Below are 230686 nucleotides of genomic sequence, written 5' to 3' on the forward strand. Positions count from 1 at the left end.
TAGCTTAATTTAACATCTCCATAAACCAACGCAATCGCTTCAGGAGTTCTTGATGCCTGAGATTCAAATAAATCAGAAAGTGTTTTATCTGAAACTACAGACCCTATCCCGTTCCAGGAAGTCACTGTATTTTGATAAGAATCATGACTTAGCAGCTCATAGTTTGTGATCTGTTTTTCTACTTTCCCTTCCAGTAAATCTTCCAGTATTTCAATAAACAGTTCCTTATAAATGTCTACAAATCCCGTAACCAATCTGACATCAAGTTTTTGATTGGCATAACGAACTTTAAAATTAATCTGTCCATCTCTTACTTCCTGCTCAAATGATAATTTTCCTACCAAATCAACATTCAGGTCGCTATTAATAATTACACTACTGGCTCCTTCATAATGAATAACCACATCCTTAAGACTGGTCTGAACAAATCCAAATTCCAATATATTTGATGTAGGAGCATGGCTGATAAGCTCTTCAATAGGAAGATATCTGGCCTTACTTTTTTTCAGCAGATGGGTATAATCTAAATTTTGCTGTACAAGATCCTGAAGTGAAGATTCTTTATGAAACCTATATCCCTTTAAAATAGTATTGATGTGAGCTCCAAAAATAAAGTCCTGTCCTTCCGTAATACCAACAGGATAGTTGATCACCAGGTTATCTATTCCGGAAATTCTATGAAGCAAAACAGCTAATACCAATTGCCCAAATGTATAGGGCGTAAGTTTATATTTTGATGTTAGTTGTCTTACCTTAAGAAATACAGGTTCAGGAAAATTAAACCGGAGTTCACTTACCGGATTGGTGAGAAGCGAGGTTTTCTGTTCAAAATCCGAACGAACTAAATCTGAGGTCTGCAGAAATTTAAATCCAATATTTTCTACATCTTTTAGACTGTTTTCCCAGAAATTAGACATTTCTTCTTTCCCAACTGTCAATATATCATCAAACTGACCCCTCAGTTTTTCGTATAATTTTTTCTGCTCTGCCAGACTTATTGGGTTTACATAGCTAAGATCATTGTAAAAAGTACTGAGTTCTGCATAAATACTGTTAGCACTTAGACCATCAACAAGAATATGAGAAAATATATGGATAATCCTATATCCTCCATTATCAAGCTTGATTGCATAAAATCTTGCCAGCTGGTCCTTTTCAAGATCAAACGGCTGTAAGGCAAGCTTTAATACTTCTTCAGCACCCGGTTCACGGGTAATGAATGTCAATATTTGAGCATCTTCAGAAAGCAGCGGCCTGTGCTTCCAATATAAGCTTCCCGATTCACTTATAACATTACTGTTGAGTAGTAAATTATTGTTGACAAATCGGACTAAGCTTGAATTCAATCTCTGAATATCTATATATCCAGACATTGACTGGTCAAAAATAATGTTGTAGTCACTTCTGAATGGATTCAGTATCCATTCATTATAAAAAGTCGATTGGTAAGATGTTAGCTTCATGGGGATTATATCCTTACGGATATTAGGTTAGGGTTAGGATTTTTATAGATAATCATCAAATACGTATTGGATTCCATTAGGTGTTGATAATGAGAAGTATTTGTATATTTTAAATTTGTGTTTTTTGTTACTTTGTCCTGAAATTTTTGCAATAACAATCTTATTTTAGATCAATAATTCTAATTACAGGAGGGTATTTTAACCACGTCGGGTAGTTGTTAACAATGTCGACAACTACCCTAGTGATTATTTAAAATTTGTTTTTTTACTCTTTAATACAACGAACTGAGATTCCTTGTGCCTTGCTCGCTCCAAATGTCGAGGAAGGAGCTCCAAATTGTGGAATCTGCAATGTATATGCCGCCGGACTAGCCAGAGACCCTGCACTTCGGCTCCAATAAAGTCCGGAATTTCCTGTTGTAACAGTTGATATATTTCCAAGACCTGCATCACGAGTTCCGGCAGCAGGAAGTTTTAATTTGCTTGCTGCAGCACCAGCAATTCCATTACTTAAATTAGAAGCATTTAAATAATTCTGTAGCTGCGCCTGTGATGGAACTGCAAATCCAATAGGACATGGGTTGTTTACAGCAGTACTGCTTTCCCAAAGTGTAATACTTGGAGTTACTCTCCAGTCACTTCCTGTAGCAATGAATCTGGTATCTGTAGGATTATCATTCGCAGTATTTGTAATGGTCGGATTAACTGGTGTTCCCGTATTGGAAGATGTCCAGTTTATCAAATCATGTCCATCCGGTTTTCTTCCCCATTGGAATAATGATCCGTAAGCTTTATAGTCATTGGCAGCTGTTGCCTGTTGTGCAATACTGAAAGAAGGGCTGTTTGTATTGGTATAATCCGCACCTAGATTATTATTTAACCAAGTATATCCATCTTCAGCCTGAACCGGTAAATAAAGGAAATTATGATTCAGACTTCCCAGGTTATCAGGCAATCCGAATTTTCTGTCAGGAATACCCGGTAATATACGGACATCATAATTCTTTGAGGTTCCAACATTGTCAGAAGGGAACTGGAATCTTGCCATTAATACACCAAGATAATCATTCCCTATCCCTGCATTAATGTCCAGTTTACGTGCATTCAACGTACCACCAATTGCTGTAAGAGTTGCTTTAATCGATTTGCTTCCTGCAGTATAAGACTGTGCATTCCAGGAAAGTCTAAGCTGTCTGGAAATACCATCCTCAGTAAGGTTGGCAGGAACCGTTGTTACAGAGCTCCACGCTGATAGATTACCTGTTCCTGTAGCGGTTACTGGTATATAAATTTCAAGCCCTGTTGTCGGAATAAAGCCCTGGTAATCGGCTAATTTATCCGGCACACCATCAGCCGCAACAGGTCTGGCAGTAGTAGCCGGTCCTGTAGGTGCTGTAAATGGAGAATAATCATTGTCGTAAACAGATCCTACAAAATATATTCCCTCAAGTATTGTAATTGTTGGAGGAATTACTGGTGTTCCACTATTCACCGTAAGAGAAAGACCGGAACATGTACTTCCGTTTACCGCAATATTAAATACAGCAGAAGGTGTACTAACCGGAGTCCCGGTAATGTTAAACTGTAAACTTCCATTTCCTACAGCAAATGTACCTGCTGGTAAAGTAGCTGTAAGCCCATTAGCCTGAACACTCTGCGCAGCATAAGCACTCCCGTTACCACCTGTGTAAGGAATTGTTAACGTTCCTGTATAAGGCTGATTCTGAACAGCAGGAGAAGGAGCAAACACTGCGGAAGCACATGTTAAAGCGAAAGCTGTATCTTCTTTCCAGAAACACTGAGACCATGCCCCACCCTGAAATGCCTTTACACACTGTTCTGCTATATCATAGATTAACATCCCGTTAACTGGATTAGCAATGGCTCCTGTGTTAGGAACCCTGTTCAATAATAAACTTTTGTTTGTAGACCCCAGTTCCAGATCAGAACTTAGATGGGGATTGGCAGTATTAATCCCCACCTGAGCTAAGGATAAAGCACTAGCACTTAAATAAATCGATAATAATAGTTTTTTCATCTTAAAATATTCGTTTTTAATAAAGAATTTGGTTCATATAATGTGTTTGTTTTTTTGAAATTGTGAAAAATAAGTAATGGTAGGCCCGGACACTCAGATTCAGGATATTTTTAAGAATTAATGTAAACAACAGATCGCTAAATATCTAAAAAACAATAACTTCCTGTAGCAATTAACCCTTGCCAATTAGACATAGTTCTCCTGTGACAGTTAGTATGATGCCTATTTATAAAGCAACTACTGAATGTAGATCAATCTCAGGAAATTTCTGTCTGAAACTCATTTTCGGGACGATAATATCTGTTATATATTCAGGGGTAAAAACGATATAGGGAATAAAATTCTCATTTTTACATTACTTGCTATGACCGAAATACTGTGCTGAATACTATCAACTTTACCATCCGCGAAATTATGGCGGGCAGTGTTACCACTAATTCATTTATCTTAATATCTCGTCCTTCACAAGAGTTCTCTTCTCTTGTGTATACGTAATGTCTTGTTCACGAAAAGATTGCCCGGCATTAACATTATGGGACAGATTTACGGAACTCTTTGATAAAGATAGTGGATTGGAACTTTTATTGGCTTTTAGGTTTTTGCCTAAACATTTTGACCATTTTCCAGATTGATATGCTTTTACACATTCCTCTGAAAGGTCATAAATCATCATTCCATTGACGGGGTTTGGAACTGCACTTGTGTTTTGAACTCTGTTCAAAATTAAAGCCTTGTTATTCGAACCAAGCTCAAGGTCTGTACTAGGATTTGGGTTATCCTTCTTAATACCTACTTGTGCAAGCGAATACATGCTGAAGCAAATGCAAATTTGCAGCAATATTTTTTTTCTCATTGTGAATTTTTAGTGTTGAAATAATTTCTTTTTCTCCGTGTAAAGATATATGTTAATTTTGAAATCACAAAGAAAATTTTGTAAAAAAATCTTATTTTATCACTAATATATGATTTATTTTAAGTTTTTTTTTCTGGAAAATTGCATTAAATCAGCCCTTATAGTGCATTATAACAGGCATGAATCAATATTGAAACAATTCATAACAAATGGACTTATTCTTAACGTCCAAATCCTCAGATGCTATGCAACAGTGATATCTTTTATCTATAAAAAACTCCTTGGTAAAGAATTTTTTTCCTTCAATAACGCATTCATTGTTTAAAATTTCAAACGAGTCAAGAGAAATCATCATGCCACTACCCTCTGCTTTTAAAACTGCTTCTTTTTTTGTCCAATAAGAAAAAAAACTGCTTATTTTGTCTTCAGACTGATGAATTTCTTCAAATTCACCTCCCGTCATCTGAAATTCAAAATCCAAATAATTGATAGTTTCATCGGAGAACTCAATATCAATTCCAATAGGAAAATCAGCTATAACACAAGCCACAAGATTTTTGGAGTGAGAAATATTAAAATGAATAGGATGGCCTTTTAAAAATGGTTTATTATTGGGTAATTTTCCAATATCAGCCTCATTGATGCCAAAATGAGCACTTAATCCATGCAGCAAAAGAACTCTTCCCAACAGGGAAAGCTGGGCATCCTGCCAGCGCCTGTACTTCAGAATATCTTCCTTAAAATCTTCTGAGAAAGCATTCAAATATCTGTCCATCAAAAATTTGTGCCTGCTTTCATCAATAAATGAATATAGAATAATCATCAAAAATAAATTAGATTAAAAATAGTCATTTTCTTTTTCAAATCTATTTTGAAACTTATTATTTATTTTGCAGTAAGGCCGGCCTCTCCTCAGCAACCTCTATAAATTCCAGGGATCATTAACCGGCTTTTTCAGAAAAAAAGACTGGAATCATAAAGCGCTTTGGAAAATCTTTTATAATTTTAGCCTATAATCACTATAAATCATTTAAAAATGAAAGTACAAACATTAGCATTATTGGCTGGGTGTGCATTTTTAGCAGCTTCTTGCAGCACTATAAAAACGTATGCAGTAAACGCCAAGAGCGGAACACAAACAGGAGGAACAGCAAAGTTTACCCAACAGGGAAACAATGTAATTATGAAGCTTGATGTCACTCATCTGACCCCTGGAATCCATGCGGTACACATTCATGAAAAAGGAGACTGTTCCGCAGCAGATGGAACATCTACCGGAGGACATTGGAATCCTGGTAAAGATGACCATGGAAAATGGGGAGCTGAACACTTCCATATGGGAGATATCGGTAACCTGATTGCGGACGAGAGTGGAAATGCTACTTTAACTTTTAAGACAGACAAATGGTGTCTTACCTGTACTGATGAGTCTAAAAACATCATTGGAAAAGGTCTTATCGTGCATGCCGCAGCAGACGATTTCCATACTCAGCCTACAGGAAATGCAGGAGGAAGAGTGGGATGTGTAGAAATTAAATAAATCCTTTTTATTTCAATAAAAAAGCCGCTAACTTTCATTAGCGGCTTTTTTATGATTATGATTTTGTTCCCATATCTGCAACAATATTCATTGCTTCCTGCAGGTAGAGATCTTTTTTCAGATTTTTGATCCACATTTCAGATTTCTTCTTAAATGCTTCATCTTTTTTCGCTCTTTCTATTTCACTTGGATACATCATAAACTGAAGTCCGTTTTCAAATTTAGTCAGCGCTTTAAACTTCTCAATCTGAGACTTTCTATGCTTCATCAATTCATTAAATTTATTGATATTCAGCGTAATGTTTTCTTCTTTATCCAGCTTTTCTCTCCATTGAGCTGATTCTAACAACAACTGGTAATTGCTGTTTTTAGCCATTCTTTCAGAGCTTGCTTTCTCAAGAGCCTGAATGTTGAAATAGTTTAGCTTTTCAAATTTCGTAGGTGGAATTTTATCCCACGCCAATGCGTAATCATCATATCGCTCTCCTACTTCAGCATAGGTAAAGAAATCTTTCATCTGAATATCTGAAACAATTCCTTTTCTCTGAGTAGATTCTCCTGTAATTCTATAGAACTTTTGAATCGTCAGCTTTAAAGATCCGAAATCATCTTCAGTATTCAAAAATCTATTCAGATCCACAAAAGTCTGTACGGTACCTTTTCCGAAAGATTGTGGTGATCCGATGATCATTGCTCTTCCGTAATCCTGCATTACTCCTGCTAAAATTTCTGAAGCTGAAGCTGAAAGTTCATTTTGCATGATTACTAAAGGTCCCGTCCATATAGGAGCTTCATATTTGTTCTTTAAGGTCTGGATTTTTCCATTTCCATCCTTCACCTGAACATAAGGTCCTGCATCCATGAAAAGACCCATAATATCTCCAACTTCCGTTAAAGATCCTCCCCCATTATTTCTCAGATCAAGAATAATCCCTTCAATATTCTGAGCTTTCAGTTTTACAATTTCATTTTTAATATCATCGGAAGCATTTCTTCCTTTTGCATTTTCAAAATCAGCGTTAAAGCTTGGAAGGTTGATGAATCCGTATTTCTTTCCGTTAGGGGTATTCACTACAATACTTCTTGCAAAAGTATCTTCAATAGCTACCTCCTCACGAATCATAGTAACGTCCTTTATAGATCCGTCCTTTTTCTGAACCGTTAGTGTTACCGGTGTTCCTTTTTCACCTCTGATCAGCCTTACCGCTTCATCAGAAAGCATTCCTACAACATTTACCGCGTCATCTTTCGGTTTAGATTTCACCTTTAAGATCTTATCCCCTTCAGAAAGCTGCTTAGATTTCCACGCCGGAGCTCCAATGGTTAGAGCACCAAGGAAAAGATTTCCTTTTTTCTCCTGGATAATGGCTCCAATACCAATTACTTTTCCGGTAAACTGGCTGTCAAAATCTTCTTTATCTTTTGGTGAATAATAATTCGTGTGTGGATCAAATACTTCCGTATATGCATTCATATACACTGTAAACCAATCCATTTTCTTTCTCTTTTTGAATCTTGTAAAGGTATCTTTTACAAGGTCTTTTACTTCATCCGTAGCCTTCTTAATCTTTTCATCCTGAGTAAGAACCTTGAAATTGATAGTATCTTTCAGTTTGTACTTCTGAACGGAATCTTTTTTCTCTTTCTGAGCTTCCTCTTTACTGTTCATTGATTCAATCTCCTGAAGGATATTATATTTGATGAACTTCTTCCACTCGTTATACTGCTCCTGCTTATTGGCAGGTATTTTTTTAAGCTTTGGCTCAAGGGTAAGCGCTTCATCTTCCTGAAGATTAATCGGCTTACTAAAAATATCCTGGGTAATCTTATCAATGTCATCCACTCTTTGGTAGAGTCTGTCTATGGTAAGCTTATAAAAGGTAAGATCACCCTGGCTGATATAGTCATCAAGCTTGGTTTCATGCTTGCTGAATTCATCCATATCAGATTGCAGGAAATATCTTTTTGCAGGGTCTACCAATTCGAAATAATGCTTATAAACGTCCTTAGAGTAGGCATCATTAATAGTTTTTGGGCTATAATGAAGATAAGAAAGTGTATTTTTTACGCTCACCATTATTGTTTGCATCTTTTCATCGTCATTCTTTGGCGAGTTGAAACAAAACATTAGACTTGTTAATGGAATTAGGAGTAAAAATTTATTCAGTTTGAAATTTTTCCACATAAACTGTCCTGTATTTATTAATTTTTTTAAAAATAAGTATATCAATTAGTAACACAAAATACTCGTATTGTTACAAACGATCAAATTTAATACCTTATTTACAAATATCGTATAGTTTTAGTAATTTTTATCAAAAGAGCTATGTAAATAATACAGCCTCTTCTTTATACTCCCTGAGCATTGAATTTTATCTCATACAGGGAAATACCTTTACACCCTCCTTCTACAATGGCTTTAAGACATTATTTCCTTGCTGTCAAATCCAAACAACAGGTACCACAAAAACAGTTTTTACGGCATAAAGGCACAGATTATGCTGATAGTTAAACAGATAACTTTAAAAATGTAACGTTATGAGAAATATATTATGGTTAGTAGCAGTCATTTGTATCGTTGTTTGGCTTTTAGGAATGCTAGGAATTGTACCGGGAATCAGTACCGGATACCTGCTTCATGTTCTCCTGGTCATTGCCATTATTGTTATTCTTTACAATATTATAACAGGTAGAAAACCTCTCGATTAAGCCTTACTCAAATTATCAAACTTTAAAAGATGTACATTTCAGTGAGATTGTGTGGGTGTCATTTTTCAAAAATAAAACCCGTTGCAGTTTCACTGAAAAGCATCCCTTAGTTCCGATTCCTTTTTTTGATATTTAAGGTCAGAAAACACTCTATTTTACGCCTATTTTTGATTTTTTCTGAGAAATCCGATTCATTTATTACCCAACAGATATTTTATAACAGGTTATTTTTAACTACATTTGATGTGTTGAAATTTCTTTTTGTCCAAGTTGAATAACCGGACAGACTGAACTTCATTTTTATTAAAAAATTAAAATATTTTATGGAAAGACCACTTATTCTGGTTACTAATGATGATGGAATTACAGCTCCTGGTATCAGAAATCTTGTAAATTTTATGAATGAAATCGGAGAAGTTGTTGTTGTAGCCCCTAACTCTCCCCAAAGTGGAAAAGGCCACGCTATTACCATTAATTCTACTCTAAGCTACGAAGAAGTTACCCTTGAAGGTCCACAAAAAGATTTTTCCTGTAGTGGAACTCCTGTAGACTGTGTAAAAATGGCTCTTGACAAAATTATGACAAGAAGACCGGACATCGTTGTTTCAGGAATTAACCATGGGGCTAATTCTTCTATTAATGTGATCTATTCTGGAACGATGTCTGCTGCTGTAGAAGCCGGAGTGGAAGGAATTCCTGCGATTGGATTCTCATTACTGGATTTCAGCTGGGAGGCAGATTTTACCCAGGCTAAAGAATATATTCAGAATATCGTCAGAAGGACTCTTGAAAAGCCAATGCCAAAAGGAATTGTGCTGAATGTCAATATTCCCAAACTGCCTGCTGAAGAAATAAAAGGAGTAAAAGTCTGCAAACAGGCTCATGCAAAATGGGAAGAAAGTTTTGACGAAAGAATAAATCCACATGGAAAAAAATACTACTGGCTTACAGGATATTTTAACAATATGGATGAATCTGAAGATGCTGATGAAACAGCTTTGGCCAACGGATATATTTCTATCGTACCCGTAAAATTCGACCTTACTGCATATGAGTATATCAATACGCTGGAAGAAGTAATGACTTTTGACCGTGTAGAAGTAAAATAACCGTTTTCTATTACGAATGGTTTTTAAGAACATATAAAAGAGCCGTGAAAATTATTTCACGGCTCTTTATTTTTTTATGCTGATTCAGGTTAAAACAGGACCTTGTCCTCTTTTCTCAGCTCTTCCAGATAATTCTTCTTTTCATCTCTATAGAAAAGATTCATTGTTTCAAAAGGGATTAGCTTCAGGTCCTTATTGACAATATGTACGCAGGATTTTTTTACCGCACGAACATCAAAATCATGAGCATCCATAAAATTCATAATGATAATTCTGAACAGATTATCGTAATCAAAATTGGGAGCACATACTTCTGGAAGACAACAGAGTAACTGGTTAACTTTAGGTTGTACTTTATCTACAGAAATCCCTGTGCTGAATATATCCAGCAACTGCATCTGAAGTCCTTGATCCTGCTCGTATACAATGGTGTTTTTCGATTCATTATTCAAAAGATCAGCAGGATTGATATATCGGGTTAAAGGGATGGTTTCTCCTTCTAATTTTAGAATATATCCCATGGCCAAAGCATCCGGATTACAGGGAACAGGGATGATATCATCAGAATTTAACAGAGGAAACTGATTGAGGATTTCCTGCCTTACTTCTGTTAAGGTAATTTTCTCATGAGAAGAATCTTCTCTGTTTCTCCCCGCAATTTCTACCGGTTGAAAAGTGATTCCCCGTACACATTTCTGTTTCAGAGCAAACTCAATGATCTTACCAATCTCATCTATATTTTTGTCTTTCTGCAGTACAATAACCAATGTAGTGGAAAGATTAAGTGCATTCAGTTTCTCCAGGGCTTTCATTCTTACCGCCGTAAGATCTTTTCCCCTGAAATCTTCCAATACTTCAGGTTTAAATGAATCAAACTGAAGATATACCTCAAATTCCGGCGCATAGGTCGCTAATTTTTCTGCAAATCCTGGATCATTGGCTATTCTTATCCCATTGGTATTTAACATCAGGTGTTTGATGGGTTTCGACTTGGCAATGTCCATGATTTTAAAAAACTCAGGATGTATGGTAGGTTCTCCTCCACTGATCTGAACAACATCCGGCTCGCCTTCATTTTTAACGATAATATCAAACATCGCTTCTATTTCCTCCAGACTTCTGTGGCTTCCATAATGAGGAGAAGACATGGCATAGCATGTAGGACAGGTCAAATTACACCGGTCTGTAACTTCTACTATAGAAAGACAGCTATGCTGCTCATGATCTACACAAAGCCCGCAGTCGTAGGGACATCCATACTCCACATCCGTTCCGAAATGATGGGGCATCTCTGAAGCTTTGTTATAATTCCTGATGTTTTTATAATATTGTACATCTGAGGCTATTTTTGTTTTGAAGAATCCATGGTCCGGACATCTTTTCGTCATAAAAACAGTTTCATCCTCAATAATGATCTTTGCCCCCACTCTTTTAAGACATTCAGGGCAAAGACTGATTGTATAATCGTAATACGTATAGTTTCTTACCGGCATAATATTATTTTAAAGGCCTCCACAAATATATCCGCTAATCAAACCGCAGATTAAAATACAGATTACCATCGTTTGTATAAATTGTTTTTTACTGAACTTTCTGTCTCCTTTCCATTCATAGATTACTTTCGTAATGAAAGCGACTACCAGAGAAATTAACAAAGCGCCCAAAATAATCAGTCCAATGATCATTACGACTACGCCGGCCAGGTTGCCCACTTCTAAAATTGTTAAAGATTTCATCGTGAATATTTTAATATAAGGATTTGGTATTTTTAATAGTATAAATGTAATAAATAATTACACAAATACATACAATCTGTATAGTCCCTAAATTACCGGCAATTTCTATTCTTGGCTTAATGAAATCCAAAAAGAGTCTGAAAGTAAAATAGCTGAGCATAAATACCTGAAAAATAAATCCTGAGGAGTGGTTTTTCAAACGCTGGATATAACGTAAAGCAATCCATAAAATAAACAGAAATGCAATCTCATAAAGCGCTACAGGATGTCTTAGATATTGATCTCCCAGATGCATTCCAAAGATTGAATCGGTAGGAATTCCATAGGTTTCTTCATGAATTCCCGTAAGAAAACAACCGACTCTTCCGATCATTATGGCAAGCATTAAAGGAAAAACGATTAAGTCTCCGGTACTTTCTGTATGTTTTACTATTTTTTTCGCCAGCTCCACTCCGATTAATCCAAAAGCCAGGCCGCCCACAATCGTATTGTTAGACCAAAATCTTTTAAAGCTGAAATTTTCGAATAGTGTGTAAGGATTTTCAAGGTTTCCAATCAGTTTTGAACCTATTAAAGCTCCGGCTGTGGCTCCTATTAATACAGCAGCGGAAGTATTAAAACTAAGCTTCTCTTTCGACTTCCTTTTAAGGTAAAAATAATACCGCATACCCAAGAACATCCCAATTGTTTCAAAAATAGGATGTGCCAGAATTGTTGTTCCGAAAATATGGAAAGTTACAGGAAAATCCATTGCTTCAAAAATAATCTATTTGAGATTATTTACTACCTTTATTCTGACAAATAATTATAAAATGCGTATAGAATATGAAATAAAACTGGGATTCAAGGATGTAATGTTCCGTCCCAAACGTTCTACTCTAAAATCCCGGTCAGAAGTTGATCTGGAAAGAGAATTTATTTTCAGACATTCTCAAAAGAAATGGAGCGGGGTCCCTGTTATTGCAGCTAATATGGATACGGTTGGTACTTTTGAAATGGCTGTAGAACTGGCAAAAGAAAAAATAATTACAGCTATCCATAAACACTATACTGTGGAAGAATGGAGTGAATTTCTTCAAAGCCAGCCCGAAAGTATTTATCAGTATATCGCTTTAAGTACCGGTACGGGAAAAGCTGATGAAGAAAAAATCAGACAGATCCTTGAAAAGCATCCAAAAATCGAGTTTCTCTGCATTGATGTAGCCAATGGTTATTCGGAACATTTCGTTGGATTTGTGAAGAAAGCAAGGGCGAATTTTCCGGATAAAATTATTATAGCTGGAAATGTAGTAACCGGAGAGATGGTAGAAGAGCTTCTTTTGGTAGGAGCAGATATCATTAAAGTAGGAATAGGCCCCGGATCAGTTTGTACCACCCGGGTGAAAACAGGGGTAGGATATCCTCAACTTTCAGCGGTCATTGAGTGTGCAGATGCTGCTCATGGTTTAGGAGGCCACATTATAGCAGACGGAGGCTGTAAGGTTCCCGGAGACGTAGCCAAAGCATTTGGGGGTGGAGCGGATTTTGTGATGCTGGGAGGAATGTTCGCCGGACATGATGAAAGCGGAGGCGAAATGGTAGAGGAAAATGGTAAAAAATACCGTTTGTTTTATGGGATGAGCTCAAAAACAGCTATGGATAAACATTCCGGAGGCGTAGCAGAATACCGTGCTTCTGAGGGAAAGACCGTAAAAGTTGCTTACAAAGGTCCTGTATCAGAAACCGTAAAAGACATTTTAGGAGGGGTAAGATCTACCTGTACTTATGTAGGAGCTTCCAAGCTTAAACAGCTTTCCAAAAGAACTACTTTTATTAGAGTTCAGGAACAGGAAAATCAAATCTTTAAAGACTAATATTGATTATTTTAATCTGCTGAATGAGCAGCGATAAGAATAAAAAAAGGCTGTACGGAATGTACAGCCTTTTATATTTTTAAGTTAACATTCCTCCGTCAACGTTCAATGTCTGTCCTGATATATAAGAAGCCATTTCGCTTCCTAAAAATACACAGGCATTAGCAACATCTACAGGCTGTCCTCCTCTTTTCATAGGGATACCCTCTCTCCACTCCTGAACTATTTTCTCATCTAAAACAGCTGTCATTTCCGTTTCAATGAATCCTGGAGCAATAGCATTACATCTGATATTTCTGGATCCCAGTTCCAGGGCAACAGATTTGGTGAATCCAATTACACCGGCTTTAGAAGCCGCGTAGTTTGCCTGTCCTGCATGTCCTTTGATTCCGACTACAGAAGTCATATTAATAATAGATCCTGATCTGGCCTTCATCATCGGCTTGATTACCGCTTTTGTAAGGTTGAAAACTGAATCTAAATTTACTCTCAATACCTGATCCCAATCTTCTTTAGACATTCTCAATAGCAGGTTATCTTTTGTAATCCCTGCATTGTTTATCAAAATATCAATTTGCCCAAACTCCTTCATTACATCATCTACCAATTGCTGAGCAGCATCATAATCCGATGCATCAGACTGATATCCTTTAATTTGGGTTACAGAACTTAAAGATGCTTCTAATTCTTTAGCTTTGTCTACAGAGCCGGCATAAGTAAATGCTATTTTTGCACCATGCTGTGCAAATACTTCAGCAATCCCTTTTCCGATTCCTCTTGTAGCTCCGGTAATTAGTGCTACTTTTCCTTCTAATAGTTTCATATTTATTGACAATTATTTTCTTTATAACTCATTCAGCTTATGAATGCTGACTCATTTTCGATCTATAATTCTTTTCCAGAATTAACCGGTTTGCAAAGATATTATAAATTGTCATGCAACGCATTCAAATCATTAAATTACTGATTTTTTTTATCAATTTTCACTTTTTTATTAAAGTTGAGAGGCCGCATTTCTGAACCTTGTAAAATAAATAAAGTCGGATTTTTTATTTTTATCCAGCCTCAATACTTCTTTTTCCCAAAAATACGCATCATAAATAATCTCTTTCAGCGGCTCATTTTGGAAATTCAGAACACCATATCTGCCATCTTTCTTTACTACAATTTCATTTTCATAGTTTTCAAATACTACGATGTCTTCATATACAAAAGGAACAATTTCTTTTCCTGCTTCGTCTAAAATACCAAACAGATTATCTTTATTTTTGCATACCAACGGTTTTGAATATTGATTAAGGAGATTAAAATAATCTGTATCCAGGCTTTTGATCATGGTAATACCCTGTAACTCTGTCAACGAGCGATTTCCCAATGAAAACCGGTAATACTTATCCTGATTTCTGATCATTAAACTATTAGGATAAAAACCAAGGATCTGATCTCCATCATGTAGCATATTCTTAAGATCTTTGTCCAACAGCTTTTCTTCATTTTCTTTCTTAAGATAAATAAAGTCTTTTCCTGAGATGACAAAGCTTTTGATAAAATCGTATTCCTGAGGGATAATTACATTGCCTTCTACATCAACGATTCCTGATTTCTTTGATTGATCACTGTACACATTGAAAAGACGGTCAAACAAAGGAGTCAGATACCTGAAACTGCTGGGATAAAGCTGCTGGTCTTTTTTATAAAAAACAGTTGTTTTATTGCTTTTTTTAAGATAGATATATTCTTTTTTGCCAAAATATTCAGGAGTAATATCAGAGAAAATCTCTTCAGCCATGGTATTTTCATCGAGATCGATTAACCCATATTTTCCTGTGTTTTTGTTCTTTGTAATAAGATAGGGATATGCATTAATATCTGCTATATTCTTTGAAAACCGATGGAGTGTATTTCCATTTAATCCAATAATTTCACTCTGCCCTTCTTCATTAACAATCAAAGCTTTATCCTCTTCAAAATGATAATCTTCTCTGAATTCCCTTTCAGTGACCTGCCTGCCATTAAAATCGTAAAGCAGCCATTTTTTATTTTGTAAAACAAAGAACCTGTTCTTGGCAACAAATCTTATTTTATCAGAATAAGGAATAATCTGTTTCCCATTATAATCATAAACAGCCTCCTTATCTTGTCTGGAAGAAATAATCCGCTCTTTGCTGAACCACGGTGTATTAAACTCCTGTTCATCCAAAGAAATCAGCTCATTTCCTTTTTCATCAATGATTCCTGATCTAGCTTTGCTTCCTTCTTCAGACCTAAGCACAAATCTGTTTTTGAAAATATGATAAATACTGCCTCTGTAAGGAGATTCAAATGTAATTCTCCCCAATGAATCTACAATTCCCTGTTTCCGGGTAGCAGCATCATATACCGTTCCATATCCTTCTGTATAGGAGCTGACTTCTTTTCCAATCTTTTTTGATAAAAGAACTTTAGTGTACTGATGAGACTGTGCTGCACAAATAGTGGAGCACAATGCGAAAACTAATCTTTTCAATTAAATAGAATTATTGACGATAAGAACGATCTCCCCCTTTAAAGTTTTACTCTTGGAAAATTCAATTAATTCATTGATAGTCCCCCTTTTAGTTTCTTCAAATTTTTTAGAAATCTCCCGGCTTAAGCTTGCTTTGGTCTCTTCTCCAAAGAATTCTTTGATCTGTTCCAAAGTAGTATTGATCTTGTGAGGACTCTCATACAGGACAATAGTTTTCTTTTCTTCAGCCAGCTGCTTCAGCTTTGTTTGCCTTCCTTTTTTCTGGGGTAAAAATCCTGCAAATAGAAATTCATTATTGGGAAGTCCCGAAACCACCAAAGCAGGAATAAGAGCCGTAGCTCCAGGCAGACAGATCATTTCTAAACCATTATCTGCTCCGGCTTTTGCCAGTAAATAACCGGGATCTGAAATTCCCGGAGTTCCCGCATCTGTAATAATGGCGATATTCTGACCGCTTTTAAGGTCGGCAATCACTTTTTCAGTTGCCTGATGCTCATTATGCAAATGATAAGATTTCAAAGGTTTTGAGATCTCAAAATGTTTTAAAAGAACACCAGAAGTCCTGGTATCTTCACATAAAATATAATCAACTTCTTTCAAAACATTTACTGCTCTGAAAGTCATATCTTCCAAATTTCCTACAGGCGTAGGAACAAAATATAAGATTCCGCTCAAAATTATAAGAATTTATTTTCCACCAATATCCAAAGCCTCTGAGCATATTCATCCACTTTACTCCATTTTCTGGCATAATAAAGATCACTCAGATATTCCTTTGCTTCTTCAATGCTTCTAAACTGGTTGAGCTGGGCTACCGTTTCATTAAGATCCGCCTGACTTCCATCAAACAGCATCTTTGAAAAAGCAATCCTGTCATTCAAATCCAGTTTGAATTCGGGTTTTTGCTTGTCAGCTTCCATAAAGTTGGTAGGAATATTGGATTTCAAAATGCTTCCTGTTTCCTCCTTCACTACCGGAGCCTGATTTTCCTTGGGAATTTCTCTTTCCAAAGGATCATCGTCAAAAAGAGACTGAACTGCTTTTAGTCCTTTGATATTGGCTAATTTTATTTTTTTCTCCTGATGATATGCATCCAAATTTTCAAAACTTTCATCAGAAGGATGTTTTTCTGTTTCTTCCGGAACAGGTTTATCTATTTCAACAATTTTTCTTCTGTCATATACTTCTGCAAGCACCCGTTCTTCTTTTTCTTCTTCAGGAGTTTCGTTTTTTATCTCACTAAGGATATTTTCTACATTCGAAGTTTCGGTAGCCATTTCTCCCTGCTCTATTGAAGTCGTTGGCGCAATAAACTCTTCCTCAGTTTCTTCAATCAATATTTCATCTTCCAGTGTTTCGGTATCAAAAATACTTGGGATTCTTTCTGTAGGTACTCTGGATTCCTCCACAAATACTTCATCCCTAGGCTTTTCTTCCTGTTGAGCATCCTCTTCTTCAGAACTTTCTATTTCATTCAGCTCATTATTAAACCGTACTTCTTCTTCTGTAATATTTTCATTAAAGACACTATCATCAATATCTTCATCATAGTCCGGGATAGCATCAGCAAGTACTTTTTCTTCATCTATAAAACTTAACACAGCTGCTTCACTTCCCGAAATTTCGTTCTCGTCAATTTCGTTCAGTTGATTGTTAAAAACAGCTTCTTCCTCGGTTACTCCATGCTGAGAGGTTTCTGTTTTTTTGTATTCATAGCTTTCATCAACAAAGCTGATGATATTTTCATGGAATTCATTTTCCATGATTTCATTCAACTGATTATTGAACAATGCTTCTTCATCAATTGCAGCTGCAAAGCTATCATTTTCATTTTCATCAATCTCATTCAGTTCATTATTAAAAATAGCTTCTTCTTCTGTTACTTCATTCCCGGAATCATGAGATTCCAGATCTCCGGAAGCAAAAGAATGATGCTTATTTTCGAAATGGTGAACAGGATCTTCAGTAATGAAATATTCTATATTTTTTTCTACTAATTTCAAAAAAGAAATCCTGTTAGCAAGCTCATCTACAAGATCTTGCTTGGAAAGTAATTCGTCTACGTTATTTATTTTGTCCAGATTATCAATGATATTCTTGGATTCAAAAAAAATTTTTTCCTTTAAATCTTGGATATTCTGCATAATAAGATTCTTATTAAAATTGCTTACTTTTGATGTTAAAAATATACGGCTAATTTAACAAATGTTTTTAGAAAATACAATTAATCATTCCAAACAAAGCGGTTGGATGGAAGTTATCTGTGGCTCTATGTTTTCCGGTAAAACTGAGGAATTAATCCGAAGATTACGGAGAGCAGAAATGGCGGGACAGAATGTAGAAATTTTTAAACCGAAACTGGATGTCCGGTATTCTGAAGATGATGTAGTATCCCATAATCAGAACAAAATACGAAGTACAGCAGTAGAAAATCCTAATGAAATTCTTTTGTTGGCTTCCAACTGTGATGTGGTAGGAATAGATGAAGCTCAGTTTTTTGATGAAAGCATTGTAGAGATTGCCAATCAGCTTGCCAATAGTGGCATAAGAGTAGTTATTGCAGGGTTGGATATGGACTTCCTGGGGCGTCCCTTTGGTCCTATGCCCAATTTGATGGCTACTGCAGAGTATGTAACAAAAGTGCATGCTATTTGTAAGAGAACAGGTAATCTTGCCAATTATTCCATGAGAATTTCTCAGGGAAATAATCTGGTGGAATTGGGTGAAACAGAAAGTTATGAAGCAGTAAGCCGCCGTGTTTTTATGGATGAAGTGCTTGCAAAGAAAAATAATCTAAAAAACTGACAGGCAGGTTTTAAAATAAACAAATTTGCCTTTACATAAATAAGCAGAAAGGGTACCAATGAACTATACAGTACAACAAATTGCAGCAATCACCAATGCACAGGTTATTGGAGATGGAGATTTAATGATCAAAAATATAGCTTTTGACAGCAGAATTATATATTCTACAAAGAATACTGCTTTTATCGCTATAAATACCCATAAAAACTCCGGTGAAAAATTTATTGAATCTGCGATAGACAGGGGGATCCATGTAATTATTTCTGAACATCAGTATCCGCAGTTTGAAAACATAACCTGGATTATTGTTGAGAATTCTGTGGATTTTCTTCAAAAGCTGGCAAAATATCATTTCGAACATTCCCATTTGCAATCCATCGGAATTACGGGAAGTAACGGAAAAACTATTTTAAAAGAATGGCTTTACCAATGCCTGTGGAATGAATTTCCAACGGTAAAAAGCCCTAAAAGTTTTAATTCGCAAATTGGCCTTCCTCTTTCTCTTCTTCAAATCAATACTTCCCATACACTTGGGATTTTTGAAGTGGGAATTTCACAACCGGACGAAATGGAAAATTTAGAAAATATTTTTCATCCTCAAATCGGATTGTTAACCCATATAGGAACAGCACATGCTGCCAACTTTTCTTCGGAAGAAGAACTGATTGATGAAAAGATCAAACTTTTTAAAGATTCTCAGGTGATCATTTATAATGGTGACCATTCTTTAGTAAGCAAAAAAATAAAAGACCTGTACTCAGATAAAAAATTAATCTCTTACGGATTAAAAAAAGAAAACCAGGTCTTCATTAAAAATAATATTTCGAAAGGTGAGAACATCGTCGTTGAATATTTTGGGCAAGAAATCAGTTTTCCGGCCCATCAAAGAGACGAAGCCACGTTAACCAACGCTCTGGCGCTTATCACGGTCCTAAAGGAACTCCATATCGAAAATCAAAAGATCGTCGAAAAAATCAACACTTTAAAAGCCGTTGAAATGAGGCTTGAAGCCATTGAAGGAATTAAAGGCAATATCGTGATCAATGATTCTTTCAATCTGGATCTGGATTCCCTGAAGACTGCTCTGCAGTTTTTAAAAGAATACAATAAACCTAAGAAATCTTTGGTTCTGACAGATATTGTAGGGGTTAATACCAATTCACAGGAATTGTATGAAGAAGTTTCAGAACTGGTTAATGAGCAGCATTTCGATTCTGTATTCTTAATCGGCGATGAAATATCAAAGTTCAGTGAATTATTTAAGTCTAAAACATATACTTTCATAGACACTAAAGAACTTATTGAAAGTAAATACCTTACAGAATTAGAAAATCAGATTATTCTTTTAAAAGGAGCCAGAAAATTTGAAATTGAGAGGCTTAAAGATATCCTTGAACTGAGAAAACATGATACCGTTTTAGAAATTAACCTGAACGCAATTCTTCATAATATCAATTATCATAAATCTCTGCTGAAACCGGGAACTAAAATGATGGCCATGGTAAAAGCCAATGCTTATGGCCTGGGAAGCTATGAAATTTCAGAATTTTTACAGCATCACCATATTGATTATTTAGGAGTAGCCTTTGCCGATGAAGGTGCGGAGCTCCGAAAAAAAGGAATTACCACTCCCATCGTGGTTATGAATCCTGAACAGCACAGCTATCAGACTATTATAGATTATAATCTGGAACCTGAGATTTACAGTTTCAGGGTTTTGGATCTTTTCTATGAAGCGGTTCAGAAGTCCGGGTATGATCAGAAATATCCCATTCATATCAAACTGGAAACAGGAATGCACCGTTTGGGATTTAAAGATTTTGAACTGGATCAGCTAAGCGAAACCTTAGACCACAAAAATCTTAAAGTTCAAAGTATGTTCAGCCATTTATCTTCTTCTGATGTACCGGAAGAAAAAGAATTTACCCTGAATCAGCTAGAAACTTTTGAAAAAAATTCAAGCTATTTAATAGAAAAGCTAGGCTACACCCCTATCCGTCATATTCTAAATTCGTCCGGCATAACATGCTATACCAACTATCAGTATAATATGGTAAGAATTGGAATTGGAATGCTGGGGGAGTCACCAAGTAGTGAAATACAAAAACAACTGCAGTCTGTGGTAAGTTTTAAAACGGTGATTTCACAGATATCATTGGTAGAAAACGGTGAATCTGTAGGCTACAGCAGAAAATACAAAACAGATCATCAGACCCGTATTGCTACTATTCCGGTAGGCTATGCTGACGGTATTCCAAGATTAATAGGAAATCAAATCGGAAAATTGGGAGTTCATAAAACTCTTGCCCCTATTGTTGGAAATATCTGTATGGATATGATGATGCTCAACGTAGATAATATTCCTAATGTAAAGGAAGGAGATACTGTCACTATTTTCAATGCTTACCCTAGCTTAAAAGAATTCGCAGCCTACTGCAAAACTATTACCTATGAAGTATTAACCTCCATTTCCCCTCGGGTGAAACGGATTTATATTAAAGATTAACTATGAGAAAACTCCTGATCATTCTCTTCGTATTCCAATTACTTTTAATCCAGTCACAAGTAAAAAAGGATTTGGTAATTCCCAAAAACCCAAGAATAGGACTATCGCTGGCCGGTGGTGGTGCCAAAGGTTTTTCACATGTTGGAGTACTTAAAGTTTTAGATTCACTGGGAGTCAAAGTAGATTACATTGGCGGAACGAGTATGGGAGCCATTGTCGGAGGTCTTTATGCTGCCGGATATTCCGGAAAGGAAATAGAAAAAATTGTCATGGATACTGATTTCTATTCTCTGATTATGGATCCTAAATCCCGACAGGAATCTACATTTTTCAATAAATCTGTTGACAAATATCTACTATCTATTCCATTAAAAAATGGAAAAATCACACTTCCTTCTTCTATAAGTACAGGTCAAAGGAACGTCTATCTCCTTAAAGAGCTTTTCAAAAATGTTTCGAACATCGATGATTTTTCTAAACTCCCTATCCCCTTCTTTTGTGTAGCCACCAATCTGGAAAGTGGAAATATGCAGATCTTTGAAAAAGGAGACCTTGTACAGTCTATTATGGCAAGTTCAGCATTTCCTTCTTTAATGGATCCTGTAAAGATAGGTGACAGTATTTATATTGATGGAGCTATGACTGTCAATTATCCTTCAAAGCCTTTAAAGGACAAAGGGATCGATATCGTCATTGGAGTGGACCTTAACCAGGATCTTTCAAAAAGAGAAGATTTAAACAATATTATTTCGATTCTCAACCAGGTGATCGACTTCGGAATAAAAAGAGATACAAGAAAGCAATATAAATATACCGATATAAACATCAAGCCGGACTTAAAAGGAATGACTGCTACCAGCTATGATGAGAAAAAAAAGATTCTTGATAGCGGCTATGTAGAGGGAATGAAATATGTCAATGTGCTGGATCAATTACCCAAACGTTCTTTTGACCGCCTAAGACAACGTGTAAACCCAATATATTCCAATGTCTATAAAATAGATAGCCTGGCCATAGAAGGAGGTAAAATATATGGTAAAAACTATGTTTTAGGGAAACTGGGACTGCGTCTCCCCTCTTTACAAACATACGGGAATATCAACCGGATGATTGATAAACTTGTGGCTACTAACAACTACAGATTTATCAACTATGATATCATTCAGCAGAATAATGCCAATTATCTCAAGCTATATGTTACCGAAGATGATGCACGGCATTTTGTAAAATTCGGACTCCATTATGATGAAATTTTCAAAACAGGACTTCTTTTAAACTATTCAGCAAAGAGACTTTTATTTAAAAATTCCAACCTTTCAGTAGATGTGGTTGTTGGGGATAAGCTCAGATATTATCTCAATTATTTTATTGATAACGGATATATTCCCGGATTTGGTATTTATTCTTCGGGAATGAGTTTTGATCTTAAAAACACCGACAATAATATTGTAGATAAATGGGAATGGATCAGAAATGAAGCCTATATCCAATCGATATGGAAAGATAAATTTGCCATTGGAGGCGGTATAAGCCATGATTACTTCAAAGCTGAACTTAACGGCGAGAACAGGCGTTACAGCCGTTTTTTGAACCCTTATGTGTTTTTAAAGACCGATACCCAGGATGACAAAGAATTCCCTACAAAAGGGGTCTATTTCGCAGCCGAAGGAAAGGTCGTAGATCTGTTAAAATCCGAAGTTGAAAAGAGAATTATCCAGATAAAAGCAGATTTAAGAATTAATATTCCGTTAGGAAAACAGTTTACTTATCGTCTTAATCTTTTTGGAGGACTTACTATTGGAGAACATCTTCCCCAATATTATCAGTACAGACTTGGCGGAATTTTTGAACAGAATATCATCAATTTCAAAAGTTTTGGAGGGTTTTACTTTGCACAGCTTCATACCAACAATGTCATTTTAGCATCTAATGATATCCAGTTTAAGTTCAACAAAAACTATTTTATCAGTGGAAATTTCAGCTTTGCCAATCTTTCTAATGATATCAAATTTGAAGATGCAGTTAAAGTGAATTTTAGCTCACTGGGAATAACGGCAGGATATAAATCTCCTTTCGGCCAGATTAAAGTAAACTTTAGCCACTCACTTAAAAATAATCAAAAAGGCATATTCAGTGTTATTTTAGGACACTGGTTTTAAAACAATGATACAATTCTTTTACGAAAACTTACCGGAAAGTGTAAGTACGGATTACAAACAATGGCTGGAAGATATTATTCTTTCAGAAGGAAAAAAACAGGGAGAAATCAATTACATTTTTTGTGATGACGAATATCTTCTCAAGATCAATCAGGACTATTTACAGCATGATTATTATACAGATATTATCACTTTTGATTATGTAAAAGGGAAAACAATAAGCGGAGAGATTTTCGTATCTTTGCAACGCATTTCCGACAACTCCTCTACCCTATCCCGAGATTATGAAGAAGAATTAAGAAGGGTTCTTGCCCATGGTATTCTTCATCTTTCAGGGTATAAGGATAAGACTGAGGACGAGGAAAAAGAGATGCGGAGAATGGAAGATCTGTACTTATCCAGATATAACGATTTAAAGAATTAAAATTAAAGAATTACTTAAAGCTATATATCTAAAGTGCTCTATTCTAGTTGTAATATACATTTACCTAGAGTGCATTCTCCAAAAATGTTTCACGTGAAACATTGCTAGTAAGAACAAAGTGTAAAGCTTAAAATAAGCGAGATAAAAATGATTTCAGAAATATATGATGTAATAGTAGTAGGTGCCGGACACGCAGGTTGTGAAGCCGCAGCCGCAGCCGCGAACCTGGGTTCAAAGACCCTACTCGTTACTATGAATATGCAGACCATCGGACAGATGAGTTGCAACCCGGCAATGGGTGGAATCGCAAAAGGACAGATCGTAAGAGAGATTGATGCAATGGGAGGATACTCCGGAATTATAGCAGATAAATCTGCCATTCAATTCAAAATGCTGAATCTTTCAAAAGGTCCTGCTATGTGGTCTCCAAGAACCCAAAATGACAGAATGCTTTTCGCAGAAGAATGGCGATTAGCGTTAGAGAATACTCCCAATCTTGATTTCTTTCAGGATATGGTAAAACAGCTTATTGTAGAAAACAATAAAGTAACAGGAGTGATTACTTCTTTAGGAATAGAAGTAAAAGGAAAATCTGTAGTCTTAACAAACGGAACATTTCTTAACGGATTAATTCACGTTGGTGATAAACAATTAGGCGGAGGAAGAATGGGAGAACCGAGAGCATTTGGTATTACCGAACAACTCGTTTCTTTAGGATTTGAAGCAGGAAGAATGAAGACCGGTACTCCACCAAGAGTAGATGGAAGAAGTTTGGATTATTCTAAAATGGAAGAACAGAAGGGAGATGAAAATCCTCAAAAATTCAGCTATCTTGATACTCCAAAATTAACGAAACAATTGAGCTGTCATATTGTATATACCAATGAAACGGTACACGATATTTTGCGTGAAGGTTTTGACAGAAGTCCAATGTTCAATGGTACGATTCAAAGTTTAGGTCCAAGATACTGTCCAAGTATCGAAGATAAAATCAACCGTTTTGCAGAAAGAAACAGACATCAGCTTTTCGTAGAACCTGAAGGATGGAGAACTGTAGAGATCTACGTAAATGGATTCAGCTCTTCCCTTCCTGAAGATGTACAGATAAAAGCGATGAAACATATTCCAGGATTTGAAAACGTAAAAGTATTCCGTCCGGGCTATGCTATTGAATATGATTACTTCCCTCCTACCCAATTGAAACATACCTTAGAAACAAAATTAATTGATAATTTATATTTCGCAGGACAAATCAATGGTACTACAGGATATGAAGAGGCAGCAGGCCAAGGTCTGATGGCAGGTATTAATGCACACAATAAAGTTCACGAAAAAGATGAATTCATCCTTAACAGAGATGAAGCTTATATTGGAGTACTAATAGATGATCTGATTACAAAAGGAACTGAAGAACCTTACAGAATGTTTACTTCACGTGCCGAGTACAGACTTCTTTTGAGACAAGACAATGCAGATATCAGATTGACAGAAAAAGCGTATCAATTAGGATTGGCAAAAGAGGAAAGATTAAAGAAAGTAGAATCTAAAATATCTGATAGTCAGTCACTTGAAGAGTTTTTACGAGAAACTTCTTTAAAACCAGGAATGATTAATCCTATTCTGGAATCTATAGAAAGTAATCCTGTAGATCAGGCTTACAGAGCAGCTCAGATCCTTACCAGACCGAATATGACTCTGCATAAACTTGATGAAATTGAAGCCATCAAGGAGTTCTCTTCTCAATATAGCGACGAAGTAAGAGAACAGGCGGAGATTAATATCAAATACAGAGGGTATATAGAAAAAGAAAAGGAGAATGTAGCCAAGCTAAACCGACTGGAAAACATTAAAATCCCTGAAGATTTTGATTATTCAAAGCTATCCAGCCTTTCTACAGAAGCCAAACAGAAGATGACTAACGTCCGCCCTAAGACTATAGCGCAAGCTGGAAGAATAAGCGGAGTCTCTCCATCCGATATAAACGTTTTACTGGTATATTTAGGACGTTAAAAAAATAAATGTTTCACGTGAAACATTTAAAAAATTAAAGCTAAAATTAAGGTATTTAAGAGCGTATTTCAGCTTTTAGATATCTTAATTTTTAAATATAAAGATAACGACTTCAATGAAAATAAAAGATCATTTTCTTTCACAGGAAATATTTGAGATTAAAGAAACACAAACCAAGGGAGTATTTAAAACCACCCCTATCCCATCCCATATTTCCAAATATTATGAAAGCGAAGATTATATTTCCCATCATCAGGATTCCGGAAGTCTGAAAGAAAAATTATATAAATTTCTTCAGTCTTTTAACCTTCAGTATAAAAAAAATATACTGATCGATAGAATCAAAAAAGGATCAAAAGTTTTGGATTACGGATGCGGTGCCGGAGAATTTGTAAAGTATATAGAAAACGATTTTGAAACTTTCGGTTTTGAACCTGATGCTGATGCAAGAAAAGCAGCAGAAACTAAAATAACCAAAGCCAAAATTCTGGACGATATCAATAAAATTGAAGATCAAAGCCTGGATGCAATTACATTATGGCATGTATTTGAGCATATAGAGAACCAGGATGAAATGCTGAATATATTTCACGGGAAATTAAAAGAAAAAGGTCTTTTAATAATTGCCGTTCCCAACCCTACTTCTTACGATGCAAAACATTATAAAGAATATTGGGCAGCTTATGATGTACCAAGACATATCTATCATTTTTCTAAAAATGGAATGGAAAATTTAATTTCAAAGAAATCAGATTGGAAAATGAGAAAAATAAAACCACTTGTCCTGGATTCATATTATATCTCCATGCTAAGCGAAAAATACCAAAAATCACCCCTTTTTTGGCTAAAAGCAACCTTCTATGGAACGATTTCGAACGTAAAAGCCCTTTTTTCGAACGAATTTTCCAGTTTGATATACGTTATCGAAAAAAAGTAGAAAATCGATTTTTGAGCCATTTATGAGGGTCAATTTTAAGCCTTTTTACCTAAAAAATAAAAAACTCAGGAAAATTTCCTGAGTTTTTCAATTTATACAAATATCTTCTTATATGAGGATTTTCAATTTTTCGTTCAAAAAGAGATAAAAAAATTTTCTACCCGTAAGATTTTTTAAAAATGCTTCACGCCTTCAGAAATATTCAATTTTTTTCTTTAATGACCTAAAAAAAATAATTACCACTCCATTCAAAAAAAAAAGACCGGAAAATACCGGTCTATAGTTTTATAGATTAACAATCAAATTACTTACAAAATTTGCATTTCCTTGAATAACAAAAATTGTTGTGTTGTCCACTTTAAATTTTACATCTGAAATCACACCCGCTCCAAAAGTATGTGCATTAAAGAAAAGTTCAGGAACCGGATACATCGGCTGAATAGTATACATCGCCCCTACCCTCTTGTGATTACTGGAAAGCACAGGCGTAATTAAGACTGATGCTCCTCCATTGACAACAGGCAAAGGTGTTTTTACCGATGACAAAACATATTGAGCTTTATTAGATGGATCCGCCAAAAATACAGATGAAGGAGTAAATTCAACTTTAGGTTGATTAGAAATATAAATATTACCTCTGATAGTAGTTGATTGAATAATTGTACTGCTAATATCAATCAAGTTTGTCAGCGCATTACTTCCAAGAACAGTCGAATTATTGGCAATCAAACAATAATTTAATTTTTTAGCTGCTACTGTAACCAATTTAGATGATGAAGTAAAATTATTATTTACAATAGTAATAAAGGAGTACTCATTGAGTTCTGAATTCAATTCATCACGATCCTTATCAAACAGGATTCCCAGGGAATGTCCAATAAAATGATTATCAGAAATCTCTAAAGACTCAGTTCTCGCTAAGATACCTGCTGCATACCTGGAATAATCCCCTTCGGTATAAAGAATGTGTGACACATTATTCTTAACAGTAATACGCTGGCAATCACCACCTTTTCCCTGGATAATAAATAAACACTGCCCTCCGTTATACAGCATTTCCCTTCCTGTAACGTGAATATGCTTCAAGTTATTCGAAGTAATAAATACATTTGAAATAGTACAGCCTTTATCCGGCCAAAGATACACTCCTGCATTAACGATCTCAGCGATATTATCAGAAATTGAAATATTGGTGATATTTCCTTTTTCTTTTTGAATTCCAGCTACAAAATTCATTCTCGTATAATTGTAAACCTTGTTGTTGGAGAATGAAGAATTACTTCCATGGATCTCACAAGCACAACCTACTAATCTCGTTGCCTCATTTCCCATAAAAACATTGTCCTGAACCGACAAAAAATTCACATTTCCATAGATCGTAGAATGATCATAATTCACCTTTTCATTACTCATCACAAGATTTTCAAAAATACAATTATGAATGGAAACTTTACTTCCGTTTCCAGCCCAACCTGCTCCAATACAATTGGTTAAATCCCCATTCGTCCAGTATAATCCATCTATATCCACATTCGTACAATTCCCTCCTTCAAAGCCTATTCTACGTTTATAGGATGTCCTTAACTGAGAAATTTCACCATTGAAATCAATGACTCCCCTACCCTTAAAACTCATATAATAAATAGGCTTAAAAAGCTCAGGATCAACAGCATTGAGACCTGAAAATAGAACAAAGGCTTTATCATCAAAGTACTCACTCAGCTTAATGACACTGTAGTCCTCAAATTCAACATCAAGATAAGATCTAAGTTCCAGAATATTAGCATGTGCCGTCCTTAACGCCAGATCATCAGTGTGAGAATCAATAAGATAATGACCACTGGGAAAGATTAATTTCAATCCAAGCTTAGAACTAATATCGAAGGCTTTTTGAATAGCCGGCCTTTGATCTGCTGTATAGGAAGACCTAGCTCCGAAACTAGTAACATATACCCTTTTAGTAGAAAAAACGACAGTGTTTACGTAGTACTCATTTCCTCTCGAGCGATAAATAATTTCATCTTCTAGTACTCTACTATCATTCGGAATTAGGAAAGTTTCATCAATCCATGTGCTTACTTTTTGAAAGGTGACACTCTCCCCGGTAAAGCTATCAATAAGCTGAACAAGATTATCATTAGGAGCAGAATTTCCTACTGCAAAAAAATCATTTGTATACATCATAATATTTTAATTTGGTACTACAAATGTATCTCCCGCTGACGCCAAAACTTGACGCAAATAAAAAAAAATACCAGAAAAAAATAAGATAATACAAACAAAATTTGCTTCAAAAAGCATAGAAAATAAAAGCAAAACACCCATTTTAAGTTATAACTTTTTATTATAACTATAAGTAATATCTCTTAGTCAACCCATGCAAAAATGCTTTGATAAGAATAAAATAAACTTAGAAAAATTCAGGTTTTGAACAGAATATTCAAACAAATATACGCACCGGACAGCAGTTTATTGACCATGGATTTTATTAAATTCACTAATTATAACAATATTCAATATATATTTAGTATCGAATCAATTCAATTAGGTATTAACATAATCACAAAAATCAATCTTCATGTATAGAAATAACGTAATAAAATACAACAAGCTTACTGCTTTTTTATAGGCTCAATTGTGACTAAAAAAGGTTAAAAACATTGATATTTTAATTTTTCTTGCTCATAAAAATTGCATTAAATTTCAAATTATAGATGAGTGAAAAATTCTGACAAAAAAAAACCTGCTAATAGAATTAGCAGGTTTTATATTTTAAAATTAAAAAATTAATTGTTGATTGCAGCTACACCAGGAAGCTCAAGTCCTTCAAGACTTTCAAGCATTGCTCCCCCGCCTGTAGAAACATAACTTACTTTTTCACCGTATCCGAATTGTTTAACAAAAGCAACACTGTCACCTCCACCCACTAAAGAGAAAGCACCTAATTTTGTTGCTTCAGCAATACTGTCACCAAGAGCAACAGTTCCTCCGGCAAAATTTGACATTTCAAAAACACCAATAGGCCCGTTCCATAGGATAGTTCTGGAATTTAAAAGTACATCATTAAACTGATCTCTTGATTTGTGTCCCGCATCAAGTCCCATCCATCCTTCAGGAATAGAATAAATATCAGCTTCTTTTCTTTCAGCATCATTACTGAAACTCTCAGCGATAATAGCATCAGAAGGAAGATATACTTTTACATTATGTTCTTTAGCTTTACCTAATATTTCCAATGCCAATGGAAGCTTGTCTTCTTCTACCAGAGAATTTCCGATTTTACCTCCCAACGCTTTAATAAAAGTAAAGGCCATACCTCCACCAATAATCAAATTATCTACTGCAGGAAGGATATTTTCTATAATGGTGATTTTAGTTGAAACTTTAGAACCCCCTAAAATAGCAGTTACCGGTCTTTCTCCACTTTTTAATACTTTGTCAATAGCTTTAAGTTCGTTAGCCATCAATAAACCGAAGAACTTAGTCGAAGGAAAGAATTTTGCAATGACAGCTGTAGAAGCATGAGCTCTGTGTGCCGTTCCAAATGCATCGTTTACATAAGCATCACCCAATTTGGAAAGTTGCTCAGCAAAACTTTCGTCTCCTTTTTCTTCTTCATTATGAAAACGTACATTTTCCAATAATAAGATCTCACCAGGTTTCAATTCTGAAGCAGCTTTCTCAGCTTTCTCACCAATAGATTCATCAACAAATTTAACTTCCTGCCCAAGAACGTTGGAAATTTCACCTATAATATGTTTCAGAGAAAACTCATCTTTCACCTCTCCTTTTGGTCTTCCAAGGTGTGTGATCAAGATGACAGATCCGCCATCGTTAAGAATTTTCTCTACTGTCGGTTTTACCGCAACAATTCTTGTGTTATCCGTTACCTGAAGCTGGTCATCCTGCGGAACATTGAAATCCACTCTTACCAGTGCCTTCTTATCTTTAAAATTGAAATCATTGATTGTTTTCATAAATATCGTTGAATTTTCGTTTCACAAATGTAAGGTTTTAAACTTTTTCAACAGATCCATTGAAATAAAAGTTTTCAAAAACTTTCCCCATCCCCATTCACTCACTAATCAACAATTTTTTCTCTTATAAAGAAAAGAATAATGTAGTTGTTGTTGAGTGTTGTTAGTTTCGGGGATAAGTTTTAGGCTAAAAGTTTATAACAAATAGCTTTTGTTAAATTCATATTTAACTCACATTATAAATTGCTGTAAACCTGCTAATTCACACACTTATTAACAGATGTTGATAACTTTACTAAATACCGATTATTAGTAATTTTTTTATGGAAAAAGTTTGGATTAACTGAAGAAAACAATTTGAAAGTTGTGGTTAAAACTTCCGGAAAGGTTTTCTATTACGAAATAAATTCATCTTTAAAAATAGAAAGTTGATAAAAGTTTTCCACACTTATTAACATACCTTTTAACAATTAACCCCCGGTTTACTAACACTATTTGTTATTATTCTTACCTTTGTAAGGAAATAGAATCTAATAAAGCTTAATACAAGTATTATGAAAAGAAAAATTGCTATTGCAGCGGACCATGCAGGCTATGAATATAAGGAGATTGTTAAGAACTATCTCTCGGAACGCTTTGAAGTTCAAGATTTTGGCACGTTTTCCACAAACAGTGTGGATTATCCGGACTTTGTACACCCTGCTGCAACCTCTGTGGAAAACGGAGAGAATGAACTGGGAATTTTGATCTGTGGAAGTGGAAATGGAGTTCAGATCACTGCGAACAAACATCAGAAGATCAGATGTGCACTTTGCTGGATGCCCGAGATTGCAACACTGGCAAGACAGCATAATGATGCTAATATGATTTCGATGCCGGCAAGGTTTATATCCAAGGAAGTGGCTATTGATATTGTAGAGAAATTTCTTTCAACAGATTTCGAAGGTGGAAGACACCAAAATAGAGTTGATAAAATTGCAGCTTGCTAAATATACTGAGGCTTGTAAATCCATTTACAAGCCTTATTTATTTTTTATTCGTACATTTGCAGTGTTCAATAGGAATTACATTCTATTATTCTTCGGAACCTTTTTAATCTATAAAAAGATATTTAACAAAAGGTTTTCTCTTTTCTTCTCCATATTTGTATTAAATTTATACAAAACTAAAATTCCCGTTATAGCTGATTTAAAAAGGAAATTACTGTTGATTGACTAAAAGAAATTGAATAGTAAAATTAAGTTACCTTTATATAAGCATAAGTGGAAAATTTAGAAAAAGGTTTTAATTGAATTAAAGCCAGAAACAATTAAAAGAAAATTAAAATGCCAAAAAAAAGAAAATATATAAGTCATAAAAATGATTTGAAAATGATGGAAATCGGGAGACTGATTCTTCGTTTTATGAATGCTAACGCATCAAAAATTTATAACTATAAACAGATTGCTGACGGGATAGATTATAAGAATCCGAGACAGCGCGAACTTGTTATCCAGGCACTGCATAAACTTCAGGGATCGGAAAAGATTAAGGAAGTGGAAAAAGGTAAATATATTGTGAATTTGAAAATTGCGGGAACACTATCCGGAATTATCGATTTCAATCAAAGTGGAAATGCCTATGTAAGTGTAGAAGGAATGGAAGATGATATCTTCGTTCATGCGAAAAATGTGAAAGATGCTTTGCAGGGTGATAAGGTTCTTATTATAACTTACCATTATAAAGGAAAGAAACTGGAAGGCTCTGTATTGGAAGTTCTGGAAAGAAACAGAACAGAGTTTGTAGGGACTTTTCAGAAGGTAGCCCACAAAGATTTTGGTTTTGTAGTCTGTGACAAAAAATCTATCAATACAGATATTTTTATTCCGAAAACAAAATTCAATGATGCCCAGGATGGAGATAAGGTGATTGTTAAAATGACTGAATGGAAACCTGGAGATAAAAATCCTGAGGGGGAAATCATTCAGGTATTGGGGGCTCCGGGAGAACACGAGACGGAGATCCACTCTATTCTTGCAGAATATGGACTTCCTTATGAATTTCCACCGGAAGTTGAAGCCGATGCAGACAAGATCGACAGAAGCATTACGGATGAAGAGGCCTCGAAGCGCTGGGATATGCGTGATATCTGTACATTTACCATTGACCCTAAAGATGCTAAAGACTTTGATGATGCTTTATCTATCAGAAAACTGGAAAATGGAAATTGGGAAATTGGAGTTCATATTGCAGATGTATCCCATTATGTAGTTCCGGGAACGATTCTGGATGATGAAGCTTATAAAAGAGCAACCTCGGTGTATTTAGTAGACAGAGTTGTTCCGATGTTACCTGAAGTATTGAGTAATGATGTTTGTTCTCTTCGTCCCAACGAAGATAAATATACGTTTTCAGCCGTTTTTGAATTGAACGATCAGGCAGAAATTCAAAAACAGTGGTTTGGAAGAACGGTAATCCATTCAGACAGAAGATTTACCTATGAAGAAGCTCAGGAACGTATAGAAACGGGAGAAGGCGATCTTGCCGAAGAGATAAATACTCTGGACAAACTAGCCAAGATTTTGCGTGATGAACGTATCAGAAAAGGAGCCATTACTTTTGACAGAAGTGAAGTGAGATTCAATCTGGATGAAAATAATGAACCGATTGGGGTTTACTTTAAAATAAGTAAGGATTCCAATCACCTGATCGAAGAATTTATGCTTTTAGCTAATAAAAAAGTATCTGAATTTGTCTCATTGACTAAAAAAGGAGAAATCACCAACAATACATTTATTTACAGGATCCACGATGATCCGGATCCTGCAAAACTGGAAGCATTGAGAGATTTTGTGTCTACTTTCGGATATACAATGAATCTTGCCAATACCAAAAAAGTAGCAGAATCCTTGAATAAATTACTTCATGATGTCAAAGGAAAAGGAGAAGAGAATATGATTGAAACGCTGGCCATGAGAAGTATGAGTAAGGCGGTATATTCTACAGATCCTATTGGGCATTACGGACTGGGCTTTGATTATTACAGTCACTTCACCTCTCCTATCCGTCGTTATCCGGATTTGATTGCTCACCGTCTTCTTCAGCATTATCTGGATGGAGGAAAATCTCCAGACAGACCGCAGCTTGAAGATAAAGCAAAACACTGCAGTTCTATGGAAAGACTGGCAGCTGATGCAGAAAGAGATTCCATCAAATTCATGCAGGTGAAATTTATGGAAAAACATCTTGGAGAAACATTTACAGGAGTGATTTCAGGAGTTGCAGAATTTGGTTTTTGGGTTGAAATACCTGAAAATGGTGCAGAAGGATTAATCAAGCTGAGAGACCTTGTGGATGATTCTTACTCATATGATGCAAAAACACATGCTGTATATGGGGTAAGACACGGAAACAGATATCAGTTGGGAGATGAACTTCGCATTAAGGTAGTGAAAGCTAATCTTATTCAAAAACAATTAGACTTTCAGGTCGTTTAAAATAACAATAAAGGGAGGCTGTTCTGCACAAGGACAGCCTCTTTTTTTTTCAGTTTTTTCAAAGGAACAGCATTATTTTTACGCGTTATCTCCGGACTTCAGAAACATTTACCCTCTTATTTTTACTTTATTTTCTTATCCTAAACTTGCTTTAATTGGAGTTGATATATAACAACTTTATTGAATAATTAAATCATAAAGTCTAACTTTGTATAAAACGGAATGAAAATCTTTTTCATTTTAAATCATATTAAATGTTTGAACTTGTACTATCTGCCGTTATACTAGGATTCATGCTGAGTCTGGTTTTTATAGGGCCTATATTTTTCCTCTTAATTGAAACCAGCTTTTCCAGAGGCCCCAAACATGCTTTGGCTTTAGATCTGGGAGTAATCAGTGCAGATTTATTGTGCATTGTTGCGGCATATTATGCCAGTTCGGATATTGTCACTTTAATTGATAAACATCCCGGGTTTTACAGGATAACTTCTATCCTTATTTTTGTATACGGAATTGTGATGCTGGTCACTAAAACCAAAATGCATATGCCCGGCGAAGAAAGAATTATCGGACAAAATTATTTTAAAACGTTTTTTAATGGTTTTTTCTTCAATCTCTTAAATGTAGGAGTCATCCTTTTCTGGCTGGTAACGGTAATTTCTGTAAGAAATCAATATCCCGACACCAGCAGTTTTATTTTATATATAGGCATTGTACTGGCAACCTATCTTTCCATTGATCTTGCTAAAATATTTCTTGCCAAGCAATTTCACGATAAACTTACCCAGAAGCTGGCTAATAAAATCAGAAGAGTGGTTGGGGTAATTCTTATAGTTTTCAGTTTCTTTATTTTCCTGCAGAGCTTTAAAAAGTTTAATCAGTTTGAAAGACAATTAGAGGAAGCTGAAAAGAAAGAAGTCAAATATCAAAAAACAGAATGAAAAAAAATATCTTTCCACAACCCCTTAAAAAGGGGGCTAAAATAGCTGTTATTTCCCCTGCTGGAGCTGTAGATGTAGCTCAGCTGGAAAAGGGAATAGAAATGATTAAAAATAAAGGATTTGAACCTGTTTTGGGAGAGCATCTTTATACCAAGTTTTCAAATGGTTATAATTATGCCGGAACAGAGCAGGAAAGAATACAGGATATCAACTGGGCTTTAAATGATAAAGAAGTGGGTGCTATTTGGGCTTCCAGAGGAGGCTATGGCTGCCAGCACCTGATCCAGCATCTGAAATTGAAAAACTTCACCAAAAATCCGAAATGGTATATCGGGTATTCTGATAACACGGTGGTACAGAGCTATCTGCTGAAAAAAGGATTTGTTTCCATTCATGGGCAGACCATCAAAACATCAAGTTTTGGAGTAACAGAAGAAAGTTATGACATGATCTTTGATATCTTAAAAGGGAAAACTCCTAAATACAGTCTGAATTCTCATGCATTAAATAAAAAAGGCAATATAGAAGGGGAAGTCGTAGGAGGAAATTTAGCCCTGGTGTATGCCCTTCTGGGAACCCGTTATTCTTTTGAATTTAAAGACAAAATTCTATTCATTGAAGATATCGGAGAAAATTTTTATGCTTTAGACCGAATGATTATGAGTCTTGAATTAGCCGGGGTTTTTCATAAAATCAAGGGGCTTATTGTGGGAGGGATGACCAATATGGGAGATGAAAAAGACAATAAAAGCTATGAAGAAAGCTTTGACGAATTTGCTTATCAAATGATTTCAGAAAGACTTTCAAAATATAAATTCCCTGTAGTTTTTGGTTTTCCAAATGGACACATTAAAGATAACAGACCTCTTTTAATTGGAGGAAATGCTAAAATAAAAGTGGAGGCCAAAGTAAAGATTGAGTTCTAAGATGTACTAATTCTCAAATTAAGACTATGGCTCATCATAATGATTTTGGTAAAATAGCAGAAGACCTGGCCGCTGATTATCTTCGGAAAGAGGGCTATACCATATTGGCCAGAAACTTTCGTTTTCAGAAAGCAGAGATTGATATTATTGCTGAAAAAGAAGATGTAATCATTATTGTAGAAGTAAAAGCAAGATCTACGGATGCATTTATCCTCCCTCAGGAAGCCGTTACCAAAACGAAGATGAAGTCGATTGTCTCTGCAGCCAACCATTATTTAGAGGAAACAGATAAAAAGAATGAGGTAAGATTTGATATTATTTCAGTTCTTCCTGATGAAAAAAGAAAATTAAGTATTGACCATATAATCGATGCTTTTCAGGCATTGGATGCCAACTGATCAATACGTGTTTCAGCATATAAAGGAGTCAGTCAATATCAAAAAATTCAAATAGTAAGAGACTCGTATATGGAAACATTTTTACATTAAAATTTCAAGACTATGAAGACAATATTAATAACCGGAGCTACTTCTGGTATAGGTAAATCCACAGCGGAACTTCTGGCAAAACAAGGCAACAGAATAATCATTTGCGGTAGAAGAAGTGAAGCATTAGAATCTTTAAAAACGGAGTTGTCTGAATTTACCGAAATATTTAGTTTAATATTTGATGTGAGAAACCTTGAAGAAGTTGAGACAGCCATTAATTCCCTTCCCGAAAATTGGAAAGATATTGATGTTCTGATTAATAATGCCGGGAATGCACATGGATTAGATCCTCTTTCTGCCGGCAAGACTGATGACTGGGATTCTATGATTGACGGAAACGTAAAGGGACTGCTCTATGTTTCAAAAATGATCATTCCAACTATGAAAACTAAAAATTTAGGTCATGTTGTCAATATAAGTTCTGTGGCAGCAAGGCAAACATATGCCAATGGAGTTGTTTACTGTGCTACCAAAAAGGCCGTGGATGTGATTTCTGAAGGAATGAGACTGGAGCTTACAGAGTTTGGAATTAAAGTGACCAATATTCAGCCGGGAGCTGTGGAAACGGATTTTTCTTTAGTGAGGTTTAAAGGAGACAGTGAAAAAGCGTCAACCGTATACGCCGGATATGAACCTTTAAAAGCAGAAGACATTGCAGATGCTATCGCTTACTGTGTAAATGCGCCTAAACATGTTTGTGTTTCTGATATGACCATTTATCCAAGTGCTCAGGCAGAACCAAGAACCATCTACAGAAAATAGTCTCAAAATAAAGGAGTAAATTTGCAGCATATTAAAAAGCAATTTTGCGGTTTAGCTTAAAATAAAAAAATGAAAATTTTATATCTTGAAACCTCTTCTAAAAACTGTTCTGTAGCGATTTCAGACAATGAAAAACTATTATGTCTTTCCGAAGAAGTTTCTGAAAACTATAAACAGTCTGAAAGCCTGCACACATTTGTAGAGTGGGCATTGGAAGGAGCAGGAATTTCACTGAAAGATATTGAGGCCGTGTCACTAGGTAAAGGGCCGGGTTCTTATACGGGATTAAGAATTGGAGCAGCTTCTGCAAAAGGATTCAGCTATGGACTGAATATTCCAATGATTGCCGTTAATTCTATGGAAAGCATGATAGAGCCTTTTTTAGGGCATAACTATGATTTTGTAGTGCCATTGATCGACGCAAGGAGAATGGAGGTTTATACGGCGGTTTATGACGGTCTGACGGGAATTGAAGTCAGTACTACAGAAGCAAAGATTTTAGATGAAACCTCTTTTGAAGAGTTTAAAGATAAAAAAGTGATATTTGTAGGTGACGGAGCCAAGAAGGCGAAAGAGATTCTGAATCTTCCCCAGGCTGACTTTAAAGACGATGTCTACCCTTCTGCACAGTTTCTTATCAAAAGAACATTAGAGAAAATAAACAATAAAGACTTTGAAGATACCGCTTATTTTGAACCTTTTTATTTGAAAGATTTCCATGGAGTAAAGAAAAAGAAATCTTCAGATTCTAATGACCAGTAAAAAAAGCAATTACATAAAAAAAGCGAAGATTTAATCTTCGCTTTTTTATTTTATTGAGGCCTTTTAGGAATGGTTGATTCCGTGGGCTGCTGTGTTGCTCTTTTCTTTTTTTCCTGCTGGTTGTTACTGCCAGGCTTTTTTGGAGTTTCTAAGCCCTCTAAATTATTGTTATTGAGGCCGGCTTTTTGTAAGCCTTCCTGTACAGGTACAGATGAACTGGCATTAGGCTGTACAGGCACTTCTGGCTGCTTAGGAACAGAATTCCCTTTATTGTCAGTGGCCTGGAAGCTAAGATCACTTTTCAGATAATTCAGCATTTCTTTAGCCCTCACTCCTTCCGGAGTTTTAGAATAATTCAGTGCAATCTGCTCAAGCTGCAGGATCATAACCTCTTTTCCACTGGATTTTCCTGCATTAAAGGCATTGAGTAAATACAGTTTAGGAACTAAAGCATCTTTTGGAAACTTCTGGATCGTCTGGTCAATAATGTTCTTACTGTCATCAAACTTCTCCGATTCAAATAAAGCATAGGCCTTTTTATATTCATTTTCAACATCTTCCGTAGATTTTACAAATGAATTATTTTTAGGATTTCTTGCAAATTCAGCGTATGAAGTATAAGGGTAGTCCTTTAAAAGAATCTGTTTGGCCCTGTCTGATATCTGAGGATTTTTCTCGTAGTTCATGGCAAAAATCTCATACAGTGCCTGAAGCATTACCTTCTCTTCAGGTTTTACATCTACAAGGTCATACAGCGTTTTTGTAGCTAAAGGCGTATTGGTAAAATAATTCTGATACATGATTCCAAGGCCTAAAGAGGCTGTATCCCTGTCCTTTTTCAGCTGGGATAGTTTACCCTGGTCTGTTGGGATCTGCTCAATATAATAAGCCGGTTCAAAACGTCTGGGGTTAGGGGCGGCTGTCACTCCTAAAGCTTCATTCTTCATGTCTTCAATAGAAACCATCTTTTTTGAAAAACGCCAGTTATCAGCAAGAGCTCTGTCTCCCCAAACCTGTTTAAAGGATGATGTTCCTTTGCTTACTGTTCCGGTATTACTAAAATAAAAGCCTTTTGTAGTAACCCCAAAATCTTCAAAAGCATTGGTATTATTGGCAAAAATAGAATTGGCATTATAATCTCCGGTATCAAAACCTTTGTTTCTTTCCGCACGTCTTCTCTCCTGCTCTTCTTTTTCTTCTTTAGCCTTTAGCTTAGCGATATACTTGGAGAAAAAGTCTGTTTTCTGCCCCTCATCCATCCTTGCTAACGAAAGAATACTATCATTTTTTTTAATCAGATAATAGTTTTTCGAGATTTTTTTAATGTATTCAGACTGATCTTTCAGCAAAACCTTGGAAGGCTCATAAGTCATTACCACAAGTGCTGAATCATAGTAACTTCCGGCACCGATATAGTCATTCTTTTCCAGATAGCTCTTCCCTATTTCATAATATGCCAAACCTCTGATTTGAGGATCGGAAACCTTTTCAAATAAAGATTTTCTGAAAAACTGCTGGGCTTCGTCTTTTTTTCCTGCCTTATTGGCCATCAGACCTAAAGCATAATAAAATTCATTCTTTCTGGAAGCGTAAGTCCCTTTTTTACTGATGCTTTCCAGGTAATTTTTTGCGCCATTGTAGTCTCCTTTTCCATTAAAAGTCTTGGCAATAGCAATCTGGGATTTTACTTCAAATTCAAAATCATTGGCATATTTGTAGGCTGCAGCATAGCTGTCTCTTGCCTTTTCATTTTGTCCGAGATTTTCCTGTACCTGCCCTCTGAGATAAGCAATCCTGCTCTTAAGCTTCCTGTTACCATTCAGTTCAAATGCTTCATCCAGCTCTTTTGCAGCCTCCTCTTTCTTACCGGAATCCAACAGAGACTCAGCATAATAAATACTCAGAAGTTTTGCATAGGTTTTATTGATCTTCTCCCCTTTCAGCTTGGCAAAAGTTTCATGGGCTCTATGATAATCTTTGATGTTGTCATAAGCTAACCCCTGATAAATTCTTGCCAATGGAATCCTTTTATCATCTTTCATACGGGTGAAAACATAATTCAGGGCATCCAGAGCTTCCAAAGGTTTGTTTTGATAAATTCTGGATTGTGCCAGGATCATATAGGCTTCAAAAATCTGTTTATTCTTCTCTTCCCCGTTTCTGATCACCGAATATTTATTGATAGCCTTCAGTGCTTTAGCTTCAGCGATCTCTAAAGTGGTAGCCCCTTTATTCTGGCCGTCATCCTGATTATCCTGGGCGTTTCCAGGCATATTTCCCTGCATTCCCGGGATATTCGGGATACCGGTGCCATTTCTTCCCGATGTCTTGGGGTTGGCTACTTCAGCCATTTTCATGGAATTCTCTGCAAAAGCTGCAGACTGTCCAAGATCACTTCCTAAAGGCTGTTCTTCATAGGTGAGAATAGGGATATAAGGAGCATAAAAATTATCTTTATGTCCCTTGTCTCTGGTGGTGAACTCACTGTTTAATGCATCCTTAGCATTAAAAAGGGTGTTATAATATGTGGAAAAACCTTTCAATAGCTTAGACCGCTGCTCTGGCTTTTTTGTTTTGGTAGCACATGAAGCAACGATACACATTACTAAAAGGAACAATATATTCTTTTTCATTATTCAATATAACTAGCTAATTTGCTTTTTATTATAAGCAGTTTGATGATTTTGTAAAAATAATAAAATTTTATAATGAATAATATTTATATTTCTCTCAAAATTTTGTAAACCAAATGGGTAGGAAGCCCCATAATAGTATAAAAACTTCCTGTCATGCTTGTAATCTTAGCCATACCCAGCCATTCCTGAATACCATAGCTGCCCGCTTTATCGAAAGGTTTGTACCCCTGAACATAATAGTCTATTTCCTCATCGGTAATCTCATCAAGCGTTACATCGGCTACATCGGTCTCGGTAATAGATCGATCAGCTGTTTTTACCGTGATTCCGGTATAAACCTGATGTGTTTTTCCGGAAAGCTGACGAAGCATCTTCCGGGCGTCAGCTTCATCGGCCGGTTTGCCAAGAATCTGATCATCAATAGCCACAACCGTATCGGATGTGAGTAAAACTTCGTCATCGATAAGGCTTCTGAAGGTGTCTGCTTTTAACTGAGATAAATAAGCGGCCGCTTCCTCTATTTTGATATGGTCTGGCAGGATTTCTTCACAATCTGTTTTTACCACTTCAAATTCAAAACCAAGACTGGAAAGAAGTTCCTTTCTTCTTGGGGATTGTGATGCTAAAAGTAATTTCATGAATACGAATTATACAGATTGAGTATTATCATCATGCCAGTTCCCCTGAACTTTCATAACCTGCTCTATGACATCACGCACAGCACCGCTCCCCCCTTTTTTGGGAGAAATATAACTGGAAATTCCTTTTACTTCCGGAACTGCATTTTCAGGGCATGCTGCTATTGCAGAACTTTCCATGATATGGATATCCGGAAGATCATCTCCCATAGTCAGGATTTCTTCATTTTTAAGATTGTATTTCTTTTTAAAATCCTCAAAATCCTCAATTTTATTATGGGATTTTGGATAGTAATCCTGGATTCCAAGATAATTGATTCTATGTTTTACCATTTCATCGTTTCCTCCGGTGATCACTCCAATCAAATAATTGTTTTTTAAAGCCTTAACGACTGCATAACCGTCCAGTACATTCATTACCCTGCACATATTTCCTCCGGGAAGAAGAAAAACACTGCCATCCGTAAAAACACCGTCAACATCAAATACAAATGCTTTTATATCTTTTAATTTCTCTTTATAACTCATACATTTTTTGAATAGAATGATTCATTGTTTTATAAATTTCAAGACTCTCGTCTTTTAATAACTGTTCGTGCAACTGTAAAATTCTTACATCATTTCTTACTGCAGGACCAGTCTGTGCCATTTTAGGCTCTATCTCATAGATTTTTTGTACCGTTTCATCAATTAAAGGCAAGAAATAATCAAAAGGAATCTCCTGAGAATCTGAAATTTCTTTTGCTCTTGAAAAAAGATGATTCACAAAATTACAGGCAAAAACTGCTGTCAGGTGAATATATTTTCTTTTTTCATGGGTGCTTTCCATTACATTTTTGGAGACCACAGAAGCAAGATCAGAAAGAAGTTTTTGATCCTCCTTATTTTCAGTTTCTATAAAAAACGGGATCTTTTCATATTCCAGATCTTTCGATTTTGAAAAAGTCTGCAACGGATAAAAACTGGCCTTTCGGTATTCTCCTGAAAGAATTTCTTTGGGAAGTGACCCTGAAGTATGAGCCACCAGGCAGTTCTTCTTCTTGATCATCTTAGAAACTTCTTCTACAGAATGATCACTTACACAGATTATATACAGATCTGCATCTTTCAGCCGTTCTGTAGAATAAGGTAGATTCAGTTCTTCAGCTATTTTCTTTAGCTCATTTTCGTTCCTGCCAAAAATCTGGACCAAAGAAATCCCTTTCAGACTGAAAGCCTTTGCCATGTGATAGGCAACATTTCCGGAACCGATAATTACAATTTGCATATAACAAATATAAGATTTTAAGCCGAGTACTGAAAAGAAAGAGGGTAGGGGAAACTGGATGGTAAGGATAGGCATACTTATTGCCTGTAGTCTAACGCTTAGTACCAGAAAATTTCATATTATTTTGATTTTTAAGGTGAAAATTGAAGAAGTAATTTAACTTTCAGTTACTTTTGTAATCCAAAACAGTGAAAGCATCTTATGAAGATTAAGGACGCGGAAATTATTTCGTTGATGCAGAATCCACGGACCCAGGAAAAAGGTGTTCGTGCCTTGATGGATGCTTATCAAAGCAGATTGTATTGGCACATTCGAAGAATTATCGTGGATGGAGATCTTGCTCAGGATACTTTGCAGGAAACTTTTATTAAAGCTTATCAGAATTTTCATCAGTTCAAAAATGACAGCCAGTTGTATACCTGGCTTTACAGAATTGCTACCAACGAAGCATTACAGCAGGTCAACAAAATGAATAAAATGAAAAAGACTGATGAAGATGCAGAATATCATATGCAAAATCTTGTCGCCGACAATACCGAAGGAAGTGCCGAAGAAATACAAATACTGTTACAGAACGCTATACAAAGTTTGCCCGAAAAGCAAAAACTGGTATTTATGATGCGGTATTATGATGATTTGCCCTACGAAGAAATATCTAAAATTGTAGATATGTCTGTAGGGACTTTAAAAACAAATTATCATTATGCCAAGCAGAAAATAGAAGAATTTATTAAAGAAAATTACGAAAGATAATTTTTGAAAAAACAGAAATGAAAGAGTTCGACATAGAAAAATTAGAACGTAAAAATATTTACAAAGTCCCTGATCATTTGTTTGCAAACATTCAGGAGAATGTTATGAATGATATTAAGACAAGCAAAAAAGCTCCTGTCTTTAAATTAAACTGGATGTACGCCGCCGCCGCATCAGTAGCATTGATTTTTGGAATGACTTATGTTTTAAATTATGATAATGACTCTGCTGAAAAAGGGTTAACTTCAGATACTGCCTATGCGGCCAATAAAGGAGAACCCAAAACAGAAGGTGAACTTGCTTATGAAACATTGAAAGCTGATTTAACTTCTGCTGATAATAATAATCAAACAGTTGTAAATCAGGGAAGTAATGTTGACTATGCTTTTAAAAACGAAAAAGAAAAAACAGAAGCGTCACCAAAGTCAGTGAAAACCACACCCAAAAAAGACGAAGCCAAAATGAATGATTACCTGGATTCGTTTTCTAATTCTGAAATTGCAGAATTGGCTAGTAACTCGACGCAAGACGTTTATTTGGACTTATATAATTAATAAAGATGAAAAAGATAATATTGACGTTTTTTATTATTTATGGTTTCGGCTTGAATGCTCAAAGGACGGATTATGACTGGAAAAAGATGGATCCAAAACAACGGAAAGAAGTCATCAACAATCTTTCTCCTGAAGAAAGAAAAGAACTGCTTAAGAAGTTTAGGAACAACATGATCATGGATAATCTGAACATTGACCAGGATGATAAAGCAGAATTTACTCAGCTTTATAATGAGTATCTGGAAAGTCAGAAACAGATAAAGGGACAGTTCGATCCTGGCTTCAATCCTGAAACATTATCAGATGAAGAAGCCAAAGTTAAACTTCAGCAAAGCTTTGAAATAGGGCAGAAGCTATTGGATAACAGAAAAAAATATGCAGATAAAATGCAGCAGGTAATTCCCTGTCAAAAAGTCTTAAAGCTGTTTCAGTCTGAGGGCATGATGAGAGATAAAATGAATGAAAGAAAACCTCACGGAAATAATAATTCCGGACCTAAACAGACCCCATAATAGTTTATTTTTTTAATGTTGGACGGCTCTTACAAATCTTTTTTTGTGAGAGCCGTTTAATTTTGAATCAGTTAAATTCTCCAGTGCTAAAAGATCTGTTGGTTTTATAATGACAAATATCTTTTTGAATCGTAATGCCAAGGCGGTTTATTTATATCCTTAAGAGTCATTATTTGTCATTGAAACTGCAACGTAACGATTTTATACCTGTATAATGGGATTCTTTGGCCCGGAAATACAACATTCCTGATGAAATTTAAATAAATTGATACAATAAGATTATGAAATACAATAATCTCTGTCTTTTTTTTATCTTTGCAAATTACAAGATTCTTAAATGAAAAACATACGAAATTTTTGCATAATCGCTCATATCGACCATGGTAAAAGTACCTTGGCAGACCGTCTTTTGGAGTATACGAATACCGTTACCCAAAGAGAACTACAGTCTCAGACGCTGGATGATATGGATTTGGAGAAAGAACGTGGGATTACGATTAAGTCTCACGCGATCCAGATGGATTATGAGTATAAAGGAGAAAAATATATTCTAAACCTGATTGATACACCGGGACACGTAGACTTTTCTTATGAAGTTTCCCGTTCTATTGCTGCCTGTGAAGGAGCTCTTCTTATTGTGGATGCTGCCCAGAGTATTCAGGCACAAACGATCAGTAATTTATATTTAGCATTGGAAAATGACTTGGAGATTATTCCAATTCTTAATAAAATAGATCTTCCATCTGCAAACCCAGAAGAAGTTACCGACGAAATTATGGGACTTTTAGGGTGCAAATATGAAGATGTTCTTAGAGTTTCAGGGAAAACGGGAGAAGGAGTTCATGATTTGCTTGAGCAGATTGTGAATAGAATTCCTGCGCCGGTTGGCGACCCCAAAGCTCCACTACAGGCATTGATCTTTGACTCTGTTTACAACCCGTTCAGAGGAATTGAGGCTTATTTCAAAGTGGTGAACGGAAGTATTTCTAAAAACGAAAAGATTAAATTTTTTGCTACAGGAAAAGAATATGGTGCTGATGAAGTAGGAACTTTGAAACTAAAACAAGTTCCGAAAAAGACTATTGAATGTGGTGATGTAGGATATATTATTTCCGGGATTAAAGATGCAAGAGAAGTTAAAGTGGGTGATACCATTACCTCCTTTGTGAATCCTGCAGAAGCTGCCATCGATGGTTTTGAGGAAGTAAAGCCAATGGTTTTTGCCGGAATTTATCCTATTGAATCTGAAGATTTTGAGGAACTAAGATTCTCATTGGAAAAATTAAGATTAAATGATGCCTCTTTGGTTTTTGAACCTGAAAGTTCTGCAGCACTTGGTTTTGGTTTCCGTTGCGGATTCTTAGGAATGCTTCACATGGAAATTGTACAGGAACGTCTTGACAGAGAATTTGATATGAACGTTATTACTACGGTACCCAATGTTTCATACCATGGATATTCTAAAAGAGAACCTGAAACTGCAATTTTAATCAACAATCCATCTGAAATGATTGATCCCAATCTTTTGGATAGAGTTGAAGAGCCTTATATAAAAGCTTCCATTATTACTAAATCCGATTTCGTAGGGGCTGTTATGACGCTTTGTATTGAAAAAAGAGGAGAGATTGTTAACCAAAGTTATTTAACGGCAGACAGGGTAGAATTAACATTCAATATGCCTTTGGCTGAAGTTGTTTTCGACTTCTATGACCGTTTGAAATCTATTTCCAAAGGATATGCTTCATTTGATTATTCACCAATAGGTATGCGTTCTTCCAAACTGGTTAAAATGGATATTCTGATCAATGGAGATATGGTAGATGCTCTTTCTTCACTGATCCACGAGAGTAATGCCTATTATATTGGTAAAAAGATGTGTGAAAAACTTCGTGAACTGATTCCGAGACAGCAGTTTGATATTGCCGTTCAGGCAGCATTGGGAGCGAAAGTTATTGCCAGAGAAACAATCAAGGCATTAAGAAAAGACGTTACCGCTAAATGTTATGGAGGGGATATTTCCAGAAAGAGAAAACTTTTGGAAAAGCAGAAAGAAGGTAAGAAAAAAATGAAGCAGATCGGAAGGGTAGAAGTACCACAGTCTGCGTTCATGGCTGTATTAAAGCTTAATGATTAATTCATTCATTATAAAACAAAAACCGCTTCAATTAAGAAGCGGTTTTTTATTTATTTTTTACGTGTGAATTTTATTTCCATTGTTTTCATTTCCTTTCCTGTTTTAGGATTAGGTCCATACATTTCCAAGGTATGGTTATTATCATCCGTAAACGTATAGACTTCTCTTACTTCACATTCTTTTCCCGGTCGGCTTGGATCTGTCATTTTACCCTTAAAATCAATAGATTTTTTAGCTGCATTCCAATCTCCCTCGGCATGCATTAATCCCGTTCCCATATTGTCTATCCATGTGCTTACAAACTTTTTCTTGGCGTTATCATAGCCCATAATGCTCATGCCTTCAAAGGGCATTCCCATAAAGTTTCCTTTATAGTTGCTTACCTGATAGCGTCCTTCAAAGATCATTTTATTAGTACATTCAGAAGTGCTGGTTGCTGCTTTTCCACTGTCATCCATCCACATGCTTGTAGCACCAGTCCAGTTTCCATCAAATTTGGCCAGCATTTTATGCATGTCACCCGGAGTGGCAAATTCCATCCATGCTTTCGTTGCAGTGGCTGAATCTACAGGCTTCCATTCAGATTTTGCAGTGGCAGAATCAGTTTTTTCAGTAGTACCGGCTGCGGTTGTTTTTCCTTTCTCGCAGGCTGTCAGTAAAAAAGCCATGGAAAGAATGGTCAGTAAATTTTTCATAAATATTTAATTTTAAGTGGGTTATAATAATAACTTAAAGGTATGAACTTTTATTATACTTAAAATTTTTTTTAATTTTCCTGATAAATTGTGTATTCGTAATGCAAGTCAAAACTAAATAAAACCAGAAGCGAATTCTTTACAGCAATTAGTTTTTATTTTACTTCGTCATACCTTCTCTGTTTTTTGAGTATATTTTTATCATAATTCATCATAAATGATTCAGAAGAATTATGGAAAAGAGTGATTTTAAATTTTCCCCGGTCTTTTCCCGTGAGATAATTGACTGAAAAGATCATAATTTCATTAGGTTCAAACTCCCAGTAATTCACTCCCCAGCCATTTCCACAAATAAAGGCATTATCATTCCAAATCATCTGCCATTTTTGTTGATCATTGAATATAGCAAATGGAAGATTTTTAAGACCAGGAAGTATTAATCTCCGATTTGAAATATTTTTGATAAATACAGGAAAGGCTTTATATTTTTTAAGGGTTCCAGTTTCTGAATTGTATGTATATTTAGGAATAGTATCATTGGGTTTGATGACAATTTTGACATTATTTTCAGATAAAGAATCAAAACTAATTGATGTTTTAGAAAATTTCATTCGATCAAAATAGCCACGAAAATATTTAGTATAACTTTTAGGGTTGCTTTTAACTTCAGTACCAGGTGGAGGTGGAGGAGCGGGTATCATTGTGTTGTAATACTTTACTTCAACAGTGGAAGTATCTTTGCCAATGTATATTAATCCAGTTTCTTCTTCTCCTATTCCTTCGTTAAATTTTTGGAAGGTTAACTTCTCTTTTTTTTCATGACGCAAAATGATAGAGTCTGCAAAAGACGCTTCCTTTTGACAGGAGAATAATCCAAGGATAAGAAGAAAATAAAGTAGCTTTTTTATCATTTAGTAAAAATACTAAATATTTATTCCTAATTTTGTGTATTCATAACGCAAATTAATTTATGGGCTCACCAAAAAAATTACAGGATATCAAAGTGGCTGTAGATGCAGTCATTTTTGGATATTTCGATAAAAAAGACCTTCAAATCCTTTTAATCAAAAGAAATATAGAACCCTTTAAAGGTGGCTGGGCTCTTCCCGGAGGCCTTGTACTAGATGATGAAAATCTGGATGATGCAGTAAAAAGGGAACTTCATGAAGAGGCAGGCATAAAGCCCGATTTTTTGGAACAACTCTATACATTTGGTAACGTTGGCCGTGATCCGAGAAACAGAGTGGTTTCTGTGGCTTATTTAGGGCTTGTGAACCCTTCTTATCATGAACTGTTTGCGGACTCTGATGCAGATGATGCACAATGGTTCAGTGTCAATGCACTTCCAACTGTAGCCTTCGATCACAAAAATATTATTGATATTGCCCTAAAAAGGCTTCGTACCAAAATCCAGTATCAGCCAATTGGTTTTAATCTTCTCAATGAAGAATTTCCTTTCTCAGACCTTGAAAACCTTTACAAAACTATTGTGGGACAGGAAATTGACCGCAGAAATTTCAGAAAAAAAATCATGAGCTACGGTTTACTTAATGAAACCAATAACGTTAAAAAAGAAGGAAGCGGAAGACCGGGAAAATTATTTACCTTTAATCAGGAAAAGTATAAAGAACTTGAGGAACAAGGGTTTTATTTTGAAATCAAATAGATTTTTAACCACAAATGACACAAAATCTTACACGAATAATCACCAATTTTCAAGTAATGCATTATTGAAAATTATGGTTAAATATTTTATCTAAGAAAAATATTCGGAAGAGATATTCAATAGAAACGGGCTTTAGCCCGTTTTTTTATGATCAAAAATTCAATTGGCTTTAGCCAAAACCTAATAGACTCGTACCATTTTTGTCAAAATATTTGTGGTATTAGTCTTTCATTAATTAAAATTTTATATCTGATAATCAATTATTTATATTTATTAGTGTAAAAATGACACAAATAAATTTGGTAGACAAATCAGGATTCGCTTATATTTGTGTAATAATAACGCAATCATGAAATACACCAGACAAAATACTAAAGACAGATTTCAGAAAAAAGAAAGGATAAAGTTTTTATTTTTCTGGGGGCACACGGTTAAAGATGAAATCACCAAGTCATGCTTTAGCCAATGGTTTACAGGAAAGTTTGAAGAAAACGGGATTGTTTATAACACAGCAGAACATTATATGATGGCTGGTAAAGCAAGATTATTCAATGATCCCGAAACCTTGGAAAAAATATTGCGGGCATCCACTCCTAATCAGGTTAAAAGTCTGGGAAGAAAAGTAAAGAATTTTGATCCGAAGCTTTGGGATGAACATAAATATGAGATTGTAAAACAGGGAAATCTTTTAAAATTTTCACAGAACCAGAAATATAAAGATTTTCTTTTATCAACGAACAATAAGATCCTTGTAGAAGCCAGTCCTTATGATACCATTTGGGGAATCGGGATGCTGGAAACAGATTCAAGAGCAGAAAATCCTTTATTATGGAACGGAGAAAACCTTTTAGGATTTGCCTTGATGGAGGTACGGGATGAATTAAGAGGGTAAAAACACAAGAACCAGTCACAAAATAGTAATCATGGAAAAAACAGACCTACATCCGCAGATATTTTTAATTGAAGATTTTCTTACGGAAGCCGAGTGTGATCAATACATTGCCTTATCACAAGGAAAAGATTTTGAAGAAGCTAAGATCAATGTTGGTGGACGTCAACTGATGAGCAAAGGGATCAGAAATAATGACAGGTTGATGATTTTTGACAACAATCTGGCTGAAGATCTTTTTAAAAAAGCAGCTGAATTTCTTCCACAGGAACATGAAAACTGCAAACTCTTGAATTTTAATGAGATGTTCAGGGTTTATAAGTATTCTCCCGGCCAGCAATTTAAAATGCACCGTGACGGAAGTTATATCAGAAATGAAAATGAAAAGAGTTTCTATACCTTTTTAATTTATCTGAATGATGATTTTGAAGGCGGAGAAACAGAATTTGAAAACCTTTTCACAGTAGCTCCTAAGAAAGGCACCGCCTTAATCTTTTACCATCCTTTAAGACATGAAGGAAAAACCTTGATTAGCGGATTAAAATATGTTTTAAGAACTGATGTAATGTATTCCTGTTAAAAATGAATGCAGGATTGATGCATAACTATGCTCTTTTTAATTAGCGTAATAATAACACAAAAAATGATCAGATATGGAAGATGAATTAAAACCAAGATTTATCGAATCATTACAGAGAAATAATGATCAGATCAGAGAAGACCGTGCGCGAACGATCGGAGAAGATTCAGAATTGATCTATAGGCGCAAGGTAGAAGACATCGAGTTGAAAATAAAAAGACTCGAGCGGGAACAGGAAGGACTTATTGATATCAGTCCTTTGGACAAAAACAGTTTGACTTTTGCGGATTTTAATCCCGAAGCATTCGTTCAGAAAGACATGGAATTATCATTAACAATCAGAAATCTAAATATTCAGTTAGAAGTGAGTCAGAAGAGATTTGAATATTTATTCGGAAAAACATTTTAGTCATGGGAAGTACAAGATACGATATAGACGCTCGTTATGACAGAGCAAGCAAAGCAGGTTATAAAACAAAATCTGCAAGTGAAATCTTCACACAGAATGCCAAAAGACAGGCACATCCCTCAATGATTCCTAACGGAATTTCTTTCAGGGAATCCAGAGATTCTGAAGTGCACCCTAATTCAGTTCCAATTATCCTGGGATTGGATGTAACGGGAAGTATGGGACATATTCCTCATGAGCTCATCAGAGAAGGCTTACCTAAGCTGATGGGTGGAATTATCCAAAGCGGAGTTCCGGATCCGGCATTGCTTTTCCTTGGGATAGGAGATCATGAATGTGATAGTTATCCGCTTCAGGTAGGGCAGTTTGAGTCCGGAGATGAAGAACTGGATATGTGGCTTACCCGTACTTATATTGAATCCGGAGGTGGCGGAAATGCTGGTGAAAGCTATCTTTTAGCATGGTATTTTGCCGCATTCCATACCAGAACAGATGCCTTTGAAAAAAGAAATCAGAAAGGATTATTGTTTACTGTAGGTGACGAACCTTGTCTGAAAGTACTTCCGGCATCAGCGATCAGAGAAATTATGGGTTCAGGACAACAAACCTATACTCATAATGAACTGTTGGAAGAAGCTAAAAAACGATACGAAGTATACCACATCAGTGTTTTACATTCTGATCAGGCTGTAAGAGCAGACAGAGGCTGGAAAGAACTGTTAGGTCAGAATTGTATATCCATAGAAGACCACAGAGAAATTCCAGAGGTGATCAAAAGGATTATCTGTGAAAAATATAAAGATAAAACTTTTGGAACATCAAACCCTGAAGGATTAGACAACATACAGATGCTTTAGAACACCCATTTGCCGGAAAGGCAATAATTTTAAAAATGCTAGACATGAAAAAGGCGCAAATAGTTATAGGATTAGGTTTCGGAGATGAAGGAAAAGGAATCACTACAGATTTTCTTGCTCAACAAAATCACGAGTCTGTGGTGATCAGATTTTCAGGAGGCCAACAGGCTGCTCATACAGTAATGATGGAAGATAGAAAACATGTTCATTCCAGCTTTGCAAGTGGAGCCCTTCGTGGATTACCCTCTTATTTTACGGAACATTGCACGATTCATCCTCTATTTTTATTCAATGAAAGGGAAGAGTTAAAAGCCAAAAACGGAAATACAGAGCTTCATATTCATCCTTTAGCCAAGGTAACCACGCCTTTTGATGTCTGGCAAAACAGGAACAATTCAAAAAATCTGGAACACGGAACCTGTGGAAAAGGTGTAGGGGCAACGATGAAAAGAAATGAAAGTCCATACAAACTGTTTGCGATTGATCTTATTGCTCCAAGAGAAATGTTGATTGAAAAATTGAAGGGAATTGCTTATTACTACGGTTTTATGGATGAGGATCAAATGGATGAACAGATGAACCCTTTTTTAGAAGCTATTGAAGAAATCAATTGGAAAATAGATGACTATAGCTATCTGAATTCATTTGAAAATCTCATTTTTGAAGGCAGTCAGGGTGTTTTATTAGATATGGATCATGGTGTTTTTCCAAATGTGACGTATGCTCACACGACTTCAAAAAATGCGTATGAGATCTGTAAAGAGCTTGATATTAAAGATATTGAGGTGTATTATGTGACCAGAAGCTATGCAACACGTCACGGAAATGGCTGGATGAGCAATGAAAAAGAGATGATGTTGAAAAACAATGAAGAGGAAACCTGTACCTTTAATGAGTATCAGAAAGACCTAAGATTTGGTGATTTAGACTATAAATTATTGAATTATTCCTTAAAGTTGGATGGAGCTTATGTCAACTCAACAAAAAAGAATTTAGTAATAACTTGTCTGGATCAGATTGATGAGGAGTTTAAATTTGATAAACTGGAAATGAAGTTTGATACTGTTTTCGGATCTTATTCCCCTTATTCAAAAGATTTTAAAAAGCTGTTTTAATTTCTGCAGACAGAGGTTTTAATTTTATATTTAAAGTAGGAATTGCATGAGGAGGTAATTAAAGAATTTTGGAAAAAAAACAATGAAAACGATACACTATTTAAAAGGAGATGCTACGGTTCCACAGGCAAAAGGGATAAAAATAATAGCCCATATCTGTAATGATATCGGGGGCTGGGGAAAAGGCTTTGTACTGGCAGTTTCCAAAAGATGGGAAGCACCGGAAAAAGAATACAGGAACTGGCACCGTTTCAGAAGTGAAAATAATTTTACTTTAGGAGAGATTCAGACGGTACAGGTTGAAAAATACATGTATGTTGCCAATATGATCGGTCAAAAAGGAATAAAAACCGGAAGTAATGGAATTCCCGTACGATATGAAGCCATTGAAAAATGCCTGGATACATTATCCAAAGAAGCCTTAGAACTCAATGCAAGCATTCATATGCCGAGAATTGGGTGTGGGCTGGCTGGCGGAAAATGGGAAGAGATAGAACCCATTATTGAGAGAACATTACTGAATAAAAATGTTGAGGTGTATGTATATGATTTTGATTAATAAGTGATGAAAGAATTTGAAATAAGAGCAGATTATACCGGTGATACTATTGTTGTGTATCAGGCTTACAATAAAGCCATTGCAAAAGCTGCAGTAGAGAATCAGAAGTTTAGCGCTCCTTTTTCATTCAGCAGGATGACATGGATTAAGCCTTCTTTTCTTTGGATGATGGAACGAAGCAATTACGGACAGAAATCCAATCAGGAATGTACTCTTGCGATACATATTAAGCGGGAAGCTTTGGAAAAAGCCTTGAAACAGGCTGTTTTAACCTCTCCTGAAAAAAGAGTCTATCCCAATCCCAAAATTTGGGAAGAAGAATTTGAAAATGCGAAAGTCTATGTACAGTGGGATCCTGAAAGGAATATTAAAGGAAACAAATTGGAATATCGTTCCATTCAGGTGGGGATCAGTCGCTATCTGATAGAAGAATTTAATGAAGACTGGATTGTAAAAATAGAAGATTATTCACCTCTGGTAAAAAAGATTTTGAACTTTACCAAGCAAGGAGAATTTAATAAAGCAAAAAAGCTATTGCCCATAGAAAAAATATATCCGTTATCCCATGAAATTGCTCAGAGGATAGGATCAGAAAATTAAGCGTAACAAGATGAAAACAATAAAACTTTACAGACCGGTAGGAGAGAAGGAAATGGTATTGATTATGGAGAATGGATACAAAAAATTTCCACCCAGACTGGAATGGCAGCCCATCTTTTATCCAGTACTGGATGAAAACTATGCTTCAGAAATTGCTGAGAAATGGAATACCAGAGATGAGTTTGGAAACTATCTTGGTTTTGTAACCCGTTTTGATGTTTCAGAGGAAGCTGCCAATCAATATCCGGCACAGAATGTAGGTGCCAGAAATCATAATGAGCTGTGGGTTCCGTCAGAAGAGCTGGAAGTATTCAATCAAGCCATTGTGGGAAACATAGAAGTGATCAAAGTATTTGTAGGAAATGACTTTAAAGGATCTGCAAATAAAGAAATAGAAAGCCTGGTAAATGCTTTAAAAATAACCACCACGAATCCATAAGATTGTAAAAAACATTCGTGAATTCGTGGCTTAAAGAAGATCACAGAAGATCTTAAAAGAATTGAAATAAATACTGCCACGAATGCACGAATAAAATGTAAAGTATGATTATTATATATGCTAATAAAAATTAGCGCATTCGTGGCCAAACACAAAAATAACCATGACCAATAAAGGAATGGCAAAAGATACATTGGATATCCTGGCCAGAAAATATTATATAAACACAGAAAACGAAAGAATAGATATAGCAAAAGAGTTGGAAATCAGTAAAAAAGAAACCGCTCTTTTCACTCCGGAACAACTGTCCGAGCTTGCAGTTGCTCCAATGCCTGAAGTTCATTTTGATACTCAATTTGAAACTTGGCGTTGCAGTTCACTAAAAGCTATTTTAGAATTAGCCACAGAAGAAGATCAGGAAAAGATCATGTGTCTGAACTTTGCATCAGCCAAAAATCCAGGTGGAGGATTTATCAACGGAGCAGAAGCCCAGGAAGAAAGCCTGGCAAGAACTTCAGGTCTGTATGAAAGTCTGCTTCAGGCCTGGGATTATTACACCGTTCACAGAGCAATGGAATCCTGTTTTTATACCGATACAATGATTTATAGTCCAAAGGTTCCAGTATTTAGAAAAGATAAAGGAGAACTTTTACCTAAACCTGTTCTGTGTAATTTTATAACGTCTCCTGCAGTGAATGCAGGCGTAGTAAAGCGTCAGGAACCGGAAAGAGAAACAGAGATATTAGGCGCCATGGATATCAGAACAGATAAGATGATTTCACTAGCCTTACATCAGGGAAATGAAACCCTTATTTTAGGAGCTTGGGGTTGTGGAGTATTTAAAAACAATCCGAAAGAAATTGCTGGTTTGTTCAAAAAATATCTCCAGGGAAAATATAAGAACAAATTTAAAAGAGTGGTTTTTGCAGTGCTCACAAAGAAAGAAGAGATGTTGAAGCCATTTGAAGAAATACAATGAAACTTACATTAAAAAAATATAAAGAACAGCTACCAGATTGGCCTCAAAAAGGACATTACATCATGGCACAATATGATGATGAGAAAATTGTAGTCTATCAGTCATATAAAAGAGCAATAGGAGAATTTGCGGTTAAAAATCAATATTTTGGTGGTGGATTCAGTCTGGAAAGGATGACTTGGATAAAGCCTAATTTCCTTTGGATGATGTATCGTAATGGCTGGGGAACAAAAGAAGGACAGGAATGTGTATTAGCTATACATCTAAAGTTAGATGCATTCAAAAAATACCTTGAAAATTCTATTGTTTCTAGCTACAATGATGATCTTGGAATATCCAGAGAAATGTGGCAGAAACAAGTGAAAGAATCATCTGTAAGACTTCAGTGGGATCCGGATCATGATCCTTTTGGAAACAAACTGGAAAGAAAAGCTATACAAATTGGTTTAAGAAATGAACATATCCATTCTTTTGCAAAAGAAGATATTATTTTAATTGAAAATATCTCTGATTTTGTTCAGGAACAGTATCAGTTTGTCCTGAATGATGATTTAGATCAGCTTGTCATTCCTGAAGAAAAACCATTATTATTTGATGATGAAGTTCTAAACAGGAAGCTTAATTTAAAGTAATGATTACACCTACTTTAAAAAAAAATTATGAAAATTGAAGTTATAAGAGAAGACATCACAAAAATTAATGCAGATGCCATTGTCAATGCAGCTAATTCTTCTTTGTTGGGAGGTGGCGGTGTAGATGGTGCCATTCATCGTGCTGGAGGACCACAAATTCTAGAAGAATGCAGAGCGATCAGAAACAGGCAGGGTAAATGCAATACAGGAGAATCAGTAGTAACAACAGCAGGAAATCTTTCTGCACAATATGTTATTCATACAGTAGGGCCAGTTTGGAATGATGATAAAGAAAAAAGCTCGAAGCTTTTATCAGATTGCTATAAGAACTCTTTACTGTTGGCAGAAAACCTTGGAGTCAAAACCATTGCTTTTCCTAATATCAGTACGGGAATTTATAGGTTTCCAAAAGAGCTGGCAGGAGAAATTGCTGTCAATGAAGTAAGAGAATTTCATTCAGATATCATAGAGAAAGTTATTTTTGTCTGTTTTGATGAAGAGAATGAAGAAATTTATAAAAAGCTTTTAAATCCTCCTCTTTAAAATCAATTATATTCGTGCATTCGTGGCCAAAAAACACAGTGTACAAAACACAATTTAAAACAAATGAAAAAACTAACCATATTAAGTGGTGCAGGAATCAGTGCCGAAAGCGGAATTCAAACCTTCAGAGACGGAGATGGTCTCTGGGAAAATCATAATGTAACCGATGTGGCCAGTCCGGAAGGATGGCGCAAAGACAGGGCTCTGGTATTGGAATTCTACAACCAGAGAAGACGCCAGCTTCATGAAGTACAGCCTAATGAAGCCCATAAGCTGCTGGCAGAGCTTGAAAAATATTTTGAGGTACAGATTATTACCCAGAATATTGATGATCTGCATGAAAGAGCAGGCTCTACAAATATTCTTCATATTCATGGAGAATTGTTTAAATCATGTTCCTGTAATAATAAAAGCCTGATTTATGAACAAAAAGACGATATCAACCTTGAAGATAAAGCCGAAGATGGTGCTCAGTTGAGGCCGTTTATCGTTTGGTTCGGAGAAGATGTTCCATTATATCAGGATGCCAGAGAAATGGTAAAAGATTCAGATATTTTAGTGGTAATCGGAACTTCTTTACAGGTATATCCTGCAGCCGGATTAATCCATGATATTAAAGATGATTGTCTTTTAATCGTAATCAATCCTAATGAAACAGGTTTCGGTTATGGGCAGAGAGCTGTGGTAATGAAAGAAACGGCAACACAGGGGATGAAACTTTTATTTGATAAACTGGTAAATCTTGCCTGATATTGAAAAGTTAAATAATAAATACTTTGTAAACCAATGAAGCCTTTCCTAAAAATCATTTCCGATATGTTTTCCAAATATGATCCTGATAATGATATTGTGAACTTCCCTTTGAAGGAATATCATGGAAGAATTGAAATCAATAAAGCGTTGGAAGTTGGAAATTGCCGTGTTCATTATTCTCCGGATTATGCATTTGAGACTCCGGTTGAAGTACAGAATAGGATAAAGGATAATACCTTACTTTGGATAGACAATCAAAATAGTCTGCTGGGTTTTTCAGATCAAAATAGAACCTTACTAGTTCCTTTGAATAAGATCAATGGAATAGAAATCCAAAATATGCTTAAAGGGAGAGGACCGGCTGAATCTTGTTTGTGGATTTACCTGTACGAAAAATCATTTGTGACTCTTTCAATATCACCGGAGATCTATTATTTTGATCAATATGCAGATGATATCATTAAAACAACAGGGTTTACCGTCACTTTTTCCCCGGAATTTTATAATGCTTAATGAAAACACAAAAAACAATGAACGAAATAGAAACAAAAAGAATAAGTAAATTTTTAAGCCTTATTTTGAGGCACCAACCCGAAACTATCGGCTTGAAGCTGGATGAAAACGGATGGGCAGATGTAGAAGAACTGAGAACAAAATCAGCTAAAAAGAGGGTGCATTTTTCTTTAGAAGAATTAGATGAGGTAGTAGAAACCAATAATAAAAAAAGATTTGCCTTTAATGAAGATAAAACCATGATCAGAGCCAGCCAGGGACATTCTATTGATATAGATTTAGCCTTGGAAGCCTTACAGCCACCTGATTTTTTGTATCATGGAACTGCAGAAGCCAATATTTCCTCCATCTTGGATAAGGGAATAGAAAAAAGAAGCCGTCAACATGTACACTTAAGTGCCGATAAAGAAACGGCTACAAAGGTTGGAATGAGACACGGAAAACCCATAATTCTGACTATCAGAACCGGAACAATGTATGAAGAAGGAATTGCTTTCTATCAATCAGCCAACGGAGTATGGCTTACAGAGTTTGTAGACCCGAAATACATTTCAAAATAAGGATGGGAAGAACATTAGTGATAGGAGATATTCACGGAGGACTTAAGGCACTTCAGCAGGTTTTTGAAAGGGCAGAGGTCACGGACGATGATCAGCTTATCTTTCTGGGAGATTATGTAGATGGCTGGAGTGAATCTTCAGGGGTAATCCGTTTTTTAATGGGGCTTTCAGAAAAGCAGGAATGTATTTTGATTAAAGGGAATCATGATGCCTGGACTGAAGACTGGCTCTTGGCAGGAACCGGACCTGATGTATGGCTTTTCAATGGAGGACAAAGTACAGTAGAAAGTTATGCAGATTATTCTCAGCAGGATAAAGAAATCCATCTTGACTTCTTTCAGAAAATGAAAAACTACCATGTGGATAGTCAAAACCGGCTGTTTATTCATGCAGGATATTCTTCTATGCATGGACCCGAAAAAGAGGTCTACTCCAGCAATTACAGATGGGACAGAACCCTTTGGGAAACTGCGGTAGCAATGGATAAAAAACTGGCAAAAAACTCAGAGCTTTATCCCAAAAGATTGCTTTTATATCACGAAATATTTATCGGGCATACACCGACACTTTATATTGGAAGTAAAGTCCCCGTAAATAAGGCAAATATCTGGAATATGGATACCGGGGCCGCTTTTACAGGAGCTTTATCTGTCATGGATATTGATACTAAAGAATGCTGGCAAAGTGATCCGCTTCCACTTTTATATCCTCATGAAAAAGGAAGAAACGTATAAAATTAAAAGATGAATAAGATATTCTCTGCAACCCAACCTCATAGATTTCCAAAACCTATGAGGTCTTCTTTTTTATTTCATCATAGATAATCTTGTCTTTTTAGCATTTTGCTTTTCTGCCACAATCATATTACCTAATTTTAGATCCGGAAAATAAAATATCAATGAAACTGAAATACCTTCTGCTTGTTCTAAGCTCATCTCTGGCTTTTGCTCAAAAAACATTTCAGACTCCTTTTGAAAAAGGAAATGGTAACCAAACTGTTACCTATGATGAAATGAATACCTATTATCAGGATTTATCCAAAAATTTTAATACCATTCAATACCTTAAAAAAGGAGAAGATGACAACGGAAAACCCATTTATGTGGTGGTGTATAATCCTTTCCCTGAAAAGAATATTGAAAAACTGAGAAAAGATAAAGCCATCCTCTTTGTAAACAACGGAATTCATCCCGGAGAACCGGATGGTATAGATGCCACCATGATGCTGATGCGTGATTTGGCAACCGGGAAAATTAAAACACCACAGAACTTTATCATTGCAGCCATTTCTGCCTATAACATCAGCGGAATGCTGAACAGAGGTTCGTATTCCAGAGCCAATCAGAACGGTCCGGAGCAATACGGATTCAGAGGAAACGCAAGGAATTACGACCTGAACCGGGATTTCATCAAAGCAGATTCTAAAAATGCCAGAAGCTTTCAGGAAATTTACCAATGGCTGAAACCCGATGTATTTATTGATAACCACGTAAGTAATGGGGCTGATTATCAATATACTTTCACCTATATTTCAACCTTTAAAGAACGCTTAGGAAACGTGTTGGGAGCTTATTTTTATAATGATTATCAGGCTAAAAATCTTGATGATATGAAGAAATTAGGCTACGAAAGTACTCCTTACGTCAATATTCACGGTGATGTTCCTGAGGTTGGTTTTGCTTCATTCGAAGATTCTCCGAGATATTCTACAGGCTATACAACCTTATTCAATTCTTTGGGAACCGTCCCGGAAACCCATATGCTGAAACCTTATGACAAAAGAGTAGACGCAACTTACAAGTATATGTTGGTTAATCTGCAAAATCTGGATAAAGATTATCAGAAAATAAAACAGCTTCGTATAGAAAACCTTAAGCAATACCAGCCTGGGGAACAGTATGGAATCCGTTGGAAAATAGACTCTACAAAATTTTCTACCATGGATTTTAAAGGATATGAGGGAAAATATAAACCCAGCGAAATCTCAGGAAAACCAAGGCTGTATTACGATAGAAACAAACCCTTTACAAAGAATATCAAGCTTTTTAATACAGCAGTTCCTACAGGATATATTACCATTCCTACATACTATGTGATTCCACAGGCTCAGTATAGAGTTATTGAAGAATTTAAACGAAACGGGATTCAGATGAAGCCGCTTCAGAAAGACAGTGCTATTGCAGTAGAGTCTTATAAGATTAAAGATTTTAAAACGGTTAAAAATCCTTACGAAGGACATTATCTGCATTATGAAACCACTGTAGAGCCTTTAGAAAAACAATATACTTTTTCTAAAGGGGATTATTTGGTTTCTACTCACCAGCCTGGTGTGAAATATATTATTGAAACGCTTGAACCTGAGGCGTTAGACTCATTTTTTAACTGGAATTTCTTTGATGGAATCTTAGCTCAGAAAGAATACTATTCAGCCTATATATTTGAAGATACGGCTGCAGACCTGTTGAAGAAAGATAAAAAGTTGAAAGAGGCCTTTGACAAAGCAAAAGTTTCAGATAAAAAGCTTTCAGAAGATGGTCAAATGCAGCTGGACTGGGTCTATAGACACTCTCCTTATTTTGAAGAAAAAACATTTAGACAGTATCCTATATTTAGAGTCTTGTAATGATTTAATAATGAAGGAATAAACTAAAAAAGACGTTTCTGATTGAAACGTCTTTTTTTTATTTTGGAAGACCTCTTTGTAAGGCCAGTTCTGCTCTTTTAACGGCTAATTTTTCTTTCCAGTCCATATATTCTTTTTTGAAATTGGACTTCATGATATCATCAAATTTACGCTGTACCGTAAGATTCCATAAAGAATGCGCTTTTACCGCCCATGATTTATCCCATGCTCTTAATGAAATAGAGAAACTTCCGTCCAGATATTTCATCCAGTGCCACCATCCTGTAGGCATAAAGAGGGTATCTCCATGCTCAAGAAAGCATTCAATACCTTCTACACCATCCAGTGCCGGAAATTTGTTGAAGTCCGGATTTTCAATATCATAATCTTCCAGGGCATATGTGGCATACGGAATTTGGTATAACCTTTCTCTCCATTTATAATCGAATAGTAGAATATGTTTTCTTCCATTAAAGTGAGTATGGAAGATATGCGCCATATCGATATCAAAATGAAGGAAAGTTTCGGAACCCTTACCTCCAAAAAACATGTTCGGGTATTTATCTAAAAACCCACCCATTAATTCTTTAGGTGAAATATAATCTTCAAGAAGATTCGGGGCAAATTTTATCGGATCAAAAAGGAAAATTCTAAGATCAGTAGGCTCCCTCTGAATAAGATCTATATAATCTCCAAATTTCATCTTTGCAGCAGAAGAATTGATGGGGGCAGAAGGATCTGCTTTTGAACTGTCATATAGCGGAACCTCCACATCTCCTACAACATCCTTCATATATTCCATCGTCCATTTTTGGTATGCCGGCCATTTTTTTGCCATATTTTTGATGACAACGGGCCTTCTTGGCTTTAGATATTTTTCGTAGAATTCCTCCTGAGAAATGTCATCTACAATATCTATAGGCTTTAAATTTATTCCCATTATGTAAATTTTATATTACAAAATTATTAAATTAAAGTATAATGAGAAGAGTTTGGTTTTATTTTTTATCTATGATTGAAATTATTCTCAACTGTTTAGACTAAATAAAAATAATAAAAAGTCATTTATTGCCTTTTTTATGGTCAGTTCAAAACCTATGAATAAATTGCCCTATAAATAAATTACAGGGCAAAAAAACACAAATAAAATGAATAAGAATTCATTCTGACATCTAATGTATCGCTTTTATCTGACAAACAAAATGGGATAAAAGTTAATAAAATCTTTTAAATTTTGTCATTATATTGTTTTAATTCTGATAATAAAAATTATACTTTACTTTTAATATTCAAATATAAAAAAGTATATAATTTTATTAATTTAAAAATAAAATAGATGAATTGTTGTTAATATTAGAATTGGTTTTCTCTTTTCTACCCATCTGATAATGTGATTGTAACAGCAGAATGTTTTTTACTTCAGTATTTGTATTTCGTGAATGTAAATGGAAAGGGATTGATCTTGTTAGATTATAACTATATTTGTAGTGATATAGATTTAACTTTTCGATTTAAAAATGATCTTTATGAAAAGTGTAACGAAAGTCAACAACTATTAACTAATTGGAGTAAATACTAAATATGAAAAAAAATATTTCTTTATTTTTGATGATCTTTATTTCTGTGTTCACTTTTGCGCAGAAAACGGTGTCAGGAAAAATTACGGATGATGATGGGGTAGCCATACCAAGTGCAAGCGTAACGGTTGAAGAACCGGGCAAAGATGCTATTCTGGCGTACGGAATCACCAATTCTAAAGGAGAATATAAAGTAACATTCACCTCTCCAGAAGCTAATGTAGATCTTAAGGTGAAAGCGTTTAACCAAAAACCGGTTACCAAACAAATCAGTAATGCTGATCAGAACCTGAATTTTAAAATGCAGTCGGAGGCTACAGAAATTAAAGAAGTGCAGCTGAAGACCAAAATGATCACCGCCAGAGGGGATACAATTTCTTATGACCTTAAGGCTTTTAATAGTAAAAACGATAGAACCCTTGCCGATGTAATGAAAAAAATCCCGGGAATTGAAGTCAATAAAGACGGAACAATTCTCTATCAGGGAAATGCAATCAATAAATTCTATGTTAATGGTAAAGATCTTATGGAAGGCGGTTATGGAACCATCAACAACTCGCTGCCAAAAGACGCTGTACAGAAAGTAGAAGTTCTCGAAAATCACCAGCCGGTTAAAATTCTTCAGGATAAAGTACCTTCAGATCAGGCAGCGATTAATATTAAGCTTAAAAATTCTGTAACCATGACCGGAAGAGGAGAAGTGGGAACAGGTTTTGGAGATCCATGGCTTTGGAATGTAAAGCTGACTCCCATGTTTTTCGGACAGAAAAGCCAATGGGTGGTCAATTATAAAACCAACAATATGGGTGAGCAGGTAGAAAATGAAGGAAATATTCTCGCTTTTGGAAGCGGATGGGAAGGGCGAAGAATAAATGCAGCCCAAAATAACTGGTTAAGTGTTGAAAATGCCAGTGTTCCCGATCTTCCGGTAAAAAGATATTTGATGAACAGTGTTCATTATCTTTCTGCTAATTACCTTACCAATATTGATAAGAAAAAAGAATGGGAATTAAAAGCCAATGCCAATTATACCAATAATGCAGTAGAAAGAGAGTCCAATAGTACAACTACTGATATCCAGCAGGGAACGAAATACAATACTAAGTTCCTGAACAATTTCTATACTGATAAGGTAAAAGGAGAATTGATATTTACTAAAAATGCGAAGAAAGGATTCTTTAAAAATACAACAACTTTTTCCCAGTTTTGGAATGCAGACAGAGCCGTTGCTGAAAGAAATGATAAAACAGGCTACAGACTTGGAAATGAAGCCTTAGAATCTCCAACATCATCTTTTCAAAACTCTTTGAGTACCATTATTCCGTGGAAAGAAAAAATGATCAATTTTAAATCCTTTATTAACTATCAGAATGACAGGCAGACATTGGAAATTTCTCCTGCCAACTATTTACAGTTCCCCTACAAAGAGCCGGGAAGTACAGATTTCTCAACGATTAACTTTACTCCGGGAAGTACAGCTTTGCAGACTTTTAAAATTAAGACATTAGATACATCACATTCTGCAAACATCAGTTTTTCAACAAAAGGCTGGACGTTTACTCCACAGATCGGAATTGATTTTTCAACAGATAAACTGACGACAAACTTTGATGGGAGCACAATTAACAACTCTCCTGATTTCAACAGTTTAGCTTATGAAAACGATCTGAAATTCACGAAAATTAATCCAAATGCATCAGTAGGAGTTAACTATAAATCTGAAGCTTGGAGCTTATTTGCTAATTTCCCGGTCAACTTCAATAATATTAAAGCTGAAGATGCATTCAGAAATGTTTCAAAATCTTTAAATAAAACAACATTTACCCCTAATATCTTTGCTCAGTATTCTTTTGCTTCATTTTTTAAAGCAAGTTTGAGTGGAAATATCAGTAATAATTTTGGAGACATCCAAACTGCTTATGCAGGGTATATTTTAACAAGCCCTGGAGGATTTAATGTGATGAATCCAAAAAATCCAATACCTCAAACGACCACAAAAAATGCAGGTGCAAGATTAGAGTATAGAAACCCACTAAACAATATCTTCTTTAATGTCGGATATAGATTAAGTGATGCTAAAAATAACTTACTGGCCTCAAGTGCTGTAAATGAACTAGGATTCAGTGTTATTGAGTATATTGAAAGTGAAAACAAAAGAACGAGCAACAGTTACTATGCAGAAATTGGAAAATATTTTCCTAAGTTTAAAACAAATGCTTCCCTGACCTATAACAATACAAATTCAAAATCTCAGTCGAGAAGAAATGATCAGGACATTAATACCACAAATGATGGAAATACGTTAGGGTTTAAATTGAACAACACCTATTTTTCCTGGATGAGTGTAGACTTCAACATGACCAAATCATGGAATAAACAATCCAACGGAATTATTCAGAATGATCTTGGAAAAACTGAGGGGTATACCCATAATTTGAATGTGTTCTTCTATCCAATAGAAAACCATACCATAGGGTTCTACTGGGATCAGATTAACTCAAAACTGGGACAAACGAAGTTAAATAACGGTTTCTTTGATGTATCTTATCAATTTAGCTGGGCAAAGAAAAAAGTAGACTTCGAATTAAAGTGGATGAATATTGGAGACAGAAAAGTATTTGAAAGGATCAATGTAGGAGATGCTACTATTACACAGACAACAATGCAGCTTCGCCCTAGCCAGGTAATGTTTACTGTAAAATTCAACTTTAAATAAAATAAAAACCAATCCGCATGGATTGGTTTTTTGTTGAGATATAGTGATAAATTAAAAGCTTTGCTGATCTGCAGAAGGGCCATAACTTCCGGGAAGAGGAATGTTATTCAGCCTGTAATAGACTCCCAATTGTGCCCGGTGATGGGTAATTTGGTTTAACGCATGGCGGATTGCTCCATATTTAGTCCAGCTTGCCAGTTCATGTCCATCATTTTTAATGGTCCAGCTTGGATTCAGCTGGTCTTCGGAGGCTTTTTCTAAAGCGGCTTTTCCGGACTGATAGTCGTTGTCAAGTTTTTTTAAAAGATCCTCTTTGGTAGAGAGAACCGTAGGTTGGTATCCTCCTTTGGCAAAATCCAGTTCAGAAGTGTTCAAAATAGTATTGGGCCATTCAAAAACTTCCACAAGATGAGTGGCAAGTGGCATCATTTTCATACTTTTTTCGTGAGGAGCATAATCATTTTTTCCTTCAGGAAAAAGTTCAATAAATTTTTTTGTCGTTTGAAATTCTCCCTCCAGTTCGGATTTTAATTGTGATAAAGTGTCCATAATATTTTGGTTTTTAGAACATTAAAGTTAGCTCTTTTACCACTTGAAATGTTTTAACAAAATCATAAATTTTATATTTTACTCTTCCAGCCACAGGAAAATTAACCCACAGGAAAATAAAAATGAAGAAAAACTGTAACAAATAGGTAGATCCAATTACTAATTAATAAAACTTGATTAAAAATGAAAAAGCTATTTTCTATATTCTTTATAGCTCTTTTTGCTGTAGCAAGTGCACAGGAATCTAAAGAAACGGCTAACCGCTTCTTTTATGAGCTTACATTTAAGCCTAAGAAAGATTCTGCAAAACTGGATAAGCAAATTGCGATTTTAGATATTACTCCCAAAAAATCCATTTATCAGGATTATACAGTTCCATCTCAGGATTCGATTATCAAATTGGCTGTTGAGGAAATGGAAAAAGCAAAAACCTGGAAAGACATAACCAAACTTATCAGAATGCCTAAGTTTTCATATAAGATTATTAAAACGTATCCGGATATGAAAGAGCAGTATATCGACAGAGTAAGCATGAACTTATTCGGGTATGATGATAATGTTAAGTTTAATTGGAATATTTTATCAGAAAAAGAAAAAGTAGGAGAATATAATACACAAAAAGCGACAACAGAATTTGGAGGACGAAAATGGACCGCTTGGTTTAGTACAGATATTCCTTTTCAGGACGGACCTTACAAATTCTATGGTCTTCCGGGATTGATCGTTAAGATCGAAGATTCTGAGAAAAACTACTCGTGGAAACTGAGTGGTAACAAGAAGATAGAAAATTATGAGGAGATGTCCTATTCGGATAAAATCAATGCTAAATATGGAATCCCTCAGACAGTAACCCCTACCACAAAAGAAAAATTCGAGAAAGCTTATGCCGGTTTTAAACAAGATCCAATGGCAGAGTTTCGTCAGAAAGTGACTCCGGAAATGATGAATATGAAAATGCCGGGATCAGATATGACCATTGGAGAAATGGGAAAAAGACAAGAAAAAATAGCCAAAGATTTCTTCAATGCTAATGATAATCCTATCGAAAAAGATCAGGTTTCTGACAAAAAGAAAAAATAAACATTTCATTCATATCAACTAAATTATATTCAAGTCAACCCAGATACAGCAATGTGTTTGGGTTGATTCTTTCTTTTGGTTAAATAAATGTGATTATAAGTGTTTTTTTAAAAATTATTCAGAAAAAATTTGATTTTGTTTTTTATTCTTATATGTTTGTTAAAACTAATTTAAAATTTTATACCATGAAAAAAATTGTTCTAACAGTTTTATTGACAACGTCGGCTCTGTTATTTGCTAAAAATGAGACTCCCAATACAAAGATGGAGTCGGGAAAGGTGGCTAAAACTGTTTTAGTGGCTAAGAAAACTATTGAAACTGATGCTCAGCAGCAAAAGCCTATTACACTTTCGACAACAGGAAAGGAAAAAGAATTGACGACAGAAGAGCTATGCATTATTGAGCTTGCTTTGGGCCCTGTAATAGCTGGCCCGGCTTACCATTGTTTACAGCTTGGTTCTTAAATAAAAATTATTTATAAAAAATTCAAATTAACCCAAATACAGTAATGTGTTTGGGTTAATTTCTTTAACACCTGATGTTATTTAGATTAAATTTAAATAACGTATATTTGCAGCACAAAAAATCAGGCTTTGAAAGAGAAAGGATTACATAAATTAAGTGGATTTCCCAAAAACAAAATGGGAAAGATATTGGGATATGATAATGACCATCTGAAAATGCCCAATAAAATCATTGAAATGGGGCTTCTTCCGGAGACCATTTTCAGGATTTTGTATCAGGCTCCATTCAATGGGCCAATGTATGTAGAGTTTGGAGTAGAGAAAAGCCGGATTGCTCTTCGTGAGGAAGAAGGAGATTACATCATTGTTGAAGAATTGAATTAATGCAGGCAAACAAGAAAAAACAAATACTTTTAGTCGGAAACCCGAATGTAGGAAAATCTACGGTTTTCAATACGCTTTGTAATAAAAAGCAGAAAACCGGGAACTATGCCGGAGTAACTGTTGCCAGTTATTCTGGAAATTATACCTATAAAAATGAGGACGTTGAGGTCGTAGATCTACCTGGATCATACAGTGTGTATCCAAGTTCTGAAGATGAAGCTATTTTCTCAAAATATCTTATCGATGAACAGAAAAACTATGCAGGAGTTGTTTATATTCTTGAAGCATTAAGCCTGAAAAGAGGTCTTCTTTTGTTTCAGCAGATTCAGGATCTTGGAATTCCCATGATTCTGATTGTCAATCAGATTGACCAGGCAGAAAGAAGAGGGATTAATATTGATATTCAGCAGTTTTCCAAAGCTTTAGGTATTACCATTATTCAGACGAATGCCAAAGAACAGATTGGTATTGATGAAGTAAGAGAAGCGGTTTACAATAACCAATTTATAAAAGCAGATAAAGTATCATTTGAAACACCGAATGAGCATAGGGATTTTATCCGTAAACTGGCTTCACATAAGGGCTTTGATAACGAATATAAGGCATGGATGAGCCTTTCTTTAGGCACAGACCTGGGAAGAATAGAATCTGTAATGGATAAGCTGAATGAAGCGGATTCCAAAAGTTTGGTACCTAAAAGATTACAGGTTCAGGAAACAGTTAGGAGATATCAGAATGTAGACAAAATATTAGACAATGTAATTTCTAAAAAACCTCAGTTCAAAGAATTGTTGACAGAAAAACTGGATAAGGTTTTGGTTCACAAATTTTGGGGTTATGTTGTTTTCTTAGCCATTTTATTAGTTATTTTCCAAAGTGTATTTTTCCTGGCGGAATATCCGATGACCTGGATTGAGGAGACTTTCTCATGGCTGGCAGCCTTTACAGGAGAACACCTGCCGGAAGGGCCGGTTAATTCACTGATTTCAAACGGAATTATTCCGGGAATAGGAGGGATTGTAGTATTTGCACCACAGATCGGGATTTTACTGTATTTCCTTTATCTGCTGGAAGATTCTGGGTATATGGCAAGAGTGGTATTCCTGATGGACAGACTTCTCCGCCCATTCGGACTGAACGGTAAAAGTATTGTTCCCCTTGTTTCAGGAACGGCATGTGCAATTCCTGCCGTGATTTCTACAAGGAATATTGAAAATGTTAAAGAGAGATTACTGACGATCCTGGTAACCCCTTTTATGACGTGCTCTGCAAGGCTTCCGGTATATAGTATTATTATCGGGCTCATTATTTCTGAAGGAACATTTTTGGGGATAAAATATAAGGCATTGGTGCTGATGGGAATGTATCTTCTGGGCTTTCTGGTAGCATTATTCTCTGCAGCTATTCTTAAAGGATTTATTAAAAATAAAGGTAAAACCTATTTGGTCATGGATTTACCCACTTATAAGAAACCGCTTTTCGGATATGATCTTAAGATGGTGTTAGGAAAAGTCTGGGACTTTATTACCGGAGCCGGTAAAATTATTTTTATTGTAAGTATCATCATCTGGTTTTTAAGCTATTTCGGACCCAAACAACAGCCTAACGAATTGGTGGCCACCAATGTAGAGCTTGATCATTCTTACCTTGCTAAAATGGGTAAAGGAATAGAGCCTATCATTGCTCCTCTTGGATATGACTGGAAAATGGGAGTTGGAATTCTTACCAGCTTTGTTGCCAGAGAGGTTTTTGTGGGGACAATGTCTACACTATACAGTCTTGAAGATGATGCTCCGGAGGTAAAAGTAATTGACAAAATGAGACGGGATGTAAAGCCAAACGGAGAAAAAGTCTTTAGCTTTGCTACAGGAGTTTCAGTACTTTTATTTTATGCATTTGCAATGCAGTGTGTCTCTACACTTGCAGTAGTCTACAGAGAAACCAAAAGCTGGAAATGGACCGGCTTTCAGGTAGCGATGATGACAGGTTTGGCATATTTTGTGTCGATGATAGCTTATCAGATTTTAAAGTAATGGATTCATCATTAATTTTTCAATACGTCATTATCTTTATAATAGTAGCATTCGCCTGTTACTCCTTATTTAAGATACTCAGAAAGAATTTTGCACCCAAAAAATTCAGTTCTAAAAGAACAAACTGCGATAAAGATTGCGGCTGTTCTTAATATTGAATTAAATAATTAATTAAAAAAATGTAGTAAATTCATTTTTTTAATTTAAATAATTCAGTTTGGGGCTTTCAAAAGCAATCTTTGTTTTCTTACTTTCTTTCTTTGTGTTCTATGGAAGAGCACAAAGTGATACCACGAATATTAGATCCTATACAGATCAGGTGATGATCCGTGCCAATATTGATACCAATATTGAAAGTTATATTTTTTCGCAGGGAGAAGGGAAAAATGGAAACCAAATGACGTTTTCAATCAACAACAAAACAAGGACTTCCTTCTCGGTTGACTATAAAATAATAAGTGCTACGCTGTCTTTTTCGCCACATTTTATTTCAGGCAATAACGATGATGAACTGAAAGGAAAGAGCTCTTATACAGACTTTAGCTTGCGGTTATTTCCCCAAAAATTTATTCAGACCCTCTATTATAAAAATGTAAAAGGATTTTATCTGGAAAACATGAAAGATTTTCTTCCCGGCTGGCAGGAAGGAAAAGATCCGTACATCCAATTTCCGGATTTTAGGGTACAAAGCTTTGGAGGATCTACCGCATATGTTCTTAATGAAAATTTCTCGGCCAAAAGTATCTATACCCAAGGGGAGTGGCAGAAGAAAAGCAGTGGCAGCTGGGTCCCTTTCTTAGACTACGACCTTAGCATTTTCACCAATATAATAGAAGGGCAGAAGAGCAAAGAAACCCAATATAAAATTGGAGCCAATATGGGATATTTCTACAATTGGGTGATTGGAAAGAAAGTGCATATTGCTCCCTATTTAGCATTAGGTCTGGGTGGAAAATTCTCAAGTTATTATGAAAACCTGGGCGATAAATCACGGGTTAATGCGCAGTATGTAACCATTAGGATGGAAGGTGGGCTGCATGTAGGATATAATACAGATCGCTTTCTATTCGGCGGAAAAATGAACTTTAGTGCCTATGCCTACGATCAGAAAAATAACCAGACTGTGGAAAATAATAACCTCTATGGTTTGTTATATATAGGGTATCGTTTTGCCCCTCCGAAAGTTGTAAAAAATACGTATGATAAAATTCAAAAAAAGATTCCTGTTTTATAAGTTCAAAAGTCTTTTAAGTATCTTTGCGTAGAAAAATATAGAAAGAAAACAATCAAACAATCAAAATATAATGTCGTTAATTAAATCTATTTCAGGAATTCGTGGAACCATAGGAGGAAGAGTAAATGATAACCTGACTCCACTAGATGTGGTAAAATTTGCTTCGGCTTTCGGAACCTGGCTTCAGAATAATAAAAATAAAAAAGATTTAACCCTCGTGATTGGTAGAGATGCCAGAATATCCGGTCAGATGGTTTCTTCTCTGGTTACTGCGACTTTACAGGGGCTGGGTATCAATGTGGTAGATTTAGGTCTTTCTACAACACCTACGGTAGAGATCATGGTGCCGGAATTGAAAGCTGACGGAGGGATTATCCTTACCGCTTCTCACAATCCGAAACAATGGAATGCACTGAAATTATTGAATGAAAAAGGAGAATTCATCAGTGGAGAAAACGGTGCAGATGTACTGGCTTTAGCAGAAAGTGAAGACTTCAATTATGCGGAGGTAGATGATCTGGGAAATTATGAAACAAGAGATGATGCTTTTGATATTCATATTCAGCAGATCCTGGATCTTCCAATGGTAGATGTAGAGGCAATTAAAGCTAAAAAATTTAAAGTGGTTCTGGATGCGGTAAACTCTACAGGAGGGATCGCTATTCCTATGTTGTTAGATAAGCTTGGATGCGAGACTGTTAAGCTGTATTGTGAACCTACAGGATATTTTCCACACAATCCAGAGCCTTTAAAAGAACATTTGGGAGATATCTGCGAGCTGGTGATTAAAGAAAAGGCAGACCTGGGAGTTGTTGTAGATCCGGATGTAGACAGACTGGCCTTAATTGATGAAAAAGGGGAAATGTTTGGCGAAGAGTATACATTGGTGGCTGTGGCGGATTACCTGTTGAAACATAAAAAAGGGGCCGCTATTTCTAACCTTTCATCTAGCCGTGCTTTGAGAGACGTTGCTCATACCCATGATTCAGAATACTTTGCAAGTGCTGTAGGAGAAGTGAATGTAGTTACTTTAATGAAAGAGAAAAATGCAGTGATCGGAGGAGAAGGGAACGGTGGTATTATTTACCCTGAACTGCACTACGGAAGAGATTCTTTAGTGGGGGTAGCCTTATTCTTAACTCATTTGGCAAAAGAAAATAAAACGGTATCTGAATTGAGAGCCGGATATCCAAGCTATTTTATGGGTAAAAAGAAGATAGAACTTACACCGGAGATCAATGTAGATGATATTTTAAACAAAATGGAGTTGGAATATAAAAATGAAGAAGTTTCTACAGTGGATGGTGTTAAAATAGACTTTGAAAACAATTGGGTTCACCTTAGAAAATCCAATACAGAGCCGATTATCAGAATTTATACGGAAGCTAAATCTCAGGAGGAAGCCGATAAATTAGGAGATGATATCATTGCTAAGATCAAAACTTTAATTTAAATAAAACCTAAAGAACGGATGCTATCTAGCTCCGTTCTTTTTTTTATCCCATGTTTGAGCATATAAAAGACAGATTTCCTTTCCCCAAAGAAAAATGGCGGAAGTTTCTGAACACTTTTGAAAGAATCGAAGTTCCGGCCAAAACGTTGTTATTACAAGAAAATGAAGTTTCCTATAATGCATACTATCTTGAAAAGGGTGTTGTCAGAGCATGGTATAATAATGATGGGAAAGATGTGACCTTTCAGTTTTTTCTTGAAAATACCATGTTTTCTTCTCTTGAGAGTTTTAAAAAAGGGCTTCCAAGTATGGTCTCTTTTGAAACAATAGAGCCTTGTATCTTATATAAAATTGGAAAGCCTGATGTGGACGTTTTTCTGGAAGAGGTGTATGAATGTCCTGAACTTAGGACTTTGTTGATGGATGCTTTATTTGAGAGGATGTTTGATTATATGAAGCACTTCTTTTCATTTATTAAAGACACCCCGCAGCAGCGTTATCTTAATCTGATTAAAGAAAAGCCCGAGATCATCAAAAGAGTACCCCAGCATTATATTGCTTCATATCTTGGTGTTACAACAGTTCATCTCAGCAGGATAAAAAGCAAAATCCTGAAAAATAAACCTCTCTGAAGACTATTTTCAATAATTGTTTTAGGACAATCATTACTTCGTGCTTTCTGCCTAATTATCTCAATCTGATAACAAATGTTATTGCTCTCAGGCTTTCTTCTGAAATAAATTTGTATAAAATTTAAAATAATGAAAGCAGCAGTAGTATTTGAAAAAGGAAGCATTCCTCAATATGCAGATTTTCCCGAACCGGAGATCATAAAAGAAAATGAAGTGTTAGTTTCGGTGAAGGCTGCCTCTATAAAAAATCTGGATAGAGCCAGAGCCGGAGGCACTCATTATTCTACAGATAACGAGGTGCAACAGCCTAAAATTATTGGTTCCGATGGTGTAGGTTATCTTGACAACGGAACTAAGGTTTATTTTTTCAGTAAAAATGGAAGTGTGGCAGAAAAAGTTTTGGCAGACCGCCAATTGATGGTGCCAATTCCTGAGAATCTGGATTTTTCTGTAGCCGCAGCGTTACCCAATGCGGTAATGGGCTCAGCAATGGGCTTACAATGTAAAGCGGGAATGCAGCAAGGAGACACCGTATTAATCAATGGTGCAACCGGAATTACGGGAAGAATAGCCGTTCAGATTGCGAAGCTGTACGGAGCCGGGAAAGTGATTGTTACCGGAAGAAATGAAACCGCATTACAATCTCTGGTTGAGTTGGGGGCAGATGAAACTATTTCCCTAAAGCTTACAGATGAAAACTTTAAACAGAAAATTAAAGAGATCCACGGTGAAACACCTGTTGATGTCATCTTGGATTATATTTGGGGGCATTCCGTAGAAATGATCCTCGCCGCTCTTAAAGGTGACGGTACATTTTCTCATAAGACGAAATTGGTTTCTGTAGGAGGAATGAGTGGAGACCATATTCAGTTATCTTCACAGATTTTAAGAGGAACAGATATCCATATTTCAGGATCAGGACTGGGAAGCTGGACAAAAGAAGAATCGAAACTTTTATTTTCAGAAATAATTCCGGGAATGTTTCAGGCTGCTGCAGAAGGGAAAATTAAAATAGAAACGGAAGACGTTGATTTAGAATATATTGAATCGGCATGGAATAAAGAAATTGAAAATGGAAAGAGACTGGTAATAAGAATTTAATAACAATTTGAGTTTTTTATCCACAATCCTTTTATCTGTTTTCTTTTTTTACTATTTTTATGATAGAAATTACGAAATGGAAAATTCAAAAAAAAGTTGCAACTTTGCATAAATATTTGAATATCAGTTTCAGATGTATCATTAATTAATAAGTTTGCCGAGGTCTGTAAGTACATTCAGGCATTGGACCGACAAAGAGGACACTATTGGAAGAGTATTTTGGAAATGAACTTGTAAAGAAGTTCGAGGAAATGATGGAAAATAATGATGAATTCTACTTTGACACAGAAGAGTTAGAAGACATTATTGTGTATTATTTGGAGCTGGGAGATTTTAATTACGCTGATATGGCGGTCAATTTTGGTCTGAAGCTTCATCCTAATTCTTTAGATATCAAGATTAAAAAACTTGAAATTCTATTGGAGTGGGAAGAATATAATACGGCAAAAGAGCTTATCAATGAGCTGAAAGGTTCCTCTATGGAACATACAGACTTTTTGGTTTGCTATGCCAAGTATTATTCGAACTTAGGAAATCCTAGAAAATCCATTGAAATTTGTAAACGGGCACTTGAGCTGGGGGAAGAAGAAAACTTCCTTCACAATTTTATTGCAGATGAATATGTGAATCTTGGAGATCCTTTTAACGCTCTTAAACATTACCGGAAAGCATTAAAAGAAGATCCTTCTGATGAATATGCATTAGAAAACTGTATGGTATGCTTCAGTGATTTGAATAAGAGTGAGGAGGCTATTGCCTTTCTTAATGAATATTTAGATGAGTTTTCCTATTCAGAAACCGCATGGTTTGAATATGGACAATTCTATTTCAACAGAAAGAACTTCGAAGAGGCCATCAAAGGCTATGATTACTTATTGGCAATCAATTCGAGTTCTGTGGGAGTATATGCGAATAAAGCCGCATGTTATGAAGCGTTGGGCCAATACCAGAAATCAATTGAAGTGTATGAGGAAATGCTTGAATTGGAATATACAAAAGCATTTACCTTCTATAAAATCGGATTGTGCCATAAAGCTTTAAAACAGCCAATTTTAGCATTAAATTCATTCCAGAAGTCATTAAGAGAAGACCCTCAGTTTTATCTTGCGATGATGGAGCAGTCTTACCTGTATGAAGAGATGGGAGGAATGTCAGAAGCACTGCATTTTGCCAAAGAAGCAACCCAATTGAATGAAAATAACCTTGATTATCAAAAAAGGTTAGCCTTTTTATTCATCGATTCAGGGAAATTTGAAGAAAGCCTTTCCTGTCTTAAAAAATTGGTAGCGGACGAACCTTCCAGATTTTACAACTGGTATGCATATTCAGAAGTATTAATGCTTTTGGGTGAATATGAAGAAGCGGTTACTGTATTGAATGCTGCTATTAAGAAGCACTACAGGGCTGAATTATTTTATCAGTTAAGCAATTGCTTTTTCAATCTGAAAGAAAAGGATAAAGGGATGGATTCCCTTCAGAAAGCATTAGACCTGGACCCAAGCCTGGCAAAGGATATGCAGAAGAAGTATCCATTCATTAAAGATGAAGTGAAAAAGGTGAAAGCCAGCAAGGTTAAGAAGAATTAAACAGAAAGAATCGGGAATATCCGGTTCAGGATAATTTACATTTAGTCTTTAATATAAACAGAAATCCTGCAGGAATGCGGGATTTTTTATGAGCGACTGTATTCTTAAATAGGATTGTTGTAAGGATTGTTGATAGACTTCCATCCAAATCCAGCCTTGGTTTCTGCGTCAGTATACAGATCAAATGCTACAAATTACTTTTTAGCATTAGTTCTTAGGAATATCAATCCGGCAATGATTACTCCGGCTCCTATAAACTGCATATAAGTCAGTTGTTCCCCATCTATAATGCCCCAGATAATAGCAACAATAGGCATTACTAAGGTAACTGTAGAAGCAAAAAGGGGAGTAGAGACCTTCAGTAGCCGGTAGTTCATCATCATTGCCAGCCCGGTTCCGAAAACAGATAAGAGGCTGACAAACAATAAACCTAGCATATTGTCCTTTGAAAAAGTGAATTCAGAAAAGAATCCCGTGCTGGTTAAAGCAATAATGGAAGGGAAAAATAAAACAAATGAGAAAACAAATGCTGATAGGACGGTGGAAGAGACCTCCATAAGCTTTGATTTTACGGTGGTCGTACTGACAGCATAACATAAAGTAGCCAGTAATAACAGCAGAATAGGAATCATTTTTAATTCTCCGCTGTCACCACCTCCAAAAGCCAGAATACAAACTCCCGTGAAGCTTATCAACGTTCCCAGGATCTGTTTTTTGGTGGTTTCAAACTTCCATATCAGCGCACCCACAATAATAACGAAGATAGGCATCATGGAATTGATAATTCCCGCAATACTACTGCTTACTTCTGTTTCTGCAATGGGAAAGAGGAACATAGGAATAAAATTTCCTGTAAAAGCAGCAAGAATAAGCCATTTGATATGCTTTTTCGGGAAAAGTTTATAATTGGAAATGGCAATAGGGAGCAGGATAATACCTGCAATAAGAACTCTTAATGACCCTACCTGAAACGGATTAAAGTGTTCCAGTGATTTTTTTATCAGAATAAATGACGATCCCCAAATAATACTCAGGACAACCAGAAGAATCCATTTTTCTTTATCTGCGTTCATTATTTTCGTGTAAAATTTTTAAAAATTCTTTTTTAGAAATCATACGGGCTCCCAAGCTTTCCAGGTGGTCTGTATGAGTCTGACAATCAATTAATTCAATCGTATTTTTATTGCTTTGGGCAAAGTGAATGAATCCTGCTTTTGAAGCATTGCTTACCTTGGCAAACATGCTTTCACCACAAAATAAATTGCCGATCTGTAAGCCGTAAAATCCACCTACAAGCTCTCCATCCTGCCAGACTTCTATGCTTTTGGCGAGTCCATATTCATGAAGCTTAATGAAAGATTCCATCAGTTCGTTAGAAAGCCAGGTTCCGTCCTGTCCTTTTCGGTTGGTTTGCTGACAGTTTTTAATAACTCCCCTGAAATCCCGGTTCTCTGAAAACGTAAAAACATTTCTGTTCAATATCTTCTGCATAGATTTAGATACTTTTATCTCATCAGGAAATAAAACAAACCTCGGATCAGGGCTCCACCATAGAATTTCCTCTCCGGGATTATACCATGGGAAAATCCCCAATTGGTAAGCAAACCATATCCGTTCCACAGAAAGGTCACCTCCAAAGGCAATTAACCCATCCTGACCGTCGTATGTTTCAGGGTCAGGAAATGAAATCTCATTTTCGTCTAATCGAACCATTGTAGAAAAAAAATCCCACTTAAAAAGCAGGATTTATAGTTGATCTTTATTTTTTAATTAAAAAGGTAAATCATCATCGTCATCTCCAGCAAACGGATTCTCGTTAGAAACAGGAGAAGCTGACTGCTGAGACATAGCCTGAGTAGGCTCTGCTCCATTATCAAAAACTTTTTCTATTTTCCATCCTGTAATAGAGTTGAAGTATTTAGTCTCACCTTGAGGAGAAACCCATTCTCTACCTCTGATGTTGATTCCTACCTTTACGTTTTCTCCTTCTTTAAGATTATCTAATAAACTAATTTTATCAGACAAAAATTCTATGTTTATCGGCTGTGGATACTGTTCTTGAGTTAAAATAACCATTTCTCTTTTTTGAAATCCGCTCGCAAATGTTTGAGCATCAAAAAGTTTCTTTACCGTTCCTTGTAATTCCATATCGTAAATATTAACGATGTAAAAATAAGAAAATGAATCGTAATAATAGCTGCCGGGAAAAAAAAATGTAAAAAAAATATTTTTTTTCCCGGAAAAGTTTGGAGATAAAGGAAATTGTCCTATATTTGCACTCACAAAAACGAAGCAAGCTCTTTAAAACTTACAATACAAAAAAAACCAGCGGATGTGGTGTAATTGGTAGCCACGCCAGACTTAGGATCTGGTGCCGTGAGGCGTGGGGGTTCGAGTCCCTTCATCCGCACTATGCGAAAATAGCTCAGCTGGTAGAGCACAACCTTGCCAAGGTTGGGGTCGCGGGTTCGAATCCCGTTTTTCGCTCCACACCTGCCCTGGTGGTGGAACTGGTAGACACGCAGGACTTAAAATCCTGTGTTCGTAAGAACGTGCGGGTTCAAGTCCCGCCCGGGGTACAAAACCCTCTGTACTTTGCGACGGAGGGTTTTTTGTTTTTATAGAGACTGTTATGTAATTAAAAGTCTTATATTTGTAAGAAATAGAGATTGTATCTGTGAAAACAGAGCAATGCAACCAGCGGATGTGGTGTAATTGGTAGCCACGCCAGACTTAGGATCTGGTGCCGTGAGGCGTGGGGGTTCGAGTCCCTTCATCCGCACAATGCGAAATACTCAATAGGTTGTCTACAGCCGTTGAAAAGATTGGAACTTCAGGTTTGAATCTTTTTTTTCGCTCCACACCTGCCCTGGTGGTGGAACTGGTAGACACGCAGGACTTAAAATCCTGTGTTCGTAAGAACGTGCGGGTTCAAGTCCCGCCCGGGGTACTAAAACCCTCTGTAATATATTACGGAGGGTTTTTTGTTGTATTATTATTGATAGGGTTTTCCTCTGCAATACCAATCATGAGTGATGATCGTATTTTTTTTATAGATGGTAAGTGGCAATGCTCCCTTTCTTTTTAGTATAACGTCTCCGTAATCTATTTCATCCTCTCCAATACCCCAGTTGTTGTGAACCATAACGCTTGTTCTCTTACTGGTTTCCGGAACATAGCCTTCCAGTTTTATCCATGTAAGATCTACTTTTGATTGGGTAACGAAAATATAATACTCATCAGGATAGTATGCTTTTTTTACTTGATTACAATCTGCTTCTCCACAAGAATAGAAGAAAAGTAAAACTAGTATATAGAAGAGTGCTTTCATAATTTTTAATTCATGATTCAGCTCCATTTCCTCCTCATAATTGCGGTATGTTCCTTTCCAGCTTTTCCAGTCTCTCAAAAATACTCTCAAAAATATTCTTTTCAGCAGTGGAAACATAACCCACAATCTTATAAAGCTCTTGTTTTCCCTTAATAGATTGACTGCTTTCAGAGGTATACTGCAAGCGGCCGTTGGTGTACACTAATAAGCGGCTGTTCAAATCACTTTTCAGATGTGCTTTATTCAGGAATAAAATATCTCCATACTGGTAAGGTGGGAGTACCTGATTTTCAGCCGTAAATTCATACACCCAATCTACTGATGCTAATATTTTTTGCACAACCGTTGTGTTTTCGGAATTGCTTTCCGGTAATGCTTTTGTTTCTTTCATATTCTGCATCGCTGATTCCGGGAAAAGCATCAGCTGATTGATGTCTGAAACATTAGGTAATTGATGTACCTGTACGGCTTCAGTAAGAAGCTCATCTACACTAAGGTTAAAAAGGGTGGCTACTTTCAGTATCGTTTCTATTTTAGGCTCAGCACGGCCTTCTTCATAAGAACTTATTACCCCTCTGTTTAAATCAAATAAATCGGCGAAAGCCTTTTGGCTCAGTCCTTTAGCTTGTCTTATTATCTTTATATTAATTCCGAAAAAACTCAAATTGTCTAATTTTTTTTGCAAAAATAGAGCATTTCGGATAGATGGCGGATAAAAATATTTGCATTTTCAGAATTTAAAGAATATCTGTACCCATAATATTGCATTCTTCTGTATCTGTATCCAAAGTTAAATCCTGCATAATTTTGTTTTATTAAATCATGATATTATGGAAACAACCGTTCAACATCACGAGCAGCTTCAATATGCTGAAGTTTATATTTCAGATATGTTGGCGCTGAAAAACATATTTCTGCAGACCCAGAACACCTCAAAGATAAGTCCGGATTTTGGAGTTCCGTTTTTCCTGGCAAAAAAGGGGGATGAAATTGTTTCATTTGCCAGCCTTATTATGAACCTGAAAGGAGAAATTATCTTTAAAATCTATGATAAAAAGGGGGCTACTGAGGCAGAGAAGAAAAAATTTTCTTTAAAAGTTGAAGCTTATTTTAAAAAGAATACTACGCCCAACTTTCGAAATCCGGAACAGCTAAAAAGCAGCATCAAAAGTATGATTAGCTGGCTGGATTTTTAGTAAAGCATAGATAAAATTGTATTTTTACGTAAAACCCTCACCATGTCTAAAGATGTTTTGTATCTAAAAATAGCCAATGCTGTCACTGAGCAGATTAAAACTGAAACCTTGCAGTTTGGAGACAGGCTGCCATCGTTAAGAAGTGCCCAAAAGTTACATAACGTTAGCTTAAATACTGTAAAACAGGCGTATATGGAGCTTGAGAGCAGGTCTCTGGTGGAATCACGCCCCAAATACGGCTATTATGTAAGCCAGACCTCCCAGCGAAAGCTGGCATTACCTTCTGTTGCAAAAATAAAAGTTTCACAAGGACAAAAAACACCGGAAGATCTTATCGGCAAGGTATTCGGAACCATTGCCGGAACAGATGTTACTCAGTTTGCATTGGGTATTCCCGGGAAAAGCCTTCTTCCTGTAGCTAAAATGAAGAAGTGTATGATCAATGTAATGAAGAAGAGCAGTGATAGCGGGACCAACTATGAGCCGGTACAGGGAAGTGAAAATTTGCGCCGCGAAATAGCGAAATGGGCCATGGTGATGGAAGGGAAGATTACAGAAGATGACCTTGTCATTACCTCCGGAGCAATGAATGGAGTATATAACTGCCTGATGGCAGTTACCCAGCCAGGGGATTCCGTAGCCATTGAAAGTCCTGTATATTTTGGAATACTGCAGGCGATTCACCTGCTGGGACTAAAAGCGGTGGAAATTCCTACCCATCCTATTACCGGAGTGGATCTTGATGCTTTAAAAAAAGTGCTGCCAAAGATTTCGGCATGCTGCTTTGTCGTTAATTATAATAATCCGCTGGGATTTCAGATGCCTGATGAGAACAAGAAAGAGCTGGTAAGGATGCTTACCGAATATAATGTTCCTTTGGTGGAAGATGATGTTTATGGAAACATTTACTTTGGAGCCGGAAGACCGAAGCCCTGTAAATTCTATGATGAGGCCGGAATTGTGATGTGGGTAGGATCTGTTTCTAAAACGCTGGCTCCGGGATATCGTGTGGGCTGGGTAGCGGCAGGGAAATTTAAAGATAAGATTATCCGTCAGAAGCTGGTTCAGACAGTTTCCAGTCCGTCTTTATTTTCAGATGTTATTGCTGATTTCCTTGAACATGGACGGTACGACCATCATTTGAGAATGTTCAGGAAAAAGCTGTATGCCAATTACCTTCAGATCCAAAAGTCTGTTACTCAGTATTTTCCGGATAATACCAAAATTTCTGAACCGAAAGGCGGTTTTATGCTGTGGCTGGAACTAGATCAAAGAATCTGCACGGAAGATCTTTATGATGAAGCATTAAGTCAGAAAATAAATTTTGCTCCCGGTAGAATGTTTTCACAATATAACCAGTATCAGAATTGTATGAGGCTGAATTATGCCCTGGAATGGACAGACCGTGTAGAAAGTGACCTGGAGAAGCTTGGTAAAATGATAAAAAATAAAATTTAATAAACCCTATAGAGATGAATGATATCAATAATGAAGTACAAATTATAGCCTATGAACCTCAATATAAAGAAGCTTTCAGAGCTTTAAACGAAGAATGGATCAGGAATTTCTTTGTGATGGAATCCGGTGACTATAAACTGCTGGATCACCCTGAAGAACATATCCTAGATAAAGGAGGACATATTGCTTTTGCTCTGCTTAATGGAGAGGCGGTGGGAACATGTGCATTAGTAAAGAACAGCGATGAACCCCTTATTTTTGAACTTTCAAAAATGGCAGTGAGCCCGAAAGCGCAAGGAAAAAAAATTGGATATCTGCTGGGAAATACTTTAATAGAAAAAGCTAAAGAATTAAAGGCAGAGAAGGTATTTCTGGAAACCAATTCAATTCTGGTTCCAGCTATAAAACTCTACGAAAAACTTGGATTTAAACATATGCCGGTTACCAATGCGGGATATGACCGTGTGGATGTACAGATGGAATTAGATCTCAAAAACGGATTATAAAAAAAATATTAGAACAAGGATATTTCTATCCGAGTTCTAATATCAAAAAATTAAATCTAATTGCTTTACTGTTTATTTCTTAATGAAAGTCTTTGTCACTGAGTTTTTCCCTTCACTAAATTTAATGAAGTATATTCCGGTTGGAAGGGTTTCAATATTTATTTTTTCATTGTAATATCCATTGGAAGATTTCAAATGAAAAGTTGAAACAAGTGTCCCTTTAGAATCAATGATTTCTACCTTAGATTCTTTATTTTCAGATGGATATCGGATGGTTATACTTGCTGATGCAGGATTGGGGTAAAGGGCAAAATCATTAGTGTTTTTCTTTATTTCTTTATTGGCTAAAACATCGTTTGAACAAACCGGGATTCTGTTTATCCCGTCAATTCCCCATGTGGATTGTACCGGAATACACATCCAGTTCAGTACCGTTGGAAAATGATCTGTTTCTCTTGTTGTTGCGGTGTAATCATAGATCTTAAAACTGCCTGAGGTGTTGGCATTATAAGCAGGAGATCCTGTAATGCTCATATGATTCGCATTGGGACTTGAATCGGTGATGGTATTTCCTGAAACATGATCACACTTCCAGTTGGCCAGCAGCTGAGAATAATAAGGATGTGAAGGGGTAATGTCCTGATTGGCCCAGTTAACGATCACATCGTTCGGAAGAGCGGATTTCCAGATTCTGAGGTCTTTATAGGATGCAGGAAGATTGATTCCATAGGTATTGGTTCCGTCCTGGTTTAATGTTAATGGAAGACCGGAATCAATATTTCCGATGGTATTCATCTTGGCAAAAGTGACCGGAACACCATCTTCATATAAAGTGACAAGGCCGTCTCTATCGAAGCTGGCTGCAATATGCTTCCACTTATTGGTTTCCACTTTTCCTCCTACCAGGTCAATTCTGTTTGTTCCGTCACCGATATTCATTTTAAACGTCTGTCCGGAATATCCTGAAATCACAAGCCCTTTATTTTTTCCGCTAGCCCAGTTTTTATTCCCGATCATGACAGGATCACTGGAATAGGCCGCATTGGGTTTCACCCAAAACTCAATGGTAAAATCCTGGTTTGCACCAAAGTTGAATGGATTCTGGTTGGTTGGTTTGGCATAAGTTCCTGCCGGAAAGCTAAGCTGATTGAACGTTTTATTGGATTCTAAAACCGTTTTACTGATCTGCTGAGGAGTAAATCCTGGATTAGAATACACGGTAAAAATATTTCTCTCAGAAAGGTTCCCTCCGCCATGCGAGCTGTCTACCGCTCCGTGATCCGTTGTTAAAACAACCAGCCAATCTTCGTTTTGATAACCGGCTCTGTTTTTCATAGCATTCACTATCTCGCCGATATATGAATCTGTTGTCTGAATAGAAGATACATATTGGGGAACAGCTGAAGAAAAGCCGTAAGAATGCCCTGCATGGTCTACATCATCAAAATCTACAAACAGAATATCAGGATTGTCATTTTGGAGAGCATTGACCGCCGCATTTTTCACAGCAAGATCTGTTGCCAGGTTAGATTTTACATCTGCATTCTGAATAATTTTGTCATTGATGGGTGCCCAATGTGCCAGGGAAATTGTTCTTAAATTAGGGTTATGGCTTTCTGCTCTTGTCAAAAAGTCAGGATAATTTACATAATTGGGACTGGTAAAATTATTATCCTGCACATTGTGTTTGGTGTGCCAAACACCCGTAAGCATTGTACTCCATCCGTTTCCGCTCCATGTAGTGGCAGCGCAAAGTCCGTCAAGAGAATAAATAGACTGATTGATAAGGTTCTTGATGTTAGGAGTACTGGCAGACATCATGACGTCTGCACGACATCCGTCGATACCGATAAAAAGAACTTTTTTGGTCTGAGCTCCAAGGAAGCAGCTCACAACAACAGCCATTGAGAATAGTTTTGTTTTCATGGGGTAAGGGTTTTAAATAAAAAGTTTACAAATAGTAATTTATTTTTAACTATTGTAAAATTAGTTTACTATTTGTAAACATATGTAAACAGAAAATTAATTAATTGATAAGTAAATAGTTCACAGAAGTTGAAAGTCTACATAAGAAGAAAATCATATACTTTTACAAATAATCAATCGAAGGAATTAAATTCCCTTTCTCTGGAGGGATGTTGAAAATTCAGAGAATTTTTGACGGGTGATGTACTTATTTATTAAAAAACAAACGGCACAAAAGAGTTGTGCCATTTGTAAATAAAGTTGAAAAAGAAGTTGTTAAAGAATATGTTCAGCTTCAGAAATTGTATTTAGAATATAATCAGGTTTTGCTTTCTCCAGCTCTGTTCTGTTTTGAGCACCGGAAAGCACTGCGATAGTCAGTCCGCATCCTGCATTTTTTCCTTCTTCAATATCAATCACGGAATCTCCGGCCTTTAGGACCTTTTCGGGCTCCATGATATTGAATTTTTTCATAGCCAGATTGATCATCTCCGGGCTGGGTCTGCTTTCTGAAACATCGTCAGCGGTGATCAGAGCATCAAAATGTATATTTTCTTTCCACTGTAATTTGTCTAAAAGCTGATGGGCAATTTCAGAGGTATATCCTGTATTGAGAACCACTTTTTTGTTTTGGGCTTTCATGGTAAGAAGAAAATTTTCTGTACCGTTGATGGGTTTTACATCAAGATTACGGTAAGCCTCCTTTAATTTTTCGGAAAAATTCTCAAAAATAACAGTGGCATCTTCCTCGTTACCATTAATTTCCTTCAGCAGACTTGTAATAGCCTCCAGCTTTTCCATTCCGGCGCAGCTTCTAAGAACTTTTTCCAGGCTCACAGAGTAACCGTGGCTGTTGACAGCCTCCGTTAAGGTTTTATACACTACATTGTCCTCATCAATTGTTGTTCCGGCCATATCCAGAACCAGTAATTCTATATTTTTCATTGAATTTTTATGCGTAAATTTTTTCTATATTAAACTTGGAGAACCCTCCGCTTCCCGTCATTCCTTTTCCTCCGATACCCGTCACAATATGGATATTTGGAGAGGGGCTGTGTTCGAAAATATCTTTCGTCTTGCACTGGGAATACACTCCAAACCATCTTCTCTGAATTTCGTACGTAGGAAGGTCAATTATTTTTTTTGCTTCATGGATCATGAATTCATCAATTTCCATATTGAGATCATATCCAAGGTCATCCGCATTTTTAGCATCTGCATATTCATGAGAGTCTCCAAGAATGATGGAACCGTCAAGAGCCTGCTTAAAGAGAATATGAACACCATATTTCTTCTCAAATGAATGAGGATCTTCCAATGATTTGATTTTTTGGAAAGAAGGACATTCACTGAATGATTCATATCTTCTGACGGAAAGTCCGGTAAGAATATTTCCCTGAAGAGAATAAATTCCCTGGGGTTTGGTTTGCAGCATCTGCAGTTTGCTTACTTCCAGGTCGCTTTCATTGAATACTTTAGGGTATAATGTTTTAAATTCATGTCCCCCGCAGATGATAATCCGAGAAGCAGAAAACTCTGTTCCTTCAGCTGTTACAGCAGTGCATTTCCGATCATCTTCACCGGTTTCAATCACCGTAGTGTTGTAGAAGATCTCCAGACCCATTTTTTCCTGTAAAAGCTTATGAAGTTTTACAATCATATCTGCAGAATCTACAGAAAGCTCCTGGGGAAAAAATAATCCTCCTTTGCAATAATCCGAGCGGAGTCCGTCAAACTTTTTGATGCAGTCATTTTTAGATAATAAAACAGATTCATAATCGTTGTTTCTGTTGATTTCATAGAGTTCTTCAATAAGCTGAAGCTCTTCAGCATCAGAAGCAATGTATACAGAGCCATTTTGCCTGATAGTAAGGTCTGCCTGAGCATGAAGTTCATTATATATAGCAAGGCTTTCTCTCCCGAAATTCTGCCATTTAAGGTCCATTCCGGACGGTACTACCTGTCCAAAGTTTCTTACCGTTGCCCCTTGAGGCAGTGTATTTCTTTCCAGTAAAGCTACTTTCAGATTTTTCTTCAGGGCATGATAGGCATGGAATGTTCCTAAGATTCCGCCTCCCACAATGAGTAAATCAAATTTTGTTTTCATTTTACTATAATTTATAAGATTTCGAAGTATCGAAATTGATGTATTGATTAGAATTAGAATTAGAATTGGGTTTTGCCTTTTTTTTGAAAGCCAGAAAAGCAATAACAGAGAGAATTAAAACGCTGACCGTAATGATATAATTCAGACTAATATAAAAGCTGAGCCATGAAGTCTGTGCAGAACCGAAATTCTTATAGAGTAAGATCAGAACGCTTCCCAAATACCCAAAGGAATCTACCATATAGATCAGAAAGCCTACATTGCCTTTAATATCAAATGCGGCAATCATTCTGTCAAAATAAATTCCATTAAAAGGAATGTAGCAGATATACATTCCAAATCCGGAGATTGTCATCCATAAAAACGGAGATAGTGAATTCTGCTGGAAGAGATAGGTGGAAAGCCCCACCGTTAAAATTCCGGCAAAGAGAATATAGTGATAATAAGCAAAAGCCTTTTTGTTGTTTTTAACCTTTACCATGCAGCTTAAAATCAAAAGAACCATGATAGCAATGGGGATTTCCGTCAATGTAAATACAGAACTGTCAAATGTAAAGTGAAGACCGTCCCAGATCTCGCGGTTAAAATTATCTCTGAAATCCCTTAGGACCGTTAAACAGATATAAAGAAAAATTATGCAGACAACAGGGATGAAAAACTGATGGATAAGCTCTTTCCTTTCTTTTCCGTTAAGAGGTTTTCTTTTACTTTTAAGCTGAATATCTTCTTCAGTAGGTTTCGGAATTTTTTCCAGAAGAATTCCTGAAATAAGTAAAGGGACAATAAATATCAGCCCGGCAGAAAAAGGCATCCAGAATTCTGAAATAGCAAAAGTATCCATCAAAAACTTTCCTACAGATTTTGTAAACCCTGAAGAAACCACAAAGCTTGAGCACAGAAATAATCCAATAATTTCAGTTGTTTTACGGCCTTCTATATAGGAAAAAACAATACCCCAGATCATTCCCAGCGGAATACCATTGAGAAACATGAAAAGGATATTATAGGGAGCAGGAATGACTGCGAACCCTAATAATGATAATTCTGCGATGGCAATAAAGGAAAATAAATAGCGCAGTCTTTTCACCGGTTTTAATTCGGAAATGAATTTAATTCCAATAAATTTCGAAATGAAATACCCTACAGCCTGTGCAATGATGATCAGGATCTTATAATCTACTCCGAAGTAGGATAGTCCTTCGAAAGAGGCTACGGTAAAAGGTTTTCTGAAACCGTACATGCAGAAGTAAACACCAAAAGCGGCAAAAGCAGCTTTCAGTGTTACCAGTGTTTTAGGATTGATTGTTCTGGCCATTATTTGGGTTTAGAAGTTCAGTTTTATTCCAAGGTTACATCTTACCCCATAATATTCCACCTGTTCAGGACGGTCTTCATTTTGTCCGAAATGATAGATCAGAGGTTTGTTGAGGATGTTATTGATATCCGCATACAGACTCAGATGTTTAGTAAACTGGTAAGAACCTCCGAAGTCCAGGCTGCTGTATTTACCATAATAAGAGTCATTAGTATCGTCTTCAGCATATTCTACAGCGTACTTTCCTTTATAATTATAAGCAAGCCTTGCATTGAAGCCTTTTTTCTCAAAGAAGAGTTGTACGTTATAGAGTTCTTTGGCCTGATAAGGAAGTTTTACCTTTCTTCCGCTTGGCTTCTCCATTTCTGAGGTCATAAAAGTTGCATTCACCTGGGCTCCAAAATATTGAAGGAAGCCCGGAAGGAAATCAAACCTCTTGTTGATCCCAAGTTCAATACCTCCCAGCCATGCAGCATTTCCATTGTTTGGGGCTGTAAACTGGACACCATTGATCCCGTTATAATTTCCAATGAATGAATCCTGGAAAATAGGATCTGTAATGGATTTATAGAAAACACCACCGCTCAGGATCCCTACATTGGAGAAATAATATTCTCCCATCAGGTCAAAGTTTAATGAATATGTTGGATTAAGGTTGGGATTTCCTCCCTTGAATTCATTATCCGCTTCACTATACGTTCCTCCCGGTGTAAGGTCTCCGAAGTTAGGTCTGGAGAAAGTTCTTGTGGCAGCAAAACGAAGATTCGTTTTATCGTTTAATGTATACTTTACATGGATCATGGGAAGAACTGCCAGGTAATTTTTAGTATTTTCAACAGGGGTCAGTACATCATCGATCACGCTGTAGCCCTTTACCTTGGTATTGGTGTTGGAAAATCTTATTCCTCCCAAAACGGTAATCTTATCATTTACTTTATAGGTTGCCATTCCAAATGCATCAGCATGTTTCTCCAGAACATCAAAGTTTCTTCCTAGCGCTTTATTATATTCTAAAGCCTCGGAATCAGCGGTGTTGATTTTCAGGTTTTTTTGATTGTCAAACCAGAACTGATTCATTCCTGAGGTAGAAAGTACCGGACCGAAAGTGTTTCCGATGTGTGCATTCATTTCACTGAGATACTTGGTTCCGTTCGGTTGTGAAGTAATGAATTGAGAATAATCTGATAAAAGAGGAGCTGCTCCGCCGTTCCAGGTGTAAAAAATATCTGAAAACCTTGCATTACGTTCTTTATCCCTGTACTTAAAACCATATTTCAGGGTCAGTTTATCAGAAGCATTAATCTCATGGTTAAAGGCTGCAACAATCTTGTCTTTTTCCTGAACAAAGACTTTGTAAAATTCAAGGTCTGTAAATTTCATTTGTGAAGCATCCATTTTAAAATTAGGATCACTGTAGAAACCAAATAAGGCATCAGGATTTTTGTAATCCAATTTTCCACCATCGGCTTTCCAGTAGGCTCTTGGACCATTCCCATGATCGGAAATATAATCAGGATTGATCCCTACTCCGGATTGGGTATATTTGATGACATAATAAGAATTGTTCTGCTTGTCAGGGATATTCCCATACTTGAACTGATTGTCGTAATAAGAAAGATCCCAGTCGATTTTTCCTTTATTTAAATTATGAATTCCTCCTAATGAAACAGAGGTAAGCTCTGTGATCAGTAAGTTGTGGATATTCTGAAGTTCTACTCTTGCCGTATTATTGGTACTGCTGAATTTATCAAAGCGAACCCTGTGTTTATAATGTGTTTCATCATCAGACAAGGTTCCGTACATTCCTTTTACGTAGATGGTATTTTTTGGGGAAAGAACATATTCAAAGGCAGCATTAATTCCGGTTGTCTTCCTTACGCCGTTGTAATCGCGAAGCTCCATTCTGAAGACCCCTTCGTCACCACTTCTTCTCGCTTCAAAATTGTCAGTAGACCAGTTTCTGATGAAATGGGCAAAATTGAATAAGTATCCGAATTTTTTATCCTTTGTTCTTCCGCCATACAAAAGGCCGATATTATAAACTCCTTTATCCGCTTTGGCATTATAACCGCTTCCCAATGTTGCTTTAAACTCTGTTTTCATGGGAGGAGTTTTGGTAATGAAATTAACACCCCCGCCAATTCCATCTGCTTCCATATCCGGAGTAAATGACTTATTGACATGTACATAAGAGATCAGCTCTGTGGGGAAAAAGTCAAATGCCGTAGCTCTGGAGGTTGTTTCTTCCTCTGCGGTGGGAAGCCTGTTTCCGTTGATGGTCGTGGAAGCCCAGAAGGGAGGAAGTCCTCTTAATGAAACAAATCTTCCCTCTCCCTGGTCTCTTTCAATAGAGACTCCCTGTACGCGCTGTACGGTTTCTGCAGCATTTCTATCCGGAAGTTTTCCAATTCCGTCTGATGCAATGACATTGGTGATATTGATGGCATTTTTCTGAAGATTTAAAGCTCTTGCTTCCGTATTTTTCAAAGTACCGGTAACCACAACTTCATCAATATTTTTTCGGGGCTGAGAAAGTATAACAGTTCCTAAATCTACAGTTTGATCAGGCTTTAGTGTAATAATGATATCTGCTGTTTCATATCCTATGTACGTAATTTGTAAACTGTACTGACCTTCTTTAATATCATTGATCGTAAATTTTCCATCAATATCAGTCGTTATATTTTTAGATAAACCTTTTATTTTAACAGTGGCGCCGGGAAGGGGCTGGTTGTTATCAAGAACAGTTCCTATAATAAGCTGCTTTTGTGCTGAAACAGAAGTGACGATACAGACAAAAGCAAGGGTTAGTAATTTCTCTAAATTTGTTCTCATTTTTACATATATTAAATTTTTTATGCAAATCACGCTAATAATTTTAATATATATAAATATTTGATATTAAGTATTGTTTAATAAATCAAGGCTGTTTGTTACTTCTATTTTACCTTAAAAATTTTTGTATAAAAGAATATTTTGATTTAATTTTTATATTAAATTGTTTATTTTAAGGTATTTATGAGGCTGTTTTGATGTTTTTGTTTAATTTTTGAATGGAGTGTGGGAAGGGCGTTTTTGATTAACATTACGTTCATTTTACCCAAAATAAGAAAACTAAAAGTTTACAAATAGTAAACTTTTGCTTGTCAACTTTAGAAGTTGAAAGAACAAAACGGAGAATGGGTCAGGGTACAAGCTTATGTAACCTCGGAAGAAAATGGAGGATGGGATGTAAAGAAAAAGTATTTCCACCTTCACTTCTTTACAATATCAGAAACAGAAGATAAGGTTTTGTGTTACATGAAGTTGTGAAAATCTATGCAGTATAAAAATAAAGAACCAGCATTACGCAGCTTTCATTGCTGATGCTTACGGGTACATGTGGAAACTTTCCGTTAAAATATAAAGAATCACCTTCTTTTAAAATGATTTCTTCATTATCAATAACATATTTTACTTCTCCTTTCAGGACGAATTTGAACTCCCAGGCATCTGTGATCACCTTTTCTCTTTTAGAATTAGGTTCAAGAGTCAGCAATACCGCTTCAAAGCCTAAAGAATGAAGACTTTTACTGAAAATATGCATGTATTTAAAACCTTCAGCTTCCACTTCTTTTTCTATGAGCTGCTGGCTTTCTTTCGGCACGTAAATGAATTTTGCATGGGATTTTTTCTCTACCCCTTCAAAGAAATAACTTGCATCAATTTCCAGAGACTGGATGAGGTCAAGTAACACCGGAAGAGAAGGTATTGTTCTGCCGTTTTCGATTCTGGAAACAAGACCATTGCTTACATTGGCTTTGAATGCCAGTTCATTAATGGTTAAATTATTCTTTTTTCTAATATCCTTTAATCGCTTACCGATACCTATTAAAAAGTCATTCATGCTGTATTCAATTTAACCTGGAATTATTTTTCGTCATTATATGAAAAACAAAGGTAGTATTATTCTATATAGGTTGGATAAGGAAGAAGCTCAATTCATTTAAAATTATTATTGAGGACAGAAGAGCAATTTTGTTCATCCCAAAATTTGCCTATTTTTGTAAAACTCGTTATTTCATTTATGAAAAAAATTATTCTTATCGAAGACGAAACCAGCGTGGTGTCTTTTATTAAAAAGGGACTTCAGGAAAACGGATATGAAATTTCTGTCGCTTTTGACGGGCGTACCGGAGTACAGCTGGTTCAGGCAAATGATTTCGATTTGGTGATTTTAGATATTATGCTTCCGGAAATGAATGGGCTGGATGTCTGTAAGGAGATCCGGAAAACCAATCAGAGTGTTCCTATTCTGTTTTTAACGGCATTGGGAACTTCTGAAAATATTGTGCTGGGGTTAGAAAGCGGAGGGGATGATTATCTGGTAAAGCCGTTTAAATTCATTGAGCTGGTAGCCCGTGTGAAATCTCTGTTAAGAAGAAGCAATAACAATGGACCGCAGGAGACAGTTGAGCCGGAACCGGATAGTGAGCATGTTTTTCAGTTTTCTGATCTTATCGTGAACGACTATACAAAAAAAGTGACCCGTGGAGGGGAGGAAATTACGCTTACCTCTACTGAATATAAATTATTACTCTATTTCCTTACGAATCCCGAAAAGGTGATCTCAAGAGCGGAAATTCTGGATGCGGTATGGGGTGTTAATTATGAGCTGGGAACCAATGTGGTAGATGTCTATGTCAATTATTTAAGGAAGAAACTGGACAGCCAGGATGATAATAAGTTGATTCATACAGTAATAGGAATGGGGTACGTCCTGAAAAAATCTTAGTGAATGTTTAATAAAGTGATCACAAATCAGACCAAAACAATGGTGCTTTTAATGTTGGTTTTTACTGTCATTATATTGCTTTTCAGTGGCTTGGTTTATTTTTCGATCGTTAATTTTTCACATCAGAGATTTTATGAGCTGCTGAAGATCCGTACAGCAACCATTGTACAGATAGAAAAAAGCAAAGACCATCTTGACCTTCCGGAGAATTATGTCCTGAGTAGCCTGAATGATGAAGAGCTTCCTATGGAAAAGGATTATGTTTTTGCCGTCCCTACAGATTCCAATTTCAAGAAGATATCCCAGGAAGTTCATATTCCATCTTATTTTTTTAAAAATATTATCAAGCAGGGGGAGGCTAATTATAATGATAAGGAATTCTATTATATCGGGCAGACTTTCAGATATGACGATAAAGACTATATCGCTATTGCTTCTGCCAAGAACCATTATGTGGTCTATTATCTTGGTTTTTTAAAAAGAACACTGCTCACCTGTATTGTGCTTTCTTTATTCTTCAGTATGATCTTCTCTTTTTACTTATCTAAGACATTGTTCAGACCGATATTAAAAATTACAGGAAAAGTAAAAGAAATAAGCTCTGAAAACCTTCATTTAAGATTGGAATCTCAACCGGACAATAAGGAACTGAATGAACTGGTAGATACCTTCAATGATATGCTCAACCGCATTGAGACCTCTTTTGAGACCCAGAACCATCTGATTGGCAATGTCTCCCATGAACTGAGAACTCCACTTACTTCCATTATGGGAGAGGCGGATGTAGCTCTTTCCATCAACAGGTCAGCAGAAGAATATAAGGAAACGCTGGAAATTATCCTGGATGAAGCCGAAAAACTGGATAAAAAGATCAAAGCTTTATTAATGATCGCCCAAACCGGGTTTGATGGCAAGATCCAGAAAATGGATAAGGTAAGAATTGACCAGCTGCTGTGGGATGTGATTGAAACGCTAAGAAGAATAGATTCCAGGAATAATATCTATCTCGATATCAGTATGCTCCCTGATAATCCTAAAAAACTGAAAGTACAGGGGAATGAGCAGTTGCTGCATCTTGCAGTGGCCAATATCATCAGTAATGGCTGTAAATATTCTAATTTCCAGCAGGTAAAAGTCTCTTTAGGAGCCTCGGATACAGATGTCTATATCATTGTAAAGGATAATGGAATCGGGATTCCGGAGGTAGAAATGAATAAAATCTACGATCCGTTTTTCAGGGCTTCCAATACCAATAATTATGAAGGCTATGGAATTGGGCTTCCATTGGCGAGAAATATCGTAAGAATGCATCACGGTGAACTGATTGTAAGCTCGCATGAAAATCAGGGAACTACGGTTCAGATGCGTTTCCCTAATTTCTACAGCACACAGCAGGAGGGCGCTTAATCCCTAAAATTATTCAAAGTATACAGGTTGGATAAATAATAGGTTGAATATCACTTATTTATGCAAGGTTGCTGTTTTGTTTTTTCCCCACATTAATTTCTCTTAACAATTTTCTAATCTCATTTTAATCTCTTTAATCACATTTTAATTCCGTTCCAAAGGTCTTCTAATTTGGTCGTTCTAGTTTTGTATCATCAAAAAAGATAAACACAAAACAAAATAATAAAGAACATGACTAAAACAATTTTAATTGCAACGGATTACTCTCTTGAGTCATTAAACATATTGAAAAAAGTGCTGAAAGAGAAAGAAGCTTCGGAAGATCAAAACCAATATGATATCCTGCTTACATCAGGATATGATTCCGGGGATTCTATCAGAGATCTTTTATTCAATACCAAGACATCTATTTTCAATAAGATCAGGCCGGCAGAGTTTTGCGATGCTTATGGGATCGTGAAGAATAAATATCCTCATCTGGTCAATAAAATCATTTGTGATGTTTTTACAGGAAGCTTTCAGAGAACATTCAATCAATACGTGAGCGCAGAGAATATAGAAGAAGCTTATTATTCTTCATCTATTAAGAGCAAGGGTAAAGGAAAGTTTGATCTTATTCCTTATATCAAGAATTGCAAAGACCTGAAGTCTTATGAAATTGCCGTTGAGGTTAGAGAAAGGCTTCCGGAAAGAGGAAGGCTTGCAGAGATCTTTGTAGAGGTCTAAAATAAACACAAACTAAAAAAATAAAAAAATGTTAAGAAATTATAGTAACAGCAGGACACTGGGGGATAATATCAGATTGGGGACGCTGACTGCATTTACAGCAGGTACTATAAATATAGCATCCCTATTAATATTTCTCTCTTTTACATCGAATGTAACGGGACATTACGCTGTGCTGGCAGCAGAAATCAGTAAGGCAAACTGGGCGCAGGTTGGAGTCGTAGCAGGATGGATCTTTCTGTTCTTCTTCGGAAGCTTTCTATCCAATTTTATTGTCATCAACTTCAATAAAAAAAGTAAGTATTTTGCCCATTCCATGCCTATTGTATTGGAGATTATATGTCTTCTCTTCGTAGGTGTATACGGACAGTTTTATTATCAGAAAACACTGGAAGAAACAGAATATCTGGTGGCATTGATGCTTTTTGCTACAGGGCTTCAAAATGGTTTGACGGCCAGTATCTCAAACTTTTCAGTAAAAACAACCCACCTTACCGGAACAACTACCGACCTTGGAATCCTGGTTTCTATGTTTACTCAAAAAAAATATAGAAAAAACGGGGAGCTGATCGGAAGGGCAAAATTACTCTTGAGTATCATGATTGCCTATGTATTGGGAGCGGTATTCTCGGGACTTACCTATTATTATCTGGAATTCAGGGTATTTTATGTTATCAGTCTGTGTCTTTTAATCGTGATCGGATATGATGCATATAAAATTCATGTAAGACATTTTAATACCAAGTACAGATATAACAGGATTTATAAAAAACCCAACCTTCTGGCTTATCTGTATGAGAAGATCCACGGGATTCCAGGAAGAGAAAAGAAAAGAAAGCTCGCTTTTGAAGACTGAATGTGGAATGATAAATAAATATCACTATTAATTTTTTTTGTATAAACTAGCTGTGAATCAATCCTCTATTTGTGTAAAAACAATAGGGGATTGTTCTATTCAAAAAACAGCTGTAGTGAATGGTTTGAGGCTCAGTCTTTAAAATGCTGCATTGTTGAAATGTTGATAATTAAATATTAATTCCCTCTTTTAATGTTTTAATTCCCAATTTCATTGTCTATTTTTGTAAGTTGATTTACGTTTTTTTATGTCAGATATTATTCAACTTTTACCGGATCATGTAGCTAATCAGATTGCAGCAGGAGAAGTGGTGCAGAGGCCTGCATCCATTGTGAAGGAGCTTTTGGAGAACGCTATTGATGCAGATGCTTCAAAGGTCGAACTGATTCTCAGGGATGCCGGGAAGAACCTGATACAAGTAGTGGATGACGGAAAAGGAATGTCTGAAACAGATGCCAGAATGGCGTTTGAAAGACATGCCACATCCAAAATCAGGGGAACGGAAGATATCTTTAAGATTGCTACAAAAGGATTTCGGGGAGAAGCATTGGCTTCTATTGCCGCAGTTTCTCAGGTTGAGCTAAGAACAAAACAGAAAAACACATCCATTGGAACCAATATTTACCTTGAAGGTGGCGTTTTCCAATTTCAGGACCCGATACAAACGGCAGACGGATCGAATTTTCTGGTAAAAAATCTATTCTACAACGTTCCTGCCAGAAGAAAATTTCTGAAAAATAATAATATTGAATTCAGACACGTAATCGATGAATTTCAACGTGTTGCATTGGCACATGAAGGCTTGGAATTCTCATTATTCCATGATGATGAACCGGTTTTCAAACTCAGAAAGGGAAGCCAGATGCAGCGTATTGTAGATATTTTCGGAAGAAAACTGCAGCCCCAGCTGATTCCTATCAAAGAAGATATTATCTGGTGTAAGCTTCACGGATTTGTAGCGAAACCGGAAGGCGCCAAGAAAAACAGAGGAGAACAGTTTCTTTTTGTGAATGGAAGGTATTTCAAAAGCCCTTACTTCAATAAAGCCGTTCAGGAAGCTTTTGAAGGATTGCTTTTACCGGGATATGTACCTTCATTTTTCCTTTATCTGGAGCTTGATCCTGAAAAAATAGATGTTAATATCCATCCACAGAAAACCGAGGTGAAGTTTGAAGATGAGCATCTTATTTTTGCTTTACTTCGTTCCACGATAAAAAGATCTTTAGGGATTTATAATGTTTCTCCAAGTCTTGATTTTGACAGAGATCCGGATTTAGACGAAATGATGAATAAGCCTATTCCCAGTAAAGGGAACGGTGGCGGAGGAGTGATAAAAATGCCTGAAATTATTGTTGATAAAGACTATAATCCGTTTTTGGAGGAGAAAAATATAGTGCTTCCGGAGGAGATTCAGAATCTTACAGAAATGTACAGCCAGAATATCACGGCAGAACCTTCCAAAATCAATTTATTTGAAGATGAAGATTTTGATGAAGATCTGATGAGGCTCCCGAACGGATACTGGGTTTTCAATAAAGGAGATATGACTCTGATGCTGGATCTTGGAAGAATGCACAGGCTTGTGGTTTCTGAAAATAATAATAAATCAACATCAAAGAAATCCAATACCAACAGTCATGCCCTCCTGTTTTCTCTGGAGTACCACATGAACGAAATAGAAAAGAATAAATATAATTCTATCAAAAAATATCTTCCGGAACTCGGGTTTGACATGAAAATTGCTCATGAAAGTGTACTGAGAATAGATTCACTTCCCGAAGGGCTGAAAGAAACACAGGCTATGAAGTTTCTGGAGAACCTTTTTGAGATCCTGGAATATAAGACAGAAGAAGAATTCATGCAGTATTATCAAAACCAATGGGCTAAAATGCACTCGAAGTCAAGATTCGACTTCCTTTATAAAAAAGATGCAGAACAGCTCATCAAAGATTTTACCGCATTAGGGTTCCCTGAGTTTTTACCGGACGGAAAAAGATGTTTCTATGAAGTTCCGTTTAATGATTTTAAAAACAAATTTTAAAAAAGATGTTTAACAATATACCACCGATTACAAGAAATCTTATCATTATTAATGTGATAGTATATGCTGTAACGTACTTTATGGGAAATCAGGTGATTGGCTATCTTGCCGGTTTTTATCCGTTTTCTCCTTTTTTCCATTCGTGGCAGATCATTACCCATATGTTTATGCACGGAAGTATTATGCACATTTTGTTTAATATGTTCACCCTGTATAGCTTCGGTCCTATTCTGGAGCAGACATTAGGAGATAAAAAATATTTGATACTATACTTTTTGAGTGGGCTTGGGGCTTTTTTCCTCTTTAATTTATGGAATTTTGTAGAAGTTCAGCAGATTTCCGGTGAATTGCAGCAATTGGGTTTCAATGTGAATTCCTATTTGTCTGGTGCCAGTGTTGAATTTGCAGGAGGTGCAGACACTATTGCCAGACAAAAAGAATTATTGGGGAGCCTGAAAGGTATTGTAGCCACTCCTATGGTGGGGGCTTCTGGTGCAATTTTTGGAGTTGTAGCTGCTTTTGCCACTTTATATCCTGATTCAAAGATTATGATGATGTTTATTCCTGTTCCTATGAAAGTTAAATACCTAATGCCGATTGTTATTATCGTTTCAGTATATCTGGGTGTTTCAGGAAATGGAGGAGGTATTGCCCATTTAGCTCACGTTGGAGGTGCTTTGGTAGGGTGGCTGCTGGCGAGAAGCTGGAGAAAACATTTATACAGATTTAACTAAAGCTGCTTTGTGAAAATTTTTCGACTTATCATCCTGATTCTGCACCTGGGAATTTTGTTCATTTTACTGGGGTCTTTACTGAATGCGTATGTTCCGCCTAGGATATTTCCATGGTTTAATTTGCTGTCATTAGGATTTCCTATTCTGATGATTGTTTATATTCTGATGACTGTTTTTTGGATATTCAGCTGGAAGAAGAGAGCCTTTGTGTTTATGCTGGTAGGACTGATTTTTATTAATCCGGTCAAAAGAATCATTAATTTTTCTTCTGATAAAAAAGAGAAGGCAGCTATTAAAATAGTTTCCTTTAATGTGAAGGGGGGAATTATGGGGAAAGAGGAGATCGGAAAGTATTTAAAATCTCAGGAAGCTGATGTGATACTCTTACAGGAAGGCAGAGGAGGTGACTTTCCGTACCTTGAAGAGTATAAGAGAGTGAATTTTTCCGGAGTGGGAACAATCCTTACTCAACATAAAGTCTTGAATACTAAAGAGCTGGATTTTCCTGAAAAAAGTGAAATCCCACCGGCTGTGCAGGCTGATATCGAGATAAAAGGAAAAGTATACCGGTTTATTGATGTTTATCTTCATCCTTTTAAGTTTGAAAGAGAGATGGTGACCCTTAACGGGAATTCTGATGCCAATGAGCAAAAGATGAAAGATATTGTAAAAAGACTTATTCCTACTTTTAAAATTCACCAAAAGCAGATTGAGCTTATTAAAAATGCTGTTGAAAGTTCTCCATATCCCGTTATCCTGGCTGGAGATTTTAATTCGGTTCCCAATTCTTATGAATATTATCATTTATCATCAGGACTTGAAGATGCATTTCTGAGTGCCGGAAAAGGAAGCGCTACGAGTTTCCACGATTATAAATTTCCCATAAGAATTGATTACATTTTTTCTTCTCCATCCGTGAAGGCTATTTCCTATGTGGTAGACCGTTCTGTCAGTTTTTCAGATCATTATCCTGTCATTTCTGAGTTTTCTTCAGGCAGTAAATAATCATAAAAAAAGTTAAAATATAGGTGCTTGGTAGGGTTTTTGCTTAAAAAAACACGTACCAAGACCGTTTTTTCATGAAGTCGAATCAGATACTGCTATTTATACATATTGTTATTGCTGTTTTATTGCTCTGCACATTGGGAAATGCATGGGTTCCTCCAAATATTTTTGGGAACCTTAATCTTCTTTCTCTGGGTTTCCCATATCTGATGTTCGCATATCTTATTCTTACGGTGGTATGGATTTTTAAAAAGCAAAAAGTAGCAGTAGCCTTTGCTTTGGGGATCTTTCTGTTTTACAATCCAATAAGAAGATGGGTTAATTACTCTCCGAAAGTAGAGAATGTAAAGACAATAAGAGATATCAAAGTTCTGACCTTTAATGTAAAATATGGGGATTACGGATGGGACAAGATAAAGGATTATATTAAAGAACAAAATGCCGATATTATCCTGGTACAGGAAAAAGACACCAACCGTGCATTAAGACAGGATCTTGTAAAATACCCTTCAGTTATTCTTAAAACAAAACATAAGATTGTAAGACAGGCCGAAATTATTGAAGAAAAAGCAAGAGGTAATTCTTTCTATGCAGATATAGATATCAACGGAAAAATTGTAAGAATTGTCAATGTATACCTGGAGCCGTTCCGCCTTCATAAATCTATGTTTACGAAGCTGGATGCCTTTGGGGCAGGTAACATCTCTGCTCTTCTTTCCCATATGATTCCTACTTTTCAGGCCCATGAGGACCAGGTGAAGAAAATAAGAAAGATAATAGACCTTTCTCCTTATCCTGTTATTTTAGCAGGAGATTTTAACTCTGTTCCCAACTCTTATGAGTATTATAATTTGGGAAAAGATCTTCAGGATGCCTTTTTGGTTGCAGGAAAAGGAAGTGCAAGTAGTTTTCATGACTATAAAGTACCGTTGCGAATAGATTATATCTTTACTTCAAAATCAATCATTCCTTTAAGCTATAAGGTAGATCATTCTGTGAAATTATCGGATCACTATCCTGTAATTGCAGAATTTCTACTAAATTAGTTCCATGAAAAATTTACTTTTTGCGGCTTTTATTTTGGTCATTTTGTTCATAGCGTGTTCTAAAAAAGAATCTGCGGGCTTTGGAGCCGAACAGGAAGTTAAAATACAGTATGATACTACAGCCGTAGATTCATTTTCAACGGGTGCTGTTTCAGTAGATATTGCCAGAAAGATAAGAATGTCTTCTCCGCAGTATCTGGACTCCGTAAAACAGGTTAAAAAGCTTCAGGAAGAAGAAAAGAAACTTAAAGAAGAGCTTGATAAGGAAGCCAAAAAGAAACTGGAGGAAGAGAAGAAGAAAACAGATGCTGAAAAGAAGCAAAAGGTTTCAGAAGCCCCCTCTGCAGCCGATACCAAAATCAAAACAGAATAAAAAACATCATTTAAAGTATACAATATGAAAAAAAACATCTTAGCAGCATTGGTGATCTCAGTATTCGCCATGGCTTGCACAAAATCGACGACAAAAACGGAACAGGTAGAAAATTCTGATGGATCAATGACCACCACCACAACTACCACTACAGAAACACCTTCTGACATTGTTGATAGTTCAAAAGTCAACAAAACAAAAGAAGACATTAAAACAAAGGTAGATGAGGCCGGAAATAAGATTGATAACGCTGCCCAGAAAGCGAAAGATAAGATTGATGCCACAGCTGATAAAACCAAACAGGACCTTAACAAGGTAGGAAAGGATATTAAAAGTGGAGTACAGGAAGCAGGAAAAGATGCTAAAGAGGCCGCCAAAAAAGGAGCTTCAAAAGTAGAAGACGCTGCCAAAAAAGTAAAAGAAGATTTAAGTAAATAAAAAAAACCGCAGTTCACTGCGGTTTTTTTATGTTGTGTCCCGTTCTGAAAAAATTCTACTTATTCAGTTCCAGTAACGGATCTATATATTCTCTGTCATTGCTCAGTCTTGGTACTTTATTCTGACCTCCAAGCTTTCCTTTAGATTCCAGCCAATGATAGAATAAGTTGTGCTTGGCAATGTGAACCACCGGTCTTTTCAGTGTTATATTGTTATATCTTTTAGCTTCGTAATCCGAATTGATGGTTTTAAGATGTTGATCAAAAGCATCTATAAACTGATCCAGGTTATTGGGGTGATGGCTGAACTCAAAGATCCATTCATGGGCTCCGCTTTCATTCTCTTTCATGAAAACAGGGGCTCCGGTAAAGTCTGTAACCTGAGCGCCAGTAGCTTCGCATGCTCTGGAGAGGGCAGATTCTACATTCGTAATCATCAGTTCTTCACCGAATGCATTGATATAATGTTTTGTTCTTCCCGTTATTTTTATTCTGAAAGGATTAATCGAGGTGAAGACTACCGTATCACCAATCAAATACCTCCATAATCCACCATTGGTTGTAATCACCATGGCGTAGTTTTTACCAATTTCAACATCTTCAAGGTTCACCACTTTCGGATTGGAAAAATGGAACTGGTCCATTGGAATAAACTCGTAAAAAATGCCATAATCAAGCATAAGAAGCATTTCATCGCTGTCTGATCTGTCCTGGATACCAAAGAAGCCTTCCGAAGCATTGTATATTTCGTAGTAATTGATGTTTTTTCCGATGATATTTCGGTATTGCTCCCGATAGGGCTTGAAACTGATTCCACCGTGAAAAAACACCTCTAAATTAGGCCACAGCTCTGAGATACTGCCAACCTCTGTTTCCTTCAATACCCTCTGCAGGAGAACCATCATCCAGCTGGGTACTCCAAGGATGCTTCCTACATCTTCATTCTTCACTTCCGAAGTAATGGCTTTTAATTTACTTTCCCACTCAGACATCAGAGAAACTTTCTTACTGGGAGTCGTTGTGATTTCAACCCAAAAAGGAAGATTATCAATAAGAATGGCAGAGAGATCTCCAAACTTGGTATTAAAATCTGCATAGAGTTCGGAGCTTCCCCCCAAACGAAGATTCTTGTTGGTGAAAAGCTGATTTTCAGGATGATTGTTTGCGTAAATAGAGACCATGTCTTTTCCTGCTTTCATGTGGCAGTACTCAAGACTTTCTGCTGAAATAGGAATAAATTTACTCTTGGCGTTGGTGGTTCCTGAGGACTTGGCAAAATGTTTAATAAGACCTGGCCAGCTTACGTCTTTATATCCCTGTCTTGCTCTTTCAATATAAGGTTCAAAGTCTTCGTAGGTGACAATCGGAACTTTATTTTTAAAGTCCTGATAACTCGAAATGGAATTGAATCCATGTAGTTTACCATATTCTGTATCTTCTGCATGAAACAGCTGAGAGAACAATATGCCCTTCTGGGTCTCAATGGGATGATCCATGAAATTTTGTATCTGATCTATCCTTTGACGGATAAACCAGTTAACTACAGTATTGAAAAGTGCCTTGGTTGCCATTCCAACAAATATAATAATATTTGATTTTTCAGAGAATTTTTTATGATGTTAAATAAAAAAACCGTTACAAAATGTGTAACGGTTTGCTTTTTAGCTTATTTGTTTCTTAGCAATACTCATCATAAGCAGCCTGAAGGTTAGCGGCAATAGCCCCTGCAGGGTTTCCTTCAATGTGGTGTCTTTCCAGCATATGAACTAATTCTCCATCTTTAAAAAGAGCAACACAAGGAGAGCTTGGTGGGAATGGAGCAAGGTGTTTTCTTGCTTCTACTACAGCTTCAGTATCAAATCCTGCAAAAACAGTTGTTAAGTGGTCTGGCTTTTTATCTCCTGTTAAAGAATATACTACACCAGGTCTTGCTGCTCCTGCAGCACATCCACATACTGAATTGATTACTAATAATGTAGTTCCTGACTGCTTTAACGCTTCTTCTACCTGAGAAGGAGAAGTTAAATCCTGGAAACCTTTATCTGTAAGTTCAGCCTTCATAGGCATTACTAAATCTGTTGGATACATATATTTTGTTTTTTATCGCTACAAAGTTAAACAATTCTTTACGTTTGATCAATATATAATAACTATCGCTGGATTAGTCATATAAAATTAATGTAATATTAATATTTCAACAATATTTGAAAAAAGATGAATTTAAAATAGGAATAATAAAATATTTTTATTAAATTTGAAATGATTCTGAAAAAACAAACGACCATGAAAAAAACAATTACGGCTTTCCCTCAGGCTAAGAAATTATTTAACTCGGTATAAATCGCAGTTAAATCTTCTTTTTTTCAGTTTAAACTGAGCTGAATAATAAACTTTTAATATCCAAAAAATGAATCCCGGGACTGTAGAGTTCCGGGATTCTTTAATCAAATCGATATGCAAAGGTTGAATATCCTATAGTTGTGTGAATTCACTTGCGAGACTCCCGGGATATACCCAAAATCCGTACGCGGAATTCTGTTATGAAAGAAGCTTTTTAACCATCTCGGAAATACTTTTTCCGTCAGATTTTCCGGCTAATGCTTTTGAAGCAGCTCCCATTACCTTCCCTAAATCCTTAATAGATTCGGCTCCGGTTTCAGAAATAATAGTTTTAATTTCTGTTTCTAATTCTTCAGGAGAAAGTTGTTTTGGTAAAAATTTCTCAATGACTTTCATCTGTGCATCTTCTACTTCTGCCAGATCTTGTCTGCCCTGAGCAGTAAACTGTTCAAAAGAATCTTTACGCTGTTTGATCATTCTCTGAAGGATCGCAATTTCCTGTTCTGCAGAAACTTCAGCCCCTCTGGCTTCCGTTTTCAGAAGAAGAATTTGAGATTTTACAGCACGGAGAGAATCTAAAGCAACTCTGTCTTTTTCTCTCATAGCTGTTTTTATAGCTTCGCTAATTATATTTTCTAAACTCATGTTGATATGCTTTTGGCTTTTGGCAATTGGCTATTAGCTTTTGGATATGGCTAGCAGCCAGTTGCCATTAGCATTAATCTACGTCTTTATTTAAAAACCTGTTTTCTTTGATTTGCATAGACCCGTTGTTATCAGACAGATAGGTGTTGATATTCTGGTCTGATGCATTCGTTCCGTCAATCGAAATATTTTTTCTTTTGAAAGCAGGAATAGACTCAAATTCACTTGTGCTGTCAAAACTTTGATAGCGGGAATTGAATTCTTTTAATTTATTTCTTCTTTCAAAAATTCTTTCCTGATCCACAGCTTTATTGACGAAAGTGAATTCTGATTCTTCAGATTTTGGAGTTTCAATTTCTGTCTTTGTTTCCGCCTTTATTTCTTCCTGTTTCTGGAAGAAGGTTTCGATCTTTTGTGCAGGTTCAGCTACAGCACTGGTAGGAGCATTAAACTCCGCTTTAGGCTGTCCAAAGTCTGTCTTTGGCTCGTTTCTGCTGGATTCATTGACGAAGAAATTGAATTCTACAGGTTTTTCCTCAGAGAAAGAATTGTTAAACGTACTTCCAGACTGAGGTTCTTCTTTTTTATTTTCAAAATCAAAAGAGAAAGACTGGATCTCCAAATCGTTAGGATCTTCATTCTCTTCATCAATTGAAAATAAGCTGAAACCGTCCTGATCATTTTCTTCTTCATTTCTCCAGTTTTGCTCAGGAGTGTTCAGAGTATCTTCTTGTCTGTCAGCGAATTTTATTTCCGTTTTAATCTCCTCTTCTTCAATAATCATTTTTTTTTCGATAGATGTAGCCCCGAACTGCGGAGTATCGTGGTCTTCGTCATCTAATCTAAAAAGATTTTTTCTGCTAAAATCATGTGATGCTTCAGGAGCCGTTTCTCTTTCTTCTCTGGTTTTGAAAGGAGAAGACTTTGGAGCATCATAATTGTCATTAAGACTGATTCTGATCTTTTCTGTAGGGCCTGCAAATTTTTTGTTGTCATTAGAAAACCCTGTAGCGATTACAAGAACACTTACAGCATCTCCTAATTCTTCATCAGCACCCACTCCAAAGATGATATCAGCCGTATTTCCGGCTTCTTTCTGGATGTGGTCCATAATGATACCGATTTCATCCATGGTTACTTCTTCTGCACCACTTCTGATCAGCAATAATACATTTTTAGCACCTGTAATCTTATTGTCATTTAATAACGGAGAATCAAGAGCTTTTCTTACTGCTTCTTCAGCTTTATTTTCACCTGAAGCCGTACCTGTAGACATCAGCGCCGTACCGGAGTTCTGAAGCACAGATTTAGCATCTCTAAAGTCAATGTTTACATCGAAATAACCGGTAATAACTTCCGCCATTCCTTTTGCAGCATTGGCTAAAACTTCATCCGCTTTTGAGAATCCCTGTTTGAATCCTAGGTTTCCGAATTGTTGTCTTAGTTTATCATTGTTGATCACAATTAATGAGTCAACATTATTCTTTAATTTGTCAAGACCGTTTTCGGCCTGATCTAATCTTCTTTTTCCTTCAAAGCTAAAAGGAACAGTAACGATACCCACTGTAAGAATCCCCATGTCTTTTGCTACTTTAGCAATGACAGGAGCCGCTCCGGTACCTGTACCACCACCCATTCCGGCAGTAATAAACACCATTTTAGTGTTCTGTCCCATAGCCGCCTTAATATCTTCAATACTTTCTATTGCAGATTTTTCTCCCACTTCGGGGTCGGCACCAGCTCCAAGACCTTCTGTAATGGTAGTTCCTAACTGAACTTTATTGGCAACAGGGTTATTATCTAGAGTTTGAGCATCCGTATTACAGACCACGAAGTCTACTCCGTGAATCCCTTTTTCGTACATGTGTTTCAGGGCGTTGTTTCCTCCGCCACCTACACCGATTACTTTTATGATCGATGAATTTCCTTTTGGTAAATCAAATGAAAATCCTTGTGTACCTATATTTTCCATAACTATTTTTTTTACAATTGATGAATGATGAGTGATGGCTGATAAATCATTTATCATTGATCATCTATCATTGATAACTTATTCTACTTCTTCAAAGAATTTTTTTACTTTTTCCATAAGCGACTGCCCAAAAGTCAGTTTTGCTCTTCTGTTTTCTCTCTGTTCGTTGGCTACAGGTTGCTCCTGAACGATGGCTGCCTGAGGCTGAACCTGTTGAACAGTTTCTGCCTGTGGAGCCGTTTTTTCAGCCTGAGGCTGTTCATGGGCAACTTCTTCCATTTCATCAGCCGTCTGTTTTTTGTCTCTGATCTTTAAACTCTCCATCAATAACCCGATAGAAGTAGCAAATTCAGGGCCTTTCAGATACTGATTTTTATCGTTCGCAATATATTCGTTCGCAAAACCGATTCTGCTGTCGAAACCTGTGGTATAATTGGCCAGCTGACGAAGGTGTTTCAAATTTGAACCCCCACCTGTAAGAACAATTCCGGCAATCAGCTTTTTCTTTTGTTCAAAAGCACCGTAAGCCTTCAGCTCTGTGTTTACCATTTCCAAAACTTCTTCTACCCTCGCATTGATAATCTGTGCTAAGGTTTTTAAAGAAATTTCTTTATCCGGTCTTCCGTGAAGTCCGGGAATTGTTACAAAAGTACTGTCTTTTTCCAATTCGGGAACAGCCGAACCAAATTTTACTTTCAGTTGTTCTGCATGTTTCTCGATAATTGAGCAGCCTTCTTTGATATCTTCTGTAATAATTCCACCTCCGTATGGAATCACACACGTATGACGAATAATATTATCTTTAAAAATAGCGATATCGGTAGTACCACCACCAATGTCAACGATAGCTACACCAGCTTCTTTTTCTTCTTTGGTAAGAACAGCTTCTGACGATGCTAATGGCTCCAAAGTAAGAGCTTCCATTTCCAGCCCTGCTTCACGGACACATCTTGCAATATTTCGGATGCTTCCCATCTGTCCTACTACAACATGGAAGTTAGCTTCTAAACGTTTTCCGTGCATTCCGACAGGCTCCTGAATTTCACCTTCGGAATCCACTTTATATTCTTGAGGAAGTACATGGATTATTTCTTCTCCAGGAAGCATTACCAGCTTCTTGACCTGATCTTTTAATGCTTCAATGTCATCATCTGTAATAAATTTATCCGGATGTTCACGCATAATATAATCTGAGTGCTGCAGAGAACGTATGTGTTTTCCTGCAATACCTACCGTTACTTTACGGATAGGAACTCCTGCACTGGATTGTGCTTCGGATACTGCAGCCTTGATTGAATTAATGGTTTGTGAAATATTATTCACAATTCCTTTATGAACACCAAGACTTTTAGCTTTTCCTACACCGAGAACTTCTATTTTCCCATGTGCATTCCGTCTTCCGACAATCGCAACAATCTTTGTTGTTCCGATGTCCAGACCTACTGAATACTCTTGATTTTCCATTTTTATATCGATTTGATTTTTTCTACTTTTTTCCATTATAGGATATCTCCTATTTTGTGTTAAAATGTCCTTTGGGGACTTTTATTCTATTTTCACCTTTGATTTGGGCTTAGGCTTGGACTGTACCGGAGCCTGTGTTTTTTTTACTGTTTTTGTCTTTTCTTTTGCCTGTGTTTTGGGTTTTGTGTTTTCCTTTGGTTTTGATGAGTTCGTTTTTTTGGGTTCAGCTATTTTGGGTTTAGCGTCCGTTTTCTTAGCGATAGCTGTTAGCGACGGCGCTTTTGCCAGTTCAAGTTTTCCTGCTTTCAGAAGACTGTCGTTTTCTTTAAAATAAGGATTTAAAGTGGTCACAATCTGGTTCTGGTATTTTACAGAAATCATACTGTATTTTTGAGGGTCCTGATAGACCAGGTATTTTTCCACAAACGTTTTAAACCCTCTTACTTTAAAATCTATATTATCTAAATCTCCGATTTCCACTCTATAATTTCCTTCGCTTGTCAGGAGATTATAGCTGTCTTTATATTTTGAAATTCCAATAAAATACTTTTTACTGAAATCATCTTTATCAATTTTTTCAACCAGCTCTGCCAGTTTTTCATATTCATCCGGCTGAATATTACCGGTTACCAGCATGCAGGGGTGAGAGTAGGTTCTTGAAATAGGAAACTCTATCCCTTTTTCATCTACATAAAAGTCTTTCCCATCTTTATTTAGCCTGAAGACAGGAACTCTCTGCTTGATATCCAGATTAAGCTTACCATTTAAGTTCAGATATACATTGGCACTGTCAACAGCGGGCAGAGCATTGATCTTTTTTTCCAGTGAAGGAATATTGAGTTCACCTACTTTTCCCGATGGGTTTTCTTTTTTTACAATCTCCCGGATATCTTTTTCATCAACAAAGTAAACCGGAGTTCTTTCGCTCATTTTTACAGAAATTTTATTGTCACTAATCTGTTGATTACCGAATCTCTTCAATGAGAAACTCAGTAACAACCCAAGGATGATTACGGTGACAACAATTTTTAATATTCTGTATTTATTTTTCATATTTCCTGTACAGTGTAAAAAGTACAATGTACTTACGCATTTTATTTACTAATCTCTTTATCAATAATTCTATACCTGTACTTTTTACATCGTACTTTGTACAGAGTTTAACCACTCACAGATAGGGTCATACAGGGTATCAATATTTCCTGCACCTACTGTAAGAAGGATATCAAAATCCTTTTCTTTTATTTTTTCAAAAGCAGCGGATAAAGCCGATACTTCTTTATTCTCTAAATGTACTTTTTCCAGCAGCCAGCTTGACGTGACACCTTCAAAGTTTTCCTGAAGTTCTCTTGCGGGATAAATATCCAGCAAAATCAATTCATCTGCCTGGCTCAGGCTTTCCGCAAATCCGTCTGCAAAATCTCTTGTTCTGCTGAACAGGTGCGGCTGGAAGACAACTAATAGCTTTTTATCAGGGTAAAATGTTCTGATAGAGCTTATTACAGCATTTGTTTCTGTAGGGTGGTGGGCATAATCATCAATATAAATTTTGCCGTTTTGATAAAAATGCTTGGTATATCTTCTTTTAATTCCCTTAAAATTAGCGATAGCCTTTTTCAGCGTATCAAAATCTGCGCCCAAATTGTGAAGAATAGCCAATGCTACGGTAGCATTTTCCACATTATGGATTCCCGGGATTTCCCAGACAAAATCTTTTACTGTTTCCGTTGGGGTATGAAAATCAAAATAGATTTTATCATGATCCATACGCAGGTTGTCCGAATAATAATCAGCAGGTTCATTTACAGCATAAGTCTGATGTCCTCTGCCTATTTCTATCCCTTTTCTTACAAAGAGTTTTTTATCTTCGGGAACCAATGCTGCAAACTGTCTGAAGCCTTCTTCAATATGGCTTTTATCACCATAAATATCCAAATGGTCAGCATCGGTGGACGTTACTACGGCCCAGTCCGGAGACAGGTTCAGGAAGCTTCTGTCGTATTCATCAGCTTCTACCACAGAATAAATGGAACCATTGTACAGGAAGTTGGACTTGAAATTTTCAGAAATACCTCCCAAAAAGCATGAGAAAGGCAGATCTGCCTCTTTGCACAAATGCGCCACAAGGGTAGACGTTGTCGTCTTTCCGTGTGTCCCTGCTACTGCGATACAATCTGTATTTTCTGTAATCAATCCCAAAACTTTAGCCCGTTTCAATACTTCAAACTGATTTTGGTTGAAATAATCCAGAATCCCAAGCGTCTTAATAGCCGGAGTATAGATGACCAACGTGTCTTCTTTGTGAAGGGAAGTTATCCTTTCATCAATAAGGTCTTCAAAAACAATATCAATACCTTCATTCATCAGGTTTTGAGTAAGTTTGGTATTGGTTTTATCATATCCCCATACCTTTTTACCGGATGCATGGAAATAACGGGCTAATGCACTCATTCCGATACCTCCGATTCCAACGAAGTAAAAGTTTTGATATGTTTCTAATTTCTTCATTTTTTGTCTTAATGTAGCAGGTACAAACTATAATGTACTTTTCCTACTTTTTACAGTTTATTAAATATTTCATCTACAATCTCTTTTGCGGCATTAGGCTTGGCAAAATATTTCAGATTGTCGGACATTTCTTTTCTTACACTTTCATTTTCGCAGATCTCTGATAAAACATTCCAGAATTTTTCCTGCATTTCAGAGTCTTTTACCATTCTGGCCGCATTTTTTTCAACCAGATTCATGGCATTTTTGGTTTGATGGTCTTCCGCTGCAAAAGGGAAAGGAACCAACAGTACCGGTTTTTGTGCTACCGCCAGTTCTGATATGGCGATCGCTCCGGCTCTGGAAACAATAATGTCTGCTGCAGAATAGGCCAGCTCCATGTCTTTGATGAATTCAAGGATCTGAATATTTCTGGTATCAACGTCTTTTGTTTCCTCTATAATATCTTTATAATCAAGCTTACCTGTCTGCCAGACCAGCTGATAATCTTTGTTTACGATTTCATTTAAATGAGACTTCCAGGCATTATTTAATGTTCTGGATCCTAAAGAACCTCCTACAGACAGAATGGTAAGTTTGTCCGGATTCAATCCCATTTTCTCTTTTGCCTGAGCTGTTTCCTGCATTCCTGAAATAATAGCCGAGCGGATCGGATTACCCAGAAATTTTATTTTTTCTGCTGGAAAACCTTCTACTTTTGGATAGGCTGTAAAGACAGCTTTGGCTTTCTTACTTAAAATCTTATTGGTCACTCCTGCATGGGCATTCTGTTCCTGTATGAAGATGGGAATTCCCATTTTACTCGCTTCATAAAGGGCAGGGCCGCTAGCAAAACCTCCGGTTCCCACTGCAAAATCAGGAGCAAAGGCTTTGATGATTTTCTTGGATCTGGATAAGCTTTTCAGAATTTTGAAAGGCAGTCCCAAATTGGATAACAGATTTCCTCTGTCGATTCCGGCGATATCAATTCCTTCTATTTTGTAGCCAGCCTGAGGAACCTTTTCCATTTCCATTTTTCCGTTGGCTCCAATGAACAAAAATTCTGCATCAGGAAATCTTTTTTTGATTTCATCAGCAATAGCGATAGCCGGGAAGATATGTCCTCCTGTTCCTCCGCCTGATAATACTATTTTTAATTTTTTGTTCATATTGAATGGGACTTCGTCCGATTTTTTATTAAATGATCCCTTTGGGACTTTTGGTTTATGCGATATCGTTTATTTCTGCTATGCTTTGTTTTTTGCCCATTCCTTCTTCATCATAAATCTGTATTCTTGAGCTTATATTGAGGATAATTCCTAACTGCAAATAGGTAACGAGCATTGACGTTCCTCCGTAGCTTATTAGTGGCAGAGGCTGTCCTGTTACCGGGATCAGATTCACTGCTACGGCAATATTTACGGCGAGCTGTATAAAAATCATTACCCCGAGACTGAGGACCAGCAACGATCCGAAGAAGGCCGGCATCTTGCTGGCTATCATTACAATCCTTATCATCATGATGAGATAAAGGCTGATGAGGAAAGCGGCCCCAATGACACCATATTCTTCTACAATGACGGCAAAGATAAAATCGGAAGCAGACTGAGGAAGCATTTGCTTTAATGCGCTTTTTCCGGGTCCCATTCCGGTAATTCCACCGTGTACGATGGCTGCCTTTGCCTGCATTACCTGATAATTTTTTGCTTTTACACTTTCATCATCGGTATCTGCAGATTTTGCCTTGCTTGAAGTAAAGGTTTCTACACGGCTCATCCATGTGTGAACACGGTTTCCTCCAATCATATTGGTGTTTAAAGCAATCAACAGAAACAGCACTATAGCAATAAACGAAGCTGAAATAAAGCCTGCAATATACTTCCAGTGAAGCTGTCCGATGACCAAAACAACGACAGAAACCATTAAGATCATTAATGCTGTAGATCCGTTATCTTTCGCAACAAGTACAAAAACAAGAAGAATAGGCCCGAAAATATACATGATATTTTCTATCGGAAGTCTTTCTCTTGTTATTTTTTTTGTTAAATACCGGCACAAATAGATAATCAGCATTAAAAAGGCAAATGATGATGGCTGGAATGAGATGGGTGTTCCGGGGATTTTCAGCCATCTTGAGGCGCTGGCCCCGTCAATGGTCTGACCGGTAAACATGGTAACCACCAATAAAACGATCATCAGACCGAGTAAAATACTGCTGAGCTTTCCGATGTATTCATATTTTACGGTTCCTACCAATCTCATGATTCCTAATCCTAAGACTACAAAGAACATATGTTTGATAACGTGACCGGTAGTGGTCCCGTTATTAACGATGTATTCCAGATTTGAACTAGCAGAGTATACCGGGAAAATAGAGAAAATGGAGATCACAAGAATGACCATCCAAAGTACTTTATCGCCCTTTAGAAATTCAAATCTGCTTTCTGTGTTCTGTTCGTCCATATTTAATGCTATTGGCTTTTGGCTAATGGCCATTGGCTTTTAATACCTGCTCTTTAAACTGGTTTCCTCTGTCTTCATAGCTTTTGAATAAATCAAAGCTTGCACAGCATGGAGATAATAGGACGGTATCGCCTTTTTTCGCCAGTGATTTTGATATTTCCACTGCTTTTTCCATGCTTGAAGTATCATAAATAAATTCTTTTTTATCTTTAAAGAAATCTATAATCTTCTTATTGTCAATTCCTAAGCAAACAATTGCTTTTACTTTTTTCTTAACTAAATCCTCAATTTCGGTATAGTCATTTCCTTTATCTAATCCCCCTACAATCCATACGGTTGGGGTTTTCATACTTTCCAAAGCGTAATATGTGGCATTAACGTTGGTGGCTTTACTGTCATTGATGTATTTAACGCCATCAATTTCAGAAACAAACTCCAGCCTATGTTCTACTGCCTGGAATGTCATTAATGAGTTTCTTATGCTTTCATTATTGATTTCCAATATTTTACCAGCTATTGATGCTGCTAAGCTGTTGGCAACATTATGGTTTCCCATCAGCGACAATTCTTCAATTTTCATTGAGAAATCATCCTTTACTTTTACGACAATGCTGTCATCATTGATGAAACCCCCTTCAGATAATTTTTCCTTTGTTGAGAAAGGAATCATTTTGGCTTTTATTTCAAGCTTTTCAAGAAGGTTTTTGCTCATTTCATCATCCTTGTTATAGATGAAGAAATTGTCATTTTCCTGATTTTCAGCAATTCTGAATTTTGCTAATGCATATTCTTCATAATTGTAGTTATACTGATCCAGGTGATCCTGGGATAAGTTGAGCAATAAAGAAATATAAGGTCTGAAGTTCTGGATATCATCCAACTGGAAAGAGCTTACTTCCAGTACATAATATTCATAATTTTCATCGGCTACCTGTTTTGCAAAACTGTACCCAATATTTCCTCCCAGTCCTACGTTTAATCCGTCATTTTTCAGGATATAGTAGATCAGAGAGGTTGTTGTTGTTTTTCCGTTGCTTCCGGTAATAGCAATGATTTTTGCATCTGTAAATTCAGAAGCAAATTCAATTTCAGAAGAAAGTCTTATTCCTTTCTCATGAATTTTATAGATAATCTCAGCCTTTTTAGGAATTCCCGGGCTTTTTACGATCCAGTCTGCATTGAGAATTCTTTCTTCATCGTGCGTTCCTTCTTCAAATTCAATTTCATTTTCGGTAAGAAACTGCTTGTAATTATCTTTAATGACTCCTTTGTCTGAAAGAAATACTTCCAAACCTTTCTTTTTAGCCAAATATGCAGCTCCGCATCCGCTTTCTCCTCCTCCTAAAACAACTATTTTCATATTCTTTTTTTGTAAGATGTAAAATGTAAAAATGTATTAACGTAATCTGGTTTTTTAAGATTAATACTTTCTACGCTTAACAATATTTATCTCATTTTTAAGGTGATCAGACACACAATAGCCAGTATTACACCGATGATGATCATTCTGTTCACGATTTTACTTTCGTGGAAGCCATCTTTCTGATAGTGGTGGTGTAACGGTGACATTTTGAATAGTCTATTGTTTTGGGCATATTCCAGCCCGTATTTTTTCTTTCTGTACTTGAAAACGACTACCTGAAGCATAACAGACAGGTTTTCAATTAAGAAGATTCCGCATAACACAGGAATCAGTAATTCTTTTCTTAAAATAATAGCTAAAACGGCAATAACTCCGCCCAGCATTAAGCTTCCGGTATCTCCCATAAAGACCTGTGCAGGGTAAGTATTGTACCAGAAAAATCCGATAACCGCTCCTACCATAGCGACGGCAAAAATGGTGGTTTCCCCCATATTCGGGAGGAACATGATATTGAGATAGTCTGCAAAGATGATGTTCCCGGAAAGATAGGCAAAGAGTGCCAGCGTGAGGAGTATGACGACACTTGTTCCTGCTGCGAGGCCATCTATTCCATCGGTGATGTTGGCTCCGTTTGAAACGGCTGTTACAATGAAAATAACGATAGGTATAAAGACAACCCATGCCCATTCGTGGGCATCTTTATCATTCATCCAAAACAAAATTCCGCTGTAATCGAACTCGTTGTTTTTTGCAAAAGGTACGGTGGAAACAGTAATTTTTTCAGTAGGCATAAAGTTTTGCTCTACATTGTTTCTGTTGACCACCTTTGCATCAGCGTATTTTCTTTTAACGGTAATGTCAGGGTGAAAATACATGGTAACACCCACAATTAATCCTAATCCAACCTGGCCCACGATTTTGAATTTACCACTCAGTCCATCTTTATTTTTCTTGATCTTCTTTAAATAATCATCCAGGAAACCAATGGCTCCCATCCAGAACATTGAAACCAATAACAGAACAATATAAACATTGGTAATTCTCGTAAACAGTAATACGGGAATAATGGTTGCCAAAATGATGATAAGACCTCCCATTGTAGGAGTTCCCTCTTTTTGTTTCTGGCCATCTAATCCAAGGTCACGTACCAGTTCTCCCATCTGTTTTGTTCTCAGGTAGTTGATAACCCTTTTTCCATAAACAAGAGCAATGATAAGAGACAAAAGTACAGCCATTCCGGCACGGAAGGAGATGTATTTCAACATTCCTAATCCCGGAACATGGATTCCATGGTTGGTTAAATATTCGTATAGATAGTATAGCATGTTTCTTTTTTATTTAAATAAATTCAATCTTCAATTTATTTACTCATTAATTTCCAAAGCTCATTAATTACTTCTTTGTCATCAAAATGATGTTTTACACCATTTATCTCCTGATAATTTTCGTGGCCTTTTCCGGCAACTAGAATAATATCTTTAGGTTCTGCAAACTTTATAGCCATTTTTATAGCTTCCCTTCTGTCGGGAATTGAAGTGTATTTGCTGAAGTTTTGAGATTCAACGCCTGCTTCAATTTCTTTTATAATCTGCCCCGGCTCTTCAGTCCTCGGATTGTCTGAGGTGATGATAGCCAGTGTAGATTTTTTAGTGGCAATATTTCCCATTTCAGGTCTTTTGGAGTGATCTCTATCACCACCACAGCCAAAAACAGTGATTAATCTTTCATTTTTTGTTCTGATATCGTTAATGCTGTCCAGAATGTTTTCCAATGCATCCGGGGTGTGAGCATAATCTACGATAAAGAAAATCCCTCCATCTGATTTGAATGTTTCAAATCTTCCGGAAACTCTTTTTAATGTACTGATCGCCTGAAGGATCTCATCCTGATTAAAACCAAGTTCTTCTGCGATTCCAAAGACAAGCAGTAGATTGTAAACATTGAATTTTCCGGTCAGCGTAGTCCAGAATTCCTTTCCGTTAAAGTTCAGCAGCATTCCGTTGAAATCAACTTCTAAGAGTTTTCCGTGATAGTCTGCCATTGTTTTCAAAGCATAAGACTTCTTTTGTGCCTTTGTGTTCTGAAGCATAACTAGGCCGTTCTTGTCATCTATATTAGTGATGGCAATAGCGGTATCTTCTAATTGGTCAAAGAATCTTTTTTTCGTTTTTAAATATTCTTCGAACGTTTTATGGTAATCTAAATGATCATGGGTAAGATTAGTAAAGCCTGCCACTTTGAAGTGTAATCCTTCAATTCTGTTTTGAGCGATTCCGTGAGAGCTTACCTCCATAAAGGCAAATTCACATCCTTTTTCAACAGCATCGGCTAAAATTTTATTAATCGTAATCACATCCGGAGTTGTGTGGGTTGCCGGAATGATTTCTTCTCCAATTCTGATCTCAACAGTTGACAGTAAAGCAGCATCATAACCCAGGTTTTTGAAAACATCAAAAAGAAGGGTGGAAACAGAAGTTTTCCCATTGGTTCCTGTAACACCTATCAGTTTCAGTTTCTGAGATGGGTTTCCATAGAAATTAGAAGCCAAATGACCTAAAGCTTTGGATGCGTCTTTTACTTGTATGTAAGTGACATTTTCTGCCAATACTTCAGGAAACTCTTCGCAGACGATTGTAGTTGCTCCTTTTTCAATGGCGGATTCAATGAATGAGTGACCATCCACTACGGTTCCCCTTATTGCTATATAAAGAACGTTTTCTGTAATCTTTCTGCTGTCAAATACCAATTCTTTCACCTCACGGTTGTTGTCACCGTGGATTTCTATTACTGGAATTCTGTTTACTAATTCTGTTACTGTCATTTTTTATCAATAGGACTTTTCCTATCTTTTATTAAATCGTCCCTAGGGGACTCTGTTTCTATTTAATTTTGCAGAGACAAATAAATTCTCTGGTTCTTACTGATTGTTGTGCCTTCTAATGGGAACTGTTCTTTTATTCTTCCCACACCTTTATAATCGACACGGTATCCTAAATTCTCCAATTGCGGGATTATATTTTTACCAATTAATCCAACTACATTGGGCATTTGCTTATCATTTACGGCTACTTTTACATTAGGTTCCACCATTTTATTAAGGTTCACCTTTTTGTCCACCAGCATTTCTTTTTCAATATTTTGAGGTGTTTTCAGGAATGTTTTTCCTGCAATTTCCTTAAATACCGGTGCCGCTACAGGTCCCCCGTAAAATCCTATTGAGGTGTTGGGTTCACTTACCATTACATAACATGTGTATTTGGGTGCGTCTGCAGGATAGAATCCCGCGAATGAGGCCCTGTATTTCATAGGTCCCGGAAGCCAATATTCAAATCTTGCGGTTCCTGTTTTTCCGGCCATTTTAAGGTTCGGGGTGAAGATACTTCTTCCCGTTCCTTTTTCTACCGCTTTGGTTAACGCATTGGTCATCATTTTAATAGCTTTTTCTGAAGCCATTTTATTGACCATTACTTCGGGTTTTGCATTATACATTACCTTTCCATCTTTCATAATTTTGTCGATGAATAAAGGCTTAAGCATTTTACCGCCATTGGCAACCCCGTTATAGAAAGTGGTTAATTGCAGCAGATTGATGTTTGAAGAGTATCCGTAAGAAATAGAAGCCAGTGTTGCGGCATTCCATCTTTTATTTTGTGGAGTTACGATCTTCGGTTTTGTGATTCCCGGAAGTTCAATGTCCATTTTGTCGAATAATTTCCAACGTTTTAAATGATCAAGGAAAATCTGAGGCTTTTCAGCATAGTATTTTGTAATGAGTTTTGAGGTCCCCACGTTACTGGATTTGGCTAAAACATCACTGATGTCATAAGTACCTCCACCATGGCCGTCTGAAATTCTTTGTTTTGCATAAGTCCAGACTCCATTTCCTACGTTTACTGTTGTGTTTTCATCGATAAAACCGTCATCCATTGCAGCCAGAAGTGAAATGGTTTTAAAGGTAGAACCCGGTTCGATATTGTCTTTCAGAGCATAGTTGTAAGAGTCCTCATACTCTCCTGATTCTGTTCTTCTTAGGTTGACAAGGGCACGTACTTTTCCTGTTTCTACTTCCATGACGATTACGGTGCCGTGTTTAGCCTCAAAATTAATCAGCTGTTTCTCCAGTGCAGAGTGTGCAATGTCCTGAATTCTAAGATCTAAAGTGGTGTAAACATCTTCTCCGTCTACAGGCTCCTGAACTTTCCAGAAGTCAATAGGTTTCCATTGAGAAGAATTAATTCTTTGCTCCAGTCTTTTTCCGTCCGTTCCGGTTAAGTATTTTGAGAAGGCTCCTTCAAGTCCGGATTTAAGTTCTCCGTTATCCATACCAATCGTTCCTGAGCCGATTTCTGAGGTAGCAAGTTCTCTTTTGTAGTTTCTGTCAACGATAAAACCTCCTTTATTTTTACCTCTTTTGAATATCGGGAAATTTCTGATTCTGTCATACTGATCAAAATCAAGCCCCTTTACTAAGGTATAGTATTGGTTTTTCTTTTTCTTCTGTTCGTCAAACTTCTGTCTGAATTCCCCTCTGGACTTTCCGAACATTTTGCTTAAAGAATCTGTGAGTGCCCCGATATTGTTGCTGTAGATGGTATCTTTCATCGTTTTGAAGTCAAGATAGATATCGTAGCGCATTACGGTTGTAGCGAGGATAGAGCCGTCGGAGGCAAATAGATTTCCGCGGGCCGCTTTTAAAGTAGCCTCACGGTAGTTTTTATTAATGTAATCGTCTTTAATTTCCTGAACATTAGTGTTTTGAAGGATTACAATCCTTGCCAAGAACATTACAAACACGCACAAAGCTACCACTGCGAAGAGGTAGCCCCATCTTAACGTTTTTTTACGTTTATTGTCGTATTCATTTTGCTTTTGCATCTGTACTGTCCAGTTTTATTAGCAATTTATGAGGATGATTTTCGAGGGTCATTAATGAGTCCCTTGCCACTTCTTTCCCCAGTTCTGATTCCATTTTTACTTTGATTAGCTTACTCTGGGCGTAAGCGTTTCTCGATTTATATTCTTCTGTTTCTTCTTTTAAAGCATTAACAATCCTAATTTTCTTGTTGACGAGATGGTTACTGTAAATCATGGCCATCATCAGCACAAACAACAATAAGAAATACCGGTAATGTATTTTTATTTCATCACGGTTGAGGAAGTTTCCTTTTATAATATCTATAAAGGTGAGCTTCTTCTGAGGGCGATTTGTTGTTCTTTTTGCCAAATTATTTTATGTCAATTTGCTTCGCAGTGAATCCACTTTGTTTGTTAATGGTTGAATGTTTATTTTATGAAAACTGACCACTAACCATTCACGCTGTATTTTTATACTTTTATTCCTGTTCTCATTTTTGCACTTCTTGCTCTTGAGTTTTCTTCAATCTCCTTGTCATCGGGGATAATAGCTTTACTCTTGATCAATTCAAATGCCTTTTTATAATTTCCGTAGATATCTCTTGTCGGTTCTCCTTCAAACATTCCGTTTTTCAGGAATCTTTTTACCAGACGGTCTTCTAAAGAATGGTAAGAAATAACGACTAATCTTCCTTTCGGTTTTAAAACATTGTAAGCCTGAACCAGCATTTCTTTTAAAACTTCCAGCTCCTGGTTGACTTCAATTCTTATCGCCTGAAAAAGCTGTGCATAGAATTTATTGACCTTATGAGGAGGAATATAGCTGAAAAGCTTTTTCAGATCCTCTGTGGTTTCTATGGTTTTTGTTTTTCTGTGATGAACGATTTCTCTTGCCAGTTTTCTGGCTTCTCTTAATTCTCCGTAATGGTAAAAAAGATCGGCAAGTTCTGCTTCTTCATATTCATTGATCACTCTTTTGGCATCCAGATTCTGCATAACATTCATCCTCATGTCCAAAGGAGCATTACTTCTGGTAGAAAAACCTCTGTCTGCTTCATCAAACTGATGTGATGAAACACCTAAGTCTGCTAAAACACCATCTACCTGAGGAGCTCCATACATTAATAATGAGTTTTCCAGAAATCTGAAATTCTGATTAACTAATGTAAATCTTGGGTCATCAATTGTATTTTTAAGTGCATCCAGATCCTGATCAAAACTAAACAGTTTTCCTTTTTCAGAAAGTCTGCTTAGGATTTCCCTTGAGTGGCCACCTCCTCCAAAGGTGCAGTCTACATAGATTCCGTCAGGATTCGTCACCAAATCATCTACACTCTGCTTCAACAAAACGGGGTTATGATACATGCTTAATTGTGTTTTATTAAAATATACTAATAACCATCACAGTTATTCTTCATCGAAAGAGCCCATTACATCTTCAGCAAGGCTTGCAAAATCAGTTTCGTTGGTGGCAATTACCTTTTCATAAGCCTCTTTATCCCAAATTTCAAAAAGTTCTCCGGCACTGGTGATCACAATATCTTTCTGAAGATTTGCGAAATGTGTCAGGTCTTTTGAAATCTGTAATCTCCCGGCATTATCCAACTCTACTGTTTTTACGCCTGCTGTAAACATTCGTATGAAATCAGCATTCTTTTTTATGAATCTGTTCAGTTTATTAATTTTGCCCATCAGCTTATCCCATGCATTCATAGGGTAGACTTCCAGACAAGGTTGGAACACAGATCTTTTGACTACAAACGCCTTGTCGTCGAAGTTTTCCATCTGTTTGATTAAAGATGAAGGAACTTTTAGGCGGCCTTTGTCGTCAATTTTACACTCATATGTTCCAATGAAACTTTTCATTTGGGACAAATTTATATAATAATTTCCAAAATTTCCCACTTTTTCCCACTTTTTGACTCAATGTTAATAAGTTTTATTAAAGATTGAATTTCGATTGTATAAATACTTGATCTGTAACAGGTTGTCAAATGTGCTATTCAGGCCATAGTAAAGAGGTTTAGAAAAAAAAGTTAAAAAGGGGAATATTATATTATTTTTATCTTAAATTAGGATAATCAAAATATTTTTGAGGTTTAATTTGTATTTTTGCAGGGCTTCATTAAAGCGTTTTATGATATTTAGTACAAAAAAAGAAAAGAAATATTCCTATGTAGAGGCGGGAGAAGGACATCCATTGGTGCTGTTGCACGGGTTAATGGGTGGTTTGAGTAATTTCGATAAAATGGTAGATTTTTTTTCGGACAGAGGATTTAAGGTATACGTACCTCAATTGCCTATCTACGATCTACCGGTACTCAATACGAATCTTACCACCATAGCAAAATATATTATCAAGTTTATAGAAAGTCATATTTCGGGACCAGTTACTATTGTAGGAAACTCAATGGGAGGTCACGTAGGGCTTATCTTAACATTGGCAAGACCGGATCTGGTAAAAAACCTTGTTCTGACAGGAAGTTCAGGATTGTATGAAAGGACATTCGGGGATAGTTTTCCCAGAAAGAATGACCGATCTTATATCAGAAAGAAGACGGAAGAAGTTTTTTATGATCCTAAAATTGCCACTGAAGATCTTGTAGACGAGGTATTTGGGGTAGTCAATGACAGAATGAAAGGAATAAAGACCGTTATGCTGGCCAGAAGTGCCATCAAGCATAATATGTTGAATGATCTTCCCAAGATATTGACACCAACCTGTCTGATCTGGGGAAAACAGGATAATGTAACCCCTCCGGAAGTAGCCCAGGATATGCACAAGTTTATCCCCAATTCAGATTTGTTTTGGATAGATCAGTGCGGGCACGCTGCGATGATGGAAAAACCAGATGAATTCAATGAAATTCTCTATAGCTGGGTAAAAGATAAAGTTTAAATACATAAATGACCATTAGGAGCTTTTCTTAATGGTTTATTTTTCTAAAATATATTCAAAATGATTATTAAGACAGCAGATTTTGTAAAGAGTAGTGGAAAATGGCAGGAATGCCCTGAACCGAATATTCCGGAATATGCTTTTATCGGAAGATCTAATGTAGGAAAATCCTCATTGATCAATGCCATGATGAATCATAAAGATTTGGCTAAAACTTCACAGACTCCGGGAAAAACCCAGCTGATCAATCATTTTCTTGTGAATGAAAACTGGTATCTTACGGATTTACCAGGGTATGGATATGCCAAAGTTTCAAAAGTTCAGCGAAAAGATTTTGAAAAGCTGATTACCAATTATATTTTAAACAGAAGAAATCTTGTTAATCTTTTTGTATTGGTAGACTCCAGACACAGTCCTCAAAAGATTGATTTGGAATTTATTCAATGGTGTGGAGAAAGCGGAGTTCCTTTTTCAATTGTTTTCACAAAGGTTGATAAGCTGAAACCCAATGTGGCTGTTCAGAATGTAGAAAACTATAAAAATGAGCTGCATAAAACATGGGAAGATTTACCGGAAATTTATGTGACTTCTGCCGAAAAGAAATCAGGCTGTGATGAGATTCTGAATTTCATCCAAACAACAAATGAATTTTTAATTAATAACCACGTAAGTTTCGATGAGTAATATAGTCTGGAAAATTAAAACTTTTGAAGAGTTTACGGTTCCTGAGTTGTATTCAGTACTAAAGGCACGTATAGATGTTTTTGTAATTGAACAGAACTGCCCTTATCCTGATCTGGATAACTATGATCAGAAAGCAGTGCATATCTGGGCCGAAGAAGAAGGGCAGGTTCTTGCATACTGTCGTGTTTTTGATAAAGGAATCAAGTATGATGAGACTTCGTTTGGAAGGGTTTTAACAACAGAACAGGCCAGAGGAAAGAGCCTTGGGAAACTGCTGATAAAATATGCTGTGGAAACCATAGAAAACCGTTTTCATACCTCTGAAATCAAAATCTCAGCACAGGATTACCTGTTAAGATTTTATGCTGAATTCGGGTTTGTGGATACAGGCAAGAAATATCTTGAAGATGATATTCCACATACGGAAATGATTAGAAAATAAAAGAAAGGTATCTCAGAAATGAGATACCTTTTTTGGTTATGTTGAATGGTTTTTAGTTTTTTATTAGGTATTTTAATTACAACCTGAGCAGTAAGATCTGTCCACATATTGTTTACTGCTGCCGGAATAATAATAACAGCCTCCTCTTGATCCTACATACAGCTGGTTTCCGTTGTATGTACATCCTCTGCTTTGCGAGTAAGATCGGGTGTATCTAGAACCTGTAGATTTGCTTTTTCTGCTGCTTTTTGTTTTGCCCTTCTTGGGCTTTTTAGTGGAAAATTCTTTAGCTGAAGAGATTGTACCTGTAGTAGCAGAAAAAGAAGCCGGTAATAATAAGCCTAATCCTAAAAGGCCCGTAAATAGTAGTTTTTTCATAAGCTTAGTTTTGAATTATAGAATGATTTTCATGGATATTTGTTTTTAAGGCTTTAGTAATTTTCTAATGTTTTATGAAGCTCTTCCCTGAAATTATAGATTTCATCAAGATTATTCAGTAGAGCTTTTTCACCTGCATCTTTACCATTGTGAAAGGTCTCAATATATTTATTAGAGGTGTTGAAATGTAATCTGCAAATCGGTTTTCTATTGTTATCATCCAGCAAAATTCCGAAATAGGATAAGGTATCTCTATACGCAATTCGGGAAGAAGATATCTTTTCTCTTAGAATAGCTTTTACGATTTGAAACCCCTCAAGCTCTTCTTCTGTCGTGACGATTTTAGAGTCATTATTTTCATCAATAGATTGAGGAACACTTACATTTTCATCCTGTTTTTCAATTTGCTCATTAATGCTTAATGCAGATTTCAGTCTAAAGCTTATGGATTCATTAATGGAAGTCGATAAGGCTTTTTTTGCATATTCTTTGAAAGAAATCATTCTGTTGGCCGTCAGGGTTTTTTCGAAAAAACGGTTGACCAGAAGACGCACCATTTCATCAGAAGGATTTTCAATTTCTTTTTCAAATTCTTTTCTGATGGCTTTAATGTATTTTAATGCCTCTGCAGAATCCAGAATGCTTTCCAGATTATAGTCTTTCTTGGTAAAGCTTTCCAGGATTTTAATGGAGCTGTCTTTTAAATCCTCAATGTTTATCGTGAAAAATGGTTTTTCATCCATCACATTAGGTTTTTCAAGGTCGGTATAGAAATTATAGATAATGCCGTTGGTAAGAACTCCAAATCTTGTTTTGGAAACATGATAATACCTGTGGAGCTGAGAATTATGGGCATCTGCACTTTCTTTCCAATGCTTACATTCAATAATGAAAATGGGTTCGTCATTATTTTTGATTACATAATCTACCTTTTCTCCTTTCTTTGTTCCGATATCACAGATATATTCCGGAACTACTTCTGTGGGATTAAAAATATCATAGCCCAAAATCTGTATAAAAGGCATTACAAAAGCATTTTTTGTAGCTTCTTCCGTACTGATCTGATCTTTTAGTCCTGTTACTTTCTGATGGAGTTGTTCCAGTTTTATTTTAAGATCCATTGTTTTATTTTTTAGATAGTTTCGTCAATAATTTCAGCTTCAGGAGCATTATTTTTTACAGAAGCAATCCCATTTTCCATTGCAAGTTTTGAACTGTAAAATTGGCTCTTGCCGATAATTTCTCCATTCCGGGCTTTAAGAACGAAGTAATCTTTAGTATTTACAGCTATTCGCCTGTCATACCTGGAATCTTCCTGAGAGTTAATTTTAACAGACTCTATTCCTTTATGACATGATGCTTTCTGGACATATCCTTCACTGGTTAAAATAATTTCTCCGTTTCCGGCTTTCAGATTGAATTGATATTCATTATTTTTTCTTTTCGAGATGATAAACGTTCCCATAATTATATTCTGTTTAATACTCCAAAAATATAACCCTTTAGTTTTCAATCCTTACGGGAATCCGTAAAACAAAAAACCTCTCAAAATTGAAAGGTTTTTATTAAAAGGGACTGAATTGATATGGTTATTAAATAATTCCGATGTCCTTACAAAAAGCCACAAGGTGCTCATTGCTGGTGACTTCAAGATCTTCTTTCAGACCATTTAATTTCTTCTCTACACTGCTTAAACTGTAAGGTTTTATGTCATTTTCCTGTAGATAATTAGGAATGTTTTTCTGCAGGACTCCTTTTGAAAGTAAGGTGACCAGAGTAATGTCATAAGCAGAAAACTCATAGCTGTTGAGCTTTTTTATATCCTGTTTCAGATCAAGAGATAAATAGTTCTCATTAATGTAGACGGAAGCAATCGATTTTTTGAGTTCTTTAGAGTCATTTCTGGCTTTCCGGACATATCCGTTGACTTTACACTCATTGAAGAGAGAGTCAATTACCCCGGATTTGTGCTCTGCAGAGAATACAATTACCTTTAGGGAAGGCTGTATTTCTTTAATTTTCAGGATCAGTTCTTTTCCGTCTTTGATTTTCTGGAGGTGATGATCCTCTTCATAATAAAGATCGGTAATTAATAAATCGTAAGGGTTGTTTTCACGGATAGCCTTTTGAATTTTAGCTAAGGCATCATCACAGTAATATACATAGTCAACATTCGGGATGTTGAGCTCTTCTAATGTTTTTTGTACAGAGAGGTTAATACTTTCGTGGTCTTCGGCAATTAAAATTTTTTTGAACATTCTTTTTAGATTTTTTAAGAAACAGGAAACGAAATACTAATTTTCAATCCTTTTTCGGTTTTAGTGTCAAAAATAATTTCTCCATGGATGGTTTCAATACGGGAATCCGTATTTGTAAGTCCATTTTTACGGACTAAGCCTTCGGATATTCCTATTCCATTGTCTGTATACTGAATTTGGATTTTGTTGTTAATTCGCTCAAATTTAAAAACCACTCTGCTTGCCCTGCTGTGTTTTTTCATATTGACAAGGAGTTCACGTATGATTTGGTAGACTTCATTTTTAGAGGAATCGTTCAGCCCTGTCCATATATTCTTATCATTACCGGCAAGATATGTTTTTACTTCATCATTGTTAAAGGAGCCAATAAGGGATGATATTTTTTGATCAAATTCCAGGGTTTCATGAGTGTCAGTTTTGTCATAAGATATATCCCTGGATTTTTCATACACGAATTCCAGTTCGTCCAGTGCTTCCTCTTTGTCGAAAACTTCCTGGTTTTCAATTTTTGTCATCACCTGGTAGATCCCATTGGCTACCACATCATGAACTTTTTTAGACATTTTTAGCTGTGTATTTTTGACCTCAAGTTCTTTCTCCTGCTGAAGCCTTTTCCTCCTTCTTCTGTACCAAAATAGACCCCCAATTAAAGATAGAGACAAAGCACCTATGCCAATATTTCGATAGAGAAGCTGAACCTCTTTTTCAGCTTGCTTGATTTTTAGTTTTTGATTTTCAGCTTTATTCTTTTCTACATCATATCTTATAACCGCGAATTGATTTTTAGCTTTGTTTCTTGTTGTTTGAATACTGTCGTTAAGAATATAGAATTTTTTAAAATTGGTAGAATAATTTTTAGGATCTAAATAAATAATTCTTTTCAATGCTTGTAATTGATCATTTGTACTATGAATAGCATTTGCCATTTTAAGCATTTTATTTGCGAAAAAAAGTGATTTTTCAGAATCTTTTTCTGAAAAATAATCTGATAATGTAGCAAAGCTAGAATTTTGCCCCCAACGATCATTTCTATTTTCTCTTATTTTCAAAGCATGATAAAATTCTTGTAATGGATTATAATTGGTATTGCTATAGTATTTTGCTATTGCAAGGTTATTTAAGGCTCTGGAATAATTATTACTATCCTTCACAAGCATAGCTTTTTCAAGATATTGCTGAGCCTGTTTAAATTTTTTTTGAAATATTAGTATATCCCCAATATTATTGTAATACACATATTTGTTTTCATCATTACTTGTGTATTTTAATGCTTTTGAGAAGTAAACAAGCGCATTATCAAAATTGGCTAATTGACTGGATGAGATTGCCATATTATTGAAGCTTGAAGCAAGTGTTGTTCTGACAGTGTCATTTTCTTCTCTTTTAAGAAATTTATTTGCTTCTAAGGATGTTTCAATTCCTCCATAAAAATCTCCTTTATCTGACTGTATAATAGCCATATTGACTAATGATTTTCCTGCACCTAAAGAATCATTTCTAGTGAGATATTCTTCTTTTGCAAGGTTAAAGTAATGAAAGGCAGAATCTGCAATTTTTGAATCCAGACAAATCTTGGCTTTTATATAAAAATTGCTGATTGGATTATGTTTTATTTTATTTTCCTTTTTACAAGAAAATAAGAGCATCAGTAATACTATACATAATGATGTTCTCATGGCTTTGTTTTTCTTGCAAAGTAAGAAAAAGAGCAGATTTATGCAATCTGCTCTTTTATTATTATGGATTTGGAGGTGGGGTTTGTCCTGAGTTTCCTCCGATGGGCCCATCCGGATATAAAGGTTCACTTTGGTTAACTATTGTTACCGGGGGCTGGTTGTTATCACTAGTTACTGTATTTGCGTTATTATTTGGGAATGCTAAACCGAATAGCATTAATATAATCTGGATCATTTCCGTAAAATTTTTGAAGTTGAAATTGTTTTCTTCCTCCTGAGATGTATGTATCTCAGGCTGTACACGTTTAAAATTTCGAAGCGCTTCTTAATTTTTTGGGAAGTGAACCTTCAAAAACGGAGGAGAAACATCTGCTTCCCAACCCGGAGTTTTCCTCCGTTTTATCTGGTGATTTTGAAATCAGTTTTGTAAATTTGTTTTTGTAATGTTTTGTTTATCACTGATTTTCTGAAGCAAAGATGCGACAAGAAGAGGAGCAGGTGTTAGACAAAACACAGACATCGATAGACAGGAAATGGACAGGAAGGGGTTACGGAAATCCGTAATGTGGGACGAGAGGAAATCACCTATTTTGTAAAGACTGATAAAAACTATATATGTCCAAAATAAAACTACTAATTCATGAGGTATTCAAGCAGGGAGAGGAGGATTCGGGGAAGGAAAAGAAAAGTGGAATAGCTCTTTTTTTAAGCGTACACCTGGAGGAAACTCTGTATTTTGCTATTACAGATAAAACTCTTGTAAGGTATTATGATGCCTATGTGGCAGAAATTAAGGATAAGATAAACATAGAACCCTTTAAGCTTGATAAGCTAAGTCAATACCTTGGATATAAGGATTTTGTAGACTTCTCCCGGACTTTCACGAAAGAAGATGAAAAGACTAATAAAACCATGATCAAGATTAAGGTGGATGAAGATGAAGAATCTATATCAGAACAAATTTCTAAGTTGGTCATTAATATTACCAATGAACAGCATTTTAAAGTGCCTGAGTATATCAAACAGAATGGGTTGGGGATTATGGAGATTGCTTTACTGCTATGCCTGGTTACGGGAAATGTTGTTTTTTCCAATAATAAGACCGTGGGGCTTTCATTTATAAGCCCTGTAAAACCGGGTATCGAGAAAAAGTATATGTATTGGGATGGGGAAAGGTATATGGGTACAGACAGCAGCTATATCAGGCCAGGGCTTGATATCGTGGCGATGAATGAACATAAATTCCAGTACTTTAAAAAAATCACCAGAAAGGATACGCTGACGGAATTTAATGCGCTAGGGAAAACCTGGTATTCTAAATACAATAATGAAGTTGAGTTTTTTACTGAGGATGGTATAGATCCTGATAACGGGAGAGAGTTGAGAAAATCTACCCCCTTCATCATCTATAAATATGCAGGTGAGCATAAAGATTCTATAGAAGTACAGGAATAGCTTTTACAGGCGTTTTATTTTATCAAAAAAAAAAGCGAAGATTTCTCTCCGCTCTGTTTTATTTACTCGATATTCAGCATTCCCAATTCGCCGAAATGCTTTTTAAATTTCTGTATTTTAGGACCTACTACAGCACTGCAGTAAGGCTGATTAGGGTTGACATTGTAATATCCCTGGTGGTATTGTTCTGCCGGCCAGAATTTTTCGAATGGAGCCAATTCAGTCACATAGGTTCCTGACCATCTTCCTGATTCTTCAGAGGTCTTTAATGCTTTTTCAGCATTCTGTTTTTCAGCATCATCCTTATAGAAGATTACTGAACGGTATTGCGTTCCGATGTCATTTCCCTGACGGTTCAGTTGGGTAGGGTCGTGAAGGAAAAAGAATACATCCATCAGTTGTTCATAAGAAATAATAGCAGGGTCGTAAGTGATCTGTACTACTTCGGCATGATCAGTTGTTCCGGTACATACTTCTTCATAAGTCGGGTTTTCCTTGTGTCCACCGGAGTATCCTGAAATAGCAGATTCAACACCCTTCAGCATATTGAAGCAGCTTTCTACACACCAGAAACATCCGCCACCAAAGATGATCTGTTCTAAATTATTTTTATCCATTGTTAGGGTAATTATATCGTTTACATATTCTTTTCTTTACCCATGAAGGGCGTTAAAAAGACAAATCAAAATTATGAAAAAGTTTTTCATTTGAGCATCATTTAGCGTCCTAAACTCAAATTACAATGATAGATATGGCAAATGATTTTAAATCCCAATTGATCCCAACGAGTATCATAAAAAATAAACCTCAATCATCTGTGGGAATCAGCGTCATCTATATTTTCTAAAAAAGAAAAAGCACCCTAAAAAGGATGCTTGATATTATTTAAATAGCTTTCAGTTATTTTTCCCAAACCAAAGCACTTGCTCCCAGGATGGCTGCATCTGCTTCGTCCAGCTCACTGAATACTAATTTTACTTTATTTCTAAAGATTGGAAGAAGGTTTCTTTCCATATGCAGTTTTGCAGGCTTTAAGATAAAGTCTCCTGCCTTGATGACCCCTCCGAATAAAAGGATTGCCTGTGGTGAAGAAAACATTACAAAATTAGCTAATGCTTCACCCAGTTTTTGTCCTGTATATCTGAAAACTTCAATAGCAATCGGGTCTTCTTTTAATGCACATTCATACACTGTTTTAGAATTGATTTCCTCTTCAGGATATTGGTTCAGCATAGACTCTGCGAATTCTGCTCTCATCTTTTTTGCTGTGATTGTAATCCCTGTTGCAGAGGCATAAGCTTCCAGACTTCCTTCAGAACCTGTACTCCAGTGTTTTCTTCCTCCCGGTTTTACAATGGTGTGGCCCAATTCTCCGGCAAAGCCATCATGTCCATAGATCAGGCTTCCATTGGCAATGATTCCGCTTCCTACTCCTGTTCCCAGAGTGATCATGATAAAGTCTTTCATTCCCCTTGCTGCTCCGAAAAGCATTTCCCCTAAAGCTGCTGCATTTGCATCATTGGTCACAGTACAAGGCAAATTAAACTTAGCCGTCATCAGCTCTGCAAAAGGAATGACACCTTTCCAGGGCAGGTTAGGAGCCAGTTCTATAGTTCCTTTGTAATAGTTTGCATTGGGTGCACCTACTCCGATTCCGTCGAAATTTTTTTCAGTACCATGTTTTTCCATTAAAGGATAAACGTGTTCATATAAAGCATCGATAAAATCTTCCACTCTGTCATAGGCATCGGTTCTAAGGTTTCCTTTGTCCAGAACTTCTCCACGATGATTGACTATTCCAAATTTGGTATTGGTTCCGCCAATATCAACTCCCAGAGCAACTTGTTTTGATAAATCTATTAATGACATTCTATTATTAAATTCTAGGGGCTAAAATTATAAAAAAGATTGTATTAATGGATTAAGAACTGCATTTTATTTAAAATTTTAGGCTGTTTTTAACGGTTTTTTCTTTTTCCGTCCCCACCAGATCATAAATCCTGTTACCGGAAGTGATGCACAGATAAGACTGACAATAAAGGCAATAATCTTGGTAGGAAGCCCTAAAATGGATCCCACGTGGATATCATAATTGGATCCCACTACCTTTTCACCGAAATTTTTGTCTTTCTGATCATGGGTATGAAGCAATTCTCCTGAGTTTTCATCGAAGATCAGGCTGCTGCTTTTGTGATAAGAATAGCTAAGGTGTTTTACATAGACTTCAAAGTTAGGATGCTCGTGGTCATCCATATGTTCGTGGCCAAGATCTATCGCAAATCCATAAGAATCCGGATATTTCTGTTTCACTGTATTGATGATTTTATCCAGAGTTCCTTCCGTTCTGAGTTCAATGGGAGCCTTTGTCTTGATGTGTGAAAAATCCGGGTATTTGGTTTCTCCCCCGGAGAATAGTACATAGATCATAGCCTGAACCACAAAGAAGGCATAAAACAATCCGGTTATAGAGAAAATTAAAGCAAAGATGGAAGCATAAAATCCTAAGACATTATGAAGGTCATAGTTCTTTCTTTTCCAGCTCTTGATATTCTTCCACTTGAATGCAAAACGTTGTTTTCTTGCTGCTTTGTTTTTGGGCCACCACAGAATAATCCCGCTGATCAGCATAATGATGAAAATGATTACCGGTATTCCTACTACATAAGTTCCCCAGTCCTGTTTTAAAAGGTAGCTCCAGTGAATCATTTTTACAATATTGAAAAAGCCGTTTTTCTCGTCATACACCCTCAGCACTTTTCCGGTATAGGGATTGACATAGGCGGCTTTATAGACAGGAAATTCATCAAAATAATTCCAGGCGTCCGTATTGTGTTCATACCAGTAGAAGACATACGACAGTTTTTTGTCGATAGGAATATTGACCCAGTGGACAGGATATTTTTCTTTTACCTGCTCTGCAACGGATTTTTCCATTATTCTAATGGGAAGAACCTGCTTCTGCTCAATATTTTGTTCCTGATGGTAAATGACATCTTTACGGGTAAAGTTTTCTACTTCATCTTTAAAGACATACAATGCCCCTGTAATGGAGATAATAAAAATCAGAAATCCTATTCCCAGCCCGAACCACAGGTGCAGTTTTGCAGACCATTTTTTAAAGAATCCCGGTTTTTTTTTATGATGATGCTTTTTATTCATATCGTAATTGAAAACTAACGCAAAGATAAGTTTTAGTTTTATTTAGTTTAATTAAAATTTATATTCAATCATGAAAGTTCCCCTTGCTCCCAGAGAGTTGGTGAAATCACTGTCTCTGGCAGCCCACCAGGCAATTGACGGCTGGTAAACTCTGTTGAGAATATTTTCAACCCCTAAAGATACCTTCCAGTTGTTGTTTACCTCGTAGCTTGCTTTTAGGTTAAAAACAGTGTAGTCCGGAACATATCCTTCCCCATAAGCATATAAACCTGTTGTTGCATTAGGATCAAATCTGTTCTGTCTGAATGAATGAAGCATATCTACTCCGACAGATAATGTCTGGATAGGCTTTACCTGAGCATAAGCCAGTACTTTAGGTGCTGAAATTCTGCTGTTGTTGATTTTTGCAGAATAATCTCCATTGTCATCCGGAGAAGTAATACCTTCCATCCAGCTATAGCTTCCTCCGAACTGAAGCCATTTGACAGGTGTAAAATGCAGAAATCCTTCCACTCCATAAATTACTTCAGGAGCTCTTTTTATGGTTAAAGCTCTGTCTGCACTCTGTACAAAGGTTGCTCCCAGTTTTGATGTACTTACGTAGGAAGTCAGCTCATAGTTAAGCCAGCTGGAAAGCTGTCCTGTTGCTCCCAGTTCGTAATTATTAACAATGATGGGTTTTGTTTCAAGGTTTTGAATCGTCTCAGAAGTTGAGGTTCTTAGAATTCTTCCCAGCTCATTGATAGAGTAGGCCTGTGAAAAGCTTCCGAAAAGATTGATATAAGGTTCAATATTATAGCGGAGACCTATATTTCCCACTAAGGCATTATAGCTTAGTTTTCCTCCGTTTACAGGAATACTTTTGGTAAATGTTCCATCGTTTTTAATAACAGAAAGGGTGTTGAAATCATCTACATTGACCTTGATGTTTTCATAGCGAAGCCCTCCTTTAATGGTTAGCTTTTTAAGCAGATCAATTTTTACCAACAGGAAAGGCGCAATATTGGTCATACTCATATTGGGAGTCCAGAAGCGTCCGTCTTCCAGTTTTTGTACCGTTTGATCATTTAAAATATCAGCTCCATAGATAATTTCTCCCTGAGAATTTTGAGTATTCCAAAGCTGTGTATCAAAATTAAATCTGGCTCCTGCTTTTTTGGAAATAACATTGGATTGCCCTCCATTAAAAAACGTATCGCTATATCCGTAAACTGTTTTAAAATCCTGGTAATAAAGATTAATATTTAAGGCTGTTCCGGCAAATAAGTTTTTGTTATCATAACTTAGTCTGATATTGTGGTTCTTTGGTGTCCCCTGAGGTGTTGTTTCCAGGCTTTTCCCTTCTCCTTGTCCAATAGTAGGTTCAATTCCGTAAACACCTGTCTTTAATCCTAAATTAAGATTTGATCTTGATGAATAGCCAATATAGGATGCTTCAATTCTCTGATTGTCATTGATATCATAACCTAGCTTCAGCATTCCGTTATAGTTGTCCATTTTTGCGGTACTGTAAGTTGGGCTTAGCATGACACCGTCTCCATCTTTCATATAACCCGTTCTTTCATAGGCCAGTGATAAGGTATAGTCAAATTTACTGACCTTTCCGGTTAAAAGCTGGCTGGCTCTTACGCCTAACGTTCCTCCATAAGACTGCTCTGTAATACCAATCTGAGAAATCCCGGAAATCTTCTTATCAGTTTTACTTCTTTTCGTAATATAGTTGATTATACCACCGTCTGCACCGTTCCCATAAATGGAGGATGCCCCTTTTATCACTTCAATTCTTTCAATAGCTGAAGGATCAATTACTCTTAAATCCCTTGCCCCGTTCCGAAGTGGAGTAGACTGTGGAATCCCGTCGATTAATACCAATACCTGACGCCCTCTTAAGGTCTGACCTGTGTTGGAAGTCTGACCGGAATTCGTTCCTAAACTTGGAACGGTATACTGAAGGATACTTGTGATATCTGAATTGACGGTCAGCTGAGACTGTATCTGCTTTTCTGCAACAACAGTGATAGAGCTGGGAACTTCTTTAATGTTCTCCTTCTTCCTTGAAGCGGTCATTACGACCTCATCCACATTCTTGGTCTGTAAACTATCTTTAACCTGAGCAAAAACGGTTGTCGTTCCTAAGCAGGCAGCTGATAAAAGCATTTTTTTCATTATATTTTTTTTCCTTTTTTCTTTCTTTTCCCCCACCAGACCAGAAATCCGGTTACAGGAAGTGATGTACAGATGAGACCCGCGATAAACCAAATGATTTTTCCAATGATCCCGAAATAAGATCCGGTATGGATATCATAATTGGCGTTAGAATATTTCTCGGCGGTATTGAGTTTGTGATGAGGTTTGTTGGCTAGTAGTTTTCCTGAATATTTGTCAAATGTCAGGATATTTCTTTCACTGTATCTTCCGTCAAGTCCGTATACGGTTACCGGAAGATTTTTCAGTTCTTTTCCTTTTTTATTTTTTCCGTTTAGATTAATTCTGAAGCTGGATGATTTTGCATATAATTTTTCTGTCTGAGCTGCAGCCAGATCAAAAATAGCTTCATTCTTCGCCATCAGAGAGTCCGGAGATTTTCTTTCTTTTTCCTTAGGAAGTTCCCAGGAACCGGATAATGCAAACGTAAACGTGTTTTTTACATAGGGATATGCAAAATAAAGTCCTGTAACGCTTAATAAAAGTGCGATAAATGATGCATAGAATCCCAGGATATTATGGAGGTCATAGTTTTTACGTTTCCAATTTTTTACATTTTCCCAATTGAACCAAAAACGCCCTTTTCTGGCATTTTTATTTTTTGGCCACCATAAAATGATTCCAGTGATCAGCATAATAATAAAAAGAACAGTTGGGATTCCTACGGTGTACGGTCCCCATTCTGAATTCAGCAAAAGTCCCCAGTGGATATACTTCAAGATACTGAATACATCATATTTTTCATTGTAGACGGCAAGGATTTCTCCGGTATACTGATTCACATAGACCTGCTTGTTGATGAGTACCTGCTGAAAATAGTTCCATCCTTTCTTACTTTTTTCATAGTATTCAAACTGATAGGACTTGGTTTTATCCAAAGGAATTTCTACAGCACTGATAGGATACTTTTCATTAAGCTCCAGCGATACTTTTTCACGAAGCAGAGTAATAGGCAATGGCTTTTTTCCGATATCCTCTTTTTTGAGATCAATGGCTTCTTTGCGTAAGCTATTGTGTATTTCGTCCTTAAAAACATATAAAGTCCCCGAAAGAGAGACTATGAATACAATGATACCAACGGACAAGCCAAACCACAAATGTAGTTTTGCGGACCATTTTTTTGAAGAAGCTTTCTTTTTATTGTGATGCTTTTTTCTCATAGCAAAAAGTTAACCCCGTGAGGGGCTAACCTTTAATTTTTTTAAAATTTATATCCTATTGATAATCTCCAGTTACGAGGAGCATTGTAGATCCAAGCATATTCGCCGGCATCTCCTCTGTATCCACTGTAAAGTTTTTTGTTAAGGACATTATTCAATATTAGATTGACATCGAATTTTTTGGCAACATACGAAACCCCGAAGTTGGTATCAAAATAATCCGGAAGGCTTTGATCTTTTGTTGCACCTACCCCAAACCAGGATTGTCTTCCTCCCTGATACTGATAACCAGCTGAAATTCCGAATCCTTTCATAAGGCCATTTTCAAACCTGTAGCTTACCCAAGTATTTTGTACATTTTTCGCATTTCCCGGAGACTGAATTCCAATTCTTGTAGGATCTGTGTCTTTGATGGTTTTTGCATCAGTATAAGCATAGTTGATAACAATGTTCAACCCTTTGATGATTTCTCCTTTGATATCTGTTTCAAAACCTCTTGCTCTTTGTTCACCTGTAGCAACCTGGAAAGGATTTCCTCCATTTTGTTCTTTAGGTCCTGCAACAAGAATATTTTGTCTTCTGATTTCGTAAACGGCAAAAGTAGAGTTCCATTTTCCACCGAACCAGTCTTTTTTCAATCCGAACTCAATATTTTGTCCTCTGAAAGGATCTGTGATCTGAGTATTATTGATTCCTACTGCAGATTGTGGAACAAAAGTTTTATCATAGATTCCATACGCAGAGAAATCGCTTAGGATAGAATAGCTAATTCCGACTCTCGGTGTGAATTCTCCTGCTTGATTTCTTGGAACAATATTTTCCGGAGAATAATATGGATATCCGGCATAAGTGGTACCACTTGTATATCTTCCTGCTAATGTTATTCTTAGCTTATTGTTAAACATTTCAATTTGATCCTGAGCATAATATGAAGTATATTTTACGCCTTCATCATCATAAAAAGGAGCAGATGGGTTTAATGTGTAAAAGTCAGAAGAAGGAAGTTTTGAAGGATCTACACCATACTGAACATTATAAATATCAATCGGGAATGGTCCACCTGCAAAAGATGAAAAGTCTGCCTTGTATTTTCTGTCACCATAATCAAACCCTGCAATGATTTTATGAACAATATTCCCAGTATTAAGAGTTCCTCTTACATAGGTCTGGAAAATGTGATTTTTTCCTTTAGCTTGCCAGTTGCTTAATGTTCTGTTTAATACATTTTTATTATTCGGATCAAAAGTTCCCCACCATGAACCTCCGTCATATGTAAGATCCATGTAAGCATATTGTGTACTCCAAACCCAGTCTTTGAAAAGCTTTTGATCTAAACTTAAGAATAAACTCTGATCTTTTACTTCAGTCTTCTTGAAGTTAGGATCATTAAAATTGGTGTGTACATTCAGTGAGGCATATCCGTCATTAGACATCAGATAAGCTCCCGGCTGATTGAATTTTAAATACTGATAATTGTACTGTGCAGTAAATGTAGTGCTCTTTGTTGGTCTGAAAGTAATAGACGGAGCAACAATAATTTTGCTTGTTTTATCATTTTCAACCCACGAATTGTTAGAACTTCCCATTAAATTGATACGGTAATCTAAAACACCGTCTTTTACAAGAACTCCATCCAGATCTGCTTCACCTCTGAAAAGGTTATAACTTCCGGTAGTGAAACGTACACTATTGGCAAATTTCCCGGTTGGTTTTTTGGTTACCACATTATAAAATCCGGCAGGATCTCCCATAGAACCCATAAATCCGGCAGGTCCTTTTACAAACTCTATTCTGTCAATAATAGAGGCATCAGGGTTAATAGGTCCCCATGTAGAAGAAACGTTCATTCCGTTCATAAAAGTGGAAATACTTGCTCCTCTCATAAAAACATTGGAATACACATTATCCCAGTGTTCTACTTTTCTTGCACCACTCACATTACGAACAATGCCCTCAGACATATTTAATGTAAGCTGATCGGCAAGAACCTGTGAGCTTATCGATTGTACATTCTGTGGAAGCTCAAGGATCGGAGTCTGGATTCTCAATGAACCAGAAACCTCGTTGAGTTTGTATTTCTGATAATATCTTCCGTTAACAACTACTTCTTCAATATCATTGGATTTGATGGTGTCTTTTTTTTCCTGCGCGAAAGTTAATATTGTTGTTAACAGAGCGGCTCCTATAGTTAATTTTTTCATTGTTGATAAAGCTCAGTGCTTTGAAAAATAATTATGAATTAGAATTTATAAGTAACAGTTCCTACTGCATTGATTAGTCTTTGTGGATTTGCTGTTGTATATCCAATCCAGTAATGTTGGTTGGTAAAGTTGTCTACTTTCACTCCTATTCTGAATTTTTTAGCATCGTAATATGCGTTGGCATTCAAAACAACATAAGAAGGTAATGAGAATACACCGTCTTTTGCATTGTAAATCTTATTTTCACTCGCATAATTTCCGCCTACACCAAAACCTAGGCCTTTAAGTTTTCCATCAAGGAATTGGTAGCTAGCATATAAATTAGCCAAATAAGGAGAGCCGGAAGTATTAGGTCTTAAATCTAAAACAGATTCATCAGCTTTCGTATATTTTGAATCATTATAGCTAAATCCAGCTATGGCTGTAAAACCTTTTACCAGGTAAGCATTGATCTCAAGCTCCACCCCTCTGCTTACAATAGTACCGTCCTGTATTTGTGCATTGGCATTCCCTTCAGAAGGTATATTTCTAAGAACATCTTTTACTTTGATGTTGTAATAGCTGAAAGTAGAAGATACTTTTCCATTAAAAAGGTTGGTTTTGATTCCTCCTTCTACTTGATTGGCTTGTTCTGGATCTGGAGTTCTTATGACTTTGTTTGCATCTGTGTAAAAAGTCAGGTTTTTAAAACTATTCTGATAGTTTCCAAAAAGGGAAACTTTATCTTTAATTACTTCATATACAATTCCCAGTTTAGGAGAAAAGAATGTCTGTTTAAATTGCTCAGTTTCTTTTGAATTTGCAGATCCTATAATCCCTGGATGATTGTTGAAACTATCAACTCGTAATGCCATTAAAACATTAAGATTATTTGTGATATTAAGAACATTGGAAATATAAACAGCGTAGTTTTCCTGTATTCCTTTTATGATATAAGGCGTTTCATTTCCTGTTATAGCATTATATTTTTCCTGCAGTGTAGAACCGTTAAAATTGGTATAATTAAAACCAGGCTGATGCAAAGGAACAGGAACGGATGTTCCGTCTGGTCCTTTGTCGAAACCGTTGATATCGTAGAAATTTTGATTGTTATTCACCCTTAAATAATCAAAACCAACCACCACTCTGTTTCTTAGGTTTCCGATACGGAAATCGCCGTTGAAGTTTTGTTGGAAATTAATTGATCTTTTTCTACTGTCTCTTGTTGATTGGTCACTTCTATACATCATATTTGGATCTGTTCCCATAAAATATAAATAGGGCATAAATCCGTTAGAATAACTGGAAGATGAACTGAAATTAGTAGTAGAGGTAATGGAATTTGATATTTTATAATTAACCTGTCCGAAGAAATTGATGCTTCTTCCGGTATTGGTAAGGTCTTTTCCTAAGTATGAATTTTTGTAGTCAAGATTAAGATCTTTAATATTGCTAACCTTTTTTAGATAATCCCCTGAGTAGAAGAAAAAGGTCTGGTCACTCATATTTTTCATCTGAAAGAGTTCCATATCCAGATTGATACTTAGACGATCTGTTGGTTTATAGCTTAAGCTGGGAGCTATTGCTAAGTTTCTTCTGAAACCCTCTGTCTGGAATGTTCCTTCATTGGTATATGCAGAATTTAACCGGAACAATAGTTTTTTATCTTGTGTAAGAGGCGTATTAATGTCTACTGCAGCTCTATAAGTGTCATAACTTCCTCCGGATAAATTAATGTTTCCTCCGAAAGTTTCATAAGGCTTTTTGGTAACCCTATTGATTACTCCTCCGTAACTGGTCAGTAAGCTTCCGAATAATGTTCCAGAAGGGCCTTTTAAGACTTCAATTTTTTCTAAATTAATGGCATCTATAGTTCCGGTTACTGCTCCTAAAACACCATTTCTTAAAGAGTTGGCAGATACAAAACCTCTTAAACTTACATAAGCCCCACCATCGCCCGCTCTTCCGTTAGATGTCCACATCGTTTGTAAACCTGTAATATTTTTGAAGGCATCATCTACGGTATAAATTCCTTGATTTTCTAAAATGATTTTATCAACACTAGAATAGACTTGTGGGTTTTCAATAGCTTTTAAAGGCATTTTGTTTGAATATTCACTATCTTTTTTCACATACGTGTTGATGATAACTTCATCAATGCTTTTGGTGGCAGCAGAGTCCTTTTTCTGAGAAAAAGCCAGCATTGAGCCTAGCATAGAAGCACAGATCAGTACATTTTTCATGAAAGTCAAATTTTTTGCAAATATATTATTTTTAACTGTTCTAAATAAATTAAATGATTGATATTTGTCATAAAATTATGATATCCACATAAAAAAAATCCGCTCCAGGCAATGCTGAAGCGGATTTTTTATAATATTCTGAATTATTTCTTACGCTGGAATTTCTCCTTTGTATAAGAACGAAATAATTTCTTTGTTTAATTTGTCGATCATCTCACTGAATAAGTGGAAAGACTCCTGCTTATAAATGACAAGTGGATCTTTCTGCTCGTAAACAGCTCCTTGTGAAGATCTTCTTAAGTCGTCCATCTCACGAAGGTGAAGTTTCCAGTTTTCATCAATAAGAGACAGGGTAATGTTCTTCTCGAAATCAGTAACCAGACTCTCACACTGAGTATCATAAGCTTCTTTAAGATCAGCTACAATAGTCATTGTTTTATGACCGTCTGTGAAAGGCACCTGAATCATCTTAAACATTGAACCTTGATTTTGATATACATTCTCAATAATAGGGAATGATTTTTCTTTCAATAGGTTCAGTTTCATCTGATAATCTTCCTGAGCAGCTTTGAATAAGATATTCGTTAAATCCTGAATGTTTTTGTTACCAAATTCGCTTTCAGAAACAGGAGATTCCATAGTGAAAGTTTTGATAATTTCATATTCAAAATCTTTATAACTTCCGTTTGCTTTTCCTTTCGTAACGATAGAATTGGCAACATCGAAAATCATATTAGTGATGTCATATTTCAAGTGATCTCCGAATAGAGCATTCTTTCTTCTCTTATAGATTACGTCACGCTGCTTGTTCATTACGTCATCATATTCTAGAAGTCTCTTTCTTGTTCCGAAGTTATTCTCTTCTACTTTTTTCTGAGCTCTTTCGATAGATTTACTGATCATAGAATGCTGAATGACTTCACCATCTTTATGACCCATTCTGTCCATCATTTTAGCAATTCTTTCTGATCCGAATAAACGCATCAAGTTATCTTCAAGAGATACATAGAACTGAGAGCTTCCAGGATCTCCCTGACGTCCCGCTCTACCTCTTAACTGTCTGTCAACACGTCTTGAATCGTGTCTTTCAGTACCGATAATTGCTAAACCTCCGGCTTCTTTTACTTCTTTAGAAAGCTTGATATCCGTACCACGACCTGCCATGTTGGTTGCAATAGTTACAACGCCCGGCTGTCCTGCTCCTGCAACGATCTCTGCTTCTTTTTTGTGAAGTTTCGCGTTCAGTACCTGGTGTGGAATTTTTCTTAGCTGAAGTGCTTTTGAAAGTAACTGAGAAATTTCAACAGAAGTTGTACCTACCAGTACTGGTCTTCTTGCTGCCGTTAATTTTTCAATTTCTTCAATGACAGCGTTATATTTTTCTCTGTTAGTTTTGAAAACTAAATCCTGTTTGTCATTTCTTAAGATAGGACGGTTGGTAGGAATTACCACAACATCTAATTTGTAGATTTCCCAAAGCTCTCCCGCCTCTGTTTCTGCAGTACCTGTCATTCCCGTAAGTTTGTTGTACATACGGAAATAGTTTTGAAGTGTAATCGTTGCAAAAGTTTGAGTTGCTGCCTCAATTTTTACATTTTCCTTTGCTTCAATGGCCTGGTGAAGACCGTCTGAATAACGACGTCCTTCCATGATACGACCTGTCTGCTCGTCAACGATTTTTACCTCTCCATCAATCACCACATATTCATCATCTTTCTCAAATAATGTATAGGCTTTCAACAGCTGGCTCATCGTGTGTACACGTTCTGATTTTTCAGCAAAGTCAGAGAAAAGTCTTTCTTTTGCTTCAAACTCTTCTTCTTTAGATAAGTTTTTAGCTTCTACTTCAGCAATTTCAGTCCCGATGTCAGGAAGCACGAAGAAGTTGGCATCAGAGTTCCCTTGAGACATGTATTCAACACCTTTGTCTGTAAGGTCAACCTGATTGTTCTTCTCTTCAATAACGAAGTAAAGATCTTTATCTACGATCGGCATGTCACGGTTGTTATCCTGCATATACTGTGCTTCCACTTTTTGAAGCAATGCTCTGTTCCCGCTTTCCGATAAGAATTTGATTAATTGTCTATTTTTAGGAAGACCTCTGTAAGCCTGAAGCAATTTGAATCCTCCTTCTTTGGTGTTTCCTGCTGCAATTAATTTTTTTGCTTCATTAAAAATAGCAGAAACCGTTTTCTTTTGAACTTCAACAATTCTGTCAATAGATGGCTTTAAAACATCAAATTCCTGTCTGTCTCCTTGTGGAACAGGTCCGGAAATAATCAATGGTGTTCTTGCATCATCTACCAATACAGAGTCTACCTCATCCACGATAGCAAAGTTAAGTTCTCTTTGTACCAATTCTGAAGGTGAAGCCACCATATTATCTCTCAGATAATCGAAACCGAATTCATTATTGGTTCCATAGGTAATATCTGAGTTGTATGCTTTTCTTCTTCCGTCTGAGTTCGGCTGGTGGTTGTCTATACAGTCGATAGACATTCCATGGAACTGATAAAGAGGACCCATCCAAGCGGAGTCTCTTTTCGCAAGATAGTCATTCACGGTTACCACGTGAACCCCTCTTTCAGGAAGTGAATTTAAATAAATAGGTAATGTTCCTACCAAAGTTTTACCTTCACCGGTAGCCATTTCGGCAATCTTACCTCCGTGAAGAATGATTCCTCCGATAAACTGAACATCATAGTGGACCATATCCCAAACTACTGGAGTTCCGGCAGCATCCCATGAGTTTTTCCAAACAGCTGTGTCTCCCTGAATTTCTACGAAATCTTTCCCCATGGCAGCTAATTCTCTATCCCAGTCATTGGCTGTTACACGGATTTCTCCATTCTGAGCCCATCTTCTTGCCGTTTCTTTTACCAATGCAAAAGCTTCCGGAAGGATCTGAGCAAGAACTTTCTCTTCAATTTCGTATGATTCTTTCTTTAAAGACTCAATTTTTGAGAAAAGAGCTTCTTTCTCGTCAACATTTGTTGAGTTCTTTATCTGCTCTTTTATCTGTTCTATTTGAGCTGTAATTTTACTGGTTGCAGATTTTATATTCTCTTTAAACTCAGCAGTTTTTTGTCTCAACCCGTCATCCGTTAATTGTTGGATATTAGGTTCTACAGCTTTGATTTTTGTTACAACTTTTTTTACTTCTTTTAGGTCCTGCGCTTTTTTGTCTCCCAAAAACCCTTTAAGAACTTTGTTTAAAAAACTCATAAATTTTTTGCTTTATGCTTAATACAAGATGCCTTAAGCGTTTTAAATGACACGCTTATCGTGTTACTATATAAAAAGGGCAAAAAAGCTCTAAGCACACAGCCTAAAGCTTATCGCTTTATTAATATTCGTCCTCGTTCCAAAGGAAATCTTCATCCGTAGGATAGTCACTCCAGACTTCCTCGATAGATTCATAAATTTCTCCTTCGTCCTCAATGGCCTGAAGGTTTTCTACTACTTCCATAGGTGCACCAGTTCTGATTGCATAGTCAATAAGCTCTGCTTTTGTCATTGGCCAAGGTGCGTCACTTAGATAGGAGGCTAATTCTAATGTCCAGTACATAATTTTCTAATTTTTTGCAAAAGTATAAAAATAGGTTATATAATAAGCTTTTTTATACTTGATTTTCAATTCTTTTTATAATTTTTTTTGATGATTGCCTGTCATAAACCGTCTTACAGTGATGTCAGCAATTTACTAATGTCGTTTTCTCAAAAACCATTCCACAAATTTTTTTATGCCATTTTGGAAGTCTGTGCTTGGCTGATAATCTATTAAAGCCCTTGCTTTGGTAATATCTGCATTTGTTTTTGTGACATCTCCCGGCTGCATTGGCAGATTTTTTTTCATGGCAGTCATTCCCAATGCTTCTTCTATGGTAGCCACCATCTCAGATAAAGTGACTACCTGGTTTTCTCCCAGGTTAATGATCTCATAGATATCAGAGTGGTTTTCCAGATAAAGAACAGACTTTGTAATCCCGTCAATAATATCGTCAATATATGTATAATCTCTTGCTGTATTTCCGTCCCCATAAAAAGGAATTTCCTGACCCTCTACAATAAGTTTTGTAAACTTGTGTATGGCAAGGTCCGGTCTCTGTCTTGGTCCGTAAACTGTAAAAAACCTAAGCTGAATCATATCAATCTGATAAAGGTCATGGTAAACATGGCCTAAAATTTCTCCACATTTCTTTGTGGCAGCGTAAGGTGATATAGGATTGTCTACATTGTCTGTTTCTGCAAACGGAATTTTATCATTATTGCCGTAAACACTTGAAGAGGATGCACAAATAAATTTTTTGATATTGAAATCTTTACATAGCTCCCAAAGGTTCATACTTCCTCTGACATTGACTTCCTCATACTCCAGAGGTCTTTCAATAGAAGGACGAACGCCGGCAAGTGCTGCCAGATGGATCACCATGTCTATTTGATGATTTTTAAAAATATTTTCGAGTCCTTTTTTGTCTCTAATGTCCTGATGGTAAAGGGAATATTTGTCAGAATGAGAGAGGTTGATTAAATGTTGAATATCTGTCTCTTTGTCAGAGAACTCAAAATCAGAAATTATACCAATAGACTCTAAAGTATTTTTGATTTTTACATGATAACTGTAGAAATCATCAAAATTGTCAATGTTTATGACAGAATGTCCATTTCTTAATAATCGTTCAATTAAATGAGAGCCGATAAACCCGCTTCCTCCTGTTACAAGATAAATCATCTGTGGTTTTTTATAGCGCAAAAATATAAATTTTACTTTTTGAAAAATATAATCATTAAATTTACTTAAAAAAGTAATATAAACTATAAAATATAATATGCAGTTTCAAGGGCAAATTTTAAAAATGACAAGCTATGATGCAAAACCAATCCAATACTATCTCAATCTTTCAGGGGATCTGATCCATATGAATGAGTTGTTTGGAAAGGAATTAAGCATCAAACATATCGGATTCCAATGTGTGAACTGTGGGAAGGATAAAGCGATTTATAGAATGGGATTCTGCAAAAATTGTTTTTTTGAAAGTCCTTATGCGAGTGATACTATTATCCGACCTGAACTTTCTACGGCACATTTGGGAGTCGCGGAACGCGATCTGGACGTTGAAAAAGAAATTCAGCTTCAGCCGCATACCGTATATCTTGCTTATACCGGAGATGTTAAAGTAGGGGTGACAAGAAATACACAGATTCCGACAAGATGGATTGACCAGGGAGCTACTTTTGCTTTACCTATTGCAAGAACAGAAAACCGTTATGAAGCGGGAATGATAGAGGTTGCCTTAAAAGATCATCTGGCGGACAAAACCAACTGGCGAAAAATGCTTCAGGATGATTTTGAAGATGAGATAGATCTTGCTGATTTCAGAGAGAAAATTAAAGAATACTTCCCTGAAGATTTTCAAAAATTCTATAGTGAAGGCGAAAATCTCTGGAGATTTGATTATCCTTTTGAAAAACCGGAGAAAGTGACTTCGTTTACCTTGGATAAAAAGCCGGAATTTACCGGAAAACTTACCGGTATAAAAGGGCAGTACCTGGGATTTGAAGGAGGTAACTTTATAAATATAAGGGGACACGAAGGGTATGTAATTGAGCTGGGAATATAAACCACTAAAAAACCTTATCGGTTCTTCCGGTAAGGTTTTTAATATCAATTTTGTCTGCTCCTTAATCTATAGATAGGTGCGGTCTTATTCTGAACAATAGGACTCTTAAAAAGAGAGAAGATATATCAATAAATCTTATCTTTAAGCTAAACTAAAATCACAATATGAAAAGATGGATTAAAAAGTTATTAATTAGTCTTGGAATTTTGGCAGGAATTCTTCTTGCTGCGAATTTCGGATTGAACTTATGGCTTAAGACCCAGCTTCCGGATTATATTAAAAAGAATACAGAGTATAAAGTATCTTATAAAACACTTGATGTAGATCTTAGTACAGGAAATATTTTAGCTACCGCTATTTCTGTAAATAGTAAAAATCCACAAAATACTAATGTTATAGGGCTACAGGGAACTATTGATACTTTAAAAATAAGTCGTTTTGGCATTTACGATGCCATTTTCAATAAAAAGATAAGCTCCACAGATTTACTGTTGGCAAAACCCAATCTGAATGTGGTCCTTGCAAAGCCTGTTGAACAAAAGACAGGTAAAAAAAGAAATCCGTTTTTATTTGAAAATATCAGAATCAATGACGGGACTATAGCAATTTTCAAACCTACCAAACAAAAATTTTTGTCTGTACAGCATCTGAATCTGTTTGTAGAAAACCTACAGATGACCGAAGAGTCTGTAGAGCGAAAACTGCCTGTGGTTTTTGACCGTTATAGTATTAAAGGGCAGAAATTCTTTCTTCGGCCAGGCGAAGTATATGCCATTACCATTGATTCTATTAATACCACAGACGGTCAGATGTCAATAAAAGACTTTAAACTGATTCCGCTTTTGTCTTTTGATCAGTTCAAAAAGTTTTACCCCGGGAAAACAAACCTGTTTGAATTTACCATTCCCAGGATGGATTTTAAAGATATAGCTTTAAATAAAAATAAGGTTTCTCTAGCCAATGCTGATTTCCAAAATCCTGTTCTTACAGTGTATAATACAGGTGTAAAAGCTAAGAAAACGGAGAAGAAATCAAATTTTGAAGTTGATTTAGAAAATATAAAACTTACTAATGCAGTGGTTAAGGTGAATAAGCCGGATGGAAATAATCTTCTGTCTGCCGGAAATCTTAATTTGAAAATCAATCAGCTGAAATTCAGTAAAGAAACGTCAGAAAAGGTTATCCCTCTCGGATATAAGGATTTTACATTTTCAGGAAAAGATATTGTGTATTCTGATCATCAGAACATTAAAATAGAAAGTGTGGCCTTAAAGCCAACAAGTGGAGAAATCAGAAATGTTACTTTAACCCCGGCAGTTTCTGCGAGTGAACGGACAATAATGGATGGAACAATCCGGCATATTGCATTTAATATTAACAAACTTGAGTTTATTGACAGAAAACTGGCGCTGGACCTGAAAGATGCTCTGGTAGAAAATGTAAATGGAACGATCAGGGGAGGGCATAATCCTGCAAAGCCTAAAAGTCCCCATCCAGGAATTATTCATTCGGTCATTCTAAGGAAAGTTTCCTTGAAAAATTCCAATATTATTTATGATAAAGGAAAACAGCCACTAGCTTTTAATGATCTGAACGCAACGGTGAATGGTATTGAAATCGCTCCTAAACCCAATAATCAGGGACTTTCTTTGAATGTTAAAGACTATTTTCTGACAACGCGCAATTTGGCATATAAAACGCAGTTCTACCATATCAGTCTCGGGCTTTTGAAATTAAATAAGAATAAAATCCAGGTTAATAATTTTGCGATGAAACCTCTCATTTCGAGAGCCCAGTTTATCAAAATGATTCCTGTAGAAAGAGATCTTTATGATTTAAAAGCAGGACAGGTAGATGCTGAAGGCAGTTGGGATCTTTTCTCTCATCAGAAATTTATCAATGCATCCCACGTGACCATTCAGTCTGCTGATGCCAATATTTTCAGGAGTAAAATTCCAAAAGATGATCCTAAGGTAAAAGCTTTATATTCAAAGATGCTGCGGAGTATTAAAATTCCGATGAATATTGCCAATCTGGATCTGAAGAACTCCGCTTTGGTATATGAGGAAGATACTCCCGAAAGTATGGGCCCCGGGAAACTGATATTCAGTCATTTTAATATGAATGTGAAAAACCTGAACTCTGCCAAAGCAAAAGGAAAACCTACCAAAGTCGATATTAAAATCAACTGCTCATTTATGAATCTGGCACCGCTTTCTGTAAACTGGAACTTTGATGTTGCAGATCAAAATGATGTTTTTACAATATCAGGTAGGACGGCCAATCTTCCTGCAAGTGGGATCAATCCGTTTATAAGGCCTTATCTTCATGTGACAGCCACGGCTGGAGTCATCCAGGAAATGCTCTTTAGCTTTAAGGGAAACCCTGCCGGATTACACGGTACATTCAATCTAAAGCATAAAGATCTGAAGATTGCTGTTCTGAATAAAAATAATCATGAAAAGAAAGGCTTTCTGACAGCTGTAGCAAATGTTTTCTTAAAATCTGATTCAGGAAGCTTCCCTGAAGCGGTGACGGTAGAAAATGTAGAAAGGGATCCTACGAAGTCGTTTTTTAATCTCTTTTGGAAAGGGATTGAGTTGGGGTTGAAAAAAACACTGATAGGTAAAAATGTTGAAAAAACGGAAAAAACGGTCAAGAATGCCGTTTCTTCGGTGAAGGAAGTGAAGCAGTCTGTTAAAGAAATAAAAAAGAAAATCAAAGATTCCAAAGATAAACAGCCGGATCCTAAACCACAAAGTGAGAAAAAGAAAGGCTTCTTACATAACGTCTTTAAAAAGAAGGATAGTTCTGCAACGGAATAATTTTTTAAACCATTACGATATCACTATGATAAAAGCTGAATTCCCAAGGATGGAATAAAATTATTTTTAATCAAAATAGCGGTAATGGTTTAAAAAACAATATTTGGAGCGATAGGCTTTAGAAATTAAATTCGTCACTTTCCAGAACAGGAATATCTCTCAAAAACTTGTCAAATTCTTCTCCCGGATAATTGCTGTCTGCTCCATAAGAATCAATGATCATTCCCCGGTTTCCGCTACTGTCTTTTAGGACGTAAAGGACAGCGTTGTCATCAGGGTTACTGTCTCCCTCGAAACGGTATGTTTTTAAGATGGTTAATTCAGATGGCTGATAGATTTTATCAGAATTTTCAAACTTCATTTCACAATTTTCATTCATTCTGAATTCCCTCTGTATTCCCCTTTCAGAAAGTATTTTCATTACTTGGCTTAAGGTGGTCATTCTGTCGAAGTTTTCAGGATTTTCCATAATAACATTTTTATTAATTAGTGCAATAATTAAACCATTACATTTCTAAATATAAGAAAAATAGTGAATTATAATTTCCTTAAAAATAAAGTTTAATGTTAACAAAATTTATAATTCGAAAAATTCAAATAGGTACACTTTTTGCAATGGTAACAGCAATAAATCAAAGAAAATATGAAAAAAGAGGTTGGAGTTTTGCTGGCAGGAGGAGTTGGTCTTTTGGCAGTATTAAGCTTTATAAGCATTAAAAAAATATTAACGAAAAAAGATAAAAAATATAGTGATAGTTATTCAGATTATCACAGACACTTTGATGAAAAAAACCAGGAAGATGAAAATCATGGAGTAGAATTATTCGCGCTGAAGTAGTAAAATAATATATTTAATTATGTTTAAATCCAACGCTTTTGAAAGTGTTGGATTTTCTTTGTGGAAAACTTTAGTGTTAAAACTCATTATTTTATAAAAATTCCATTCTAATTTTACATCAGAATGCAAAACGAAAATTTCAAAAAAGGTCAGGGTGCGCAGCGAAACGTTATCAACCGTTTCGACAGGTATACCTATGAGCCTGAAGATGAAGATTTCGAATCAGTAAAGACCTCTTTTACGGAGGTTTTCCCCAAAACTATTGTGAATCAGGTTAAAAGTGAGGATCTGCCTATGGAATATTCCATGAATCCTTATCAGGGTTGTGAGCATGGCTGTTCTTACTGTTTTGCAAGACCTACTCATGAGTATTGGGGATATAGTGCAGGGATTGATTTTGAAAGAAAAATCATGGTAAAGAAGAATGCTCCGGAATTACTGGAGAAATTTTTCCAGAAACGGGGATACCAGGCTGCCCCGATTCTGCTGTCCGGAAATACAGACTGTTACCAGCCTGCTGAAAGGCAATTTGGAATTACCCGGAAACTATTGCAAATTTGTCTTGACTACAGACATCCTGTCAATATTCTGACAAAAAATGCATTGGTGTTGAGAGATCTGGATATTTTAGAGCCCATGGCAGAGCAGAACCTTGTATCTGTTTCATTAAGTATTCCCACAATCAATGAAGAGCTTAGACGAAAAATGGAACCCAGAACGAGCTCTGCCCCTAATAAATTGAAAGCAATAGAAGTTCTTTCAGAGCATAAAATCCCGGTACATGTAATGGTAGCTCCTATTATTCCCGGATTAAACAGTGATGAGCCCTTATCTATATTGAAATCAATTGCTGATGCAGGTGCATCGGGATTCGGATATACCCTGGTCCGCTTAAATGATACTGTGGAACCTGTTTTTGTCAACTGGATTGAGGCTCATTTTCCGGATAGAGCCCAAAAAGTTTTGAATTTGATCCGTTCTATGCGCGGGGGAAAGCTGGGAGATAAAAGATATTTTGAAAGACAGCGGGGAGAAGGAAATATTGCTGAGATGATTCATAATACCTTTAAAATTGGCAGGAAGAAGTTTTTTGAAGGAAAGGAGTTTCCCAAACTCTCTACGGCAAACTTTACAGGAAGCAGAGACCAGCAGTTGCGGTTGTTTGATTAATTTTAGTATCAAAAAAACCGCTCCCAGTAGGAACGGTTTTATGGGGAAGAAGTTGTTATTAATAGATAACAGGTTGTTCACCGTCCGGACAGATAAATTCAGCCCTGCATAATTCCTTATACGTTATTCCGTCGCTACATACATAAAAGCAGTCTCCGGGAAAAGGATAGCTTATTCCTCCGGAAATAGCTTTCAGTCTGTTTTTACTCAGTTTTTTTAGATTTTTCATATTATTTTTAGTTTGAAGTAACTAAAGATAGTCAAAATACTGATAATTCAGCAATTCTGGAATTATTTTTCGTCAAATCAGACTTAATAGATAAATTGTTAAAGCTTTAATTCATAGGTCCATAGGGTTGGGTTAAGGAGGTGCGGAAAATAAAAAACCACTCTGAAAAGAGTGGTGGATCTTATAAATGTTTTTGAATTTCAATTTTACATTGAATTATCCGGACATTTGAAATCATCACTACATCCTGCACAGATAACGGTGCCGTTGCAGTAATACATACAGAATTCAGGCTCTGGAAGTTTGATTCCTGCTCCAGAAATGCTTTTCAATTGGTCTTTTCTTAGTTTTTTTAAATTTTTCATACTGTTTTAATTAAAAATTTGATAGTAATGTAAATTTATATAAAATATTTTTAACTAATATCGATGTGGTATATAAAAAAATAAAAAATAGTTGGAAGGCTTAAGTATTGAGAATTGCTTACAAGGAAAATAGGCAGTAGCGTAAAAAAATAGTCAATAATTAATCTGCTGTTATACAAAAGATAACATTAAAAACAGATCAATTATTGACTATTATAGTATTATTTCTTAATCAAGCCCAGCTCGATCAGTCTTTCATGTAAAAATTCCCCCGCAGTTGTATCTTCATACAATTTTGGATTGTTTTCATCTACGCAGTTTTCAAGTGCATTTAAAGACATGGCACTGATTGGGTGCATAAAGAAAGGAATTGAATATCTTGAAGTACTCCATAATTCTCTTGGAGGATTTACTACTCTGTGAATAGTAGACTTCAATTTGTTGTTGGTATGTCTTGAAAGCATATCTCCAACATTGATCATCAACTCATCTGGCTCTGCAATAGCATCAATCCATTCTCCGTTGTGGTTCTGAACCTGAAGACCTTTACCCTGAGCGCCCATTAAAAGCGTAATAAGGTTGATGTCTCCGTGTGCTGCTGCTCTTACTGCATCATCCGGTTCTTCAGTGATTGGTGGATAATGAATAGGTCTTAAAATAGAATTTCCTTCTGCAATTTTATCATCAAAATAAAATTCATCCAGACCAAGGTGAATTGCTAAAGCTCTTAGCACATACTGGCCTGTTTTTTCAAGCATTTGGAATGCTTCTTTACCTACTTCATTGAATTTTGGAAGTTCATCAACGATGACATTGTCAGGATACTCTGTTTTGTATTTTGAATCATCAGACAGGTATTGTCCGAAATGCCAAAATTCTTTTAAGTCTCCTCTTTTGAAACCTTTAGCAGTCTCTTTACCGAATCCTACATACCCTCTTTGGCCACCAATTCCTGGAATCTCATACTTGTGTTTCGTTTCCACTGGTTGTTCAAAAAAGTTTTTTACCTCTCCATACAATTCATCTACCAGGTTGTCATCAAGAAAGTGGCCTTTTAAGGCAACAAAACCAATTTCTTCATAAGCTTTTCCGATTTCATTTACAAATTTCTGTTTGCGTTCCGGGTTGCCCGAAAGGAAATCACGCAGGTCTACACTAGGTATTTTATCCATTTTTAGAAATTTACGAACAGCAAAATTACATTTTTTTTAAATTAAATGATTTTAAAATCATTTTTTATAAGTTAAATTTGCTGTATGAAAAAATATTCTTCTAAGAGAAGCATTCAGATACTTGCACATCTTCTTCAGCAGTATGGAATTTCAGACATTGTCATCTCACCGGGATCACGAAATGCTCCCTTAGCAATTCACTTTTCAGAAGTGGACGTTTTCAACTGTTTCAGTATTGTAGATGAAAGGAGTGCTGCATTTGTAGCAATGGGAATGGCTAAGAGTGAGAAAAAGCCGGTAGCAATTACCTGTACCAGCGGTTCTGCAGTAGTCAATTATTACCCGGCAGTTACAGAAGCTTTTTATCAGAATATTCCCCTTTTGGTGTTAACTGCTGACCGGCCAACGGATTTTATTGATATTTTCGATGGACAGACAATCAGGCAGAAAGATGTTTTTCACCAGCATTCTTACGGTGATTTCCAGCTTTTGGAAGACAGTAAGGAAAATGCAGAAGATATTAATTTCGATATTATTAAAAAAGCCATCGAGCTTTGTTTTGAAAAGCAAGGTCCGGTCCATATCAATATACCTTTAGAAGAGCCTTTATATGAGTTGGTTTCAGAACTTCCGGCTTTTCCTTCTGTTGAAAAAACAATCAGACGTAAAGAATATGAAATTCCTTCCCATCTGATTGCCGGATGGCATACCTCTCAAAGGATCATGTTGCTGGTTGGTACCAGGGATTATAGTCCTGAATTGGAAAACCAATTGACTCAGCTGGTGAAAAACCATTCGGTAGTGGTTTTAAGTGAAGCCAATTCGAATTTGCATCATGAAAAATTCTTCAGACATATTGACCGTCTGATTTTTAACTTTACAGAAGAGGATTATAAGACTTATGCTCCGGATCTATTGATTACTGTGGGACAAAATGTAGTTTCTAAAAAAGTAAAACAGTTTTTGAGAAGTGCCCGTCCAAAGCAGCATTGGCACCTGGATGAAGTGTGGCAGCCGGATACCTATTTCTCACTGACAGAAAAAATTGAAGTTAAGCCTGAAGTTTTCTTTTCAAAACTGCTCAATTTCATTAATCTGGAACCAAGACCTTACTTCAACCTATGGGATGTGTTGAGAGATAAAAAAGATGCAAAGCATCAGCAGTTTTTAAATACTGTTGGATTTTCTGATTTTTACTTTTTCAATAAAGCTTCACAGTCAATTCCTGAGAATTATAATATTCATTTCAGTAATTCTTCGGCCATCAGGTATGCTCAGCTGTTTGATTTTGGTAAGAGGAAAATGTATTGCAACAGGGGAACCAGTGGCATTGATGGGTCTACCTCTACAGCAATGGGTTTTGCAATCAAAAATGAGAATCCTACATTGTTGATTACCGGAGATTTAGGGTTCTTCTATGATATCAATGGCCTTTGGAATCAATATATTCCACCGTTTGTAAGAATTATGATCTTTAATAACGGGGAAGGAAATATCTTTAAAATTATTCCGGGTCCGGGAAATGCCAATCCCAATACTTTGGATGAGTTTATCGCGACTAAGCACCGTAAAAATGCAGAATATTTAGCTAAACATTTTGGATTCTCATATATCAGAGTGGAAGATGAGCTGACATTAGACCGTGTGCTGGAGAATTTCTTTAAGCCGGATGCACAGCCAAAAATCCTGGAAGTAAATACCCACGGGAAAAACAGTGCAGATGTATTGAAGGACTATTTTAGTTTTCTTAAATAAAATTAAAGATCCAGGTATTCTTCATTTCCCGGCAGATTCATAATTCTGTCAATAGGATAAATAAACATATCATCGAAATCATTTAAAGCATTAATGATTTGGAAATGCGTGAATTGCTTTATATTTTGTAGAGTGATTTCCGCTTCTTTGATTTTTTTCTGCTTTAAAAGATGTTGTCTTTGTACCCCGTTTAAAAGGTAGGTGCTTGGGGTAAACCATTCCTTACCTTTTAAAAATAAAAGATTGGAAAAAGAAGTATCGGTGATATGGTTGTTTTTAATGATAATGATTTCCTCAGCTTTAGACTTCATCTTCATTTTATCAAGCTCTTTCCGGTCTTCAAACTTAAAAGAATAATCGAAGCTGTTGTTTTCTACCAGCTGAAAATCATGTATTTCAGGAATCGCATACGGAATCATCTGAGTCCGGATTCTTTTATCCAGATCATAAGAAACCCTGAGCTTAAATAAGCCGTCTTCATCATGATGGAGATTTTTGTAAATTTTGACCAGGTCAATAGGGTCTTCTTTCCCAAAGTGGGAAAAAGTTTGATTAACACGCTTTTGATGTAGGTCCGATAGAAAAATTTCCTGATCTTCTACTTTAATACTTTCAATGAATTGGGACATAAATTTTGTTTTTCATTTCCTGATATTCGTCTTCTAATTTACTCATGTGTGTGATACCGCCTCCGCTTTTGAAGTAAAGTTGCTCTCCTTCTTTTTCAATAAAGCGTATCATCACACAACTGTCAACATTTTCGCCGTCAAACCAGCCGCAAACTCCCGTATAATATCCTCTGTCATATCCTTCTGCTTCCAGAATGATTTCCAGGGTTTTGGGTTTTGGAGCACCCAGAATTGATCCTGCAGGAAGCAATTTTTGCATTACACTTCCCAGCTTTCCATTAAATTCAGGTTTTAAGGTTCCTGAAATTTCAGAACTCATGGCGTACAGGTCTTTCTGCTGAGTTTTAATAAAATCAATATGCTGAAACTGATCTACCTTCACATCATCTGCCACCATGCTCAGATCATTACGGAGAAGATCCACCACAGTATAGTGTTCTGCCTTCTCCTTTTTATCATTTTTTAAAATTTCTGCGGCGTTTTCTACAGAAGCATCAATAGTGCCTTTCATGGGAAAGGTCAAAATTTTACCATCAATAATCTTGACAAAAGTTTCTGGAGAAAAAAATACAAAAAAATCTTTATAAAAAACTTTATACTTTGCATTTGAGTGATAAAAAATTTCTTTTAGGCTTAAATTGGTCTGGATTTTAGTTTTTCTGGTGTAATTTACCAAATAAGAATTTCCCAGACGAATATTTTTTTGAACTTTTTCAAAGCCTATTTTAAAGCTTTCCTGTGTTTCAGGAAATGATTTCCATTCAATTTTCTTGGGTAATTCCTGTTTGTTTTTTATAGTTGAAAAATGTTGAAAATCAATAAGTAAGCCTGATTTTTCTATTTCGTCTTCTTTATATATTTCGACATTCTGAGACAGGAAGTCGATAACGAAAAAATAAGGAACTTTCTGAAGAGAAAGCTCATCCATTTCTAGAAATTTTTGATGATTCACTGAAAACATTCGGCAAAAATACTTATTGATGTTTACTTTTGCATAAAATTTTTATGATGCAGAATAAATATCCTCAGAAACCGGGACTAGATTTTATATTGAAGCAGGCTTTTTTTTATTGGAATAAAACTCTTTTATTTCAGCTGATGTTTTCGATCTTTTATTTTGGGATTTTCCTTTCGGTACTTTTTTTCTTTGATTCAAGATATGCTATTCTAAGCCAATATGCAGAGGCTGCGAAGTATGCAAAAGACGGAATGGAGATATATTCCGCACAGTTGGCAAAAATGATGTCCAATGATGGATTTCAAAAATTTTCGTGGGCTATCATAGGAACTACTATTTTTCTCTATCCCCTGAATCTAGGGTTTTATCAGATTTACAGAAAGCTTGATCTTAATGAAAAACCGGAATTAAAGGATTTGCTTGTTGGATATAACGGCATTAATTTTTTTAAATATATAGGATATTATATTTTTTGGTTCTTTGTATTTGCCTATACTTTTCAGACCATTATTTTGGGAATCATCTGGGTGCTTATTACGCTGTTTGTAGCCCCGATAATGTTCTTTACCGATAAAAGGATTTTTGAAGCGATTTCTTTAAATCTTAAAGCACTGAGAATGTATTTTCTTGAGATATTCGTATGTGCTATAGTGGCTGTTCTTTTCAAATACATCGGATTCACTTTGTTTTTTGTAGGAGGTCTTTTTACTTTTCCTTTTTGGAATGCAATGATTTATTCTCTTTATAAAACAGCTTTTTCTGAGCAAAAGTAAATTTCAATAGAGTTTAATGTGGTTTTTTTATCAAAAAAAGTTAAATTTGGTAAAAACCATTAAAATATTAAACTATGTCTGAATTTAACGAATTTGATCAACAAGGCTCTGTACCGAATAGGGATACAGGATCAATAATTTCACATGCATTTGAAATGTATAAGGGTGTTTTCGGCTATGGAATTGTCGCGATGATAATTTATCTTGTCGGAGGATACATCATACAAACACTTACAGGATTTAATTCTGCTTCCATGATGGAAGAAATGAGAAGTTCAGGAGGTGACTTCAGTTACTGGAATGCTCCCGGCCTTCCGATGTATATGACATTCTCCGGTATTTTTGGTATTTTATTAGCTCCTTTATATGTGGGGCTAATCTACATTGTTAATAAATTCAATACTAAAAGCCAGATTGAGTTTTCAGATCTGTTTATAGGATATCGTCAGAATTTTGTAAATATATTGATTTACAGTATTCTGTCAGGAATTATTTCTTCTGTTGCAGCAGCATTATGTTTCTTTCCGCTTATTTTTGTTTATCCGTTTCTTTTACTAGGATATCCAATTTTATTATTTGAGAATGCATCAGCTACTGAGGCTTTAGGAAAGTCTTTCAATATCGCAAAAGAGAATTATGCTGTTTTCCTATTGGTAACACTTTTAGGAGGGATTATTTCTTTTGCAGGGATTCTTCTTTGTGGAATTGGAATTATTTTGACGGCTCCATTTATGATGGTTGTGATGTACTCTGCGTATTGTGCATTCCTTGGAAAACCGAGACAAATCATGTATAAGCAGCAATAAAAACAGGAGTAATTAATGATAAATAAAGACAAACAAATAAGCGGTGTTGCTATAAAGCAGGTCTTCTTACTGGTGATCATTGTGGTGCTGGCAGGCTTGATCTGTTTCAATCTTGCATTATTTATACCTTCTGTTTTAGGTGCTATTACGATTTATGTCGTTTGCAGAAAATATAACTTTTACCTACAGGAAGAGAAAAAATGGAAGCCTTCACTTGCCGCATTTGCATTGATGTTTGCCAGTCTTATTATTCTGATTTTACCCATCTATTTTATTGCAGACCTGATTATAGATAAATTGGGAAATGCACAGGCTTATATGGCTAAATTCAACGTGTTTTTAGATAAAATACACTCATATATTTACTCAAAAACCAACTTTGATATTCTTAGCCAGGATAATATGAACAAGCTGAAGAATTCTGTTGGAAAAGTTTCAACTTCTGCACTTAGCGGGACGTTTAATACCCTGACAGTAGTAATGTCCATGTATTTTATCCTGTACTTCATGTTGGAGAAGCCCAGGTTATTTGAAAAAATTCTTACCTCTTCAGCCCCTTTAAAAAGAGCTAATATATCTTTAATAGGCGAGAAAATGCGCAAGCTGATTATGGCCAATGCTATTGGTATTCCTGTAGTGGCTATAGGACAGGGGATTGTTTCGCTGATTGGATATCTTATATTTGGTGCACCGGGTGCTGTCTTGCTTTTTGCCCTGACAGCTGCCGCCTCAGTAATTCCCGTAGTGGGAACGGCTATAGTGTATGTTCCGGTGTGTATCTTTATGATTGCTGAAGGAAATACGGCACAGGGACTTGGGTTGGCTATTTACTGCGTAGTAGTGGTAGGGCTTACAGATAACCTTCTTCGCTTTACCCTTTTGAAAAAACTGGAAAACATTCATCCTTTAAATACCGTATTTGGAATTATTATGGGAATGAATCTTTTTGGCTTTATGGGGCTTATTTTTGGACCCATTCTGATCTCGCTTACCTTACTTCTGGTTCAGGTATATAGAAATGAATTTTCGGACGAAGATACACCTCCGGATCTGGAAATACCTGATCAGGGAATAAAAGAGAATAAATTAATTTAATAAGTGAAAATTTGGAAGGAGTAAATTCAGAAATACTAAAAGAAATCTGTGTAGTAAAAATGCCTTTCGGAAAATATGAAGGGACCATTCTCGCTGATCTTCCGATAAGCTATCTTGAATGGTTTAACAGGACCGGAATGCCTAAAGGAAAACTGGGAATGCAGCTCTCAACCGTTTATGAAATCAAACTGAATGGATTGACGGATCTTTTGATTCCAATCAGGGCAGCGGTGAGAAATGGAAGATAATACACGCAGATCATAAGATAAACTTACGGCGGCATCAGAGATGCCGCCGTAAGTTTTTATATAAATATTGTCCGATTCAGGCTAATTAGCTTTTTAAAGCTGCAATCTCATCCCTCAATTTGGCAGCCTTGATAAAGTCAAGGTTTTTAGCTGCTGCTTCCATTTCTTTTTGTTTCTGACCGATCATTTTTTCTATATCTTCCCCTGCATAGCTGGCTTTTACTTCGGCTACTTTCTGCAGAATTTCTTTCTGGGTATATTTTTCGTCTGGGAAGTCTTTGCTTCTTCCTACAAGATTTTCAGATATTTTTTTGTTTAAGGCTGTTGGCTTAAGTCCATGGTCATCATTATACTGCATCTGTTTTGCGCGGCGGTATTCGGTTTCATCCAAAGTAGCCTGCATGGATTTGGTGATTTTGTCAGCATACATAATGGCTTTTCCATTAATATTTCTTGCGGCACGTCCTACCGTTTGTATCATTGATCTTCGGCTTCTCAACATCCCTTCTTTGTCGGCATCAAGAATAGCGACCAATGAAACCTCGGGTAGATCTAAACCTTCTCTCAATAGATTGACACCAATCAAAACATCAAAAAGGCCTAAACGCAGATCCTGCATAATCTGGATACGCTCCAGGGTCTCAACGTCAGAGTGGATATATCTTGTTCTGATTCCAAATTTCACAAAGTATTTAGTGAGCTCCTCTGCCATTTTCTTGGTGAGCGTTGTCACCAGTACTCTTTCATCAGCATCAGCTCTTTTCTGGATTTCTTCCATTAAATCATCAATCTGATTGAGGCTGGGTCTTACTTCAATAATAGGGTCAAGAAGTCCTGTGGGACGGATGATCTGTTCAATATAGGCTCCTCCGGTCTTTTCTAATTCATAGTCTGCAGGAGTCGCAGAAACATAAACCACCTGATTTTGTATCGCTTCAAATTCCTCAAACTTCAACGGCCTGTTATCCATTGCTGCAGGTAATCTGAAGCCGTATTCTACTAATGATTCTTTTCTGCTGCGGTCACCTCCATACATGGCATGAACCTGTGGTACAGTAACGTGGCTTTCATCAATAACCATTAAAAAGTCTTTTGGAAAATAATCAATCAGGCAGAAAGGTCTTGTTCCCGGAAGCCTGCCGTCCAGATATCTTGAGTAATTTTCGATTCCTGAGCAATAGCCAAGTTCTTTAATCATTTCAAGATCCAGTTCGGTTCTTTCCTGTAGTCTCTTAGCTTCCAAAGGTTTTCCGATAGAACTGAAAAAGTCTACCTGTTTTACCATATCATCCTGGATATCCTTGATCGCTCCGTTTAATGTTTCTTTAGAAGTCACAAAAAGGTTGGCAGGATAGATCTGAATCTGTTCAAAATTGGAATCTACATTTCCGGTTACAGGATCAAAACTCTGGATTTTTTCAATTTCATCACCAAAGAACTGTATTCTAAGTGCATTGTCGGCATAAGCAGGAAAGACATCTATGACATCGCCTTTCACGCGGAATGTTCCTCTTTGGAATTCATTTAAGGTTCTGGCATATAATGCACTTACCAAAGAATGTAAAAGGGCAGTTCGGGTTACTTTTTCACCAATTGCTATGGAAATTAATGATTTGTGAAATTCTGTGGGATTTCCAATACCGTAAATACAGGAAACGGATGCTACAATCAAAACATCTCTTCTCCCGGAAAGCAGGCTGGCGGTAGCAGAAAGACGTAATTTTTCAACTTCCTCATTAATACTCAGGTCTTTTTCAATATACGTTCCCGTAGTAGCAATATACGCTTCCGGCTGATAGTAGTCATAGTAACTGACAAAATATTCAACAGCATTTTCAGGAAAGAATTCTTTAAATTCCATGAAAAGCTGGGCGGCCAGCGTTTTATTGTGAGCCAGTACTAAAGTAGGTCTTTGTACATTTTGTACCAGATTGGCTACTGTAAAGGTTTTTCCTGAGCCCGTTACCCCAAGGAGAGTTTGGTATTTCTCACCGATATTGATTCCCTCGGTAAGTTTTTCGATAGCCTGTGGCTGATCTCCGGTAGGTTTATATTCTGATTGAAGCTTAAAATCCATAGAAAAGAATGTATACAACAAAAATACGAAAGAAATTATTAGACAGGATAAAGTTTTGAAGACGAATGTCTTGATTGTAAAATTTTAACTTATTGGTGATCTTTCGTTTCTTTTCTTATTTGAGAGTATGCTTATGAATAAAAGATGCTTTCTGAGTTTCTGACCAGCTTGTCCCACCTTAAGTATTTCCCCAAAAAAAGCGCTAAATATATAGCGCTTGTATGTTATGGTTTTGAAAAAGAGAGCGTGGCAGGGAGTTTCACTACTGCTGCTATGGCTTTTCCATTTTGAGTGCCGGGCGTCCAGGTTACTTCATTACCTATGGTGGTGACAGCTTTAAAAAGCTCATTGTTAAACATTTCATTATCGCCTGAAGTGGTTACTTTGGTGGTTTTTCCATTTTCATCAATGTAAATATAAGCAACTGACTTAATGACTCCTTTTAACGTTTCCATTTTACTTATATCCATAGTGTTGACTACTTTTGCGCGAAGGGCCTGATGTCCTCCAGGGTATTGCGGCTCTACATTATGATCATTGGAATTTGAAGTTTTCTCGGTTAGTGTGTTTTTATCCTCGTTGCTTTCTGCTACAGTTTTCTTTTTGGGTGATAAGGTGTCTGCTTTGGGTTTGAAACTTTCCTTTTGAAGTTCTGTTACTGGAAGTGGTTTCTCATTTTTAACACCTTCATCAGAAGAATATATGGCTTTATCTATATGCTGTGGCAGGACATTTTTTGAGGGTTGTAGCTGTTGGGGCTCTGTATTTGCTCCAATAGGACTATTGGCATAGGTTTTTGATGTGAATACCATAAAAGCGGCCATAAAAACAGGTATACTTGCAGCCTTTTTAAATAGAATCAGTTTAGATTTTTTAGTGGTCATCATAATAAAACGTTTTTTGGTGTTGTTAAAATTAAAAGAATGGGTCAATGCTGGATTTTGACTGCTGATAATTTCATCTAAAATTAAAGCCTGATAGCTTTTAACATTGAAATTATTTTTTAAAACAGCCTCATCTGCTAGAAATTCATGGTTGGTAAGCATTGCTTTTTTATAGAGGAAAAGAACCGGATTAAACCAGGTGAATATTTTTACTATTTCCATACATGCAATGTCAATACTGTGTTTCTGATCGATATGACTCTTTTCATGCAAAAAGATTCTTGAATCAATGATATTGCCGGTGATATAGTTTTCTCCTAAATAAATAGTATTCCAGAAGCTGAATGGAGAAATCCTTTTTTCAGTAGATACAATATGGTAATTCAAATACGTGATTCTTTTTCCTTTTATTTTTTTTATGGCCCGGATAGCCAGAATACTTCTGACCAGTAGAAAAGCAGTGATGACTCCATAAAGGATCCATGCGATAGTCATCCCGTCAAAAGAGCTTTCCCCGGATGGTGTCAGAATGATCTGCTGTGCCGTTTCTTCAAACGTCAGCGAAGCTGTTTTTTCTGGTTTAGGAAGCGCTGTTGTAATTGAAATAAAAGGGACTGTATAAGAAAACGCTAGGGAGAACAGTAAATAAAACCTGTTGAATCCGTACATTTTTTCTTTTTCCAAAAACAAGTAATAGATCGCGATCAATAGGGAAGAGCAAATCATTATTTTTAGAACTATAGCAATCATTTTTCTAGTCTTTTATCTGTTGATCTATTATTTCACGAAGTTCTTTCAGCTGTTTTTGGCTAAGTTTGGCATTAGAAGTAAAAAAAGAGGCAAACTGTGTCACCGAGCTGTTGAAAAAACGGTCAATCATGGAAGTCATTTCTTCCTTGAAATATTCCCCTTTCTCTACTTTTGGATAGTATTCACGGGAATTTCCATAGAGTGTATACCCTACCAAATCTTTATTCTGCATTCTTTTCAGCAGTGTGGCAACAGTCGTTGCAGCCGGTTTGGGTTCAGGATAAGAATCTAAAATATCTTTCATGAAAATCTTCTTTTTTTCCCAAAGAATTTCCATAAGAGCTTTTTCTGAATCAGTTAGTTTTATTTCTTTCATTCTACAATGTTGTAATTTGTTCTACAAATGTAGAATAAAAATTTTACTGTGCAAATTTTATGGCATTATTTTTCCATTCATTCTCATTAATTAATCCATAATATCATGAAAATCAATCAATTTTATATCCCACTGCTTAGTGTTTTTTTTATTTTGTCTTCGTGTAAGAAGGCTAATGTGAATGCTCAGCAGGTAGGAACAGATGGCAGTGTAGAAACGGAAAGTCCCAATTCGGACTATAAACCTGCATTTAAAGGACAGACGAGGGTTAAAGCCATAAAAACAACAACTCCTTATCATGTTGAAATGGTAAATAAAGACCTTGGAAGACCATGGGGCATCATCAATCTGCCGGACGGAAAATTTCTCATTACAGATAAAAGAGGCTATATGAATGTCGTTTCACAAGACGGGAAGCAGGTTTCTAAAGTAGAAGGATTTCCGAAAGTAGATTCAAAAGGACAGGGAGGAATGCTGGATGTTGCTCTTGATCCGGATTTTAAAACCAATAATATCATTTATTTCAGTTTTTCAGAACCGTTTGGAAAAGGAAATCTTACCTCTGTAGCAAAAGGTAGGCTGTCCGGAGATCTAAAAACGGTTTCTGATATTAGGGTGATTTTCAGAGCAGAGCCTTCTTATGATGGGGATAAGCATTATGGAAGCAGACTGGCATTCGATAAAGATGGATTTTTATTTGTAAGTACGGGTGAAAGGTCAGATAGGGAGACAAGGGTTTATGCTCAAAAAACAGATAATTATTTGGGGAAAATATTAAAAATTACCAAAGATGGAAAACCGGCTCCCGGAAATCCGTTTATAGGTAAACAGGGCTACAAACCTGAAATTTACGCGTTTGGTATCAGAAATCCTCAGGGAATGGCCATTGATCCGAACGGTACATTATGGGATGTTGAAATGGGGCCGCGTGGTGGAGATGAAATAAACCTTATACAGCCCGGTAAAAATTATGGCTGGGGAGATGTAACTTATGGGATTGAGTATTCCGGGCAAAAGGTTGGGGAGGGAATTACACAGAGAGAAGGTACGGAACAGCCGGTTTATTATTGGGACCCTGTGATTTCTCCCAGTGGGATCACTTTTTATACAGGAAATATTGAAGAATGGAAAGGAAATTTATTTATAGGATGTCTGAGTGGAGAACACATCAACAGAATAGTAATGAAAGATAATAAAGTGGTAGGTGAAGAACGTCTTCTGGCAGATCAGAAAGAACGGTTCAGGGATGTTTTGGATGGAATGGATGGTAATCTATACGGAGTGACAGACAGTGGAAAGCTCTATAAAATTTCAAAAAAATAAAACAAAAACTCCTGAAGCTGTTTCAGGAGTTTTGTTTGTTTGTATGTCGGAAGCAGAAAGCTCTGAATGTTTTAGGTGAACTTATGAGTGAGGAGCTGTTGCAAGTATGTGGCTATAAGCTCTTCATTAACTTCCGTATCCTTACTTTTAACCGCTGTTAAAACTTAAAATTAAGTCGGGCAAAAATCTGTCTTCCCGCAAATCCCATTTGAACCGGATCAAAAATACCTCCTGATTCTGTATTTCCTGATGATACCTGAGTAGGCTGAAGAGTAGGATATCTGTTGAAAATATTTTTACTTCCCAATGTCAGATTCAGGTTGCTGGTGAATTCATATCCGAAGGAAACATCTGTAGTTACTTTTGAATTGTAAACCTGCTCAGCATTATCATAACCGATTAAAGTGATTTTATCAAATCTTACAAGCTGTAAATTGGCATTGAACTTACTGATTTTATAGTTGAGGTTTAGATTGATCTTTGTTTTAGGGGCAGAGGCTAGAATAAACCCTTTTTCTCTGGCACTTAAGTAGATGTCTTCTTTGCCTTTTAACTGTTCTGAAGTATTGACCTGGGTAATTTCCATATTATTATAATTACCTGCCAGGGTAGCGGTTAGCTTACCGGAACCGATGTTTTCATTATAATTCAAAATAACATCAATACCCATTGTTCTGGTATCTATGGCATTTGCAAAAAACTGCGCCTGATTAATGTAAGGGTATTCTGCCTGAACATCAGTGGGTAGGTCGTCTCTGGAAAAATTTCCGGTCAAAACAATCCTGTTTTTTACTTTGATGTAGTAGCCATCTACTGTAGCGGTAAATTTTCCGGTATTAAAAGTAAATCCGGCACTTCCATTAAGAGAGGTTTCCTGTTTTAGCTGGTCAATTCCTACTTTGTTGGCAAGGTCACTGTCGTTAGATGCCAATTGAATGGTAACAAGCTTTCCTCCCTGAAAATTGGTGAATTGCTGGCTGTAATATTTCTGTGCCAGAGAAGGAGCTCTAAAGCCTGTAGATACTGATCCCCGGAATGCCAATTGTGGTGTAATAGCATAGCGGGTAGCAAATTTACCGTTTAAAGTACTTCCGAAATCATTATAATTTTCAAATCTTCCGGCCAAACTGATCATCCATTTCTTGGTAATGTCGAGTTCGGTGTCTACATACGCTGCAAAATTATTTCTGCTTTTGCTAATATCAGTGGAATAGCCGGGAAAACCCTGAGATCCTCCAGGCCGTACCGCCCCGGATAAAGGGTTTGTGACCAATAGAGCATCCGGAGTTGTTCGGGTTACAATATTCCCGTTAATATCATACATGGCATAAGATGCTTCTTCACCTTTAATAATCTCAAATTTTTCATATCTGAATTCAGATCCGAAAGCAATATTAAGCCCCTCCAATACTTTGAATTGTTTAGCGGCATTAAAGCCTGTCGTATTTTGAAGTAAGGAATGTCCCCCGGCATCAAAACTAGTGGGAGATTGAGCTCCTAAAGTAGCATTTACCGTATTTTTAATATCATAAGTAAAACGATTGTTTCCAAAAGCATTATAGAAATCGACATCCCAGTCTGCCACTTTAAATTTCAGACCATTGTCAAAGGTGAAATCTGTAATGCTGGTATCTTCAATAGGGTCAAAACCATTAGGATAAATTTCGGGAATATTTCCATCGGCATTTGGTGTTCTTGTCCAGGCATAGGCTTTGGTATTTCTGTGTGAGAATCCCTGACGTGAGTAGAATGTAAGGCCGTCAGATAATGGGAGCTCTATATTTCCGAAAAAATATACATTTTGTGCTTTTGCATCTCCAAAACGTTGTCTGGGAGCAGGAGGATCATTGTAAATAGCCGGATTGGCATTTCTTATGGCGTAATCTTTATTGATAAATTCTACCGTAAAGTTTCCGAATCCGCCCTTTGAACCTATTTTTGTTCCCAAGTTCCCGCTAAAGTCAAAGGTCATTCCATCTACCTTATGATCAGATACAATATCTTTATCTCCGGGACTTTTAAAAAGATTCATCCCGTAAAAAGCATTCCCCTCAAAACCTTTATCGCGGTCGTTAAGGATGACGTTGATGACCCCGGCAATGGCATCCGAGCCATATTGTGCCGAAGCTCCGTCACGAAGGACTTCTATTCTTTTGATAGCCCCAATGGGAATAGTATTCATGTCAGATCCTGTATTTCCCCTTCCTTTGGTTCCGAAAAGATTGATTAGCGAAGACTGATGGTATCTTTTTCCATTGAGTAATAGCAGGGTTTGATCAGGGCCCAACCCTCTTAAAGTAGCAGGGTCTACCGCATCAGCGCCATCCGATCCGGATTGTTTATTGGAATTAAAAGAAGGTGCGGCAAACTGCAGCAGCTGGTTGACTTCTACCTGACCTGTTGCCTGGCTTACCTGCTTAATGTCAATGACGTCTATGGGAACAGGTGTGTTGATGACCGTTCTTTTTTTATTCCGGCTTCCCGTAATGGCAACTTCCTCTATTTTTGACTCCTTGGCAATAGTATCATGTACTTGCTGAGCATAAGATAATGAAGAAGCACTAAGAAAAATGACGCTGATGTATTTTATTTTCATATTTGAGACTTTGGTTGGTGATTGTCTCAAAATTATTAATTTTTATTTTTAAATCAGTGTTAAAATTGAATATTCGTTATGAATATTTTAAATTTATTGAATTCTGTATTGGTTTTAGAAAAAAAATAACTTATTATTAATTTTTGATGAATATTTTTAATATTAAAAGCTTTTTATTATTCTATTCAGTCCTTCTTCCAGGATTTCTTGTGAAGTAGAGAAACAGATCCTGATGTGTCCTTCCGCTCCTTTTCCGAACCATCTTTCTGAGCCCGGTACAATGGCTACTTTACCTTGATCGAGAACATGTTTGGCAAATTCATCGCTGGACATTCCGTTTTTAATTTGGGGGAATAAAACAAAAGTAGCTTCCGGTAGATGAGGTTGCAGAACCTCAGACGTGCTCAATATTTTGAAAGCAAGATCCCTGTTATTCTGTAAATGTGTCAAAAATTCCCTGTACCAGGGCTTTGCTTTTTCCAGGGCTACACTTGCCGCAATCTGTGATAATGTAGAAACCCCTTCTATGGTTGAGTTGAAATTTGATTTTTCTACAAAATCTTCAAAGACATCCTGATCATTGCATAAAACAGCCCCAATTCTGAGCCCTGCAATACCAAATGATTTTGAAAATCCATATACTGTAAAACTTTTTTTCTTTGCTTCTTCTGAGACGGATGAATAGGTGTGAAAATCTTTGTGGTCATAGACGATATCGCTCCATATCTCATCACTCATCACCCATAAGTTATGAGCAGAAGCAATTTCAGAAACCTTTTTTAGCGTCTCTTTGGAATATACCTTTCCGAGTGGGTTATGTGGATTGCATATACTGATAAGTTTTGTTTTTGGGGTAATCAGTGATGTCATTTTTTCAAAATCAATAGCTCCGGTTACGGTATCTACAGGGCACAATACAACCTTTCCACCCACTGCTTCCACGGATTTTTTAAATAGAAAATCTACAGGATCCAGGATAATAGCCTCTTCTCCCGGTTTCAGAACATAGGAGGCAATTAAAAACATCCCCTGCGCTGCGCTGTTAACGGCAAGCACGTTTTCGGGCGTGAAATTTCCAAATTTCTCTGTATTGAAATGCTCTGCTACATTCTTTTTAAACTCCGGAAGGCCGGAAAAAGGGCCATAGCTCAGATAGCCATCTTTAATGTATTCAATGATACCCTGTTCAATTTCAGGAGCTGTTCTGAAATCCGGATCCGCTGCGGTCAAAGGGATAATTCCATCTTCCAGGGTTGCCCATCTTCCGTTGTAGGCTTTTCTTTTCAGAGCTTCAAAATTGATATCGTTATTGGTGAACATATTTTTATTTATAAGAGATTGGTAAAATGTTTTTAGAATGTTGGTCTAGCGGAAGTAAAAACTGATTAAGTAAAGCCCTTCCGTTGGCAATATGGACTTCAATTTCCGGCTTTCTTTCTGCTTCATATTTTTGGAAGGCCTCACCTGTGTTTTCTTCCTCAATTAAGTGTTTAGTCAAAGTGAACGAGTCCTTTAGTGCTGAGGTAACTCCCTGGCTTGTAAACGGGATGAGTGGGTGTGCGGCATCTCCGATAAAGACAACATTATCCTGATAAAAAGGATTAAGTTCCTCCAATTCATATACTTGCCATAAATGGGCGTTTTTATAACTGGATTCTTTGATAATAGATGAGACTAAAGGGCTCCAGTCCTTAAAAAGTTCAGTCATGTATTTTTTAAGACTGCCCATGGAGCATTCTTCACTGATCTTGTATTTTTCACTGTCAAATTGTGAATACCATAGAATAGAGTCTGCAGAAAGTTTGAGGATTCCGAATGTCAGTCCGCCCTCTTCAAGGTGGAATTTCATAAAGTTGTTTTCAATGCAGGCTGCTATTTTTTTGTTTTGAATGATGTTGACAATTTCGTTTTCTCTTACAAGTCTCAATTTTTCATTCTTAAAAATCTCCCTTCTGATGCGACTTCTGGAACCATCACTAATAATAGCAATGTCTGAATCGATATCAGTGCCGTCAGGAAGTTGGAGTTTTCCTTTTTCGTCATAAGTTAACGTTTTTTCATACGTTATTTTGTCAGGAGAAATATTTTGAGTTAAAATATTGATTAATGCATGTCTGGAAATCACAAAAACATCATTAAGATCTTTTTCGGCAAGAATTTTTCCTTTGTGAGAGTATTGTATGTATTTTTTTAGAAAATTCCCATGGTTGAAAAGGAGTTTGGGGTCTATAATCTGTGAAAGATATTCAATTCCCTCTTGTGGGAGTAGGAATCCGTGACCTGCTAAATCTTCTTTTTTCCTTCTTTCATAAATATGATAATCAATATTGTGCTTTTCTAAGTAATTCGCCATGCTTAAGCCGGAAATACCAGCACCCACGACAGCAATTTTCTTCATTTCGGAATAACGGATTTTTCAGTTGGTGTTTAATTACTTTTCGCAATCTATTTTTAGATAGGTGCAAATGTAAATCAAAAACATTCATGATTTGAGAAAAATAAAGTAATTTAATTTTGAATTTGAGAAAAATAAAATGAAAAGCATAATACTTTATTTCTTTTAAGTCAAACATTTTCATTTGTTTATGTGAAAAATGGACAATTATCCGGATAATAAAAAAACCGGAATTTCTTCCGGTTTTGTTTTTATGCTTTTTCAAGGTGAACGGTAAAATGTCGTAAAATTTCCGGTTCCCAGGTAATCTTATATCCTTTTGCTATTTCTTCGCGTCTTTCATATACATTTTTGACTGCAGCAGCAATATAATCCATATGATTATTGGTATAGGTTCTTCTAGGGATGGCTAAACGTACCAACTCCAGCTTAGGATAGCGGTTTTCTCTTGTCTGAGGATCTCTGTCGGCGAGTAAAGTGCCGATTTCTACCGTTCTGATCCCTGCTTCTTTGTAAATTTCAAGCCCTAAAGTCTGTGCCGGATATTCTGCACGGGAAACATTAGGAAGGAAATTTAATGAATCGATGAATACAGCATGTCCGCCAATAGGTTTCTGAACCGGAATTCCGTATTCTATCAGTTTGTTGCCGAGATATTCAACCTGAGAAATTCTGCTTTCAAGATAAGCGAATTCAGTAGCTTCATCCAGGCCTACAGCCAGGGCAGCCATATCTCTTCCAGCCATTCCTCCATACGTGATAAAGCCTTCAAAGATAATCGTAAAGTTTGAAGCCTTTCTAAAAAGTTCTTCATTATTCAGAGCGATAAATCCTCCGATGTTAACCAGTCCGTCCTTCTTGGAGCTCATGGTCATTCCGTCACCGTAAGAATAAATTTCTCTGCAGATCTCTTTGATACTTCTGTTTTCCTGACCTTTTTCTCTTTTTTTAATAAAGTAAGCATTCTCTGCAAACCTTGCTGAATCAAAGAATACAGGAATTCCATATTGGTCAGAGAGTTGTTTTACAGCCTTCATATTTTCTAAAGAAACAGGCTGACCTCCGGAAGAATTACAGGTAATCGTAATCAGACAGAAGGGAATGTCTTCCTTAGGATGGCTTTTATAGACTTCTTCCAGTTTTTCAAGGTTGATATTTCCTTTAAAAGGGTGAAGGTCATTAATTTCAAAAGCTTCGTCAATAGTACAGTCGATAGCGTGAGCTTTTCTGATTTCAATATGACCTTTTGTGGTATCAAAATGAGAATTTCCAGGTACTACATCTCCTTCTTTTACCAATACCGAAAAAAGTACATTTTCTGCAGCTCTTCCCTGGTGTGTCGGAAGTAAATACTTAAAACCGGTAATTTTTTCAACCGTATTTTGCAGTTGCTCAAAAGAGCGTGATCCGGCATAGCTTTCATCTCCGGTCATCAGGGCTCCCCATTGCCTGTCTGACATGGCTCCGGTTCCGGAATCTGTCAAAAGATCGATGAAAACCTGTGATGACTTTAGGTTGAAAAGGTTATAATTTGCTTCTTTAAGCCATTGCTCTCTTTCTTCTCTGGTGGATTGGCGGATTTCTTCCACCATTTTAATGCGGAAAGGTTCCGCGTAGGGTAAATTCATGTGCTATAGTATGTTTTTAAATTGTTTATAGAGAAAATTGCTTCGAAAATAATTTCAAATTCATCAATGTATACGTAAAGAAGAGTAGGGGATTACTCAGGGGCTTTAAATATATTTTCATCAGAGTGGAACCCGGCTACACCGCCACTTACTGCAAACTTCATTGCTGAAGCTGCATTCATTCCTACTACAGGTTTGATGTTTTTTTCCTCAGTCACAATTACCCATCCCGAAATAGCATACGAGTGGGGAAGATATACTGCAACATAGTTATGCTTATCAACGTCTGACATTTCTTTTTGGGTTAGAAAGCCAATTCTCCATATTTCAGGATTTTCGTTGGTTTTCACCCACACAGGATCGTTGAATTTTTTCTTATCGCCCACAAATGAAGACATAACATCTTTTGTGGGGGTGTAAATGTGTTTTACACCTGGAGTTTTCTCCAGTAAACTGTCCATGGTGTCAAAGAAGAACCTTCCTACCACGAATTTATTTCCTAAATAGCCTAGAATAGCCGTAAATAATATAATTGAAACAAAAACAAGCCCTGGGATTTGTTTGGCGAGCGACGGAACAAGATTGTCAATAGCACTCACCACATACCAGATCACAAAAATAGTAAGCCCGATAGGGCCAATAATAACCAGTCCCTGAAAAAAATTTTTCAGAAAAATGTTAGCAATATTTTCAAAGCTAGGTTTCTTCAATGTATCGTCTTTACTCTATTATTTTTTTAATTTTACCCGTGGATGGTTTCTTTATTTCCATAGGATTTAATGATGTCAGCTTCATATTCCAACCATTCTTCCCAGCGTCTGTTTACTGTTTCCGGATCTCCAAGCTGTCTTGCAAAACCAATAAATGAAGTATAATGGTTGGCTTCAGATATCATGAGCTCTCTATAGAAAACTTTAAGTTCTTCATCTTTAATGTTTTCTGTGAGTACTTTAAATCTTTCACAACTCCTGGCTTCAATCATTGCTGCAAAAAGCAATTTATCTATAATGAGCTCGTCTCTGGATCCTTGAACAATAAATTTTGCTAATTGGTTGACATAATCATCTTTTCTGGCTCTCCCGAAAGTATAGCCTCTTTTTTTAATGATTTCATGAACCTGATTAAAATGATCCAGTTCTTCCTGGGCAATAGCCAGAAGCTCTGTAACCATTTCGGGATATTCCGGAAGCATTGTGATCAGTGTAATGGCATTGGTAGCTGCTTTTTGCTCACACCATGCATGATCGGTCAAAATTTCTTCAATGTTTCCTTCCGCAATATTTGCCCACCTGGGATCGGTAGGAAGTTTCAACTTAAACATGTTATAAATTTTTGTAAAATTAAGACAAATTGAGGTAAGAATGATTATTTTATTTCAAATTAACCTCTAAAATGCTAAGATGCGGTCTTTCTCCTTAGGAATTCCAAAATATTCCACCCTGAAGTATCTACCTTTTTTAATCCCGCAGAAATAATAAAGGCTAATATAATATTGATAAAATAGATAAGCAACATCAGTACCCACCAAGGCATGTTTTCTTGTAAAGGAACTACCAGGAAATAAACCAGGGATGAGCTGATTCCCTGTGCAAAATAGAAGAAAATGGCATTTTTACCAATATAGGTAATGAAATTTTCTTTTGTGATCTTTAATCTGTTATAAAGAACAAATAAGGTGACAAGGGAAAACAGCGTCCATATGATATAAGGTACTTTGGGAGGGAATTTGTTTTTATTTATTTTGTAAAAAATCTCACCTCCGTAATACCAGAACATCCACAATAAGCTACCGGCAACAAGAAGATATAAAACGGGAATTAGTTTTCCCGGAATTTTTTTTCCACGCATTCTGTTGCCTGCTAAAAATACAGCCAGATAGAAGGCTACATAGCCCACCTGACCTGTAGGATAATATTCAGGGAAAATATTGAATATTATGGTTAAGGCAACACAAATCCCTATAAACCAATTGATATGTTTTGGGAAAAATCTTAAAATTAAAACGCCAAAAACAGTCAGGATAAAGTAAACCTTGAGGTACCAGAAACTTCCCATTACTACCGGAAAGGTATCGGCATTGGTATATTGGTGAAGATACCAGTTCCCGAGATTCTGCCACTGGGGTGTTGTGGAAATACTGGTTGTAGCATATTTTGAACCGAATGTTGAATAAAAATGCTGAAGCCATTCCAGGGAAAAGAAACTGAGCCCAAAGACTTTAAAGAAATAATCCATAAAGAAAAGGAATGTTACAAAAATCATATAGGTGATCTGTAGTTTCAGCAGCCTGTGTAATGTTTTTTCAATATTCGCTCCTGAAGTAATCCCGCTTAATGCGTAAAAAAGCGCTACATCAAAGACAAGAGAAAATACCCGTACTTCTGCCGGAATATAAAATTGGCCGGACCAGAAAGCGGTATGGATAAATATAATAGAAAGAGTTGCCAGCCCTTTGGCAAAATCAATATAAAGGTCTCTGTTCATTGTTGTAGGATGTGGAGTCAAAAGTAAATAAACTTACGCTATTTTTCAAGTCAATAAAAAAGAGGCAGAATATGCTGCCTCTTTTCTTAAATATGATAAAAATGATTGCTTCTGTTTATTTAAGGTTTTTAAATTGTTCTGCGGAAATTTCTCCTGTCTGAATTTTTCTCAATTCATCTATATATTGACTCATATAAGCATCAATTTCAGGATTAACTGTGTTTTTAGCCATTTTGTATGTACCGTCTAAAACACCCTGATAATAATAGAAGAAATTATAATCAAATTCTGCTGCGGAAAGGCCATATTCACCCAAAAGGAATCCTAAACGTACAGCAGATCTTCGTTGTGGAGGAGTTCCATGATGATTTTGATTTGTTGTTTGATAATCTCCGATGCTTTGTGCAAACTCGTAGGCTGATGCAATTTCTGTAAAATTGGTTTTGTTATAACCGTTTGGTCTTCTCAAATAATATCCTGCAAAACCGTCAGCTTCTAATTCGGTAGACCTAGCTGTTGATTCTGTTACTGTAGGTAGATTATATTTATATTGCAGTTGGTGTCCATATTCATGGGCAAGAATCATAGCATTGACAATATCTCCGCCTTTGCTTTTTGCGTCTTTATAGATGGCATAGCCGTAATAGATTTTTCCAGTTCTATATGAGAGCGCGTTGTAGGTTGAATTAGGAGTTACCGGGTCGTCTACAAAGCCTAATGGAGGAGGGGTATTGCCCCACATATTGGCGTTGTTAATCATTTGTGCGTTCATGAAACTTGTGTCGGCAGCGGTGGGGAGAGTTGCTTTCAGGATTGCCGTAAATGACCAATTCATATCCACAAAAGAGCAAGCCTTTTCAAACTCGTTAGGTTGGTCCAGTTTTGCGTTTAATGTTTGGGTTTCCGGTGATGTGGATTCTTCCATTTTGTCATCACTACATGCTGTCAATGAGAATACAGCAAATGAACCTGCTACTAGTAAGCAAGTGTTAAAGATTTTTTTCATATTGTTTTTTTTAAAGCAGTACGAATGTATACAATTATCTTTTATAAATCAATGCTTTATGTGTTAAAATTATTCAATAAATTGTGAATATATTTTTGATTATAGGTTTTAGGCCTATAAAAAGAGGCAGAACCTGATGGTCTGCCTCCTTTCTTAAATATGATAAAAATGAATGTTTGTGCTATTTAAGATTTTTAAACTCTTCAGCAGAAATTTCTCCTGTCTGAATTTTTTTCAGCTCATCAATATACTGACTCATATAAGCGTCAATTTCAGGATTAACTGTGTTTTTAGCCATTTTGTAAGTGCCGTTTAAAACTCCCTGATAATAATAGAAGAAGTTATAGTCGAAATTAGCTGCATTAAGATCGTATTGTCCTAATAGGAAACCTAAACGTACAGCAGATCTTCTCTGGGCAGGTGTTCCATGATGTCCAGGACTACTGGTCTGATAGTCACCTATGCTTTGTGCAAACTCATAGGCTGATGCAATTTCTGTAAAATTGGTTTTGTTGTAGCCGTTTGGTCTTCTTAAATAATACCCGGCAAAACCATCTGCTTCCAATTCGTTTGGTCTTGCTGTGTTTTCATTAACAGAAGGGAGTCCAAAGATGTACTGAAGCTGGTGTCCGTACTCATGGGCAAGAATCATAGCATTGACGATATCTCCGCCTTTTGATTTTGCATCGTAATAGATTGCATAGCCATAATAAATTTTTCCTGTGGAATAGGAAATGGCATTGTACGTAGAATTGTAATTGGATGGATCGTCTACAAATCGTAGAGTAGGGTTGCTTCTTCCCCAAAGACTTGCAATCTTGGTCATTTGGGCATTCATGAAGTTGGTGTCTGTGGCATTTTGTAAAGATGTTTTCAATACTGCAGTAGAATTCCAGTTATTGTCTACATAATAACAGATCTTTTCAAGATCGCCCGGCTGATCAATTTTTGCACTTGAAGCTTGTTCCGGTGAAACCGTTTCTTCCATTTTGTCATCGCTGCATGATGTTAATGAAAACGCAGCAATAAATCCTGCTACTAAGCAGAAATTAAGGTTTTTTTTCATAAAAATATTAGTTTTGGTTAAACGAAGATATAAAATTATCTTTTACATATGAATGCTTTATTCTAAAAAATTATTCAAAACATAGTGAATAGGTTATTTGCGAAAAAAACATTGCTTTGATTGTAAGGGGTTTAGATTTTTATTTGTATATTTGCACCTCGAAATAACTAAAAATTTTATAAACAATGTTTGCAATTGTAGAAATAGCAGGGCTTCAATACAAAGTTGAGCAAGACCAGAAGTTGTTTGTAAACCGTTTAAAAGGAGATAAAGGAGGAAAAGTTTCTTTCGATAAAGTTCTTCTTACTGTAAACGGAGCAATCACTGTAGGCGCCCCAGCTGTAAACGGAATCACTGTAGAAGCAGAGATCCTAGATCACGTAAAAGCTGATAAAGTAATCGTTTTCAAAAAGAAAAGAAGAAAAGGTTACAAAGTGAAAAATGGTCACAGACAATCTTTAACTCAAATCGTAATCACTGGTATTACTGGTTTTGAAGGAGGAGCAAAAAAAGCTACTAAAAAAGAAACTGTGAAAGCAGAGGTTCTTTCTGACCATGCAACTGTTAACTTTGGTGAAGATCACGAGTTGAACTATCACTTAAAGAAAAACAACTTGTCTCAGTCTAAAGAGAACAGAGAAACTTTAATTACTTTAGGAAAAGCAGTTAAAGTTGAATTAGAAAAGAATATTCTTACTCATGAAGAAGTAGATGCTGCTATCATTAAGAATATCGATCAATTTAAAGCACTTAATAAATAATCCAATAATAAAATGGCACACAAGAAAGGAGTCGGTAGTTCCAAGAACGGTAGAGAGTCTCACTCTAAAAGATTAGGTGTGAAGATTTTCGGAGGACAAGCAGCTATTGCCGGAAATATTATTGTTAGACAAAGAGGTACTCAGCACCACCCAGGTGATAACGTGGGAATCGGTAAAGATCACACTTTGTTTGCATTAATAGATGGTAAAGTAGTTTTCAGAAAGAAAGCAAACAACAGATCTTTCGTATCTGTAGAAGCAAACGCATAATAAGTTAAGCGTTTTATAAAAAAATTAAGCCTCAGCATTCATTTGCTGAGGCTTTTTTTATCTTTTTTATCCTGGAAAAGAGGCTTGAGCCATTTGTTTATGGAGAAAATAAAAATATTTTTATTAATATTCTATTGCTTGTGAAATATTTATATATTTGTTAAGTGTCATACAATAAGTTAATTGCGGAAGCCGAAAAGCGTATAGAGTAGGCAAAAATTAAAAACTAATTAACATGAAAAATTTAAGAAAATTAACAAAGAAGAACCTTAAAGAAATTAATGGTGGAGCGGGATCGTGCCCTCAGGCTCCAATCAGATCATGCGATGTATGGTGTGGGTTGTCTCCGGTGGAGAAATTTCGTTGTATATTCTATGTAGAGCAATCTTGCTCTTGTAATTAATGGCGATAACCATCACATTGATATGAATAATCTCAAAAAACTAACAAAGAAGAATTTGAAAATAATTCAGGGAGGTGCAGAAAAATGCCCACCTATAACAAGTTCTTGTAGTGTATGGTGTGGATGGAGTGCATGGCAGAAGGTACATTGTTTAACCAATACTTATGAAGAACCTTGTGAGTGCTAGCAGGTTGACAATATAAATGATTAATAACCATTAATAGGCATTGACATGAAAAATTTGAAAAAATTAACTAAAAAGAGTTTAAAGGAAATAAGCGGAGGAGTGGCAGCAACATGCCCTTCTTTATTCCAGTCATGTTTTGATTGGTGCAGATGGAACTCATGGCAGCAGGCCAACTGTATGCTTTCTGAACCATGCACCTTGTCAGAATGTTTTGACTAGTTAATATCAATAGATGCCTTGGGTGTTTTGCCCTATGCCTTCCAATGCATCATAAATGTTAGGTAAAATTGAAAAAATAATCCGCAGCTTCTCTGAAGCCGCGGATTATTTATATGATATTAAAATCCAACCTGAAATCCTGCTTTAATACCGAATTTTGAGATATCCGGTCTGTCAAGATAATTTCCTCGCCAGTTGAAATCCACTCTGAAAATTCTAAGATTTCCAATTCCAATATTCTCAATTCCAAATCCGTATTCAAAGTAAATATGTTCATTGGGCGCTGAGTATTTGAATCCTTCTACGTTAATTGCTTTAGACTCGTCGCTTAATGATCCATAGGCACCTCTTATAAATGCAATCTCTCTAAGCTTTAATTTTTTGATCAATGGAATGTAAGAAAGTATTTTTCCGTTGAAGTGATGCTCAAGGTTAAGGGTGACGTAAGAATCGGCCACGAATTCGTAGTAATTAAGCTGTGAAAAGGTATTAGGTACCAACCCATAGGAAAGGTTGGCGGGAATGATATTCTGTAATGCCAGCGGAACAGTATTAAAGTTTTTTCCGGCCTCAAAGTTAACAATTGTTTTACCGATAGTTCCAATAAGGAATGGCTTGGAAAGCATGAACTGAAGCTTGTCATAATTAAAGTCAGCATTGAAGAGTCCTTCAATTCCCCTTGTATATCTTAATACAATGGTTGGGGCAAGGTTTTTGGCCTGATATCGGTCAATCCCTGTTTGGGAAAATTTTGCTCCCGGTTTTGCTATTATGCTGAAGGTAACATGAGAGTCATTTACTGTTTTTCTTAAGTTTCCGTCTTTATAGTACATAAGGTTGAACAGCTCCAGGTTAGCAGATTTAATGCTTTGCATTACCCCATCTACTCTGAATTGTACGTTTTTCCAAGGTTCAATGGCTGCAAATACTCTGGTTTGGTTGACGGAGCTTAAGGAATTGTTTTCACCTCTTGCAAAGAATGTAGAAGTAGATTGTGGACCGGTCATGCCGTCTCCACTGGTCAACTGTCCTCCCAGCTGAGCAATATCTCTACTGGTTCCGGCTCCTATCATAAACCTGTTAAGCTTATTGAACATATATCTGGCGTCAACACCATATTTTATCTGTTGATCTTTAAATCCATATGCTGTATAAAACTGTACTCTCCATGTATCATTTAATCCGAAATAGGATCTTGCACCCAGTCTTATTCTGTCTCCTTCCACTTCATTTCTTCCATAGATTGAAAAAATAGGACCAATATCTACGCCCTTAAAGGCATTATAATGACGGGAACCGAGAGTTTCAAATAATTTAACCATATGGTTGAATTTTGGTGTCTGCTGGAGCTGATCAAGCATGTTGTACACCCCCTGTTCAGATTTGGATAATGTGTCAGGTCTTGCTTTTGTCCAATAAGCATCATCTTTTTTGACAAAATCGTCTTCGTATTCCTCTTCTTTTCTCTTGAATACGGTTGGGTCAATTGGTTTATTGAATTCGTAATTTGAATAATCTACGGATCTTTTAGCGATAATACTCTTAGATCCTTTTTTCTTGGAAAAAGGACTTATCTCAAATTCTGTAACCAGTTTTTTAGGGAGGAATGTGGTTTCGTCAGGGTTGTCATATTCCAGTTGAGTGGAAACACTATTGACAAAATTGACGTTTATTTTTTGTGTTGATTTTAAGGTGGCTCCTATAACAGCATAGGTGTCTGTGTCTATATAGAGATTTCCCTGGAAAGCCAGTATATCCTTTCTTTTAGGCTGGTATCTTATATGGAAAGCTTTTTCCCCATGAATGGCAATGGTATCTACCAGGCTGTAGTCATAGGTGCTGAATCCATCTGATCCTACCGGGCTTTGAAATCCTATATCGAAATAATTGAGGGTATTGTCATAGATATTGATTTCACGATACAGGTTTTTTGCCGAAACGGTGATTACCTGATTATCCTGAAACCCTGAAGTCTTTTGGGCGACAAGTGTTCTTTTGCTGTCTTTTTCAGGCTTATTTTTACCATAATTTTCATAAACAGCTTCATTTATAAAGATGGGAAGACCTAATCTGCCGCTTGCTGTAGAATCAGCATAATCAAAAATGAAATCCAGTTTTTTGAAGATTTTTTTCTTCATAAACGTGCTATCCAGATTATTAAGGTCAAATTGAGTTTTCTCATATTCCTTGTATGAATAGGTATCAAACTTTTCTAAGCCATTATTTCTTTTGCGTGCCCAGACTTTCTGCATAATGGCATAGGCGGGATTTTCTTTTTTGCTTTTGTATTTGGTTTTTCCGGTATTGATAACAATCTCCTGGATGTTACTCACCTGTGCCTGTGATAGCTGTACCAAGATATTTTCTGAGGTTTCAGGAGTTACATCCAGGGTTTCAGGCGTATAGCTTTTTCTTGAGAATTTTAATGTGCTGATTAAACTGTCAGACTGAATAACAAAGCTTCCGGAAGTTGTCGTAAGTGCCGGGATTTTACTGTTATTGATAAAGATATCAACTTTAGTAAGCTCTTTGTTATTTTTTTCATCGACAATTCTTCCGCTTACTCTATTTTGAGCCAACGAAAAGCTGGTGAAAAGCAGGAAAAAAAATAAAAAATTGTGTTTAGGGTTATTGTTTAACATCATTCGTTTCTTCAAGCAATTATCACAAACAAAAAGTATGCAGTTTATTCAAAAAAAATAGAAAAAAATAGAAAAAATTATTATTCCCTATAAGTTTGCAAATGTAACGAAAATAATACTAGCAATTATTAAGATTCAGAGATGATTTTTAAGAGCTTAAAATGTAATGAATCAGGAGATTAAATTGATGTGAAAAGTCACAACATTTACGACTTATACTAAGATGAAAATGATGAGCAGAAGACCTTTATTATTTGCTGAAAACAGCAAACAAAAGATTTATTAATCAAAAAAGACTTACATTTCTGTAAGTCTTTTTGCTCCTCCTGCTGGGCTCGAACCAGCGACCCTCTGATTAACAGTCAGATGCTCTAACCAACTGAGCTAAGGAGGAATTTTCCTTATTTTTAAGTGATGCAAATATAAGAGGAATATTAATATCAGTCAAGTTTTATCCCCAATTATCGATGGTTTTAAACTAAATATGTTGAATTTCAGTAAGAAATATTTCACTTATTTTTAATTTCATCTTAGATATCTTCGAATAAATGTTTAAAATATCGCTCCGGATGCTCCAAAAAATTCCTTGTCAGCTGATAGTGCTCCGTTTCTTTGTAAGGGATACGTTGAATTTTGTCATCTAATAAATAGATTTCAGCATTCGGATAGCTCATCAAGATAGGTGAATGGCTTGAAATAATGAACTGGGCTTTTCCTGCTTTTTCTAATTTGTGGATGATGGAGAGTAAAGAAAGTTGCCTTTGGGGTGATAGAGCAGACTCAGGTTCGTCAAGGATATAAATTCCTTTTTGAAAGTGATTATGGAATAATGATAGGAAAGCTTCACCATGTGATTGCTGGTGCAGAGACTTGCCTCCATAGGCCTCCAAAACCCTTCTGTCTTCTTCAGCTACTTCATCGATATAAGTGGCAAAATTGAAAAAACTCTCAGCTCTCATGAAGAATCCCTGTGTCGTTTTGGTACTCCAGGAGAGTACGAGGTGTTCTGATAACCCAGATTCTGTTTTATGGAAATTATAATGATGATTTCGGCTTCCTCCGGCTACATTGAAATCGCAGTTTTCCGCAATAGCTTCCAACAGGGTTGATTTACCGATGCCGTTTTCTCCAACGAAAAAAGTAACATTGTTTTTAAACCTTAGATCCAAACCTTTACTCAAAAAAGGAAGGTTAAAAGGGAAGTCTTGCGGGTGGTTGTCTTTTAAATAGATCCGGGATAAGTAAGGCATTGTTTATATAATTACGTATATCAATGTCTACTAAGCAAAATATATGCAAATAAAAAAAGACTTACAAAATGTAAGTCTTTTTTTGGCTCCTCCTGCTGGGCTCGAACCAGCGACCCTCTGATTAACAGTCAGATGCTCTAACCAACTGAGCTAAGGAGGAATGTCCTTGTTTTTAAGTGGTGCAAATATAGGACGAATATTTATACCCTGCAAATATTTTTAATAAATTTTCTCAAAAAAATTATAAACCTCCGGTAAGCATTTTAAAAATGTCGCTTCCGAATATCAGTACCATTAATCCTAACAGGAAGATAACCCCCACCATTTGAGCATTTTCCAATACTTTTTGTGGAACAGGTTTTCCTACAATGATCTCATATAGGGTAAATAAAACGTGACCTCCGTCAAGTCCCGGAATTGGAATAAGGTTAAGGAATGCCAACCATACGGAGAACATTGCTGTAAAGCCCCAGAATGCTGACCAATCAATAGAAACATGTCCTGTAGCATCTTTATTTACAGGCATATTTTTTACAATAGCGATAGGTCCGCCTACTTTCTTGTATCCTTTGATCTTTTTATTGAAGATTAATTTGAACTGCTTAATCTGGTACGTTAAACTCTCAATCGTAAGTGTGAATCCCCTTTTGATTGATCCGAAGAAGTTATAATCGTTATGAACAGAATATTTTTCTATTTCTTTGAATGCTAAGATTCCAATTGTTCCTTCTTTCGATACCGGGATTTTTAAATCTTCCACCTGATTATTTCTCAAGACTTGAAAATCTGCTACTTTTCCGGCGTTAGGAACTACCAAAGGCTTTACTTCATCATAATAATTAAGTGGCTTTCCGTTGATAGAAAGTATTTTGTCACCGATTTTTAATCCTGCATCCAGAGTAGATTTTGTTACAATAGTATCCACAACAGGAGACATTCTTGGAGTTAAGAATGCTTTAGGTTCAGGATCTTGGAATGCAAAAGCCTTTCCGTCGTCATTGGTTGGGAAAGTAACCTCTTTTCCATCTCTTAAAACAGTTATTTCATCACTCAATAAAACATCAAGTGCTAATTTTTTGAAATCTTTCTGAACGTTTCCGTCTACTTTTAAGATCTTATCCCCATCCTGAAAGCCCATTTTTTTTGCGGCTTCCGTATAATGAAGTGGGGTTGTAATTTTATCCGCTTCAAAAATATTTTCTCCATTTTTCCCAACCAGTGCTGAAAATATGATCCATGCAAGGAAAAAGTTGACAGTAACTCCACCAAGCATAATGATCAGTCTCTGCCAGGCTGGTTTAGCTCTGAATTCCCAAGATTCCGGATCTTTTTTTAACTGTGCGGTATCCATGCTTTCGTCTACCATTCCGGCAATTTTCACATATCCTCCGAAAGGAAGCCATCCGATTCCGTATTTGGTCTGCTCAGGATGTTTTCTCCAGTCACTGTCTGGAAGTTTTGATATATCGATAGGAACTTCTTCCTTCTTTCCGTTAACCTCTGTTACTTCAGTATCCGGCAGGTTTTTTGAGAAGAATTTATACTTCCATTGGCCATTGATTTTCTTCATTGAGAAAATTGAAAAGTAAGGATCAAAAAACAGGAAGAATTTTTCGGCTCTTGTTTTAAACCATATGGCCGGTAAGAAGTGCCCAAGCTCATGAAGAACTACCAGTATAGAGATACTCAGAATGAACTGAAAGAGTTTGATTGCTATTTCCATTAATAAATTTTAGATTTTAATTTGCAAAGGTAACAATTATCAAAACTATGCCAAATAAAAAAGCCCCTCTAAACGAGAAGCTTTGTCATATTTAAAGACGATTGGTTATAAATTGAACGAAACTCCAAGACTTCCATTATTACCGACCTCTGCAAAAACGCCAATTTTTTCTGTGAAAAAGTAACGTGCCCCAATATGAGCTCCTATTCCGAAGTCTTTTCCAAGCACTCCCAGATCAACTCCCGGGTAAATATCCCATTTGGAAGGAAGATTCAAAGCTTCCTGTAAGTGAAAATTCAGTCTTCCGAAAACAAAAACACGGTTGTCTTTATCGTTATCTTTGTAATTGTCGAAGTAACCATTGATACCGGCTCCCACTGATATCATTTTGTTTAGTCCATAATCATAAGTCCCCGTAATACCTGTTCCGTATCCCCAGGCACTTAAACCCAACTGAATTTTCTGGTCTCCTTTTCCTGTCCAAGCCTGAGCATTGGCAGCAACTCCAAAAAAGAGTACCATCACCATAAAAACCAATTTCTTCATAAATTTCTAATTTTTAATGATATTAATAAAAATTATCAGCATCAAAAATGAAACCGAAAACCATCAATCTGGTAAAAACAGAAGACTTTATGAATTATTAAGAAATTCAATCTTTTGATAAAAAGTTTTAAGAAAGAGACCGTAGCGGGTAAAGAAGAAACGATCTACGGTCTCTTTATCCGTTTGTAAATATAAAAGCCGTATTTTTATAAATCGGATTGTAATAATTTAAACGTACATTAAAGATGAAAGTGGTAGGACTTAATTTAGATATCATCTGGAAAGATAAAACCGGAAATTTTAAAGCTATAGAACATGAGCTTCAGCATCAGGAAGCTGATCTTTTTATGTTGCCCGAAATGTTTTCAACCGGTTTTTGTATGGATGCTTCTGAAGTTTCGGATAGAAATGAAGAATCTCTGGAGTTTTTAAAAACTATTTCAAAAGAAAAGAATACGGCTTTCTGCGGAAGTGCTCCGGTAGAGCAGAATGGTCATTTTTATAATAGAATGTACTTTGTACAGCCGGATGGAGAAACTGTGTTTTATAATAAAAGACATTTATTTTCCTTTTCAGGGGAAGATAAAGTGTATACTCCCGGAAAAGAACGGGTTATTGTCAGTTATAAAGGAATCAGATTTCTGCTTCAGGTGTGTTATGATCTCCGTTTTCCTGTTTTTGCAAGAAACAATGATGATTATGACGCTATTTTGTATGTGGCTAATTGGCCGGAAAAAAGAGTAGGGGCCTGGGAACATCTTTTAAAAGCAAGAGCTATTGAAAATCTGTCTTTTGTTTTTGGTTTAAACAGAATAGGAACGGACGGAAATAATCTCTTTTATCAGGAAAGTTCGCACTGCTTTTTTGCTGATGGCAAAGAAATTTCCCATAAAAACGGGAATGTGGTATCTGCAGAATTGGATATGAATGAATTGGCCGATTTTAGAAAACACTTCCAGTTTTTAAATGACCGGGATGATTTCTCAATTCAATGGTAAGAGAGCTGAGATTGAGGTTGAGCATTATGATTAAAAGCTCAACCTTAATCTTAGCCTTAGTTAAATATATTGCTGAAGAAGAGTCGTCAGGGTATTGACATCATGTACTCCGCTTTCTTTCCATAAAAGCTCGCCATTTTTGAAAATGGCTAGTGTAGGAACTCCCCGAACTCCGTATTGTGATGCAATTGCCGGATATTGGTCCACATCTATTTTTATAATTCTGGCTCCTTCTCCGATATTCTCTTTTACAGTGTTCAGCACCGAAGACTGTACCTTACAAGGCTGACACCAGGTTGCGAAAAAATCAATAAGTACCGGTCTTTCGGAGTTTATGATTTCCTGAAATTTTTGTGACATAGTTTTTTAGCTTATTCAAATTATTTATTGTCAGTTTCGTTCTGGATTGCTTTTACATTTTTCCAGGATGTTCCGTCGTAAGCTTCTACGCCGTTTTTCTTTAAAATTTCCATGGCCTGGTCTGCCTGCATTCCTTTGTTACAGAATACCACTACTTTTTTGCCTTTTAATGTTTCAATATTATTCTGAATTTCAGCCAGAGGAATATTGATGGCGTTTTTAGCTGTTCCTGCAGCATATTGTTCAGGAATTCTTACATCTACCAATGTTACTTCCGAACTGTTTACCACTTCCTTAATATTGGCTTTTGGAGCCTCTGCAAGATTGGTTGTTTTGCAGGAAGCTAAGATAAAAGCTGAAGCGAAAATAAGTCCCCAAAATTGAATTCTCATGAATTTATAATGTTTTGGACTGACATACAAAATCCGTTGTCGGGAATTTTTCTGTCTTTTTGATTCCGTTAAAACCTCCTTCGATTTCTGTGAAATTCCTGATCCCGTGAGAATTAAGGATGCTGGCGGCAATCATGCTTCTGTATCCACCTGCACAGTGCAGGAAAAAATGTTTTGAATCATCGATGCCACGAGCCCATTCACTGATGGTATCTAATGGTTTGTTATAAGCATTGTCAATATGCTCTGCCGAGTATTCACTCAGTTTTCTGACGTCAATAACGGTAGCCTCTTCTGTAAACTGATCTGCAAATTCAGTGGGAGTAATTCTTTTGATTTCATCAATTTCTCTGCCTGCGTTTTTCCAGGCTTCAAAACCTCCTTTTAAATAGCCTACAACATGATCAAAACCTACCCGGCTTAATCTGGTAATCACTTCTTCTTCCATTCCAGTATCTGTTACCAACAACAGAGGATGTTTTACATCCACGATAAGCGTTCCTACCCATGGAGCAAAGTCACCTTTTATTCCAATATTGATGGAATTTGGAATAAATCCTTTATGGAATTCTGCAGCACTTCTGGTATCTAAAATTAAAGCACCGGTTTCTTCTGCAAAAGCCTCAAAATCTTCTGCGGAAACAGGCGTTAACCCTTTGTCCATCACAACGTCAAGACTTTCATATCCGCCTTTGTTCATAGCTACATTCATCCCGAAATATTTTGGAGGAGCCGTTAACCCATCCAGAACTTCCCTGATAAAAGATTCTTTATCGGGCTGGTTCAGTGCATAATTGGTTCTTTTCTGATTTCCCAGAATATCTACCGTTTCCTTTTGCATGTTTTTTCCACACGCAGAGCCGGCACCGTGTGCAGGATAAACAGTGATGCTGTCATCCAGTGGCATAATTTTGCTTTGAAGGCTGTCGTATAAAATACCGGCAAGATCTTCCTGAGTGAGGTTGGTTGCCTTTTGGGCAAGATCCGGTCTTCCCACATCACCTAAAAATAGGGTGTCTCCAGTGAAAATTGCAGTTTCAGTACCATTTTCGTCAATCAAAAGATAAGTGCTGCTTTCCATTGTATGACCTGGGGTGTGCAGTACTTTTATTTTTATTTTTCCGATTTCAAAAATTTGGTTGTCTTCCGCAATGATAGCTTCAAATTCAGGAGCGGCAGTTGGTCCGTAAATAATTGGAGCACCCGTCTTTTCACTTAAGTCTAAATGACCTGAAACAAAATCAGCGTGAAAGTGGGTTTCAAAAATATATTTTAAGGTGACATTGTCTTTTTCCAAGCGATCCAGATAAGGTTTTACCTCTCTTAGCGGATCTATAATGGCAGCTTCATTTTCTGATACAATATAATAGGCACCCTGAGCCAGACAGCCCGTATATATTTGTTCAATTTTCATTGGGTATTTTTTTAATGAGTTAAAGATACAAAGTATTAGATGAATTGTAAACGAAATGTTAAATCTGAATAATAGTTTCTTTCAATACAATAACACGGTAAATACTTAGATCCCTTTCCTTTCAACAAAAATAATGCCTTAGAGAATGTTAATTTTTAAATGCTGTTTTTTATCATGTTCTTGTAATAAAACTTAAGATATAAAGCTGTTTAAACTTTTTTACTCAACCGCAAATTGAAGATTCGACTTAGTCAAAAACCACAAATTTTTTGTTTTTTTAAACACTTTAGAAAGTTTAAAGGAATACCACATAATTAAGTTCACATAAGATGAAAATCTTTGATTTTCAGCAAAACTTTAGTGTACTTTTTATACACAAAGTATATAACTTAAATAGCTTAAGTGTTTAAAAATTTTTTATGACTTTTATGGTTAAGTTTAAACGGACTTGTTATCTATTCCAGTTTATAATATATTTTGTATACAATTTCATTGGTGTTTTCTGAAATATTTTTATCTGTTTTGAATTGGATATACTCATCTTTTCTGGCCTCTCCTTCCTCATAATTAATCAATCTGTTATACTTATCATAGATATGATCTTTAATTTTTTGGTTGTCGGCTATGGTGATCATTTGAGTAAAATATTTTTTTGTGTCCTCGTGCAGGGGCCAATCTTTTTCATGGGCTTTATAGAATGCTATCATTTTCTCAATGGCATAGACCTCAGAATCAATTTTCATATCATTAAACCCTGTCAGAAGTTCTTTTTTTTCAGAGTGGTTTCCTAACCATTCTATTTTAGCCTTAGCTGCAGCGATTGTGGAGTACATCATCATAGAATCTCTCTTCACAACGGGAGACAGAATGATGTCCGGGGTCTGATCGATCGGCAGAGGTTTTTTAGAAGCGATATCCAGGAGGCCAAAATATCCTTCAGTTTTATCTTTTAATTCAGCCAGCTGACCCTGGGTCATATCATCACTAGATATTCTGATCTTAAAATTCCATCCTCCACATTCATAAATAGAAAGAAGAGACATTTTATCAGTATACTTTACCCCTTTGAAAAAATCGCGTTCACCCATTGAGTGATTGAATATGGAATAAATATAATTTACTTTTATCTGGTCATTGGAAGCATTTCCAAATGAAGGTTTTATATCTGTACCTTTATTGGAATTCTGATTAAGGGCATATTCATATGAAGAAAACTCATCTCTAAGCGATTGGTTGTCAATTGATTTTCTGGGATAAATATACAGCGTGAGTATAGTCTTGTTCTTTTTTGTGCTTTGCTGTATATAGCTTATGGCTACATGCTTATTCTGCATATCATAAGAATAAATGGCCTCTCTTTGGAACCCTGACCACAGTGGAGGGAAAATCACTGAAGTGGCTTGATGAGTGAAATCACCTTTGATCAATAGATCTACAGGTTGTTTCCGAGGTTGGGAAAAAAGGGTTGTGAATAAAAAAGAGAAGAGAATTAATAAGTTCTTCCTGCAAAGGATTTTGTTTACATACATCTGATGTTCATTTTAAAAAGTAAGATAAGCATTAATCTGCTGAAAGTAAAAACAAAAATTAATGGTATAATATTTTCTTAATGATTAAATATTTTACAAAAACTTTTATATTTATAAGTTTAAAAAGCGATCAGATGGCAGACAAAACACAATTTACAGAAGAATTAAATGCTAGATATACTCCGAAAGGGGATCATATTATACTGGGAAAGGGAATGTTGGACGGAGAAGTTGTTCCGGAAGTTAATGTGACTATTCCCTTAAAAACAATCAACCGTCATGGTCTTATTGCCGGAGCCACAGGAACCGGTAAAACAAAAACTCTGCAGGTTTTTGCAGAACAGCTTTCTCATGCAGGAATCCCCTCACTTGTTTTGGATATTAAAGGTGACTTTTCAGGAATAGCTGAAGCAGGTCAGATGAATGCTATTATCGAAGAGAGATATGCTAAAACACAACTGCCTTATAATCCTCAGGGGTTTCCGGTAGAGCTGATGAGCATTTCAGGAGGTAAAGGAGTGAAACTGAGAGCTACGGTTACAGAATTCGGACCGGTTCTTCTGAGTAAAATATTAGAATTGAATGATACTCAGCAGAGTATTATGTCTATTGTTTTTAAATATTGTGATGATAAAGGCCTTCCGTTAATTGATCTGAATGACTTAAAGAAAGTATTGCAGTATGTGACGGATAATGCTCAGGGAAAGGCGGAGCTTGCTGCCAATTACGGATCAATAGCCCCGGCTTCCTTAGGTGCCATTCTCAGGTCTATTGTGGCGTTGGAGCAGCAGGGAGCTTCCAGCTTTTTTGGGGAATTAAGTTTTGATGTTCAGGATTTACTTGAAACAAGAGACGGAAAAGGGGTCGTGAATATTTTAAGAGTGGCTGAAATACAAAGTAAACCACAGTTGTTCTCCACGTTTATGCTTTCGCTTTTTGCAGAAATATATATGACATTCCCAGAAGAAGGGGATAGTGGAAAACCAAAATTAGTGCTGTTTATTGATGAAGCGCACCTTATTTTTGATGAAGCCTCAAAAGCTCTTTTATCACAGATTGAAACCATGGTGAAACTGATCCGATCAAAAGGGGTGGGAATTTATTTTATCACGCAGATTCCTGGTGATGTTCCTGAAAATGTATTGTCACAATTAGGACTGAAAATACAGCATGCACTCAGAGGTTTTACCGCAAAAGATAAAAAAGAGATCACAAAAGCAGTTGAAAATTATCCGACCACGGAATTTTATAATGCTTCAAGTCTGATTCAGAATTTAGGAATTGGAGAAGCATTTGTAACGGCTTTGGACGAAAAAGGGATTCCTACACCATTGGTACATACTTACCTGATTTCTCCGGAATCAAGGATGGATGTTCTGAGCGATGCTGAAATTTCCGAGCTTACATCGAAATCTGCTTTAGTAGCCAAGTATGAAGAGGCTGTAGACAGAGAGTCCGCCTATGAAATGCTGACGAACAGAATGGAACAGGCTGCCCAGAATCCTGCATCCAATCAACGAACAAAACCGGTAAAAGAAGAACCGGGGATGTTTGAACAGGTGTTGCAAAGCAAAGCAGGAAGAACTTTTACCACAACCTTAATGAGAGAAGGGGCAAAAGCTATTCTTGGAATGTTTGGACTCGGAGGTCGAAGAAGATAGTTGAAAAGAAAGATGGCCTGTTATGTTTTTGATATATTTTTCGTTACTTTAGCAGGTTATCTTGATTGACGAAGAAAATATCAGGACCACGGGATTATTAATTTAATTAAAATATCAGTTAACGGGAAATAAATGTATTCGATTATAGATATAGAAAGTAATGGTGCAGGTTATAGAAATGAATGCATTATAGATATTGCCATCTACAGATATGATGGTCAGAAAATTACGGACCAGTTTATATCTCTTGTAAACCCCGAAAGTGATATCACACCTTTTGTACAGAAACTGACCAGTATTACCCCAAAAATGGTCAAAACGGCACCGAAATTTCATGAAATAGCCAAAAGAGTTATAGAAATAACTCAAAATACCACCCTGGTTGGGCATAATATTGATTTCGATTACCGGATGCTCCGCCAGTCTTTTAAAAGGCTTGGCTATGATTTTAAAATCAATACATTAGATACCATTCCGCTGGCTAAAAAACTCATTCCCGATGAGGTAAGTTACTCGTTAGGGAAATTAGTGAAATCATTAGGGATTCCTTTGACCAATCATCACAGAGCTGAGGGCGATGCAAGAGCGACCTTGGAACTCTTCAGGCTTTTAGTATCAAAAGATATCGAAAACGAAATCATCCAGAAACAACATGAAGAGTCCAATGCCAAAACTTATATCAATAAGATCAAAGAGCTGACCCAGGATCTGCCAAATGAAAAAGGATTTATTTATTTCCAGAATGAAGCCGGGAAGATTATTTTCTCAGATTATGTTCAGGATATCAATAAATTTTCAAAAAAAGTTTTCAATTCCAAATCTAAAAAATGGGAACAGGTTCAGAATAACGTAGGGCAGATCAATTTTGAACTTACAGGAACGGATATTATTGCCAAGCTCATTCTGAATTCTAAGAATGTTAAGAAGAAGGAAGTCTTACCTTTTGGGCTTTATTCCAGAAATAATAAATATGTTGTTGAAAAAAACAACCTTAATAAAACTGAAAAACCGATTTTAAAATTCAGATCTTTTACCCAGGGAACGAAGGCTGTTCAGTTTCTCGGAGCATTACCTGAATATAAAGACTCTGCCGTTCTGAAACAAAAAATAGACTTCAGAAAAAGAAATGAACTGTGGTTGGGGTCCGGAAGAAAATTGGGTGAAAAGTTATTTTTAATCATTGAAAACGGAAAGGTGATATCATTTGGTTTTTATGAACTGTTTACGCAGATACAAACCTTAAGCAAGCTTGCTAAGCTGAAAATTGATCTTCCTTTACCTGCGGGTGATTTGATTAATGAGTTACAGCTGGCACTGCTTCGTGGCGATTTTGAAACATTGCCATTACCAAAATAATAGAAGAATTTGCACTTTACAGATTTCGTCGGAAAGAAAGTGCTTTTCAAATCAATTTTCTTAAAAGTAAAAAATAAATAGTATTTTTGCAAAAAATAGAAATAAGCAATGCAAAATTTTAAACAAATAAAAACTGGAAAAAAGGGAGCTATTAAGTTCTCTAAGGTTTGGAATATTTAAAAGAGTTGTCTTGCATAAAAAATAATTAATGTGGTGGACTCTTTTTCGAAGAATCTGCCTTTTTTTATGTTAAAAATGAAATTATGAATTCAAAAGAATTATTAAAGATTGCCAATGAGTTTGGTACACCAGTGTATGTTTACGATGCTGAATCCATCAAAATTCAATACGAAAAACTTACATCTTCTTTTTTAAAACACACTAAGTTCTTCTATGCAGCGAAGGCATTGACAAATATCAATATCCTTAAGTATGTCAAGAAGCTGGGTGCTTCTTTGGATTGTGTATCTATTAATGAAGTTAAACTTGGATTAAAAGCAGGATTTACGAAAGAAAAAATATTGTTTACTCCCAATTGTGTTGACTTGGCGGAAATAGAAGAAGCAATGACTTTTGGAGTTCATATTAACATTGATAACATCTCTATTCTTGAACAGTTTGGGAATAAATATGGAAATTCTTACCCTATTTTTGTGAGAATTAATCCACATATTTTTGCCGGAGGAAACTATAAAATTTCAACAGGTCATATCGACAGTAAATTCGGGATTTCAATTCACCAGCTTCGCCACATCGAAAGAGTGATGAAGAGTACAAACGTTAATGTGGAAGGTCTTCACATGCATACGGGAAGTGAGATTAAAGATCCGGAAGTTTTCCTTCAGGCTTTAGATATTATGCTCGAGCTTTCAGAACATTTCCCGAACCTGAAGTATCTTGATATGGGTAGTGGTTTCAAAATTCCTTATCAGGATAGCGAAGAAGAAACTGACGTTAAAACATTAGGTAGAAAAGTAGAAAAAGTGTTAGCCGACTTTGCTAAAACAACAGGAAGAAAATTTGAGCTTTGGTTCGAACCGGGAAAATTTTTAGTTGGAAAAAGCGGTTATCTTTTAGTGAAAGCTAATGTAATCAAGCAGACGACTGCTACTGTTTTTGTGGGAGTAAACTCTGGGTTTAACCATTTGATCCGTCCAATGTTCTACGATTCTTATCATTTAATTGAAAACTTGTCTAATCCGAAAGGAGCAGAAAGAATTTATACCGTAGTAGGGAACATCTGCGAAACAGATACTTTTGCATGGGACAGAAAACTGAACGAGGTGAGAGAAGGTGATATCCTTGCTTTCCATAATGCCGGAGCGTACGGTTTTGAAATGAGTTCAAACTTCAATTCAAGATTAAAGCCTGCTGAGGTTTTATTCCTTGATGGAAAAGCACATCTGATCCGTAAAAGAGATGAATTCGAAGATTTATTGAGAAATCAGATTGAAGTAGTTATCTAAATCAAATATATAATACATCAACGGCTGTCCTTTGGATGGCCGTTTTTATTTTCATGACTGTAGTCATTCAGGTTTAAAAATCTTTTGGTTAGTTGCGAAGTTACATTCTGTAGGGATGGGTTTATTATTAAATTACCATTTTTTTAACATTGAAACCCCGGGAAGGTTTCATTTTAATTAGTTAAATTTGATAGGGATACAGATTTTTCAAGGCTGTATTTTCCTTACATATAAACACCAAACCTAATCAATTATGGCTAAAAATATAGCAGAGCAGATTGTAGAAATGCTCGAAAATGCCAATGTGAAAAGAATTTATGCAGTAACCGGAGACAGTCTCAACCATTTGAATGTAGCCGTAAAAAAAAGCAGTATTCAATGGATTCATGTGAGACATGAAGAAGTGGGAGCTTATGCCGCCGCTGCTGAGGCTGAGCTGGATGGCCTTGCTGTATGTGCAGGAAGCTGTGGTCCGGGACATGTTCACCTGATCAATGGGGTGTATGAGGCACACCGTTCCCATGTTCCGATGTTGGTTATTGCTTCCACTATCCCCAGTGAGGAAATGGGCATGGACTATTTCCAGGAAACGAATACGATAAAGCTGTTTGATGACTGCAGTCATTATAATCAGATGATTACGAGACCCGAGCAGGTGCAAAGAATACTCCAGACTGCTATTCAACATGCTATTTCTAAAAAAGGAGTAGCAGTGATCGGCCTTCCGGGAGATGTTTCTGAGCTGGATGCAGAGGAAGCGGCTACTTCCGCTCAGTTATTTAAAACCCACCCTGTGATCAGGCCTTCAGATGATGAGCTGAAACACCTGGCAGAACTGGTGAATGAAAATAAAAAAGTTGTCCTATACTGTGGAATAGGAGCGGGTGCAGCCAACGCAGAAGTGGTGGAATTATCAAAATTATTAAAAGCCCCGGTGGGATATTCATTCCGTGGGAAAATGGCCATTCAGCCAAATAATCCCAATGAAGTAGGGCTTACCGGACTATTGGGATATCCGTCGGCTTACCATGCGATGCATGAAGCAGATCTCGTTATACTTCTGGGAACAGATTTTCCGTACCAAAAGTTTATGCCGGTCAAAAATAAAATCATACAGATTGATGAAAGTCCTGAAAGACTGGGAAGAAGAGCTAAGCTGGAATTGGGGCTGACGGGAGATGTGAAAGAAACAATTAAAGCCCTTCTTCCCATGCTGAAGGAAAAAACAGATGATCATTTTCTCAATGAACAGCTGGCATTCTATGAAAAAGTAAAAGAGAATCAGCTCACATATGTTAAAGATTTTGGAAAAAAAGATGCTATTCAGCCGGAATATGTGGCATATACCCTGGATCAGCTTGCCAAAAAGGATGCTATTTTCACAGTAGATACCGGAATGTGTTGCGTCTGGGGAGCAAGATTTATTACAGGAACTGGCGAACGGAAAATGCTCGGTTCTTTTAATCATGGATCGATGGCCAATGCAATGCCAATGGCTATTGGAGCTTCTTTAGCTCATCCGGAAAGACAGGTGATTGCCATGTGTGGAGATGGCGGATTATCAATGCTCTTAGGAGATATGGCAACCATTTTTCAGTATAAACTTCCCATAAAGCTGATTGTTTTTAATAACAGAACATTGGGAATGGTAAAGCTGGAAATGGAAGTAGGAGGAATGCCGGATAATGAGACCGATATGATTAACCCTGATTTTGCTATGGTGGCCCAGGCAATGGGATATCCGGGGAAAAATGTTCATGATCCTGAAGAGGTGGAAAATGCAATTAAGGAATGTTTAGAGTATAACGGTCCCTACCTTCTGAATATATTCACCAATCCTAATGCACTGGCCCTGCCTCCTAAAATTGAATTTGATCAGGTCATAGGCATGACAAAATCAATGGCTCAGTTGATGCTGGGTGGAAAAATGGAAGAAGCTTTTGAAACGGTAAAATCTAATTATAAGCATATTAAAGGATTGCTGTAAACTGAAATTACATTGTGATTTCTTAACATCAACATAAAACTTCATACTGATTGTGTGAAGTTTTTCTTTTTTATAAGGAATGTAAATATTTACCTTTGTTTATTATTATATATAGAAAATGAAGACGATATTTTTATTTCTTGCACTTTGTGTTGCCAATTTTTCATTTGCCCAGGATCTTGAAGACAGAGATGATTCTTTTATCACAGAGAACAACAAAAATATTTTGAAAATAGATATTAAGGAGCCTTTTATGCAGGTTGCTGTTAAATGCAATGATTTTAAACCTGCTGCTTATGAAGGAGGAGCAGCTGCATACAAAGAGATACTGAGAAAGTATATGTATACCTATCTGAATTCTGATTTCTACACCCTGACAGGAGATTTTACATTTACCTTAACGATTGATGAAGCTGGAAAAGTGATTGACATTGCGGGAGCTCCTAAAGTACTTCATAGTGAAGTTTTCTTTGATGATATGCAGTATGTGGTGAGGAGGATAAAGAAAAGCTGGATGCCTGCAACCTGCAATGGTCAGCCTGTAAAATCTGAAATGAAATTGAGAATGAGCCTGACTTCTTTATCTGTAGATATATAAATATGAAAAAATATATTATAATCCTCTTCCTTCTTTTCAGCTTTTTGGGGTATTCCCAAGAATCAAAACCACAGAATGGAAGTGTAACCAGTTCGCAGAATGCTGAATTTCCAGGCGGAGATGCTGCTTTTACTCAGGAGTTTTTAAAAATGATTCATGCTTATATCGATTTAAAGAAGTATGCTGTGAACGGACAGTTCGTTTTTGTTTTTGATGTGAACACGAATGGGAAAGTTGAAAATCTTGATGTCTTGCCCAAAGTAAAAAATAGCGAAATGTTTATTGATGATATGCAGTTTGCCATCAAAAGAGTAAAAAAGAAATGGAAGCCGGCGATTAAAGATGGAATACCGGTGGTTTCAAAAAAAATAATTAAAATCAATTTTACATCAGATCATTTTGACCATGGAGATTAGAAAATAAGTTCTTGGTATGTTTTTAAAAAGAACCCGTGTAAATATTTGAAATTTAATGATTTGATTATACTTTTATTTCTTAAAACTAAGTTTTAAAAAGGGTATAATACTTCAGCAGAATCTCCTGACATTCTGTCACAATATTTTGTATCTTTGCAAACTTATCTGTTTGTGATTTAAGTTTTCAGGATCTATGCCCTGAAATTTAAATTCCGAACCTTAAATTGATTATTGTGCAAGAAAAATATATAGACGAAACAAAGCAAGGGGAAGCTTTTGCAGTGGCTGAAAAACCTGAAAATTCTAAAAAATTATTTTTAGAAAGCTACGGGTGTCAGATGAATTTTTCTGATTCTGAGATTGTTGCTTCTATTCTTAATGAGCAGGGATACAATACAACAATGAAGGTGGAAGAAGCGGATCTTATTCTTCTCAATACATGTTCTATTCGTGAAAAAGCAGAACAGACTGTAAGAATGCGTCTTTCTCAGTTCAAAAATCTTAAGAAAGAAAGACCGAATATGACGGTAGGAGTTCTTGGATGTATGGCTGAGAGGCTAAAAACCAAATTTTTGGAAGAAGAGCAGCTGGTTGATCTTGTTGTGGGACCTGATGCTTATAGAGATCTCCCTAACCTTTTAAAAGAAACCGATGATGGTAGAGATGCCATCAATGTCATACTCTCCAAAGAAGAAACCTATGCCGATATTAATCCTGTCCGTTTGGGTGGGAACGGTGTAACCGCTTATGTAACGATTACCAGAGGTTGTGATAATATGTGTACATTCTGCGTGGTTCCGTTCACAAGAGGAAGAGAAAGAAGCCGTGATCCACATTCTATTATCGAAGAATGTAAAGAACTTAGCAATAATGGGTATAAAGAAATTACCCTTCTCGGCCAAAATGTAGACTCTTACTTATGGTATGGAGGAGGTCCTAAAAAAGATTTTGCTAAAGCTTCTGAGATGCAGAAAGCTACAGCTATTAACTTTGGGCAATTACTTGATTTGGTAGCGAAAGCGGTACCTGAAATGAGAATCAGATTCTCTACTTCGAATCCTCAGGATATGAGTTTGGATGTATTCCACATGATGGCTAAACACGAGAATATCTGCAGGTATGTACACCTTCCGGTACAAAGCGGAAGTAACAATATGCTTAAGGCTATGAACAGACAGCATACCCGTGAGGAGTATTTAGAGCTGATCAGAAAGGCTAAGGAAATTGTTCCGGATGTTTCATTTTCACAGGATATGATTGTTGGTTTCTGTGATGAAACGGAAGAAGATCATCAGGATACCTTAAGTCTTATGAAAGAAGTAGAATATGACTACGGATATATGTTTGCTTATTCAGAAAGACCGGGAACTCCTGCTCACAAGAAGATGGAAGACAATATTCCGGCAGATGTAAAGCAAAGACGTTTAGCTGAGGTTATTGCACTACAGGGAGAGCTTTCCAGAAAAAGAATGATATCTTATGTAGGAAAAGTACATCAGATTCTGATTGAAGGAATCTCTAAGAAAAACAAAAACCAATGGAAGGGTAGAAATTCCCAGAATGCCGTTTGTGTTTTTGACCAACTTGAAGGACAGAAAATAGGAGACATTGTGGATGTTTTTGTTTATGACAATACGCAAGGCACACTTTTAGGGAGAATGGTTGAGTAATTTGAAGTTTTTGATAAAAGCAATCTGTTTTCTAGCCTTGTTTTCCTGTATTCTGATATCGTGTCAGACAGAGAAAAAGGTGAGTAAATATCCCAATACGGTTGGAGATATTGAGTTTGACAGGAAATTAGATGCCGCAAATTTTAAAAAATGCGGAGCCGGAAAAGATAAACCCTTCAGCTTTCAGTATTATCACGGTGCAAAAGGGTTTGATTACAAAGGAGAAAAGATTGCCATTGTAGAAAAACTGAAAAAAGAAAATATTTATTCTGAAAATAAGAGTAACGGTTTTATTACCGTCAGATTTTTAGTAAATTGTGAAGGAAAGACAGGACTGTTCAGGTTACAGCATATGAGCCCGGATCTGAAAGACACAGTCTTGGATGTAGAATTGGAAAATAAGCTGTTACAGTTTACCCAATCATTAGATGGATGGATTCCAAAGGAAATCAATGGTTCTAAAGTAGACTATTATCAGTATTTAACCTATAAAATTGAAAATGGAAAAGTTTCAGAGGTATTACCTTAGCTTTTTGTTACTTATAGTGTATACCAATACTATTGCACAGGTTAACTGTAACGCAATAGAGGGAGAGGACTGTAAAAAAGCTTGTGAGTTATACAATCTGGCTTCCGATTTTCAAGGGTACAGAGCATCTCAGGAAGGCTTTGATAAAGCTATTGAGTTGTGCCCGGATTTTGCCAATGCCTATATGGAGAAGGCAGTTCCATATCTTAAAAATGGAGATTTTGTAACATGGAAGGGGTTAATTGACAAGGCGGTTGCCCTGGACCCTAAAATGCATTTAGGATATAGAGGCTGGTGCAAATTTCAGTTTTTAAGAGACTATAGTGGTGCTATTCTGGATTTAGAAACACTAAAAAAATATTATCCTGAAGATTTGGGGAGATCTCAAAACGGAGATTATAACCTGAGCATAGTAAAAGCTATGTCTTACAGTGCTTTAGGACAGAAAGAAAAGGCTGCAGGAATTATCGAAAGACAGCTGGCCACCAGAGGGTATGTAAAGGGAATGTTTGATCATTACCAGCTGGGCGTAACCTATTTTGAGCTGGGGAAGTATGATAAAGCCCTGGAAAATTTTGAACAACAAAGCAAAGAATACGACTTTGCTGAGAATATATACTTTAAAAGTAAAGTTTCGAAAATAAGAAACAAAGATTATTTGGATTTAAAAACGTTGGCATTGCAAACGTACGATGAAGGAAAGACCATGAAAGATGTCTACACTCATCATTTTAACAAGATCTACAGAAAGCAGATTGAAGAGCTGTAGATTATATTAAATCAATAATCAAACATTTACTTATGAGCAACGAGTTACAAAACATAAAAAACCGCTTTGGAATTATCGGAAATTTTCCGGCACTTAACCGGGCTTTAGAAAAGTCTATCCAGGTAGCACCTACGGATATTTCCGTTTTGGTGATTGGAGAAAGTGGAGTGGGAAAAGAATTTATTCCAAAAATCATCCATTCAGAATCGAGACGAAAGCATCAACCTTATATTGTAGTTAACTGTGGAGCTATTCCTGAAGGAACTATAGACTCTGAATTATTCGGACATGAGAAAGGAGCTTTTACAGGGGCTACCGCCACAAGAAAAGGATATTTTGAAGTAGCTGATGGCGGGACTATATTTTTGGATGAGGTAGGAGAGCTTCCCCTACAAACACAGGTTCGTCTTTTAAGGGTACTGGAAAGTGGTGAATTTATGAAAGTAGGTTCTTCACAGGTTCAGAAGACCAACGTAAGGATTGTAGCCGCTACCAACGTTAATATGATGAAGGCTATTCATGACGGAAGATTCCGTGAGGACTTATATTACCGTTTGAATACCGTTCAGATAGATATGCCTCCTTTAAGAGAACGAAAGGGAGATATTCATTTGTTATTCAGAAAATTTGCAATAGATTTTGCCGAGAAGTACAGAATGCCGGAACTTGAATTGGAACCTAGTGCCGTTCATTATATTGAAAATTATTCTTTCCCGGGAAATATCCGTCAGTTAAGAAATCTTGTGGAGCAGATGACTGTGGTAGAGAGGAATAGAAATATCACAGCCGAGAAGCTTGCAGAATACATCCCAATGGAAACGCATCTTCCGATGGTGGTCAATAATCAAAATACACCCAAGCAAAATGATTTTGGAAGTGAGAGGGAGATTATGTACAAAATTCTCTTTGATATGCGAAATGATATCAATGATTTAAAATCCCTAACTTCGGAATTGATAAAGAACAGAGGAGCAGGTGACTTGAGTAATCAGGAGAAAAACCTGATCAATAGAATCTATACTCCGGAAAGCCAGCCGCAGGTAAGCCAGGGATCTTTATTATATTTTGAGAATAATAATGATACCCAGACTGTTCAGAACCCAACCATTATCTCAACGCAGGATGACAGCTATGAAGATATTGAAGACATTGAAGTGGAGGAAAATAAACCGGAATCCCTTTCTCTTCAGAATAATGAAAAAGATCTGATTGTTAAAGCGTTGGAAAAGCATAAGGGACGTAGAAACAGGGCGGCAGATGAATTGGGAATTTCACAGAGAACTTTGTATAGAAAAATAAAACAGTATAATCTGGAAGACTAATCCTGTATAAAGGAATTGGATTCTATGAAATAAAATAAAAGATGAATATTAAGATTAAAAATATTAGTCTGAAGAGACCAATATTAGTTGGGGTACTTTTCGTTTTGCTGGGAGTTCTAAACTCATGCTACAGCTTTACAGGATCATCCCTGACAGATGAAAAGACCGTTCAGATCAATGAGTTTCCAAATAATGCGGCTCTTGTAAACCCTACATTGTCCCAACAGTTTTCTACCGATATTCAAAATAGATTTCTGCAGAGAACAACATTGAAAGGGACTAAAGAAAATCCTGATATTCTGATAGAAGGGGAAATTTCAGATTACAGTATTTCTCCTACTACCATTAGTTCCAATACCCAGACAAATCCTTCTGGTGGAGTGATACAACAGGCTCAAAACAGACTTGTAATCACAGTGAAAGTACATTATGAAAATAAAGTACATCCTGATTCCAGTTTTGACAGAACCTACACAGATGAAGCTGCTTTTAATAGCAATTTATCACAAAGTGAGATCGAAGCATCTCAGGTGAAAATTGTTACAGAAAGAATAATTAATAAGATATTTAACGACATTGTAGCGAATTGGTAAGATGAATCCAAGAGTTTTAGAATTAATAAAAAATCCGAAAAATATTCAGTCAGAAGATCTTCATCTTTTGAAAGAAGAGATTCACGCTTTTCCCTATATTCAAAATATTAGGGCGCTCCACTTATATGGGGTACATCTTTATGATAAAGAAAGTTATCAGAAGGAGCTTTCCTTAACAGCAGCGTACACTACAGATAAAAAAATTCTTTATCAGCTGATCAATGGAGTGATTCAGCAAAGTCCTAAACCTGAAATTACAGAAGAAAAACAGGCTTCTGAAAACGCTCAGAAATCTGTTCGATATTCTTTTAATAAAGAAAAAGTCTTTCCTATCAAAAGAGAAGAGTCTTCTGAAAAAGAAATGAAGCAGGAAGAAGGTGTTTCATGTATCCTGGAAACCTCACAAAGTATTGAGCCTATTTATGTTAACGGTGAACGTAACAGAATTCTTTTTGAAGGAGAAGAGAATTTTCTTGATGAAGAGCATACGGAAAAGATTGATCTTGAATCTACCCTAGAATCAGGTACGTTGGTTACTCAGAAACCCGTACTTCAAACGGTATCGGAAGATATAAAAGAGGAGGAAAAAGAAGAAAATACAGGAGAAATTTTCACGCCTGAAACCATTATTAATGAAGATGAAATTTCTTCAGAACCTGAAGAAGAGGAGGTTGAGAAAGAAGAGGAAGTAAGCTTCCACGAAGTAGAAGCCATAGCACCGGAACTTACCATTGAGGAAGAAACCGTTCAGGAGCATGAGGAGGTAGAGGAAAATGTAGAAGAAGCCAATGCCGTTTCTGATAAAGAAGAAATTGCTGATGAACCTGAGGCCGAAATTAGTTTCCATGGGACAGATTCATTTATGCCGGATGTCAAAATTCAGGTAAATGAAGACGAAACAATAGAAAACACGGAAATTTCACAACCTAATGTAAACAAGCATGAAGACGAAATGAGACGTCTGATTGAAGAGGTTGAGAAAAAAATGAAAGAGGCTAAAGTTGTTCCCCAGGAAGAAAAAGAGGAACCGGAAGTCGTTGCTGATCATGAAATAAGTTTTGCAGAAACTCAAAATTTCCATTTCTGGTCTACAGAAAAAGAAGAACCTGCTAAAGAGGAGCCTTCACAGACAGCTCCGGTAGAAGAAAAAGAGGAAATTTCTGAACCTGTAGAAGTACCAGATACTATAGAAGTTGTACAGGAAGAAGAAGCCGTTCCGGAAATCCAGTCTGGATGGAAGCCGATGAGCCTTGAAACCAATATGCCGGATTCCTTAATTGCTAAACCTGGAAAAGTTTCCGAACCTAAAATAGAAGCGTCATTACAGGATGAAACTCCTGAAACAGCGGCAGAGACAGAGGGAAAAAGTGAGAGTATCACAGCTGTTGAAGAATCTGAAAATATAATGGAATCGTCTGATACAGAGGTTGTACAGATTCTAGAAGAAGCTCCCGAACTGCCGGAAGATGATGCCCCTGAAAATGCTGAAGATAGCGCTCATACAAAGGTGGCAAAAGAAGAAGCTCCGGTGATGAATGTGTCATTCTTCGGGACTGATATTTCAAGTTTGAGGGTTTCGGAAGGAAGGAGAGAAGCTAATGAAGATTCAATGAAAGAAGAAACAGTGCAGGAAGTTCCGGTACAGAAAACGGTTCAGCCTGTTGTAGACAGCAATGTTCCCGGTTTTATCAATACATGGCAAAGCTGGCTGAAAATCGACAGACCGGAAGAGGTTGAAAAAGAAAAACCTGAAAAGAAGATAAAAGTTATTGATAACTTTATTGAAAACAATCCTAAAATCAGTCAGTTAAAAGAAGAAAGTTCTTATGTTGTTAAAGAGAAGAATGATGATATCTCCCATTTGATGACAGAAACATTGGCTAACCTTTATTTTGAACAAAAGCTATATACAAAAGCGATAAAAGCATTCGAGATATTAATTAAGAAAAATCCGGATAAAAAAGGATATTTTGAATCTAAAATCAAAGAAATAAAAGATTTTAGAAGTAAAAACTAAAAAAATGTGCTGTCCGGGAGACAGCACATTTTTTATAAGGTATCATGAGGCTCTTTACGGCCCCGTAACTTCTTCCAGGCTTTCCGTCCGAAGACAACTACCAGAATAATAAGTAAGACGGCTAAAATAGCTGCTACGACCGGCATGGCCATTGCCAGGATAGACATCACACCCGCTCCTGCAGTCTCAGTAGTTCCCACGATGGGATTTCCCAGACCTCCGGTTGTTGCTGTAGAGGCAGCACGTATCCCTGCGAAACCGGAACTTATCGTTGCGGCTGTTCCTCCTCCTGCAATAAGAGCTAATGCCCACTGGGGAAATGTTTCCAGGCCTGCAAACTGACTGGCAAATAATACAGATCCGGCTACGGCAGCCATTGGAACAGAAACCGTATCCAGCAAATGATCTATAAAAGGAATATAATAGGCCAGAATCTCCGCTATAGTAGCAATGCCGGTGGTAATGAGTGCCGGCAGACCGGAGAGCCATTCAAAATTTTCACTCATAGGAATCCAATGGAAGTAAGAAGCCAGGCTTACAAAAAACATGGGAAGAAAGACTCGGAATCCTGTGGCTGCAGCCAATCCAATACCGATAAAAGCACTGAGAATGTAAGAAAAATAGGGAATATGGTCTAACATATTAATTTTCAGATTTATTGTTTCCCTTAAAATTACAAAAAGTATCCCACTTAATGAAAACTTAAATTCATAAAGATAGGTAAGTGAGGGTATCTCAAATATGGTTTCAAAAAAGAAGATGATCAAAACAGAAATCTGCTTACCCTATAAATCTGAATGCCAAAATAGCATTTACAAATTTTATTGAATAAGCAGATATCGGTATGGTATATATTGCCGTTATGGCTTTTTTTGTGCTTCGCAGAGCTTGATAAACTGGGACTCTACATCCTGATATTTTTGAGGCATTTCCGAGGAAACCCAAAATAGCATAGCAAGGGTTTTGTCTCCGAATGCGGTCTCAAATAACCCTTTGTTCAGACGGTAACATTCTCTCAGAAGTCTTTTCAAACGGTTTCTGTGAACCGCTTTTTTAAAATATCTTTTAGAAACAGAAACCCCGAACTTGACGCTTTCTACCGGGAGATTAGGCTTATCTTTTAAGATGATTATTCTTAGATTTCCACAGGTTCTCCATTTACCTTTTTCGAAAAGTAAAGCGATCTCTATATTTTTTTTGAGTTTTTCAGCTCTGGGATAGGTGAAATTTTGCATTAATCTTGTTTCAATAAATAATTGATGACTTCAGAGGCTGCATACAGACCGAAAATTGCCGGAATATAGCTTATAGTGCCATAGAAAGATCTTTTGTAATTAGCTCCATCGGTCATCTTAAGGCTTTCCTCATTTTGAAGTTCGTTGGAAAAAACACATCTAAATCCTTTATTAATTTTTTCTTTTTTAAGCCTCTTTCTTATTTGTCTGGCCAGGAAACAGTTTTGTGTTTTACTGATATCTCTTACCATAACCTTGCTGGGATCGGTCTTTCCACCGGCTCCCATAGAGCTTACAAGTTTTATTTTTTTTCTTTTAGCGGCCCGGATAAGGCATAATTTAGGGGTCACACTGTCAATACAGTCCAGGATATAATTAAACTTACCTGAATCAAGCACTTCATCCATTCTTTCAGGATTCAGAAACTCATTGATTTTAATTAATTTTATCTCGGGATTGATGTCCAGGAGTCTTTCTGCAACTACTTCTACCTTATGTTTTCCAATGGTAGAATGCAAAGCCGGAAGCTGTCTGTTGATGTTTGTGATGTCTACGGTGTCGCCGTCTACAATCGTCATGCTTCCTACTCCCGCTCTTGCAAGAAATTCTGCAGCAAAAGAGCCAACTCCTCCCAGCCCTACAACCAGGACATTTGCTTTAGTCAGCTTTTCCAATCCTTCATCTTTAACTAAAAGCTCAGTTCTCTCGAGCCAGTATTTATCCATTTTTTATAGTGTGTAAATTTTCTAAAATTTGTTCATTGAGCTGTTCCAAAGAAATTCCCTTTATTTGTGATACTTTCAGATATAATTCTTCAATACCAAAATCTTCATTGTCTGTTTCTAAAAAGAATTTGTCTGATGGTGTGTTCTTTAAAACATTCTGCAAAGATAAATTATACAAAACAGCTTTTCCAAAACTCAGGTAAAAATTATGAGCCAGCAGGTCGTCTGCAATTTTTTGTTTTTTGTTAAAACCATGGATAATCATAGCTTGTTCAGCCTTTTTTTTAAAATAAATGACTTCGTAAAATTTTCTGACACAATGAATAATGACGGGTTTTTTTACCTCATTGGCTATTTTGATCTGCTCCCAAAAGACATCCTCCTGAATTTTCTGATGAATCGCCACCAAAGAATCTAAACCACACTCTCCAATAGCAAAGCAGTTTTGCGATATTGTATTTCTTACCCAGCTGAGCTGTTCTTCAATATTGTTAACGTCAATGTCTTTAGGGTGAATTCCTATTGAATAAAGGGAATCTGATGGAACTTCTCCAATATTTACATTGTAAATTCCATATCCGGTGTTTTTTTTATGATGATGAAAATCAAAAAATTCCATCCTCAAAAATACTATTATTTAGAATTAATATAAAATTATTAAACAAACGTTTACAAATGTGTTAAAAATTTCTTAACTTTACTCAAAGTGCACTTCATGAAGAAAAAATTTACAGAAAAACAGATTCACATTTTAGACATTGCTGAAGAATTAATAGCAAAAAAAGGATACGAGGGAACTTCTGTAAGAGATATCTGCTCAAAAGCAAATATCAACGTAGCAATGATTTCCTATTATTTTGGTTCTAAAGAAAAGATGATGTCTTATCTCTACCAATATAGAGTGCTGAAAACCAGAGAGAATTTTTCAGAATTTGCAGATACAATCAAAGAAGGAAAACCGGAAATGCAGATGAGAGAAATGATCAAATACATTGTATCGCAGCTTTTCAAATACAATTATTTTCATGGCTTTGTTACGCAGGAACTTCGTCATACGGAAAACCTGAAAGATGAGTTGCTAGACTTCTACCAGCTGTTTGTAAGAAAACTGGATGAAGTCATAAAAAAAGGAGTAGCATCGGGAGTTTTTACTTTTACCCCGAAACCTGAAGATATTCTTACCATGATTATAGGGTCCACATTATTTGTGATCCGAAATAAAAACTTCTATGAACTGTATGTCCCAAGTAAAAATGAGGAAACCTATGCGAAAGAAGCTGAAAAGAAAGTGAGAATGAATCTTTTATTGAGTGTTTTTGCAATTTTGGGATACGCTGCAGACTAAAATTACGTTAAATATTCATAAAAAAAAATCTATTGACAAAAAAGTTATATTTTTGCAAATTAGTAAATCGGCTGTCTAATCCGAAAACTGTTGAATTTTTTATATGAAAAAATATATTTTAGGGCTGTTTGCTGTAGCAGTGGTTGCTTCATGTGCAAGCCGTCAGGAAAAAGCAATGAAGAGTGCTGATAAAGATTTTATCTTAAAAGCAGCGAATGACAACTTTGCTAAGAAAAAGTGGAAAAACGCACTGGCTCTTTATGACAGACTTACCAATCTGGTAGCAGGAACAGATGATTTTCCCAACGTAGGTTTCAATACAGCCTATGCAAATTATTACGATAAAAGTTATAAACTGGCAGGGCACCAATTTAAAAATTTTGCGGTCAACTTTCCAAAAGATCCCAGAGCAGAAGAAGCGGCTTATATGTCTGCATTATGCTACTATGAAGGATCAATGGATTATAACCTTGACCAGTCCAGTACAGAATTAGCAATTAATGAACTTCAGGATTTCCTTACCAATTATCCAAATTCTGAAAGATCTAAAAATATCAGCCAGCTTATTGATGAGCTGACTTATAAATTAGAGTTTAAAGCCTATGAAAATGCAAGACAGTATTTCAAAATGGGCCAGTACAAAGCAGCGTATGTAGCACTTGAAAATGTGTTGGAAGATTTTCCGAGTACAAAACTTCGTCCGAAAATTTATGATTATATCATGAAATCTCGTTATGAATTAGCTGCAAAGTCTGTTTATGAACTTAAAGATGAGCGTATTGAAAGTGCATTAGCTTACACGAAGGTGGTAGAAAAAGAATTGCCTAATACGGAATATTCTAAAACGGCAATAGATCTGCGTGGGAAATTGGAAAAAGAAAAGAAAGATTTCGTTGTTGTTAAAAAACAGGTGGAAGCTAGAATTGCCACTTTGAACGCAAAACAGAAAAAAGAGGAAGCAAAACTGGCTGAAAAGAATAAAACAGATCAACAAATCAAGGATCAGATCAGTAATGAAAAGAAAGCAATGCAGATCCAGAGGGATAGTGCGGCACTTAATACCCCTCCTCCAGCGGCGACTTTCAAAATTAAAAGATAATTCGTAAATTTGCCACCTTATAAATAAAATAATTTTCTCAAAATGAGTGTAAAAGATACAAAAGCCGAAGTAAATACTATTACTTACGACAAAGATAAGATTGAAGATAAAGTAGGTTCAATCTACGAAGCTATTGTTATCATGGGAAAGAGAGCAGAGCAAATCAATGCGGAGATCCGTACGGAACTTCACAATAAATTAGATGAATTTGCTGTTCACAATTCTACATTAGAAGAAGTTTTCGAAAACAGAGAGCAGATTGAAATCTCTAAACACTACGAAAAACTTCCGAAGCCAACTTCAATCGCTATTGAAGAATGGTTAAATGAAGATATTTATTTCAGAAAAACAGAAGAAAGAAAATAATCATCTGTATTTTTATAGACAAAGGTCATAAAGGAACTCGGTTCTTTTATGACCTTTGTTGTTTTAAACCCTGATTGTGGGAAAAAATAAGTATTTTAGTGTTTCAAAAAAAATTAGAACTAAATGAGTGTGTCCGGTAAAAAGATACTTATCGCAGTTTCCGGAGGGATTGCGGCTTACAAAATTCATTTTCTGATAAGGGATTTTGTAAAGAAAGGTGCCGAAGTACAGGTTATTATGACTCCCGATGCTGAACATTTTGTAACGAAATTAAGCTTGTCTACATTATCGAAAAAGCCTGTTTACTCAGACTTTTATGGAGATAACGGAAGCTGGAACAGTCATGTAGAATTGGCACTTTGGGCAGATGTAATGCTTGTAACGCCCTGTACAGCCAATACCCTATCTAAAATGATTCATGGGATGTGCGATAATCTGGTTATTGCCACGTATATGTCTGCAAAATGCCCTGTATTTATTGCTCCTGCGATGGATTTGGATATGTATGTCCATCCGTCTACAAAGAAAAATATAGAGCTTGCGGAAAGCTTCGGACATACAATAATTCCTGCAGAAAACGGAGAATTGGCGAGTGGACTTATCGGACAGGGAAGAATGGCGGAGCCTGAAACCATTTTTAATGCAGTTGAAAATTATTTTAAGACTGAAACTAACGGAAAAAGTCTTGAAGGAAAAACAGTATTGATTACTGCTGGTCCCACATATGAGGCGATCGACCCGGTGAGATTTATAGGAAATCATTCTTCAGGAAAAATGGGTTTCTCTTTAGCTGAAGAAGCTTCAAAGAGGGGAGCGAAAGTAATTTTAATTTCAGGACCTAGTGCTCAGGTGATTCATGATAAAAATGTTGAACTTCACAAAGTCACTTCTGCTAAAGAAATGCTGGCCAAAGTATTTGAGTTTTATGATACAATAGATATCGGAATTGCCAGTGCTGCTGTAGCAGATTATGCTCCAAAAGAAGTGGCTAAAGAAAAGATCAAGAAGAATGATGAAAATCTAACGATTGAGCTGGTGAAGAATCCCGATATCTTAAAAACGATGGGCGAAAAGAAAACCCATCAGTTCTTGGTAGGATTTGCCCTCGAAACACAGAATGAAGAAGAGAATGCCAAAGGAAAGCTTGAAAAGAAAAACCTTGATATGATTGTTTTAAATTCTCTGCGCGATGAAGGTGCAGGCTTTAAAAACGATACCAATAAAATTAAAATATTTACCAAAACGGAAAAGACAGAATTTAACCTTAAATCAAAAGATGAAGTCGCCAAAGATATTCTCAACTTTGTGGAAGCTCAGCTTTTAAAATAATTTTAATAAATTTCCGTTCTCAATTTTTAATAGACAATGAAAAAAATTATAAGCTTATTTTTTCTGCTTTTTATATACAGCATTAGCTTTTCCCAGGAATTGCTGGCAACCGTACAGGTAAACTCCCAACAATTGGGAGGAAGTAACCAGCAAGCTTATAAGGCTTTGGAAAAAAGTCTCAAAGACTTTATTAATAATACCAGCTGGACAGGGAAAAAACTACAGAATTTTGAAAAAATAAAATGTGGTTTCTCTATTGTTATTTCTGAAAGAACGGATAACAGATTTAAAGGTGCTATAGTAGTACAGGCTGTACGCCCTGTTTATAGCTCAAATTATGAATCTCCGTTATTAAACCTTCAGGATCAAAGATTTGCATTCGAATATATTGAAAATGAAAATCTTATATTTAATGAAAGACAGTTTTCCGGAAAGAACCTTACCGATGTAATCAGTTTTTATATCTATCTGATCTTAGGGTATGATGCCGACAGCTTCCAGTCTATGGGTGGCTCGCAATGGTTTTCAAAAGCCCAGCAGATTGCCCAGAATTCACAGAACAGAAATTATGAGGGATGGAATACGGTAAATGAACCAAGAAGCCGTACGATACTGGTTAATGAAATTTTGAATCCTAACTGGAGCCAATTGCGTTCTGTCATTTATACCTATCACAGAGCGGGATTGGACAATCTCTTTAACCAAGACCAGGGAGGAGCAAAAAAAGTGATTTTTGATGCCCTGATGCAGCTGAAAATGTATGAAAACTCATTCCAGCAGTCATACTTCTTCAATACCTTTATGGATAATAAAAGTGACGAGATCTTCAATATTTTTAATTCAGGGAATAATGGGCCTGTCAATATTAATGATCTGAAACAGACCATGATTGTTCTTTCTCCAAAAAATATTGATAATAAATGGAATAAGTGGAAATAAAAGAATTCAAACATTCAGCTATTGAATACTGAACTCTAAAATTCTATATTTGCACTACTTAAAGTAACCAGCCCTTCATCCATGCTTTCGAGAATTTATATTAAAAACTTTGCCCTGATTGATACCCTTGAAGTGTCATTGAAAAACGGTTTGCAGGTAATCACCGGTGAAACGGGAGCAGGTAAATCTATTATTCTGGGAGCTCTGAGACTTATTCTTGGAGAAAGGGCAGATATAAAATCGGTTTCGAATGCAGAAGAAAAAAGTGTCGTAGAAACTGAATTTGCACTGAATAATCAGTTTAAAAAATTCTTTATAGAAAACGACCTTGATTATGAGCTTCAGACTATTATCAGAAGAGAAATTCTGCCTTCGGGAAAATCACGGGCATTCATTAATGATGTTCCGGTAACCCTGGATGTGCTTAAAGAATTTTCATCACAGCTGATCGATATTCATTCCCAGTTTGAAACTTCCAATCTTTTTACTTCAGAATATCAGTTTAAAATAATTGACGGACTTTCTGAAAATAAGCAGATCATTGAAGAATACCAACAGGTATTTTCTGATTTCCAGAGCTTGAAACTTCAGCTTAAAAAACTTCAGACACAGCTTTCCGAGACTAATAAAGAAAGTGATTATAAAGACTTTCTGCTTAATGAACTGGAAGAACTGAAGCTGGATGAAGTAGATTACGAAGAGATGCAGAATCAGCTCGCTATTCAGGAAAATGCAGGAATGATTTCTGAAAATCTGGGTCAGATCCTATCGAGATTCCACCAGGAAGAAATCGGAATTTTATCTTTCTTTAATGAAGCGAAGAATAAACTCTCCAGGATTTCCGAGATTTCAACCAGCTTTGCTGAGTTGGATCAGCGACTGGAAACTTCTTTTGTAGAAATAAAAGATATTATTTCCGAGCTTGAAAATGAATCTGAAAAAGTAGAAATTAACCCGGAGAACTTATTACTTCTCACGGAGCTTAATAATAAAATAAATGCCTTACTCTTAAAGCATAATGTCTCAGGTGTAAATGAGCTGATAGAAGTGAGGAATGAACTGGCAGGAGATCAGAAAGGCGCTTCAGAATTGGAAGCACAAATTATTGAAACAGAAGAAAATATTTCTAATAAAGAAAAAATACTTCAAACTCTTTCTGAGAAACTTTCAAAAAACAGAAAAAAGAATGTTCCTGTTTTTGTAAAAAAAGCAGAAACTCTTCTTAAAAAACTGGGTCTTGAAAAAGCAAAAGTAGATATAGAGCTCCTTGATATTCCTGAATTTAATGCTTTCGGAAAAGAAAATATTCAGCTTTTATTTCAGGCGAACTCGGGATTCCCGTTACGGCCTATTCAAACGGCTATTTCCGGTGGAGAAAGATCGAGGGTTATGCTGGCCGTAAAGAAAATTATTGCTGAAAGTGATGATCTTCCCACTCTTATTCTGGACGAAATAGATACCGGAGTTTCAGGGAAAGTGGCTGAAGAAATCGGAAACCTTATGAGAGAGATGTCTAAAGATATGCAGTTGATCGTTATCTCTCATTTGGCACAGGTCGCTGCAAAAGGGAACGATAATTATAAAGTGGTAAAACAGGATATTTCAGGAAGAACCCAATCTACAATTATTCCTTTAACCGATGATCAGAAGCTAACCGAAATAGCACAATTACTTTCAGGAAGTAAAATTACAGAAGCTGCTTTAGCACAGGCTAAAGAATTGATCGGTTAAAAAATGCTAACAGGCTTGTAGATTACCATTCTGTTACGTACCTTAATTCAAAAAAATAAACATGAGTTTAGAATCGCAAAATGTTACGGATTACCCTAACACGAATACCATATTCATGGTGTGGAGGCTTAATGATGTTCCACAGCTGAAAGATGTTTTCCAGGAGCTATGTGCTTTGGTTTTAAATCTTAATAATTCTGTTTTCAACAGATTCCCGGGCAGCAGAGCAAGCTGTGTGATGGGAATTGGCTTTGAAGCATGGAAAAAGCTAAGTCTTCCTACTCCTATGCCCAAGGAACTTGCGAATTTTGAAGAGATAAAAGGGATAAAGCATACTGCTGTTTCTACTCCCGGAGATTTGCATTTTCATTTAAGAGCAGACAATCAAAGTGTTATATTCGATATGGGTATTGAAATCTCAAAACTATTAAGTTCCGTAGCAGAAAGTATTCTGGAAATTCATGGATTTAAATATTGGGATGCAAGGTCTATTCTTGGTTTTGTAGACGGAACAGAAAACCCACACGGAGAAGACCGTGATTATTTTGCGAAAATTGGAAATGAAGATTCTCAATATCAGGGAGGAAGCTATCTTTTTGTTCAGAAATATCTTCATAATATGGATGCCTGGAAAAGTCTTTCTACAGAAGACCAGGAGAAGGTAATCGGCAGATCAAAGGAAAATGATATTGAAATGTCTGATGAAGTAAAACCTTCAAACTCACATATTGCTTTAGCGAATGTAGAAGGAGAGAATGGTGAAGAACTTAAGATTGTAAGAGATAATATGCCTTTCGGAAACCCTTCTAAAAATGAATTTGGAACCTATTTCATTTCTTATGCAAGTACTTTTACCACTACGAAAAAGATGTTGACCCATATGTTTATTGGAGATCCTCCGGGAAATTATGACCGGATTTTAGACTTCAGTACGGCAGTAACGGGTACGCTCTTCTTTGTTCCAACCAGAAATATGCTTGACGAATTTTCAGGATAATATAAGAAAAAAGGCTGCTTCTTTACGGAGGCAGCCCTTTTATCAATTACTTACAGAGATGATATCAAATGACAATCTCAATCACACATTCCGATAGGAAGTTGGCACATGACAGTCTGGGAACATGGATAGTCTGTTTGTGCAACGCAACATGCCGAATATCCATTATAATAAGCAGGATATTTAAATTTCCCTTGGCAGTTTGATGCTGAATTTCCGCCTAATACTTCCTTTAAGCTTTGTCTCTTTAATTTCTTTAGGTTTTTCATGGCTTTTGTTTTGAAATTATATCACTAATTTATGAAAAAATAATACGCAAATTTGAATTTAATAAAAAATTGTTATTCAGTATTTTGCATCATTAAAAAAGCCCTGGGAATCCCAAGGCTTTTACTGATATATTGTGTTTGCAATCCTATTTCAGGCTTCCTACCATGTCTTCAGGTTTTACCCATTCATCAAACTGTTCGGCAGTTAAAAGCCCCAGATTTACAGCTTCTTCTTTTAACGTGGTCCCATTCTTATGGGCTGTTTTTGCAATTTTAGCTGCATTTTCATAACCAATATGAGTATTGAGAGCTGTCACAAGCATTAAAGACTTGTCAACAAGCTCTTTAATTCTCTCGTGATTAGGCTCAATTCCAACTGCACAGTGATCATTAAATGAAATACATGCATCGGCAATCAACTGGGCAGATTGTAAGAAATTGTAAGCCATAACAGGTTTAAAAACATTAAGCTCATAATTTCCCTGAGTTCCGGCAAAAGAAATGGTGGTATCATTTCCTAAAACCTGAGCACAAACCATAGTTAACGCCTCATTTTGAGTCGGGTTTACTTTCCCCGGCATGATAGACGATCCAGGTTCATTTTCTGGAATGTGAATTTCACCAATTCCTGATCTTGGTCCTGAGGCCAATAACCTGATGTCCTGTGCAATTTTGAATAAAGATACGGCAAGCTGTTTTAAAGCACCATGACTTTCAACAATGGCATCATGAGCAGCAAGAGCTTCAAATTTATTTTCTGCAGTAATAAAAGGCAGGTTGGTGAATTTTGCAATATGCTCAGCTACTTTTACATCATAGCCGTTTGGAGTATTTAACCCGGTTCCTACTGCCGTTCCACCAAGTGCAAGTTCAGAAAGGTGAGGAAGTGTATTTTTTAAAGCTCTTAAGCCAAATTCCAGCTGAGCGACATATCCTGAAAATTCCTGTCCAAGGGTAAGTGGAGTAGCATCCATCAGGTGGGTTCTTCCGATTTTTACAACATCCTTGAATGCTTTGGATTTTTCAGATAATGTATTTTTTAATTTTTCTACAGCAGGTATCGTTATCTCTACTACTTTTTTATAAGCAGCAATATGCATCGCTGTAGGATAAGTATCATTGGATGATTGAGATTTATTGACATCATCGTTTGGGTGAATTTCAGATTTCTCTCCTAAAGTCCCCCCATTATTGACATGCGCCCTGTTGGAAACAACTTCGTTGACATTCATGTTTGACTGAGTTCCCGACCCGGTTTGCCAAATAACCAGTGGGAACTGATCATTAAGTTTTCCTTCCAGAATTTCATCACAGACCTTAGCAATCATATCCCTTTTTTCAGCAGCAAGAACTCCCAAATCGCTGTTGGCGTACGCTGCTGCTTTTTTCAAATAGGCAAATGCTTCAATGATTTCGTGGGGCATTGAACCCTCAGGACCTATTTTAAAATTATTTCTGGAACGCTCTGTCTGTGCTCCCCAAAATTTGTCTGCAGGTACCTGCACTTCGCCCATGGTGTCTTTTTCTATTCTGTAATTCATTGTGATTGAAATTTTTATAAAGTTACTGATAACACTAGAATTTCGCAATTTATAATCATTATAAATATCAATTTTAATGACTGATTTTACTCATATTTTTTTACGGTAGCCGTATTTTTGTGCAAACAAAAAATTGAATGGAATTTAGATATCAGGATCCGTATCCAATTCAGAAAGATGATACGGTGTATAAAAAGCTTACATCAGATTATGTAAAAGTTGAAAAATTAGGAGACAGGGAAATCTTAACTGTAGATCCTAAAGGGTTGGAATTACTTGCTGAGGAAGCTATGGCTGACGTTTCTTTTATGTTACGTTCTTCTCACTTAGAGAGTCTTAGAAGAATTATTGATGATCCTGAAGCTACGGACAATGACCGATTTGTTGCTTATAACCTGCTACAGAACGCTGCAGTAGCTGCAGAAGGAGCTCTTCCTTCTTGTCAGGATACAGGAACAGCAATTGTAATGGGTAAAAAAGGAGAAAATGTATACACAGGAGTAGACGACGGTGAATTTTTAAGCCGAGGAATTTTCAATACCTACCAAAAAAGAAACTTAAGATATTCTCAGGTGGTTCCTTTAACTATGTTTGATGAGAAAAATTCAGGATCCAACCTTCCGGCACAGATTGATATTTATGCTAAAAAAGGAGATTACTATGAGTTCTTGTTTTTAACAAAAGGAGGAGGTTCTGCCAATAAAACATTCCTGTACCAAAAAACAAAATCTTTACTGAACGAAAAATCTCTTGAAGAGTTTATCAAAGAGAAAATTTCAGATCTTGGAACGGCAGCCTGCCCTCCGTATCACCTTGCTTTAGTCATTGGAGGAACTTCTGCAGAAGCGAACCTTGCTGCTGTAAAGAAAGCTTCGGCTAAGTATTATGATCATCTTCCGACGGAAGGAAATGAAGCCGGACAGGCGTTCAGAGATCTTGAATGGGAGGCTAAAGTTCAGAAAATATGTCAGGAAAGTGCTATTGGAGCTCAGTTTGGTGGAAAATATCTTACCCATGATGTAAGAGTGATCAGACTTCCAAGACACGCAGCTTCATGTCCGGTAGGAATGGGAGTTTCTTGTTCTGCAGATAGAAATATCAAAGGAAAAATTACAAAAGAAGGGATTTTCCTTGAGCAATTGGAACAGGATCCAAAGAGATTTTTACCAGCTACCCCTCCCCATTTGGAAGAAGCGGTGGAAGTTGATTTGAATAAGCCTATGCAGGATATTTTAGCTGATCTTTCAAAATATCCAATCAAAACAAGACTAAAATTAAATGGCACCCTTATCGTAGCAAGAGATATCGCTCATGCTAAGATTAAAGAACTGATAGATAGTGGTAAACCCATGCCAGAGTATTTCAAAAACCACCCGATTTACTATGCAGGACCTGCAAAGACTCCGGAAGGAATGGCATCAGGAAGTTTCGGACCTACTACCGCAGGAAGAATGGATGTGTATGTTGACGAGTTTCAAAGCCATGGCGGAAGTATGATCATGCTGGCTAAAGGAAACAGAAGTAAAGATGTTGCAGATGCATGTAATAAATACGGAGGATTCTATCTTGGATCTATCGGAGGGCCTGCAGCTATCCTTGCAAAGGATAATATTGTATCTGTAGATGTTGTGGATTTCCCGGAATTAGGAATGGAAGCTGTAAGAAAAATTGAAGTAAAAGACTTCCCTGCATTCATTATTACGGATGATAAAGGAAACGATTTCTTCGCAAATCTTGCCCACTAGTTAGTTTAAAATTAAAATAAATTATAAAATAGAGCCTATATCTTTTGTGTAAAAAAGAAAAAAGCTCTATTTTTGCCTAAAATCTAAAGAGAATGATAACTATTTTATCAGCATTTTGGCCGTTCTACCAGTTCCTATGGACTGTATTCTTTATTACTATGTTCTTAGTAGGGTTCTGGTGTATTTTTATGTTCTTCGGATTAGTCATTCCAATGTGGCTTACGGAAGGTTTGAAAGAATACTTTGGAAAAGTAAAGGCTTTCGATCCTGAAGATATCAGAAGAAAGAATATTTATGAGCAGGAAGGTGTAGAGGTTCTTTACAACCAACCTAAAGGTAACGGACCTTTCATTCACGATCACGGACATCATCATTAATTGATTGTCATTGCTTTTTCACCTTAATTCTGAAAAAGTAATATCAAAGCAAAACAACATATATAAACCGCTTATTTTTTTAGGCGGTTTTTCTATTTGTTATTTCTCAGGTTTTCAGGAGCAACACCAAATTTCTTTTTAAAAGCACGGGTGAAATTCTGTACATATTCATACCCACATTCAATAGCGATTTCTTTGATCATTACATCACTGTTGGTAATCATTTTTTTTGCCTTCAGCATTCTTAGTTCAGAAATATAATGGGAAATGGTTATATGATATTGACTCTTAAATTCCTGCCGGATTATATTCTGATTAATCCCGATAAGTTTTCCTATTTCCTCAGCCTTTATATTTCTGTGGTAATTTTCATCGATATATTTCTTGATCATTTCAGGGGCCTTTGGGGCTGATTGTGCGCTGTTTTTTTCGTGGAACTGTTCGAATACAAGAATAAGCAGCTTGATGAGCTTGGCTTCAATAAATAACTTCTGAATAATACCTTTCTTTGAAGATCCGATGATTTCTTTAAGAATCATATGCATTTCAACAGTCATGGTGGGGGGTGTTTCTTTATGAAAATAGATGAAGCTGTTTCTCATCATATTTTCCAGTATATCAGCACTTTCCTCACTGGATTGGGGATTGATAAGGTGATTAATATATTGATAGTCAATCCGGATCAGCAGATATTGTAATGCTTCCTGACTATCAGATCGTAATTCTGCTCTGTTTTCCTCTGATGAATAATAAAGAATGTATTGATTTTTTCTGAATACTATTGGAAGATGACCGGCAGATTTTTCAAGATATATGTCCGAACCCAATAGAAAGAGTAGGTTAAAACTCGATCCAGCTTCCAGTATTGAGGTTTTTGAATATCGTTCAGAACAAAATTCTATGCTAATATTATCTGAGGCAAATAATATCTTTTCTTCTTCTAAATTACTCATAATCAGTGTTATTTTTGATGGTGTTCATATATAACTCCTATATCGGATAACTAAAAGTTGGGAAATGATAACTCTGAATTAAACGGGTAAGCTACTTTTGCGCAAAATTAAATTAAATTTAGAATAATTAAAAATAATATTGATTATGTTTGAAAATCTATATTTTGTGATAAGAAAACTAAGCGCGGGAATGATGTTGATACTCATCGCTTTGAATGGTTTATATGCGCAGGGAAATCCTCAAAACTGTACCAATGCAGACCCTGGAAATAATCCTGGAGATGTAGGATGTGTGAAATTTACTTATCAGGGCCAAACAGTTTCTTATACGACTGTAAGAGCTAATGATGGAAAAATATGGCTGCAGCAGAACCTGGGAAGCTCTAAAGTAGCCTCTTCTCTGGATGATGAAGCTTCATATGGAGATCTCTTTCAGTGGGGAAGATGGGATGACGGCCATCAGTTAAGAAATTCAGCCACAGTTTCTGCTCCTACTCCTAACAGGCCGGACGGTTTAGCAGGGGTGAGCTCGTACATCATAGGAACACCCGCGTGGTGGTCTACTCTTGAAGCTAATGATGAATGGACCGCAAAGAACATAGATGGGCTAGGAAAGACAGTGGGGGTAGACCCATGCAAGGCAATAGGTGCCGATTGGAGAATGCCAACACAGGCAGACTGGTCAAGTATTGTTAGCCTTGAAAGTGTTACGGCCCCCGCAAGCGCTTACAGCAGTCATCTGAAATTGCCTGCAGGAGGATATCGCAGTTCTTCAGATGCTGGTTTTACTTTTGTAGGAAAGAGAGGGTATTTCTGGAGTTCGGATGTATCCGGACTTGGAGGGAAATATCTGTACGTAGGGACCATAAGTGCTAATGCCTCAGCAGGGGCACCCAGAGGGCAGGGAGCATCAGTAAGATGTATTAAACCTACCTCGGCACTTGCTACTTCGGAGGTAAGACTAAATCATAACAGCATAGGGATGTATCCCAATCCAACAAAAGGAATTCTTACCATTAAAGCAGATTCCTCGATTGAAAGTATAATGATAACGAATACGGTAGGACAAAAGATGGACGCCGGGTTTTCAAATGATCAGGTTAATATGACAGGACTTCCGGACGGTTTATACATTGTAGAAATAAAATTAAAAAACGGACAGACCGTTTCTAAAAAGATTATTAAAGGATAAGCAGTCTTCATGTAGAATCACTGTATTCCCTTTACATAAAATAGTTCACTTCAATTACAATTACTTTTATTAGGGAGGCTTATGAAATTTTTCATAAGCCTTTTTTATGCTGTGTTTGTAAATCGTAAAAACGGCTTTTGCATATTGAAAAAAATAGTCTACTTTTGCAGTAGATTTATCAAGAAAGGTGGAGGGATTTGGCCCAAAGAAACCTTAGCAACCTACACAATTCCAGAAGTGTAAAGGTGCTAATTCCAACCCGATGGGGGAGATAATTGAAGTCAATATTCTTATATGAATTCCATTTCTTGAAGTCTTGTGTGTCTGAGGATTGATTCTCGGAATGTATAATAATTTTTGCAGGAACAAAAGATGAAAAAAGTAAGCATAGCTGTATTATTGCTTGGCACCATTGGGATCGCTGCCCAGGAACAGGAAGAAAAAGGAAAACAAATTGAAGATATTATCATCGTAGGAAATCGTAATGTTAAAAGGACAAAACTAGAGACACCAGTTCCCGTAGATGTTATTAATATTGAAAAAATACAGAAAGCATCCCCCCAAATAACGGTTCAGGATTTATTGAACTATGTTATTCCCTCATTTAATTCCGTAAGACAGTCTGCTTCTGACGGAACCGAGCATATTGATCCTGTAACATTAAGAGGAATGGGCCCGGATCAGGTCTTAGTATTGGTTAATGGAAAAAGAAGACATACCACTTCTTTGGTCAATTATCAGAATACCGTTGGAAATGGTTCTGTGGGAACAGATTTGAGTACAATTCCTGTTATTGCTATTGAAAAAATTGAAGTATTAAGAGATGGAGCGGCAGCTCAGTATGGCTCTGATGCCATTGCGGGAGTAATCAATATTATACTCAAAAAAAATGCAGGGGCTTCAGCAAGTATTACTTACGGATTAAGCGGAAGGAATGATGGAGACACCTACCAGGCAGGAGTTAATTATGGGGCTTCATTAGGAAAAAAAGAAGGGTATGTCAATCTTTCATTACAGCTAAGCCACAGAGGGAAAACAACGAGGACTCAAAATCATGATTTGGATATTTTCGGAAATAATTTTGCGTATCCTTTCGCAGATGATCCGGAGGCGGCAAGAGCTGCAGATGATGAGGAAATTAGAAAAAGAGGTTTAACCCGTGACGATTTCAACTTTCAGATCGGAGATGCACAGATCAAGCAGGCGCAGCTGTTTTTTAATTCAGAATATCCTTTTAATGATCATTTTAAACTCTATTCATTTGGTGGTTTCAGTATCAAAGAGGGAAAAGGATATGGCTTCAGAAGGCTTCCCAGTGAAACGTTTAATGTTGTTTCATCACTTTATCCCAACGGATTTCAGGCGGAGCTGGGATCTCAGGTATATGATATCTCTTATGCTGTCGGAGCAAAATATAATGTAAACAACTGGCTTTTTGATGTAAGCAATACGTTTGGAAACAATACTTTCAATTATAACGTAAGCAATACGAATAATGCTTCTTTAGGAGCAAAATCACCGACCCGATTTTATGCCGGGGCACACAGTTTTCTGCAAAATACCCTTAATCTTGACGTCTCTAAAAATATAAACCGGTTTAATATAGCATTTGGAGGTGAATTCAGATTTGAACAATATCAGATTAAATCCGGAGATCCTGCATCCTATACCCAATATGATGTCAACGGAAATGTAGCAGGTACGGGATCAACAGTGATAGGAGCAGGGGGATCGCAGTCATTCATTGGCTTTTCACCGGATAATGCCTTAAAAAAAGACAGACATTCTACAGCGGTATATGCTGATATATCTTATGATTTGGATAAAAAGCTGAATATTGATGCTGCGGCAAGATTTGAAAACTATTCTGATTTTGGAAATACCCTGAATGGAAAACTTGCTGTACGATATGAGTTCCTAAAAAATTATGCGGTAAGAGCAGCTGTAGGAACGGGTTTCAGAGCACCTTCTCTGCAACAGCAGTATTTCAACAATTCTTATGCAGATATTTCAACTTCAGGGTCCACAATTGTAACTAAAGGAATTTTTAATAACGACAGTAAAGCGGCACAGGTTCTTGGATTTGATAAGTTAAAACAGGAGACCTCGGTCAACGGAAGCCTTGGATTTACTTTAAAACCGGCGAAAGGACTATTCATTACTTTAGATGGTTATATCATTAAAGTGAAAGACAGAATTGTCATTACAAGTAATATTACAGATTCCAGATTATCAGATCCTGATGTAGTAGGGGTTGGAAAAGAAGTCGAAAGCGGTAGGTTTTTTGCCAATGCTATTGATACGGAGACCAAAGGCGTGGATTTGGTTATTTCCTACGACTGGAAATTGGGTGGAGGAAACCTGAATGTGAACCTTGCTGGAAATTATACAGAAACAAAAATTACAGATTTTCATTTCCCGGAAAACCTGGGAACTCCTCAGAATGAGTTTTTTGGGCCCGATCAGATCAATATTATAGAAACTTTATCACCCAAAACAAAGGCCTCATTAGGATTGAATTATGGAATAGGAAAGTTTAATTTTCTCGTAAGAAATACCTATTTTGGTAAAGTAATAAGAGACGGATATCCTTTTGGAAGCGTTCAGGAATTTTCACCGAAAGTGATTACAGATGTCAGTGTAGGGTATGATATTACAAAAAATATCAACTTTACCGTAGGTGCTAATAATGTCTTTGATGTGTTCCCGGATCGTCAGATTTATGAAAATTCATATTATGGAGTATTTAAATATGCTCCGGTACAAATGGGAACATTAGGTAGCTATTTCTTCGGAAGGCTTAATTTTAATTTTTAATCATTAATGAATACTCCTTCACATCAGATCGGCTGGAAAACAGCTGCAGCCATTGTGGTTTCCAATATGATAGGAACCGGAATTTTTACAACACTGGGATTTCAGTTATCTGATATTACCAATACCTACAGCATCTTTCTGCTATGGGGTATTGGTGGGATTCTGGCATTATTCGGGGCTTTTTGCTATGCTGAATTGGGATCCCATTTTAAAGGCAATGGCGGAGACTTCATTTATCTCAAAGAAACCTATCATCCGTTATTTGGATACCTTATAAGTTGGATATCTTTGATTATCGGTTTCTCTTCCCCGGTGGCTTTAGCGGCATTAGCCATGTCAAAATATCTTTCAGTATTTCAATACACATTTGGAAATGGTTTTGCCATCGCTGCAATTTTTCTGGTGGCCGCCGCCTTATCATTTAGTTTAAAAGCTTCAAGTAGGTTTCATAATTTTTTTACATTAATCAAGATCACCTTTATTATCGTTTTGGTTATTTTGGGCGTGGGACTTTCGGAATCTGGCCAGATAGGGAACAGTCTTAATTTCAGTGACAGCTGGCAGAATGAAATCATGCTTCCTGCTTTTGCTACTTCCCTGGTGTTTGTTACCTATTCTTATACAGGCTGGAATTCAGCGTCTTATATTGCGGGAGAAATAAAGGATGTGCAGAAAAATCTTCCTAAATCTCTGATTATAGGGACTGTTTTTGTGACAGTAAGCTATATTTTAGTCAATTACATTATGCTGAAACATGCCTCAGTGAATCAATTGGCAGGAAAAGAAGATGTAATGGGTGAAGCGGCAGTTAATATGCTGGGCTCTACCTTTGGAAAAATAGTGAATATCTTTATTGCCTTACAACTGATTGCAACCATTAGTGGGTATTTATGGGTAGGTTCGAGGCTTACTCAGGCTTTTGCGAAGGATACCTATCTATGGAAGCCCCTTTCCACGGGTAATAAAAAAGGAATCCCGGTAAGAGCTATTTTTGCCCATGCTGTTATTGCTTCGGTAATTATTTTAACAGGAAGTTTTAAGGAAATTTTCGTTTATACAGCATTCATTCTTCAGTTATTTGCCAGTCTGGCCATTTCTACGGTATATTTTCTTAAAAAAGAAGACCGGAAAATATTTAAATCCAATGCTTTTTATATTTTTCCCACGGTTTTTTTACTGTTCAGTATTTATATTCTTTATTTTACCCTGATTCATAATCCTAAGGAAAGTTTTATTGGGCTGGGAATTGTAGCTGTAGGAATTGCACTGTACTTAATAGATAGAAAACTTTCTAAAAGAAGTAAGCCGGAAATGGATGATTCCAAAAGCGAATAAGACAATTGCTAAATAGGTCTTTTGGATTTTTAGTCTAATGCTCAAAAATTTATGCTGATTTGTAATTTTAATTTTGAATTAATAATCCTTATCTTTGCACCCACAAAAATTCTATAATGTCTAAATCATTAATTCCAAAATTAGAAGCTATAAAACAAAGATATAATGAGGTTGCAGACCTTATTATACAGCCTGATGTCATTTCAGACCAAAAAAGATATTCTTCTTTAAACAAAGAATATAGTGATTTGGGCAAAATTGTAAAGGTTTATGATCAGTACAAAGGAGCTTTGGACGCTATTGAAGAATCTGATGAGATCATTGCTGATGGTTCGGATAGAGATTTGGTAGATCTTGCAAAAGAAGAAAAATTAGAAGCTCAGGCTAAGATTCCAGGTTTGGAAGAAGAGCTGAAAGTATTGCTTATTCCTAAAGATCCTGCAGATGACAAAAACATTATTGTGGAATTACGTGCCGGAACCGGAGGTGATGAAGCCGCTATTTTTGTGGAAGATATCTACAGAATGTATTCCATGTACTTCAAAACAAAAGGATGGAGACATGAAGTGACAGATTCTAATGAAGCGGCGAAAGGATATAAGGAATTGATTATGAAGGTGGAAGGTGAAGGTGTTTATGGGATTATGAAATTTGAATCAGGAGTTCACCGTGTGCAGCGTGTACCGGAAACAGAATCTCAGGGAAGGGTTCATACCTCTGCAATTACTATTGCTGTTTTACCTGAAGCTGAAGAAGTGGATGTAGAGATTAACCCGGCTGATATTGAAATGCAGACTTCACGTTCAGGAGGAGCAGGAGGTCAGAATGTTAACAAGGTTGAAACTAAAGTTCAGCTTACACACAAGCCTTCAGGCCTTGTAGTGGTTTGCCAGCAGGCCCGTTCTCAGCTAGCTAACCGTGAATTGGCAATGGAAATGCTTCGTGCCAAATTATATGATATCAAATTGCAGGAAGTTCAGGGAGATATTGCTGCCCAGAGAAAAACCATGGTTTCTACAGGAGACCGTTCTGCAAAAATCAAAACATATAATTATCCTCAGGGAAGAGTAACAGACCATAGAATCAATAAATCTATGTATAATCTTGATGCCTACATGAATGGAGATATCGCGGAAATGATAGATGCTGTAATCATGGCAGAGAATGCAGAAAAGATGAAAGGAGAAGAAGAAAATTATTAAAATATTTAAAAAATAAAAATAAAGCCTCCGATTTTTTTGGAGGCTTTATTTTTTCCAAATCAACAACATATCGTAAAATATAAACTATGAAAAACTACAAAATTATTTTGTTTTTAGTACTTACCATGCTGGGTAATTATGCAACGGCCCAGACAGAAGTAAAAAAACCGGCAGAAGCTTTTGAATTGTTTTTTGGAGCATTTGTGAACAATGATGATGCTTCAATTGGTAAACTTAATGATTATCTAAGACCTACTGTAGAAGGTCAGGATGCTTATCAGGTCAACTTTAAAGACACTTCTGAAGAAACGGTTAAAACGACAGCCGAAAACTTTCTGACAGCTTTCCCAAAAACAGTAGCCTCAGCTTGTAAAAAAGAAGCTGAAGATTACTTCAGAGTGATGTTTGAAAACTTCAGAAAAGGAAAACTTAGTGTTAAAAGTGTGAAGGTGGTGCCGAATGAATATGTGGAAGGGCAAAAAATTGCAGAGGTAAGTTATGCCGTAAGCTTTAAAGTTCCTTCAAAATTAGCCCCGGAACCTACAGAAAATCCACAGAAAGTAAAAGCTGAAGACTTGAAGAAATATCTTACTCAGTCTGTTCAGGATTTTAAAAATGCAGATAAAACAGTGAGTGTTGATCAGGAGTTCAGTTTGTATGAACTTAAAGAAAACAATAAAATATATTACTGGAACGGTAGCCCGGATGAGATTGTTACCAACCTGACCGATTTCTATTTTGATAGTTTCGGATCGAAAGAATAGTGTGATTACTAATATATTAAAGATTTAAAAGCCCTGTTTTCGGGGCTTTTTTTATTTCACATACTTTACGTATTTTTGAGAAAACCGTTCACTATGAATTTTAAACCTATATTATTAACTGCTGGAGTTCTGTTTTCAGCATCTTTTTATTCTCAAAAAATGAATTATCCTAAAGCATTAAAAGGAAGCCAGACTGACACCTATTTTGGGAGTGCTGTAGCTGATCCTTTCAGAGATTTGGAAAATGATTCGGCGCCTACCAAAAAATGGGTGGATGAAGAAGTAGCTTACAGCCAGAATTATCTTTCAAAGATTCCATTCAGAGATAAAATTAAAGATCAGCTGAGAGAGATCTGGAATTATGAGAAAATTTCAGCCCCTTTCAAAGAAGGAGATTATACATATTATTCTAAAAACGATGGTTTACAGGCACAGTCTGTTTTGTACAGAACAAACAATAAGACCAAAGCAACAGAAGTATTTTTAGATCCTAATAAATTTTCAGAAAAGGGTACCACTTCACTTTCACAGCTTTCATTTAATAAAAAAGGAAATTTAGCTGCTTATTCCATTTCGGAAGGAGGAAGTGACTGGAACAAAATTATCATCATTGACGCGATTACAAAAAAGCAGATTGATGAAACCTTATTAGATGTGAAATTCAGCGGTATTTCATGGCAGGGAGACGAAGGTTTCTATTATTCAAGTTATGATAAACCAAAAGAAGGAACGGTGCTTTCTGGAATGACGGATAAGCATAAGGTATATTTTCATAAACTGGGAACCAAGCAGTCTGAAGATAAGCTGATTTTCGGTGGCGAAAAAACCCCAAGAAGATATTTGGGAGCAAATGTTTCTGAAGATCAACGATTTTTGATTATTTCTGCGGCCAATGCAACCAATGGAAATGAATTGTATATTAAAGATTTAAAGAATGGAGGAGACTTTGTACAGATTACAAAAGGATTTGATATTAATGCCAGTATCGTAGATACAGAAGGAGATGATCTTTTTATTTCTACAGATAAAGATGCTCCGAATATGCGTCTTGTGAAAACCTCAATTAAAAATCCAGCTCCTGAAACTTGGAAAGATGTGATTCCTCAGACTGAAAATGTGTTGGGGATTACCCAGGGAGGAGGATATTTCTTTGCTACGTATATGATTGATGCCATTGATCAGGTAAAACAATTTGATAAGACAGGAAAATTAATCAGAGAAATAACACTTCCTGGAAAAGGGAATATTTCCGGTTTTGGAGGAAAAGAAAAGGAAAAAGAAGTATATTATTCATTCAGTAATTATATCACACCGGGAACCACCTATAAATTTAATGTAGATTCGGGTAAATCTGAAGTTTACCAGAAGCCGAAAGTGAAATTTAATCCTGAAGATTATGTCTCTGAGCAGGTATTCTATACTTCTAAGGATGGTACAAAGGTTCCTATGATGATTAATTATAAAAAAGGAACTAAGCTTGATGGTAAAAACCCTACTATTTTATATTCTTATGGAGGTTTCAACATCAGTTTACAGCCCTCTTTCTCTGTAGTGAATGCCATCTGGATGGAAAATGGTGGTATTTATGCCGTTCCAAATATCCGTGGTGGGGGTGAATATGGAAAAAAATGGCATGATGCCGGAACCAAAATGCAGAAAAGAAACGTTTTCGAAGACTTTATTGCTGCCGGAGAATACCTGCAAAGTAAAGGCTATACTTCAAAAGAATACATGGCCCTTTCAGGAAGATCAAACGGAGGATTATTGGTAGGAGCTACCATGACTATCCGTCCGGATTTAGCAAGAGTAGCATTCCCGGGAGTTGGCGTTTTGGATATGTTGAGATATAATAAATTTACTGCCGGTGCCGGTTGGGCTTATGACTATGGAACAGCGGAAGATAATAAAGAGATGTTTGAATATCTTAAATCATATTCTCCGGTTCACAACGTAAAAGCTGGTACGTGTTACCCATCTACAATGATTATTACAAGTGATCACGATGACAGGGTAGTTCCGGCTCACTCATTCAAATTCGGAGCAGAACTTCAGGATAAGCAGGCGTGTAAAAATCCTATTTTATTAAGAATAGAAAAAAATGCAGGCCATGGTGCAGGAAGATCTACGGAACAAGTGATTGCTGAAAATGCGGATCTCATATCGTTTGCTTTGTATGAGATGGGAATTAAGAAATAATAGATAAATAATAAAAAAATAACAAAAATGGCTGATTTTTAATAAAATCAGCCATTTTTTTAGGGGTTACTTTGATTGTAATTAGTATTTTTACCATGGATATTTAAAGTTTACTAATTTTTATTCAATTAAGTAATTATGAAAAAAAGAATTTTACTAGTTTGTGCACTAGCGGCTGGGCTATCCAGCTTTAATGCACAAAGGTGGACGCCTGCATCACAAAGAACGTCCGAAATCAGAAAAGAAGTAGAAGTTCAACATTCTTATAGAGTGGATTTACAGTCTCTTAGGAATGTTTTAAAGGATGCTGTGGAAACAGGAAAAGGGGCTCAGGCGGTTATTGTTTCTTTACCTACAGCAGAAGGGAAGATTGAAAGATTTGCTGTATATAGTGATCCTGTAATGGAGAAATCTCTGGCAGACAGATATCAGCTAGGATCTTATATGGGAGTTGGGGTAGACGATCCGTCTAAATATTTAAGATTCAGTACTTCTCCAACGGAAATGCAGTCCATGATTATTAAAGATGGGAAATTCCAGTTTATTGAACCTATTACTACAGATAAGCAGGTATATGGTGTTTTCTACAAAACAAAGAGAACGGAAGGAGAACATGGGTTTGAATGTACCACGGAAGAGAAGAGCCTTAAAGATATAAAGTCATTAGAAGCTTACGGAAAAAAAAACCTTTCTAACATGAATGTTGGGAATACCAGCAGACCAGCAAGTACAAAATTCAGAACGTATAGATTGGCTCTTTCTGCATCAGGAGAGTATACCCAATATTTTATGAACCAGGCAGGGGTACCTGCTACCGCTACAGATGCTGAAAAGAGAGCTCCTGCACTCGTAGCGATGAATAATACAATGACCCGTGTAAACGGAATTTTTCAGAAAGATTTTGGAATTAAAGCTTTGATTCAGGATCTTCCCAATATCATATATATCGATCCTGCTGCAGACCCTTATACCAATAATTTAAATCTACAGCTTCAGCAGACGCTAACCCAACAGGTAGGAAATGCCAACTATGATATGGGACACGTATTCAATGCGGCAGGAGGTAACGGTAATGCAGGAGGTATAGGAACAACATGTAATAACCCTGCAACGGCAACTTCTTTAGCTAAAGGTTCTGCTTTTACACAGAATACAACTCCAATGGGAGATGCTTTTGATATTGATTATGTAGCTCATGAAATGGGACACCAGCTAGGAGCAAACCATACATTTTCACACAACTCAGAAGGATCGGGAGTAAACATAGAACCAGGAGGTGGTACTACCATAATGGGATATGCCGGAATTACAGGAGATAACGTACAGAACTTTACTGATGCCTATTTCCATTATTCCTCTGTGAACCAGGTATTAAACAAGCTGGATAGCAAGACAACATGCGGGGTGTGGCAGGATATAACAACCAATACCGCTCCGGTAATTTCACCTCTTACTGCTTATAATATTCCTAAAGGTACTGCTTATTATCTGGATGCTGCAGCTACAGATACTGATCCTGTTAAATATACATGGGAACAATATGACAGTGCTGATTCATACCATTCAATATCTGGAGATACAGGCTGGGGATATAATTCTCAGGGAGCATTGACAAGATCTTATTTTGGAACAGCTAGTGGAAGAAGATATTTTCCAAGCCTTCCTATAGTAATGTCAGGAAACTTAACAGATAAAACAAAATGGGAAACCGTTTCTTATATTCCAAGAACTCTTAAGTATGCAGTAACTGTTAGGGACGAAAATGCTACCCCAATGTTAGTATCGGCGGAAACTACAGTTAATGTTAAAGATGATGGACCTTTCAAATTTAAAGGTCTTACTGCAGCTACAGTACTATACAATAATGCTGCTAATACAATTTCATGGGATGTCGTGAATACTAACTCTGCACCATATAACGTAGCTAACGTAAAAATAGAATACACGACGGATCTTGTAAACGGATCTTCATGGACAGAGCTTGTAGCTTCTACTCCTAATACAGGAAGTTATACTGGCCAGATTCCTTCTGGTGTTACAGGTCCTATTAAATTAAAAATTTCTGCAATTGGAAATATATTCTATGCAGTATCTCCAAAAGTTGCTATTGGTACTGCACCAACTTCAACTACAGATGCACCAACAGGAGTATCTGCCATTGCTGCGGATATATTGAAAAACACGGCTGTTGTAGGCTGGAATAGTGTTCCTGGTGCTACCTATTCTATTAATTATAGAAAAGCAGGAGTTACGAACTGGACCAATACTACGAGCCCTACTAATTCTGTATTGCTAAACGCTCTTGAAGATGAAACTAACTATGAAGTACAGGTTGCTGCTGTAGTAAACTCTGTTCCTGGAGCTTTTTCAAATAATTATACATTCAAAACTAAAGGACTAAGAACAGGAGCAGATTATTGCTTAATGAGTACTGGTGGAAATAGTTTTGCCAACTATGCACTTAACAGTGGTTTAGCTAAATTAAACGTAGCTAATTTGGCTTACTTAGATGCAACTTATAAGAGTATCTTCAGAACTTATTTAGATTTCAGTGAAGATACGACCAAAATGATTAACCTTACTCAGGGAACTCAATATACATTGTCTTACATTGGTATAGGTAACGAAATTGCAGATGATAACTATCCTGACAACGTAGAAGTATGGATCGATTACAATAGGAATGGTGTTTTCGAAAGTACAGAGAAGATTGGATCTAATAGTGCTACTCCTGATGCTAACTCACTACACGCAGGAACAATGACATTTACTGTTCCTGGAGACACCTATTCAGGGGATAAAACTTTAAGAATGAGAGTGGCAAATACCTCTTTTGTTACTGCTGGCGGACCATGTAGTAGCCCATCTTATTTAGAAGGTGGAGGAATCTATTCAGTTGGTTCATTTAAAGATTTCCCGGTTAAAATTGCAGGGAACCTGGCAGTAGGTGAAGTAAACAATACAAAAACTTCTGAAGTATCTATCTACCCTAACCCTGCTGATACTTTTGTAGAGGTGAAAAACCTTAAAGGTAAAGCAGATTACAAAATCTACAGTGCAGACGGTAGATTGGTTCAGGAAGGTAAGATTGAAGGTAGAATCAATGTTGCTTCATTAGTTAAAGGAATGTATGTAGTAACAATCAAAGACGAGAAAAATACGTACAATACTAAGCTTATCAAAAAATAAGCAAAGCGTATATCTATCATAAAGGCCGGGCATTTGCCCGGCCTTTTTTGTGGCTAAGCTTTAGATAAATAGAATGTTAACAGAAGTTTTGTGTTTCATTCAAAAAAATTAACTTTACGCAGACAAAAATTATTGGAATGCGAAAGACAATTTCTGTGAAAAAGCCGGATTTTAATGTATTACCTCAGGAAAGAGAAATATACAATTTTGAAAAAGACGGATTAGAGCTTAAGTCATCTTATGGAAAAAAAGATGTAAAAGATGAATCTTTAACACAGACTTCTCCGGGAATTGAACCATATCTGAGAGGCCCGTATTCCACGATGTATGTTCAGAAACCATGGACAGTCCGACAGTATGCCGGGTTTTCCACAGCAGAAGAATCTAATGCATTTTACAGAAGAAACCTGGCAGCGGGGCAAAAAGGACTATCGGTTGCTTTTGACCTTGCTACCCACAGGGGATATGATTCTGATCATGCAAGAGTAGTAGGTGATGTGGGGAAAGCAGGCGTTGCCATAGACTCTGTGGAAGATATGAAAATACTCTTCAATGAAATCCCTTTGGATCAGATCTCTGTCTCCATGACGATGAATGGAGCGGTGCTCCCTATTCTGTCTTTTTATATCGTTGCTGCCGAAGAGCAGGGCGTAAAACAGGAACTCCTTTCCGGAACTATTCAGAATGATATCCTGAAAGAATTTATGGTGAGAAATACCTATATCTATCCACCGGCACCTTCTATGAAGATTATTGCAGATATCTTTGAATATACCTCACAAAATATACCCAAATTTAACTCGATATCCATCTCAGGGTACCATATGCAGGAAGCTGGTGCTACTCCGGTCCTGGAGATGGCCTATACGCTTGCAGATGGCCTAGAATATGTAAGAACAGGGATTAAGGCCGGTATGAATGTAGATGATTTTGCACCACGACTGTCATTTTTCTGGGCAATCGGGATGAATCATTTTATGGAAATTGCTAAAATGAGGGCTGCAAGATATATCTGGGCGACTCTTTTAAAACAGTTTAATCCTCAGAATCCAAAATCTTTAGCCTTAAGAACCCATTCGCAAACTTCCGGATGGTCTCTGACGGAGCAGGAACCTTTCAACAATATTACAAGAACAGCTATTGAAGCACTATCTTCAGCATTAGGCGGAACGCAATCCCTGCATACCAATGCACTGGATGAGGCTATTGCTCTTCCTACGGATTATTCCGCGAAAATTGCCAGAAATACACAGATTATCCTTCAGCAGGAAAGCGGAATTTGTGATGTGGTAGATCCGATGGGAGGAAGTAATCTTGTAGAAAGCCTTACTCAGCAGATGATAGAGGAAGCGATGAGGTATATTGATGAGGTAGAGCAGGAGGGAGGAATGACCAAAGCTATTGAAGCCGGAATTCCTAAAATGAGAATTGAAGAAGCTGCCGCAAAAAAACAAGCCAAGATTGATAGTGGGGAAGAATTTATTATTGGAGTCAACTCATTCAAAACCTCACTGAAACAGGATGGAATAGAAATCCTGGATATTGATAATACAGAAGTTCGCAGAAAGCAGATCGAAAGATTGAATACCATCAAAGCAGAAAGAAATGCTGAAGATGTTGAACAGGTTTTAAATGAGATCCGTGAAAGCGCTAAGACAGGCAAAGGAAACCTGTTGGCTTTATGTATCAAAGCCGCAAAAAGAAGAGTTACCCTTGGCGAAATGAGTGATGCCATGGAAGAGACCTTTGGAAGATATAAAGCAAACATTAAAACAATCTCTGGAGTATATGCTATGAACGCCGGTAAAAATGAATACTTTGAAAAAGCCCTTAATCTTACTCAGAAGTTTGAAGAAGAAGAAGGACGCCGCCCGAGAATTATGGTAGCCAAAAT

General features: G+C 36.5%; 208 protein-coding genes, 7 tRNA genes and 1 riboswitch (1 of these 216 cut by a window edge). Of the genes, 115 read left to right on the forward strand and 100 right to left on the reverse strand.

Going from position 1 to position 230686, the window contains the following annotated elements; translation table 11 throughout:
- The 4 genes from B8967_RS17080 to B8967_RS17095 all read right to left on the reverse strand — a co-directional run.
- A partial coding sequence (locus B8967_RS17080) for a condensation domain-containing protein (protein ID WP_143330544.1) occupies positions 1-1463 on the reverse strand: 1463 nt, incomplete at its 3' end.
- A gap of 265 nt (positions 1464-1728) precedes the next feature.
- Positions 1729-3501 (reverse strand): fibrobacter succinogenes major paralogous domain-containing protein, encoded by a 1773-nt coding sequence (locus B8967_RS17085; RefSeq protein ID WP_084086868.1) that lies wholly within the window; start codon positions 3499-3501, stop codon positions 1729-1731.
- A gap of 442 nt (positions 3502-3943) precedes the next feature.
- Positions 3944-4354, reverse strand: coding sequence for a hypothetical protein (locus B8967_RS17090; protein WP_143330545.1), 411 nt, complete (start codon positions 4352-4354; stop codon positions 3944-3946).
- Positions 4355-4538: 184 nt separating this feature from the next.
- Positions 4539-5129, reverse strand: a complete 591-nt coding sequence (locus tag B8967_RS17095) for a 4'-phosphopantetheinyl transferase family protein (RefSeq protein WP_179140082.1) — start codon at positions 5127-5129, stop codon at positions 4539-4541.
- A 261-nt stretch (positions 5130-5390) separates the two neighbouring features.
- On the opposite strand from B8967_RS17095, the gene B8967_RS17100 reads away from it, so the two are divergent.
- A complete protein-coding gene (locus B8967_RS17100) occupies positions 5391-5894 on the forward strand; it encodes a superoxide dismutase family protein (RefSeq protein WP_047490011.1) in 504 nt (167 codons plus the stop codon).
- Between the two features lie 55 nt (positions 5895-5949).
- Here the strand turns inward: B8967_RS17100 and B8967_RS17105 are convergent, their stop codons facing one another.
- A complete protein-coding gene (locus B8967_RS17105; protein WP_047490009.1) occupies positions 5950-8079 on the reverse strand; it encodes a carboxy terminal-processing peptidase in 2130 nt (709 codons plus the stop codon).
- A gap of 353 nt (positions 8080-8432) precedes the next feature.
- On the opposite strand from B8967_RS17105, the gene B8967_RS22335 reads away from it, so the two are divergent.
- Positions 8433-8603, forward strand: coding sequence for a lmo0937 family membrane protein (locus B8967_RS22335; RefSeq protein WP_143330546.1), 171 nt, complete (start codon positions 8433-8435; stop codon positions 8601-8603).
- Between the two features lie 323 nt (positions 8604-8926).
- Positions 8927-9712 (forward strand): 5'/3'-nucleotidase SurE, encoded by a 786-nt coding sequence (gene surE / locus B8967_RS17110; RefSeq protein WP_084086871.1) that lies wholly within the window; start codon positions 8927-8929, stop codon positions 9710-9712.
- An 89-nt stretch (positions 9713-9801) separates the two neighbouring features.
- On the opposite strand, the gene B8967_RS17115 is transcribed toward surE, so the two are convergent.
- From B8967_RS17115 to B8967_RS17125, 3 genes are read right to left on the reverse strand one after another with little or no spacing between them, the layout of a single operon-like run.
- Complete coding sequence (locus B8967_RS17115; protein ID WP_084086872.1) at positions 9802-11205, reverse strand: radical SAM protein; 1404 nt, start codon at positions 11203-11205, stop codon at positions 9802-9804.
- A 9-nt stretch (positions 11206-11214) separates the two neighbouring features.
- Positions 11215-11448, reverse strand: a complete 234-nt coding sequence (locus B8967_RS17120) for a hypothetical protein (protein WP_047489996.1) — start codon at positions 11446-11448, stop codon at positions 11215-11217.
- 10 nt (positions 11449-11458) lie between these two features.
- Positions 11459-12199, reverse strand: a complete 741-nt coding sequence (locus B8967_RS17125; protein WP_084086873.1) for a prolipoprotein diacylglyceryl transferase — start codon at positions 12197-12199, stop codon at positions 11459-11461.
- A gap of 61 nt (positions 12200-12260) precedes the next feature.
- Between B8967_RS17125 and B8967_RS17130 the strand changes: the two genes are divergently transcribed.
- Positions 12261-13301: a GMP reductase gene (locus B8967_RS17130; RefSeq protein ID WP_084086874.1), complete on the forward strand. Its 1041-nt coding sequence runs from the start codon at positions 12261-12263 to the stop codon at positions 13299-13301.
- A 79-nt stretch (positions 13302-13380) separates the two neighbouring features.
- Here B8967_RS17130 and fabG read toward each other — a convergent pair whose 3' ends face one another.
- The 4 genes from fabG to B8967_RS17150 form a co-directional block, all read right to left on the reverse strand.
- Positions 13381-14124 (reverse strand): 3-oxoacyl-[acyl-carrier-protein] reductase, encoded by a 744-nt coding sequence (gene fabG / locus B8967_RS17135; RefSeq protein WP_084086875.1) that lies wholly within the window; start codon positions 14122-14124, stop codon positions 13381-13383.
- Positions 14125-14295: 171 nt separating this feature from the next.
- Positions 14296-15807, reverse strand: coding sequence for a WG repeat-containing protein (locus B8967_RS17140; RefSeq protein WP_143330547.1), 1512 nt, complete (start codon positions 15805-15807; stop codon positions 14296-14298).
- Positions 15808-16482 carry a 16S rRNA (cytidine(1402)-2'-O)-methyltransferase gene (rsmI, locus tag B8967_RS17145; protein WP_047489981.1) on the reverse strand — a complete coding sequence of 225 codons (675 nt, stop codon included), beginning with the start codon at positions 16480-16482 and terminating at the stop codon, positions 15808-15810.
- A gap of 2 nt (positions 16483-16484) precedes the next feature.
- Positions 16485-17951: a hypothetical protein gene (locus B8967_RS17150; RefSeq protein WP_047489979.1), complete on the reverse strand. Its 1467-nt coding sequence runs from the start codon at positions 17949-17951 to the stop codon at positions 16485-16487.
- Between the two features lie 61 nt (positions 17952-18012).
- Here B8967_RS17150 and B8967_RS17155 point away from each other — a divergent pair, with 61 nt between their 5' ends.
- The 6 genes from B8967_RS17155 (at position 18013) to B8967_RS17180 (ending at position 26648) form a co-directional block, all read left to right on the forward strand.
- The gene (locus B8967_RS17155) at positions 18013-18612 is read left to right on the forward strand and encodes a thymidine kinase (RefSeq protein ID WP_047489976.1); all 600 of its coding nucleotides are present in this window, start codon (positions 18013-18015) and stop codon (positions 18610-18612) included.
- A gap of 58 nt (positions 18613-18670) precedes the next feature.
- Positions 18671-21118 carry a bifunctional UDP-N-acetylmuramoyl-tripeptide:D-alanyl-D-alanine ligase/alanine racemase gene (locus B8967_RS17160; protein ID WP_047489974.1) on the forward strand — a complete coding sequence of 816 codons (2448 nt, stop codon included), beginning with the start codon at positions 18671-18673 and terminating at the stop codon, positions 21116-21118.
- Positions 21119-21120: 2 nt separating this feature from the next.
- Entirely contained in the window at positions 21121-23277 is a 2157-nt protein-coding gene (locus tag B8967_RS17165; RefSeq protein WP_047489971.1) for a patatin-like phospholipase family protein, read from the forward strand.
- A 4-nt stretch (positions 23278-23281) separates the two neighbouring features.
- Entirely contained in the window at positions 23282-23701 is a 420-nt protein-coding gene (ybeY, locus tag B8967_RS17170) for an rRNA maturation RNase YbeY (protein ID WP_047489968.1), read from the forward strand.
- A 147-nt stretch (positions 23702-23848) separates the two neighbouring features.
- Positions 23849-25711 (forward strand): tRNA uridine-5-carboxymethylaminomethyl(34) synthesis enzyme MnmG, encoded by a 1863-nt coding sequence (mnmG, locus tag B8967_RS17175; protein WP_084086877.1) that lies wholly within the window; start codon positions 23849-23851, stop codon positions 25709-25711.
- A 115-nt stretch (positions 25712-25826) separates the two neighbouring features.
- On the forward strand, positions 25827-26648 hold the full coding sequence (locus B8967_RS17180) for a class I SAM-dependent methyltransferase (protein ID WP_084086878.1): 822 nt from the start codon (positions 25827-25829) through the stop codon (positions 26646-26648).
- Positions 26649-26933: 285 nt separating this feature from the next.
- On the opposite strand, the gene B8967_RS17185 is transcribed toward B8967_RS17180, so the two are convergent.
- Together B8967_RS17185 and B8967_RS17190 are read right to left on the reverse strand one after the other, a co-directional pair.
- Positions 26934-28832, reverse strand: coding sequence for a glycoside hydrolase family protein (locus B8967_RS17185; protein ID WP_143330548.1), 1899 nt, complete (start codon positions 28830-28832; stop codon positions 26934-26936).
- A 602-nt stretch (positions 28833-29434) separates the two neighbouring features.
- Positions 29435-30625 carry a phosphoglycerate kinase gene (locus tag B8967_RS17190; protein WP_084086880.1) on the reverse strand — a complete coding sequence of 397 codons (1191 nt, stop codon included), beginning with the start codon at positions 30623-30625 and terminating at the stop codon, positions 29435-29437.
- 554 nt (positions 30626-31179) lie between these two features.
- Between B8967_RS17190 and rpiB the strand changes: the two genes are divergently transcribed.
- The 7 genes from rpiB to tsaB all read left to right on the forward strand — a co-directional run bounded on the left by rpiB (position 31180) and on the right by tsaB (position 37980).
- Positions 31180-31614 (forward strand): ribose 5-phosphate isomerase B, encoded by a 435-nt coding sequence (gene rpiB / locus B8967_RS17195; protein ID WP_047489952.1) that lies wholly within the window; start codon positions 31180-31182, stop codon positions 31612-31614.
- A gap of 336 nt (positions 31615-31950) precedes the next feature.
- Positions 31951-34101, forward strand: a complete 2151-nt coding sequence (gene rnr / locus B8967_RS17200; RefSeq protein ID WP_047489949.1) for a ribonuclease R — start codon at positions 31951-31953, stop codon at positions 34099-34101.
- A gap of 254 nt (positions 34102-34355) precedes the next feature.
- A complete protein-coding gene (locus tag B8967_RS17205) occupies positions 34356-35042 on the forward strand; it encodes a LysE family translocator (protein WP_047489946.1) in 687 nt (228 codons plus the stop codon).
- Positions 35039-35968, forward strand: coding sequence for a S66 peptidase family protein (locus B8967_RS17210; protein WP_084086881.1), 930 nt, complete (start codon positions 35039-35041; stop codon positions 35966-35968). Before B8967_RS17205 ends, B8967_RS17210 begins: the two co-directional genes overlap by 4 nt.
- A gap of 26 nt (positions 35969-35994) precedes the next feature.
- Positions 35995-36366, forward strand: a complete 372-nt coding sequence (locus B8967_RS17215) for a YraN family protein (protein WP_047489942.1) — start codon at positions 35995-35997, stop codon at positions 36364-36366.
- 102 nt (positions 36367-36468) lie between these two features.
- Positions 36469-37218 carry an SDR family NAD(P)-dependent oxidoreductase gene (locus tag B8967_RS17220; protein WP_084086882.1) on the forward strand — a complete coding sequence of 250 codons (750 nt, stop codon included), beginning with the start codon at positions 36469-36471 and terminating at the stop codon, positions 37216-37218.
- A gap of 69 nt (positions 37219-37287) precedes the next feature.
- The gene (tsaB, locus tag B8967_RS17225) at positions 37288-37980 is read left to right on the forward strand and encodes a tRNA (adenosine(37)-N6)-threonylcarbamoyltransferase complex dimerization subunit type 1 TsaB (protein ID WP_084086883.1); all 693 of its coding nucleotides are present in this window, start codon (positions 37288-37290) and stop codon (positions 37978-37980) included.
- A 50-nt stretch (positions 37981-38030) separates the two neighbouring features.
- Here tsaB and B8967_RS17230 read toward each other — a convergent pair whose 3' ends face one another.
- From B8967_RS17230 to B8967_RS17245, 4 genes are all read right to left on the reverse strand, one after another.
- Positions 38031-40613, reverse strand: coding sequence for a type IX secretion system periplasmic lipoprotein PorW/SprE (locus B8967_RS17230; protein WP_084086884.1), 2583 nt, complete (start codon positions 40611-40613; stop codon positions 38031-38033).
- Positions 40614-40699: 86 nt separating this feature from the next.
- Complete coding sequence (locus B8967_RS17235) at positions 40700-41254, reverse strand: Maf family protein (RefSeq protein ID WP_084086885.1); 555 nt, start codon at positions 41252-41254, stop codon at positions 40700-40702.
- Between the two features lie 9 nt (positions 41255-41263).
- On the reverse strand, positions 41264-41782 hold the full coding sequence (locus B8967_RS17240; protein WP_047489927.1) for a KdsC family phosphatase: 519 nt from the start codon (positions 41780-41782) through the stop codon (positions 41264-41266).
- The gene (locus tag B8967_RS17245) at positions 41772-42521 is read right to left on the reverse strand and encodes a Rossmann-like and DUF2520 domain-containing protein (protein ID WP_084086886.1); all 750 of its coding nucleotides are present in this window, start codon (positions 42519-42521) and stop codon (positions 41772-41774) included. Before B8967_RS17245 ends, B8967_RS17240 begins: the two co-directional genes overlap by 11 nt.
- Positions 42522-42722: 201 nt before the next feature.
- Between B8967_RS17245 and B8967_RS17250 the strand changes: the two genes are divergently transcribed.
- The 4 genes from B8967_RS17250 to lepA all read left to right on the forward strand — a co-directional run bounded on the left by B8967_RS17250 (position 42723) and on the right by lepA (position 46474).
- Positions 42723-43274 (forward strand): RNA polymerase sigma factor, encoded by a 552-nt coding sequence (locus tag B8967_RS17250; RefSeq protein ID WP_047489920.1) that lies wholly within the window; start codon positions 42723-42725, stop codon positions 43272-43274.
- A gap of 17 nt (positions 43275-43291) precedes the next feature.
- Complete coding sequence (locus tag B8967_RS17255; protein WP_084086887.1) at positions 43292-43828, forward strand: hypothetical protein; 537 nt, start codon at positions 43292-43294, stop codon at positions 43826-43828.
- Positions 43829-43833: 5 nt separating this feature from the next.
- A complete protein-coding gene (locus B8967_RS17260; RefSeq protein ID WP_047489914.1) occupies positions 43834-44340 on the forward strand; it encodes a hypothetical protein in 507 nt (168 codons plus the stop codon).
- 337 nt (positions 44341-44677) lie between these two features.
- On the forward strand, positions 44678-46474 hold the full coding sequence (gene lepA, locus B8967_RS17265; protein WP_047489911.1) for a translation elongation factor 4: 1797 nt from the start codon (positions 44678-44680) through the stop codon (positions 46472-46474).
- Between the two features lie 50 nt (positions 46475-46524).
- On the opposite strand, the gene B8967_RS17270 is transcribed toward lepA, so the two are convergent.
- Positions 46525-47169, reverse strand: a complete 645-nt coding sequence (locus B8967_RS17270; protein ID WP_047489907.1) for a DUF1579 domain-containing protein — start codon at positions 47167-47169, stop codon at positions 46525-46527.
- Positions 47170-47324: 155 nt separating this feature from the next.
- Positions 47325-48080, reverse strand: coding sequence for a hypothetical protein (locus tag B8967_RS17275; RefSeq protein ID WP_084086888.1), 756 nt, complete (start codon positions 48078-48080; stop codon positions 47325-47327).
- 59 nt (positions 48081-48139) lie between these two features.
- On the opposite strand from B8967_RS17275, the gene B8967_RS17280 reads away from it, so the two are divergent.
- The 17 genes from B8967_RS17280 (at position 48140) to B8967_RS17360 (ending at position 60886) form a co-directional block, all read left to right on the forward strand.
- Entirely contained in the window at positions 48140-48835 is a 696-nt protein-coding gene (locus B8967_RS17280; RefSeq protein ID WP_084086889.1) for an NUDIX hydrolase, read from the forward strand.
- Positions 48836-49184: 349 nt separating this feature from the next.
- Positions 49185-49727 (forward strand): NADAR family protein, encoded by a 543-nt coding sequence (locus B8967_RS17285; RefSeq protein WP_084086890.1) that lies wholly within the window; start codon positions 49185-49187, stop codon positions 49725-49727.
- Positions 49728-49758: 31 nt separating this feature from the next.
- Positions 49759-50304, forward strand: coding sequence for a prolyl hydroxylase family protein (locus B8967_RS17290; RefSeq protein WP_084086891.1), 546 nt, complete (start codon positions 49759-49761; stop codon positions 50302-50304).
- Positions 50305-50377: 73 nt separating this feature from the next.
- Positions 50378-50713, forward strand: coding sequence for a hypothetical protein (locus B8967_RS17295; protein WP_084086892.1), 336 nt, complete (start codon positions 50378-50380; stop codon positions 50711-50713).
- 2 nt (positions 50714-50715) lie between these two features.
- Positions 50716-51570 (forward strand): hypothetical protein, encoded by an 855-nt coding sequence (locus B8967_RS17300; RefSeq protein ID WP_047489896.1) that lies wholly within the window; start codon positions 50716-50718, stop codon positions 51568-51570.
- 44 nt (positions 51571-51614) lie between these two features.
- Positions 51615-52685, forward strand: coding sequence for an adenylosuccinate synthetase (locus B8967_RS17305; protein WP_084086893.1), 1071 nt, complete (start codon positions 51615-51617; stop codon positions 52683-52685).
- 82 nt (positions 52686-52767) lie between these two features.
- The gene (locus tag B8967_RS17310; RefSeq protein WP_084086894.1) at positions 52768-53244 is read left to right on the forward strand and encodes a macro domain-containing protein; all 477 of its coding nucleotides are present in this window, start codon (positions 52768-52770) and stop codon (positions 53242-53244) included.
- 6 nt (positions 53245-53250) lie between these two features.
- Entirely contained in the window at positions 53251-53844 is a 594-nt protein-coding gene (locus B8967_RS17315) for a DUF4291 domain-containing protein (RefSeq protein ID WP_084086895.1), read from the forward strand.
- Positions 53845-53854: 10 nt separating this feature from the next.
- The gene (locus B8967_RS17320) at positions 53855-54283 is read left to right on the forward strand and encodes an ADP-ribosylation/crystallin J1 (protein ID WP_084086896.1); all 429 of its coding nucleotides are present in this window, start codon (positions 53855-53857) and stop codon (positions 54281-54283) included.
- Between the two features lie 163 nt (positions 54284-54446).
- A complete protein-coding gene (locus tag B8967_RS17325; RefSeq protein WP_084086897.1) occupies positions 54447-55262 on the forward strand; it encodes a TIGR02452 family protein in 816 nt (271 codons plus the stop codon).
- Positions 55259-55894: a DUF4291 domain-containing protein gene (locus B8967_RS17330; RefSeq protein WP_084086898.1), complete on the forward strand. Its 636-nt coding sequence runs from the start codon at positions 55259-55261 to the stop codon at positions 55892-55894. Before B8967_RS17325 ends, B8967_RS17330 begins: the two co-directional genes overlap by 4 nt.
- 27 nt (positions 55895-55921) lie before the next feature.
- Entirely contained in the window at positions 55922-56437 is a 516-nt protein-coding gene (locus B8967_RS17335) for an O-acetyl-ADP-ribose deacetylase (protein WP_084086899.1), read from the forward strand.
- A 63-nt stretch (positions 56438-56500) separates the two neighbouring features.
- Positions 56501-57187, forward strand: coding sequence for an SIR2 family NAD-dependent protein deacylase (locus B8967_RS17340; protein WP_084086900.1), 687 nt, complete (start codon positions 56501-56503; stop codon positions 57185-57187).
- 36 nt (positions 57188-57223) lie between these two features.
- Positions 57224-57703 carry a hypothetical protein gene (locus B8967_RS17345; protein WP_084086901.1) on the forward strand — a complete coding sequence of 160 codons (480 nt, stop codon included), beginning with the start codon at positions 57224-57226 and terminating at the stop codon, positions 57701-57703.
- 17 nt (positions 57704-57720) lie between these two features.
- Positions 57721-58263 (forward strand): RNA 2'-phosphotransferase, encoded by a 543-nt coding sequence (locus B8967_RS17350; protein ID WP_084087141.1) that lies wholly within the window; start codon positions 57721-57723, stop codon positions 58261-58263.
- A gap of 2 nt (positions 58264-58265) precedes the next feature.
- The gene (locus B8967_RS17355) at positions 58266-58997 is read left to right on the forward strand and encodes a metallophosphoesterase (protein WP_084086902.1); all 732 of its coding nucleotides are present in this window, start codon (positions 58266-58268) and stop codon (positions 58995-58997) included.
- Between the two features lie 164 nt (positions 58998-59161).
- Entirely contained in the window at positions 59162-60886 is a 1725-nt protein-coding gene (locus B8967_RS17360; RefSeq protein WP_084086903.1) for a M14 family metallopeptidase, read from the forward strand.
- 58 nt (positions 60887-60944) lie between these two features.
- Here the strand turns inward: B8967_RS17360 and B8967_RS17365 are convergent, their stop codons facing one another.
- Complete coding sequence (locus B8967_RS17365; RefSeq protein WP_084086904.1) at positions 60945-61826, reverse strand: cupin-like domain-containing protein; 882 nt, start codon at positions 61824-61826, stop codon at positions 60945-60947.
- 641 nt (positions 61827-62467) lie between these two features.
- On the opposite strand from B8967_RS17365, the gene B8967_RS17370 reads away from it, so the two are divergent.
- The gene (locus B8967_RS17370; protein WP_084086905.1) at positions 62468-65179 is read left to right on the forward strand and encodes a TonB-dependent receptor; all 2712 of its coding nucleotides are present in this window, start codon (positions 62468-62470) and stop codon (positions 65177-65179) included.
- A 51-nt stretch (positions 65180-65230) separates the two neighbouring features.
- On the opposite strand, the gene B8967_RS17375 is transcribed toward B8967_RS17370, so the two are convergent.
- Complete coding sequence (locus B8967_RS17375; RefSeq protein WP_047489861.1) at positions 65231-65728, reverse strand: DinB family protein; 498 nt, start codon at positions 65726-65728, stop codon at positions 65231-65233.
- A 183-nt stretch (positions 65729-65911) separates the two neighbouring features.
- On the opposite strand from B8967_RS17375, the gene B8967_RS17380 reads away from it, so the two are divergent.
- The 9 genes from B8967_RS17380 (at position 65912) to B8967_RS17420 (ending at position 75695) form a co-directional block, all read left to right on the forward strand.
- Complete coding sequence (locus B8967_RS17380; RefSeq protein WP_084086906.1) at positions 65912-66808, forward strand: GLPGLI family protein; 897 nt, start codon at positions 65912-65914, stop codon at positions 66806-66808.
- A gap of 185 nt (positions 66809-66993) precedes the next feature.
- A complete protein-coding gene (locus B8967_RS17385) occupies positions 66994-67272 on the forward strand; it encodes a hypothetical protein (RefSeq protein ID WP_143330550.1) in 279 nt (92 codons plus the stop codon).
- A 129-nt stretch (positions 67273-67401) separates the two neighbouring features.
- Positions 67402-67656, forward strand: coding sequence for a FeoA family protein (locus B8967_RS17390; protein WP_047489853.1), 255 nt, complete (start codon positions 67402-67404; stop codon positions 67654-67656).
- The gene (gene feoB, locus B8967_RS17395) at positions 67656-69689 is read left to right on the forward strand and encodes a ferrous iron transport protein B (RefSeq protein WP_084086908.1); all 2034 of its coding nucleotides are present in this window, start codon (positions 67656-67658) and stop codon (positions 69687-69689) included. Before B8967_RS17390 ends, feoB begins: the two co-directional genes overlap by 1 nt.
- A gap of 217 nt (positions 69690-69906) precedes the next feature.
- Positions 69907-70923, forward strand: a complete 1017-nt coding sequence (locus tag B8967_RS17400; protein ID WP_084086909.1) for a DUF4421 family protein — start codon at positions 69907-69909, stop codon at positions 70921-70923.
- Between the two features lie 70 nt (positions 70924-70993).
- On the forward strand, positions 70994-72376 hold the full coding sequence (gene glmM / locus B8967_RS17405) for a phosphoglucosamine mutase (RefSeq protein ID WP_084086910.1): 1383 nt from the start codon (positions 70994-70996) through the stop codon (positions 72374-72376).
- A 50-nt stretch (positions 72377-72426) separates the two neighbouring features.
- Positions 72427-73008, forward strand: a complete 582-nt coding sequence (locus B8967_RS17410; protein ID WP_084086911.1) for a Crp/Fnr family transcriptional regulator — start codon at positions 72427-72429, stop codon at positions 73006-73008.
- A 129-nt stretch (positions 73009-73137) separates the two neighbouring features.
- Positions 73138-74109 carry a quinone oxidoreductase family protein gene (locus B8967_RS17415; RefSeq protein ID WP_084086912.1) on the forward strand — a complete coding sequence of 324 codons (972 nt, stop codon included), beginning with the start codon at positions 73138-73140 and terminating at the stop codon, positions 74107-74109.
- A 206-nt stretch (positions 74110-74315) separates the two neighbouring features.
- The gene (locus tag B8967_RS17420; protein ID WP_047489838.1) at positions 74316-75695 is read left to right on the forward strand and encodes a tetratricopeptide repeat protein; all 1380 of its coding nucleotides are present in this window, start codon (positions 74316-74318) and stop codon (positions 75693-75695) included.
- Between the two features lie 194 nt (positions 75696-75889).
- Here B8967_RS17420 and B8967_RS17425 read toward each other — a convergent pair whose 3' ends face one another.
- From B8967_RS17425 to B8967_RS17435, 3 genes are read right to left on the reverse strand one after another with little or no spacing between them, the layout of a single operon-like run.
- Positions 75890-76768, reverse strand: a complete 879-nt coding sequence (locus B8967_RS17425) for a DMT family transporter (protein WP_047489836.1) — start codon at positions 76766-76768, stop codon at positions 75890-75892.
- On the reverse strand, positions 76755-77408 hold the full coding sequence (aat, locus tag B8967_RS17430; RefSeq protein WP_084086913.1) for a leucyl/phenylalanyl-tRNA--protein transferase: 654 nt from the start codon (positions 77406-77408) through the stop codon (positions 76755-76757). The genes B8967_RS17425 and aat overlap by 14 nt, the downstream gene beginning before the upstream one ends.
- Positions 77409-77465: 57 nt before the next feature.
- Positions 77466-77843, reverse strand: a complete 378-nt coding sequence (locus B8967_RS17435; RefSeq protein ID WP_047490065.1) for a DUF3127 domain-containing protein — start codon at positions 77841-77843, stop codon at positions 77466-77468.
- Between the two features lie 180 nt (positions 77844-78023).
- Between B8967_RS17435 and B8967_RS17440 the strand changes: the two genes are divergently transcribed.
- The 5 genes from B8967_RS17440 to B8967_RS17460 all read left to right on the forward strand — a co-directional run bounded on the left by B8967_RS17440 (position 78024) and on the right by B8967_RS17460 (position 78645).
- Positions 78024-78105, forward strand: a tRNA-Leu gene (locus B8967_RS17440).
- Between the two features lie 4 nt (positions 78106-78109).
- Positions 78110-78185 (forward strand) — tRNA-Gly (locus tag B8967_RS17445).
- 5 nt (positions 78186-78190) lie between these two features.
- A tRNA-Leu gene (locus B8967_RS17450) sits at positions 78191-78274 on the forward strand.
- A 121-nt stretch (positions 78275-78395) separates the two neighbouring features.
- A tRNA-Leu gene (locus B8967_RS17455) sits at positions 78396-78477 on the forward strand.
- An 84-nt stretch (positions 78478-78561) separates the two neighbouring features.
- Positions 78562-78645, forward strand: a tRNA-Leu gene (locus B8967_RS17460).
- A 45-nt stretch (positions 78646-78690) separates the two neighbouring features.
- Here B8967_RS17460 and B8967_RS17465 read toward each other — a convergent pair.
- Both B8967_RS17465 and B8967_RS17470 read right to left on the reverse strand, forming a co-directional pair.
- On the reverse strand, positions 78691-79026 hold the full coding sequence (locus B8967_RS17465; RefSeq protein WP_123863275.1) for a hypothetical protein: 336 nt from the start codon (positions 79024-79026) through the stop codon (positions 78691-78693).
- Positions 79027-79060: 34 nt separating this feature from the next.
- Positions 79061-79690 (reverse strand): helix-turn-helix domain-containing protein, encoded by a 630-nt coding sequence (locus tag B8967_RS17470; protein ID WP_081989043.1) that lies wholly within the window; start codon positions 79688-79690, stop codon positions 79061-79063.
- 166 nt (positions 79691-79856) lie between these two features.
- Here B8967_RS17470 and B8967_RS17475 point away from each other — a divergent pair, with 166 nt between their 5' ends.
- Genes B8967_RS17475 through B8967_RS17485 form a run of 3 tightly spaced genes read left to right on the forward strand, consistent with a single transcriptional unit; the run spans position 79857 to position 82186 of the window.
- The gene (locus B8967_RS17475) at positions 79857-80222 is read left to right on the forward strand and encodes a hypothetical protein (RefSeq protein ID WP_047489827.1); all 366 of its coding nucleotides are present in this window, start codon (positions 79857-79859) and stop codon (positions 80220-80222) included.
- 42 nt (positions 80223-80264) lie between these two features.
- Entirely contained in the window at positions 80265-81680 is a 1416-nt protein-coding gene (locus tag B8967_RS17480; RefSeq protein ID WP_047489824.1) for an aminotransferase-like domain-containing protein, read from the forward strand.
- A gap of 14 nt (positions 81681-81694) precedes the next feature.
- Positions 81695-82186 (forward strand): GNAT family N-acetyltransferase, encoded by a 492-nt coding sequence (locus B8967_RS17485; RefSeq protein ID WP_047489821.1) that lies wholly within the window; start codon positions 81695-81697, stop codon positions 82184-82186.
- Between the two features lie 72 nt (positions 82187-82258).
- Here B8967_RS17485 and B8967_RS17490 read toward each other — a convergent pair whose 3' ends face one another.
- The 6 genes from B8967_RS17490 to B8967_RS17515 form a co-directional block, all read right to left on the reverse strand.
- On the reverse strand, positions 82259-84112 hold the full coding sequence (locus B8967_RS17490) for an alkaline phosphatase family protein (RefSeq protein WP_047489819.1): 1854 nt from the start codon (positions 84110-84112) through the stop codon (positions 82259-82261).
- Positions 84113-84427: 315 nt separating this feature from the next.
- Positions 84428-85096 (reverse strand): HAD-IA family hydrolase, encoded by a 669-nt coding sequence (locus tag B8967_RS17495; protein WP_047489816.1) that lies wholly within the window; start codon positions 85094-85096, stop codon positions 84428-84430.
- A 7-nt stretch (positions 85097-85103) separates the two neighbouring features.
- Positions 85104-86258 (reverse strand): TIGR03364 family FAD-dependent oxidoreductase, encoded by a 1155-nt coding sequence (locus B8967_RS17500; protein ID WP_084086914.1) that lies wholly within the window; start codon positions 86256-86258, stop codon positions 85104-85106.
- Between the two features lie 4 nt (positions 86259-86262).
- Positions 86263-87573 (reverse strand): DUF5690 family protein, encoded by a 1311-nt coding sequence (locus tag B8967_RS17505; RefSeq protein ID WP_084086915.1) that lies wholly within the window; start codon positions 87571-87573, stop codon positions 86263-86265.
- 9 nt (positions 87574-87582) lie between these two features.
- The gene (locus B8967_RS17510) at positions 87583-90408 is read right to left on the reverse strand and encodes a TonB-dependent receptor (protein WP_047489810.1); all 2826 of its coding nucleotides are present in this window, start codon (positions 90406-90408) and stop codon (positions 87583-87585) included.
- A 481-nt stretch (positions 90409-90889) separates the two neighbouring features.
- A complete protein-coding gene (locus B8967_RS17515; RefSeq protein WP_047489807.1) occupies positions 90890-91459 on the reverse strand; it encodes a helix-turn-helix domain-containing protein in 570 nt (189 codons plus the stop codon).
- Positions 91460-91639: 180 nt separating this feature from the next.
- Between B8967_RS17515 and B8967_RS17520 the strand changes: the two genes are divergently transcribed.
- From B8967_RS17520 to B8967_RS17565, 10 genes are all read left to right on the forward strand, one after another.
- The gene (locus B8967_RS17520) at positions 91640-92347 is read left to right on the forward strand and encodes a response regulator transcription factor (protein ID WP_047489805.1); all 708 of its coding nucleotides are present in this window, start codon (positions 91640-91642) and stop codon (positions 92345-92347) included.
- Positions 92348-92350: 3 nt separating this feature from the next.
- Positions 92351-93754, forward strand: a complete 1404-nt coding sequence (locus tag B8967_RS17525) for a sensor histidine kinase (RefSeq protein ID WP_084086916.1) — start codon at positions 92351-92353, stop codon at positions 93752-93754.
- 231 nt (positions 93755-93985) lie between these two features.
- On the forward strand, positions 93986-94480 hold the full coding sequence (locus tag B8967_RS17530) for a hypothetical protein (RefSeq protein WP_084086917.1): 495 nt from the start codon (positions 93986-93988) through the stop codon (positions 94478-94480).
- A gap of 28 nt (positions 94481-94508) precedes the next feature.
- Entirely contained in the window at positions 94509-95336 is an 828-nt protein-coding gene (locus B8967_RS17535; RefSeq protein ID WP_084086918.1) for a YoaK family protein, read from the forward strand.
- 247 nt (positions 95337-95583) lie between these two features.
- Positions 95584-97377 carry a DNA mismatch repair endonuclease MutL gene (gene mutL / locus B8967_RS17540; RefSeq protein WP_084086919.1) on the forward strand — a complete coding sequence of 598 codons (1794 nt, stop codon included), beginning with the start codon at positions 95584-95586 and terminating at the stop codon, positions 97375-97377.
- Between the two features lie 5 nt (positions 97378-97382).
- The gene (locus tag B8967_RS17545) at positions 97383-98111 is read left to right on the forward strand and encodes a rhomboid family intramembrane serine protease (protein WP_084086920.1); all 729 of its coding nucleotides are present in this window, start codon (positions 97383-97385) and stop codon (positions 98109-98111) included.
- A gap of 9 nt (positions 98112-98120) precedes the next feature.
- Positions 98121-99116 carry an endonuclease/exonuclease/phosphatase family protein gene (locus B8967_RS17550; RefSeq protein ID WP_228406244.1) on the forward strand — a complete coding sequence of 332 codons (996 nt, stop codon included), beginning with the start codon at positions 98121-98123 and terminating at the stop codon, positions 99114-99116.
- 74 nt (positions 99117-99190) lie between these two features.
- Positions 99191-100162, forward strand: coding sequence for an endonuclease/exonuclease/phosphatase family protein (locus tag B8967_RS17555; protein ID WP_047489784.1), 972 nt, complete (start codon positions 99191-99193; stop codon positions 100160-100162).
- A 4-nt stretch (positions 100163-100166) separates the two neighbouring features.
- Positions 100167-100535, forward strand: coding sequence for a hypothetical protein (locus B8967_RS17560; RefSeq protein ID WP_084086921.1), 369 nt, complete (start codon positions 100167-100169; stop codon positions 100533-100535).
- Between the two features lie 24 nt (positions 100536-100559).
- Positions 100560-100973 carry a hypothetical protein gene (locus B8967_RS17565; protein ID WP_084086922.1) on the forward strand — a complete coding sequence of 138 codons (414 nt, stop codon included), beginning with the start codon at positions 100560-100562 and terminating at the stop codon, positions 100971-100973.
- Between the two features lie 55 nt (positions 100974-101028).
- On the opposite strand, the gene B8967_RS17570 is transcribed toward B8967_RS17565, so the two are convergent.
- The 16 genes from B8967_RS17570 to mraZ all read right to left on the reverse strand — a co-directional run bounded on the left by B8967_RS17570 (position 101029) and on the right by mraZ (position 120426).
- Complete coding sequence (locus B8967_RS17570) at positions 101029-102543, reverse strand: GH3 auxin-responsive promoter family protein (protein ID WP_084086923.1); 1515 nt, start codon at positions 102541-102543, stop codon at positions 101029-101031.
- A 106-nt stretch (positions 102544-102649) separates the two neighbouring features.
- On the reverse strand, positions 102650-103060 hold the full coding sequence (locus B8967_RS17575; RefSeq protein ID WP_047489771.1) for a BrxA/BrxB family bacilliredoxin: 411 nt from the start codon (positions 103058-103060) through the stop codon (positions 102650-102652).
- 450 nt (positions 103061-103510) lie between these two features.
- Positions 103511-103957: a GatB/YqeY domain-containing protein gene (locus tag B8967_RS17580; RefSeq protein ID WP_084086924.1), complete on the reverse strand. Its 447-nt coding sequence runs from the start codon at positions 103955-103957 to the stop codon at positions 103511-103513.
- 73 nt (positions 103958-104030) lie between these two features.
- Entirely contained in the window at positions 104031-105929 is a 1899-nt protein-coding gene (gene ftsZ, locus B8967_RS17585) for a cell division protein FtsZ (RefSeq protein WP_084087144.1), read from the reverse strand.
- A gap of 78 nt (positions 105930-106007) precedes the next feature.
- Positions 106008-107393, reverse strand: a complete 1386-nt coding sequence (gene ftsA / locus B8967_RS17590; protein ID WP_084087146.1) for a cell division protein FtsA — start codon at positions 107391-107393, stop codon at positions 106008-106010.
- A gap of 81 nt (positions 107394-107474) precedes the next feature.
- On the reverse strand, positions 107475-108446 hold the full coding sequence (locus B8967_RS17595) for a cell division protein FtsQ/DivIB (protein WP_143330552.1): 972 nt from the start codon (positions 108444-108446) through the stop codon (positions 107475-107477).
- 84 nt (positions 108447-108530) lie between these two features.
- The gene (murC, locus tag B8967_RS17600; protein WP_084086925.1) at positions 108531-109901 is read right to left on the reverse strand and encodes a UDP-N-acetylmuramate--L-alanine ligase; all 1371 of its coding nucleotides are present in this window, start codon (positions 109899-109901) and stop codon (positions 108531-108533) included.
- Positions 109902-109951: 50 nt separating this feature from the next.
- Positions 109952-111049, reverse strand: a complete 1098-nt coding sequence (gene murG / locus B8967_RS17605; protein WP_047489759.1) for an undecaprenyldiphospho-muramoylpentapeptide beta-N-acetylglucosaminyltransferase — start codon at positions 111047-111049, stop codon at positions 109952-109954.
- Positions 111050-111104: 55 nt separating this feature from the next.
- Complete coding sequence (locus B8967_RS17610) at positions 111105-112343, reverse strand: FtsW/RodA/SpoVE family cell cycle protein (RefSeq protein WP_084087150.1); 1239 nt, start codon at positions 112341-112343, stop codon at positions 111105-111107.
- 22 nt (positions 112344-112365) lie between these two features.
- Positions 112366-113703 (reverse strand): UDP-N-acetylmuramoyl-L-alanine--D-glutamate ligase, encoded by a 1338-nt coding sequence (murD, locus tag B8967_RS17615; protein ID WP_047489756.1) that lies wholly within the window; start codon positions 113701-113703, stop codon positions 112366-112368.
- A gap of 86 nt (positions 113704-113789) precedes the next feature.
- Positions 113790-115031, reverse strand: a complete 1242-nt coding sequence (mraY, locus tag B8967_RS17620; protein ID WP_047489752.1) for a phospho-N-acetylmuramoyl-pentapeptide-transferase — start codon at positions 115029-115031, stop codon at positions 113790-113792.
- A gap of 35 nt (positions 115032-115066) precedes the next feature.
- The gene (locus B8967_RS17625; protein ID WP_084086926.1) at positions 115067-116527 is read right to left on the reverse strand and encodes a UDP-N-acetylmuramoyl-L-alanyl-D-glutamate--2,6-diaminopimelate ligase; all 1461 of its coding nucleotides are present in this window, start codon (positions 116525-116527) and stop codon (positions 115067-115069) included.
- Between the two features lie 62 nt (positions 116528-116589).
- On the reverse strand, positions 116590-118581 hold the full coding sequence (locus tag B8967_RS17630) for a penicillin-binding transpeptidase domain-containing protein (RefSeq protein ID WP_047489747.1): 1992 nt from the start codon (positions 118579-118581) through the stop codon (positions 116590-116592).
- Positions 118565-118930, reverse strand: coding sequence for an FtsL-like putative cell division protein (locus B8967_RS17635; RefSeq protein WP_047489745.1), 366 nt, complete (start codon positions 118928-118930; stop codon positions 118565-118567). Before B8967_RS17635 ends, B8967_RS17630 begins: the two co-directional genes overlap by 17 nt.
- Before the next feature lie 101 nt (positions 118931-119031).
- Complete coding sequence (rsmH, locus tag B8967_RS17640; protein ID WP_084086927.1) at positions 119032-119925, reverse strand: 16S rRNA (cytosine(1402)-N(4))-methyltransferase RsmH; 894 nt, start codon at positions 119923-119925, stop codon at positions 119032-119034.
- A 42-nt stretch (positions 119926-119967) separates the two neighbouring features.
- A complete protein-coding gene (gene mraZ, locus B8967_RS17645) occupies positions 119968-120426 on the reverse strand; it encodes a division/cell wall cluster transcriptional repressor MraZ (RefSeq protein ID WP_047489740.1) in 459 nt (152 codons plus the stop codon).
- A gap of 271 nt (positions 120427-120697) precedes the next feature.
- On the opposite strand from mraZ, the gene B8967_RS17650 reads away from it, so the two are divergent.
- The 3 genes from B8967_RS17650 to B8967_RS17660 are packed head-to-tail and all read left to right on the forward strand — an operon-like array spanning position 120698 to position 122585.
- On the forward strand, positions 120698-121459 hold the full coding sequence (locus tag B8967_RS17650; protein WP_047489737.1) for an alpha/beta fold hydrolase: 762 nt from the start codon (positions 120698-120700) through the stop codon (positions 121457-121459).
- A gap of 60 nt (positions 121460-121519) precedes the next feature.
- Positions 121520-122143 carry a ribosome biogenesis GTP-binding protein YihA/YsxC gene (gene yihA / locus B8967_RS17655; protein WP_047489732.1) on the forward strand — a complete coding sequence of 208 codons (624 nt, stop codon included), beginning with the start codon at positions 121520-121522 and terminating at the stop codon, positions 122141-122143.
- Positions 122136-122585, forward strand: coding sequence for a GNAT family N-acetyltransferase (locus B8967_RS17660; RefSeq protein WP_047489729.1), 450 nt, complete (start codon positions 122136-122138; stop codon positions 122583-122585). The genes yihA and B8967_RS17660 overlap by 8 nt, the downstream gene beginning before the upstream one ends.
- 72 nt (positions 122586-122657) lie before the next feature.
- On the opposite strand, the gene B8967_RS17665 is transcribed toward B8967_RS17660, so the two are convergent.
- The 6 genes from B8967_RS17665 to B8967_RS22570 all read right to left on the reverse strand — a co-directional run bounded on the left by B8967_RS17665 (position 122658) and on the right by B8967_RS22570 (position 127132).
- A complete protein-coding gene (locus tag B8967_RS17665) occupies positions 122658-122963 on the reverse strand; it encodes a hypothetical protein (RefSeq protein ID WP_084086928.1) in 306 nt (101 codons plus the stop codon).
- 53 nt (positions 122964-123016) lie between these two features.
- The gene (locus B8967_RS17670) at positions 123017-124084 is read right to left on the reverse strand and encodes a type I restriction endonuclease (RefSeq protein WP_084086929.1); all 1068 of its coding nucleotides are present in this window, start codon (positions 124082-124084) and stop codon (positions 123017-123019) included.
- Between the two features lie 11 nt (positions 124085-124095).
- Entirely contained in the window at positions 124096-124428 is a 333-nt protein-coding gene (locus tag B8967_RS17675; protein WP_047489715.1) for a YegP family protein, read from the reverse strand.
- Positions 124429-124555: 127 nt separating this feature from the next.
- Positions 124556-125221, reverse strand: a complete 666-nt coding sequence (locus tag B8967_RS17680; RefSeq protein ID WP_047489711.1) for a response regulator — start codon at positions 125219-125221, stop codon at positions 124556-124558.
- Positions 125222-125235: 14 nt separating this feature from the next.
- Complete coding sequence (locus tag B8967_RS17685; RefSeq protein ID WP_052188632.1) at positions 125236-126897, reverse strand: tetratricopeptide repeat-containing sensor histidine kinase; 1662 nt, start codon at positions 126895-126897, stop codon at positions 125236-125238.
- Positions 126898-126958: 61 nt separating this feature from the next.
- Positions 126959-127132: a hypothetical protein gene (locus B8967_RS22570; RefSeq protein ID WP_156126057.1), complete on the reverse strand. Its 174-nt coding sequence runs from the start codon at positions 127130-127132 to the stop codon at positions 126959-126961.
- Between the two features lie 380 nt (positions 127133-127512).
- Between B8967_RS22570 and B8967_RS17695 the strand changes: the two genes are divergently transcribed.
- Positions 127513-128352: a hypothetical protein gene (locus B8967_RS17695; RefSeq protein ID WP_084086931.1), complete on the forward strand. Its 840-nt coding sequence runs from the start codon at positions 127513-127515 to the stop codon at positions 128350-128352.
- Positions 128353-128414: 62 nt separating this feature from the next.
- On the opposite strand, the gene msrA is transcribed toward B8967_RS17695, so the two are convergent.
- The 10 genes from msrA to B8967_RS17745 all read right to left on the reverse strand — a co-directional run bounded on the left by msrA (position 128415) and on the right by B8967_RS17745 (position 144031).
- Positions 128415-128969: a peptide-methionine (S)-S-oxide reductase MsrA gene (gene msrA, locus B8967_RS17700; RefSeq protein ID WP_084086932.1), complete on the reverse strand. Its 555-nt coding sequence runs from the start codon at positions 128967-128969 to the stop codon at positions 128415-128417.
- A 283-nt stretch (positions 128970-129252) separates the two neighbouring features.
- Positions 129253-130221 (reverse strand): ROK family protein, encoded by a 969-nt coding sequence (locus B8967_RS17705; RefSeq protein WP_047489704.1) that lies wholly within the window; start codon positions 130219-130221, stop codon positions 129253-129255.
- Between the two features lie 78 nt (positions 130222-130299).
- Positions 130300-131511 carry a PepSY-associated TM helix domain-containing protein gene (locus B8967_RS17710; protein WP_047489697.1) on the reverse strand — a complete coding sequence of 404 codons (1212 nt, stop codon included), beginning with the start codon at positions 131509-131511 and terminating at the stop codon, positions 130300-130302.
- A 51-nt stretch (positions 131512-131562) separates the two neighbouring features.
- The gene (locus tag B8967_RS17715) at positions 131563-133677 is read right to left on the reverse strand and encodes a TonB-dependent receptor (protein WP_084087152.1); all 2115 of its coding nucleotides are present in this window, start codon (positions 133675-133677) and stop codon (positions 131563-131565) included.
- Positions 133677-134876, reverse strand: a complete 1200-nt coding sequence (locus B8967_RS17720; protein ID WP_084086933.1) for a PepSY-associated TM helix domain-containing protein — start codon at positions 134874-134876, stop codon at positions 133677-133679. The genes B8967_RS17715 and B8967_RS17720 overlap by 1 nt, the downstream gene beginning before the upstream one ends.
- Before the next feature lie 41 nt (positions 134877-134917).
- On the reverse strand, positions 134918-137077 hold the full coding sequence (locus tag B8967_RS17725) for a TonB-dependent siderophore receptor (protein WP_084086934.1): 2160 nt from the start codon (positions 137075-137077) through the stop codon (positions 134918-134920).
- A 38-nt stretch (positions 137078-137115) separates the two neighbouring features.
- The gene (locus B8967_RS17730) at positions 137116-139299 is read right to left on the reverse strand and encodes a TonB-dependent siderophore receptor (RefSeq protein ID WP_084086935.1); all 2184 of its coding nucleotides are present in this window, start codon (positions 139297-139299) and stop codon (positions 137116-137118) included.
- A gap of 150 nt (positions 139300-139449) precedes the next feature.
- The gene (gene secA, locus B8967_RS17735) at positions 139450-142524 is read right to left on the reverse strand and encodes a preprotein translocase subunit SecA (RefSeq protein ID WP_047489685.1); all 3075 of its coding nucleotides are present in this window, start codon (positions 142522-142524) and stop codon (positions 139450-139452) included.
- A gap of 121 nt (positions 142525-142645) precedes the next feature.
- Complete coding sequence (locus tag B8967_RS17740; RefSeq protein ID WP_002662059.1) at positions 142646-142867, reverse strand: DUF2795 domain-containing protein; 222 nt, start codon at positions 142865-142867, stop codon at positions 142646-142648.
- A 135-nt stretch (positions 142868-143002) separates the two neighbouring features.
- The gene (locus B8967_RS17745; protein ID WP_084086936.1) at positions 143003-144031 is read right to left on the reverse strand and encodes a GDP-mannose 4,6-dehydratase; all 1029 of its coding nucleotides are present in this window, start codon (positions 144029-144031) and stop codon (positions 143003-143005) included.
- 97 nt (positions 144032-144128) lie between these two features.
- Here B8967_RS17745 and B8967_RS17750 point away from each other — a divergent pair, with 97 nt between their 5' ends.
- Complete coding sequence (locus tag B8967_RS17750; protein WP_084086937.1) at positions 144129-144920, forward strand: DUF2797 domain-containing protein; 792 nt, start codon at positions 144129-144131, stop codon at positions 144918-144920.
- Between the two features lie 164 nt (positions 144921-145084).
- Positions 145085-147745, forward strand: a complete 2661-nt coding sequence (locus B8967_RS17755; protein ID WP_084086938.1) for an AsmA family protein — start codon at positions 145085-145087, stop codon at positions 147743-147745.
- Between the two features lie 118 nt (positions 147746-147863).
- On the opposite strand, the gene B8967_RS17760 is transcribed toward B8967_RS17755, so the two are convergent.
- On the reverse strand, positions 147864-148214 hold the full coding sequence (locus tag B8967_RS17760; RefSeq protein ID WP_047489668.1) for a hypothetical protein: 351 nt from the start codon (positions 148212-148214) through the stop codon (positions 147864-147866).
- A gap of 174 nt (positions 148215-148388) precedes the next feature.
- Here B8967_RS17760 and B8967_RS17765 point away from each other — a divergent pair, with 174 nt between their 5' ends.
- The gene (locus tag B8967_RS17765) at positions 148389-148583 is read left to right on the forward strand and encodes a hypothetical protein (protein ID WP_047489666.1); all 195 of its coding nucleotides are present in this window, start codon (positions 148389-148391) and stop codon (positions 148581-148583) included.
- Positions 148584-148706: 123 nt separating this feature from the next.
- Complete coding sequence (locus B8967_RS17770; protein WP_084086939.1) at positions 148707-149753, forward strand: PA0069 family radical SAM protein; 1047 nt, start codon at positions 148707-148709, stop codon at positions 149751-149753.
- Positions 149754-149811: 58 nt separating this feature from the next.
- Here B8967_RS17770 and B8967_RS22575 read toward each other — a convergent pair whose 3' ends face one another.
- From B8967_RS22575 to B8967_RS17775, 3 genes are all read right to left on the reverse strand, one after another.
- The gene (locus tag B8967_RS22575) at positions 149812-149982 is read right to left on the reverse strand and encodes a bacteriocin-like protein (RefSeq protein WP_179140083.1); all 171 of its coding nucleotides are present in this window, start codon (positions 149980-149982) and stop codon (positions 149812-149814) included.
- A gap of 206 nt (positions 149983-150188) precedes the next feature.
- Positions 150189-150347: a bacteriocin-like protein gene (locus tag B8967_RS22580; RefSeq protein ID WP_167449341.1), complete on the reverse strand. Its 159-nt coding sequence runs from the start codon at positions 150345-150347 to the stop codon at positions 150189-150191.
- A 221-nt stretch (positions 150348-150568) separates the two neighbouring features.
- A complete protein-coding gene (locus B8967_RS17775; RefSeq protein ID WP_047489661.1) occupies positions 150569-151519 on the reverse strand; it encodes an isopenicillin N synthase family dioxygenase in 951 nt (316 codons plus the stop codon).
- An 84-nt stretch (positions 151520-151603) separates the two neighbouring features.
- On the opposite strand from B8967_RS17775, the gene menD reads away from it, so the two are divergent.
- Entirely contained in the window at positions 151604-153274 is a 1671-nt protein-coding gene (menD, locus tag B8967_RS17780; RefSeq protein ID WP_047489656.1) for a 2-succinyl-5-enolpyruvyl-6-hydroxy-3-cyclohexene-1-carboxylic-acid synthase, read from the forward strand.
- Between the two features lie 2 nt (positions 153275-153276).
- On the opposite strand, the gene B8967_RS17785 is transcribed toward menD, so the two are convergent.
- Both B8967_RS17785 and B8967_RS17790 read right to left on the reverse strand, forming a co-directional pair.
- The gene (locus B8967_RS17785) at positions 153277-153903 is read right to left on the reverse strand and encodes an aminotransferase class IV (protein ID WP_084086940.1); all 627 of its coding nucleotides are present in this window, start codon (positions 153901-153903) and stop codon (positions 153277-153279) included.
- Entirely contained in the window at positions 153887-154864 is a 978-nt protein-coding gene (locus B8967_RS17790; RefSeq protein ID WP_084086941.1) for an aminodeoxychorismate synthase component I, read from the reverse strand. The genes B8967_RS17785 and B8967_RS17790 overlap by 17 nt, the downstream gene beginning before the upstream one ends.
- Before the next feature lie 47 nt (positions 154865-154911).
- Here B8967_RS17790 and B8967_RS17795 point away from each other — a divergent pair, with 47 nt between their 5' ends.
- From B8967_RS17795 to B8967_RS17810, 4 genes are all read left to right on the forward strand, one after another.
- Positions 154912-155634 carry a hypothetical protein gene (locus B8967_RS17795; protein ID WP_052188631.1) on the forward strand — a complete coding sequence of 241 codons (723 nt, stop codon included), beginning with the start codon at positions 154912-154914 and terminating at the stop codon, positions 155632-155634.
- 74 nt (positions 155635-155708) lie between these two features.
- Positions 155709-156440 (forward strand): hypothetical protein, encoded by a 732-nt coding sequence (locus tag B8967_RS17800; protein WP_047489646.1) that lies wholly within the window; start codon positions 155709-155711, stop codon positions 156438-156440.
- A 15-nt stretch (positions 156441-156455) separates the two neighbouring features.
- Positions 156456-157535 carry an AI-2E family transporter gene (locus tag B8967_RS17805; RefSeq protein ID WP_047489645.1) on the forward strand — a complete coding sequence of 360 codons (1080 nt, stop codon included), beginning with the start codon at positions 156456-156458 and terminating at the stop codon, positions 157533-157535.
- Positions 157536-157546: 11 nt separating this feature from the next.
- A complete protein-coding gene (locus B8967_RS17810; RefSeq protein WP_047489644.1) occupies positions 157547-157783 on the forward strand; it encodes a DUF3820 family protein in 237 nt (78 codons plus the stop codon).
- An 85-nt stretch (positions 157784-157868) separates the two neighbouring features.
- Here the strand turns inward: B8967_RS17810 and uvrB are convergent, their stop codons facing one another.
- From uvrB to B8967_RS17825, 3 genes are all read right to left on the reverse strand, one after another.
- Positions 157869-159860, reverse strand: coding sequence for an excinuclease ABC subunit UvrB (gene uvrB / locus B8967_RS17815; RefSeq protein ID WP_047489643.1), 1992 nt, complete (start codon positions 159858-159860; stop codon positions 157869-157871).
- 224 nt (positions 159861-160084) lie between these two features.
- Positions 160085-161494: a M56 family metallopeptidase gene (locus tag B8967_RS17820; protein WP_084086942.1), complete on the reverse strand. Its 1410-nt coding sequence runs from the start codon at positions 161492-161494 to the stop codon at positions 160085-160087.
- A 4-nt stretch (positions 161495-161498) separates the two neighbouring features.
- Complete coding sequence (locus tag B8967_RS17825; RefSeq protein ID WP_047489637.1) at positions 161499-161870, reverse strand: BlaI/MecI/CopY family transcriptional regulator; 372 nt, start codon at positions 161868-161870, stop codon at positions 161499-161501.
- Positions 161871-161975: 105 nt separating this feature from the next.
- Here B8967_RS17825 and B8967_RS17830 point away from each other — a divergent pair, with 105 nt between their 5' ends.
- Complete coding sequence (locus B8967_RS17830) at positions 161976-163193, forward strand: PQQ-dependent sugar dehydrogenase (protein WP_084086943.1); 1218 nt, start codon at positions 161976-161978, stop codon at positions 163191-163193.
- A gap of 157 nt (positions 163194-163350) precedes the next feature.
- Here the strand turns inward: B8967_RS17830 and B8967_RS17835 are convergent, their stop codons facing one another.
- The 9 genes from B8967_RS17835 to B8967_RS17875 all read right to left on the reverse strand — a co-directional run bounded on the left by B8967_RS17835 (position 163351) and on the right by B8967_RS17875 (position 174368).
- The gene (locus tag B8967_RS17835; RefSeq protein ID WP_084086944.1) at positions 163351-165789 is read right to left on the reverse strand and encodes a TonB-dependent receptor plug domain-containing protein; all 2439 of its coding nucleotides are present in this window, start codon (positions 165787-165789) and stop codon (positions 163351-163353) included.
- Positions 165790-165951: 162 nt separating this feature from the next.
- Positions 165952-167109 (reverse strand): pyridoxal phosphate-dependent aminotransferase, encoded by a 1158-nt coding sequence (locus tag B8967_RS17840; RefSeq protein ID WP_084086945.1) that lies wholly within the window; start codon positions 167107-167109, stop codon positions 165952-165954.
- 4 nt (positions 167110-167113) lie between these two features.
- Complete coding sequence (locus B8967_RS17845) at positions 167114-168187, reverse strand: FAD-dependent oxidoreductase (RefSeq protein WP_084086946.1); 1074 nt, start codon at positions 168185-168187, stop codon at positions 167114-167116.
- 248 nt (positions 168188-168435) lie between these two features.
- Positions 168436-169812 (reverse strand): tryptophanase, encoded by a 1377-nt coding sequence (locus tag B8967_RS17850; RefSeq protein ID WP_084086947.1) that lies wholly within the window; start codon positions 169810-169812, stop codon positions 168436-168438.
- A gap of 92 nt (positions 169813-169904) precedes the next feature.
- On the reverse strand, positions 169905-170522 hold the full coding sequence (locus B8967_RS17855; RefSeq protein WP_084086948.1) for a DUF502 domain-containing protein: 618 nt from the start codon (positions 170520-170522) through the stop codon (positions 169905-169907).
- 32 nt (positions 170523-170554) lie between these two features.
- On the reverse strand, positions 170555-171133 hold the full coding sequence (locus B8967_RS17860) for a MiaE family protein (protein WP_047489616.1): 579 nt from the start codon (positions 171131-171133) through the stop codon (positions 170555-170557).
- A gap of 74 nt (positions 171134-171207) precedes the next feature.
- On the reverse strand, positions 171208-172296 hold the full coding sequence (locus B8967_RS17865; RefSeq protein ID WP_084086949.1) for an acyltransferase family protein: 1089 nt from the start codon (positions 172294-172296) through the stop codon (positions 171208-171210).
- 115 nt (positions 172297-172411) lie between these two features.
- Positions 172412-173302: a neutral zinc metallopeptidase gene (locus B8967_RS17870; RefSeq protein WP_084086950.1), complete on the reverse strand. Its 891-nt coding sequence runs from the start codon at positions 173300-173302 to the stop codon at positions 172412-172414.
- Positions 173303-173483: 181 nt separating this feature from the next.
- A complete protein-coding gene (locus tag B8967_RS17875; protein WP_084086951.1) occupies positions 173484-174368 on the reverse strand; it encodes a neutral zinc metallopeptidase in 885 nt (294 codons plus the stop codon).
- Positions 174369-174553: 185 nt separating this feature from the next.
- Here B8967_RS17875 and rplU point away from each other — a divergent pair, with 185 nt between their 5' ends.
- The 5 genes from rplU to B8967_RS22340 all read left to right on the forward strand — a co-directional run bounded on the left by rplU (position 174554) and on the right by B8967_RS22340 (position 176208).
- Complete coding sequence (gene rplU, locus B8967_RS17880; protein ID WP_084086952.1) at positions 174554-175129, forward strand: 50S ribosomal protein L21; 576 nt, start codon at positions 174554-174556, stop codon at positions 175127-175129.
- Between the two features lie 12 nt (positions 175130-175141).
- A complete protein-coding gene (gene rpmA / locus B8967_RS17885) occupies positions 175142-175399 on the forward strand; it encodes a 50S ribosomal protein L27 (protein ID WP_047489604.1) in 258 nt (85 codons plus the stop codon).
- A gap of 235 nt (positions 175400-175634) precedes the next feature.
- Entirely contained in the window at positions 175635-175802 is a 168-nt protein-coding gene (locus B8967_RS22585; RefSeq protein ID WP_156126056.1) for a bacteriocin-like protein, read from the forward strand.
- A 22-nt stretch (positions 175803-175824) separates the two neighbouring features.
- Entirely contained in the window at positions 175825-175989 is a 165-nt protein-coding gene (locus B8967_RS22785; protein ID WP_410493789.1) for a bacteriocin-like protein, read from the forward strand.
- 45 nt (positions 175990-176034) lie between these two features.
- Positions 176035-176208, forward strand: coding sequence for a bacteriocin-like protein (locus B8967_RS22340; RefSeq protein ID WP_143330553.1), 174 nt, complete (start codon positions 176035-176037; stop codon positions 176206-176208).
- Between the two features lie 119 nt (positions 176209-176327).
- On the opposite strand, the gene B8967_RS17890 is transcribed toward B8967_RS22340, so the two are convergent.
- From B8967_RS17890 to B8967_RS17915, 6 genes are all read right to left on the reverse strand, one after another.
- On the reverse strand, positions 176328-178853 hold the full coding sequence (locus B8967_RS17890; RefSeq protein ID WP_228406246.1) for a DUF5686 family protein: 2526 nt from the start codon (positions 178851-178853) through the stop codon (positions 176328-176330).
- Between the two features lie 317 nt (positions 178854-179170).
- Positions 179171-179244 (reverse strand) — tRNA-Asn (locus B8967_RS17895).
- Positions 179245-179380: 136 nt separating this feature from the next.
- Complete coding sequence (locus B8967_RS17900) at positions 179381-180100, reverse strand: AAA family ATPase (RefSeq protein WP_084086953.1); 720 nt, start codon at positions 180098-180100, stop codon at positions 179381-179383.
- Positions 180101-180183: 83 nt separating this feature from the next.
- Positions 180184-180260: transfer RNA gene (locus tag B8967_RS17905), tRNA-Asn, on the reverse strand.
- Between the two features lie 81 nt (positions 180261-180341).
- Positions 180342-181823: an RIP metalloprotease RseP gene (gene rseP / locus B8967_RS17910; protein WP_084086954.1), complete on the reverse strand. Its 1482-nt coding sequence runs from the start codon at positions 181821-181823 to the stop codon at positions 180342-180344.
- Between the two features lie 105 nt (positions 181824-181928).
- Positions 181929-182369, reverse strand: a complete 441-nt coding sequence (locus B8967_RS17915) for a DUF6646 family protein (RefSeq protein WP_047491944.1) — start codon at positions 182367-182369, stop codon at positions 181929-181931.
- Positions 182370-182614: 245 nt separating this feature from the next.
- On the opposite strand from B8967_RS17915, the gene B8967_RS17920 reads away from it, so the two are divergent.
- Entirely contained in the window at positions 182615-183367 is a 753-nt protein-coding gene (locus B8967_RS17920) for a nitrilase-related carbon-nitrogen hydrolase (RefSeq protein WP_084086955.1), read from the forward strand.
- Between the two features lie 60 nt (positions 183368-183427).
- Here the strand turns inward: B8967_RS17920 and B8967_RS17925 are convergent, their stop codons facing one another.
- The 4 genes from B8967_RS17925 to B8967_RS17940 all read right to left on the reverse strand — a co-directional run bounded on the left by B8967_RS17925 (position 183428) and on the right by B8967_RS17940 (position 187062).
- On the reverse strand, positions 183428-183727 hold the full coding sequence (locus B8967_RS17925) for a thioredoxin family protein (protein ID WP_047491938.1): 300 nt from the start codon (positions 183725-183727) through the stop codon (positions 183428-183430).
- Positions 183728-183747: 20 nt separating this feature from the next.
- Positions 183748-184119: a rhodanese-like domain-containing protein gene (locus tag B8967_RS17930; RefSeq protein ID WP_084086956.1), complete on the reverse strand. Its 372-nt coding sequence runs from the start codon at positions 184117-184119 to the stop codon at positions 183748-183750.
- A 4-nt stretch (positions 184120-184123) separates the two neighbouring features.
- Entirely contained in the window at positions 184124-185533 is a 1410-nt protein-coding gene (locus B8967_RS17935) for an MBL fold metallo-hydrolase (protein ID WP_084086957.1), read from the reverse strand.
- A gap of 455 nt (positions 185534-185988) precedes the next feature.
- Entirely contained in the window at positions 185989-187062 is a 1074-nt protein-coding gene (locus B8967_RS17940) for a hypothetical protein (RefSeq protein ID WP_084086958.1), read from the reverse strand.
- A 134-nt stretch (positions 187063-187196) separates the two neighbouring features.
- Here B8967_RS17940 and B8967_RS17945 point away from each other — a divergent pair, with 134 nt between their 5' ends.
- The 12 genes from B8967_RS17945 to B8967_RS18000 all read left to right on the forward strand — a co-directional run bounded on the left by B8967_RS17945 (position 187197) and on the right by B8967_RS18000 (position 201446).
- Positions 187197-188723, forward strand: a complete 1527-nt coding sequence (locus B8967_RS17945; RefSeq protein ID WP_047491993.1) for a helicase HerA-like domain-containing protein — start codon at positions 187197-187199, stop codon at positions 188721-188723.
- Positions 188724-188855: 132 nt separating this feature from the next.
- The gene (locus B8967_RS17950) at positions 188856-190079 is read left to right on the forward strand and encodes a 3'-5' exonuclease (RefSeq protein WP_084086959.1); all 1224 of its coding nucleotides are present in this window, start codon (positions 188856-188858) and stop codon (positions 190077-190079) included.
- A gap of 263 nt (positions 190080-190342) precedes the next feature.
- On the forward strand, positions 190343-191545 hold the full coding sequence (lysA, locus tag B8967_RS17955) for a diaminopimelate decarboxylase (RefSeq protein ID WP_179140084.1): 1203 nt from the start codon (positions 190343-190345) through the stop codon (positions 191543-191545).
- Between the two features lie 253 nt (positions 191546-191798).
- Positions 191799-193532 (forward strand): thiamine pyrophosphate-dependent enzyme, encoded by a 1734-nt coding sequence (locus B8967_RS17960; protein ID WP_084086960.1) that lies wholly within the window; start codon positions 191799-191801, stop codon positions 193530-193532.
- Positions 193533-193650: 118 nt separating this feature from the next.
- A complete protein-coding gene (locus B8967_RS17965) occupies positions 193651-194130 on the forward strand; it encodes an energy transducer TonB (protein ID WP_084086961.1) in 480 nt (159 codons plus the stop codon).
- A gap of 2 nt (positions 194131-194132) precedes the next feature.
- Positions 194133-194546, forward strand: a complete 414-nt coding sequence (locus B8967_RS17970; protein ID WP_084086962.1) for an energy transducer TonB — start codon at positions 194133-194135, stop codon at positions 194544-194546.
- Positions 194547-194779: 233 nt separating this feature from the next.
- Complete coding sequence (gene miaB / locus B8967_RS17975) at positions 194780-196216, forward strand: tRNA (N6-isopentenyl adenosine(37)-C2)-methylthiotransferase MiaB (RefSeq protein WP_084087156.1); 1437 nt, start codon at positions 194780-194782, stop codon at positions 196214-196216.
- A 79-nt stretch (positions 196217-196295) separates the two neighbouring features.
- Entirely contained in the window at positions 196296-196745 is a 450-nt protein-coding gene (locus tag B8967_RS17980; protein ID WP_084086963.1) for a hypothetical protein, read from the forward strand.
- Positions 196717-197514, forward strand: a complete 798-nt coding sequence (locus B8967_RS17985) for a tetratricopeptide repeat protein (protein ID WP_115916930.1) — start codon at positions 196717-196719, stop codon at positions 197512-197514. Before B8967_RS17980 ends, B8967_RS17985 begins: the two co-directional genes overlap by 29 nt.
- Positions 197515-197546: 32 nt before the next feature.
- A complete protein-coding gene (locus B8967_RS17990; protein ID WP_047491911.1) occupies positions 197547-198836 on the forward strand; it encodes a sigma-54 interaction domain-containing protein in 1290 nt (429 codons plus the stop codon).
- A gap of 41 nt (positions 198837-198877) precedes the next feature.
- Positions 198878-199429 (forward strand): LptE family protein, encoded by a 552-nt coding sequence (locus tag B8967_RS17995; protein ID WP_047491908.1) that lies wholly within the window; start codon positions 198878-198880, stop codon positions 199427-199429.
- 1 nt (position 199430) lies between these two features.
- Positions 199431-201446: a hypothetical protein gene (locus tag B8967_RS18000; RefSeq protein ID WP_084086965.1), complete on the forward strand. Its 2016-nt coding sequence runs from the start codon at positions 199431-199433 to the stop codon at positions 201444-201446.
- Positions 201447-201478: 32 nt separating this feature from the next.
- Here B8967_RS18000 and B8967_RS18005 read toward each other — a convergent pair whose 3' ends face one another.
- From B8967_RS18005 to B8967_RS18020, 4 genes are all read right to left on the reverse strand, one after another.
- On the reverse strand, positions 201479-202087 hold the full coding sequence (locus tag B8967_RS18005) for a DUF4126 domain-containing protein (protein ID WP_047491903.1): 609 nt from the start codon (positions 202085-202087) through the stop codon (positions 201479-201481).
- A gap of 219 nt (positions 202088-202306) precedes the next feature.
- Positions 202307-202681 carry a ribonuclease P protein component gene (rnpA, locus tag B8967_RS18010; protein ID WP_084086966.1) on the reverse strand — a complete coding sequence of 125 codons (375 nt, stop codon included), beginning with the start codon at positions 202679-202681 and terminating at the stop codon, positions 202307-202309.
- Positions 202681-203406: a tRNA threonylcarbamoyladenosine dehydratase gene (locus tag B8967_RS18015; RefSeq protein ID WP_047491896.1), complete on the reverse strand. Its 726-nt coding sequence runs from the start codon at positions 203404-203406 to the stop codon at positions 202681-202683. Before B8967_RS18015 ends, rnpA begins: the two co-directional genes overlap by 1 nt.
- Positions 203399-204025 carry a TatD family hydrolase gene (locus B8967_RS18020; RefSeq protein WP_084086968.1) on the reverse strand — a complete coding sequence of 209 codons (627 nt, stop codon included), beginning with the start codon at positions 204023-204025 and terminating at the stop codon, positions 203399-203401. Before B8967_RS18020 ends, B8967_RS18015 begins: the two co-directional genes overlap by 8 nt.
- Before the next feature lie 96 nt (positions 204026-204121).
- On the opposite strand from B8967_RS18020, the gene B8967_RS18025 reads away from it, so the two are divergent.
- The 7 genes from B8967_RS18025 to B8967_RS18055 all read left to right on the forward strand — a co-directional run bounded on the left by B8967_RS18025 (position 204122) and on the right by B8967_RS18055 (position 211212).
- A complete protein-coding gene (locus B8967_RS18025) occupies positions 204122-204751 on the forward strand; it encodes a TetR/AcrR family transcriptional regulator (protein WP_047491889.1) in 630 nt (209 codons plus the stop codon).
- A gap of 103 nt (positions 204752-204854) precedes the next feature.
- On the forward strand, positions 204855-205850 hold the full coding sequence (locus tag B8967_RS18030) for an outer membrane protein assembly factor BamD (RefSeq protein WP_084086970.1): 996 nt from the start codon (positions 204855-204857) through the stop codon (positions 205848-205850).
- A gap of 42 nt (positions 205851-205892) precedes the next feature.
- A complete protein-coding gene (locus B8967_RS18035; RefSeq protein WP_027378789.1) occupies positions 205893-206216 on the forward strand; it encodes a DNA-directed RNA polymerase subunit omega in 324 nt (107 codons plus the stop codon).
- A gap of 123 nt (positions 206217-206339) precedes the next feature.
- Positions 206340-207545 (forward strand): bifunctional phosphopantothenoylcysteine decarboxylase/phosphopantothenate--cysteine ligase CoaBC, encoded by a 1206-nt coding sequence (gene coaBC, locus B8967_RS18040; RefSeq protein ID WP_047491881.1) that lies wholly within the window; start codon positions 206340-206342, stop codon positions 207543-207545.
- A gap of 36 nt (positions 207546-207581) precedes the next feature.
- A complete protein-coding gene (locus tag B8967_RS18045) occupies positions 207582-208484 on the forward strand; it encodes a type IX secretion system protein PorD (RefSeq protein WP_047491877.1) in 903 nt (300 codons plus the stop codon).
- A gap of 81 nt (positions 208485-208565) precedes the next feature.
- Complete coding sequence (locus B8967_RS18050) at positions 208566-210215, forward strand: DNA repair protein RecN (RefSeq protein WP_084086972.1); 1650 nt, start codon at positions 208566-208568, stop codon at positions 210213-210215.
- A 61-nt stretch (positions 210216-210276) separates the two neighbouring features.
- Complete coding sequence (locus B8967_RS18055) at positions 210277-211212, forward strand: Dyp-type peroxidase (protein ID WP_084086974.1); 936 nt, start codon at positions 210277-210279, stop codon at positions 211210-211212.
- 77 nt (positions 211213-211289) lie between these two features.
- Here B8967_RS18055 and B8967_RS22345 read toward each other — a convergent pair whose 3' ends face one another.
- Together B8967_RS22345 and fumC are read right to left on the reverse strand one after the other, a co-directional pair.
- Entirely contained in the window at positions 211290-211481 is a 192-nt protein-coding gene (locus tag B8967_RS22345; RefSeq protein ID WP_123863272.1) for a bacteriocin-like protein, read from the reverse strand.
- 146 nt (positions 211482-211627) lie between these two features.
- Positions 211628-213022: a class II fumarate hydratase gene (fumC, locus tag B8967_RS18060; RefSeq protein WP_084086975.1), complete on the reverse strand. Its 1395-nt coding sequence runs from the start codon at positions 213020-213022 to the stop codon at positions 211628-211630.
- Between the two features lie 137 nt (positions 213023-213159).
- Between fumC and B8967_RS18065 the strand changes: the two genes are divergently transcribed.
- On the forward strand, positions 213160-214767 hold the full coding sequence (locus tag B8967_RS18065) for a fumarate hydratase (RefSeq protein WP_047491865.1): 1608 nt from the start codon (positions 213160-213162) through the stop codon (positions 214765-214767).
- Positions 214768-214859: 92 nt separating this feature from the next.
- Positions 214860-215144, forward strand: a complete 285-nt coding sequence (locus tag B8967_RS18070; protein ID WP_174772367.1) for a hypothetical protein — start codon at positions 214860-214862, stop codon at positions 215142-215144.
- A gap of 92 nt (positions 215145-215236) precedes the next feature.
- Here B8967_RS18070 and B8967_RS18075 read toward each other — a convergent pair whose 3' ends face one another.
- Positions 215237-216097 carry an AraC family transcriptional regulator gene (locus tag B8967_RS18075; RefSeq protein ID WP_084086977.1) on the reverse strand — a complete coding sequence of 287 codons (861 nt, stop codon included), beginning with the start codon at positions 216095-216097 and terminating at the stop codon, positions 215237-215239.
- A 145-nt stretch (positions 216098-216242) separates the two neighbouring features.
- Here B8967_RS18075 and B8967_RS18080 point away from each other — a divergent pair, with 145 nt between their 5' ends.
- The 8 genes from B8967_RS18080 to scpA all read left to right on the forward strand — a co-directional run.
- Positions 216243-217289: a T9SS type A sorting domain-containing protein gene (locus tag B8967_RS18080; RefSeq protein WP_084086979.1), complete on the forward strand. Its 1047-nt coding sequence runs from the start codon at positions 216243-216245 to the stop codon at positions 217287-217289.
- Between the two features lie 172 nt (positions 217290-217461).
- Positions 217462-217567: riboswitch (SAM riboswitch) on the forward strand.
- Between the two features lie 94 nt (positions 217568-217661).
- Complete coding sequence (locus B8967_RS18085; protein WP_084086981.1) at positions 217662-220106, forward strand: TonB-dependent receptor plug domain-containing protein; 2445 nt, start codon at positions 217662-217664, stop codon at positions 220104-220106.
- Between the two features lie 6 nt (positions 220107-220112).
- On the forward strand, positions 220113-221441 hold the full coding sequence (locus B8967_RS18090) for an APC family permease (RefSeq protein ID WP_084086983.1): 1329 nt from the start codon (positions 220113-220115) through the stop codon (positions 221439-221441).
- Between the two features lie 116 nt (positions 221442-221557).
- Entirely contained in the window at positions 221558-222643 is a 1086-nt protein-coding gene (gene prfA / locus B8967_RS18095; protein WP_047491851.1) for a peptide chain release factor 1, read from the forward strand.
- An 86-nt stretch (positions 222644-222729) separates the two neighbouring features.
- Positions 222730-223407, forward strand: coding sequence for a hypothetical protein (locus tag B8967_RS18100; protein WP_084086985.1), 678 nt, complete (start codon positions 222730-222732; stop codon positions 223405-223407).
- A gap of 93 nt (positions 223408-223500) precedes the next feature.
- Positions 223501-225603: a prolyl oligopeptidase family serine peptidase gene (locus B8967_RS18105; protein WP_047491845.1), complete on the forward strand. Its 2103-nt coding sequence runs from the start codon at positions 223501-223503 to the stop codon at positions 225601-225603.
- 138 nt (positions 225604-225741) lie between these two features.
- Entirely contained in the window at positions 225742-228792 is a 3051-nt protein-coding gene (locus B8967_RS18110; protein WP_084086987.1) for a reprolysin-like metallopeptidase, read from the forward strand.
- A gap of 137 nt (positions 228793-228929) precedes the next feature.
- Positions 228930-230686 carry the 5' portion of a methylmalonyl-CoA mutase gene (gene scpA, locus B8967_RS18115; RefSeq protein WP_084086989.1) on the forward strand. It continues 367 nt past the right edge of the window, so 1757 of the gene's 2124 nt are visible here — the first part of the coding sequence; it begins with the start codon at positions 228930-228932; its stop codon lies beyond the right edge, outside the window.

It is taken from the genome of Chryseobacterium sp. YR221 (assembly GCF_900176315.1).
GTDB lineage: Bacteria > Bacteroidota > Bacteroidia > Flavobacteriales > Weeksellaceae > Chryseobacterium > Chryseobacterium rhizosphaerae.

Coding starts and splice junctions, on each gene's coding strand:
- B8967_RS17120 (WP_047489996.1), bottom strand. CDS start 11,448: ATGAAATCTTTAACAATTTTAGAAGTGGGCAACCTGGCCGGCGTAGTC.
- msrA (WP_084086932.1), bottom strand. CDS start 128,969: ATGGATAAAAATAATTTAGAACAGATCATCTTTGGTGGCGGATGTTTC.
- B8967_RS17155 (WP_047489976.1), top strand. CDS start 18,013: ATGTTTTTAGAAAATACAATTAATCATTCCAAACAAAGCGGTTGGATG.
- B8967_RS17280 (WP_084086889.1), top strand. CDS start 48,140: ATGGGCTCACCAAAAAAATTACAGGATATCAAAGTGGCTGTAGATGCA.
- B8967_RS17130 (WP_084086874.1), top strand. CDS start 12,261: ATGCGTATAGAATATGAAATAAAACTGGGATTCAAGGATGTAATGTTC.
- B8967_RS17745 (WP_084086936.1), bottom strand. CDS start 144,031: ATGATTTATCTTGTAACAGGAGGAAGCGGGTTTATCGGCTCTCATTTA.
- B8967_RS17740 (WP_002662059.1), bottom strand. CDS start 142,867: ATGTACTGGACATTAGAATTAGCCTCCTATCTAAGTGACGCACCTTGG.
- fabG (WP_084086875.1), bottom strand. CDS start 14,124: ATGAAACTATTAGAAGGAAAAGTAGCACTAATTACCGGAGCTACAAGA.
- B8967_RS17765 (WP_047489666.1), top strand. CDS start 148,389: ATGAAAAAAGAGGTTGGAGTTTTGCTGGCAGGAGGAGTTGGTCTTTTG.
- B8967_RS17085 (WP_084086868.1), bottom strand. CDS start 3,501: ATGAAAAAACTATTATTATCGATTTATTTAAGTGCTAGTGCTTTATCC.
- B8967_RS17165 (WP_047489971.1), top strand. CDS start 21,121: ATGAGAAAACTCCTGATCATTCTCTTCGTATTCCAATTACTTTTAATC.
- B8967_RS17770 (WP_084086939.1), top strand. CDS start 148,707: ATGCAAAACGAAAATTTCAAAAAAGGTCAGGGTGCGCAGCGAAACGTT.
- B8967_RS22585 (WP_156126056.1), top strand. CDS start 175,635: ATGAAAAATTTAAGAAAATTAACAAAGAAGAACCTTAAAGAAATTAAT.
- B8967_RS17475 (WP_047489827.1), top strand. CDS start 79,857: ATGGAAACAACCGTTCAACATCACGAGCAGCTTCAATATGCTGAAGTT.
- rnr (WP_047489949.1), top strand. CDS start 31,951: ATGCCAAAAAAAAGAAAATATATAAGTCATAAAAATGATTTGAAAATG.
- B8967_RS17295 (WP_084086892.1), top strand. CDS start 50,378: ATGGAAGATGAATTAAAACCAAGATTTATCGAATCATTACAGAGAAAT.
- B8967_RS17860 (WP_047489616.1), bottom strand. CDS start 171,133: ATGTTTAAGTTGAAACTTCCTACCGATCCCAGGTGGGCAAATATTGCG.
- B8967_RS17415 (WP_084086912.1), top strand. CDS start 73,138: ATGAAAGCAGCAGTAGTATTTGAAAAAGGAAGCATTCCTCAATATGCA.
- murG (WP_047489759.1), bottom strand. CDS start 111,049: ATGAACAAAAAATTAAAAATAGTATTATCAGGCGGAGGAACAGGAGGA.
- B8967_RS17665 (WP_084086928.1), bottom strand. CDS start 122,963: ATGAAAAAACTACTATTTACGGGCCTTTTAGGATTAGGCTTATTATTA.
- B8967_RS17730 (WP_084086935.1), bottom strand. CDS start 139,299: ATGAAAAATGTACTGATCTGTGCTTCTATGCTAGGCTCAATGCTGGCT.
- mraZ (WP_047489740.1), bottom strand. CDS start 120,426: ATGAAAAGTTTCATTGGAACATATGAGTGTAAAATTGACGACAAAGGC.
- B8967_RS18110 (WP_084086987.1), top strand. CDS start 225,742: ATGAAAAAAAGAATTTTACTAGTTTGTGCACTAGCGGCTGGGCTATCC.
- B8967_RS18075 (WP_084086977.1), bottom strand. CDS start 216,097: ATGAGTAATTTAGAAGAAGAAAAGATATTATTTGCCTCAGATAATATT.
- B8967_RS17945 (WP_047491993.1), top strand. CDS start 187,197: ATGGCAGACAAAACACAATTTACAGAAGAATTAAATGCTAGATATACT.
- B8967_RS18000 (WP_084086965.1), top strand. CDS start 199,431: ATGAATCCAAGAGTTTTAGAATTAATAAAAAATCCGAAAAATATTCAG.
- B8967_RS17985 (WP_115916930.1), top strand. CDS start 196,717: ATGGAAAAGTTTCAGAGGTATTACCTTAGCTTTTTGTTACTTATAGTG.
- B8967_RS17335 (WP_084086899.1), top strand. CDS start 55,922: ATGAAAATTGAAGTTATAAGAGAAGACATCACAAAAATTAATGCAGAT.
- B8967_RS17090 (WP_143330545.1), bottom strand. CDS start 4,354: ATGAGAAAAAAAATATTGCTGCAAATTTGCATTTGCTTCAGCATGTAT.
- B8967_RS17380 (WP_084086906.1), top strand. CDS start 65,912: ATGAAAAAGCTATTTTCTATATTCTTTATAGCTCTTTTTGCTGTAGCA.
- aat (WP_084086913.1), bottom strand. CDS start 77,408: ATGGTTCGATTAGACGAAAATGAGATTTCATTTCCTGACCCTGAAACA.
- B8967_RS18080 (WP_084086979.1), top strand. CDS start 216,243: ATGTTTGAAAATCTATATTTTGTGATAAGAAAACTAAGCGCGGGAATG.
- B8967_RS18030 (WP_084086970.1), top strand. CDS start 204,855: ATGAAAAAATATATTTTAGGGCTGTTTGCTGTAGCAGTGGTTGCTTCA.
- B8967_RS17715 (WP_084087152.1), bottom strand. CDS start 133,677: ATGAAAAAAATGCTTTTATCAGCTGCCTGCTTAGGAACGACAACCGTT.
- B8967_RS17510 (WP_047489810.1), bottom strand. CDS start 90,408: ATGAGAACAAATTTAGAGAAATTACTAACCCTTGCTTTTGTCTGTATC.
- prfA (WP_047491851.1), top strand. CDS start 221,558: ATGTCTAAATCATTAATTCCAAAATTAGAAGCTATAAAACAAAGATAT.
- B8967_RS17890 (WP_228406246.1), bottom strand. CDS start 178,853: ATGATGTTAAACAATAACCCTAAACACAATTTTTTATTTTTTTTCCTG.
- B8967_RS22345 (WP_123863272.1), bottom strand. CDS start 211,481: ATGAAAAACCTAAAGAAATTAAAGAGACAAAGCTTAAAGGAAGTATTA.
- B8967_RS17755 (WP_084086938.1), top strand. CDS start 145,085: ATGAAAAGATGGATTAAAAAGTTATTAATTAGTCTTGGAATTTTGGCA.
- B8967_RS17385 (WP_143330550.1), top strand. CDS start 66,994: ATGAAAAAAATTGTTCTAACAGTTTTATTGACAACGTCGGCTCTGTTA.
- B8967_RS17775 (WP_047489661.1), bottom strand. CDS start 151,519: ATGGATAAAATACCTAGTGTAGACCTGCGTGATTTCCTTTCGGGCAAC.
- B8967_RS18055 (WP_084086974.1), top strand. CDS start 210,277: ATGAGTTTAGAATCGCAAAATGTTACGGATTACCCTAACACGAATACC.
- B8967_RS22335 (WP_143330546.1), top strand. CDS start 8,433: ATGAGAAATATATTATGGTTAGTAGCAGTCATTTGTATCGTTGTTTGG.
- ftsZ (WP_084087144.1), bottom strand. CDS start 105,929: ATGGAAAATATAGGTACACAAGGATTTTCATTTGATTTACCAAAAGGA.
- B8967_RS17100 (WP_047490011.1), top strand. CDS start 5,391: ATGAAAGTACAAACATTAGCATTATTGGCTGGGTGTGCATTTTTAGCA.
- B8967_RS17630 (WP_047489747.1), bottom strand. CDS start 118,581: ATGCAAAAGCAAAATGAATACGACAATAAACGTAAAAAAACGTTAAGA.
- B8967_RS17595 (WP_143330552.1), bottom strand. CDS start 108,446: ATGAAAAATAAATACAGAATATTAAAAATTGTTGTCACCGTAATCATC.
- B8967_RS17650 (WP_047489737.1), top strand. CDS start 120,698: ATGATATTTAGTACAAAAAAAGAAAAGAAATATTCCTATGTAGAGGCG.
- B8967_RS17790 (WP_084086941.1), bottom strand. CDS start 154,864: ATGTTTTCAGTGAATCATCAAAAATTTCTAGAAATGGATGAGCTTTCT.
- B8967_RS17720 (WP_084086933.1), bottom strand. CDS start 134,876: ATGAGAAAAAAGCATCACAATAAAAAGAAAGCTTCTTCAAAAAAATGG.
- B8967_RS17315 (WP_084086895.1), top strand. CDS start 53,251: ATGAAAGAATTTGAAATAAGAGCAGATTATACCGGTGATACTATTGTT.
- B8967_RS18070 (WP_174772367.1), top strand. CDS start 214,860: ATGATAACTATTTTATCAGCATTTTGGCCGTTCTACCAGTTCCTATGG.
- B8967_RS18005 (WP_047491903.1), bottom strand. CDS start 202,087: ATGTTAGACCATATTCCCTATTTTTCTTACATTCTCAGTGCTTTTATC.
- B8967_RS17925 (WP_047491938.1), bottom strand. CDS start 183,727: ATGTCACAAAAATTTCAGGAAATCATAAACTCCGAAAGACCGGTACTT.
- B8967_RS17190 (WP_084086880.1), bottom strand. CDS start 30,625: ATGAAAACAATCAATGATTTCAATTTTAAAGATAAGAAGGCACTGGTA.
- B8967_RS17310 (WP_084086894.1), top strand. CDS start 52,768: ATGAAAACGATACACTATTTAAAAGGAGATGCTACGGTTCCACAGGCA.
- B8967_RS17610 (WP_084087150.1), bottom strand. CDS start 112,343: ATGGACGAACAGAACACAGAAAGCAGATTTGAATTTCTAAAGGGCGAT.
- B8967_RS17270 (WP_047489907.1), bottom strand. CDS start 47,169: ATGAAAAATTTACTGACCATTCTTTCCATGGCTTTTTTACTGACAGCC.
- B8967_RS17305 (WP_084086893.1), top strand. CDS start 51,615: ATGAAAAAGGCGCAAATAGTTATAGGATTAGGTTTCGGAGATGAAGGA.
- B8967_RS17675 (WP_047489715.1), bottom strand. CDS start 124,428: ATGGGAACGTTTATCATCTCGAAAAGAAAAAATAATGAATATCAATTC.
- B8967_RS17685 (WP_052188632.1), bottom strand. CDS start 126,897: ATGAGAACATCATTATGTATAGTATTACTGATGCTCTTATTTTCTTGT.
- B8967_RS17095 (WP_179140082.1), bottom strand. CDS start 5,129: ATGGACAGATATTTGAATGCTTTCTCAGAAGATTTTAAGGAAGATATT.
- B8967_RS17825 (WP_047489637.1), bottom strand. CDS start 161,870: ATGAAAGAAATAAAACTAACTGATTCAGAAAAAGCTCTTATGGAAATT.
- B8967_RS17865 (WP_084086949.1), bottom strand. CDS start 172,296: ATGAACAGAGACCTTTATATTGATTTTGCCAAAGGGCTGGCAACTCTT.
- B8967_RS17330 (WP_084086898.1), top strand. CDS start 55,259: ATGAAACTTACATTAAAAAAATATAAAGAACAGCTACCAGATTGGCCT.
- B8967_RS17160 (WP_047489974.1), top strand. CDS start 18,671: ATGAACTATACAGTACAACAAATTGCAGCAATCACCAATGCACAGGTT.
- B8967_RS17320 (WP_084086896.1), top strand. CDS start 53,855: ATGAAAACAATAAAACTTTACAGACCGGTAGGAGAGAAGGAAATGGTA.
- B8967_RS18025 (WP_047491889.1), top strand. CDS start 204,122: ATGAAGAAAAAATTTACAGAAAAACAGATTCACATTTTAGACATTGCT.
- B8967_RS17505 (WP_084086915.1), bottom strand. CDS start 87,573: ATGGCCAGAACAATCAATCCTAAAACACTGGTAACACTGAAAGCTGCT.
- B8967_RS17900 (WP_084086953.1), bottom strand. CDS start 180,100: ATGCCTTACTTATCCCGGATCTATTTAAAAGACAACCACCCGCAAGAC.
- mnmG (WP_084086877.1), top strand. CDS start 23,849: ATGATTTCAGAAATATATGATGTAATAGTAGTAGGTGCCGGACACGCA.
- B8967_RS17795 (WP_052188631.1), top strand. CDS start 154,912: ATGCAGAATAAATATCCTCAGAAACCGGGACTAGATTTTATATTGAAG.
- mutL (WP_084086919.1), top strand. CDS start 95,584: ATGTCAGATATTATTCAACTTTTACCGGATCATGTAGCTAATCAGATT.
- B8967_RS18015 (WP_047491896.1), bottom strand. CDS start 203,406: ATGGATAAATACTGGCTCGAGAGAACTGAGCTTTTAGTTAAAGATGAA.
- B8967_RS17695 (WP_084086931.1), top strand. CDS start 127,513: ATGTCCAAAATAAAACTACTAATTCATGAGGTATTCAAGCAGGGAGAG.
- uvrB (WP_047489643.1), bottom strand. CDS start 159,860: ATGGATTTTAAGCTTCAATCAGAATATAAACCTACCGGAGATCAGCCA.
- B8967_RS17805 (WP_047489645.1), top strand. CDS start 156,456: ATGATAAATAAAGACAAACAAATAAGCGGTGTTGCTATAAAGCAGGTC.
- B8967_RS17410 (WP_084086911.1), top strand. CDS start 72,427: ATGTTTGAGCATATAAAAGACAGATTTCCTTTCCCCAAAGAAAAATGG.
- B8967_RS17705 (WP_047489704.1), bottom strand. CDS start 130,221: ATGTCATTAATAGATTTATCAAAACAAGTTGCTCTGGGAGTTGATATT.
- B8967_RS17220 (WP_084086882.1), top strand. CDS start 36,469: ATGAAGACAATATTAATAACCGGAGCTACTTCTGGTATAGGTAAATCC.
- B8967_RS17275 (WP_084086888.1), bottom strand. CDS start 48,080: ATGATAAAAAAGCTACTTTATTTTCTTCTTATCCTTGGATTATTCTCC.
- B8967_RS17185 (WP_143330548.1), bottom strand. CDS start 28,832: ATGATGTATACAAATGATTTTTTTGCAGTAGGAAATTCTGCTCCTAAT.
- B8967_RS17820 (WP_084086942.1), bottom strand. CDS start 161,494: ATGATTGCTATAGTTCTAAAAATAATGATTTGCTCTTCCCTATTGATC.
- B8967_RS17150 (WP_047489979.1), bottom strand. CDS start 17,951: ATGCAGAATATCCAAGATTTAAAGGAAAAAATTTTTTTTGAATCCAAG.
- B8967_RS17340 (WP_084086900.1), top strand. CDS start 56,501: ATGAAAAAACTAACCATATTAAGTGGTGCAGGAATCAGTGCCGAAAGC.
- B8967_RS17435 (WP_047490065.1), bottom strand. CDS start 77,843: ATGGAATTACAAGGAACGGTAAAGAAACTTTTTGATGCTCAAACATTT.
- B8967_RS17500 (WP_084086914.1), bottom strand. CDS start 86,258: ATGAAAACAAAATTTGATTTACTCATTGTGGGAGGCGGAATCTTAGGA.
- B8967_RS17995 (WP_047491908.1), top strand. CDS start 198,878: ATGAATATTAAGATTAAAAATATTAGTCTGAAGAGACCAATATTAGTT.
- B8967_RS17525 (WP_084086916.1), top strand. CDS start 92,351: ATGTTTAATAAAGTGATCACAAATCAGACCAAAACAATGGTGCTTTTA.
- B8967_RS17520 (WP_047489805.1), top strand. CDS start 91,640: ATGAAAAAAATTATTCTTATCGAAGACGAAACCAGCGTGGTGTCTTTT.
- B8967_RS17465 (WP_123863275.1), bottom strand. CDS start 79,026: ATGAAAGCACTCTTCTATATACTAGTTTTACTTTTCTTCTATTCTTGT.
- B8967_RS17625 (WP_084086926.1), bottom strand. CDS start 116,527: ATGACAGTAACAGAATTAGTAAACAGAATTCCAGTAATAGAAATCCAC.
- B8967_RS17570 (WP_084086923.1), bottom strand. CDS start 102,543: ATGGCAACCAAGGCACTTTTCAATACTGTAGTTAACTGGTTTATCCGT.
- B8967_RS17125 (WP_084086873.1), bottom strand. CDS start 12,199: ATGGATTTTCCTGTAACTTTCCATATTTTCGGAACAACAATTCTGGCA.
- B8967_RS17490 (WP_047489819.1), bottom strand. CDS start 84,112: ATGAAAACAAAACTATTCTCAATGGCTGTTGTTGTGAGCTGCTTCCTT.
- B8967_RS18020 (WP_084086968.1), bottom strand. CDS start 204,025: ATGGAATTTTTTGATTTTCATCATCATAAAAAAAACACCGGATATGGA.
- B8967_RS18065 (WP_047491865.1), top strand. CDS start 213,160: ATGGAATTTAGATATCAGGATCCGTATCCAATTCAGAAAGATGATACG.
- B8967_RS17205 (WP_047489946.1), top strand. CDS start 34,356: ATGTTTGAACTTGTACTATCTGCCGTTATACTAGGATTCATGCTGAGT.
- B8967_RS17355 (WP_084086902.1), top strand. CDS start 58,266: ATGGGAAGAACATTAGTGATAGGAGATATTCACGGAGGACTTAAGGCA.
- B8967_RS18050 (WP_084086972.1), top strand. CDS start 208,566: ATGCTTTCGAGAATTTATATTAAAAACTTTGCCCTGATTGATACCCTT.
- B8967_RS17250 (WP_047489920.1), top strand. CDS start 42,723: ATGAAGATTAAGGACGCGGAAATTATTTCGTTGATGCAGAATCCACGG.
- B8967_RS17215 (WP_047489942.1), top strand. CDS start 35,995: ATGGCTCATCATAATGATTTTGGTAAAATAGCAGAAGACCTGGCCGCT.
- B8967_RS17915 (WP_047491944.1), bottom strand. CDS start 182,369: ATGAAGAAATTGGTTTTTATGGTGATGGTACTCTTTTTTGGAGTTGCT.
- B8967_RS17940 (WP_084086958.1), bottom strand. CDS start 187,062: ATGTATGTAAACAAAATCCTTTGCAGGAAGAACTTATTAATTCTCTTC.
- B8967_RS17800 (WP_047489646.1), top strand. CDS start 155,709: ATGTCTGAATTTAACGAATTTGATCAACAAGGCTCTGTACCGAATAGG.
- B8967_RS17950 (WP_084086959.1), top strand. CDS start 188,856: ATGTATTCGATTATAGATATAGAAAGTAATGGTGCAGGTTATAGAAAT.
- mraY (WP_047489752.1), bottom strand. CDS start 115,031: ATGCTATACTATCTATACGAATATTTAACCAACCATGGAATCCATGTT.
- B8967_RS17245 (WP_084086886.1), bottom strand. CDS start 42,521: ATGCAAATTGTAATTATCGGTTCCGGAAATGTTGCCTATCACATGGCA.
- B8967_RS17840 (WP_084086945.1), bottom strand. CDS start 167,109: ATGTTCACCAATAACGATATCAATTTTGAAGCTCTGAAAAGAAAAGCC.
- B8967_RS17850 (WP_084086947.1), bottom strand. CDS start 169,812: ATGAATTTACCCTACGCGGAACCTTTCCGCATTAAAATGGTGGAAGAA.
- B8967_RS17290 (WP_084086891.1), top strand. CDS start 49,759: ATGGAAAAAACAGACCTACATCCGCAGATATTTTTAATTGAAGATTTT.
- B8967_RS17535 (WP_084086918.1), top strand. CDS start 94,509: ATGTTAAGAAATTATAGTAACAGCAGGACACTGGGGGATAATATCAGA.
- glmM (WP_084086910.1), top strand. CDS start 70,994: ATGTCGTTAATTAAATCTATTTCAGGAATTCGTGGAACCATAGGAGGA.
- rseP (WP_084086954.1), bottom strand. CDS start 181,823: ATGGAAATAGCAATCAAACTCTTTCAGTTCATTCTGAGTATCTCTATA.
- tsaB (WP_084086883.1), top strand. CDS start 37,288: ATGAAAATTTTATATCTTGAAACCTCTTCTAAAAACTGTTCTGTAGCG.
- B8967_RS17285 (WP_084086890.1), top strand. CDS start 49,185: ATGAAATACACCAGACAAAATACTAAAGACAGATTTCAGAAAAAAGAA.
- rsmH (WP_084086927.1), bottom strand. CDS start 119,925: ATGTATCATAACCCCGTTTTGTTGAAGCAGAGTGTAGATGATTTGGTG.
- B8967_RS17935 (WP_084086957.1), bottom strand. CDS start 185,533: ATGAAAATTGAACAAATATATACGGGCTGTCTGGCTCAGGGTGCCTAT.
- B8967_RS17300 (WP_047489896.1), top strand. CDS start 50,716: ATGGGAAGTACAAGATACGATATAGACGCTCGTTATGACAGAGCAAGC.
- B8967_RS17785 (WP_084086940.1), bottom strand. CDS start 153,903: ATGTCCCAATTCATTGAAAGTATTAAAGTAGAAGATCAGGAAATTTTT.
- B8967_RS17425 (WP_047489836.1), bottom strand. CDS start 76,768: ATGAACGCAGATAAAGAAAAATGGATTCTTCTGGTTGTCCTGAGTATT.
- menD (WP_047489656.1), top strand. CDS start 151,604: ATGAAAAAATATTCTTCTAAGAGAAGCATTCAGATACTTGCACATCTT.
- B8967_RS22570 (WP_156126057.1), bottom strand. CDS start 127,132: ATGATCCAGATTATATTAATGCTATTCGGTTTAGCATTCCCAAATAAT.
- ybeY (WP_047489968.1), top strand. CDS start 23,282: ATGATACAATTCTTTTACGAAAACTTACCGGAAAGTGTAAGTACGGAT.
- B8967_RS18090 (WP_084086983.1), top strand. CDS start 220,113: ATGAATACTCCTTCACATCAGATCGGCTGGAAAACAGCTGCAGCCATT.
- B8967_RS17830 (WP_084086943.1), top strand. CDS start 161,976: ATGAAAATCAATCAATTTTATATCCCACTGCTTAGTGTTTTTTTTATT.
- B8967_RS17710 (WP_047489697.1), bottom strand. CDS start 131,511: ATGAATAAAAAGCATCATCATAAAAAAAAACCGGGATTCTTTAAAAAA.
- B8967_RS17375 (WP_047489861.1), bottom strand. CDS start 65,728: ATGGACACTTTATCACAATTAAAATCCGAACTGGAGGGAGAATTTCAA.
- B8967_RS17370 (WP_084086905.1), top strand. CDS start 62,468: ATGAAAAAAAATATTTCTTTATTTTTGATGATCTTTATTTCTGTGTTC.
- B8967_RS17325 (WP_084086897.1), top strand. CDS start 54,447: ATGACCAATAAAGGAATGGCAAAAGATACATTGGATATCCTGGCCAGA.
- B8967_RS17180 (WP_084086878.1), top strand. CDS start 25,827: ATGAAAATAAAAGATCATTTTCTTTCACAGGAAATATTTGAGATTAAA.
- B8967_RS17845 (WP_084086946.1), bottom strand. CDS start 168,187: ATGAAGAAAATTGCTGTCGTGGGTGCTGGTATTTCCGGCTTAAGCATG.
- feoB (WP_084086908.1), top strand. CDS start 67,656: ATGCAGGCAAACAAGAAAAAACAAATACTTTTAGTCGGAAACCCGAAT.
- B8967_RS17660 (WP_047489729.1), top strand. CDS start 122,136: ATGAGTAATATAGTCTGGAAAATTAAAACTTTTGAAGAGTTTACGGTT.
- B8967_RS17565 (WP_084086922.1), top strand. CDS start 100,560: ATGAAAAAAAACATCTTAGCAGCATTGGTGATCTCAGTATTCGCCATG.
- murC (WP_084086925.1), bottom strand. CDS start 109,901: ATGAAGAAATTAGAAACATATCAAAACTTTTACTTCGTTGGAATCGGA.
- B8967_RS17365 (WP_084086904.1), bottom strand. CDS start 61,826: ATGGGAATAAATTTAAAGCCTATAGATATTGTAGATGACATTTCTCAG.
- B8967_RS17920 (WP_084086955.1), top strand. CDS start 182,615: ATGAAAGTGGTAGGACTTAATTTAGATATCATCTGGAAAGATAAAACC.
- B8967_RS17580 (WP_084086924.1), bottom strand. CDS start 103,957: ATGAGTTTAGAAAATATAATTAGCGAAGCTATAAAAACAGCTATGAGA.
- B8967_RS17210 (WP_084086881.1), top strand. CDS start 35,039: ATGAAAAAAAATATCTTTCCACAACCCCTTAAAAAGGGGGCTAAAATA.
- B8967_RS17485 (WP_047489821.1), top strand. CDS start 81,695: ATGAATGATATCAATAATGAAGTACAAATTATAGCCTATGAACCTCAA.
- B8967_RS17870 (WP_084086950.1), bottom strand. CDS start 173,302: ATGAAAAAAATCTTTAACACTTGCTTACTAGTAGCAGGTTCATTTGCT.
- B8967_RS17235 (WP_084086885.1), bottom strand. CDS start 41,254: ATGAAATTACTTTTAGCATCACAATCCCCAAGAAGAAAGGAACTTCTT.
- lysA (WP_179140084.1), top strand. CDS start 190,343: ATGAATTCAAAAGAATTATTAAAGATTGCCAATGAGTTTGGTACACCA.
- B8967_RS17560 (WP_084086921.1), top strand. CDS start 100,167: ATGAAAAATTTACTTTTTGCGGCTTTTATTTTGGTCATTTTGTTCATA.
- B8967_RS18105 (WP_047491845.1), top strand. CDS start 223,501: ATGAATTTTAAACCTATATTATTAACTGCTGGAGTTCTGTTTTCAGCA.
- surE (WP_084086871.1), top strand. CDS start 8,927: ATGGAAAGACCACTTATTCTGGTTACTAATGATGATGGAATTACAGCT.
- B8967_RS17930 (WP_084086956.1), bottom strand. CDS start 184,119: ATGAGAATTCAATTTTGGGGACTTATTTTCGCTTCAGCTTTTATCTTA.
- B8967_RS17530 (WP_084086917.1), top strand. CDS start 93,986: ATGACTAAAACAATTTTAATTGCAACGGATTACTCTCTTGAGTCATTA.
- B8967_RS17360 (WP_084086903.1), top strand. CDS start 59,162: ATGAAACTGAAATACCTTCTGCTTGTTCTAAGCTCATCTCTGGCTTTT.
- B8967_RS22340 (WP_143330553.1), top strand. CDS start 176,035: ATGAAAAATTTGAAAAAATTAACTAAAAAGAGTTTAAAGGAAATAAGC.
- B8967_RS17835 (WP_084086944.1), bottom strand. CDS start 165,789: ATGAAAATAAAATACATCAGCGTCATTTTTCTTAGTGCTTCTTCATTA.
- yihA (WP_047489732.1), top strand. CDS start 121,520: ATGATTATTAAGACAGCAGATTTTGTAAAGAGTAGTGGAAAATGGCAG.
- B8967_RS17240 (WP_047489927.1), bottom strand. CDS start 41,782: ATGAGTTATAAAGAGAAATTAAAAGATATAAAAGCATTTGTATTTGAT.
- B8967_RS17545 (WP_084086920.1), top strand. CDS start 97,383: ATGTTTAACAATATACCACCGATTACAAGAAATCTTATCATTATTAAT.
- murD (WP_047489756.1), bottom strand. CDS start 113,703: ATGAAAATAGTTGTTTTAGGAGGAGGAGAAAGCGGATGCGGAGCTGCA.
- B8967_RS17260 (WP_047489914.1), top strand. CDS start 43,834: ATGAAAAAGATAATATTGACGTTTTTTATTATTTATGGTTTCGGCTTG.
- B8967_RS17255 (WP_084086887.1), top strand. CDS start 43,292: ATGAAAGAGTTCGACATAGAAAAATTAGAACGTAAAAATATTTACAAA.
- B8967_RS17230 (WP_084086884.1), bottom strand. CDS start 40,613: ATGAAAAAGAATATATTGTTCCTTTTAGTAATGTGTATCGTTGCTTCA.
- lepA (WP_047489911.1), top strand. CDS start 44,678: ATGAAAAACATACGAAATTTTTGCATAATCGCTCATATCGACCATGGT.
- B8967_RS17970 (WP_084086962.1), top strand. CDS start 194,133: ATGAAAAAATATATTATAATCCTCTTCCTTCTTTTCAGCTTTTTGGGG.
- B8967_RS17555 (WP_047489784.1), top strand. CDS start 99,191: ATGAAGTCGAATCAGATACTGCTATTTATACATATTGTTATTGCTGTT.
- B8967_RS17875 (WP_084086951.1), bottom strand. CDS start 174,368: ATGAAAAAAAACCTTAATTTCTGCTTAGTAGCAGGATTTATTGCTGCG.
- B8967_RS22575 (WP_179140083.1), bottom strand. CDS start 149,982: ATGAAAAATCTAAAAAAACTGAGTAAAAACAGACTGAAAGCTATTTCC.
- B8967_RS17105 (WP_047490009.1), bottom strand. CDS start 8,079: ATGTGGAAAAATTTCAAACTGAATAAATTTTTACTCCTAATTCCATTA.
- B8967_RS18100 (WP_084086985.1), top strand. CDS start 222,730: ATGAAAAACTACAAAATTATTTTGTTTTTAGTACTTACCATGCTGGGT.
- rplU (WP_084086952.1), top strand. CDS start 174,554: ATGTTTGCAATTGTAGAAATAGCAGGGCTTCAATACAAAGTTGAGCAA.
- B8967_RS17350 (WP_084087141.1), top strand. CDS start 57,721: ATGAACGAAATAGAAACAAAAAGAATAAGTAAATTTTTAAGCCTTATT.
- B8967_RS22580 (WP_167449341.1), bottom strand. CDS start 150,347: ATGAAAAATTTAAAAAAACTAAGAAAAGACCAATTGAAAAGCATTTCT.
- rpmA (WP_047489604.1), top strand. CDS start 175,142: ATGGCACACAAGAAAGGAGTCGGTAGTTCCAAGAACGGTAGAGAGTCT.
- B8967_RS17760 (WP_047489668.1), bottom strand. CDS start 148,214: ATGGAAAATCCTGAAAACTTCGACAGAATGACCACCTTAAGCCAAGTA.
- secA (WP_047489685.1), bottom strand. CDS start 142,524: ATGAGTTTTTTAAACAAAGTTCTTAAAGGGTTTTTGGGAGACAAAAAA.
- B8967_RS17515 (WP_047489807.1), bottom strand. CDS start 91,459: ATGAATGACTTTTTAATAGGTATCGGTAAGCGATTAAAGGATATTAGA.
- coaBC (WP_047491881.1), top strand. CDS start 206,340: ATGAGTGTGTCCGGTAAAAAGATACTTATCGCAGTTTCCGGAGGGATT.
- B8967_RS17750 (WP_084086937.1), top strand. CDS start 144,129: ATGCAGTTTCAAGGGCAAATTTTAAAAATGACAAGCTATGATGCAAAA.
- B8967_RS17480 (WP_047489824.1), top strand. CDS start 80,265: ATGTCTAAAGATGTTTTGTATCTAAAAATAGCCAATGCTGTCACTGAG.
- B8967_RS18045 (WP_047491877.1), top strand. CDS start 207,582: ATGAAAAAAATTATAAGCTTATTTTTTCTGCTTTTTATATACAGCATT.
- B8967_RS18085 (WP_084086981.1), top strand. CDS start 217,662: ATGAAAAAAGTAAGCATAGCTGTATTATTGCTTGGCACCATTGGGATC.
- rnpA (WP_084086966.1), bottom strand. CDS start 202,681: ATGCAAAATTTCACCTATCCCAGAGCTGAAAAACTCAAAAAAAATATA.
- B8967_RS18035 (WP_027378789.1), top strand. CDS start 205,893: ATGAGTGTAAAAGATACAAAAGCCGAAGTAAATACTATTACTTACGAC.
- B8967_RS17575 (WP_047489771.1), bottom strand. CDS start 103,060: ATGTATCCAACAGATTTAGTAATGCCTATGAAGGCTGAACTTACAGAT.
- ftsA (WP_084087146.1), bottom strand. CDS start 107,393: ATGGAAAATCAAGAGTATTCAGTAGGTCTGGACATCGGAACAACAAAG.
- B8967_RS17345 (WP_084086901.1), top strand. CDS start 57,224: ATGAAGCCTTTCCTAAAAATCATTTCCGATATGTTTTCCAAATATGAT.
- rpiB (WP_047489952.1), top strand. CDS start 31,180: ATGAAAAGAAAAATTGCTATTGCAGCGGACCATGCAGGCTATGAATAT.
- B8967_RS17115 (WP_084086872.1), bottom strand. CDS start 11,205: ATGCCGGTAAGAAACTATACGTATTACGATTATACAATCAGTCTTTGC.
- fumC (WP_084086975.1), bottom strand. CDS start 213,022: ATGAATTACAGAATAGAAAAAGACACCATGGGCGAAGTGCAGGTACCT.
- B8967_RS17965 (WP_084086961.1), top strand. CDS start 193,651: ATGAAGACGATATTTTTATTTCTTGCACTTTGTGTTGCCAATTTTTCA.
- B8967_RS17495 (WP_047489816.1), bottom strand. CDS start 85,096: ATGAAAAATATAGAATTACTGGTTCTGGATATGGCCGGAACAACAATT.
- B8967_RS17960 (WP_084086960.1), top strand. CDS start 191,799: ATGGCTAAAAATATAGCAGAGCAGATTGTAGAAATGCTCGAAAATGCC.
- B8967_RS22785 (WP_410493789.1), top strand. CDS start 175,825: ATGAATAATCTCAAAAAACTAACAAAGAAGAATTTGAAAATAATTCAG.
- B8967_RS17990 (WP_047491911.1), top strand. CDS start 197,547: ATGAGCAACGAGTTACAAAACATAAAAAACCGCTTTGGAATTATCGGA.
- B8967_RS17670 (WP_084086929.1), bottom strand. CDS start 124,084: ATGGATCTTAAAATAAAACTGGAACAACTCCATCAGAAAGTAACAGGA.
- B8967_RS17725 (WP_084086934.1), bottom strand. CDS start 137,077: ATGAAAAAATTAACTATAGGAGCCGCTCTGTTAACAACAATATTAACT.
- B8967_RS17680 (WP_047489711.1), bottom strand. CDS start 125,221: ATGTTCAAAAAAATTTTAATTGCCGAAGACCACGAAAGTATTAACCTC.